The sequence below is a fragment of the Actinomadura sp. 3N508 genome, assembly GCF_044326375.1.
Taxonomy (GTDB): Bacteria; Actinomycetota; Actinomycetes; order Streptosporangiales; family Streptosporangiaceae; genus Spirillospora.
In genome coordinates this window covers 282,626-503,687 of record NZ_JBIRAX010000006.1, presented here as the reverse complement: position 1 = coordinate 503,687, position 221,062 = coordinate 282,626, and the positions used below count along the sequence as shown (strand labels likewise).

At 74.9% G+C, this 221,062-nt stretch carries 226 protein-coding genes, 2 tRNA genes and 2 riboswitches (2 of these 230 cut by a window edge); of the genes, 107 read left to right on the top strand and 121 right to left on the bottom strand.

Going from position 1 to position 221,062, the window contains the following annotated elements; translation table 11 throughout:
- Positions 1-47, top strand: partial view of an Lrp/AsnC family transcriptional regulator gene (locus ACH34S_RS24185; RefSeq protein ID WP_395955046.1) — the 3' portion only. Its footprint begins 394 nt before the window's first position; only the last 47 of its 441 coding nucleotides appear in the window; the start codon falls outside the window, past its left edge; its stop codon occupies positions 45-47.
- Between the two features lie 3 nt (positions 48-50).
- Here the strand turns inward: ACH34S_RS24185 and ACH34S_RS24180 are convergent, their stop codons facing one another.
- From ACH34S_RS24180 to ACH34S_RS24130, 11 genes are all read right to left on the bottom strand, one after another.
- The gene (locus tag ACH34S_RS24180) at positions 51-1,046 is read right to left on the bottom strand and encodes an N-acetylglucosamine kinase (RefSeq protein ID WP_395955091.1); all 996 of its coding nucleotides are present in this window, start codon (positions 1,044-1,046) and stop codon (positions 51-53) included.
- Positions 1,046-2,305, bottom strand: coding sequence for a 6-phospho-beta-glucosidase (locus tag ACH34S_RS24175; protein WP_395955045.1), 1,260 nt, complete (start codon positions 2,303-2,305; stop codon positions 1,046-1,048). Before ACH34S_RS24175 ends, ACH34S_RS24180 begins: the two co-directional genes overlap by 1 nt.
- Positions 2,302-3,132: a carbohydrate ABC transporter permease gene (locus ACH34S_RS24170; RefSeq protein ID WP_395955044.1), complete on the bottom strand. Its 831-nt coding sequence runs from the start codon at positions 3,130-3,132 to the stop codon at positions 2,302-2,304. Before ACH34S_RS24170 ends, ACH34S_RS24175 begins: the two co-directional genes overlap by 4 nt.
- Positions 3,133-3,205: 73 nt before the next feature.
- A complete protein-coding gene (locus ACH34S_RS24165; RefSeq protein ID WP_395955043.1) occupies positions 3,206-4,186 on the bottom strand; it encodes a carbohydrate ABC transporter permease in 981 nt (326 codons plus the stop codon).
- Positions 4,187-4,189: 3 nt separating this feature from the next.
- Positions 4,190-5,518 (bottom strand): ABC transporter substrate-binding protein, encoded by a 1,329-nt coding sequence (locus ACH34S_RS24160; RefSeq protein ID WP_395955042.1) that lies wholly within the window; start codon positions 5,516-5,518, stop codon positions 4,190-4,192.
- A 216-nt stretch (positions 5,519-5,734) separates the two neighbouring features.
- The gene (locus tag ACH34S_RS24155; protein ID WP_395955041.1) at positions 5,735-6,964 is read right to left on the bottom strand and encodes an ROK family protein; all 1,230 of its coding nucleotides are present in this window, start codon (positions 6,962-6,964) and stop codon (positions 5,735-5,737) included.
- A gap of 138 nt (positions 6,965-7,102) precedes the next feature.
- Positions 7,103-7,642 carry an FHA domain-containing protein gene (locus ACH34S_RS24150; protein ID WP_395955040.1) on the bottom strand — a complete coding sequence of 180 codons (540 nt, stop codon included), beginning with the start codon at positions 7,640-7,642 and terminating at the stop codon, positions 7,103-7,105.
- Between the two features lie 152 nt (positions 7,643-7,794).
- Positions 7,795-9,045 carry an acyl-CoA dehydrogenase family protein gene (locus tag ACH34S_RS24145; RefSeq protein WP_395955039.1) on the bottom strand — a complete coding sequence of 417 codons (1,251 nt, stop codon included), beginning with the start codon at positions 9,043-9,045 and terminating at the stop codon, positions 7,795-7,797.
- 66 nt (positions 9,046-9,111) lie between these two features.
- A complete protein-coding gene (locus tag ACH34S_RS24140) occupies positions 9,112-10,185 on the bottom strand; it encodes a DUF3616 domain-containing protein (RefSeq protein WP_395955038.1) in 1,074 nt (357 codons plus the stop codon).
- Between the two features lie 17 nt (positions 10,186-10,202).
- Positions 10,203-11,399, bottom strand: coding sequence for a cytochrome P450 (locus tag ACH34S_RS24135; RefSeq protein ID WP_395955037.1), 1,197 nt, complete (start codon positions 11,397-11,399; stop codon positions 10,203-10,205).
- Positions 11,400-11,476: 77 nt separating this feature from the next.
- Positions 11,477-12,868: a KamA family radical SAM protein gene (locus ACH34S_RS24130; RefSeq protein WP_395955036.1), complete on the bottom strand. Its 1,392-nt coding sequence runs from the start codon at positions 12,866-12,868 to the stop codon at positions 11,477-11,479.
- Positions 12,869-13,010: 142 nt separating this feature from the next.
- On the opposite strand from ACH34S_RS24130, the gene ACH34S_RS24125 reads away from it, so the two are divergent.
- Together ACH34S_RS24125 and ACH34S_RS24120 are read left to right on the top strand one after the other, a co-directional pair.
- Positions 13,011-14,066: an L-erythro-3,5-diaminohexanoate dehydrogenase gene (locus tag ACH34S_RS24125; protein ID WP_395955035.1), complete on the top strand. Its 1,056-nt coding sequence runs from the start codon at positions 13,011-13,013 to the stop codon at positions 14,064-14,066.
- Between the two features lie 51 nt (positions 14,067-14,117).
- Positions 14,118-15,449, top strand: a complete 1,332-nt coding sequence (locus ACH34S_RS24120; protein ID WP_395955034.1) for a DUF2252 domain-containing protein — start codon at positions 14,118-14,120, stop codon at positions 15,447-15,449.
- Between the two features lie 21 nt (positions 15,450-15,470).
- On the opposite strand, the gene ACH34S_RS24115 is transcribed toward ACH34S_RS24120, so the two are convergent.
- On the bottom strand, positions 15,471-17,120 hold the full coding sequence (locus ACH34S_RS24115) for a SpoIIE family protein phosphatase (protein ID WP_395955033.1): 1,650 nt from the start codon (positions 17,118-17,120) through the stop codon (positions 15,471-15,473).
- Positions 17,121-17,263: 143 nt separating this feature from the next.
- Here ACH34S_RS24115 and ACH34S_RS24110 point away from each other — a divergent pair, with 143 nt between their 5' ends.
- Positions 17,264-18,061 (top strand): SAM-dependent methyltransferase, encoded by a 798-nt coding sequence (locus tag ACH34S_RS24110; protein ID WP_395955032.1) that lies wholly within the window; start codon positions 17,264-17,266, stop codon positions 18,059-18,061.
- 61 nt (positions 18,062-18,122) lie between these two features.
- Here ACH34S_RS24110 and ACH34S_RS24105 read toward each other — a convergent pair whose 3' ends face one another.
- Both ACH34S_RS24105 and ACH34S_RS24100 read right to left on the bottom strand, forming a co-directional pair.
- Positions 18,123-18,707, bottom strand: coding sequence for a hypothetical protein (locus ACH34S_RS24105; RefSeq protein WP_395955031.1), 585 nt, complete (start codon positions 18,705-18,707; stop codon positions 18,123-18,125).
- The gene (locus ACH34S_RS24100; RefSeq protein WP_395955030.1) at positions 18,704-19,471 is read right to left on the bottom strand and encodes a hypothetical protein; all 768 of its coding nucleotides are present in this window, start codon (positions 19,469-19,471) and stop codon (positions 18,704-18,706) included. The genes ACH34S_RS24105 and ACH34S_RS24100 overlap by 4 nt, the downstream gene beginning before the upstream one ends.
- 277 nt (positions 19,472-19,748) lie before the next feature.
- Between ACH34S_RS24100 and ACH34S_RS24095 the strand changes: the two genes are divergently transcribed.
- The 6 genes from ACH34S_RS24095 to ACH34S_RS24070 all read left to right on the top strand — a co-directional run bounded on the left by ACH34S_RS24095 (position 19,749) and on the right by ACH34S_RS24070 (position 26,328).
- Positions 19,749-21,386 (top strand): lysine 5,6-aminomutase subunit alpha, encoded by a 1,638-nt coding sequence (locus tag ACH34S_RS24095; protein ID WP_395955029.1) that lies wholly within the window; start codon positions 19,749-19,751, stop codon positions 21,384-21,386.
- Positions 21,383-22,267 carry an OAM dimerization domain-containing protein gene (locus tag ACH34S_RS24090; protein WP_395955028.1) on the top strand — a complete coding sequence of 295 codons (885 nt, stop codon included), beginning with the start codon at positions 21,383-21,385 and terminating at the stop codon, positions 22,265-22,267. The genes ACH34S_RS24095 and ACH34S_RS24090 overlap by 4 nt, the downstream gene beginning before the upstream one ends.
- A complete protein-coding gene (locus ACH34S_RS24085; RefSeq protein WP_395955027.1) occupies positions 22,264-22,659 on the top strand; it encodes a hotdog fold domain-containing protein in 396 nt (131 codons plus the stop codon). Before ACH34S_RS24090 ends, ACH34S_RS24085 begins: the two co-directional genes overlap by 4 nt.
- Positions 22,660-23,266: 607 nt before the next feature.
- On the top strand, positions 23,267-24,940 hold the full coding sequence (lnt, locus tag ACH34S_RS24080; RefSeq protein ID WP_395955026.1) for an apolipoprotein N-acyltransferase: 1,674 nt from the start codon (positions 23,267-23,269) through the stop codon (positions 24,938-24,940).
- Between the two features lie 5 nt (positions 24,941-24,945).
- Complete coding sequence (locus tag ACH34S_RS24075; RefSeq protein WP_395955025.1) at positions 24,946-25,692, top strand: polyprenol monophosphomannose synthase; 747 nt, start codon at positions 24,946-24,948, stop codon at positions 25,690-25,692.
- Positions 25,693-25,794: 102 nt separating this feature from the next.
- Positions 25,795-26,328 (top strand): FxsA family protein, encoded by a 534-nt coding sequence (locus ACH34S_RS24070; RefSeq protein ID WP_395955024.1) that lies wholly within the window; start codon positions 25,795-25,797, stop codon positions 26,326-26,328.
- A 16-nt stretch (positions 26,329-26,344) separates the two neighbouring features.
- On the opposite strand, the gene ACH34S_RS24065 is transcribed toward ACH34S_RS24070, so the two are convergent.
- From ACH34S_RS24065 to ACH34S_RS24055, 3 genes are read right to left on the bottom strand one after another with little or no spacing between them, the layout of a single operon-like run.
- A complete protein-coding gene (locus ACH34S_RS24065; protein ID WP_395955023.1) occupies positions 26,345-27,196 on the bottom strand; it encodes an ABC transporter permease in 852 nt (283 codons plus the stop codon).
- Positions 27,193-28,650, bottom strand: coding sequence for a hypothetical protein (locus tag ACH34S_RS24060; protein WP_395955022.1), 1,458 nt, complete (start codon positions 28,648-28,650; stop codon positions 27,193-27,195). Before ACH34S_RS24060 ends, ACH34S_RS24065 begins: the two co-directional genes overlap by 4 nt.
- Positions 28,647-29,576, bottom strand: a complete 930-nt coding sequence (locus ACH34S_RS24055; RefSeq protein ID WP_395955020.1) for an ATP-binding cassette domain-containing protein — start codon at positions 29,574-29,576, stop codon at positions 28,647-28,649. The genes ACH34S_RS24060 and ACH34S_RS24055 overlap by 4 nt, the downstream gene beginning before the upstream one ends.
- Before the next feature lie 135 nt (positions 29,577-29,711).
- On the opposite strand from ACH34S_RS24055, the gene ACH34S_RS24050 reads away from it, so the two are divergent.
- The 3 genes from ACH34S_RS24050 to rox all read left to right on the top strand — a co-directional run bounded on the left by ACH34S_RS24050 (position 29,712) and on the right by rox (position 33,099).
- A complete protein-coding gene (locus tag ACH34S_RS24050; RefSeq protein WP_395955018.1) occupies positions 29,712-30,758 on the top strand; it encodes a sensor histidine kinase in 1,047 nt (348 codons plus the stop codon).
- On the top strand, positions 30,755-31,435 hold the full coding sequence (locus tag ACH34S_RS24045; protein ID WP_395955017.1) for a response regulator: 681 nt from the start codon (positions 30,755-30,757) through the stop codon (positions 31,433-31,435). The genes ACH34S_RS24050 and ACH34S_RS24045 overlap by 4 nt, the downstream gene beginning before the upstream one ends.
- 206 nt (positions 31,436-31,641) lie before the next feature.
- The gene (rox, locus tag ACH34S_RS24040) at positions 31,642-33,099 is read left to right on the top strand and encodes a rifampin monooxygenase (protein WP_395955016.1); all 1,458 of its coding nucleotides are present in this window, start codon (positions 31,642-31,644) and stop codon (positions 33,097-33,099) included.
- Between the two features lie 46 nt (positions 33,100-33,145).
- Here the strand turns inward: rox and ACH34S_RS24035 are convergent, their stop codons facing one another.
- The 3 genes from ACH34S_RS24035 to ACH34S_RS24025 form a co-directional block, all read right to left on the bottom strand.
- Entirely contained in the window at positions 33,146-33,490 is a 345-nt protein-coding gene (locus ACH34S_RS24035) for an RNA polymerase-binding protein RbpA (protein ID WP_024936496.1), read from the bottom strand.
- 175 nt (positions 33,491-33,665) lie between these two features.
- Positions 33,666-34,271 (bottom strand): ATP-dependent Clp protease proteolytic subunit, encoded by a 606-nt coding sequence (locus ACH34S_RS24030; protein WP_395955015.1) that lies wholly within the window; start codon positions 34,269-34,271, stop codon positions 33,666-33,668.
- Positions 34,268-34,861 carry a ClpP family protease gene (locus ACH34S_RS24025; RefSeq protein WP_395955090.1) on the bottom strand — a complete coding sequence of 198 codons (594 nt, stop codon included), beginning with the start codon at positions 34,859-34,861 and terminating at the stop codon, positions 34,268-34,270. Before ACH34S_RS24025 ends, ACH34S_RS24030 begins: the two co-directional genes overlap by 4 nt.
- 173 nt (positions 34,862-35,034) lie before the next feature.
- Here ACH34S_RS24025 and ACH34S_RS24020 point away from each other — a divergent pair, with 173 nt between their 5' ends.
- Positions 35,035-35,301, top strand: a complete 267-nt coding sequence (locus tag ACH34S_RS24020; protein WP_395955014.1) for a type II toxin-antitoxin system Phd/YefM family antitoxin — start codon at positions 35,035-35,037, stop codon at positions 35,299-35,301.
- Between the two features lie 46 nt (positions 35,302-35,347).
- Here the strand turns inward: ACH34S_RS24020 and ACH34S_RS24015 are convergent, their stop codons facing one another.
- Positions 35,348-36,151, bottom strand: a complete 804-nt coding sequence (locus tag ACH34S_RS24015) for a glycerophosphodiester phosphodiesterase (protein WP_395955013.1) — start codon at positions 36,149-36,151, stop codon at positions 35,348-35,350.
- A 117-nt stretch (positions 36,152-36,268) separates the two neighbouring features.
- Between ACH34S_RS24015 and ACH34S_RS24010 the strand changes: the two genes are divergently transcribed.
- Positions 36,269-36,490 (top strand): EF-hand domain-containing protein, encoded by a 222-nt coding sequence (locus ACH34S_RS24010; RefSeq protein WP_395955012.1) that lies wholly within the window; start codon positions 36,269-36,271, stop codon positions 36,488-36,490.
- Positions 36,491-36,498: 8 nt separating this feature from the next.
- Here the strand turns inward: ACH34S_RS24010 and ACH34S_RS24005 are convergent, their stop codons facing one another.
- The 6 genes from ACH34S_RS24005 to ACH34S_RS23980 all read right to left on the bottom strand — a co-directional run bounded on the left by ACH34S_RS24005 (position 36,499) and on the right by ACH34S_RS23980 (position 42,770).
- A complete protein-coding gene (locus ACH34S_RS24005) occupies positions 36,499-38,343 on the bottom strand; it encodes an MFS transporter (protein ID WP_395955010.1) in 1,845 nt (614 codons plus the stop codon).
- 143 nt (positions 38,344-38,486) lie between these two features.
- On the bottom strand, positions 38,487-39,050 hold the full coding sequence (locus tag ACH34S_RS24000; RefSeq protein WP_395955009.1) for a TrmH family RNA methyltransferase: 564 nt from the start codon (positions 39,048-39,050) through the stop codon (positions 38,487-38,489).
- Positions 39,047-39,688, bottom strand: a complete 642-nt coding sequence (locus ACH34S_RS23995) for a class I SAM-dependent methyltransferase (protein ID WP_395955007.1) — start codon at positions 39,686-39,688, stop codon at positions 39,047-39,049. Before ACH34S_RS23995 ends, ACH34S_RS24000 begins: the two co-directional genes overlap by 4 nt.
- A gap of 21 nt (positions 39,689-39,709) precedes the next feature.
- The gene (locus ACH34S_RS23990; protein WP_395955005.1) at positions 39,710-40,657 is read right to left on the bottom strand and encodes a VWA domain-containing protein; all 948 of its coding nucleotides are present in this window, start codon (positions 40,655-40,657) and stop codon (positions 39,710-39,712) included.
- Positions 40,654-41,757, bottom strand: coding sequence for a DUF58 domain-containing protein (locus tag ACH34S_RS23985; protein WP_395955004.1), 1,104 nt, complete (start codon positions 41,755-41,757; stop codon positions 40,654-40,656). The genes ACH34S_RS23990 and ACH34S_RS23985 overlap by 4 nt, the downstream gene beginning before the upstream one ends.
- Positions 41,754-42,770 carry an AAA family ATPase gene (locus ACH34S_RS23980; protein WP_395955003.1) on the bottom strand — a complete coding sequence of 339 codons (1,017 nt, stop codon included), beginning with the start codon at positions 42,768-42,770 and terminating at the stop codon, positions 41,754-41,756. Before ACH34S_RS23980 ends, ACH34S_RS23985 begins: the two co-directional genes overlap by 4 nt.
- Positions 42,771-43,596: 826 nt before the next feature.
- On the opposite strand from ACH34S_RS23980, the gene ACH34S_RS23975 reads away from it, so the two are divergent.
- The 3 genes from ACH34S_RS23975 to ACH34S_RS23965 all read left to right on the top strand — a co-directional run bounded on the left by ACH34S_RS23975 (position 43,597) and on the right by ACH34S_RS23965 (position 46,187).
- Entirely contained in the window at positions 43,597-43,743 is a 147-nt protein-coding gene (locus tag ACH34S_RS23975) for a hypothetical protein (RefSeq protein ID WP_395955002.1), read from the top strand.
- 91 nt (positions 43,744-43,834) lie between these two features.
- Positions 43,835-44,473: a LysE family translocator gene (locus ACH34S_RS23970; protein WP_395955001.1), complete on the top strand. Its 639-nt coding sequence runs from the start codon at positions 43,835-43,837 to the stop codon at positions 44,471-44,473.
- A gap of 67 nt (positions 44,474-44,540) precedes the next feature.
- Positions 44,541-46,187 carry a DUF885 domain-containing protein gene (locus tag ACH34S_RS23965; RefSeq protein ID WP_395955000.1) on the top strand — a complete coding sequence of 549 codons (1,647 nt, stop codon included), beginning with the start codon at positions 44,541-44,543 and terminating at the stop codon, positions 46,185-46,187.
- Between the two features lie 57 nt (positions 46,188-46,244).
- Here the strand turns inward: ACH34S_RS23965 and ACH34S_RS23960 are convergent, their stop codons facing one another.
- Positions 46,245-46,649, bottom strand: coding sequence for a hypothetical protein (locus ACH34S_RS23960; RefSeq protein WP_395954999.1), 405 nt, complete (start codon positions 46,647-46,649; stop codon positions 46,245-46,247).
- Between the two features lie 658 nt (positions 46,650-47,307).
- On the opposite strand from ACH34S_RS23960, the gene erm reads away from it, so the two are divergent.
- The gene (gene erm / locus ACH34S_RS23955) at positions 47,308-48,063 is read left to right on the top strand and encodes an ErmE/ErmH/ErmO/ErmR family 23S rRNA (adenine(2058)-N(6))-methyltransferase (protein ID WP_395955089.1); all 756 of its coding nucleotides are present in this window, start codon (positions 47,308-47,310) and stop codon (positions 48,061-48,063) included.
- Between the two features lie 55 nt (positions 48,064-48,118).
- Here erm and ACH34S_RS23950 read toward each other — a convergent pair whose 3' ends face one another.
- Positions 48,119-49,576, bottom strand: coding sequence for a benzaldehyde dehydrogenase (locus ACH34S_RS23950; RefSeq protein ID WP_395954998.1), 1,458 nt, complete (start codon positions 49,574-49,576; stop codon positions 48,119-48,121).
- Positions 49,577-49,975: 399 nt separating this feature from the next.
- On the opposite strand from ACH34S_RS23950, the gene ACH34S_RS23945 reads away from it, so the two are divergent.
- Both ACH34S_RS23945 and ACH34S_RS23940 read left to right on the top strand, forming a co-directional pair.
- Positions 49,976-50,048: transfer RNA gene (locus tag ACH34S_RS23945), tRNA-Asp, on the top strand.
- A 40-nt stretch (positions 50,049-50,088) separates the two neighbouring features.
- Positions 50,089-50,163: transfer RNA gene (locus ACH34S_RS23940), tRNA-Arg, on the top strand.
- A gap of 17 nt (positions 50,164-50,180) precedes the next feature.
- Here ACH34S_RS23940 and ACH34S_RS23935 read toward each other — a convergent pair.
- Positions 50,181-50,900, bottom strand: a complete 720-nt coding sequence (locus ACH34S_RS23935; protein WP_395954997.1) for a TetR/AcrR family transcriptional regulator — start codon at positions 50,898-50,900, stop codon at positions 50,181-50,183.
- A gap of 121 nt (positions 50,901-51,021) precedes the next feature.
- Here ACH34S_RS23935 and ACH34S_RS23930 point away from each other — a divergent pair, with 121 nt between their 5' ends.
- Both ACH34S_RS23930 and ACH34S_RS23925 read left to right on the top strand, forming a co-directional pair.
- Positions 51,022-52,017 (top strand): ATP-binding cassette domain-containing protein, encoded by a 996-nt coding sequence (locus tag ACH34S_RS23930; protein ID WP_395954996.1) that lies wholly within the window; start codon positions 51,022-51,024, stop codon positions 52,015-52,017.
- A complete protein-coding gene (locus tag ACH34S_RS23925; protein WP_395954995.1) occupies positions 52,014-52,868 on the top strand; it encodes an ABC transporter permease in 855 nt (284 codons plus the stop codon). The genes ACH34S_RS23930 and ACH34S_RS23925 overlap by 4 nt, the downstream gene beginning before the upstream one ends.
- Before the next feature lie 62 nt (positions 52,869-52,930).
- Here the strand turns inward: ACH34S_RS23925 and ACH34S_RS23920 are convergent, their stop codons facing one another.
- Together ACH34S_RS23920 and rsgA are read right to left on the bottom strand one after the other, a co-directional pair.
- Entirely contained in the window at positions 52,931-53,464 is a 534-nt protein-coding gene (locus ACH34S_RS23920) for a GNAT family N-acetyltransferase (RefSeq protein ID WP_395954994.1), read from the bottom strand.
- Positions 53,461-54,558 carry a ribosome small subunit-dependent GTPase A gene (gene rsgA / locus ACH34S_RS23915; RefSeq protein WP_395954993.1) on the bottom strand — a complete coding sequence of 366 codons (1,098 nt, stop codon included), beginning with the start codon at positions 54,556-54,558 and terminating at the stop codon, positions 53,461-53,463. The genes ACH34S_RS23920 and rsgA overlap by 4 nt, the downstream gene beginning before the upstream one ends.
- 287 nt (positions 54,559-54,845) lie before the next feature.
- Here rsgA and ACH34S_RS23910 point away from each other — a divergent pair, with 287 nt between their 5' ends.
- The 3 genes from ACH34S_RS23910 to ACH34S_RS23900 all read left to right on the top strand — a co-directional run bounded on the left by ACH34S_RS23910 (position 54,846) and on the right by ACH34S_RS23900 (position 56,987).
- Positions 54,846-56,102 carry a hypothetical protein gene (locus ACH34S_RS23910; protein WP_395954992.1) on the top strand — a complete coding sequence of 419 codons (1,257 nt, stop codon included), beginning with the start codon at positions 54,846-54,848 and terminating at the stop codon, positions 56,100-56,102.
- 101 nt (positions 56,103-56,203) lie between these two features.
- Complete coding sequence (locus ACH34S_RS23905; protein ID WP_395954991.1) at positions 56,204-56,503, top strand: 4a-hydroxytetrahydrobiopterin dehydratase; 300 nt, start codon at positions 56,204-56,206, stop codon at positions 56,501-56,503.
- A gap of 10 nt (positions 56,504-56,513) precedes the next feature.
- Positions 56,514-56,987 carry a TIGR00725 family protein gene (locus ACH34S_RS23900; RefSeq protein WP_395954990.1) on the top strand — a complete coding sequence of 158 codons (474 nt, stop codon included), beginning with the start codon at positions 56,514-56,516 and terminating at the stop codon, positions 56,985-56,987.
- Positions 56,988-57,021: 34 nt separating this feature from the next.
- Here ACH34S_RS23900 and ACH34S_RS23895 read toward each other — a convergent pair whose 3' ends face one another.
- The 4 genes from ACH34S_RS23895 to ACH34S_RS23880 all read right to left on the bottom strand — a co-directional run bounded on the left by ACH34S_RS23895 (position 57,022) and on the right by ACH34S_RS23880 (position 60,310).
- A complete protein-coding gene (locus ACH34S_RS23895) occupies positions 57,022-57,813 on the bottom strand; it encodes an SDR family NAD(P)-dependent oxidoreductase (protein WP_395954989.1) in 792 nt (263 codons plus the stop codon).
- Positions 57,814-57,842: 29 nt separating this feature from the next.
- Complete coding sequence (locus tag ACH34S_RS23890) at positions 57,843-58,667, bottom strand: hypothetical protein (RefSeq protein ID WP_395954988.1); 825 nt, start codon at positions 58,665-58,667, stop codon at positions 57,843-57,845.
- A gap of 96 nt (positions 58,668-58,763) precedes the next feature.
- Entirely contained in the window at positions 58,764-59,285 is a 522-nt protein-coding gene (locus ACH34S_RS23885; protein WP_395954987.1) for a pyridoxamine 5'-phosphate oxidase family protein, read from the bottom strand.
- A gap of 104 nt (positions 59,286-59,389) precedes the next feature.
- The gene (locus ACH34S_RS23880) at positions 59,390-60,310 is read right to left on the bottom strand and encodes a LysR family transcriptional regulator (protein WP_395954986.1); all 921 of its coding nucleotides are present in this window, start codon (positions 60,308-60,310) and stop codon (positions 59,390-59,392) included.
- 84 nt (positions 60,311-60,394) lie between these two features.
- Here ACH34S_RS23880 and ACH34S_RS23875 point away from each other — a divergent pair, with 84 nt between their 5' ends.
- The 9 genes from ACH34S_RS23875 to ACH34S_RS23835 all read left to right on the top strand — a co-directional run bounded on the left by ACH34S_RS23875 (position 60,395) and on the right by ACH34S_RS23835 (position 68,118).
- Positions 60,395-61,477, top strand: a complete 1,083-nt coding sequence (locus ACH34S_RS23875) for an aminotransferase class V-fold PLP-dependent enzyme (protein WP_395954985.1) — start codon at positions 60,395-60,397, stop codon at positions 61,475-61,477.
- 95 nt (positions 61,478-61,572) lie between these two features.
- Entirely contained in the window at positions 61,573-62,610 is a 1,038-nt protein-coding gene (locus ACH34S_RS23870; protein WP_395954984.1) for an NAD-dependent epimerase/dehydratase family protein, read from the top strand.
- Between the two features lie 37 nt (positions 62,611-62,647).
- Entirely contained in the window at positions 62,648-63,340 is a 693-nt protein-coding gene (locus tag ACH34S_RS23865; protein ID WP_395954983.1) for a glycosyltransferase family 2 protein, read from the top strand.
- The gene (locus ACH34S_RS23860) at positions 63,337-64,017 is read left to right on the top strand and encodes a TIGR04282 family arsenosugar biosynthesis glycosyltransferase (protein WP_395954982.1); all 681 of its coding nucleotides are present in this window, start codon (positions 63,337-63,339) and stop codon (positions 64,015-64,017) included. The genes ACH34S_RS23865 and ACH34S_RS23860 overlap by 4 nt, the downstream gene beginning before the upstream one ends.
- Entirely contained in the window at positions 64,014-64,637 is a 624-nt protein-coding gene (locus tag ACH34S_RS23855) for a class I SAM-dependent methyltransferase (protein ID WP_395954981.1), read from the top strand. Before ACH34S_RS23860 ends, ACH34S_RS23855 begins: the two co-directional genes overlap by 4 nt.
- Entirely contained in the window at positions 64,607-65,740 is a 1,134-nt protein-coding gene (locus ACH34S_RS23850) for a molybdopterin-dependent oxidoreductase (protein ID WP_395954980.1), read from the top strand. Before ACH34S_RS23855 ends, ACH34S_RS23850 begins: the two co-directional genes overlap by 31 nt.
- The gene (locus ACH34S_RS23845) at positions 65,737-66,156 is read left to right on the top strand and encodes a hypothetical protein (RefSeq protein ID WP_395954979.1); all 420 of its coding nucleotides are present in this window, start codon (positions 65,737-65,739) and stop codon (positions 66,154-66,156) included. The genes ACH34S_RS23850 and ACH34S_RS23845 overlap by 4 nt, the downstream gene beginning before the upstream one ends.
- A complete protein-coding gene (locus ACH34S_RS23840; RefSeq protein WP_395954978.1) occupies positions 66,153-67,526 on the top strand; it encodes a hypothetical protein in 1,374 nt (457 codons plus the stop codon). The genes ACH34S_RS23845 and ACH34S_RS23840 overlap by 4 nt, the downstream gene beginning before the upstream one ends.
- 133 nt (positions 67,527-67,659) lie before the next feature.
- Complete coding sequence (locus ACH34S_RS23835; RefSeq protein ID WP_395954976.1) at positions 67,660-68,118, top strand: DoxX family protein; 459 nt, start codon at positions 67,660-67,662, stop codon at positions 68,116-68,118.
- Positions 68,119-68,189: 71 nt separating this feature from the next.
- On the opposite strand, the gene ACH34S_RS23830 is transcribed toward ACH34S_RS23835, so the two are convergent.
- Both ACH34S_RS23830 and ACH34S_RS23825 read right to left on the bottom strand, forming a co-directional pair.
- Positions 68,190-69,158: an SgcJ/EcaC family oxidoreductase gene (locus ACH34S_RS23830; RefSeq protein ID WP_395954975.1), complete on the bottom strand. Its 969-nt coding sequence runs from the start codon at positions 69,156-69,158 to the stop codon at positions 68,190-68,192.
- 138 nt (positions 69,159-69,296) lie between these two features.
- Positions 69,297-70,295: a 3-oxoacyl-ACP synthase III family protein gene (locus ACH34S_RS23825; protein ID WP_395954974.1), complete on the bottom strand. Its 999-nt coding sequence runs from the start codon at positions 70,293-70,295 to the stop codon at positions 69,297-69,299.
- 301 nt (positions 70,296-70,596) lie between these two features.
- Between ACH34S_RS23825 and ACH34S_RS23820 the strand changes: the two genes are divergently transcribed.
- The 4 genes from ACH34S_RS23820 to ACH34S_RS23805 all read left to right on the top strand — a co-directional run bounded on the left by ACH34S_RS23820 (position 70,597) and on the right by ACH34S_RS23805 (position 75,322).
- Positions 70,597-71,655: an acyltransferase domain-containing protein gene (locus ACH34S_RS23820; protein WP_395954973.1), complete on the top strand. Its 1,059-nt coding sequence runs from the start codon at positions 70,597-70,599 to the stop codon at positions 71,653-71,655.
- An 80-nt stretch (positions 71,656-71,735) separates the two neighbouring features.
- Positions 71,736-73,508, top strand: coding sequence for a hypothetical protein (locus ACH34S_RS23815; RefSeq protein WP_395954972.1), 1,773 nt, complete (start codon positions 71,736-71,738; stop codon positions 73,506-73,508).
- Between the two features lie 248 nt (positions 73,509-73,756).
- On the top strand, positions 73,757-74,332 hold the full coding sequence (locus ACH34S_RS23810; RefSeq protein ID WP_395954971.1) for a TerD family protein: 576 nt from the start codon (positions 73,757-73,759) through the stop codon (positions 74,330-74,332).
- Positions 74,333-74,542: 210 nt separating this feature from the next.
- Entirely contained in the window at positions 74,543-75,322 is a 780-nt protein-coding gene (locus ACH34S_RS23805; protein ID WP_395954970.1) for an HAD-IIA family hydrolase, read from the top strand.
- 48 nt (positions 75,323-75,370) lie between these two features.
- On the opposite strand, the gene ACH34S_RS23800 is transcribed toward ACH34S_RS23805, so the two are convergent.
- Entirely contained in the window at positions 75,371-75,772 is a 402-nt protein-coding gene (locus ACH34S_RS23800; RefSeq protein ID WP_395954969.1) for an ester cyclase, read from the bottom strand.
- 93 nt (positions 75,773-75,865) lie between these two features.
- Here ACH34S_RS23800 and ACH34S_RS23795 point away from each other — a divergent pair, with 93 nt between their 5' ends.
- Both ACH34S_RS23795 and ACH34S_RS23790 read left to right on the top strand, forming a co-directional pair.
- Entirely contained in the window at positions 75,866-76,492 is a 627-nt protein-coding gene (locus ACH34S_RS23795; RefSeq protein WP_395954968.1) for an IMPACT family protein, read from the top strand.
- 43 nt (positions 76,493-76,535) lie between these two features.
- A complete protein-coding gene (locus ACH34S_RS23790; RefSeq protein ID WP_395954967.1) occupies positions 76,536-77,366 on the top strand; it encodes a TSUP family transporter in 831 nt (276 codons plus the stop codon).
- A 40-nt stretch (positions 77,367-77,406) separates the two neighbouring features.
- On the opposite strand, the gene ACH34S_RS23785 is transcribed toward ACH34S_RS23790, so the two are convergent.
- The 6 genes from ACH34S_RS23785 to ACH34S_RS23760 all read right to left on the bottom strand — a co-directional run bounded on the left by ACH34S_RS23785 (position 77,407) and on the right by ACH34S_RS23760 (position 82,456).
- On the bottom strand, positions 77,407-77,658 hold the full coding sequence (locus ACH34S_RS23785; RefSeq protein ID WP_395954966.1) for a hypothetical protein: 252 nt from the start codon (positions 77,656-77,658) through the stop codon (positions 77,407-77,409).
- Positions 77,659-77,697: 39 nt separating this feature from the next.
- On the bottom strand, positions 77,698-78,807 hold the full coding sequence (locus ACH34S_RS23780; RefSeq protein ID WP_395954965.1) for an NAD-dependent epimerase/dehydratase family protein: 1,110 nt from the start codon (positions 78,805-78,807) through the stop codon (positions 77,698-77,700).
- A gap of 94 nt (positions 78,808-78,901) precedes the next feature.
- Positions 78,902-79,684 (bottom strand): methylated-DNA--[protein]-cysteine S-methyltransferase, encoded by a 783-nt coding sequence (locus tag ACH34S_RS23775; protein ID WP_395954964.1) that lies wholly within the window; start codon positions 79,682-79,684, stop codon positions 78,902-78,904.
- Positions 79,681-80,355 carry an RNA polymerase sigma factor gene (locus ACH34S_RS23770; protein ID WP_395954963.1) on the bottom strand — a complete coding sequence of 225 codons (675 nt, stop codon included), beginning with the start codon at positions 80,353-80,355 and terminating at the stop codon, positions 79,681-79,683. Before ACH34S_RS23770 ends, ACH34S_RS23775 begins: the two co-directional genes overlap by 4 nt.
- Positions 80,356-80,411: 56 nt before the next feature.
- Entirely contained in the window at positions 80,412-81,077 is a 666-nt protein-coding gene (locus ACH34S_RS23765; RefSeq protein ID WP_395954962.1) for a response regulator, read from the bottom strand.
- A complete protein-coding gene (locus tag ACH34S_RS23760) occupies positions 81,074-82,456 on the bottom strand; it encodes a sensor histidine kinase (RefSeq protein WP_395954961.1) in 1,383 nt (460 codons plus the stop codon). Before ACH34S_RS23760 ends, ACH34S_RS23765 begins: the two co-directional genes overlap by 4 nt.
- Before the next feature lie 132 nt (positions 82,457-82,588).
- On the opposite strand from ACH34S_RS23760, the gene ACH34S_RS23755 reads away from it, so the two are divergent.
- Together ACH34S_RS23755 and ACH34S_RS23750 are read left to right on the top strand one after the other, a co-directional pair.
- Complete coding sequence (locus ACH34S_RS23755; protein ID WP_395954960.1) at positions 82,589-84,490, top strand: histidine kinase; 1,902 nt, start codon at positions 82,589-82,591, stop codon at positions 84,488-84,490.
- Entirely contained in the window at positions 84,487-85,155 is a 669-nt protein-coding gene (locus tag ACH34S_RS23750) for a response regulator (protein ID WP_395954959.1), read from the top strand. The genes ACH34S_RS23755 and ACH34S_RS23750 overlap by 4 nt, the downstream gene beginning before the upstream one ends.
- Positions 85,156-85,196: 41 nt before the next feature.
- Here the strand turns inward: ACH34S_RS23750 and ACH34S_RS23745 are convergent, their stop codons facing one another.
- Both ACH34S_RS23745 and ACH34S_RS23740 read right to left on the bottom strand, forming a co-directional pair.
- On the bottom strand, positions 85,197-85,979 hold the full coding sequence (locus tag ACH34S_RS23745) for a phosphatase PAP2 family protein (RefSeq protein ID WP_395954958.1): 783 nt from the start codon (positions 85,977-85,979) through the stop codon (positions 85,197-85,199).
- A gap of 121 nt (positions 85,980-86,100) precedes the next feature.
- The gene (locus tag ACH34S_RS23740; RefSeq protein WP_395954957.1) at positions 86,101-86,799 is read right to left on the bottom strand and encodes a DedA family protein; all 699 of its coding nucleotides are present in this window, start codon (positions 86,797-86,799) and stop codon (positions 86,101-86,103) included.
- A gap of 222 nt (positions 86,800-87,021) precedes the next feature.
- Here ACH34S_RS23740 and ACH34S_RS23735 point away from each other — a divergent pair, with 222 nt between their 5' ends.
- From ACH34S_RS23735 to ACH34S_RS23725, 3 genes are all read left to right on the top strand, one after another.
- The gene (locus ACH34S_RS23735) at positions 87,022-87,495 is read left to right on the top strand and encodes a DUF1707 domain-containing protein (protein ID WP_395954956.1); all 474 of its coding nucleotides are present in this window, start codon (positions 87,022-87,024) and stop codon (positions 87,493-87,495) included.
- A gap of 85 nt (positions 87,496-87,580) precedes the next feature.
- Positions 87,581-88,219, top strand: a complete 639-nt coding sequence (locus tag ACH34S_RS23730; protein ID WP_395954955.1) for an HAD family hydrolase — start codon at positions 87,581-87,583, stop codon at positions 88,217-88,219.
- Positions 88,220-88,357: 138 nt separating this feature from the next.
- Positions 88,358-89,116, top strand: a complete 759-nt coding sequence (locus ACH34S_RS23725) for a hypothetical protein (protein ID WP_395954954.1) — start codon at positions 88,358-88,360, stop codon at positions 89,114-89,116.
- A 34-nt stretch (positions 89,117-89,150) separates the two neighbouring features.
- Here the strand turns inward: ACH34S_RS23725 and ACH34S_RS23720 are convergent, their stop codons facing one another.
- Positions 89,151-90,281: a tyrosine-type recombinase/integrase gene (locus ACH34S_RS23720; RefSeq protein ID WP_395954953.1), complete on the bottom strand. Its 1,131-nt coding sequence runs from the start codon at positions 90,279-90,281 to the stop codon at positions 89,151-89,153.
- A gap of 124 nt (positions 90,282-90,405) precedes the next feature.
- Positions 90,406-90,738 carry a YnfA family protein gene (locus tag ACH34S_RS23715; RefSeq protein ID WP_395954952.1) on the bottom strand — a complete coding sequence of 111 codons (333 nt, stop codon included), beginning with the start codon at positions 90,736-90,738 and terminating at the stop codon, positions 90,406-90,408.
- Positions 90,739-90,923: 185 nt separating this feature from the next.
- Between ACH34S_RS23715 and ACH34S_RS23710 the strand changes: the two genes are divergently transcribed.
- The 10 genes from ACH34S_RS23710 (at position 90,924) to ACH34S_RS23665 (ending at position 102,153) form a co-directional block, all read left to right on the top strand.
- Positions 90,924-92,297, top strand: a complete 1,374-nt coding sequence (locus tag ACH34S_RS23710; protein ID WP_395954951.1) for a phosphatidylserine/phosphatidylglycerophosphate/cardiolipin synthase family protein — start codon at positions 90,924-90,926, stop codon at positions 92,295-92,297.
- A gap of 205 nt (positions 92,298-92,502) precedes the next feature.
- A complete protein-coding gene (locus ACH34S_RS23705; protein WP_395954950.1) occupies positions 92,503-93,006 on the top strand; it encodes a GNAT family N-acetyltransferase in 504 nt (167 codons plus the stop codon).
- A gap of 88 nt (positions 93,007-93,094) precedes the next feature.
- Complete coding sequence (locus tag ACH34S_RS23700) at positions 93,095-93,592, top strand: hypothetical protein (RefSeq protein ID WP_395954949.1); 498 nt, start codon at positions 93,095-93,097, stop codon at positions 93,590-93,592.
- Positions 93,593-93,652: 60 nt separating this feature from the next.
- Positions 93,653-94,240 carry a TIGR03086 family metal-binding protein gene (locus ACH34S_RS23695; RefSeq protein WP_395954948.1) on the top strand — a complete coding sequence of 196 codons (588 nt, stop codon included), beginning with the start codon at positions 93,653-93,655 and terminating at the stop codon, positions 94,238-94,240.
- Positions 94,241-94,398: 158 nt separating this feature from the next.
- The gene (locus tag ACH34S_RS23690) at positions 94,399-95,544 is read left to right on the top strand and encodes an MFS transporter (RefSeq protein WP_395955088.1); all 1,146 of its coding nucleotides are present in this window, start codon (positions 94,399-94,401) and stop codon (positions 95,542-95,544) included.
- Positions 95,545-95,552: 8 nt separating this feature from the next.
- A complete protein-coding gene (locus tag ACH34S_RS23685) occupies positions 95,553-96,917 on the top strand; it encodes a cytochrome ubiquinol oxidase subunit I (RefSeq protein ID WP_395954947.1) in 1,365 nt (454 codons plus the stop codon).
- Between the two features lie 56 nt (positions 96,918-96,973).
- The gene (locus ACH34S_RS23680) at positions 96,974-97,717 is read left to right on the top strand and encodes a cytochrome d ubiquinol oxidase subunit II (RefSeq protein ID WP_395954946.1); all 744 of its coding nucleotides are present in this window, start codon (positions 96,974-96,976) and stop codon (positions 97,715-97,717) included.
- 31 nt (positions 97,718-97,748) lie between these two features.
- Positions 97,749-99,365 carry a thiol reductant ABC exporter subunit CydD gene (cydD, locus tag ACH34S_RS23675; protein WP_395954945.1) on the top strand — a complete coding sequence of 539 codons (1,617 nt, stop codon included), beginning with the start codon at positions 97,749-97,751 and terminating at the stop codon, positions 99,363-99,365.
- On the top strand, positions 99,362-101,155 hold the full coding sequence (gene cydC / locus ACH34S_RS23670; RefSeq protein WP_395954944.1) for a thiol reductant ABC exporter subunit CydC: 1,794 nt from the start codon (positions 99,362-99,364) through the stop codon (positions 101,153-101,155). The genes cydD and cydC overlap by 4 nt, the downstream gene beginning before the upstream one ends.
- A gap of 101 nt (positions 101,156-101,256) precedes the next feature.
- Complete coding sequence (locus ACH34S_RS23665) at positions 101,257-102,153, top strand: class I SAM-dependent methyltransferase (RefSeq protein WP_395954943.1); 897 nt, start codon at positions 101,257-101,259, stop codon at positions 102,151-102,153.
- A gap of 14 nt (positions 102,154-102,167) precedes the next feature.
- On the opposite strand, the gene ACH34S_RS23660 is transcribed toward ACH34S_RS23665, so the two are convergent.
- From ACH34S_RS23660 to ACH34S_RS23620, 9 genes are all read right to left on the bottom strand, one after another.
- The gene (locus ACH34S_RS23660) at positions 102,168-102,593 is read right to left on the bottom strand and encodes a gas vesicle protein K (protein WP_395954942.1); all 426 of its coding nucleotides are present in this window, start codon (positions 102,591-102,593) and stop codon (positions 102,168-102,170) included.
- Positions 102,590-102,808, bottom strand: a complete 219-nt coding sequence (locus ACH34S_RS23655; RefSeq protein ID WP_395954940.1) for a gas vesicle protein — start codon at positions 102,806-102,808, stop codon at positions 102,590-102,592. The genes ACH34S_RS23660 and ACH34S_RS23655 overlap by 4 nt, the downstream gene beginning before the upstream one ends.
- Positions 102,805-103,662, bottom strand: coding sequence for a GvpL/GvpF family gas vesicle protein (locus ACH34S_RS23650; protein ID WP_395954939.1), 858 nt, complete (start codon positions 103,660-103,662; stop codon positions 102,805-102,807). Before ACH34S_RS23650 ends, ACH34S_RS23655 begins: the two co-directional genes overlap by 4 nt.
- Positions 103,659-104,000 (bottom strand): gas vesicle protein, encoded by a 342-nt coding sequence (locus ACH34S_RS23645; RefSeq protein WP_395955086.1) that lies wholly within the window; start codon positions 103,998-104,000, stop codon positions 103,659-103,661. Before ACH34S_RS23645 ends, ACH34S_RS23650 begins: the two co-directional genes overlap by 4 nt.
- A 52-nt stretch (positions 104,001-104,052) precedes the next feature.
- Positions 104,053-104,313, bottom strand: a complete 261-nt coding sequence (gene gvpO, locus ACH34S_RS23640; protein WP_395954938.1) for a gas vesicle protein GvpO — start codon at positions 104,311-104,313, stop codon at positions 104,053-104,055.
- A 16-nt stretch (positions 104,314-104,329) separates the two neighbouring features.
- On the bottom strand, positions 104,330-104,581 hold the full coding sequence (locus ACH34S_RS23635) for a gas vesicle protein GvpG (RefSeq protein ID WP_395954937.1): 252 nt from the start codon (positions 104,579-104,581) through the stop codon (positions 104,330-104,332).
- Between the two features lie 4 nt (positions 104,582-104,585).
- On the bottom strand, positions 104,586-105,359 hold the full coding sequence (locus ACH34S_RS23630; RefSeq protein ID WP_395954936.1) for a GvpL/GvpF family gas vesicle protein: 774 nt from the start codon (positions 105,357-105,359) through the stop codon (positions 104,586-104,588).
- Entirely contained in the window at positions 105,356-105,805 is a 450-nt protein-coding gene (gene gvpJ, locus ACH34S_RS23625) for a gas vesicle protein GvpJ (RefSeq protein WP_395954935.1), read from the bottom strand. Before gvpJ ends, ACH34S_RS23630 begins: the two co-directional genes overlap by 4 nt.
- Before the next feature lie 191 nt (positions 105,806-105,996).
- The gene (locus ACH34S_RS23620; protein ID WP_395954934.1) at positions 105,997-106,272 is read right to left on the bottom strand and encodes a hypothetical protein; all 276 of its coding nucleotides are present in this window, start codon (positions 106,270-106,272) and stop codon (positions 105,997-105,999) included.
- A gap of 115 nt (positions 106,273-106,387) precedes the next feature.
- On the opposite strand from ACH34S_RS23620, the gene ACH34S_RS23615 reads away from it, so the two are divergent.
- Genes ACH34S_RS23615 through ACH34S_RS23585 form a run of 7 tightly spaced genes read left to right on the top strand, consistent with a single transcriptional unit; the run spans position 106,388 to position 110,793 of the window.
- Positions 106,388-106,930 carry a hypothetical protein gene (locus tag ACH34S_RS23615; protein ID WP_395954933.1) on the top strand — a complete coding sequence of 181 codons (543 nt, stop codon included), beginning with the start codon at positions 106,388-106,390 and terminating at the stop codon, positions 106,928-106,930.
- Positions 106,927-107,193 carry a monovalent cation/H+ antiporter complex subunit F gene (locus ACH34S_RS23610; protein ID WP_395954932.1) on the top strand — a complete coding sequence of 89 codons (267 nt, stop codon included), beginning with the start codon at positions 106,927-106,929 and terminating at the stop codon, positions 107,191-107,193. Before ACH34S_RS23615 ends, ACH34S_RS23610 begins: the two co-directional genes overlap by 4 nt.
- A 13-nt stretch (positions 107,194-107,206) precedes the next feature.
- On the top strand, positions 107,207-107,533 hold the full coding sequence (locus ACH34S_RS23605; RefSeq protein ID WP_395954931.1) for a monovalent cation/H(+) antiporter subunit G: 327 nt from the start codon (positions 107,207-107,209) through the stop codon (positions 107,531-107,533).
- Positions 107,530-107,862 (top strand): hydrogenase subunit MbhD domain-containing protein, encoded by a 333-nt coding sequence (locus tag ACH34S_RS23600; RefSeq protein WP_395954930.1) that lies wholly within the window; start codon positions 107,530-107,532, stop codon positions 107,860-107,862. Before ACH34S_RS23605 ends, ACH34S_RS23600 begins: the two co-directional genes overlap by 4 nt.
- Complete coding sequence (locus tag ACH34S_RS23595) at positions 107,859-108,605, top strand: MnhB domain-containing protein (protein WP_395954929.1); 747 nt, start codon at positions 107,859-107,861, stop codon at positions 108,603-108,605. The genes ACH34S_RS23600 and ACH34S_RS23595 overlap by 4 nt, the downstream gene beginning before the upstream one ends.
- Positions 108,602-108,955 carry a sodium:proton antiporter gene (locus ACH34S_RS23590; protein ID WP_395954928.1) on the top strand — a complete coding sequence of 118 codons (354 nt, stop codon included), beginning with the start codon at positions 108,602-108,604 and terminating at the stop codon, positions 108,953-108,955. The genes ACH34S_RS23595 and ACH34S_RS23590 overlap by 4 nt, the downstream gene beginning before the upstream one ends.
- Entirely contained in the window at positions 108,952-110,793 is a 1,842-nt protein-coding gene (locus ACH34S_RS23585) for a complex I subunit 5 family protein (RefSeq protein WP_395954927.1), read from the top strand. Before ACH34S_RS23590 ends, ACH34S_RS23585 begins: the two co-directional genes overlap by 4 nt.
- An 18-nt stretch (positions 110,794-110,811) precedes the next feature.
- Here ACH34S_RS23585 and ACH34S_RS23580 read toward each other — a convergent pair whose 3' ends face one another.
- Complete coding sequence (locus tag ACH34S_RS23580) at positions 110,812-111,441, bottom strand: hemerythrin domain-containing protein (protein WP_395954926.1); 630 nt, start codon at positions 111,439-111,441, stop codon at positions 110,812-110,814.
- Positions 111,442-111,534: 93 nt separating this feature from the next.
- A complete protein-coding gene (locus tag ACH34S_RS23575) occupies positions 111,535-112,374 on the bottom strand; it encodes a TetR/AcrR family transcriptional regulator C-terminal domain-containing protein (RefSeq protein WP_395954925.1) in 840 nt (279 codons plus the stop codon).
- 84 nt (positions 112,375-112,458) lie between these two features.
- Here ACH34S_RS23575 and ACH34S_RS23570 point away from each other — a divergent pair, with 84 nt between their 5' ends.
- On the top strand, positions 112,459-114,756 hold the full coding sequence (locus ACH34S_RS23570; protein ID WP_395954924.1) for an ATP-binding cassette domain-containing protein: 2,298 nt from the start codon (positions 112,459-112,461) through the stop codon (positions 114,754-114,756).
- A 7-nt stretch (positions 114,757-114,763) separates the two neighbouring features.
- Here the strand turns inward: ACH34S_RS23570 and ACH34S_RS23565 are convergent, their stop codons facing one another.
- Both ACH34S_RS23565 and ACH34S_RS23560 read right to left on the bottom strand, forming a co-directional pair.
- Positions 114,764-115,282 carry a pyridoxamine 5'-phosphate oxidase family protein gene (locus tag ACH34S_RS23565; protein WP_395954923.1) on the bottom strand — a complete coding sequence of 173 codons (519 nt, stop codon included), beginning with the start codon at positions 115,280-115,282 and terminating at the stop codon, positions 114,764-114,766.
- Positions 115,283-115,363: 81 nt separating this feature from the next.
- The gene (locus tag ACH34S_RS23560; protein ID WP_395954922.1) at positions 115,364-115,792 is read right to left on the bottom strand and encodes a VOC family protein; all 429 of its coding nucleotides are present in this window, start codon (positions 115,790-115,792) and stop codon (positions 115,364-115,366) included.
- Between the two features lie 108 nt (positions 115,793-115,900).
- On the opposite strand from ACH34S_RS23560, the gene ACH34S_RS23555 reads away from it, so the two are divergent.
- Positions 115,901-116,881, top strand: coding sequence for a helix-turn-helix transcriptional regulator (locus ACH34S_RS23555; RefSeq protein WP_395954921.1), 981 nt, complete (start codon positions 115,901-115,903; stop codon positions 116,879-116,881).
- Between the two features lie 41 nt (positions 116,882-116,922).
- Here ACH34S_RS23555 and ACH34S_RS23550 read toward each other — a convergent pair whose 3' ends face one another.
- The 7 genes from ACH34S_RS23550 to ACH34S_RS23520 form a co-directional block, all read right to left on the bottom strand.
- A complete protein-coding gene (locus tag ACH34S_RS23550) occupies positions 116,923-117,423 on the bottom strand; it encodes a MarR family winged helix-turn-helix transcriptional regulator (protein ID WP_395954920.1) in 501 nt (166 codons plus the stop codon).
- 63 nt (positions 117,424-117,486) lie between these two features.
- Positions 117,487-118,182, bottom strand: coding sequence for a DNA alkylation repair protein (locus ACH34S_RS23545; RefSeq protein ID WP_395954919.1), 696 nt, complete (start codon positions 118,180-118,182; stop codon positions 117,487-117,489).
- 56 nt (positions 118,183-118,238) lie between these two features.
- Positions 118,239-119,384 carry an RNA polymerase sigma factor gene (locus ACH34S_RS23540; protein ID WP_395954918.1) on the bottom strand — a complete coding sequence of 382 codons (1,146 nt, stop codon included), beginning with the start codon at positions 119,382-119,384 and terminating at the stop codon, positions 118,239-118,241.
- Positions 119,381-119,791, bottom strand: a complete 411-nt coding sequence (locus ACH34S_RS23535; RefSeq protein WP_395955084.1) for a YciI family protein — start codon at positions 119,789-119,791, stop codon at positions 119,381-119,383. The genes ACH34S_RS23540 and ACH34S_RS23535 overlap by 4 nt, the downstream gene beginning before the upstream one ends.
- Positions 119,792-119,886: 95 nt before the next feature.
- Positions 119,887-120,387 (bottom strand): pyridoxamine 5'-phosphate oxidase family protein, encoded by a 501-nt coding sequence (locus tag ACH34S_RS23530; protein WP_395954917.1) that lies wholly within the window; start codon positions 120,385-120,387, stop codon positions 119,887-119,889.
- Positions 120,388-120,422: 35 nt separating this feature from the next.
- Entirely contained in the window at positions 120,423-120,863 is a 441-nt protein-coding gene (locus ACH34S_RS23525) for a VOC family protein (RefSeq protein WP_395954916.1), read from the bottom strand.
- Positions 120,864-120,995: 132 nt separating this feature from the next.
- Positions 120,996-122,117, bottom strand: a complete 1,122-nt coding sequence (locus ACH34S_RS23520; protein WP_395954915.1) for a hypothetical protein — start codon at positions 122,115-122,117, stop codon at positions 120,996-120,998.
- Positions 122,118-122,266: 149 nt separating this feature from the next.
- Here ACH34S_RS23520 and ACH34S_RS23515 point away from each other — a divergent pair, with 149 nt between their 5' ends.
- Entirely contained in the window at positions 122,267-123,466 is a 1,200-nt protein-coding gene (locus ACH34S_RS23515; RefSeq protein ID WP_395954914.1) for a tyrosine-type recombinase/integrase, read from the top strand.
- Positions 123,467-123,601: 135 nt separating this feature from the next.
- Here ACH34S_RS23515 and ACH34S_RS23510 read toward each other — a convergent pair whose 3' ends face one another.
- Positions 123,602-124,282, bottom strand: coding sequence for an SDR family NAD(P)-dependent oxidoreductase (locus ACH34S_RS23510; protein ID WP_395954913.1), 681 nt, complete (start codon positions 124,280-124,282; stop codon positions 123,602-123,604).
- A gap of 60 nt (positions 124,283-124,342) precedes the next feature.
- Positions 124,343-125,062 (bottom strand): DsbA family protein, encoded by a 720-nt coding sequence (locus tag ACH34S_RS23505; protein WP_395954912.1) that lies wholly within the window; start codon positions 125,060-125,062, stop codon positions 124,343-124,345.
- Positions 125,063-125,168: 106 nt separating this feature from the next.
- On the opposite strand from ACH34S_RS23505, the gene ACH34S_RS23500 reads away from it, so the two are divergent.
- Complete coding sequence (locus ACH34S_RS23500; RefSeq protein ID WP_395954911.1) at positions 125,169-125,588, top strand: winged helix-turn-helix transcriptional regulator; 420 nt, start codon at positions 125,169-125,171, stop codon at positions 125,586-125,588.
- A gap of 47 nt (positions 125,589-125,635) precedes the next feature.
- Here the strand turns inward: ACH34S_RS23500 and ACH34S_RS23495 are convergent, their stop codons facing one another.
- Entirely contained in the window at positions 125,636-126,583 is a 948-nt protein-coding gene (locus tag ACH34S_RS23495; protein ID WP_395954910.1) for an alpha/beta fold hydrolase, read from the bottom strand.
- A gap of 76 nt (positions 126,584-126,659) precedes the next feature.
- On the opposite strand from ACH34S_RS23495, the gene ACH34S_RS23490 reads away from it, so the two are divergent.
- Complete coding sequence (locus ACH34S_RS23490) at positions 126,660-127,514, top strand: helix-turn-helix domain-containing protein (RefSeq protein WP_395954909.1); 855 nt, start codon at positions 126,660-126,662, stop codon at positions 127,512-127,514.
- Between the two features lie 22 nt (positions 127,515-127,536).
- Here ACH34S_RS23490 and ACH34S_RS23485 read toward each other — a convergent pair whose 3' ends face one another.
- Complete coding sequence (locus ACH34S_RS23485; RefSeq protein ID WP_395954908.1) at positions 127,537-128,487, bottom strand: NAD(P)/FAD-dependent oxidoreductase; 951 nt, start codon at positions 128,485-128,487, stop codon at positions 127,537-127,539.
- A 349-nt stretch (positions 128,488-128,836) separates the two neighbouring features.
- Here ACH34S_RS23485 and ACH34S_RS23480 point away from each other — a divergent pair, with 349 nt between their 5' ends.
- The 12 genes from ACH34S_RS23480 (at position 128,837) to ACH34S_RS23425 (ending at position 139,005) form a co-directional block, all read left to right on the top strand.
- On the top strand, positions 128,837-129,385 hold the full coding sequence (locus ACH34S_RS23480) for a hypothetical protein (protein WP_395954907.1): 549 nt from the start codon (positions 128,837-128,839) through the stop codon (positions 129,383-129,385).
- An 87-nt stretch (positions 129,386-129,472) separates the two neighbouring features.
- Entirely contained in the window at positions 129,473-130,636 is a 1,164-nt protein-coding gene (locus ACH34S_RS23475; protein WP_395954906.1) for a sensor histidine kinase, read from the top strand.
- The gene (locus ACH34S_RS23470) at positions 130,624-131,286 is read left to right on the top strand and encodes a response regulator (protein ID WP_395954905.1); all 663 of its coding nucleotides are present in this window, start codon (positions 130,624-130,626) and stop codon (positions 131,284-131,286) included. Before ACH34S_RS23475 ends, ACH34S_RS23470 begins: the two co-directional genes overlap by 13 nt.
- Before the next feature lie 119 nt (positions 131,287-131,405).
- Positions 131,406-131,825: a YciI family protein gene (locus tag ACH34S_RS23465; RefSeq protein WP_395954904.1), complete on the top strand. Its 420-nt coding sequence runs from the start codon at positions 131,406-131,408 to the stop codon at positions 131,823-131,825.
- Positions 131,826-131,832: 7 nt separating this feature from the next.
- Positions 131,833-133,101, top strand: a complete 1,269-nt coding sequence (locus ACH34S_RS23460; RefSeq protein WP_395954903.1) for an RNA polymerase sigma factor — start codon at positions 131,833-131,835, stop codon at positions 133,099-133,101.
- Between the two features lie 74 nt (positions 133,102-133,175).
- On the top strand, positions 133,176-134,063 hold the full coding sequence (locus ACH34S_RS23455) for a virginiamycin B lyase (RefSeq protein ID WP_395954902.1): 888 nt from the start codon (positions 133,176-133,178) through the stop codon (positions 134,061-134,063).
- Between the two features lie 82 nt (positions 134,064-134,145).
- Positions 134,146-134,934, top strand: a complete 789-nt coding sequence (locus ACH34S_RS23450) for an RNA ligase family protein (protein ID WP_395954901.1) — start codon at positions 134,146-134,148, stop codon at positions 134,932-134,934.
- Positions 134,918-136,042 carry an AAA family ATPase gene (locus ACH34S_RS23445; protein WP_395954900.1) on the top strand — a complete coding sequence of 375 codons (1,125 nt, stop codon included), beginning with the start codon at positions 134,918-134,920 and terminating at the stop codon, positions 136,040-136,042. The genes ACH34S_RS23450 and ACH34S_RS23445 overlap by 17 nt, the downstream gene beginning before the upstream one ends.
- A 194-nt stretch (positions 136,043-136,236) precedes the next feature.
- Positions 136,237-136,743 carry a phage holin family protein gene (locus ACH34S_RS23440; RefSeq protein WP_395954899.1) on the top strand — a complete coding sequence of 169 codons (507 nt, stop codon included), beginning with the start codon at positions 136,237-136,239 and terminating at the stop codon, positions 136,741-136,743.
- Complete coding sequence (locus tag ACH34S_RS23435; protein WP_395954898.1) at positions 136,740-137,264, top strand: DUF3618 domain-containing protein; 525 nt, start codon at positions 136,740-136,742, stop codon at positions 137,262-137,264. The genes ACH34S_RS23440 and ACH34S_RS23435 overlap by 4 nt, the downstream gene beginning before the upstream one ends.
- Positions 137,265-137,280: 16 nt before the next feature.
- The gene (locus tag ACH34S_RS23430) at positions 137,281-138,429 is read left to right on the top strand and encodes a YihY/virulence factor BrkB family protein (RefSeq protein WP_395954897.1); all 1,149 of its coding nucleotides are present in this window, start codon (positions 137,281-137,283) and stop codon (positions 138,427-138,429) included.
- A gap of 9 nt (positions 138,430-138,438) precedes the next feature.
- A complete protein-coding gene (locus ACH34S_RS23425) occupies positions 138,439-139,005 on the top strand; it encodes a GNAT family N-acetyltransferase (RefSeq protein ID WP_395954896.1) in 567 nt (188 codons plus the stop codon).
- 22 nt (positions 139,006-139,027) lie between these two features.
- Here the strand turns inward: ACH34S_RS23425 and ACH34S_RS23420 are convergent, their stop codons facing one another.
- Positions 139,028-140,014 carry a helix-turn-helix transcriptional regulator gene (locus ACH34S_RS23420; protein ID WP_395954895.1) on the bottom strand — a complete coding sequence of 329 codons (987 nt, stop codon included), beginning with the start codon at positions 140,012-140,014 and terminating at the stop codon, positions 139,028-139,030.
- 80 nt (positions 140,015-140,094) lie between these two features.
- On the opposite strand from ACH34S_RS23420, the gene ACH34S_RS23415 reads away from it, so the two are divergent.
- Positions 140,095-140,844 (top strand): alpha/beta fold hydrolase, encoded by a 750-nt coding sequence (locus tag ACH34S_RS23415; RefSeq protein WP_395954894.1) that lies wholly within the window; start codon positions 140,095-140,097, stop codon positions 140,842-140,844.
- A gap of 130 nt (positions 140,845-140,974) precedes the next feature.
- Here the strand turns inward: ACH34S_RS23415 and ACH34S_RS23410 are convergent, their stop codons facing one another.
- Positions 140,975-142,819: a glycoside hydrolase family 3 protein gene (locus ACH34S_RS23410; protein ID WP_395954893.1), complete on the bottom strand. Its 1,845-nt coding sequence runs from the start codon at positions 142,817-142,819 to the stop codon at positions 140,975-140,977.
- 202 nt (positions 142,820-143,021) lie between these two features.
- Here ACH34S_RS23410 and ACH34S_RS23405 point away from each other — a divergent pair, with 202 nt between their 5' ends.
- Positions 143,022-144,551 carry a serine/threonine-protein kinase gene (locus ACH34S_RS23405; RefSeq protein ID WP_395954892.1) on the top strand — a complete coding sequence of 510 codons (1,530 nt, stop codon included), beginning with the start codon at positions 143,022-143,024 and terminating at the stop codon, positions 144,549-144,551.
- A 45-nt stretch (positions 144,552-144,596) separates the two neighbouring features.
- Positions 144,597-145,694, top strand: coding sequence for a serine/threonine-protein kinase (locus tag ACH34S_RS23400; RefSeq protein WP_395954891.1), 1,098 nt, complete (start codon positions 144,597-144,599; stop codon positions 145,692-145,694).
- A gap of 462 nt (positions 145,695-146,156) precedes the next feature.
- Here the strand turns inward: ACH34S_RS23400 and ACH34S_RS23395 are convergent, their stop codons facing one another.
- A complete protein-coding gene (locus ACH34S_RS23395; protein ID WP_395954890.1) occupies positions 146,157-146,768 on the bottom strand; it encodes a hypothetical protein in 612 nt (203 codons plus the stop codon).
- Between the two features lie 18 nt (positions 146,769-146,786).
- Positions 146,787-148,022, bottom strand: coding sequence for an AI-2E family transporter (locus tag ACH34S_RS23390; protein ID WP_395954889.1), 1,236 nt, complete (start codon positions 148,020-148,022; stop codon positions 146,787-146,789).
- 168 nt (positions 148,023-148,190) lie between these two features.
- Here ACH34S_RS23390 and ACH34S_RS23385 point away from each other — a divergent pair, with 168 nt between their 5' ends.
- Genes ACH34S_RS23385 through ACH34S_RS23375 form a run of 3 tightly spaced genes read left to right on the top strand, consistent with a single transcriptional unit; the run spans position 148,191 to position 149,639 of the window.
- A complete protein-coding gene (locus tag ACH34S_RS23385) occupies positions 148,191-148,538 on the top strand; it encodes an ArsR/SmtB family transcription factor (protein WP_395954888.1) in 348 nt (115 codons plus the stop codon).
- Positions 148,531-149,172, top strand: a complete 642-nt coding sequence (locus tag ACH34S_RS23380) for a TIGR03086 family metal-binding protein (RefSeq protein ID WP_395954887.1) — start codon at positions 148,531-148,533, stop codon at positions 149,170-149,172. The genes ACH34S_RS23385 and ACH34S_RS23380 overlap by 8 nt, the downstream gene beginning before the upstream one ends.
- Positions 149,169-149,639 carry an SRPBCC domain-containing protein gene (locus ACH34S_RS23375; protein WP_395955083.1) on the top strand — a complete coding sequence of 157 codons (471 nt, stop codon included), beginning with the start codon at positions 149,169-149,171 and terminating at the stop codon, positions 149,637-149,639. Before ACH34S_RS23380 ends, ACH34S_RS23375 begins: the two co-directional genes overlap by 4 nt.
- A 24-nt stretch (positions 149,640-149,663) precedes the next feature.
- Here the strand turns inward: ACH34S_RS23375 and ACH34S_RS23370 are convergent, their stop codons facing one another.
- The 7 genes from ACH34S_RS23370 to ACH34S_RS23340 form a co-directional block, all read right to left on the bottom strand.
- Positions 149,664-150,215, bottom strand: coding sequence for a YdeI family protein (locus ACH34S_RS23370; protein ID WP_395954886.1), 552 nt, complete (start codon positions 150,213-150,215; stop codon positions 149,664-149,666).
- Positions 150,216-150,261: 46 nt separating this feature from the next.
- Positions 150,262-151,155, bottom strand: a complete 894-nt coding sequence (locus ACH34S_RS23365; protein ID WP_395954885.1) for a sigma-70 family RNA polymerase sigma factor — start codon at positions 151,153-151,155, stop codon at positions 150,262-150,264.
- A 115-nt stretch (positions 151,156-151,270) separates the two neighbouring features.
- The gene (locus ACH34S_RS23360; protein ID WP_395954884.1) at positions 151,271-151,861 is read right to left on the bottom strand and encodes a TetR/AcrR family transcriptional regulator; all 591 of its coding nucleotides are present in this window, start codon (positions 151,859-151,861) and stop codon (positions 151,271-151,273) included.
- Positions 151,862-151,927: 66 nt separating this feature from the next.
- Entirely contained in the window at positions 151,928-152,737 is an 810-nt protein-coding gene (dapB, locus tag ACH34S_RS23355) for a 4-hydroxy-tetrahydrodipicolinate reductase (protein WP_395954883.1), read from the bottom strand.
- Between the two features lie 245 nt (positions 152,738-152,982).
- Positions 152,983-153,963, bottom strand: coding sequence for an ARPP-1 family domain-containing protein (locus ACH34S_RS23350; protein WP_395954882.1), 981 nt, complete (start codon positions 153,961-153,963; stop codon positions 152,983-152,985).
- Positions 153,964-154,046: 83 nt separating this feature from the next.
- Complete coding sequence (locus ACH34S_RS23345; RefSeq protein ID WP_395954881.1) at positions 154,047-155,420, bottom strand: hypothetical protein; 1,374 nt, start codon at positions 155,418-155,420, stop codon at positions 154,047-154,049.
- 55 nt (positions 155,421-155,475) lie between these two features.
- Positions 155,476-156,483, bottom strand: a complete 1,008-nt coding sequence (locus ACH34S_RS23340; RefSeq protein WP_395954880.1) for an EamA family transporter — start codon at positions 156,481-156,483, stop codon at positions 155,476-155,478.
- 232 nt (positions 156,484-156,715) lie between these two features.
- On the opposite strand from ACH34S_RS23340, the gene ACH34S_RS23335 reads away from it, so the two are divergent.
- Entirely contained in the window at positions 156,716-159,583 is a 2,868-nt protein-coding gene (locus tag ACH34S_RS23335; RefSeq protein ID WP_395954879.1) for a hypothetical protein, read from the top strand.
- 139 nt (positions 159,584-159,722) lie between these two features.
- The gene (locus ACH34S_RS23330) at positions 159,723-160,901 is read left to right on the top strand and encodes a helix-turn-helix transcriptional regulator (protein WP_395954878.1); all 1,179 of its coding nucleotides are present in this window, start codon (positions 159,723-159,725) and stop codon (positions 160,899-160,901) included.
- Between the two features lie 27 nt (positions 160,902-160,928).
- On the opposite strand, the gene ACH34S_RS23325 is transcribed toward ACH34S_RS23330, so the two are convergent.
- The 3 genes from ACH34S_RS23325 to ACH34S_RS23315 form a co-directional block, all read right to left on the bottom strand.
- Positions 160,929-161,600, bottom strand: a complete 672-nt coding sequence (locus ACH34S_RS23325) for an ATP-binding protein (RefSeq protein WP_395954877.1) — start codon at positions 161,598-161,600, stop codon at positions 160,929-160,931.
- Positions 161,601-162,053: 453 nt separating this feature from the next.
- Positions 162,054-162,251: a DUF3040 domain-containing protein gene (locus ACH34S_RS23320; protein ID WP_395954876.1), complete on the bottom strand. Its 198-nt coding sequence runs from the start codon at positions 162,249-162,251 to the stop codon at positions 162,054-162,056.
- 52 nt (positions 162,252-162,303) lie between these two features.
- On the bottom strand, positions 162,304-163,914 hold the full coding sequence (locus tag ACH34S_RS23315) for a family 10 glycosylhydrolase (RefSeq protein ID WP_395954875.1): 1,611 nt from the start codon (positions 163,912-163,914) through the stop codon (positions 162,304-162,306).
- Between the two features lie 165 nt (positions 163,915-164,079).
- On the opposite strand from ACH34S_RS23315, the gene ACH34S_RS23310 reads away from it, so the two are divergent.
- Positions 164,080-165,096: an Rv2578c family radical SAM protein gene (locus tag ACH34S_RS23310; RefSeq protein WP_395954874.1), complete on the top strand. Its 1,017-nt coding sequence runs from the start codon at positions 164,080-164,082 to the stop codon at positions 165,094-165,096.
- A gap of 52 nt (positions 165,097-165,148) precedes the next feature.
- Here the strand turns inward: ACH34S_RS23310 and ACH34S_RS23305 are convergent, their stop codons facing one another.
- Positions 165,149-165,955, bottom strand: coding sequence for an NAD(P)H-dependent oxidoreductase (locus ACH34S_RS23305; RefSeq protein ID WP_395954873.1), 807 nt, complete (start codon positions 165,953-165,955; stop codon positions 165,149-165,151).
- A 107-nt stretch (positions 165,956-166,062) separates the two neighbouring features.
- Between ACH34S_RS23305 and ACH34S_RS23300 the strand changes: the two genes are divergently transcribed.
- Entirely contained in the window at positions 166,063-167,028 is a 966-nt protein-coding gene (locus ACH34S_RS23300) for a GlxA family transcriptional regulator (RefSeq protein ID WP_395954872.1), read from the top strand.
- 41 nt (positions 167,029-167,069) lie between these two features.
- Here ACH34S_RS23300 and ACH34S_RS23295 read toward each other — a convergent pair whose 3' ends face one another.
- Both ACH34S_RS23295 and ACH34S_RS23290 read right to left on the bottom strand, forming a co-directional pair.
- The gene (locus ACH34S_RS23295) at positions 167,070-168,056 is read right to left on the bottom strand and encodes a S1C family serine protease (protein ID WP_395954871.1); all 987 of its coding nucleotides are present in this window, start codon (positions 168,054-168,056) and stop codon (positions 167,070-167,072) included.
- A 79-nt stretch (positions 168,057-168,135) separates the two neighbouring features.
- On the bottom strand, positions 168,136-168,672 hold the full coding sequence (locus tag ACH34S_RS23290; RefSeq protein ID WP_395954870.1) for a GNAT family N-acetyltransferase: 537 nt from the start codon (positions 168,670-168,672) through the stop codon (positions 168,136-168,138).
- Between the two features lie 92 nt (positions 168,673-168,764).
- Between ACH34S_RS23290 and ACH34S_RS23285 the strand changes: the two genes are divergently transcribed.
- The 3 genes from ACH34S_RS23285 (at position 168,765) to ACH34S_RS23275 (ending at position 171,638) form a co-directional block, all read left to right on the top strand.
- Positions 168,765-169,502, top strand: coding sequence for a spermidine synthase (locus ACH34S_RS23285; RefSeq protein ID WP_395954869.1), 738 nt, complete (start codon positions 168,765-168,767; stop codon positions 169,500-169,502).
- Positions 169,503-169,573: 71 nt separating this feature from the next.
- On the top strand, positions 169,574-170,197 hold the full coding sequence (locus ACH34S_RS23280; protein WP_395954868.1) for a biotin transporter BioY: 624 nt from the start codon (positions 169,574-169,576) through the stop codon (positions 170,195-170,197).
- A gap of 184 nt (positions 170,198-170,381) precedes the next feature.
- Entirely contained in the window at positions 170,382-171,638 is a 1,257-nt protein-coding gene (locus ACH34S_RS23275; RefSeq protein WP_395954867.1) for an isochorismate synthase MenF, read from the top strand.
- 12 nt (positions 171,639-171,650) lie between these two features.
- On the opposite strand, the gene ACH34S_RS23270 is transcribed toward ACH34S_RS23275, so the two are convergent.
- From ACH34S_RS23270 to ACH34S_RS23250, 5 genes are all read right to left on the bottom strand, one after another.
- On the bottom strand, positions 171,651-172,466 hold the full coding sequence (locus tag ACH34S_RS23270) for an Fpg/Nei family DNA glycosylase (protein WP_395954866.1): 816 nt from the start codon (positions 172,464-172,466) through the stop codon (positions 171,651-171,653).
- A 30-nt stretch (positions 172,467-172,496) separates the two neighbouring features.
- Positions 172,497-173,555: a fatty acid desaturase family protein gene (locus tag ACH34S_RS23265; RefSeq protein ID WP_395954865.1), complete on the bottom strand. Its 1,059-nt coding sequence runs from the start codon at positions 173,553-173,555 to the stop codon at positions 172,497-172,499.
- A 278-nt stretch (positions 173,556-173,833) separates the two neighbouring features.
- Entirely contained in the window at positions 173,834-175,501 is a 1,668-nt protein-coding gene (gene menD / locus ACH34S_RS23260) for a 2-succinyl-5-enolpyruvyl-6-hydroxy-3-cyclohexene-1-carboxylic-acid synthase (protein ID WP_395954864.1), read from the bottom strand.
- Positions 175,498-176,436 (bottom strand): o-succinylbenzoate synthase, encoded by a 939-nt coding sequence (locus ACH34S_RS23255; protein WP_395954863.1) that lies wholly within the window; start codon positions 176,434-176,436, stop codon positions 175,498-175,500. Before ACH34S_RS23255 ends, menD begins: the two co-directional genes overlap by 4 nt.
- An 86-nt stretch (positions 176,437-176,522) precedes the next feature.
- Entirely contained in the window at positions 176,523-177,422 is a 900-nt protein-coding gene (locus ACH34S_RS23250; protein ID WP_395954862.1) for a 1,4-dihydroxy-2-naphthoyl-CoA synthase, read from the bottom strand.
- A gap of 112 nt (positions 177,423-177,534) precedes the next feature.
- Between ACH34S_RS23250 and ACH34S_RS23245 the strand changes: the two genes are divergently transcribed.
- The 3 genes from ACH34S_RS23245 to ACH34S_RS23235 all read left to right on the top strand — a co-directional run bounded on the left by ACH34S_RS23245 (position 177,535) and on the right by ACH34S_RS23235 (position 181,432).
- On the top strand, positions 177,535-178,707 hold the full coding sequence (locus ACH34S_RS23245; RefSeq protein WP_395954861.1) for an AMP-binding protein: 1,173 nt from the start codon (positions 177,535-177,537) through the stop codon (positions 178,705-178,707).
- 72 nt (positions 178,708-178,779) lie between these two features.
- A complete protein-coding gene (locus ACH34S_RS23240; RefSeq protein ID WP_395954860.1) occupies positions 178,780-179,790 on the top strand; it encodes a cation diffusion facilitator family transporter in 1,011 nt (336 codons plus the stop codon).
- A 250-nt stretch (positions 179,791-180,040) separates the two neighbouring features.
- Complete coding sequence (locus ACH34S_RS23235; RefSeq protein ID WP_395954859.1) at positions 180,041-181,432, top strand: RNA polymerase sigma factor; 1,392 nt, start codon at positions 180,041-180,043, stop codon at positions 181,430-181,432.
- Positions 181,433-181,507: 75 nt separating this feature from the next.
- Here ACH34S_RS23235 and ACH34S_RS23230 read toward each other — a convergent pair whose 3' ends face one another.
- From ACH34S_RS23230 to ACH34S_RS23220, 3 genes are all read right to left on the bottom strand, one after another.
- Positions 181,508-182,719 (bottom strand): esterase-like activity of phytase family protein, encoded by a 1,212-nt coding sequence (locus tag ACH34S_RS23230; protein WP_395954858.1) that lies wholly within the window; start codon positions 182,717-182,719, stop codon positions 181,508-181,510.
- A gap of 92 nt (positions 182,720-182,811) precedes the next feature.
- Positions 182,812-183,708 (bottom strand): ABC transporter permease, encoded by an 897-nt coding sequence (locus ACH34S_RS23225; protein ID WP_395954857.1) that lies wholly within the window; start codon positions 183,706-183,708, stop codon positions 182,812-182,814.
- A gap of 2 nt (positions 183,709-183,710) precedes the next feature.
- Complete coding sequence (locus tag ACH34S_RS23220; RefSeq protein ID WP_395954856.1) at positions 183,711-184,694, bottom strand: ATP-binding cassette domain-containing protein; 984 nt, start codon at positions 184,692-184,694, stop codon at positions 183,711-183,713.
- 115 nt (positions 184,695-184,809) lie between these two features.
- Between ACH34S_RS23220 and ACH34S_RS23215 the strand changes: the two genes are divergently transcribed.
- Positions 184,810-185,346: a MarR family winged helix-turn-helix transcriptional regulator gene (locus ACH34S_RS23215; RefSeq protein ID WP_395954855.1), complete on the top strand. Its 537-nt coding sequence runs from the start codon at positions 184,810-184,812 to the stop codon at positions 185,344-185,346.
- On the opposite strand, the gene ACH34S_RS23210 is transcribed toward ACH34S_RS23215, so the two are convergent.
- Complete coding sequence (locus tag ACH34S_RS23210; RefSeq protein WP_395954854.1) at positions 185,321-186,202, bottom strand: uroporphyrinogen-III synthase; 882 nt, start codon at positions 186,200-186,202, stop codon at positions 185,321-185,323. The genes ACH34S_RS23215 and ACH34S_RS23210 overlap by 26 nt on opposite strands.
- Before the next feature lie 343 nt (positions 186,203-186,545).
- Between ACH34S_RS23210 and ACH34S_RS23205 the strand changes: the two genes are divergently transcribed.
- Positions 186,546-187,046 carry an NUDIX domain-containing protein gene (locus tag ACH34S_RS23205; RefSeq protein WP_395954852.1) on the top strand — a complete coding sequence of 167 codons (501 nt, stop codon included), beginning with the start codon at positions 186,546-186,548 and terminating at the stop codon, positions 187,044-187,046.
- Positions 187,047-187,090: 44 nt separating this feature from the next.
- Here the strand turns inward: ACH34S_RS23205 and ACH34S_RS23200 are convergent, their stop codons facing one another.
- The 3 genes from ACH34S_RS23200 to ACH34S_RS23190 all read right to left on the bottom strand — a co-directional run bounded on the left by ACH34S_RS23200 (position 187,091) and on the right by ACH34S_RS23190 (position 188,872).
- Positions 187,091-187,339 carry a hypothetical protein gene (locus ACH34S_RS23200; protein ID WP_395954851.1) on the bottom strand — a complete coding sequence of 83 codons (249 nt, stop codon included), beginning with the start codon at positions 187,337-187,339 and terminating at the stop codon, positions 187,091-187,093.
- Between the two features lie 201 nt (positions 187,340-187,540).
- Complete coding sequence (locus tag ACH34S_RS23195; protein WP_395954850.1) at positions 187,541-188,215, bottom strand: maleylpyruvate isomerase N-terminal domain-containing protein; 675 nt, start codon at positions 188,213-188,215, stop codon at positions 187,541-187,543.
- Positions 188,216-188,455: 240 nt separating this feature from the next.
- Positions 188,456-188,872 carry a plectin gene (locus ACH34S_RS23190; protein ID WP_395954849.1) on the bottom strand — a complete coding sequence of 139 codons (417 nt, stop codon included), beginning with the start codon at positions 188,870-188,872 and terminating at the stop codon, positions 188,456-188,458.
- Between the two features lie 117 nt (positions 188,873-188,989).
- On the opposite strand from ACH34S_RS23190, the gene ACH34S_RS23185 reads away from it, so the two are divergent.
- Positions 188,990-189,565, top strand: a complete 576-nt coding sequence (locus tag ACH34S_RS23185; RefSeq protein ID WP_395954848.1) for a TetR/AcrR family transcriptional regulator — start codon at positions 188,990-188,992, stop codon at positions 189,563-189,565.
- A 6-nt stretch (positions 189,566-189,571) separates the two neighbouring features.
- Here ACH34S_RS23185 and ACH34S_RS23180 read toward each other — a convergent pair whose 3' ends face one another.
- From ACH34S_RS23180 to ACH34S_RS23170, 3 genes are read right to left on the bottom strand one after another with little or no spacing between them, the layout of a single operon-like run.
- Positions 189,572-190,240, bottom strand: coding sequence for a lactate utilization protein C (locus tag ACH34S_RS23180; protein ID WP_395954847.1), 669 nt, complete (start codon positions 190,238-190,240; stop codon positions 189,572-189,574).
- Complete coding sequence (locus ACH34S_RS23175; protein ID WP_395955081.1) at positions 190,237-191,688, bottom strand: lactate utilization protein B; 1,452 nt, start codon at positions 191,686-191,688, stop codon at positions 190,237-190,239. The genes ACH34S_RS23180 and ACH34S_RS23175 overlap by 4 nt, the downstream gene beginning before the upstream one ends.
- 38 nt (positions 191,689-191,726) lie before the next feature.
- Entirely contained in the window at positions 191,727-192,455 is a 729-nt protein-coding gene (locus ACH34S_RS23170; RefSeq protein WP_395954846.1) for a (Fe-S)-binding protein, read from the bottom strand.
- A 276-nt stretch (positions 192,456-192,731) separates the two neighbouring features.
- Here ACH34S_RS23170 and ACH34S_RS23165 point away from each other — a divergent pair, with 276 nt between their 5' ends.
- A complete protein-coding gene (locus ACH34S_RS23165; RefSeq protein WP_117402622.1) occupies positions 192,732-192,935 on the top strand; it encodes a DUF5999 family protein in 204 nt (67 codons plus the stop codon).
- Between the two features lie 122 nt (positions 192,936-193,057).
- On the opposite strand, the gene ACH34S_RS23160 is transcribed toward ACH34S_RS23165, so the two are convergent.
- From ACH34S_RS23160 to gcvP, 3 genes are all read right to left on the bottom strand, one after another.
- A complete protein-coding gene (locus ACH34S_RS23160; RefSeq protein ID WP_395954845.1) occupies positions 193,058-193,732 on the bottom strand; it encodes an alpha/beta family hydrolase in 675 nt (224 codons plus the stop codon).
- Positions 193,733-193,785: 53 nt separating this feature from the next.
- On the bottom strand, positions 193,786-194,898 hold the full coding sequence (locus tag ACH34S_RS23155; RefSeq protein WP_395954844.1) for a tetratricopeptide repeat protein: 1,113 nt from the start codon (positions 194,896-194,898) through the stop codon (positions 193,786-193,788).
- A gap of 97 nt (positions 194,899-194,995) precedes the next feature.
- Complete coding sequence (gcvP, locus tag ACH34S_RS23150) at positions 194,996-197,875, bottom strand: aminomethyl-transferring glycine dehydrogenase (RefSeq protein ID WP_395954843.1); 2,880 nt, start codon at positions 197,873-197,875, stop codon at positions 194,996-194,998.
- Between the two features lie 172 nt (positions 197,876-198,047).
- Positions 198,048-198,142, bottom strand: a riboswitch (glycine riboswitch).
- A 316-nt stretch (positions 198,143-198,458) separates the two neighbouring features.
- On the opposite strand from gcvP, the gene ACH34S_RS23145 reads away from it, so the two are divergent.
- Positions 198,459-200,936, top strand: a complete 2,478-nt coding sequence (locus ACH34S_RS23145; RefSeq protein ID WP_395954842.1) for a YbhN family protein — start codon at positions 198,459-198,461, stop codon at positions 200,934-200,936.
- 16 nt (positions 200,937-200,952) lie between these two features.
- Here the strand turns inward: ACH34S_RS23145 and ACH34S_RS23140 are convergent, their stop codons facing one another.
- The 9 genes from ACH34S_RS23140 to ACH34S_RS23100 form a co-directional block, all read right to left on the bottom strand.
- Complete coding sequence (locus ACH34S_RS23140; RefSeq protein ID WP_395954841.1) at positions 200,953-201,555, bottom strand: MerR family transcriptional regulator; 603 nt, start codon at positions 201,553-201,555, stop codon at positions 200,953-200,955.
- A 468-nt stretch (positions 201,556-202,023) separates the two neighbouring features.
- Positions 202,024-202,494 (bottom strand): bifunctional nuclease family protein, encoded by a 471-nt coding sequence (locus ACH34S_RS23135; protein ID WP_067886188.1) that lies wholly within the window; start codon positions 202,492-202,494, stop codon positions 202,024-202,026.
- Between the two features lie 142 nt (positions 202,495-202,636).
- Positions 202,637-203,368 carry a MerR family transcriptional regulator gene (locus ACH34S_RS23130; RefSeq protein ID WP_395954840.1) on the bottom strand — a complete coding sequence of 244 codons (732 nt, stop codon included), beginning with the start codon at positions 203,366-203,368 and terminating at the stop codon, positions 202,637-202,639.
- Between the two features lie 37 nt (positions 203,369-203,405).
- On the bottom strand, positions 203,406-203,936 hold the full coding sequence (locus tag ACH34S_RS23125; RefSeq protein WP_132172513.1) for an FHA domain-containing protein: 531 nt from the start codon (positions 203,934-203,936) through the stop codon (positions 203,406-203,408).
- 307 nt (positions 203,937-204,243) lie between these two features.
- Positions 204,244-204,954, bottom strand: a complete 711-nt coding sequence (locus ACH34S_RS23120) for a DUF881 domain-containing protein (protein ID WP_395954839.1) — start codon at positions 204,952-204,954, stop codon at positions 204,244-204,246.
- Positions 204,951-205,283 carry a small basic family protein gene (locus tag ACH34S_RS23115; protein WP_132172509.1) on the bottom strand — a complete coding sequence of 111 codons (333 nt, stop codon included), beginning with the start codon at positions 205,281-205,283 and terminating at the stop codon, positions 204,951-204,953. The genes ACH34S_RS23120 and ACH34S_RS23115 overlap by 4 nt, the downstream gene beginning before the upstream one ends.
- Positions 205,284-205,329: 46 nt before the next feature.
- Complete coding sequence (locus ACH34S_RS23110; protein ID WP_395954838.1) at positions 205,330-206,208, bottom strand: DUF881 domain-containing protein; 879 nt, start codon at positions 206,206-206,208, stop codon at positions 205,330-205,332.
- A 7-nt stretch (positions 206,209-206,215) separates the two neighbouring features.
- On the bottom strand, positions 206,216-207,703 hold the full coding sequence (locus ACH34S_RS23105; RefSeq protein WP_395954837.1) for a sensor histidine kinase: 1,488 nt from the start codon (positions 207,701-207,703) through the stop codon (positions 206,216-206,218).
- Positions 207,703-208,395, bottom strand: a complete 693-nt coding sequence (locus ACH34S_RS23100) for a response regulator transcription factor (protein WP_395954836.1) — start codon at positions 208,393-208,395, stop codon at positions 207,703-207,705. Before ACH34S_RS23100 ends, ACH34S_RS23105 begins: the two co-directional genes overlap by 1 nt.
- A 155-nt stretch (positions 208,396-208,550) precedes the next feature.
- Between ACH34S_RS23100 and ACH34S_RS23095 the strand changes: the two genes are divergently transcribed.
- Positions 208,551-210,710: an MMPL family transporter gene (locus ACH34S_RS23095; protein WP_395954835.1), complete on the top strand. Its 2,160-nt coding sequence runs from the start codon at positions 208,551-208,553 to the stop codon at positions 210,708-210,710.
- Between the two features lie 41 nt (positions 210,711-210,751).
- On the opposite strand, the gene ACH34S_RS23090 is transcribed toward ACH34S_RS23095, so the two are convergent.
- On the bottom strand, positions 210,752-211,390 hold the full coding sequence (locus ACH34S_RS23090; RefSeq protein ID WP_395954834.1) for a LysE family translocator: 639 nt from the start codon (positions 211,388-211,390) through the stop codon (positions 210,752-210,754).
- 95 nt (positions 211,391-211,485) lie between these two features.
- Between ACH34S_RS23090 and ACH34S_RS23085 the strand changes: the two genes are divergently transcribed.
- A complete protein-coding gene (locus ACH34S_RS23085) occupies positions 211,486-212,820 on the top strand; it encodes a PLP-dependent aminotransferase family protein (protein WP_395954833.1) in 1,335 nt (444 codons plus the stop codon).
- Positions 212,821-212,875: 55 nt separating this feature from the next.
- Here the strand turns inward: ACH34S_RS23085 and ACH34S_RS23080 are convergent, their stop codons facing one another.
- Both ACH34S_RS23080 and ACH34S_RS23075 read right to left on the bottom strand, forming a co-directional pair.
- Complete coding sequence (locus tag ACH34S_RS23080; RefSeq protein ID WP_395954832.1) at positions 212,876-215,386, bottom strand: sugar phosphate nucleotidyltransferase; 2,511 nt, start codon at positions 215,384-215,386, stop codon at positions 212,876-212,878.
- Complete coding sequence (locus ACH34S_RS23075) at positions 215,383-215,988, bottom strand: CDP-alcohol phosphatidyltransferase family protein (protein ID WP_395954830.1); 606 nt, start codon at positions 215,986-215,988, stop codon at positions 215,383-215,385. Before ACH34S_RS23075 ends, ACH34S_RS23080 begins: the two co-directional genes overlap by 4 nt.
- A 171-nt stretch (positions 215,989-216,159) precedes the next feature.
- On the opposite strand from ACH34S_RS23075, the gene ACH34S_RS23070 reads away from it, so the two are divergent.
- The gene (locus ACH34S_RS23070; RefSeq protein ID WP_395954829.1) at positions 216,160-217,875 is read left to right on the top strand and encodes a serine/threonine-protein kinase; all 1,716 of its coding nucleotides are present in this window, start codon (positions 216,160-216,162) and stop codon (positions 217,873-217,875) included.
- Between the two features lie 10 nt (positions 217,876-217,885).
- Here the strand turns inward: ACH34S_RS23070 and ACH34S_RS23065 are convergent, their stop codons facing one another.
- On the bottom strand, positions 217,886-219,055 hold the full coding sequence (locus ACH34S_RS23065; RefSeq protein WP_395954828.1) for a sensor histidine kinase: 1,170 nt from the start codon (positions 219,053-219,055) through the stop codon (positions 217,886-217,888).
- An 89-nt stretch (positions 219,056-219,144) separates the two neighbouring features.
- On the opposite strand from ACH34S_RS23065, the gene ACH34S_RS23060 reads away from it, so the two are divergent.
- The 3 genes from ACH34S_RS23060 to thiC all read left to right on the top strand — a co-directional run.
- Positions 219,145-219,510: an Mth938-like domain-containing protein gene (locus ACH34S_RS23060; RefSeq protein ID WP_395954826.1), complete on the top strand. Its 366-nt coding sequence runs from the start codon at positions 219,145-219,147 to the stop codon at positions 219,508-219,510.
- A 65-nt stretch (positions 219,511-219,575) separates the two neighbouring features.
- Complete coding sequence (locus tag ACH34S_RS23055) at positions 219,576-220,661, top strand: hypothetical protein (RefSeq protein ID WP_395954825.1); 1,086 nt, start codon at positions 219,576-219,578, stop codon at positions 220,659-220,661.
- Between the two features lie 91 nt (positions 220,662-220,752).
- Positions 220,753-220,866, top strand: a riboswitch (TPP riboswitch).
- A protein-coding gene (gene thiC, locus ACH34S_RS23050; protein WP_395954824.1) for a phosphomethylpyrimidine synthase ThiC crosses the window boundary here: on the top strand, positions 220,862-221,062 show its 5' portion. Its footprint extends 1,530 nt past the window's final position; 201 of the gene's 1,731 nt are visible here — the first part of the coding sequence; the start codon lies at positions 220,862-220,864; its stop codon lies off the right edge, out of view. Its footprint overlaps the riboswitch before it by 5 nt.

The window sequence follows — 221,062 nt, the reverse complement described above, 5'->3', positions numbered from 1 at the left end:
CGGTCGTCCTCAGCACCCCCTGGGAGGCGCGCCGCCCCCCGCTGTGACGTTCAGCGCCGGCGGAAGGCGGCACGGAGCCTCTCGTGGGCGGCGGGCGGGGCGGTGACGTGGTCGAGGGCGAGCAGCGCGGCGCCGAGCAGCGGCGGGTCCTCGGGGACGAGCAGCCGCGCGTGCGGCGCGAGCTCGGCGTAGCGGGCGGCGACGGCGTCCATCAGCAGCGGGCGGCGCGCCGCGAGCACCCCGCCGCCGAGGACGACGTCGGCGGGCTCCGCCAGCAGATCGAGGCGGCGCAGCGCCACCGAGCCGAGCACCGCGACCTCGTCGGCGAGCCGCTCCACCACCTCCCGCGCCACCTCGTCGCCCGCCTCGGCGACGTCGAACAGGACGGGCGCGAGCGCGGTCAGGCGCCCCTCGTCGAACTCGCCGAGATGGATCCCGAGCCCGACGTCGATCGCCCGCCGGACACCGAAGTGCGCGGCGACGGCGCCGGTCAGCGCCGTGCGGGGGCCGCGGCCGTCCTCGCCGCGGATGCCGTGCCACAGCGCGGCGCGGCCGAGGGACCCGCCGCCGCCCCAGTCGCCGGTGTGGGGCCCGAGGGACGGGAACCGGGCGGTGCGGCCGTCGGGCCCGACGGCCGCGCAGTTGATGCCCGCGCCGCACACCACGGCGACGCCCCACCCGGCGGTGACGGCGCTGCGCAGCAGCGCGAACGTGTCGTTGCCGACCGCGACGCTCGCGGCGGCGCCGCGGCCGAGCAGCAGCTTCTCCAGCCGCTCCTCCTCGCCCGGCAGGTCCACGTTGGCCATGTAGGCGGCCAGGTGCGCGACCTCGCCGGGCAGCGCGCCCGCGCGGCGCAGCGCCGCGTCGATCACGGCCGACAGCGCGTCGAGCGCGGTGTCCAGGCCCTCGGCCTGCGGGCGGAACCCCTCGCCGCGGACGGTGGCGAGCAGCTCGCCGCCGTCCCCGACGACGGCCGCGTCGGTCTTGCTGTTGCCGCCGTCCACGGCGACCAGCACGCCCTCCGGCGTGTTCGCGGGAGCGGCCATCACGCGGCCCAGGGGAGGTGGTCGCGGTTGGCCGCCACCAGGTCGCGGGCGAGGCGGTCGGCGAGGTCGTGCTGCCCGATCAGCGGGTGCGCGAGCAGCGCCGCGGCGACGCGGTCGACGCCGCCGCGCAGCGCCGCCGCCAGCGCCAGCTCCTCGTAGGACGACACGTGCGCGATCAGCCCGGCGAACAGCGGCTCCACCGGCGGGACCGGCAGCGGCACCGCGCCCGACGCGGTGATCCGCGCCGGGACCTCCACGACCGCCTGGTCGTCCAGGAACGGCAGCGTCCCGTTGTTGCGGACGTTCACCACCTGCGCGTCGCCGCGTCCCGTGAGCAGCGACGCCGCGAGCTGCACGGCGGCCTCGGAGTAGAACGCGCCGCCGCGCTTTTCGAGCTGAGGGGGCTTGCTGTCCAGGACCGGGTCGGCGTACAGGTCGAGCAGGTCGCGCTCCAGCGCGGCGACCTGCTCGGCGCGCGTCGAGGTCGCGGCGCGCTGCTCCTCGACGACCCGGTCGTGCTCGTAGAAGTAGCGCAGGTAGTACGACGGGACGGCGCCGAGCCCGCGCAGGAACCCCGCGGGCAGCCCGGAGATCTCGGCGAGCGCGTCCGGATGCTCGTCGAGGAGGCGGGGGAGGACCTCCTGGCCGTCCAGCAGCACCGACCGGACCCAGGTGAGGTGGTTGAGCCCGGCGTGGCCGAGGCTCACCCGGTCCGGCGGCACGTCCAGCAGCTTCGCGGCGCGGCGCTGGAACCCGATCGCGACGTTGCACAGCCCGACCGTCCGGTGGCCCGCGTCCAGCAGCGCGCGGGTGACGATGCCGACCGGGTTGGTGAAGTCCACGATCCACGCGTTCGGGGCGAGCTCGGCGACGCGGGCCGCGACGTCCAGCACGACCGGGACGGTCCGCAGCGCCTTCGCGAGCCCGCCCGCGCCGGTCGTCTCCTGCCCGACGCAGCCGCAGCCGAGGGGGAGCGTCTCGTCCACGTGCCGGGCGGCCTGCCCGCCGACGCGCAGCTGCAGCAGCACGACCGTCGCGTCCGCGACCGCCTTGTCCAGATCGCCGGTGGTCGTCACCGTCGCGGGATGCCCGGCGCGGCGCAGCATCCGCGCGGCGACGCCGCCGACGAGATCGAGACGCTCGGCGTCCGGGTCCTGCAGCACCAGCTCCGACACCGGCAGCGCGGCGTGCGCCCGCGCGAGCCCGTCGACGAGTTCCGGGGTGTAGGTCGACCCACCCCCGATGACTGTCAGCTTCAACCCTTCACTCCCGTCAAGGTCACACCCTGGATGAACACGCGCTGGGCGAGGAAGAACACGATCAGCACCGGCAGGATCGTCAGCAGCGTCGCCGCCATCGTGAGGTTCCACTCGACCTCGTGCGCGGCGCGGAAGGTGGCGACGCCGATCGCGAGGGTCCAGTGGTCGGGGTCGGCGTAGACGAGCGGCCGGAAGTAGTCGTTCCAGCAGTAGAAGAACTGGAACAGCGCGACCGCCGCCAGCGCCGGCTTCGCCATCGGCAGGATCACCCGCACCATCGTGCGGAACTCCCCGCAGCCGTCGACGCGGGCGGCGTCGGCGTACTCGCGGGGGATCGTCACCAGGAACTGGCGCAGCAGGAAGATGGAGAACGCGTCCCCGAACAGCTGCGGGATGATCAGCGGCCACAGCGTGCCGGTCAGGTCGAGTCGGGCCCACACGATGTACAGCGGCACCATCGTGACCTGCGGCGGCAGCATCATCGCCGAGATCACCACGACCAGCGCGAGGTTGCGGCCGCGGAACCGGAACCGGGCCAGCGCGTACGCCACCGGGACGCTGGACACCAGCATGAACACCGTCGAAAGGCCCGCGTAGACGAGGCTGTTGATCGTCCACTGGACCATGTCGCCGCTGAACACCTCCACGAAGTTCCCGAACCGCCAATCGCGCGGCCACAGGTCGTCGCTGAGCGCCTGCCGGTCGCTCATCAGCGCGGTCAGCGTGATGAACGCCAGCGGCGCGAGGAACATCACGCCGATGGCGACGGCGGTGGCGTGCACCGCGACCCACATCAGCGCCCGCCTCGTCCTGCCTCCCGACCTCATGACGCCTTGCCTTTCTGGGTGGCGACCCCCAGACCCCCGAGCCGGAGGCCGGCTGATCCTCGCTTCGCTTCGGTCATCCGGCCTCCTCGCCCGCGAAGGCCTTGAACTGGCGGAGCAGGAAGAGGGTGAACACCATCGCCATCGCGAACATCACCAGCGCCAGGACGGAGGCGTAGCCCATGTTGAACTGCCGGAACCCCTGGTCATATAGCCACTGGGGGAAGGTGAGCGTGGAGTCACCCGGGTAGCCGGGCTGGTACTGGGTGCCGGGCAGGTCGGCCCGCCCCGACGCGACCTTCCCCGCCACCATCGCCTGCGTGAAGTACTGCAACGTCTCGATGACGCCGGTAACGGCGCAGAACGCCAGGACGGGCGACACGGTCGGCAGCGTGATGTGCCGGAACCGCGACCAGGCCCCGGCGCCGTCGATCGCGGCGGCCTCGTACAGCGACCGCGGCACGTTCAGCAGCGCCGCCAGCATGATGATCATGATGTCGCCGACGGCCCACAGGCCGAGGAGCGTCAGCCCCGGCTTGGCCCAGGCGGCCTCGTTGAAGAAGTCGGGCAGCGTGATCCCGAGCTTGTCGAGGATCGTCGGGAACGGGCCCGTGCCGGGGTTCATCAGGAACACGAACGCGACCGTCGCCGACACCGGCGGGATCAGGTACGGCAGGTAGAAGATGGAGCGCAGCACGCCCCCGCCCGCCTTGATCTTGGTGAGGAGCTGGGCGACGCCGAGGCCGAACAGCAGTCGTAGCGGGACGAGCACCGCCACCAGCCACAGCGTGTTCTTCATCGCCGTCCACGCCTGGCCGTCCTCGAACAGGTAGGTGTAGTTGTCCCAGCCGACGTACTCCAGCGTGAACAGGTTGTAGCGGGTGAAGGAGAAGTAGACGGTCGCGGCGAGCGGGTAGCCGAAGAACAGCACGATCCCGACCAGCCAGGGGGACAGGAACGCCAGGGTGCGGAGCCGCCGGCGGCGGCGCGACCGCGCCGCCGCCGTCCCGGTCCGCGCCCCGCCGGGGAAGGGCAGGCGCAGTGAACCGAGGGCCACAGGTCAGCCTCCGGCGAGTTTGAGCGCGTTGTCGACCTCGCCGTCGAGTTTGGTGAGCGCCGGGCCGAGGTCCCTGACCTTGCCGGTCTCCCACTCGTCCTGGACGAACTTCTGGAACCGCACGATGTAGTCGTTGCCGTTCGGCGTCGGCGGCGTGGTGCTGCTCGCCGGGTGCTTGAACACGTCCAGGAACGTCTTGAACTGCGGCGTCAGCTTCAGGTCGGGCGACGACAGCGCCGGGATCGTGGACGGCACGTTCCCGAGCCCGTTGGACAGCGTCACCAGCGCGGCGGTGTCGGTGGTGAGGTAGCGGACGAACTCCCAGCTCGCCTGCGCGTGCTTGGCGCCGCGCGGGATGCCGATGACGGTCCCGGCGATGAAGCCGCTGCCGTAGGTCGACACCTTGTCGTCGGCGACCGGGGAGGCCGCGGTGTCGTAGTTGAGCTTCGGCGCCTCCTTCTCGATGAACTTGGTGCGCCACTCACCGTCGATGGCCATCGCCACCTTCCCCTTCTGGAAGGGGTTGGCCGCCTCGAACTCCTGGCCCAGCGAGCGCAGGAACTTCTTGACGTTGTCGTAGCCGTACCAGTCGATGAGCTCCTTGTTCCACTTCAGGTACGCCTGGAAGGCCGGGTCCTTGGAGAAGTTGGCCTTGCCGTCGTCGGTCAGCCACTTCACCCCGAACGGCGGCGCCAGGTGCTGGACCTGGTGCTCGTAGTACTGCGCGGACGGCATGAACCCGGCGACCTTGATGGTGCCGTCCGGGTCGCGGACGGTGAGCTTCTTGGCCAGCGCGGTCAGCTCGCTCATCGTCTTGGGCGGCTGCTCGCCCTTCATCAGGTCCTTGTTGTAGTAGAGCCCGTAGGCGTCGGCCAGCAGCGGCATCGCGCAGCGCACGCCCTGGTACTCGGTGTACTTGCGGACCGCCGCCGGGAACATGTTCAGGTCGACCTTGGACTTGTCGATGTAGGGCTTGAGGTTCTGCCAGGCGCCGCTCTTGCACCACTGCCCGACGCTGTCGGTGGTGAACGACGACACCACGTCCGGCGGGTTCCCGCCGCGGATCGCGTTGGTGATGCGCTCGTCGGTGACGCCCGTGACGAGCTTGACGGTGATGTTCGGGTGCGCCTTGTTGAAGCCGGCGACGGCGTCCTGGAACGCCTTCACCTCGTGCTCTGCGCTCCAGCCGTGCCAGACCTCGATGGTCTGCTTCTCGTCGGACTTCGGGCCCTCGCCGGACCCGTCGCCGCCGGCGGTGCAGGCGGCGGTGGTGAGGCCGAGCGCCGCGGCGGCCAGGGCCGCGGCGACGCGGCGCGTGTTGGTGGTGGGCACTCCGGTTTCTCCTTCAGGGGTGGGACGGCCGTCCGCAGCCGTCCAGGTGCAGGGAGTGATGCCGGTCAGGGGGTGGGCTGGTGAACGCGGGGTTCGTGGGATCGCGGGACGCGGGTTCGCGGGGTTCGCGGGCAGGGGTCGGGAGTCGGCGGTCCGGGAGTCAGGAGGTCGGGGAGTCAGGGGTTCGGGAGTCAGAGGGGCAGGGGGAGTCGGGGGTCAGGGGAGGGGGACCGTGCTGGAGAAGACCTCGTCGCGTGTCTCCCGGAGTGCCTGCTGAAGCGCCCCGGCCAGGACCGGGTTGCCCTGGACGGTGCTGAGCCGCACCTTGGGCCGCGGGATCGTCAGGCTGTGCAGGTGCTGTTCGACGCGCGCGCGGAGCGGTTCCCCTCCGGCGCGCAGGACGTCGCCGGTGAGGACGACGAGGGCGGGGTCGACGATGGCCACGACGGTGGCCAGGGTGACGCCGAGCCGGCTCGCCAGCTCGGTGAGGGCCCGTTCGGCGCGGGCCCCCGCGTCGGAGGCGGTGCGCGTCCCGGCGGCCGCCGCGCACACGTCGTCGGCGACGCGGCCGAGCGCGGTGGCGGCGTCGCGGCCGCGGAACCCGTGCTCGCGCATCAGCTTCAGCACGGCCGCGCCGCCGGTCAGGCTGTGCACGCCGCCGGTGTGGGTGCGGCGCACGTCCCGCATCAGCGGCGCGCCGACCGCGGGCATGTAGCCGATCTCGCCGGCGCCGCCCGTCGCGCCGCGGTGCAGCGCCCCGTTCAGCACGACGGCCATGCCGACGCCGTCGGCGACCCACAGCAGCACGAAGTCTCCGGTCCCGGCGGCCTCGCCGTCCGCGCGCTCGGCGAGCGCGGCGAGGTTCACGTCGTTCTCGATCGCGATCCGCACGCCGAGCCCGTCGCTCAGCGTCGCGACCAGGTCCGGGATGTGCCAGCCGGGGATGTGGGAGGCGTACCCGAGCCGCCCGGTCGCCGGGTCCACGGCGCCCTGGATGCCGATGACGGCCAGGCCGAGGCCCGCGCGGGTCAGCCCCGCCGCGGCGGTGGCGCCGTCGAGCGCGGCGGCCATCCGGGCGACGACGTCCACGCCGGTGCGGTCGGGCGTCGGCAGCGTGTGCTCCCCGACGACCGTCCCGGCGAGATCGGCGACGCTGACCCGGATCCGCGCCGGGGTGACGTCGGCGCCCGCCACGTGCGCGGCGGACCCGTTGATCCGGTACAGCTCGGCGGTGCGGCCCGGCAGGCCCTCCCGGATCCCGTCCCGGACGACCAGCCCGGCCTCCTCCAGCCGCGCCAGCAGCTGCGAGGCGGTCGGTTTGGAGATGCCGGTGAGGTCGGAGATCTGCGGCCGGGTCAGCGGCCCCCGGTCCAGCAGCGCCTCCAGCGCCGCGCGGTCGTTGATCGCCCGCAGCAGGCTGGGCGTCCCGGGGACGGGCGTGGACACGGCGGCGCCTCCGCGTACGGGTCTCGTGACGGTTTCTCGCGTTAAGAAGGTTTCCTAACTTGGAGGAGAAAGTAAGGACTCTTAACGATCACGTCAAGACCTGGGCCGAACCCGGACTTTCGCGGCGCGGCAGGACGTTCAGGGCGCGGTGACGATGAAGCTGGAGTTGCCGAAGCCGACCTCGTCGCCGGGCCGCACGCGGGCCGGGCCGGTCAGCCGCCATCCGTTCACGCGGGTGCCGTTCATCGAGCCGAGATCGGAGATCATCCAGCCCTCGTCGGCGTGGTAGATCTCGGCGTGGAACCGCGAGACGGTCAGGTCGGTGAGGATGAACTGGCAGCCGGGCGCGCGGCCGACGACGATGCGCTTCAGATCGCTCGGCGGCAGCACGAACCGCGGCAGCCGCGGCGCCCGCCACGCCGCCTCGATCCGCGCGGTCACCTGCGACACCGAGGAGACGATGCCGGTCAGCCGGTTGAGGACGCGGTTGCCGGACGGCAGGTCGTGCACGATGTCGGCCAGCTCGGCCTGGCTGCGGGCCTGCAGCACCTGGTCGACGCGGCGCTCGAACGTCTCGTTCGACATCCGGCCCTCGGCCACGCGGTCACTGAGGACCCGCAGCACCCGGTCACGTTCCATGTCGGACGCTCTCACCGGGAATGAGGGCTGACCGTCCATAGCGTGAGTATCCAGTCCCCATCGTCGGCTGTCCAGAAACGGAGTTCGGGCGAGGACGGGGGACAGACCTTCGCCCGCCCTCCCCCATTTCGATGCCGCGAACGCCGCGGAAGTTCGCGGCGCGTCCACCGGTTCCGCCCGCGTCCCGGGGGTCAGCGTGACAGCAGGTCCCGGGCGATATGGGTGACCTGGATCTCGTCGGTTCCCGCGTAGATCTGGAACGATTTCGCGTCGCGGGCGAGCTGCTCGACGCGGTATTCGCTCATGTAGCCGTTGCCGCCGAACAGCTGCACGGCCTCCTGTGCCACCTCGCTCGCGGCCTGCGCCGAGTACAGCTTCATCGCCGACGCCTCGGCGAGGGTGGGGGCGCGTCCGGCGCGCTGCATCTCGATGTGCCGGAACACCAGGTTCTGCACGTTGAGCCGCGCGACCTCCATCTTGGCGAGCTTGAGCTGGATCAGCTGGAAATCGCCGATCCGCTGCCCCCACAGCTCGCGCGTCCTGGCGTACTCGACCGACAGTTTCAGGCATTCCTCGATGACGCCGAGCGCCATTGCGGCGACGCCCGCGCGCTCGGTCACGAAATTCTGCTTCGCCGACTCCTTCCCGCTGCCCTCACCGGCCGCGAGGAGCCGGTCGGCGCCCGCGCGGACGTCGTTGAGGAAGAGCTCGCCGGTGGGAGAGGAGTGCAGGCCCATCTTGCGCAGCGGCTTGCTCTGCTCCAGCCCCGGCATGCCCTTGTCCAGGACGAACGTCAGGATCTCGCGGTCACGGGCGTCCCCATCGGGCGTCGAGCGGAGCTCGTCGTTTGAATGGTGGTGGGTGGGGGCTGGAGGACGGTCGTCGAGTTTGGCGTAGAAGACGATGGTGTCGGCGTAGGGGCCGTTGGTGATGAAGGTCTTGCTGCCGTTGATGACGTACTCGTCGCCGACCTTCCTCGCGGTGGACTGCATGCCGCCGAAGGCGTCCGACCCGGAGTTCGGCTCGGTGATGGCCCACGCGCCGATCTTCTCCATCGTGAGCAGCGGCAGCGCCCAGCGCTCCTTCTGCTCCGGCGTCCCGCGCTTCATGATCGTCCCGGCGGCGAGGCCGAGCCCGACGCCCATCGCCGACACCAGCCCGGGCGCGACCCTGGACAGCTCGATCACCGGGATCATCGTCATCGCCGCGTTCCCGTCCCGCGCCCGATCGTCCCCCTCTGACCTCTCCTTGCCCTCCTTCCGGGAGTGGAAGGAGGAGCGGGCCAGCTCGTCCATGCCGAAGGTCTTGTAGAGGCCGCGGAGCAGGTCGTAGGGCGGCAGCTCGCCCGACTCCAGCGCGTCCAGGTTCGGCCGGACCTCGGCGTCGATCCAGCCGCGCACCGCGTCCCGGATCATCAGGTCTTCGTCGGACCACTCGATCATGCTCGCCTCGTCCCTCCGCTCCCGACGGTCACGGGGACCATCCTCTCAGACGGTGAAAGCGAGCGCTTACTCGGGGAGCGTGACGACGTCGGCGAGGACGCCGCCCTCCGCCGTGAGCCGCTCCGGCGACGGGCTGTCGTAGACGACCAGCACGCGCGTGCCGGGCCCCTCGTCCAGGACCGCGATGCCCTCGGCGTGGTCGTCGCCGTCGCCGTAGGGGATGTCGCCCACCACCTCCAGTTCGTCGGCGGTGACGACCTCGGCGGCGTCGGCCTTCACCGCGTTCCGCCACCGCACGACCTGGACGGGCCCGTCCAGGTCCATGCTGGGGCCGGTGAGGACGAGCAGGTCGTCGCCGTGCGGGCACAGGTCGCGGATGCCGAGGCCGCGCAGGTCGAGGAAGTGCGTCCGGTACAGCGCGCCGTCGCCGTCGAGGGGGAGCGCGCGCAGCCGCCGCGGGTCGCGCGGGTGGTCGCCGGGGCGGATCTCCACCAGCACCGCCCAGCCGCGCAGCACCGGCCCGCGGAACCCGATGTAGAGGCGGTCGCCGTGCGAGGCGACGCCCTCGATGTCGATGCCGTTGTCCTTGCTGGGGATGGACAGGAACGGCGCCAGGTGCGGGTCGTCGGCCAGCAGGTCGGTGAGGGAGTCCTTGTCCAGGCCGAGGACGGCGGCGGTGCGGTCGCCGTCCTCGCGGACGACGGAGGGCAGCCCGTCCTCATCCGTGACCAGGGGGAGCCGCACGAGGATGAAGCGGTTGTCCTCGCGGACGACGGTGGCCAGGCGCTTGCGCGACTTCGCGTCGCTCTGCCCCGCCTTGATCTTCTTGCGCTTGAGGCTGTGCGAGCCGACCGCCCACAGCCAGCCGTTGGCGCGGGCCAGGCCCTCGATGTCGGCCTCCTCGCCGGGGCCCGCCGGCAGCGGGACGAGATCGGCGAGCGCGACCGTGGCCTGCCCCTCGTAGGCGGTGACGCGCCCGTCCCCGTCGAGCGAGGCGGTGAGCCGCTCGATGGTGGCGGTCTCGTCGCCCGCCACCCAGAGGCAGCGGCCGTCCTGGCGGACGGCGGACAGGTTGGTGTGCGTCTCGGCCTCTCGGCTCTCCTGCGCGAAGCGCAGTTCGACACGGCGTTCCACGATCATTCCGGAATGTTCCCACATCAGGTGTCCCACTGGACGTCCAACCGGGGCGGCTTGCGGAAGACGAGGCCGTGCGGGCGGGCCGGGCGTGCCGGGTCGAGCCGCAGACCGGGCAGCCGGTCCAGGAGGGCGGTGAGCGCGGTACGGGCCTCCAGCCGGGCGAGGTGGGCGCCGAAGCAGAAGTGCGGGCCGTGCGCGAACGCCAGGTGCTCGGCGGCGTTGTGCCGCCGCACGTCGTAGCGGTCGGGGTCGCTGAACACGGCCGGGTCGCGGTTGGCGCCGGCGAGCGAGACGCGGACGAGGTCGCCCGCGCGGATCGGCGTCCCGCCGATCTCGGCGTCGCGGGTCGCGTACCGGTCGACGACGGACGCGGACGGCTCCAGCCGCAGCGACTCCTCGATCGCGGCGGGCAGCAGCTCCCGGTCGTCCAGGACGAGTTTCAGCTGGTCGGGATGCCCGAGCAGGTGCAGGGCGGCATTGACGATCATCCCCTCGGTCGTGTCGATGCCGCCGAACATCAGGATCGCGGCGTTCGCGACGACCTCCGCCGTCGTCAGCCCCGCCTCGTCGTGCGCGGCCTCGGCCAGCAGCGAACCGGGCCGCGACGCGCCGATCGCCTCCTCGACCGCCGCGGTGAGCAGCCGGTAGGCGTCCCCCGCCGCGGGCGCCGCCGCGCCGCCCGCCGTGATCGCCGAGACGGCCTCGACGAACGCGCCGTACCAGGACCGGACGGTCGCCGCGTCCACGCCCTCGAGCCCCAGGGCCTCGGCGACGACCGCGACGGCCAGCGGCCCGGCCAGCTCGCCGCGCAGCTCGGCGCGGCCCGCCGGGGCGAGCCCGCCGGCCAGCCGCGCGGTCTCGGCCTCGACGAACGCGGTGAACCGCTCGCGGGTCCGGGCGGGGCGGAACGGGCGGGCGAACGGGTCGCGGTGGCGGGTGTGGACGGGCCCGTCCAGCGACAGCATGCTCGGCCCGACGACCTGCGCGGTGGAGAAGCGCGGGTCGTCCACGGTGAACGCGGCGGCGTCGCGCATCACGCGCAGGGCCAGGTCGCGGGAGGTCACCAGCCAGCCGCCGAGCGCCGGCAGCCAGGAGACCGGCTCGCGCTCGCGCAGCCGCGCCAGGTGGGGGTGCGGGTCGTCCTCCAGATCGGCGGCCGTGATGGCCGCGCCGAGCGGGAACCGGCAGGTCAGGTCGGAGTCGGAGGAGGTCGTCACCCGTCCGAGCATAGGCGCCACCGTTCCTGATCTACAACGTAAAGGCGCCGGGCGGAAACGCTCCAGCCAGTCTCGGCTCAGGCGGCCTTCACCTGCCGCCGCCACCATTCGCGGCCGCGTTCCGGCAACGTGTAGATCGGGTCGTGGTACTCGTAGCGCCTGGTCAGCGCGTCCGGGTCGGACGCCTCCAGGCCGGTGCGGTAGTTCTTCGTCCAGTAGGAGATGCCGCGCTCGCGGTCGTAGTCGGCGAGCTGGTGCACCCAGCGCTTGCCCACGTAGGGGACGTCGCACACGATCCGCGGTGTGGCGAAGCCGGGCAGGTAGCCCATGATCGCGTGCTGCAGCTCCTGCGCCTCCCACACCGCGAGCCGCCAGTGCTCGCTGGCCGGGATCATGTCGCACATGTACAGGTAGTACGGCATGATCGCGGCCTCGTCGAGCAGCGCGAACGACAGGTCCAGCAGCGCGGCGGGGGAGTCGTTGACCCCGCGCAGCAGCACGCCCTGGTTGCGGACGTCGCGGATCCCGGTGTCGAGCATCGCGCGGGCGGCCTTCGCGACGAGCGGCGTCACCGACTGCGCGGCGTTGACGTGGGTGTGGATCGCGATCTGGACGCCGCGCTCGTGCGCCGTCGCGGCGAGGCGCTCCATGCCGGCGCGGACGTCGTCCTGCAGCCAGTGCTGCGGCAGGCCCATCAGCGCCTTGCTCGCCAGGCGGATGTCGCGGATGTTGTCGATCTCCAGCAGCGAGGCGACGAACGACTCCAGCCGCGGCCAGGGCATGTTCGCGACGTCGCCGCCGGAGACGACCACGTCGCGGACGCCGGGCGTGCGGCGCAGGTAGTCGAGCATGGCGCCGAGCCGGTCCGGCGGCTTGACGGTGAACTTGTGCTTGTCGACGTTCGGGGTGGAGTTGCCGACCAGGTCCATGCGGGTGCAGTGGCCGCAGTACTGCGGGCAGGTCGGCAGGATCTCGGCCAGGACCTTGGTGGGGTAGCGGTGCGTGAGGCCCTCGACCGCCCACATCTCGGCCTCGTGCAGCGAGTCGCGCGCGGCGAGCGGGTGGGAGGGCCAGTCGGTGCGCCGGTCGCTGAACACCGGCAGCATGTAGCGGCGCACGGGGTCGGCGTAGAAGGCGTCGGTGGACGAGGAGTCCATCGTGTTCAGCATCTGCGGGGGCAGCAGCATCGACATCGTCGCGCGCTCGGCGTGGTCGCGTTCCAGGTCGGCGTAGAACGGCTCGTCGAGCAGGTCGCCCATCACCTGGCGGAGCTGCCGGAGGTTCTTCACGCAGTGGGCGCGCTGCCACTGGGCCGATTCCCACTCCTCGCGCGTGACGTCGCGCCAGCCGGGAATCCGTTGCCAGTCGGGCTCCTCAAGGGGCCGCCGCCGGTACACGTAGGGCTGGCGTGCGGTCTCTTCGGACAGGACGGGACCGCCGCCCGCGTCCGGATGCAGGGCAGTGGTCATCGCCGACCGCCTCCTCGCCTCGCTTTGATCGCGTAAAACTCTTGTATAGCGCCGACGCTACGGGAAGAATTTCGATGAAACCAGTGATACTCGGTACATCTTACGTAACGCCATCGGATTCGACGGAGAGGCGGGGACGGCGATGAACGACGGCGGTCAGGGCAGGACGGGCTCGGCGGTGGGGCTGCACCGGGTGCTGGAGCCCCGCGGCGTGCTGCCGCAGGCCGCGCTGCGGCTGGACCCGGATCCCCGGATCGGCCCGGACGAGGTCCGCATCGCCGTCGAGCGCCTCAACCTCGACGCCGCGTCCTACCGGCAGCTGCGCACCGCGCACGACGGCGACCCGGACGCGATCCGCGCCGACGTGCTGCGGATCGTCGCCGAGCGCGGCAAGATGCACAACCCGGTGACCGGGTCGGGCGGCATGCTCGTCGGCGTCGTCGAGGAGGCCGGGCCGCAGTCGCCGCTCGGCCTCAAGCCCGGCGACCGCGTCGCGACGCTCGTCTCGCTCACCCTCACCCCGCTGGCCATCACCGACGGCCTGGCCCGCTGGGACGGGCGGACCGAGCAGGTGCCCGCCGAGGGCCACGCGATCCTGTTCGCCCGGTCGATCGCCGCGGTGCTGCCCGCCGACCTGCCGGTTCCGCTGGCGCTCGCCGTCATGGACGTGTGCGGCGCGCCCGCCCTCACCCGCCGCGTCGTCGGGTCCCGGGCGGGTTCGCCGTCGGTGGCGGTGCTCGGGGCGGCGGGCAAGAGCGGCTCCCTGTCGCTGGCCGCCGCGCGCCGCGCCGGCGCGTCCCGCCTGGTCGGGCTCGTGCCGACGGCCGAGGAGGAGGAGAGGCTGGTGGCGGCCGGCCTCGCCGACACGGTGGTGCGCGCCGACGCGCGCGATCCCGTCGCCGTCGCCGCCGCGATCGGGGAGCCCGTGGACGTCACGGTCGTCTGCGTGGACGTCCCCGGCTGCGAGCACGGCGCGATCCTGGCGACCGCGCCCGGCGGCACCGTCGTGTTCTTCTCGATGGCGACCTCGTTCCCCGCCGCCGCGCTCGGCGCCGAGGGCCTCGCCGCCGACGTGACGATGCTCATCGGGAACGGCTACGTCCCCGGGCACGCGGAGGCGGCGCTGGACCTGGTGCGCTCCGAACCCGCCGTCCGTGCGCTGTTCACCTCCCGGACCGGGGACGATTCGGCACAATGACCGGGAACGCCCCGGGTAGCGGCGGGGGATCCGAGCATTGAGGGAGACGGCATGGGGAGCATCACCGAGGAGCTGCGCGGGCGGGACCCGAAGGAGCGCCGGGCGCAGATCGTCGACGTCCTCGTCGACGCGTTCTCGGACCTGATGGAGCGCAGCCCCGCCGAGTTCCGCCGCCGCTTCCGCAAGATGGCCTCCGACCCGTTCGCGTTCTACCGGGGCAGCGCCTGCCTGTTCTACGCCGACATCGTCGGCGACGACGACCCGTGGGCCGACGAGCGCACCTCCCGCGTGTGGATCCAGGGCGACCTGCACGCGCAGAACTTCGGCACCTACATGGACGACGACGGCGTGTTCGTCTTCGACGTCAACGACTACGACGAGGCCTACGTCGGGCACTTCACCTGGGACGTCAAGCGGTTCGTGGCGAGCCTTGCGCTGCTGGCCTGGCAGAAGGCGATCTCCGACGACGACATCCGGCGGCTGATCGAGACCTACGTGCGCGCCTACGTCGACCAGGTCCGCCGGTTCGCCGCGCACGACGGCGACGAGCGGTTCGCGCTGACGCTCGACACCACCGACGGCTACATCCGGGACGTGCTGGTCGCCGCGATGGGCGGCACCCGCATCGGGCTGCTGGCCGGGATGACGGAGGTGTCGGGGGCCGACCGGCGGTTCCGGGACCGTCCGGGCGTGCGGCGGCTGGAGGCCGCCGAGCGCGCCGAGGTCGAGGCCGCCTACCAGGAGTACCTGACGACGATCCCGGCGGAGAAGCGGTTCGGGAGCCTGACCTACCAGGTCAAGGACATCGTCGGCGCATCCGGGTTCGGCATCGGCTCGGCGGGGCTGTCGGCGTACAACATCCTGGTGGAGGGGAACACGCAGGCGCTGGAGAACGACGTCGTCCTGTCGATGAAGCAGGGCAACGTCGCCGCCGCCAGCCGCGTCGTCGACGACCCGCGGATCCGCGAGTACTTCCGGCACCACGGGCACCGCACCGCGGTGTCGCGGCGGGCGCTGCAGGCCAACAGCGACCCGTGGCTCGGCCACACCAGCATCGGCGGCGTCGGGTACGTCGTGCAGGAGCTGTCCCCCTACGAGGAGGACCTGGACTGGGGCGGCCTCACCGAGCCGGAGGACATGCTGTCGGTCCTGGACGACCTGGGCCGCGCCACCGCCAAGGTGCACTGCGTGTCCGACACCGACTCCGACCACACCCTGGTCGACTTCCAGGTCGAGGACGCGATCGACGCGGTGATCGGCCCGGACGAGTCGGCGTTCGTCGCCGCGATGGTCGCGTTCGGGACGCAATACGCCGAGATCGTCCGCGACGACCACACCTATTTCGTGGACGCGTTCCGCAACCACGAGATCCCCGGCCTGTAGCCGGGGCCCGGCCCCGGCGGGTCAGGTGGGGCGGATGAGGAGGAGGGCGATGTCGTCGCGGTCCTGCTGGTCGGACAGCAGGGCCAGGACGCCGTCGGCGGTCTCCTCCGGCGTGCCCGCCCGGGACGCGGCCAGCGCGGACGCCAGCCGGGCGATGCCCTCGTCGACGTTGCGGCGGCGGCTCTCGACGAGGCCGTCGGTGTAGAGGGCGAGGGTGGCGCCCGCCGGGATCGTCTCGGTGACCTGCTCGTACTCGGGCGGATGCGCCGGGTCGGACACGCCGAGCGGCAGGCCGTGCGGGGCGGCGAACTGCCGCACCGTCCCGTCGGGGAGCGCCAGCAGCGGCGGCGGATGCCCCGCGCACGCCACCTCGCAGCGCCGGGTCGCCGGGTCGCAGACCAGGCACAGGCAGGTCGCGAACTGGGCGGCGTGCAGGTCCTGCGCGATGGCGTCCAGGCGCTCCAGCATCTCGGCGGGCCCGAACTCGCAGCTGGCCAGGGTGTGCGCGGCGACGCGGAGCTGCCCCATCGCGGCGGCGGCGGTGACGCCGTGGCCGACCGAGTCGCCGATCACGACGGCGATCCTGCCGCCGGGCAGCGGCACGACGTCGTACCAGTCGCCGCCGACGCCGCCGCGCGCCGGCAGGTAGCGGTGCGCGATCTCCAGGCCCGGCGGGGCGGTGATCGCGGCGGGGACCAGGCTCGAGGTCAGGACGGTGGCGGTGCGGTGCTCGTGCCGGTACCGGCACGCGTTGTCGATGCACGTCGCGGCGCGTGCGGCGAGCTCGGCGGCCAGCGCGGCGTCGGCGGCGGCGAACGGCGGCCGGCCGCGCTTGCGGCTGAACACCGCGAACCCGAGCGCCCTGCCCCGGGCCACGAGCGGCACCGCCAGCAGCGACACGTGGTCGAGGAGCCCCTCGACGAGGCGGCCGGTGCGGTGCGCGAGGGTCTTCTGGACGGTGTCGCCGCCGAACTCGACCATCCGCCCGGTGGCCAGGCACCGCGCGTACGGCGTGGCCGGCGGGTAGACGATCACCTCGTTGACGGGGAACTCGCGGGCCCAGCCGCGCGGGTCGTCCTCGGCGAACGCGACCGCCAGCCGCCGCACGACCACCGGGCGGGCCCCGTCCTCCCCGGTCCTTTCGCGGGTCGCCTCGGCGGCGGTGGGCCGGTCGTCGTCGGCGAGGAGCCGCTCCAGCACGTAGATGGCGCCCGCGTCGGCGAACCGCGGGACGGCGACCTCGACGATCTCCCGCGCGGTCGGGTGCAGCTCCAGCGTCGAGCCGATGCGGCGGCCCGCCTCGCTCAGCAGCTCCAGCCCGCCGGCCCACGGCGGCGACAGGGTCAGCGCGACGGCGGCGCCGCCGCCCGCGACGGTCATCGGCTCGCAGGCCACCGACAGGCCCGCACCCGTCCCCTCATCGCCCGGCAGCGGCAGGACGCCGCACCACGCGCGGCCCTCGGCGGCGCGTTCCAGCGCGGCCGTGAGCGCCCGGGCGCCGTCGGCGCCGCCGGGTAAGGCGGCGAGCAGGTCGGTGAGCGGCGCCCCGACGGCCTCGGCGGCGCCGCGGCCGAACAGGCGCGCGGCGCCCTCGCTCCATCCGGTGATCCGCCCGTCCGGGGTCAGCAGGACGGTCACCGGCGCCGCCTGCCACGGGGGTCTTTCCGACACGACCTTCACTGTTCCGTATGCCGGACGGTCCCGTATACCGGAGCCCGCCGATTTCGTAGATTATGTACATCACAGGCCGTCCAGGCGGAACAGTGTTACCCCGGCGTCCGGACGGCACCCTTCGGTCGGCAGGGAGACGATGTATGGGCACCGAGTGGATTCCCCCCGAGGTCGACAGCGGGCGGCCGAGCGTCGCGCGGGTCTACGACTACCTGCTCGGCGGTGACCACAACTTCGCCTCCGACCGCGACCTGGCCACCGGGCTGCTGCGGGTCGAGCCGCAGGCGCGGGAGCTCGCGCAGGCGAACCGGGCGTTCCTGCGGCGCGCGGTCCGCACGATCGCCGGGACGGGCGTCGACCAGTTCGTCGACATCGGGTCCGGCATCCCCACGCAGGGCAACGTGCACGAGATCGCGCGGAGCGTGAACCCGGACGCGCGGGTGGTGTACGTCGACAACGACGACGTCGCCGTCGCGCACAGCCGCACCATCCTGGCGGGCGACGAGCAGGCGGCGGTCCTGCACGCCGACATGCGCAGCCCGCAGGACATCCTCGCCGACCCGGCGCTGAAGGGCCTGCTCGACCTGTCCAGGCCGACCGCGTTCCTGCTCGTCGCGGCGCTGCACCTGGTCAAGCACGAGGAGGGCCCGGAGGAGATCGTCGGCGCGCTGCGGGAGGCGGCCGCACCCGGCAGCCACCTGGTGATCTCCCACCTCACCCATGAGACCGAGCCGGGGAAGACCGCGGCGATCGGCAAGCTCTACGACCGGGCGAGCTCCCCGGCCGTGTCCCGCTCGCACGCGGAGATCCTGCGGTTCTTCGACGGCTGGGACCTGCTGGACCCGGGCCTGGTGTACGTGCCGCTGTGGCGCCCGGGCGACGGCGAGGCCGTGAGCGACCCGGAGCGCTTCCTCGTCCTCGGCGGCGTCGGGCGCCGCTAGCGCGACGGCGGTCAGCGGGCGAAGGCTCGGCGGACGAGGGCAGGGGTCAGCGCGCGAAGGCTCAGCGGGCGAAGGCGATGGCCGCGCCAGCGCTGACCACGATCGCGATGACCGCCAGGACCAGCGCGGTGCCGAGCGGGTCGCGGCGCCGCGGCGCCGTCTGCTCCGCGCGCTGCGCCGGGGACGGGTCGGCCTCCTGCGGCGGTGACGGCTGCGGGCGCGGCCGGGGCGGCTGCGGAGGCACGAGCGGCGGCGCCGTCTCCGGCCCCGGCCGCGGCGTGCGCGGTTTCGGCGGCTTGGGCGGTTTCGGGGTCGTCGCGTCGGGCGGCGTCGGGTCGGGCGGCTTGGGCGGCGGCGCGGTCGGCGGGTGCGGCGGGATGGGCGGGACGGGCGGCATCGGCGGCATCGGGGGAGTCGGAGGCGTGGGCAGCGGCGGCGGCGTGCAGGTCGGCCAGTCGGAGGGACGCGGCCGAGGGGGCCGGCGGGGCAGGTCGATCTCCACGTTGACGCACAGGCTGACGCGCGGCTTCGGGATCGGGATCGGGGGCGGCTGGGCGGCGAGCGCGCAGGACGGGAAGCCGAGGGCGGCCGCGGCGGCGGCGGACAGGACCGGCAGGAGGAGGGAGCGGCGGCGGCGCATGGTCATCCGCCCTCCGCGATGCGCTGCAGGTCGTCGTGCAGGCTGGTGAACGCCTCCGGGCCGACGGCCAGGGCCCCGGTGAACACGTGCGAGATGTCGATGGTCAGGTACGTCCCGGCGGCCAGCAGCGAGGCCATCAGGCACAGCGGGACCAGCGTCATCCCGCGTGGCCGGGCGCCGGACAGGAACGGCAGCAGGGTGATGACGACGCCGGTCAGGACGGTGATGATGAGCAGCCCGGCGGGCGGCGAGTTCTGGGCGTCCATGGCGCGCTGGCGGCGGGCCGAGGAGATCTGGCCCAGCTGCTCCAGGACCAGGTTGCGGGCGTCCTTGAGCTCGTCGTCGTCGCCGGCCTTGACGGCGATGACGTCGCGGCGCAGGCGCTCCAGCTCCGTCCAGCCGCGGTGGCTCATGCGCCCGTGCCTCATCAGGCTCCATTCGGGGCCGCGGACGAGGTCGACGTAGTCGCGCAGGCCCTGCTGGACGTGCCGCGCGTCGTCCGCCTCCAGCCGCGACGCCGCCCAGTAGGCCTCGGCGATCGCCTGGCTCTCGGTGTAGGTGTTGGAGCGCGCGGCGTCCGCCGACGTCCACGGGACGACGACGGCGATCGCGAACGCGAGCAGGAACAGCGCGGACAGCATCGCGCCGGTGTGGGCGGTGGTGGGGCCGTCGGGGTCGGCGTCGTCGACGCCGCGGGTCCGCCGCACCAGCCGGCTCGCCGCGATCACCACGCCGATGGCGCAGGCCGCGGCCAGACAATAAACGATCATGGCTCTCCCGGGGGCCGGATCTGCCATTACCTGGGGTGATTGTAGATTTACGGACGGTCGCCACGCCCGGGATCCGGCGCGGACCTCACCCGGCGGTGAGATGACCGCCCGGCCAGGGAAGGTGGAGCTGTACGCCGGAGTGAGGCCGGGAAGTGCCGGTGGTGGTTCTTGTGAAATACGGTGTTCGTACCGGAAGATCTCTCGTAGAGATCTCCGATTGACGGATGATTGACGGAACGGGCCCGGCAGGGCGGGCCGTGCGAGGGGAGTCGGCGGCATGGACGTCAGCGGGGCGCCGCAGGGAAAGCTGGACCTCGACCCGGAAGTGGTGCGCACCGCCCGGCGGCTCGCCGCCCGCGCCGCCGCCCCGATCATCCGGATGGCACGTTCCCACACGACCGTCTCCGTCGAGCGGGCCCTGCTCCGCCTCGCCGGGCTCACCGGCGCCGACGACGAAGGGCGCCCCTGGGCCAACCACCTCGCCGACGCCGTCCGCGACCAGGTCGGCCTGGAGCACGGCGTGGCCCTCCCGGTGTGGGACGCGCTGCTGACCGGCCCGCACGGCTCCCTCGGCGACCTCGCCCAGGCCGCCGCCCGGGGCGGCGTGTCCTTCCGGCTGCCGGCGGGGACCGACGCCGGCCACGCCCGCAAGGCCGCCGCCGAGGCCGCCCGCGCCGGGATCGGCCGCATCGACCGCCGCCGCGCCGAACGCGACGCCCTGCTGCGCGAGCTGCCCACCCCCGACGCCGCCGACCCGCCGCGCCCGCTGGTGTACCTGATCGTCGCGACCGGCGACATCTACGAGGACATGCCGCAGGCGCAGGCCGCCGCGCGCGAGGGCGCCGACGTCGTCGCGGTGATCCGCTCCACCGGCCAGTCGCTGCTGGACTTCGTCCCCGAGGGCGCCACCCGCGAGGGCTACGCCGGGACCTACGCCACGCGGGAGAACTTCCGGCTGATGCGGTCCGCGCTGGACGAGGTGTCCCGCGAGCTCGGCCGGTACGTGCGGCTGACCAACTACGCCTCCGGGCTGTGCATGCCGGAGATCGCGACGCTCGCCGGGCTGGAGCGCCTGGACATGATGCTGAACGACTGCATGTACGGGATCATCTTCCGCGACATCAACCCCCGCCGGACGTTCATCGACCAGCGCTTCTCCCGCCAGATCCACGCCCGCGCCGGGATCGTCATCAACACCGGCGAGGACAACTACCTCACCACCGCCGACGCCGTCGACGCCGCGCACACCGTGATCGTCAGCCAGCTGCTCAACGAGCGGTTCGGGCACGAGGCGGGCCTGGCCGACGCGCAGCTCGGCCTCGGTCACGCCTTCGAGATCGACCCCGCGATCCCCGGGTCGTTCCGGCTGGAGCTGGCGCACGCGCAGCTCGTCCGGGAGCTGTTCCCCGGCGCGCCGCTGAAGTACATGCCGCCGACCAAGCACATGACCGGCAACATCTTCAACGGGTACCTGCTGGACGCGTTCTTCAACCTCGCCGGCGTGCTGACCGGGCAGTCGATCATCCTGATCGGGATGATGACCGAGGGCATCCACACCCCCTGGCTGTCGGATCGCGACCTGGCGCTGGAGAACGTCCGCTACGTCCGCGACGCCTGCGGGAGCCTCGCCGAGGACTTCGTGCCCCGCCCGGACGGCATGCTCGTCCAGCGCGCGAAACAGGTGCTGTCGGAGTCGGTCGACCTGCTCGGCCGCATCGCCGACGACGGGCTCCTGAACGCCATCGCCGAGGGCACCTTCGGCGTCACCCGCCGCCCGCCCGACGGCGGCAAGGGCCTGGACGGCGTCGTCCCCCGCGCCGACGGCTACGTCAACCCCGCGATCGAGATCCTCGACGCCGAGAACCCGGACGCCGCCTACACGGGCGGCGCGGCCGGTCAGGAGGTGCCCGCATGACGGTCGAAGGCCCCGGAACCGGAACCGGAACGCAGGCCCCGGTCGAGCCGGCCGACACCCGGCAGGTGATCCGCCCCTACGGCGACACCACCGGCGACGGCATGGTGCAGATGTCCTTCACCCTGCCCGTCCCCGCCGGGAAACGCGCCGACGCCGCCGCGCTGCAACTCGCCGCGAAGATGGGCCTGGACCCCGCCAGCGTCGTGCACGCCAAGCCGATGGGCCCCGACTTCACCTTCTTCATCGTGTACGGCAAGGTCGGGCACCTCATCGACTACGCCGCCATCCCCGTCCCGGCCGAGCGCGCCTACCCGCTGCTGACCGCCCAGGAGGTCAACCAGGCGATCCGGCGGGCGCTGAACCGGCCGCTGGTCGTCGTCGGCGCCTGCATCGGCACCGACGCGCACACCGTCGGCATCGACGCGATCCTGAACGTCAAGGGGTTCGCGGGCGAGAAGGGCCTGGAGTACTACCGGGAGATCCGGGTGGTGAACATGGGCGCGCAGGTGACCGTCGCGGAGCTGGTGGAGCGCGCCAAGGCCGAGGACGCCGACGCCGTCCTGGTCTCGCAGGTCGTCACCCAGCGCAACGCGCACCTGCACAACACCAAGCAGATGGCCGCCGCGTTCCACGCCGAGTACCCGACCGCCGTCGCCGCCGGGATCGGGCGGCCGCTCCTGGTCGTCGGCGGTCCCCGGTTCGACACCGTGAGCGAGGCCGACCTCGGCGTCGACCGGATCTTCGGCAAGGGCACCACGCCCGCCGAGGTCGCCAGCTACCTCGTCCACGCCCTGCTCCCCGCCGAGACCCTGCCGCACGCCGGCGACGACCACGATGACCACGATGACCACGACGACCACGAGGAGGACGAGGACCGGTGAGCGATCCGCGCGAGGGGACGTCCGTCACGCACCGCAGGTACATCCCCTACTCCCACGCCCACTACGCCGGCGACCTGGTCGACGGCGCCTACGTCCTCGGCCTGTTCGGGGACGCCGCGACGGAGCTGTGCATCCGCACCGACGGCGACGAGGGCCTGTTCGCCTCCTACTCCGACGTGCAGTTCCGCGCGCCCGTCCGGGCCGGGGACGTCCTGGAGACCACCGCCGTCCTCACCCGCGCCGGCACCCGCAGCCGCGTCATGGACTTCGAGGCCCGCGTGGTGTGCCGGGGGCGCCCCGACAAGGGCGAGTCCGCAGCCGAGGCGCTGCCCGAGCCGATCGTCGCGGTCACCGCCACCGGCACCGTCGTCGTGTCCGCACCCGGCGGCTGAGCGAGCATACGGATGTATACGGGTGCATACGGCGTGTCCGTCACGCTGCGCGGCCGCTCGCCCGGAGCGAAGATCGAAATTCGGTCCGGCCAATTCGCACAGCGTGACGATCATGGGGTTGAGCTGGGAAAACACTGAGTCGCCGCAGAACATGCGGCGGTTGACAAGGTGGCGGAAGCCGGTAGTTTTGCAGCAGTCCAGCACGGGACTCACCGATCGGCCGCCCGGGGCGCCGCCGGGCGCCGCGCACGACGGGACGGGGATCACGCGAGTGATCGACACGTACCCGCCCGAGCCAGCGCGGTGATCCGGGGGTCGTGCCCGGACGGAGCCGCCCGATCGCGCGGGGGGTTGGACCCGGGAAGGGCCCGGACATCCAGTAGAAAACGGAGCCTCGCTCTCACCGCCTGTGGGACGACTCCGGCCCGATGGATGTCGCGGGCCCTCTTCCGTGTCCAGGGGCCCCGCCGCCGTCGCTGCTCCGTGTCCGCGGGGCCACCCTCCGCATACGCTGCGGCTTCACGCGATCTTGCCCGCGGCCGTGTGGTCGCCGCGGCCGCCGGAGCCCGGTAGCGTTCCCACCAAGGACGAGGGAACGAGGTGGGACGTGGCCCAGGAGACCCTGCCGGAACGGTCGCCGGCCAAAGGCCCCGGCGCCGTATCCGGTGGCGAATCCGGCGGCACGGCACGGCAGCGGCGGCTGAGCGGCCTTCCCGCCCGGGTCCGCGCCGGCGGCCGCGCCGGATGGCCCCGCACCCTCCTGGCCGTCGCGTCCGGGCCGGTCATGTGGCTGGCGTTCCCGCCCTTCGACCTCACCCCCCTCGCGCCGGTCGGCGTGGCGCTGCTGACCCTCGCCCTGCGCGGCCAGGCGCCCCGCACCGGCGCCTGGCTCGGCTTCGTCGCCGGCGCCGCGTTCTTCCTGCCCGTCCTGGAGGGGATCTCCGCCATCGGCCCGGACGGGTGGATCGTGCTCAGCCTCGTCCAGGCCCTGTACTTCCTGCCGCTCGGCGCCGCGATCTCCCTGGCCGCCCGGCTGCGGGGCTGGCCCGTCTGGACCGCCGCGCTGTGGGTCGGCGAGGAGCTGGTACGCGGGCACGTCCCGTTCGGCGGGTTCCCGTGGGCGCGGCTCGCGTTCAGCCAGACCGCCACCCCCCTGACGCCCTACGCCTCCGTCGGCGGCGCGCCCCTGCTCACCTTCCTGACCGCGCTGATCGGCGGCCTGCTCGCCTACGCCGCCGTCGTCGCCCACCGCGCCCGCGACAAGCGGGAGGAGACCGCCGGGATGCGGCGGGCGCTGGCGCCCGCCGTGGCGGCGCTGGCGGTGGTCGCGGCGCTCGCCGGGGGCGGCGCGCTGATCCCCACCCCCACCTCCGGGCGGCCCGTCACCGTCGCCGTCGTCCAGGGCAACGTGCCGCGCCTCGGCCTGGACTACCTCGGCCAGCGCAAGGCCGTCCTGAACAACCACGTCCAGGCCACCCACGAGCTCGCCCGGCGGGTCCGCGCCGGCGAGGTCGCCCGGCCCGAGCTGGTCGTGTGGCCCGAGAACGCCAGCGACCTGGACCCCTACGCCGAACCCGAGGCCTACAGCGCCATCGACGGCGCGGTGAAGGCCGTCGGCGTCCCCGTCCTGGTCGGCGCGCTCACCGACAGCGCCGACGGCGAGAAGGTCGAGAACCGCGGCATCGTCTGGGACCCGCGGACCGGGCCCGGCGACTACTACGTCAAGCGGCACCCCGTCCCGTTCGGGGAGTACCTGCCCTTCCGCGACGTCCTCACCAAGCTGATCACGCGGTTCGAGCGCATCCCCCGCGACTTCGCCAAAGGCACCCGCTCCGGCGTCATGCAGCTGGGGCCCGTCACGGTCGGTGACGTGATCTGCTTCGAGGTCGCCTACGACAAGGAGGTCCGCGACGTCGCGCGCGGCGACCTGCTGGTCGTGCAGACCAACAACGCCACCTACGGCCGCACCAGCCTCCCGCCCCAGCAGATCGCGATGTCCCGGCTGCGCGCGGTCGAGCATGGCCGTACGATCTTGGTTGCCGCGACGAGCGGCATCAGCGCGATCGTCGCCCCGGACGGCCGGATGATCGACAAGTCCCGGGAGTTCGTCCCGGACCTGCAGGTCGCGACCGTCCAGGCGCGGACGTCGCGGACGCTCTCGGACCGGGTCGGCGCCGCACCCGAATGGGCGCTCGCGGCGCTCGGGCTCGGCGCCGCCTGCGCGGCGGCATGGGCGGCGCGGCGCGCACGGGCGGCGGACGGCACGAACGAGGGGAACTGACACCGATGGAGATCCCAGCCGGCCTCGGCAGGGTGCTCGTGATCATCCCGACCTACAACGAGCGGGACAACATCGAGCGCATCACCGGCCGGGTCCGCGAGGCCGTCCCGTCGGTGGACGTCCTGGTGGTCGACGACGCCAGCCCCGACGGCACCGGCGAGGCCGCCGACGCCCTGGCGGCCGCCGACGGGCAGATCAAGGTCCTGCACCGCGCCGGGAAGGACGGCCTCGGCCCCGCCTACATCGCCGGGTTCCGGTGGGCGGCCGAGCACGGCTACGACGTCATGGTCGAGATGGACGCCGACGGCTCCCACCAGCCCGAGGAACTGCCGCGGCTGCTCACCGCGCTGGAGGACGCCGACCTGGTCATCGGCGCCCGCTGGGTGCCCGGCGGCAAGGTCCGCAACTGGCCCAAGCGCCGCGAGGCGCTCTCGCGCGGCGCGAACACCTACGCGCGGGTCATGCTCGGTTTCCACCTGCACGACGCCACCGGCGGCTACCGCGCCTTCCGCGCCGCGACGCTCGACAAGATCGGCCTGGACGACGTCGATTCGCGCGGCTACTGCTTCCAGATCGACCTGGCGCTGCGGGCCGTCCGCAAGGGCCTGCGCGTCGTGGAGGTCCCGATCACGTTCGTGGAGCGCGTCCACGGCACCAGCAAGATGAGCCGCGACGTCATGGCCGAGGCGGCGCTGCGGATCACCCAGTGGGGCGTGTCCGACCGCACCCGCAAGCGCCGCCCGCCCCGCTGACCTTTGCCGGCCCCTCCGCCGCCCGCGCGCCGGGGAAACGTTCGGGGGTGTCGCGGCGTTGTACGGGGGAGAGGGATTTCCCCGCGACCCGAAGATGGAGCCATGCTGCCGCTGCTACTGGTCCTGGCGTTCCTGGTGATGCCCGTCCTGGAGATCTACGTGATCATCCAGGTGGGCGGGGTGATCGGCGCCTGGCCCACGGTCGGGCTGCTGGTCGCCGAGAGCCTGCTCGGCGGCTGGATCGTGCGCCGCGAGGGCCGCCGCGCCTGGCGGGCCCTGGAGGAGGCGCTGCGGCGCGGCGTCATGCCCGACCGGGAACTCGCCGACGCCGCGCTGGTCATGGCCGGGGGAGTGCTGCTGCTGACACCCGGGTTCGTCACCGACGTGTTCGGGTTCGCGTTCGTCCTGCCGTTCACCCGGCCGCTGGTGCGGCGCGTCCTGTCGCGGTACGCGTCGCGGCGGATGCGCGCCGCCGAAGACCGGGCGAGGGCCCGGGCGGCGTTCCCGCCCGGCTTCGCCGCCGGGTTCGACCCGTTCGGGGGGCGCGGGCCCGGCCCCGGCCGCGTCGAGACCCCGCCGGGACCGGTCGTCCGCGGCGAGGTCATCGACGAGGACGACCACCCGTCCCGCACCTGACGCGCCCGGCCGGGCGTCAGGCGTCGCGGGCGGTGAACAGGACCGCGCCGGCCAGCATCGCCGCCGCCGCGTACCCGGCCATCACGGCGAGGCCCGGCCACGGCCCGATCGGCAGGCGCTCCAGGCCCCGCGTCGCCTGGACGGCCAGCCCCGCCGGCATCGGCGCGTACTTCTCCAGCCGGTCCCGCCACGTCTCGTCGCCGACGAACCGGACCACGATCGGGACGATCCACAGCAGCGCCAGCACCGCCGTGATCGCCGTCGCCTGCTCCCGGACCGCCGTCCCCACCCCGAGCGCCAGCAGCGCCACCAGCACCAGGTACAGGACGGTCCCGAACGCGGCCCGCGCCGTGGCGCCGTCCAGCGGTGACAGCGGCGGGTACCCGTTCGCGGCGGTGAACCCGTTGCCGGCCAGCAGGCCCCGCCCGGCCGCCAGCGAGGCCAGCACCCCCGCCGTCCCGGCGGCGGCGACGGCGCCCGCGACCACGGCGGCCTTCGCGGCCAGCACCGTCCCGCGCCGCGGCACCGCCGCCAGCGTCGCGCCGATCGTCCCCGCCGCGTACTCGCTCCCGACCGCCAGGACCCCGAGGACGACCGCCGCGACCTGCCCCAGCTGGACGCCCGACAGCGCCAGCTTCGGCGTGTCCTCCCGGCAGCCGGCGGGGCTCGTGCAGTGCGAGGTGTCCACGGCCCCGGTCACCGCCGCGCCGACCGCGACGGTCAGCCCGGCCAGCGCCAGCAGCAGCCATCCGGTGGAGGGCACCGTCCGCAGCTTCGTCCACTCCGCCCGCACCGCGCGTGCCGCCTCGATCATGCGTCCTGCCCGCGGGGGGACGACCCCCAGCGCGCCCCGGTTCGCCACGCTCATGCGTCGCGCCTCCTGACCTGCCACACCGCGGCGGCCATCGCCGCCGCCGCGTACGCGCACAGCACCCCGAACCCGGCCCAGGGGCCGATCGCGCGGTCGAACCGCTCGACGGTCTGCTGGATCGCGAACCCGGCCGCCGGGGTGAGCCGCTCCAGCCACCGCGCCGCCGACAGCGGCAGCCCGGTCGCCACGATCTGCGGCAGCAGCAGGATCATCAGCACGATCGTGATCGCGGGCGCGCTGCGCCGCACGAGCACCGCGACGGCCAGCGCGAACACCGCGACGACGGCCAGCAGCGCCGCCGTGCCGAGCACCGCGCGCAGCACGGCGCCGTCCGAGAGCGGCGGCGGCGAGAGCCCGTTCGAGCGTTGCAGCGGCGCGGCCAGCAGCACCGCGCCGAACGCCGCGGCCAGCCCCGCCGCGAGCGAGGCCAGCCCGGCGACGACCGCCTTGGCGGCCAGTACCCGGCCGCGGCGCGGCGTCGCGGCGAACGTCGTCCGCAGCATCCCGTGCCGGTACTCGGAGGTGACGAACAGCACCGCGAGCGCGACGATCGCCGCCTGCCCGATCAGCACGCCGGTGAGGGTGGTCCGGGTGTCGTCGTCGGCGAACGCGTTCGGGCCGATGTCGCCCGAGCCGCTCAGCGTGAACGTCCCGCCGGAGTGGGTGCGGCCGTCGGTGCCGGGGTCGCGGGCGGGCCCGCCCGGCGCTCCGCGGTCCCGCCACTGCGCGCCCGGCGGCGCGGGCGACACCGACACGTGGTCGAATGTGGCGCGGGTGTCGCGCGGCTGCCCGTCGACGCTCTCCCCGCCGAACGCCCGCCGCACCTTGACCTCGTCGGGGACGGCGACGAACATCCCGGCCAGCGCGGACGGCGGCAGCCCGTCCAGCCGCACCGACCCGACGCGGTCCCAGCCGCGGCCGTCCGCCGACGCGTACCCGGTCACGGTCGTGCCCGCCCGGGTCAGCTTCAGCCAGCGCGGCGCCGTCGCTGTGCCGCCGCCCGCGCCGTCGCCCTTGTAGCCGGTCTGCAGCCGGACGCCGTGCCCCGGCGTCACCATCAGCGCCGCGTACGGGGTGGCGCGCTCCGCGTTCCCCCTGATCATGAGGCCGGCCTTCGCCCAGTCGTCGCCGCCCTGCTGGGCGGTGACGCGCGCGATGATCGACCCGTCCCCGGCGAGCGGCAGGTAGGTGTAGTGCCCGAGGTCGATGATCTGCCGCCGGGCGGGGTCGGCCGGCTCGCCGCCGCCCGCGCCGCTGGACTGGCTGCCCGTGGCCGTCAGCAGCGCCACCAGGACCGTCACCACGACCGCCGCGAGCAGGGTCAGCATCCAGCGCGGGACGGTCCGCAGTTTGATCCACTCGGCGATCAGCAGCCGCCCGAACCCGTCGCGCGCCTCCGCCTGGACGGTGCTGCGGTACGGCTCCGTGGTGGCGGGTCCGGTGGAGGTCATGAGGCCTCCCGCCCGGCCGCGGCCTGGAACTCCACCGCGTCCTTGGTCAGCTCCATGTACGCCTCCTCCAATGTCGCCCGGTGCTCGGCGATGCCGGTGAACGCCACTCCGGCCTCGGTGAGCAGCGCGATGATCCCCTTCGCGGGCAGGCCCGTGACGGTCACCGCGTCCCGCCCGGTCGCGGTGACGGTGGCGCCCGCGCGCGCGAGCACGGTCATCGCCTCCTGCCGCCGGTCGGTGCGCAGCTCGACCCGCCCGGCGGACGCGGCGTCCAGCAGGTCCTGGACGCCGGTGTCGGCGATCAGCCGGCCCCGGCCGATCACCACCAGATGGTCGGCGCCGCCTTCCAGCTCGCTCATCAGGTGGCTGGAGACCAGCACCGCCCGGCCCTCGGCGGCCAGCGACCGCAGCAGCCGCCGCATCCACGCGATGCCCTCGGGGTCCAGGCCGTTGATCGGCTCGTCGAACATCAGCGCGGGCGGGTCGCCGAGCAGCGCCGCCGCGATCCCGAGCCGCTGCCGCATGCCGAGCGAGAACCCGCCGGCGCGCCGCCGCGCCGCGCTTCCCAGCCCCGCCAGCTCGATCACCTCGTCCACCCGCCGGGCCGGTAGCCCGTTGGCGTGCGCGAGCCACCGCAGATGGTCGCGGGCCCGGCGCGCCGGGTGCACGGCGGAGGCGTCCAGCATCGTGCCGAGGCGGCACAGCGGCGTCCGCAGCGACCGGTAGGGCTTCCCGCCGATCAGCGCGGTGCCCGCGTCGGGCCGGTCCAGGCCCATGATCATCCGCATGGTGGTGGACTTGCCGGCGCCGTTGGGGCCGACGAACCCGGTGACCTGCCCGGGGGCGGCGGTGAACGACAGGTCGTCCACGGCGAGGGTCGGCCCGAACCGCTTGCGCAGGCCTCGCACTTCGATGGTTGCGTCCATGTTCCGGGAGGTTACGGACCCGCGCGGCGGCGTGGCGTCCCGCCGGGGAGCCGTTTCCGGCGGCGGGACGCGGGGGAGGCGCGTCCCTCTGGGGAGGGACGCCGCCGCGCCGCCGTCCACGCCACAATGGCCTGCGTGGGGCGCAGCGGCACGGGGCGGGGCGGCGGGCACGGGACGTGGTGGCCGGGCCTGTCACCTGCGCGCGTGTGGCCGGTCGCCGGGGGCCTGCTGGCGCTGGCGGGGACGGCCGAGGCGGTGCTGCGCACCGGCGGGCGGCCGGGGGCGCTGCTGCCGCTGGCCATCGTGGTGGACGTGTGCGCGACGCTCCCGCTCGTCCTGGCCCGCGACCGCGGCACCGCCGCCGCCGTCGCGATCACCGTCGCGGCGCCGGCCGCGTGCGTCCTGCACCGCGGGGCGGGGGTCGCGGCCCTCGTCGCGCTCGTGACGGTCTGGTCCGTGCTGATCCGCCGCCGGGTGCTGCGCCGCCGCGCCGACGCCGCCGCGCTGGACGCCTCCCGCCGCGCGTTCGAGTCCACGCTGCTGGAGCACACCGCGCGGGGCGAGCGCGCCCGCATCGCCCGCGAGCTGCACGACGTCGTCGCCCACCACATCTCGATGATCTCCGTCCAGGCCGAGACGGCGCGGCTGGCCGTGCCCGGCATGCCGGACGAGGGCGCCGCGCGGCTGCTGGCCATCGGCGACACCGCCCGGACCGCCCTCACCGAGATGCGGCGGCTGCTCGGCGTGCTGCGCGAGGACGCCGGCACCGAGCCCACCCGCCGCCCCCAGCCCGGCCTGCAGCAGCTCCTGGACCTGATCGACGAGACCCGCGCCGCCGGCGCCGCCGGCGTCCGGCTGATCGTCCGCGGCGGCGTCGCCGTCCTGGACCCGGGGGTGGAGCTGGCCGCCTACCGGATCGTCCAGGAGGCCCTCACCAACGCCCGCCGGCACGCGCCCGGCGCCGCCGTGGACGTGGACGTCGACTACGCGCCCGGGGTGCTGCGCGTCAGCGTCCGCGACAACGGCCCGGGACCGGCGGCGCGCGGCGCGGGCCCGGCGGGGCACGGCCTGCTCGGCATGCGCGAACGCGCCGCGGCCGTCGGCGGCGACCTGCGCACCGGCCCCGGCCCGGTCGGTGGGTTCCTGGTCGAGGCGACGCTGCCGACGGCGGTGCAAGCATGACGGTGCGCGTGGTCGTCGCCGACGATCAGGAGGTGGTCCGCGCCGGGTTCGGGGCGCTGCTCGGCACCCAGCCCGACCTGGCCGTCGTCGGCACCGCCGCCGACGGCGCCGCCGCGGTCCGCGCCTGCGCCGCGCACCGGCCCGACGTCGTGCTGATGGACGTGCGGATGCCCGTCATGGACGGCATCGAGGCCACCCGCCGCATCGCCGCCGCCCCGGACGCCCCGCGGATCCTGATGCTCACCACCTTCGACCTGGACGAGCACGTCTACGACGCGCTCGTCGCCGGGGCCAGCGGGTTCCTGCTCAAGGACGTCACCGCCGAGCGGCTGTTCGACGCCGTGCGGATCGTCGCGGCGGGGGAGGCGCTGCTCGCACCGGCCGTCACCCGCCGCCTGATCGGGGAGTTCGCCCGGCTCCGGCCGCGCCCGCCGGCACCTCCCGCCGGCGGCCCGGGCAGCGGCCTGGAGGTGCTGACGCCCCGCGAGACCGACGTGCTCCGCCTGGTCGCCGAGGGCCTCGCCAACGCCGAGATCGCGGCGCGGCTCGTGGTGGGGGAGGAGACGGTCAAGACCCACGTCAGCCGCATCCTGCGCAAGCTGGGGCTGCGCGACCGCGTCCAGGCCGTCGTGGCCGCCTACGAGAGCGGCCTCGTCCGCCCCCGATCGGGCCGCTGACCGCCCCGCCGGGAGCAGCGGAAAGGGTTGGACGGCCAATGCCGGGGCCGGTAGCCTGCGGTTCACCGTGACACCGCCCGAGGAGGTGAGACCCATGAACGCTGCATCGACGTGGGTGCTCCCCCTTCCCGTCACGGCCGGGCGATCGACTTAGGTGTCCGCCGGGAGCGCCGCACCACCAAGGCACTCCCGAAAGGCAGACACCAATGCACTCTCCGCATGCCCCCGGCGGGCGCGACACGTTCGACGTGATCATCGCCGGCTGCGGGCCGGCCGGCGCGACGCTGGCCGCCGAACTGCGCCTGCACGATGTGCGCGTCCTCGTCCTGGAAAAGGAGACCGAGCCCGCGTCGTTCGTCCGCATCGTCGGCCTGCACATCCGCAGCCTCGAACTGATGGCCATGCGCGGCCTGCTGGACCGCATCGCCGAACACGGAAGGCGCCGTCCGGCCGCCGGATTCTTCGCCGCCATCGCCAAACCCGCGCCCAGGAACCTGGACTCCGCGCACGCCTATCTGCTGGGCATCCCGCAGCCGGTCATCGTCGGCCTGCTCGAAGAGCACGCCGCCGGCCTGGGCGCGCAGATCCGCCACGGCCGCACGGTGACCGGTTTCGAGCAGGACGCCGGCGGCGTGACCGTCGACCTGGCCGGCGGCGAGCGGCTGCGCGCGCGCTACCTCGTCGGCTGTGACGGCGCCCGCAGCACGGTCCGCAAACTGCTCGGCGTCGGCTTCCCCGGCGAACCCTCGCGCACCGAGACGCTGATGGGCGAGATGGAAGTGGGCGCCCCACCGGAGGAGGTCGCCGCCAAGGTGGCCGAAATCAGCCAGACCCACAAGCGGTTCTGGCTCCGGCCCTTCGGCGCGGGGATCTACAGCGTGGTCGTCCCCGCCGCCGGAGTCGCCGGCCGCGCCGGACCGCCCACCCTCGAGGACTTCAAGCACCGGCTGCGCGCCATCGCCGGAACGGATTTCGGTGTTCACTCCCCGCGCTGGCTGTCGCGCTTCGGCGACGCCACCCGGCTCGCCGGACGCTACCGGGACGGGCGGGTGCTGCTGGCCGGCGACGCGGCGCACATCCACCCGCCCATCGGCGGCCAGGGCCTCAATCTGGGCGTCCAGGACGCGTTCAACCTCGGCTGGAAGCTGGCCGCCCAGATCCGCGGCTGGGCGCCGGACGCCCTCCTGGACACCTACCAGGCCGAACGCCGCCCGGTCGCCGCCGACGTCCTCGACAACACCCGCGCCCAGATGGAACTGCTGGCCCCCGAACCGGGCCCGCGGGCCGTGCGCAGGCTGCTCACCGAACTGATGGACTTCGAGGAGGTGAACCGCCATCTGATGGAGAAGATCACCGCGATCGGCGTCCGCTACGACCTGGGCGAGGGCCCCGACCTGCTCGGCCGCCGCCTGCGCGACGTCGACCTGGCACAGGGCCGCCTCTACGACCGGCTCCACCACGGCCGCGGCCTCGTACTGGACCGCACCGGACGCCTGACCCCGGGGGCCTGGTCCGACCGGGTCGACCACCTGGCCGACCCCGCCGCGGCGCTGGACGCCCCGTGCGTCCTGCTGCGCCCCGACGGACACGTCGCGTGGGCCGGCGACGATCAGCAGGACCTGGACGCCCACCTCACCCGCTGGTTCGGCGAGCCCGCCGCCTGACGTCGCCCGGACATGGGTCGGGCCCGTGCCGGTGATCGTCAGCCGCTCACGCGGACTTCCTGCGCCCGGCGCGCAGGATCTCCAGTCGCTCCGCCAGGACCTCCTCAAGATCTTCGAGCGTTCTGCGCTCCATGAGCATGTCCCAGTGCGTGCGCGGCGGCTTGCCTTTCTTCGCTTGCGGCAGTTCCCCGTCGACCCGCAGGGCCGTGGCGCCGCAGTTGCGGCATTCCCAGGTCATCGGCACCTCGGCCTCGGCGGCGAGCGTCACGGTGAACCGGTGGCCCTTCGTGCAGGTGTAGTCCACCTCTTGTCGAGGGGCCAGATCGGTGTTGCGATCGTTCTCGTAGCTCGTCGCTCCGAGTCGGGTGCCGCGAAGTGCGCGCTCGGCCATCGTCACGTGCCTCCCAGACGGCTTGCGGTCTTGCCCTGACCAACGCTGAATCCCACGACAAGATTCCCCGGGCCACGATGATCCAACCCTGCCGATTGCGTCCGCACCGGGCCGCGCCCCTGTGCCGGCCCTATGACGACCCTGCTCCGCCCCCTGTCAGGCCCCTGCGCGGGCTTCAGCGGCGCGACGTGAGGACCTCGTCGATCAGCCCGTAGTCCTTGGCCTCGGCGGCGGTGAAGTACCGCTCGCGGTCCAGGTCCCGGCGGACGGTCTCGGGGTCCCTCCCGGTCGCTTCCGCCAGGATCGCCTCGGTCTGCGCCCGCAGCCGCAGCACCTCCCGCGCCTGGATGTCCAGGTCGGTGGTGTGGCCGCGGGCGACCTCGATCGCCGGCTCGTGCAGCAGGATCCGCGCGCCGGTCAGCGCCGCCCGCCGGCCCGGCGACCCGGCCGCGAGCAGGACCGCCGCCGCCGACCCGGCCTGCCCGACGCACGTGGTCTCGATCGGCGGCCGGACGTGGCGCATCGTGTCGCAGATCGCCAGCATCGAGGTCAGCGACCCGCCCGGCGAGTTGATGTAGAGGGCGATGGGCCGGTCGGGGTCCATGCCCTCCAGCGCCAGCAGCTGCGCGGTGACGTCGTTGGCGCTGATGTCGTCGATCGGCGCGCCGAGGAACACGATCCGGTCCTCGAAGAGCTTGTTGTAGGGGTCGGTGTTCTTGCGCCCGTAGGTGGTCTGCTCCTCGAACTCGGGGACGAGGTAGCGCCGTTCCGCCCGTGTCATGTGCCCACCCGGTCGGTGCTGTCGATGACGTGGTCGACGAAACCGTAGTCGCGCGCCTGCTCGGCGGTGAACCACGCGTCGCGGTCGCCGTCGGCCTGGATCCGCTCCAGCGGCTGCCCGGTGTGGAACGCCGTCCGCTCCGCCAGGGTCCGCTTGAGGTACAGCGACTGCTCGGCCTGGATCTTGATGTCGGACGCGGTGCCGCCGATCCCGCCGTGCGGCTGGTGCATCATCACGCGCGCGTGCCGCAGCGCGTACCGCTTGCCCGGCGTCCCGGCGCACAGCAGCGTCTGTCCCATGGACGCGGCCATGCCCATCGCGACGGTGGATATGTCGTTCGGGACGAACTGCATCATGTCGTAGATCGCCATCCCGGCGTCGACGACCCCGCCGGGGGAGTTGATGTAGATCGTGATGTCGCGCCGCGCGTCCTGCGCCGCGAGGAGCAGCAGCTGCCCGTTGACGCGGTTGGCCAGCCCGTCGTCGATCTCGGTCCCGATGAACACGATCCGCTGCGCGAGCAGCCGCTCGAACAGCTGCGCGTCCGCCAGGATCGGCGCCTCGGCCACCTTGGCGTACGTCCTGCCCACGAACGTCTCCGCCCGCCGCTCCACGTCCCAGCGTCCCGGTTCCCCGTTCACGCGTCCTCCTCGAATCTGTACAGAACGTACGCTACGTACGTGTGAACGCTAGCTTGGACGGAACGAGGTGACCAGGGGTGAACGCGGCGTTTCGCTATACGATGAAAAACGTGGATGTTCCGGTGACCGAAGCACGTGCCGAGTTCGCGGACCTGGTGAACCGGGTCGCCTACACCGGCGAGCCCGTCAAGCTGACGCGGCGGGGACGGGTGATGGCCGCGCTGGTCTCCCCGGAAGATCTGGAGCTTCTGGAGATGATCAGGTCGCGGCGCCTCGACCTGACCCAGGCCGCGGCGCAGGCCGCGGCCCAGCCCGCCGACCGTTCACAGCCCCCGCCCTCACCGCTCCGCATCGCGGCCGAGCACCGTCCTCCCGGTTTCAGCCGCTGAGAATCGCCTCTCCCTCGGGAGGGGCACATGCGTTGCGATCTCGCCGTCAGGGGGTGGCGGGGCCGGGCCATTGGTCGCGGGCGGTCATGACGTCGCGGAGGGTGATGAGCTCGTCGGTCATGATGCCGTCGACGCCGAGGTCCAGGAGGCGTTCCATGGCGGCGCGGTCGTTGACCGTCCAGGCGTGGACCTGCAGGCCCAGCTCGTGGGCGCGGGCGATGAACGACTCGGTGACGAAGGGGAGCCGGCCCAGGCCGTAGGGGACCTGGGCGCAGGCCACGCCGGTGGCGGCCAGGCGGATGAGTTTGCCGGCCGGGCCGCCGTAGGACTTGGCGCGCAGCGCCATCACGCCGCGGGGGCCCAGCGCCGTGCAGACGTCGCGGTCGGTGAACAGGGGCAGCCGGGCGCGCATCTGCGCCAGCCGGCGGGTGGAGAAGGACGTGATGCACACCCGGTGCCAGGCGTTCGTGCGGTGCAGCGCCGCGGCGAGGGGGCCGATGACCGGGGCGTCCTTGAGGTCGATGTTGACGCGCGCGTCGGGGAACGAGCCGAGCAGCTCCTCCAGGCGGGGGATGGGCTCGGCGCCGCCGATGCGGGCCTTGGCGACCTCGGCGTAGGGGAGCCGGGCGATGGTGCCCTTGCGGTCGGTGACGCGGTCGAGGGTGCGGTCGTGGAAGGCGACGACGACGCCGTCGGCGGTGGCGTGCGCGTCGGTCTCCAGGTAGCGGTAGCCGAGGTCGACGGCGCGCTGGAAGGCGGCCATGGAGTTCTCCGGCCGTCCGCCGGCGCCGCCGCGGTGGGCGAAGGGGATCGGGCCGGGGTGGTCGAGGAACTCGTACGAGCGGCGCACCCGTCCGATTATGGCCGACCCGCCCGGCACCCTTGACCTTACTGCGTAAAGGCGCCGGGCGGGTCGCGGCCGATGCTACGGTCGGCGGCGGCAACCGATCACCGAGGGAGCAGGCCGATGGCGGACGTGAACGACTACCGGGCGACGTTCGAGCTCGTGGACGTCGACGGCGACGGGTACATCTCGACCGCCGAGCTGAAGAACCTCATGAGCAAGCTCGGGCAGGACATCACCGGCACGCGCGCGGTGGAGGTGGTCGTGGCCGCCGACGCCAACGGCGACGGCAAGATCTCGCTGGAGGAGTTCACGGCGCTGATGGAGCGCACCTCCGGCCTCTGACGGCGGGGTCAGGCCGCCGGGGAGCGGCGGACCTTGACGGTGCTGTCGGTGCGGTGCATGACGCGCCCGTCGGGGGCGGTCTGGACGCGGTCGTGCTCGGCGCTGTAGAGGACGTCCCACTCGCCGTCCGGGAGCCGCAGGGACGCCAGGACCTCGGCGGCGGTGGGCAGGTGCGCCTCGGGGAAGGCGTCTGGGTCCCACGGCGGGGGCCCGGAGTGGCCGACGATGAGCAGGGTGCCGCCGGGGGCGACGGCCGCGGCGGCGGCGCGCAGGACCGGCTCGCGCGGCAGGCCCTCGTCGGGGAAGTGCAGGAACGCGGCGGAGACCAGGTCGTAGGTGCCTTCGGGGAACGACACGCCCAGGTCGTGCTGCTGGAAGTCGATGCGGTCGGCGACGCCGGCGGTCTCGGCGTGGCGGGCGGCGCGTTCGAGGGCGATACCGGAGATGTCGGTGGCGGTGACGTGCCAGCCGCGCTGGGCGAGCCAGATCGCGTCGCCGCCCTCGCCGCAGCCGAGGTCCAGGGCGGTGCCGGGTTCCAGGTCGGAGGTCTCCTGCACGAGCATCTGGTTGGGGTCGCCGCTCCAGAGGTGGTCGTGCTCGGCGTAGCGGCTGTCCCAGTATTCCCGGCGGTCGGTGGTGTCGTCCATGCTCCGATGGTGGACCGGGGCGGGCTCGTCCTGCGAATCCTGTTGCGGTTTCGGCAAACACAGGAGCAGTGCCGGGGCGAGGGCGGCCGGGGCGGCGGCGAGGGCGTAGCAGAGCGGCAGGGGCAGCGCGTCCAGGAACACGCCGGTCGCGGCGGACCCGGCGGAGACGCCGAGGTTGACCGAGGTGCTGATCCACGCCACGGCGCGGGTGCGGGCGGCGGCCGGGGTGGCGGCGTCGGTGATCAGGAACGCGGTGGTGAAGGTGGGGCCGACGAACAGCCCGACGGTGAAGGCCGCCGCGGCCAGGACGGCGACGGAGGGGGCGAGCCCGGCCGCGGCGAGCAGGAGCCCGAGCGGGCAGAGCAGGGCGGCGAGGCGGCCGCGGCCCGGCTGTGACCTGCCGAGGGCGCCGTAGGCGAGGCCGCCGAGGGTGCTGCCGGCGGCGATCGCGGCCTCGACCCAGGCGACCGCCGCGGGCTGGTGGTGCCGTTCGGTGAAGGCGACGGCGAGGAGCCCGGTGGAGCCGAGCGCGAAGCCGGTGGCCGCGGCGGCGACGGCGGGAACGGGCGCGAAGGCGCGGACGCGGGGCCCGCGAGGGCGGCGTGCGGGCGGGTTCGGCGGCACGGCCGGGGAGGCGGCGACGCCGAGGACCCCCGCGGTGATCAGGGCGGCGCTGACGGCGATGCCGAGGGAGGGGGACGCGAGCGCGGCGAGCAGCCCGGCGAGGAGCGGGCCGGTGACGAAGACGAGTTCCTCGGAGACGGTGTCGAGGCTGTAGGCGCGGCGGATCAGCGCGGCGTCGGGCAGGATGCCGCGCCAGAGCGTCCGCATGACGACGCCGATCGGGGGCGCGCAGGCGCCGGCGGCGATGGACACGGCCGCCAGCAGCGGCAGGGGCGCGCCGGGGCGCCAGGTGAGGACGGCCAGGACGGTGAGCAGCGCGGCGTACGCGCCGGTCATCGGGGGCAGGACGCGGCGTGCGCCGTGCCGGTCGATGAGCGTGGCGCGCAGCGGTGACAGGGCGGCGCCGGTGAGCCCGTGCGCGGCCATCAGCGCGCCCGCGCGGGTGTAGGAGCCGGTGGAGGCGGTGAACGCCAGGGTCAGGGACAGGAAGACCGTCCCGTAGGAGAGGCGTCCGAGCAGGGCGAGGGTGAAGGTGCGCAGGGCGTGCGGGGCGCGCAGGACGGCGGCGTACGACGCGGTCACGGATGTGTTCCTCAGGAAGGCCCACGCGAGGGGCGGGTTACGGGGACGCCGATGCCGCCGGTGTTGTCTCGGCGGCGCGCGGCGGTCTACCCGTGGGTGAGGAACTGCACGGGGTCAGCGTAGCGCGGTGGAGTGGTCCGGGGTCAGGTGGTCCAGTCGCGGCGGCGGGCCTCGGCGAGGGCGATGGCGGTGGCGACGGCGACGTTGAGGGAGCCGACGCGTCCGAGCTGGGGGATGTAGGTCACGGCGTCGGCGGCGGCCAGGAGGGCGGGGGAGCAGCCGTGGTCCTCGCCGCCTACGGCGAGGCAGACGTCGCCGTCCAGGGGCGCCTCGTGCAGGGGGACGGCGTCGGTGGTGAGCTCGACGGCGACCAGGCGCAGGCCCTCCTTGCGGATGGCCGCGGCTGCCTCGGCGGGGGTGCCGGCGTGCTCCCAGGGGACGAGGCGGGCTGTGCCGAGGGCGGTCTTGTCGACGGCCTTGTGGGTGGGGGGTGTGGCGTTCCCGGCGAGCCAGAGGTGGTCGACGCCGAACACGGCGGCGCTGCGGATGATCGAGCCGATGTTGAACGGCTGGGTGACCGATTCGACGAGCAGGCCGAGGCGGGCGTCGGTGCGGCGGCGCCAGTCGCGGTTGAGGCGCTTGACGTCGGTGCCGCGCAGCTGCCTGCGTCCCTGGGCGGGGGTCTGGGGGCGGTCGGGGCCGCTCATCGGGTGTGGCCTTCCGTGCTGCCGGTTTCGGTGGTGGTCCGGGTGCGGGGTGCGACGCGCAGGACGCGGTAGGCGGAGCGGGAGGCGATCCGCTCGGTGGGGTGGCCCTGGGCGTCCAGCCACCGCTGCAGGGAGTCGGAGCCGAGGTGTTTCTGGACGACGAGGTGGGCGCGGCCGGTGGGGGTGAGGCGGGGGAGCCAGGTGAGGAGGAGGTCGTGCAGGGCGGCCTTGCCGATGCGGATCGGGGGGTTGGACCAGATCGCGGCGAAGCGGAGGCCGGGGTCGAGGTCGTCCGCCAAGATGAACCTTACATTGTCAAGGCCGGCGGTGTTGGCATTCCTCTCGGCGAGTTCCAAGGCTCGCCGGTTAACGTCCACGCCCCAAACTCTCGCCTGGGAGGAACGGGTCGCGAGGGTGAGGGCGATGGGGCCGTACCCGCAGCCGAGGTCGAGCAGGTCGCCGTCCTTCGGTGGTGGGGGGACGGTCTCCAGCAGCACGCGGGTGCCGGGGTCGACGCGGTCGGGGGAGAACACGCCGCTGTCGGTGTCCAGGCGCAGGTGCAGGTCGGGCAGGACGAGATCGACGGTGCGGCGGCGGCTCGCGGTGCCCGGCCGTTCGGCGAAGTAGTGTTCCCCCACGTCGGCGAACCGTATCAGCGGTCAGGGCAGGCGCGAGAACCAGGCGAGGGAGGCGCCGCCGGCGGCGAGCGCGAACAGCAGCGCGATGCCGGTGTAGCGGGCGGCGACGTCGCGGTGCTCGGTCCTGAAGCCGAGGCTGGTGCCGATGTTGGCGTAGACGTCGCGGAGCTCGCCGGAGTCTTCGGCCTCGTAGGCCTTGCCCTTGGTGCTGTCGGCCAGGGCGCGCAAAGTCTCCTTGTTGACCGAGACGCTGGTGGTCTCGCCCTCGATGTCGACGGTGCCGTAGGGGGTGCCGAAGGCGATGGTGGAGACGGGGACGTTCGCGGCGCGGCTGGCGTCGATGGCCTCCTGGACGGAGCGTCCGGTGGTGTTGTCCCCGTCGGACAGCAGGACGATGTGGGCGGGCGGCGGGTCCTGGCTGGCTTCGGCGTCGAAGGACCGGACGGCCTGGAGGCTGGTGAAGACGGCTTCGCCGATGGCGGTGCGCTTGGCCAGGACGAGCTGGTCGATGGAGGCGACGGCGGCGTCGCGGTCGGCGGTGGGGGCGGCGATGAGGTTGGCGTTGCCGGCGAAGGCGACGACGCCGACGTTGAAGCGCGGGGGGAGGTCGTCGATGAACTTCTTGGCGGCGGATTTGGCGGCGTCGAAGCGGCTGGGTGGGACGTCCCTGGCCATCATGGACAGGGAGACGTCGATGGCGACGAGGATGGTGGCGCGGTCGCGGGGGACCTTGACGGAGTCGGCGGGCCGGGCGAATCCGATCATCATGAGGGTGATCATGATGAGGAAGAGGGTGGCGGCGACGTGCCGGCGCCAGCCGGGGCGGCGGGGTGCGATCTGGGAGAGCAGGGCGAGGTTGGTGAAGCGGACGGCGTGCCGTCCGCGGCGCAGTTGCAGCAGGATGTAGACGGCGGCCAGGGCGGGCAGGACGCCGAGGAGCCAGAGGCGTTCGGGTGACAGGAAGGTCATGGGCGCGCTCCCGCGGTGGTGGCTTCCGGTCCGCCGGTCCCCGCCCGCCGCCGTCCGGCGGACGGGCTCCGCTCGGATCTGCCGGCGGCGCGGCGCTGGCGGAGGGCGAAGCGGGCGATGTCGGCGATCCAGTCGCGGTCGGTGCGCAGGACGAGGTGGTGGGCGCCGCTGCGGCGGAGGGCGGCGCGGGTGTGGTCGCGTTGCGCGGCGGCGGCCGCGGCGTAGCGTTCGCGGACGCGGCGGTTGAGGACGATCTCGTGGACGGTGCCGGTTTCGGGGTCGGTCATCTCGACGAGGCCGACGTCGGGGAGGTCGAGTTCGCGGGGGTCGATGATCTCGATGGCGAGGACCTGGTGGCGGGCGGTGAGGCGGCGGAGGGGGCGTTCCCAGTCGGGCCGTCCGTGGGGTGCGCCGTGTTCTGTGCCGTCTAGGAGGCCGTCGTGGGTGCCGTCGGGGGCGAGGAAGTCGGAGATGACGACGCGGAGGCCGCGGCGGGTCTGGCCGCGGTCGAGGGCGGTGATGGCGGCGGCGAGGTCGCGCTGGGGTGCGGTGCCGGCGCGTCCGGGGCTTGGGCCGGGGCTGGTGCGGGGGGCGCCGTCGTGGACGGATTGGGCGTCCAGGGCGGCTTGGAGGAGGGCGTAGAGGGCGGCTTTGCCGGTGCGGGCGGGCCAGCGGCGCATGCCGTCGGTGTGGAGGAGGTAGGCGCCGGCGCGGTCGCCGAGGCGGACGGTGAGGAAGCCGACGGCGGCGAGGGCGGCGACGGCGAGGTCGCGTTTGATCATGGTGGCGGTGCCGAAGTCCATGCTGGGGGTGAGGTCGAGGAGGGCCCAGCATTCGAGTTCGTGGTCGGCGATGAGGTCGCGGACGTGGGGGGTGGTGGTGCGGGCGGTGACGGCCCAGTCCATGTGGCGGACGTCGTCCTCGCCGGGCTGGTAGAGGCGGGCTTCGGCGAGTTCGGTGCCGGGGCCGGGGAGCAGGCCGAGGTGTTCGCCGTTGAGGAGGCCGTCGAGGCGGCGGGTGACCTGGAGTTCGAGGCGGCGCAGGGTGCGTTCGGGGGCGAGGTGGGCGAGTTTCCCGCTGCGCCTGCGGGGCGCGCTCATGCGGTGGTCACCGCGGCGGAGCCGTGGTTCCAGACGACGCGGGGCGGGGGGACGGCGGTGATGATCTGGTTGACGACGTCGGCGGCGTGGACGCCGTCGGCGAGGGCGTCGAAGGTGAGGACGAGGCGGTGGGCGATGACGTCGCGGGCGACGGCGCGGACGTCGTCGGGCAGGACGTAGTCGCGTCCGGAGACGAGGGCGAGGGCGCGGGCGGTGGCGGCGAGGCCGAGGGTGGCGCGGGGGCTGGCGCCGATGTCGATGACGCCGCGCAGGTCGGGGAGGCGGTACTGGTCGGGTTCGCGGGTGGCCATGACGAGCCGGACGATGTAGTCGGCGATGAGTTCGTGGACGGAGACCTCTTCGGCGGCGCGCTGGAGGCCGGCGAGGCGTCCGGTGTCGAGGATCTGGGCGGCTTCGGGTGGGTCGACGCTCATGCGCTGGAGGATCTGGAGTTCCTCGTGGGCGGCGGGGTGGTGGACGTCGATCTTCATGAGGAAGCGGTCGCGCTGGGCTTCGGGGAGGGGGTAGACGCCTTCGGATTCGATGGGGTTCTGGGTGGCGAGGACGATGAAGGGGGTGGGGAGGGGGTAGGTGTTGCCGCCGAGGGAGACCTGGCGTTCGGCCATGACCTCCAGGAGGGCGGACTGGACTTTGGCGGGGGCGCGGTTGATCTCGTCGGCGAGGACGAAGTTGACGAAGACGGGGCCGAGTTCGACGTCGAACTGTTCGGTGGAGGGGTGGTAGATGCGGGTGCCGACGATGTCGGAGGGGACGAGGTCGGGGGTGAACTGGAGGCGGGCGAAGGTGCCGCCGACGACGTGGGCGAGGGTGTCGACGGCGAGGGTCTTGGCGACGCCGGGGACGCCTTCGACGAGGCAGTGGCCGCGGGCGAGGAGCGCGACGATCATGCGTTCGACCATGTGCTCCTGGCCGACGATGACCTTTTTGACTTCGGCGAGCGTGGTCTGCAGGAGGGCCGCGGCCTCGTCGACGTCGGTGGCGGCGATGGTCATGTGGGATTGCCTCACTGTCCCTTGGGTGCCGGGCTGGGCGCGTTTCGACCCTACGCGATCGCTTGTACCCGTTCACGGGGGATACGTGCGTGGTGCGGGTGATCGGTTCGGGGGCGTGTCGTGGTGGTTGGTGGGTGTTCCTGGTGCGTGGGGCGGGGTTGGCGGTGGGTGTGGGCGGGGGTGCGGGGCGGTCGTGGAGCCGATCGTAGGGCGTGGTTGTTAGGGTTGCGGCCATGTCGAGGCCGTTGCCACCGGGTGATCCTGATCGGCTGGGTCCGTTCCGGTTGTCGGCGCGTTTGTCGGAGTCGGCCGCCGGGATCGTGTTCCTGGGGGTGGACGGTGCGGGGCGGCGCGCGAGTGTGGCGGTGCTGAACCGGGGTGCGGCGGAGGACGCGGCGGCGCGGGATCGGTTCCGTGCGGCGATCAACGCGGCGGTGCCGTCGCCGGGTCCGGGGCCGGGTTCGGGTGGTGGGGTGCCGGGGCCGGGTGATCCGGCGCCGGTGGTGGCGGCGCAGCCGGATGGGCCGGCGCCGTGGGTGGCGACGTCGTATGAGGCGGATCGTGCGGGTGCGGAGCGGTTTCTGGAGCCGGTGGTGTTCCAGGGGCCGGGGCGTGGGCGGTGGGGTGGGCGGCGGCGTGGGCCGCAGTTCCAGCCGTATTGGCTGGGGTCTGCGGAGCCGGCGTTGGAGCGTCCGGTGGCGCCGCCGGGGGCGGTGGGTCCGGGTCCGGTGGGGGATCGTGCGCCGCAGCGGAGTCTGGTGGGGACGTTGTTGACGCTGGCGGCGGGGTTGCTGCTGCTGGCGTTGCTGATGGGGGTGTTGTTCGCGTGTCAGCCGGAGGCGAAGGAGCCGCCGCCTCCGCCGCCGGAGCCGACGCCGTCGATTCCGACGCCGTCGCGTACGCCGACGTCGCCGTCTCCGGTTCCGACGCCGACGCCGTCGGGTCCGACCGGGACGCCGACGGATCCGGGTGACGGCCCGCCGTTGTGACCCGTCCCGCCGCTCGTATGGGGCGGGTGGTGGAAAGGGTTTGCGGTGGGGTGCGGGGGTGGTCAGCATGGGGGGATGCTGGAGAGTCTGATCGCTTTCGCGGGTGCGGCGGTGCTGATCGCGATGGCGCCGGGGCCGAGCACGGTCGTGATCATGCGGGAGTCGATGCGGTCGGGGCGGCGTGGCGGGCTGGCGGCGGTGCTGGGGAACGAGACGGGGGTGCTGGTGTGGGGTGTGGCGGCGGCGGTGGGGTTGTCGGCGTTGCTGGCGGCGTCGCGGCTGGCGTATGACGGGCTGCGGGTGGCGGGTGCGGTGGTGCTGGTGTGGTTCGGGGCGCGGGCGCTGTGGCAGGCCCGTCGGGGCGGCTCGGGTGGCTCGGTTGAGGTGGAGGCTGAGGGGGCGGGTGGCGGTTTTTCGTGGTCGCGGTGTTACCGGCTGGGCCTGGTGACCAATTTCGCCAATCCGAAAGCCGGGGTGTTCGCGGTTTCCTTTCTTCCGCAGTTCGTGCCGGAGGGGTCGCCGGTTCCGGTGGTGCTGGTGGGGTTCTCGGTGCTGTGGGCGCTGATCGATCTGGCCTGGTACGCGGTGGTGGTGTGGCTGGTGGGGGCGGCGCGGCGGGTGCTGGAGCGTCCGGTGGTGCGGCGGCGGCTGGATCAGGTGTCGGGGGTGGTGCTGGTGGGCCTGGGTGTGCGGCTGGCGGCCGAAACACGTTGATCGGCCCGCCGCTTTGGCACATTTTCATGATCGCGTCTAGGGGTGCGTTGGCCGTAGCCTGGGGCCCGTGACGGCACTGGATGACCTCGCAGACCGGTATGTGGACGAGTTCGCCTCGCTTGACCCGTGTCTTGCGGCCTTGATGGGGATCGCGGGGCAGGACGCGCGGCTGACCGATTACGGTCCGGATGCGGCGCAGGCGCGGGTGGATCTGGCGCGGCGGACGCTGGCGGAGCTGGCGCGGACTCCGGTGGAGGGTGACGCGGGGCGGATCGCGGCGGCGGTGTTGCGGGAGCGGCTCGAGGTCGAGGTGGCGTTGGACGAGGCGGGCGTCCTGGAGGGGGCGCTGGACACCATCGACGGGCCCGTGCAGCGGATCTTCCGGGCGGTGGAGCTGCTGGATCAGGGCGCGGCGACCGACTGGGACGCCGCGCACGACCGGTTGCGGGCGCTGCCGTCGGCGCTGGCGGGGTTGCGGGTGTCGCTGGAGCGGGCGTGTGCGCGGGGGCGGGTGGCGGCGCGGCGGCAGGTGGTGCGGAACGCGCGGGAGTGTTCGGACGTGCCGGTGTATCTGGCGGAGCTGGCGGCGCGGTACGGGGAGGGGCCGCTGCGGGCGGGGCTGGACGGGGCGGTGCGGGCTGCGTCGGCGGCGCTGGTGGAGTTCGCGGGGTTCCTGACCGGTGAGCTGGCGGTGCGGGCGCCGGAGCGGGACGCGCTGGGCGCGGACCGGTACCGGCTGGGGGTGCGGGACTTCCTGGGCACGGATCTGGATCTTGAGGAGACGTACGCGTGGGGCTGGGAGGAGCTGGCGCGGATCCAGGCGGAGATGGCGGAGGAGGCGGCGCGGATCCTGCCGGGTGAGCCGTTGCCGGCGGTGCTGGCTGCGCTGGACGCCGATCCGGCGCACCGGATCAAGGGTGCGGAGTCGTTCCGCAAGTGGATCCAGGAGCTGGCGGACCGGGCGATCGCGGATCTGGACGGGGTGCATTTCGACATTCCGGCGCCGCTGCGGACGATCGACTGCCGGATCCCGCCGGTGGAGTCGGGGATCTACTATCTGGCGCCGGCGGAGGATCTGTCGCGGCCGGGGACGGTGTGGTGGACGGTGGAGGACCCGTCCGGGGACATCGTGACGTGGACGGTCCCGTCGACGATGTTCCACGAGGGCGCGCCGGGGCACCATCTGCAGCTGGGCGTGACGACGCTGAACCCGGTGCTGAACCGGTTCCAGCGGGTGTCGAGCGAGCTGTTCCCGGGCCATTGCGAGGGGTGGGGCCTGTACGCGGAGCGGCTGATGGACGAGCTGGGGCATTACCGGGATCCGGCGCACCGGCTGGGGATGCTGGCGGGTGGTCAGCAGTTCCGTGCGGCGCGGGTGATCCTGGACATCGGGATGCATCTGGAGTTGAAGATCCCGGCGGGGACGGGGTTCCACGAGGGCGAGCGGTGGACGCCGGAGCTGGGGTTCGAGTTCCTGCGGGCGCACAAGGGCCCCGATCCCGATTCGGTGGTGGCGTTCGAGATCGACCGGTATCTGGGGCGTCCGGCGCAGGCGATCGCCTACAAGCTGGGGGAGAAGATCTGGCTGGAGGCGCGGGAGGCGGCGCGGCGGCGGGACGGTGCGGCGTTCGACCTGAAGGACTTCCACCGGCGGGCGCTGGATCTGGGCCCGATGGGCCTGGACCTGCTGCGCACCGAACTGGCCCGCCCCTGAGATTTCTGGCTCCCGCCGCGGGACCAGATAGGGGCTAGGCAGAGGCCAGGCAGAGGGTCAGACGGGTTCGGAGGGGCCGAGGTGGCTCCGCGCGGCGCGGGCTGCCTGCGCGGGTGTGGCGTCGACACCGCTCTCGCGGAGCCAGCGGCGCGCCTTGCGCCATTGCCGTTCGCTGGCCTGCTTCGGCGGGCCGGTCGTGTCGTCCTCCGCACCGTTGCTGGTGCCGTTGTGGGTGCCGTTGTGCGCGGCGGCCGGGGTTCCCGCGGGCGTGCCGGGCGGGGTGTCGGCGGTGGTGCTGGAGCTGCCGACGTGACCGGCGCGTTCGTCTCCGGGGTCGACGATCTGCTTCTCGTAGTGCGGTGGCCAGCGCAGCAGCATCCGGCGGCCGCAGGTGGGGCAGGCCCATTCCTCAAGCCCGGACTCGTCGATCCGGACCATCCGCATCTCGTGCGTCCCGTACACGATGTGGCCTCCTCGACCTCGGCGCGGGGGTTCCGGTTCCGGGGGGTTTGGTTGTGGGATTGTGATTGCCCACGCCAAGGGGGTTAAACGGGATGGCGAACGACCTTTAAGGTCCGGTCACGTCCCGGCCGGGAAAACCTTTTGGGGCGGGCCCGAACCCGGCGCTACGATGGCGCGCATGTCAGGTATGACGAAGAGCGCGGCCCGGGTGGTCGTCTCCGTGGCCGTGTACGTCCGGCTGCGTGAGCGTCGCCCCGCCCTGGACCGCGCGGCGCGCACCGGCGCCTGACCTTTCCCGCGGGCCCGCCGAGACGTCTCGGGCGCCCGCCGAGCGCCGTTGAGCCGGCGCTCCCCTGTGATCCGGCACGGCCTGTTCCCTGGCCTGATTCACGGTGTGTCTCTGCTTGCGGTGTCCAGGGCCTACGTGCGTCCGCCGACCATCTTCGGGCGGGCCCGCCGGGCACCGGTCACGCGCTGCGCGCTTTCCCCGGGGTGAGCCCGGGGCCGGGGCCTGTCCCGTCCGGCCCGCCGAGGCCGCAAGCCGAGGACACCCACCGTGACCCCAAGGCCCCGAAACACCCTGAACAGCCGGAACACTCGGAACGCTCAAGACACCGCCCGGACGGGGCGGGGCGCGCGCGGGAGGGCGCGCCGCGAGCTGTCACAGAACTTCATCGCCGACCCCGGCGTCATCGCCCGCTACGCCCGCGCCGTCGGGTCCGGGCCGGGTGGGCTGGTGGTGGAGGCCGGTGCGGGCGATGGCCGGGTCACCGTCGCGCTGGCCGCCCGCGCCCGCCGCGTCATCGCCTACGAGATCGACCCGGTGCTGGCGGGCCGGCTCGCCGAGCGCTGCGGTGACCTGCCGAACGTGCGCTGCGTGACCGGCGATTTCCTGGCCGCGCGGCCGCCGCGCGGGCCGTTCCACCTGGCCGGGAACATCCCGTACTCGGTGACGTCCCGGATCGTGGCGTGGGCGCTGGAGGCGCCCGGCCTGGCGTCGGCGACGCTGGTGACGCAGCTGGAGTACGCGCGCAAGCGCACCGGCGACTACGGGCGGTGGAGCCGGCTGACGGTGCGGACGTGGCCGGAGTTCTCCTGGCGGCTGGGCGCCCGCATCCCCCGGGACCGGTTCCGTCCCGTCCCGCGCGTGGACTCGGCGGTGCTGCGCCTGGACCGCCGCGCCCGGCCGCTGCTGCCGCCCGCGGCGATGGACGACTACGTCCGGTGCGTGGAGGTGGGGTTCGGCGGGGTGGGCGGCACCCTGCGCGCCTCGCTGCGCCGGGCGTATCCGGCGGCGCGGGTGGAGGCGGCGTTGCGTGCGGCGGGGGTGCCGCGCGAGGCCGTCGTCGCGTTCGTGCATCCCGACCGGTGGGTGGCGCTGGCGCGCGTCCTGCACGACCACGGCCCGCCCTGAGGCCGGCCGTCGCCGCGCCGCGCCCTGGGGTGGTCCGCCAGGGCGCGGGCGGCGGTCAGAACGGGTAGGTGGCGATCTGGTCGCGGACCGTGACCCACTGCGTCTCGGTGAACGCCTCGATGTTGGCGTCGGGCCCGCCGAACCGGGATCCGTTCCCCGAGGCCGCCAGGCCGCCGAACGGCACGACGGGCTCGTCGTTGACGGTCTGGTCGTTGATGTGGACCAGCCCGGTCGGGACCGCGTCGGCGATCCGCATCGCCTGACCCACGTCGCCGAGGATGCCCAGCGACAGCCCGTACTCGCTGGCCGCGGCGAGCGCGATCGCCTCCTCGGTGGTGGAGAACGGCACGACCGGCGCGACGGGCCCGAACACCTCCTGGGCGTAGGCGGGCATGTCGGGGGTGACCTCGGCCAGCACGGTCGGGCGGTAGAACAGGCCCTCGTAGGTGCCGCCGGCGGCGAGCCGGGCCCCGGCCGCGACGGTGCCGCGGACGAGTTCGTCGACGTGGGCGAGCTGCCCCTGGTCGATGATCGGGCCGAGCGCGACCTGCCCGGACGCGGGGTTCCCGACGGCGAGCTTGTCGGCCTTGTCGGCCAGCGCCGCGACGTACTCCTCGTGCAGGCTCTCGTGCACCAGGTGCCGCCCGGAGGTCATGCAGATCTGCCCCTGGTGCAGGAACGCGCCCCACGCGCCCGCCGACACCGCGTCGGTGACCTTCGCGCCGGGCAGGACGATCAGCGCGTTGTTCCCGCCGAGTTCCAGGTGGGCGCGCTTGAGGAGCCGCCCGCACACTTCGCCGATCTTGCGTCCGGCGGCGGTGGAGCCGGTGAAGGACACCACCCGTACCTCCGGCGCAGCCACGACCGCCTCACCGGGCTCGCGGCCGCCGGGCAGCAGGTGCAGCAGCCCTTCGGGCAGCCCTGCCTCCTGGAAGATCCGCGCAAGGACCACCCCGCCGCACACCGCGGTGCGCGGGTCCGGCTTGAGCAGCACGGCGTTGCCGAGGGCCAGCGCCGGCGCGACCGACCGCATCGACAGGATCACCGGGAAATTGAACGGCGCGATCACGCTGACCACACCGGCGGGCCGGCGCCGCGCCAGGCTCCACCGCGGCTGCGCCGACGGAAGCACCAGCCCCTGCGGATGGGACGCCAGCGCCGCGGACTCATAGCAAAGGCTCGCCGCGAAATGCGCCTCCAGCTCCGCCTTGGGCGGGATCGACCCGGACTCCCGGACGATCCACTCCTGGATCTCGGCGGCGTGGTCCTCGAACAACCGCCCGGCGCGGCGCAGCACCGCCGCGCGTTCCTCATAGGTCTGGGCGGCCCAGTCGCGCTGCGCGGAGGCGGCGGCCTCGGCGGCGCGCTGGACGTCCGCGGCGGACGCCTGCCCGAGGGTGCCGAGCGTCTCACCGGTCGCGGGCTCGGTGACGTCGTAGACGCCGCCGGCCGCGGCGGTCCAGCCGCCGTCGAAGATCTTCCCGGTCCAGACGCCGGGGTCGAGCAACGCCATCGCTCCTCCTCGCTTACGGGGTTGTGCGCGCGGACCCGCGCACGCACGCAGATCCCCGGATTCCACCCTCACCATGCGAGGGCCGCGCGGGAACTTTCCCGTTCCATTCAATGGAAACGGCCCCGGCGGGAAATTGCGTTGCGGACGGGCCCGCGGCCGGGGCACCCTGGAGATCACAGGGGGCGCCGGAACACCCGGCCCCCAGGTCAGGTCACGGGAGGGAGCGGGTCATGATGCGCCGACGGCGACCCCGCGACCGCGACCCGGCCCGCGCCGCCCGGCCCGCGGCCCCCTGACCGCCCGGCGCCTTCCCGCGCGGCGGCCGCCTGCGCGCCTGGTGACCGAGCGGCCCTTCCCATCTCCGGTTCCGTTGTCGCCGGTTCCGTTTTCGACGTTCACGACCTCGTAGCTCAGCGGTCAGAGCACCGGCCCGTCACGCCGGACGCCGTGGGTTCGAATCCCATCGGGGTCGCCGGCCCCGCCCCCGCTGTCACCCTGGGGGCGGGGTCCCTCTCCCCGTAGCTCAGCGGACAGAGCACCGGCCTCCGAAGCCGGGAGCGCAGGTTCGATCCCTGCCGGGGAGACCACCCCCGCCCCTCGGGGTTCAGGGGGGCGGGAGGACGGCGGCGATGCAGTCCAGGACGCGGTCCAGGCCGTAGCGGAACTGCTCGTCGGGGGTCATGTGCGGCAGCCGCGCGTCCACGACGATGCGCTCGAACATCGGGTACGCGCCGCTGCTGAGCAGTTCGCGGACGTAGGGGCCGCTCTGCGACATCCACCGCTCGGGCGTCATGCCGCTGCGCTCGCTCTCGCGCGCCCATTCGATCTCGCTGCGCACGACGCGTTCGACGTAGCCGCCGAGCATGTCCAGCAGGGTGAGCATCTGGTCGATGGGGACGCCGACGTCCAGGGCGCCGAACGCGAACTCCGTCAGCCGCAGCCGGTTCGGGCCCGGGACGGCGCGCGGGTGGTGCAGGCTCGCCAGCCACGGGTGCCGCTTCCACACCGCGCGGGTCCGCTCGGCGAACAGGGTCAGGTCGGCGCGCCAGTCGCCCGACGGGCGGGCGGGCATGTCCATCTCGGCCAGGACGTGGTCGGCCATCAGGTCGATGAGGTTGTCGCGGGAGGGGACGTAGCGGTACAGCGACATCGCGCCGGTGCCCAGGTCGGCGGCGATGCGGCGCATGGACGCGGCGTCCAGCCCGTCGGCGTCGGCGATCCGGATCGCCGCCTGGGTGATCTGCGCGCGGCTGTAGGCGGGGCGGGGCCCGCGCCCCTGCCGCTCGGGGACCGACCAGATGCTCACGAACTCGCCGTCCGACACCGGACCCCCTCCGCTTCCGCCTCGCCTTCCGAGCATCCTAGTTGCGTACGACGTACCCAGTTGTTTACCCTGACGTCCATCAGTTGCGTACATCGTACTCAGATAGTGCTGGAGGCCCCTTGTGACCGACGAACCGATCGTGGTCGCCGAGGCGCTGCGCAAGCGCTTCGGCGGCACCCGGGCCCTGGACGGCCTCGACCTCGCCGTCCCCGCCGGGACCGTCTGCGGCGTCCTCGGCCCCAACGGCGCGGGAAAGACCACCGCCGTGCGGATCCTGGCGACCCTCGCCGACGCCGACTCCGGCACCGCCCGCATCGCCGGGTACGACGTCGCCCGCCACCCCGACCGGGTGCGGGAGCGGATCGGGCTGGCCGGGCAGTACGCCGCCGTCGACGAGAAGCTCACCGGCCGCGGCAACCTGCGCATGTTCGGCCGCCTGTACCACCTCTCGCGCCGCGACGCGCGCCGCCGGGCGGACGAACTGCTGGCGCGGTTCGGGCTCGCCGAGGCCGCCGACCGGCAGGTCGCCGGCTACTCCGGCGGGATGCGCCGCCGCCTGGACCTGATCACCAGCCTGATCCTGCGGCCCCAGGTGCTGTTCCTGGACGAGCCCACCACCGGCCTGGACCCCCGCGGCCGCGGCGAGATCTGGGACGCCGTCCGCGAGCTCGCCGCCGACGGCACCACCGTCCTGCTCACCACCCAGTACCTGGAGGAGGCCGACCGGCTCGCCGACGACATCGCCGTCGTCGACCGCGGCCGCGTCATCGCCACCGGCACCCCCGACCGGCTGAAGGCGGCGATCGGGGACCGCCTCGACGTCGTCCTGTCCGATCCCGCCGAGGCCGGCGGCGCCGCCGCCGTCCTGCACCGCCTCACCGGCGCGCATCCCGCGCTGGACGCCGGGCACCTGTCGGTGCCGCTCGCCGCCGGGACCGTCCGGCTCGCCGACGTCGTCCGCGAACTGGACCGCGCCGGCGTCACCGTCGCCGACGTCGCGCTGCGCCGCCCCACCCTGGACGAGGTGTTCCTGCGCCTCACCGGCGGCCCCGCCCAGCCTGCGGAAAGCACCCAAGCCGCCGAAGCCGCCGGGCGGCGGAAGGAGGCGCTGCGATGACCGCCCTCAACGCGCCGGCCGCCCCGCCCGGGCCGGTGTCGCGCGCGGGACGCCTGTACTGGACGCTCACCGACGGCCTCACCCTCATCGGACGCGAGTTCGCGCGGCTGCGCCGCGAACCCGGCGAGCTCATCGGCGCGCTGATCTTCCCCGCGACGATGGTGGTGCTGTTCGGGTACGTGTTCGGCAGCGCCATCGCCGTGCCCGGCGGCGGGAACTACCGCGAGTACCTGATGCCGGGCCTGTTCGCGATGGTCACCTTCACCGCCACCATGGCCGTCACCCTGCGCGTGGCCACCGACGCCTCCCGCGGCGTCATGGACCGCTTCCGGTCCATGCCCGTCGCGCGCTCCGCCGTCCCGTTCGGGCAGACCGGCGCCGAGATCCTCAGCGGCATCCTCGGCATGGCGATCATGGCCGGCGCCGGGCTGCTGGTCGGGTGGCGCGCGCACGGCGGCGTGTGGCCCACCGTCGAGGCGTTCGGGCTGCTGGCGCTGATGCGGTACGCGCTGAGCTGGGCCGGGTGCTACCTGGGGCTGGTGGTGAAGAACGAGCAGACCGCCGACCAGCTGATCCCGCTGGTGTTCCCCGTGACGATGCTGTCCAACTCCTTCGTCCCCACCGGCGGGATGCCCACGGTGCTGCAGGTCATCGCCGACTGGAACCCCGTCAGCGCGCTCACCGCCGCCTGCCGCGACCTGTTCGGCAACCCCGGCGCGCCCGCGGCCGGGCCCGGCGCCGACCCGGCATGGCCGCTGGCGCATCCGGTCGCCGCGACGCTCGGCTGGTCGGTGCTGCTGGCGGTCTTCGTCCCGCTGTCGGTGCGGACCTACCAGCGCCGCGGCCGCTGACACCGCACCGAACCAGCAGAGGGCGGGGCCCGCGGGCCCCGCCCCCTGTTCTCACGCGCCGCTCACACGCCGAACGGGGCCGGGTAGGCGACCGTCCCGGACGGGACCGGGCCCGGGCCGTCCAGCACCAGCGCCATCAGCGCCTCGTCGGGCACCTCGAACGCCACGCCGACGCCCAGCGACGACGCCCGCGCGAACCCGAACCTCGGGTAGTACTCCGGATGCCCGAGCACCACCACCAGCCGCTCCCCGCGTCCCGCCGCCGCGCGCCCGGCCGCGGCCGCCAGCACGGCCCGCACGGCCGCGCCGCCCGCGCCGTGCCGCTGCCACTGCGGCAGGACCGCCACCGGCGCCAGCGCCAGCGCCCCCGACTCCTCGGCCGGGCCCGCGCCGACACGGCACCGCGTCGCCAGCGCGTACCCGGCGACGGCGCCGCCGGGGGCCTGGGCGACCATCGACAGCTCCGGCACCCACGCCGCGTCCTCGCGCAGCGCGTCCACCAGGTCCGCCTCGGCGGCCGTCGGGAACGCCGCCCGCACCACCGCGCGGACCGCGCCGCGGTCCCCGGGCCGTTCCCGCCTGGTCGTCCACCTCATCGGTCGCGCCCCCTGTCCCGGTACATCTGCCGTTGCGCCTTCTTGATGGTCTTCCACCGGTTGTCGCGCTCGGCGCGCAGCCGCGCGTCGCCGCGCGAGGCCGCCCACTCGTTCTCGCGCAGCAGCCTGCGGTAGCTGTCCAGGCGGCGCCCGGGCAGGGTGCCGTCCTCGATGGCGGCGAGGACGGCGCAGCCGGGCTCGGTGTCGTGCGCGCAGTCGGCGAACCGGCACCGGGCGGCGAGCTCCTCGACGTCGGCGAACGTGCGCTCCAGGCCCTCGGACGCCTCGAACAGCCCGACGCCGCGCAGGCCCGGCGTGTCGATCAGGACACCGCCGCCCGGCAGCGGCAGCAGCTCCCGCCGCACCGTGGTGTGGCGGCCCTTGCCGTCCTGCTCCCGGACCGCGCCGGTCGCCAGGACCTCCGCGCCGAGCAGCGCGTTCCCGAGCGTGGACTTGCCCGCGCCCGACGGCCCGAGCAGCACCACCGTCCCGGCCAGGACGGCGCGGACGGCCTCGACGCCCTCGCCGGTCGCGGCGCTGCACGACACCACGTCCACGCCGGGCGCGGCGGACGCCGCCTGCGCCTCGGCCCCGGCGGCGTCCGGCGACCGGTCGGACTTGGTGAGGACGACCACGGGCCGCGCGCCGCTCTCCCAGGCCAGCGCGAGCAGCCGCTCCACCCGGCCCAGCGCCAGCCGGGCGGCCAGCGACACCGCGATCGCGACGGTGTCGACGTTGGCGGCCAGCACCTGGCCGCGCGAGTCCCGCGCCGCCGACGACCGCACGATCGCGGTCCGGCGCGGCAGCAGCGCCGCCACCGCGGGCCGCCCGTCCGGGCCGTCCGGGCGCAGCGCCGCCCAGTCGCCCGTGCACGGCACCAGCGGCGGATCGTCAGGGAAGGCGGAGGCGGGGACGGGGCCGGCGGAGGCCCGCAGCGGGCCGGTCTCGGCGACCACGTCGCACAGGCCGCGGTCGACCGCGGCCACGCGCGCGGGGATCAGCCCCGCCGCGCGATGAGAGGTGAACTCGTTCTCCAGGGTCGTGTCCCAGCCGTAGGCGGCCAGCGGCGACGACCCCGCTGAAGGGGAAGACAATGTAAGGAACCTTCGCGTGAAGGGCCCCGGCACGGACGCGCCGCAACGAACGAGCGGTGCGGGAAGCGGTCAGCCGGCGGCCCGGGAAATGAGGACGGGCTGAATGCTGCGGGCAGCAGCCACCGCAACGACGGCCATACGTCCACACCTCCTCACGGGTCCGCGCCGACTCTACCGCCGCCCGCCGGACCCGTCCAACCCGATTTCCGTGACCGCCACCCGGAACCGGCGGAGCAGTTCGGAAGTTATGGTGATTTGTGGGGCGGATCGCGAGGAGGGGGCGTGGCGTGGACGACAACGACACCGTGGACCTTGGCAAGACCGCCCGCACAGAGCGGGAAGAAGACACAGAGCAGAAAAACACGGAGCAGGAAGACAGGGAGCGGAAGGACGGGGAGCGTCCCGGGACCGGGCTGGCCGAACGCGCCGGGCGCGCCGACCAGGCCGCCGCCGAACGCCTGGAGCGGATCTGGGACGGGCTGGCCCCCGCCGCCGCGTCCGCCGCGCGGATGGCCGTCACCGCCGGACAGCCCGTCACCGCGGCCGCCCGCGAGACCGCCGAGCTCGCCGCGACCCGCATCCTGGAGCAGCTGTCGGGCACGCCCGCGATGAAGGCCGTCGAGCAGGCCGCCCGCGACGCCGCCGTCCGGGCCGCGAGCGCCGCCGCCGAGCGGGCCGTCACCGAGGCCCGCAACGCGGCCGCGGCCAACCCCGCCACCGCCGGCGCGTTCGAGGCCGCCGCCACCGCCATGACCCTCGCCGAGCAGGCCGGGCGGCAGGCCGCCCGGCACCCGATGGCCGCCGCCGCGCGCCGGCTCGCCGCCGGGAGCCCGCTGGCCCGCGCCGCGACCGCCACCGCCCGCGACGTCGCCGGGCGCACCGTCACCGCGACCGTGTCCGCGCCCGTCGTGCAGGCCGCGACCCGCACCGTCGTGGACGCCGCCGTCGACACCGTCGCCGACGCCGCCGTGGACGCCGCGATGATCGCCGCGCGGGACGTCGTCGCCCGCGTCGTCCGCGAGACCGCCGAGCAGGCCGCCCGCGACCTGGCCGCCGGGCTCCGCGACCGCGCCCGCGAGACCGCCGCCCGCGCCGCCCGCGACACCGGCCTGGACCCCGCCGACCTCGCGCCCCTCACCGGCGCCGCCCGCGGCGCCGGGGACCTGCTCACCGCCGCCGCCGGCAGCGCGTTCGCCCGCACCGCCCGCGACCTGGCGCTGCGGGCCGCCGCCCGCGCCAGCGCCGCCGCGATCGAGGCCGTCCTGCGCGAGCTGATCCGCGACGCGCTCAAGCTCGCCCTGAAGGACACCCTGCGCGGCCTCATCATCGACGTCTCCCGCGACGTCGTCGTCGACGTCGCCAAGACCACCTGGACCACCGCCACCCGACCCGCCGCCACCGCGAAGGCCCCGGCCGCGGCCGTCGTGGTCGAGGCGACCGCCGAACCCGCCGGCGACGTGTGGGCCGAGGCCACCGCGGACGTCGCCGTGACGATCACCGCACAGGTCGTCGAGGAGAACCCGCCCCGCGACGACGCGCCCTGACCCGCGTCCCCCCGGGCGCCGCCCGGACACCGCCGTGATGTACTCGAAGGAGCCTCGAAAACCGAGGCCGCCCTCGCCGACGAGACACGGAGGGACACCCGATGGCCGACCTGCTCGACGACACCGCCGTCGCCGGCCGCCTGCGCGACCTGCCCGCCTGGACCCGCGACGGCGACGCCATCCGCCGCCAGGTGAAGGCGCCCTCGTTCCCGGCCGGGATCGACGTGGTCACCGACGTCGCCCGCGCCGCCGAGGACGCCGACCACCACCCCGACATCGACATCCGCTGGCGCACCCTGACCTTCACCCTCACCACCCACAGCGCCGGCGGCCTCACCGGCAAGGATTTCGACCTGGCCGCCGAGATCGACGCGATCGCCGCGCGGCACGGCGCCGGGTAGCGGGGCGGCCGTGCCGGTGCAGGTGGCGGTGTGCGGGCCGGGCGAGTGCACCGAACGCGAATGGGACCACGCCCACCAGACCGGACGGCTCCTGGCCGCCCGCGGCGCCGTGGTCGTCTGCGGCGGGCACGGCGGTGTCATGGCCGCCGCCGCGGCCGGTGCCCGCGCCGCCGGCGGGATCACCGTCGGGCTGCTGCCCGAGGCCGACCGCGCCGCCGCCGCGCCCGACCTGACCGTCGCGCTGCCCACCGGCCTCGGCCAGGCCCGCAACGCGCTCATCGTCAACGCCGCCGACGCCGTCATCCTCGTCGGCGGGTCCTGGGGGACCCTGTCGGAGCTGGCGCTGGCGATGCGGCGCGGCGGCGTCCCCGTCGTGCAGCTCGGCGGATGGCGGATCCACGACCAGGACGGGCACCCGCCCGGCGGGATCGTCCACGCCACCGGCCCCGAGGACGCGGTCCGCGCCACCGGCCTGTGGCCCTGACAGGCGCAGCCTCCCGGGTGGGGGAGCGGCGCTGCTAGTGGGCGGAGAAACCGCCGTCCACGAAGATCGACTGGCCGGTGACGTAGCCGGCCGACGCCGACGCCAGGAACACCGCCGCGCCCGCGAAGTCGCCCGGCAGGCCGTTGCGGCCCGTCATCGTCCGCGCGGCCAGCGCCTTCACCGCCGCCGGGTCCGACGACAGGCGCGCGTTCAGCGGCGTCATCACGAACCCCGGCACCAGCGTGTTCGCGGTCACGCCCCGGCCCGACCACGCCTCGGCCTGCGACCGGGCCAGCGCCACCAGGCCCGCCTTGGACACCCCGTAGGCGCCGCTGGTCACCGACGCCCGGAACGCCTGCTGCGAGGCGATGTGGATCAGCCGCCCGAACCCGCGGGCCGCCATGCCGGGCCCGAACCGCTGCCCGAGCAGGAACGGCGCGTCCAGGTTCACCGCCATCGTGGCGTCCCACACCTCCTCGCCGAGCTCGTCCATCGGCGGCCGCAGGTTGATCGCCGCCGCGTTCACCAGGATGTCCGGCTCGCCGAACGCCGCCACGGCGCCGTCCGCCGCCGCCGCGACACCCGCCCGCGACCCCAGGTCCGCGCTGACCGCCGCCGCGCGGCAGCCGTGCTCTTCCAGCTCCCCGACCGTCGCCGCCAGCTCCGCCTCCCGCCGCGCGACGACCACGACCGCCGCGCCCGCCCGCGCCAGCGCTCGCGCGATCGCCCGGCCGATGCCCGAGCTGCCGCCCGTCACCACCGCTACCCGGTCCTCCAGCGAGAACAGCTCCGACAGGTACGGGACGGGAGAAGGGCGACCGCTCATGATCGCCGAGTGTACGGGGGCGGGCCGGGTCACCTCTCGCCCGGATCTCCGGCCGGGCGGGAGGGGGCGGGACGCGCATCGGGCCCCCGGGCCGCGTCCGACTCGGGCGTCTCGGGTGCCGTGGGCGGGGCCTCGTGGGCGCCGGACGTCTTCCTGCGGCGGCGGGCCTCGCGCGCGGCCACGACCACCGCGATCATGATCGGTGCCCAGAACTTCGCGGTCGCCAGCAGCGCCGCCAGCCACGGCGGCGCCGACAGGTCCGGAAGATCGGGCAGATCCGGCCAGGGGACGTCGGGCCACGGGATCGACGGCCTGTCCACGTCCGGGAACGGCACGTCCAGGCCGGGCCGCGGGATCCACCTCAGCAGCATCCGCACCAGCACGCCCAGCCCCAGCAGCGGGAACACCACGCGCCCGGCCGCCGCGGCCACGTGCCGCGAGGCGTACAGGAACGGGTGCGCCCGGGCCAGCGCCTCCCGCCGCGCCGCGCGCGTCCCTTCGGCGGGCTCGAACGCGACCCTTTCCGGTTTCCCGTCCTTCCCGGTGCCGGTTCCCTTCTCCAGGCTGACGCGCCCGGGGGCGTCCCCGTCCGGTGCCCGGACCAGGTCGCAGCGGGCCGCCTGCCCGTCGGCCAGGCCGAGGACGTCGAACACGACCTCGACGCGCATGTCCCCGTGCGGCAGCGACGCCTTCAGCCAGTCGGTCGTGGCCTCCCCGGCGGGTGCACCGTCCACGAACAGGCGCACGACCCGGTTCCACCCCTGGCGCGCGGTCTCGGCCTCCAGCCGGTGGCCGTCATGGTCGAGCCTCCAGCGGCCGGCGGGCGCGCCGCCCGGCGAGATACCTGCGCTCATGCCGCCCAGTCTCCGCGCCGCCGGGCGCGCGGGAATCGCCCGAACGGCCACGCCCGGTAGACCAAAGTCGACAGATCATCGACCCCCGGCGGGGGCTCAGGCGAAGCGCCAGCGGGTCGCGCCGAACGGCTCGGTGATGCCGACCGCGACGACGGTGTGGAAGGTGAAGCGGTACACCTGCCACGGCGGCGGGCCCGCGCTCTGCGCGCTGAACGGCGCCGTCAGCGCGTCGCCGTCCACCTGCGCCGGCCAGCCGCCCTCCCGGTAGCCGGCGGCGATCGGCTCCAGCACCGCCGGGTCGGTGACGCGCCGCGCCTCGCCCTCCAGCACCACGTCGGCGACCGCCGTCCGGATCGAGAACGTGCACGCCGGGTTCGCCGCCAGGTCGCGGGACTTGCGGGTGCCGGGCCCGCTGGTGAAGTACAGGTCGCCCGCGTACCACTGCGCGCCGACGCCCGCCGCGTGCGGGCGGCCGTCGGGCCGGGCCGTGCCCAGGAACACCGGCGTCTCCATCTTCGGCAGCGCCGCGGTCAGCGCGTCGCGCACGGTGCCCCACGCCAGCTCCCCGCCGCCGTAGATGTCTAGATTGCGGGCCTCGATGGGTTCACGGTCGGTCATCGTCGTCCTCCTCCGGTCGTGCGCTGTGTCGCGCCTGTCACCCATGCAGACCGTGCGCGGCGGCCGAACTCATCGCCGCCGGCCGCCGAGACCCCTGCGCGGGATCAACGCCGCTGACCGGCGGGCGGCTCGGGGTAGGCGGCGGCGACGGCGGTGAGCTCGTCCAGGAACGCCGTGACGGCGGGCGGGCGCGGGCCGGCGGGGACCAGGGCGGTGATCAGGCGGCGGCCCGCGGCGGGCACGTCCGGCGCGGCGACGCCCGGCTCGGTGTGCAGGCCCAGCGCCAGCGCCGGGAGCGTGGTGACCGCCAGGCCGCGGGCGACCAGCCGCTGGATCGCGACGTGGTCCTCGGTGGTGTAGGCGATGTCGGGGACGAACCCCGCCCGCCCGCACGCCCACCGCAGATGGTCGCGGCACCGCGCGCACCCCGACGCCCACCTCTCGCCCGCCAGATCCTCCAGCCGCGGCCCGGCGGCCGCGGCGAGCGGGTGCGCGGCGGGGACGAGCAGCCGCAGCGGGTCCTCGCACAGCGCCACCTCCCGCAGCCGCGCGTCGGTGTCGGGCGGCAGGTAGGCGTAGCGGAACACGACCGCGACGTCGGTGTCGCCGCCGCGCAGCAGCGCCAGCGCCTGCGGCGGGTCGGCGTCCACCAGCGTGACCGACACGCCCGGCGCGCGGGCCCGCAGCCGCGCCAGCGCGTCGGGCAGCAGGCCCCCGGCGGCGGTCGGGAACGCCGCGACCCGCACCCGCCCCGCGCGGAGCCCGGCGATCGCGGCGATCCGCTCCTCGGCGTCGTCCATGCGCGCCAGGACGTCCTCGAGGTGCTCGACCAGGACCCGGCCCGCCTCGGTCAGCCGCACGCCGCGGCCGTGCCGCACCACCAGCGGCGTGCCGACCTCGGCCTCCAGCCGCGCGATGTGGTGCGACACCGCGGGCTGGGTGTAGGACAGGGACCGCGCGGCGGCGGTCATCGAGCCGAGCCGCGCCACCTCCCGCAGGATCCGGCCCCGGTGCAGGTCCAGCATCCCCGCAACATATCAACCACGCTTATGGGCGCCCAAGAGAACATTACTTTGTGCTATGGGCGGGTGGTGGCCGACGATCGGTGCATGAGCCTTTCCATCGCGGACGCGCGGCGCGAGTTCGGCGCCGCCGTCGCCTACCTGGACACCGCCACCTACGGGCTGCCGCCGCGCGCGGCGCACGAGGCGATGCTCGCCGCCGAGCGGGACCGCGCCGCCGGGCTGCTGCACGCCAGGGGGCTGGACGCGGCGGTGGCCCGGTCCCGGGAGGCGTTCGCGCGGCTGCTCGGCGTGCCCGCCGGGCGGGTCGCGTGCGGGCCGCAGGTGTCCTACTTCGTCGGGCTCGTCGCCGCGTCGCTGCCCGCGGGTGCGCGCGTGCTGGTCGCCGACGGGGACTTCACCTCGCTGCTGTGGCCGTTCGCCGCGCGAGACGGGCTGCGGGTGCGGTCGGTGCCGCTGGAGCGGATCGCCGAGGAGGTCCGGCCCGGCGACGACCTGGTCGCGGTGTCGGCGGTGCAGTCCGCCGACGGCCGCCTCGCCCCGATGCGGGACCTGATCGGCGCGGCCCGCGCGCACGGCGCCCGGATCCTGCTGGACGCCACCCAGGCCGCCGGGTGGCTGCCGCTGCCCGCGACCAGCGTCGACTGGCTGGTGTGCGGCGGCTACAAATGGCTCCTCGGGCCCCGCGGCACCTGCTTCCTCACCGGCACCGCCGAGGCGCTGGACGCGCTGCCCGCGATCGGCGCCGGCTGGTACGCCGGCGCCGACGTCTGGGACTCGGTGTACGGGCTGCCGGTGCGGCTCGCGGCCGATGCGCGGCGCCTGGACCTGTCCCCGGCGTGGCAGTGCTGGGCCGGGCACGCGCCCGCGCTGGAGCTCCTCGAACGCGTCGGCGTCCAGGCCATCCACGACCACGACGTGGCGCTGGCGCGGCGGTTCCGCGCCGCGCTCGGCCTGCCGCCCGCCGGACCGGGCGGCGAGTCGGCGATCGTCGCGGTCGACGTCCCCGACGGCGCCGCCGCCGCGCTCCGCGACGGCGGGGTGGTCGCCTCGGTGCGGGCGGGACGGCTGCGGTGCTCGTTCCACCTCACCACCACCGAGGCCGACGCCGACAAGGCCGCCGCGCTCCTCGCCCCGCTCCTGGACCGCCCCGCCCGCCTACGGCGCTGAAATCTGCGGCGAAGTTCTTACAAGGTTCGAACAAGGCGCCTTGACCGGCGCCGTCCGGCGCGTGACCGGGCGCGGCGCGTCCTAGGTTTCGTCGCATGAACGTACTGCTCACCGGGTCGGCCGGGTTCATCGGCTCGCACGTCGCCGACGCGCTGGCCGCCGCGGGCCACCGCGTCCGCGGCCTGGACCTGCGGCCCGACACGCTCGGCGGGCCGGGCCGTGGGCAGGCCGGGGACGTCCGCGACGCCGCCGCGGTCGCGGCGCGGCTGGAGGGCGTGGACGCCGTCTGCCACCAGGCCGCCAAGGTCGGGCTCGGCGTGGACGTCTCCGACCTGCCCGCCTACACCTCAGCGAACGTGCAGGGCACCGCGGTGCTGCTGGCGGAGATGGCCCGCGCGGGCGTGCGCGTGCTGGTGCTGGCGTCCTCGATGGTGGTGTACGGGGAGGGCGCCTACACCTGCCGCCGCGACGGGCCCGTCCGGCCCGCGCCCCGCCCGCAGGAGGCGCTGCGCGCGGGCCGGTTCGAGCCCGAATGCCCGGCCTGCGGGCTCGCGCTGGACCCCGGCACGGTCGGTGAGGACGCCGCGCCCGACCCGCGCAACGTCTACGCCGACACCAAGCTCGCGCAGGAGCACCTGGCCGCGTCGTGGGCGCGCGCGACCGGCGGGACCGTCGCGGCGCTGCGGTACCACAACGTGTACGGGCCGCGGATGCCGCGCGACACCCCGTATGCGGGCGTCGCGGCGATCTTCCGGTCGCGGCTGGAGGGCGGGCGGGCGCCGCTGGTGTTCGAGGACGGCGGGCAGCGCCGCGACTTCGTCCACGTCCGCGACGTCGCCCGCGCGAACGTCCTGGCGCTGGAGCACGCCGCCGCCGGCACCGGCCCGCAGCCCGGGCTGCGGGCCTACAACATCGCCAGCGGCACGCCGCGGACCGTCGGGGACATGGCCGCCGCGCTGTCGGCCGCGTTCGGCGGGCCCGCGCCGGAGGTCACCGGCGGTTACCGGCTCGGCGACGTCCGGCACATCGTCGCGTGCCCCGACCGGGCCCGCCGCGAGCTGGGCTTTTCCGCCGCGGTGCCGTTCGCCGACGGGATGGAAGAGTTCGCCCGGCGGCGCGTCACCAGTTCGTAAGGGTTCCCGGGCCGTCACCGAGAGTAGCGTCTGTGGTGTGATCGATGTGGTTCTCCCGTGCCTCGACGAGGCCGAGGCGCTGCCCTGGGTGCTGTCCCGGATGCCCGCCGGGTTCCGCCCGCTGGTGGTCGACAACGCCTCCACCGACGGCTCCGCGCGCGTCGCCGCCGACCACGGCGCGCGCGTCGTGCACGCGCCCGAGCGCGGCTTCGGCGCCGCCTGCCACCGGGGGCTGCTGGCCGCCCGCACCGACGTCGTCTGCGTGATGGACGCCGACGCGTCACTGGACCCGGCCGAGCTGCCGCGCCTGGCCGCAGCGCTCGACGCCCTCCACACCGCCGGCCCGCCCGGCCCGGGAGCGCAGGGCGTTCCGGGGCTGGTGCTGGGGCGGCGGCGGCCGTCGGGGCGGGGCGCGTGGCCGCCGCACGCGCGGCTCGGCAACGCCGTCCTGGCCCGGTCGCTGAACCGGCGCGCCGGGACCCGGCTGCACGACCTCGGGCCGATGCGCGCCGCCCGCCGCGACGCGCTCCTCGCGCTCGGGCTGACCGACCGCCGGTTCGGCTACCCCCTGGAGATGGTGCTGCGCGCCGCCCGCGCCGGCTGGCGGATCGGGGAGATCGACGTCGCCTACCGTCCCCGCACCGGCGCCTCGAAGGTCACCGGCACGCTCGGCGGGACGGTCCGCGCCGTCCGCGACATGCGCCGCGTCCTCTCGGAGGTCGCGCGATGAGCGGCCAGCACGCCGACCCGGACGCCGGCCCGGTCGCCGATCTGATCGTGATCGCCAAGGAGCCGGTGCCCGGGCGCGTCAAGACCCGCCTGACACCCGCCTACACCCCCGCCGAGGCCGCCGTGCTCGCCGAGGCCGCGCTGCGCGACACCCTCACCGCCGTCGCCGCCGCCCCGGCCGGGCGCCGCACCCTCGTCCTCGACGGGACGCCCGGGCCGTGGCTGCCCGCCGGGTTCACCGTCACCGCCCAGCGCGGCGGCGGCCTGGACGAGCGCCTGGCCGCCGCGTTCACCGACGCCTACCACGCCTACGACGGCCGGCCGCTGGTGCTGATCGGCATGGACACCCCGCAGGTCACCCCCGCGCTGCTCACCGCCGCCGGGCGGGCGCTGGCGCGGCACCAAGCGGTGTTCGGCCCCGCCGCCGACGGCGGGTTCTGGCTGCTCGGGCTGCGGCGCCCCGACCCGGCGCTGCTGCGCGGCGTGCCGATGTCGCGGCCCGGGACCGGCGCGGCGCAGCTGGCGCGGCTGCGCGCCGCCGGGCTGCGGATCGCGCACCTGCCCAGGCTCACCGACGTCGACACCCCCGCCGACGCCGCGGCCGTCGCCGCCGCCGCGCCCTCCGGCCGGTTCGCGGCGGCGGTGCGGGCACTCGGCGTCAGGACCGTCCCGGCATGATCGGCGAACTGTACGAGGACGCGCTGCGCGGCGGCGGGCCCGTGGAGATCGAGCACGCCGACGGGCGCCGCCGCCCGCTGCCCGTCCAGGACTGGCTCGCCGCCCGGCCCGGCGACGGCGGGCTGCTGGCCCGCTGCGCGGGCGCGACCCTGGACGTCGGGTCCGGGCCCGGCCGCCTCACCGCCGCGCTCGCCCGCCGCGGCGTCCCGGTGCTGGGCATCGACCTCGCGCCCGCCGCCGTCGCGCTGACCCGCCAGGCGGGCGCGCCGGCGCTGTGCCGGGACGTGTTCGGCCGCGTCCCCGGCACCGGATGCTGGCGCACCGTGCTGCTGGCCGACGGCAACATCGGCATCGGCGGCGACCCGGCCGCGCTGCTGCGCCGCGTCCTTTCGCTTCCGGCGCCCGGCGGGCGGGTCCTGGCCGAGGTCGACCCGCCCGGCGCCGCGTCCCGCGCCGAGCCGCTGCGGCTGCGGTCGGGCCGCGCGGTCGGCGAGTGGTTCGCGTGGGCGCACGTGTCCGCCGACGCCGCCGCCGCGCTCGCCGCGGCGTGCGGCGCGGCCGTCACCGAGACGTGGGAGGAGGCGGGCCGATGGTTCGTCGCGCTGTCCCCGCGGCGCTGACACGCCTGCCGGGGCGCTTCACCAGCCGGCTGCACGACGAGCGGGTCACGGCGTGGCTGGGCATGGCGCTGGGCGTCAGCGTCCTGTCGGCGTTCGCGACCGGGCTGATCTCCCACTTCATGCAGCACCCGCCCGGCTGGGCGCGGTGGCCCTCGCGGCCGGTGAACCTGTACCGGGTGACGCAGGGCGTCCACGTCATCGGCGGGCTGGCGACCGTGCCGCTGCTGCTGGCCAAGCTCTGGACCGTCTACCCGAGGCTGTGGCAGTGGCCGCCGGTCCGCTCCGCCGCGCACGGGCTGCGGCGGCTGCTGGTGTTCGTGCTGGTCGGCGGGGCGCTGTTCCAGTTCGTGACCGGGGTGCTGAACATCGGCTACTGGTATGCGTTCCCGTTCCTGTTCACCACCGCGCACTACTGGACCGCCTACATCGTCGCCGGGGCGCTGCTGATCCACGCCGCCGACGAATGGTCCAAGGTGCGGCGCACGGTGATGACCCGCCCGCAGGACGCCGTCGGGCGCCGCGCGTTCCTGCTCTCCGTCGCCGGCGCGAGCGGCGTGATCACCGCCGTCACGGTCGGGGAGGCGTTCGCGCCGCTGGCGCGGCTGGCGGTGCTGGCGCCGCGCCGCCCCGGGACCGGGTCGCAGGGCCTGCCGGTCAACAAGTCTGCGGCCGCCGCCGGGGTGAGCGCCGCCGCCCGCGACCCGCGATGGCGGCTGACGGTCACCGGCGCCGTCCGCCGCGACGTCGTCGTCTCCCTGGACGGCCTGCGCGCCCTTCCGCAGCACGCGGCGCGGCTGCCGATCGCGTGCGTGGAGGGGTGGAGCGCCGGCGCCGACTGGCGCGGCGTGCGGCTGCGGGACCTGCTCGCCCTGGCCGGCGCCGCCGGCACCGCGCGGGTGCGGGTGGAGTCGCTGCAGGCCTCCGGGCTCTACCGCACCTCCCTCCTCGACCCCGGGCACTGGCACGACCCGCTCACCCTCCTGGCCCTGGAGCTGAACGGCGAGCCGCTCGACCTCGACCACGGGCACCCGTGCCGCCTGATCGCGCCGAACCGGCCCGGGGTCCTGCAGACCAAATGGGTGCACCGGCTGGTGGTCCTGTGAGGATCGTCGCCTACGGGGCGGGGGCGGTGCTGATCGTGATCGGCGTGCGCGGCGTCGCCGTCCACCTCGCGCCCGCCGACCTGGCCGTGTGGGCGGGGTGGTTCGCGGGCGCGGCGGTCCTGCACGACGGGGTGCTGGTCCCGCTGGTGCTGGCGGCCGGGGCCGCGACGGGCCGGGTGCCCGCCGCCCACCGCCGGATCGTGCGGGCGGCGCTGATCGTCGCGGGCTGCGTGTGCGCGGTCGCGCTGCCGCTGGTCCTGGGGTACGGGCGCCGCGCGGACGAGCCGTCCCGGCTGCCGCTGCCCTACGGCCGCAACCTCGCGATCGTCCTGGCGGTGATCACCGTCGTGGCGGCGGTGGCCGTCGCGGCCCGCGCGCGCACCGCCCGCCGCGCGGGCCGGGAGGGGCGGTCGTGACCCTCACCGGCGCGCGCGAACACACCGGCGCGGCGGCGCGCGGGGACCGGCGGGACGCGCGGCGGGGGTGGTTCGCGGTCGCGGTGTGGGCGGCGGGCATCGCGGCGGCGTTCGCGGCCGGCTGGTACCTGCGCCGCGCCGGGCTCGCCACCGAGGACCCGCTGCCGCCGCTGCACGCCCGCGCCCGCGCCTGGCCGCCGACCTGGCGGCTGCTGCCGGCCGCCGCGGTCGCCGCCGCCGCGGTCGCGGCGCTGCCGATGCTGGCGGCGCGGCTGCCGTGGCGGGCGCTGCTCCCCGCCGCGTGGGCGTTCGCGGCGGCGTGGACGGTCACGCTCGCCGCCTCCGACGGCTGGGACGCCCTCACCCGCCCCCTCGACGCGCCCACCGAATACCCCGCCGGGCTGGCGCAGCTGCGGCCCGACCCCCTGACCTGGCTGGACACCTTCACCGAGCGGCTCGGCGGCTACACCACGCACGTGCGGGGGCATCCGCCGCTGCCGATGCTGGTGCTGTGGGCGCTGGAGGAGGCGGGCCTCGGCGGCACGGGCTGGGCGGCGGCGTTCATCGTCGCGGCGGGCACGTCCTCGGCCGCCGCGATCGCGGTGACCGTGCGGGGCGTGGCGGGGGAGCGGGCCGCGCGGGCGGCGGTGCCGTTCCTGGTCCTGGCGCCGCTCGCGCTGTGGATCGCGACCGCGATGGACGCGCTGTTCCTGGCCGTGGGCGCGTGGGGCACGGCGCTGCTTGCGATCGCCGCCCGCCGGACGGGGGCCGGGGGCGCGGTGGCGGTGGCGGGCGGGGTGCTGCTGGGCTGCCTGCCCTACCTGAGCTACGGGCTGCTGCCGCTGTTCGCGGTGCCGCTGGCGGTGGCGGCGCTGACCCGTCCGCGCGCGGTCATCGTGGCCGCGGTCGCGGCGGGGCTGGTGGTGGTCCCGGCGGTGTTCACGCTGCTGGGGTTCTGGTGGCCGGACGGTGTCCGCACCACCCTGGACACCTACCTGATCAGCCGCGGGTCCGCGCAGCGCTCCTACGCCTACTTCGCCGCCGCGAACCTGGCGGTGCTGGGGCTGCTGACCGGCCCGGCGGCCGCGCACGCGCTGCCGCGCGCGGCAGCGGCCCTGCGCCGCGCCGCCCGGGCGCGGGCCGCCGATCCGGCGGCCCGGGTCGCGGCGCTCGCGGGCGCGGCGCTGCTGGGCGTGCTCGCCCTGGACGCCTCCGGCGTCACCCGCGGCGAGGTCGAGCGGATCTGGGTGCCGTTCGCCGCCTGGCTCACCCTCGCCGCGGCGCTGCACCGGCCCCCGGCCCGGGCGTGGCTGGCGGCGCAGGCGGCGACGGCGCTGGCCGTCCAGGCGCTGGTCCTATCCCCCTGGTGACCGCCTCTGACCTGCACTGATACGAGCGGCGGAAAAATCTTGAAGAAAATCGGGGCGGGATGTCGATCCGGGGCCGGTCCGTGCGACGCGTCAGTGAAAGGCCGATGAGACACCGCACGGAAGGACCACCCCCATGACCGCCACCCACACCCTCACCCAGACCACCACCACCGCCGCCGCCGCCGCTGCGTCTGCCGGGGGACGTCCCGTCCTGCGCAAGGTGCTGTGGGCGCTGCAGATCCTCCTGGCGGCGTTCCTGTTCTTCGCCTCCGCGCTGCCCAAGTTCGCCGGGCAGGCCGACGCCGTGAAGACCTTCACCGAGATCGGCTGGGGACAGTGGCTGCGGTACGTGACCGGCGCCGTCGAGGCCGCCGGCGCGATCGGGCTGGTCGTGCCGCGGCTGGCCGGGCTCGCCGCCGCCGGGCTGATCGGGCTGATGGGCGGCGCCGTCCTCACCCAGCTGCTGGTGCTGGAGCCGGCGTGGGCGCTGCTGCCCGCCGCGTTCGCGGTGGTGTTCGCCGCCGTCGCGTGGGACCGGCGCGCCGAGTCCCGCGCGACGCTGCGGTCGCTGAGCCGCGTCCTTGGCCGCTGACCCCGCGCCACGCCACGGCAGAGGACCCCCGGGCCGTCGGGTCGGGGGTCCTCTGCCGTGGCGTGCCGTTCTCACGGAGCCGGTGGCGGGTCCTGCGGGATCAGGGCGCGCAGCTCGGCCGTCAGCGCCGCCGCCTCCTCCGGGCGGCCGTGGTAGGCGGCGGGCGTGCTCTGGAACAGCACGACGCGCCATTCGCCCATGAGCTGCGCCGCGGTGATGGTCTGCACGGCGTTGGCGCCGGGGTTGAGGTCGGAGGCGCCGGGCGGGACCATCCCGGCGACGGCGTGCAGCACCGCGGCGCCGGGGCCCACCAGCCGCACGTCGCGGACCGCGGCGACATAGCGGGCGGTGGAGTGGTGCGCGAAGACCTCCGCCATCCGCGCGGCGATCTCCGCGCGGCCGGTGTGCAGGCTGCCGTCGAACCCGATGCAGACGCCGTCCTCGCGGAACGGGGCGGCGAACGCGCCGCCGTCGCGGGCGTTCCAGCCCTCCAGGATCGCCCGGTACAGGCCGCGCACGGCCTCCAGCGCGCCGAGCCGGGCGGCGTAGCGGTCGTGGTGGACCTGCCAGCGCGCGGTCGTCCAGTTCGCCCAGTCGACGGCGGCGCCGTCCAGGGCCTCGTCGAGGTAGTCCAGGTGCACGTGCCAGCCCGCCATGGTCTGGACGAGGTACTCGCCCGGCAGCCGGACGTCGCTGGTGAACACCAGATGCGTGCCCTCCGGCGCGGGGGCCAGCTCCCAGCGCAGGACGCCGTGCAGGTCGGAGTCCAGCTCCAGCAGCCGCGGCGGGTCGAACGCGGTGACGGTGCCGCGCGCCACGGCCTGCTCGGCGGGGTCGGCGGCGTTGAGCCAGCGCAGCTCGAACTTCCCGCCGGCCGCGGGCTCCAGGTCGGCGTCGGCGAGCCACGCCGACAGCTCGGCGGGATCGGTCAGGGCCCGCCAGACCCGCTCGGGCGGGTGGCGCAGGCGGCGCTCGAACCGCAGCAGCGTGCGCCCGCCGCTGTGCGTGGCCGTGCCGTCGGGGGTGCCGTCGGTGGTCATGGGTCGCCTGCCCTTCCCGGTTCGCGCTCTCCGTTCACCGGCCGTGCGGGCGGGGGCGCGCCCGCACGGCTCACACCACGAACATAACTCCTTACGCATATAACTTGCAAGGCATGCTCGCAGCCGCGGGTCGGCGGGTCAGCGGGACGGTGGCGGCCAGGCGATGAGGGTGTGCCCCCAGGTGACGCCGGCGCCGAAACCGGCGAGCAGGACCAGGTCGCCGGCCGCGATCCGGCGGGTCCGGACGGCGCGGTGCAGGGCGTAGGGGAGGCTGGCGGCGCCGATGTTGCCGACGTCGTGCCCGGCGATCGCCAGCTGCGTCTCCTCCAGCCCGGCGGCGGGGGCCAGCGAGGCGACCAGCCGCGGGTTGGGCTGGTGCGGGACGACCAGCGCCAGGTCCGCGGGCTTGACCCCGGCGCCCTCGCATGCCTCGGCGACCAGCCGCGGGAAGATCTCGCCGATGAACTCGCGCACGGCCCGCGCGTCCATGCGGATGGTGTGCCCGAGCCCGGCGAGGGTGCCGGCGCCGGCGGGGGAGCGGCTGCCGCCCGCGGGGATGAGCACGTCGCCGGCGCGGGTGCCGTCCGACCCGAGCGTGACCGGGCCGAACCCGTAGGGGCCGGCGGCGGGCCCGATCACCGCGGCGGCGGCGCCGTCCCCGAACAGCGCGGCGGTCGCCCGGTCGCCGGGGTCGAGGAAGCGGGAGTACACCTCGACGCCGATCACCAGCGCGTACGGGGCGGGGCCGCGCTGGGCGGCGAGCCACCCGACGGCGGCCTGCAGCCCGTAGACGAACCCGGTGCAGGCGGCGGCGACGTCGAACGCGGCCGCGCGGGCGGCGCCCAGCAGCGCCTGCACGCGGCAGGCGGTGGAGGGGCCGAGCTCGTCGGGGGTGGAGGTGCCGAGCACGATCAGGCCGATGTCGGCGGCGGTCACGCCCGCCGCGCGCAGTGCCCGGTCGGCGGCGGCCGCGGCCAGGTCGGAGGCGGCCTGCGCGGGCGCGGCGACGTGCCGCTGCCGGATGCCGGTGCGCCGCTCGATCCAGGACGGGTCCAGGCCCAGCGCGCGCGACACCTCCTCGCTGGGCACCTTACGGTCGGGCAGATATGCCCCCGTGCCCCATATCGACCATCCCATTTTCCCATCGTCAGACGGTCCGAAATGGGTCCGGTAATGGTGCGGGTGCTGCTCGGCCCGGATCATCTCGCGCTCCCCTCGACCGGCGTCGCCGCCGGTGGTCGATGGTCGGCCCGGCCTGCCGGGCCGCCGATCCGGCCGCGCCGCCGCGGGCGCGTGACGTGCGCACACCACCGACGGTTGCCAGACCGATCCCACGAGTGAATAATCCCATTTCAGGGCCTGTGTTCCATACCTGCAAGCTATGCAGCCTTTATCCGAATAGAGACGAGAACCTTTCCTTCGAGGTAAGGAGACCCCGGTGTTCTCTGATCCCCATCCGGCCGAGGAACTCAAGCCCGACGACGCCTGCGCCTTCCTGTTCGCCGGAACCGGCTCGGCCGGGCCCCCCGACCTGCCCGCCCTCGCCCAGGCCGGGCACGGCACCGCGCGCGCCGTCGCCGACGTGCTCGACGCGGTCCAGGAGGGCCTGCCCCGCACCCGCTGGCCCTCGATGCGCGCCATCCTGCTCGACGACCCCGCCGGGTACCGGGCGGCGGCGCGCACGCCCGGCGTCGCGCAGCTGGCCGGCTACGCCGCCTCCGTCGCCGTCGACCGGGCGCTGCGCGCCCGCGGCGTCCAGCCCGCCTACGCGGTCGGGCAGAGCTTCGGGGAGATCGCCGCGCTGGTCGCCGCGGGCGCGTTCGCGATCGCCGACGGCGCCCGGATGGCCGTCAGCCTCGTCGGGGTGCTGGCGCGCCGCGGCCGCGGCGGCGGCATGGGGCTGCTGGAGACCGGCGAGGACGGCCCCGACGGCGCCCGCGCCGTCATCGGCGCCGCCGCCGAACCGCAGGTCGTGGTCGCGTCGGTGAACGCGCCGTCGGCGACGGTCATCGCCGGACCGGCCGCGCCCCTGGAGCGGGTCCTGGACGCGGCCCGCCGCCGGGGCGTGCGGGCCGTGCGGCTCGCCGTCCCCTACCTCTCGCACCATCCCGCCATGGCCGGCGCCGACGACGAGTGGTACGCGATGATCCGCCGCTACCCGCAGCGCAGGCTGGAGCTGCCGGTGCACTCCCCGGTGCGGGGACGCGCCTACCACGACGGCGACGACCTGCACCGCGCGCTGGCCGACTGCATCGTCAAGCCGGTGCGGCTGCCGGCGGCGCTGCGCGCCGTGCACGCCGCGGGCGCGAGCGTGTTCGCCGAGGCCGGCGCCGGGAACGCGCTGTGCCGGTGCGCGCGGCTGACCCTGCCCGGCGCGCGGACCCTGACCCCGCTGCGCGAGCGCCCCGACGACCGCCCGGACCGCGACCGCCCCGGCGGCGACGGCGGGTCCGGCGGCGGGCGCGGCGGCAAGGCCGACTCCTCCGCCCGCCCGTGACGGCCGGCCCGCCGGGCCCGTCCCCGCGAACGGCCCCTGCGAACACGCCCGTGAACGGCCCGAGGAAAGGATCTACCGCCGTGGAAACCTTCACCGCCGCCGTCCCCGACGAGGGCCTGCTCGGCTTCGTGCGCGGCCCGTCCCTGGACCCCAAGACCCGCACGCGGATCGCCGAGGCCGTCCCGGAGGAGTTCTTCACCTACCCCGGCGGGCTCACCGCCCGCGACCACCAGGCGCTCACCTACGACCGGCTGCGCCGCGCGGGCCTGGCCGCGCCGCCCGCGGCCGAGCTGCTGGCCGACCCGGCGGCGCTGTGCGCGCTGCTGGAACGTGCCGCGATCGCCGACCCGGCGCTGTTCCACGTGATGCTGCTGCACTACACCCTGGCGCTCGGCCCGATCCTGCGGTTCGGCGCCGCGCAGCTCACCGAGGACGCGGGCCCGGGGGAGCGGGGGGTGCGGGACGCGCACGACGCGCTCGCCTCGATGGACTCCTTCGGGACGCTGCTGATGACCGAGGTGGGCCGCAGCAACAGCCACCTGTCGCCCCGCACCATCGCCCGCCACGACCCCGCCTCGGGCGGGTTCGTGCTCAGCACCCCGGACGTGCGGGCCGCGAAATTCCCCACCAGCACCGCGCACCCGCACCTCCCCAAGACCGCCGCCGTCTACGCCACCCTCGTCCACGGCGGCGCCGAACGCGGCGTGTTCGTGTTCGCCGTGCCGCTGCGGGGACCCGGCGGCGAGGCCGCGCCGGGCGTGCGGGTCGTCGACGCGCCGGAGACGACCGGGCTGCAGGTCGACTACGCCGCCGTCCTCCTGGACGACCTGACCGTGCCCTACGGGGCGTGGCTGCGCGACGGCGCGTCCATCGCCGCCGACGGCACCTTCCACGACCCGGCCGGGTCGCCGGCGGCGCGGCTGACCCGCTCGATGGGCATCGCCCCCGCGGTGTGGCGGGCGGTGATCTCCGCGTCGGCGGCGATCACCCGCGCGTCGGCGGGCACGCTGCTGGCGCACTCGGCCGGCCGGACCACCCTCGGGCGGCTGGCGCCGCGCCGCCCGCTGACCGACTACCGCAACCAGCAGGAGGCGGTGCTCGGCGCGCTCGCCGCCGGGTACGCGCTCACCGCCGTCGCGCAGCACGTCAAGACCGCCCGCACCGCCGCCGACGCGCCCGGCGGCGGCACGGCCGGCGGGCCGCGGACGGCGTGGGCGCCGTGGTCGGCGGTCGACCGGGACCTGGCGCTGCTGAAGGCCGCCGCGACCGTCCAGGCGCAGGAGACGGTGTCGGCGTGCCGGGTGCACAGCGGCGCGCCCGGCTTCGCCGCCGTCGAGCGCCTCAACGCCTACCGGGGCCTGGCGCACGCCTACATGAACGCCGGCGGCGACAACGAGCTGATCCTCTACGACACCGCCCGCGCGATGGCCGACCTGGACCGCTACACCCCGCCCGACCCGGGCGCGGGCCCGCCCGACGGCGGCGACCTGCACTCCCCGGCCGTGTGGCTGTTCCTGGCCCGCGACGCCGAGCGGCGCATGCGCGACCGGCTCGCCGCCCGGGTCGCCTCCGCCACCGGCGGCGGCGCCGACCCGTTCACCGCGTGGAACGGCAACCTCGTCCTCGCGGCGCGGACCGCCGCCGCCTGCGCCGACCGGACCGTCCTGGAGATCCTCGCCGCCGCGGCCGGGTCGGGGCCGGGGGAGCTGGCGCCCGTGCTGGGCCTGCACGCCCTGAACCTGCTGGACCGCCGCGCCTGCGACGAGCTGGCCCCCCGCGCGGGCGCGCTGGCCGCCGCGTTCGAGCTGCCCGCCCCGCTCACCGCCCCGGCCGCGTTCCTCACCACCCCCTGACACCCCGCCGGCGCCCCACCCGTGCTCCGCCGGCGCCCGCCGATCGCTCTCCCGTCGCCCGCCCGGACGCCTACCGGACGGGCGACAGGCGGCCCCGGCCCCGCCGGCCGGGGAAGAAACCGCACGCCACGCCGTGAGTTTGCCAAGGAGGCGGGGGAACCCGCGCAAGGTGGCTACCGTTCTCGTTAGACAGACGAACACGCGCGGGTGACAACGGGCCCGCGCGGGCCGATACGGAGGTAGACACAGTGGGAGTCAGTCTGAGCAAGGGCGGCAACGTCTCGCTGACCAAGGAGGCTCCAGGACTGACCGCCGTCGTGGTCGGTCTGGGCTGGGATGTTCGGACCACGACCGGGACCGACTTCGACCTGGACGCCAGCGCTCTGGTGTGCTCGGCGGAGAGCAAGGTGCTGTCGGACCAGCACTTCGTGTTCTTCAACAACCTCAAGAGCCCCGACGGCTCGGTCGAGCACACCGGCGACAACCTCACCGGTGAGGGCGAGGGCGACGACGAGCAGATCAAGGTGAACCTGTCGACCGTCCCGGCCGACGTCGCCAAGATCGTCTTCCCGGTGTCGATCTACGACGCCGACGGCCGCCAGCAGAACTTCGGGCAGGTCCGCAACGCCTTCATCCGCGTGGTGAACCAGGCCGACAACGCCGAGATCGCGCGCTACGACCTGTCGGAGGACGCCTCGACCGAGACCGCGATGGTGTTCGGCGAGCTGTACCGCAGCGGCGCGGAGTGGAAGTTCCGCGCGGTCGGCCAGGGGTACGCCTCCGGCCTGTCGGGCATCGCGTCCGACTTCGGCGTCAACGTCTGAGCCCGCGCGGCGGACCGGCGGCGGCGCGGACGCCGGATCCGCCGGGACCGGCGACACAGCGCAGCGGGGCGTCCCGGGGCATGGTCCCCGGGACGCCCCGTTTCCGCGTCGCCCGCCGACCGCGCGGACGCCACCGGCCGCGCCCGGCGCGGCCGGGAGCGGGGGGGCGGGGCGGTCGGGACGAAGATCCCCGCCTGCGACAATGGGGGCATGAGCGAGCGCGGGCCCATCGACTACTGGCTGTCGGACATGGACGGCGTCCTGGTGCACGAGGGACGTCCCGTGCCCGGCGCCGAGGAGTTCATCCGGCGGCTGTCGGCGTCCGGCAAGCCGTTCCTGGTCCTGACCAACAACTCGATCTACACCCGCCGGGACCTGTCGGCGCGGCTCGCCGCGGCCGGGCTGCGCGTCCCGGCCGAGGCGATCTGGACCTCGGCGCTGGCGACCGCGAAGTTCCTCGCCGACCAGCGGCCCGAAGGCTCGGCCTACGTGATCGGGGAGGCGGGGCTGACGACGGCGCTGCACGAGTCGGACTTCGTGCTGACCGACATCGACCCCGACTACGTCGTGCTCGGCGAGACCCGCACCTACAGCTTCTCCCAGATCACCCGCGCGATCCGGCTGATCGAGGGCGGCGCGCGGTTCGTGGCGACCAACCCCGACCCGATCGGACCGTCCCCGGAGGGGTCGCTGCCCGCGTGCGGCGCGGTCGCCGCGATGATCACCCGCGCGACGAAGGTGGAGCCCTACTTCGTCGGCAAGCCCAACCCGCTGATGATGCGGACGGCGCTGAACGTGGTCGGCGGGCACAGCGAGCGGACCGCGATGGTCGGCGACCGGATGGACACCGACATCGTCGCCGGCGTCGAGGCGGGCCTGGAGACGATCCTGGTGCTGACCGGCGTGACCGGCAAGGACGAGATCGCCCGGTTCCCGTTCCGGCCGCACCGCGTCGTCCCGTCCATCGCCGACCTCATCGACCTGATCTGACCCGCCCCACCCGCCCGGCCCGGCCCGCGGCGGCCCGGCGGGGTGCGGTCAGCGGACGGCGCCGAGGGTGGCCATCAGGCCCAGCGCATCCGACACCACCCAGTACTCGGCGAACCGGCCCTCCTCCGCGCGGAAGATGTCCTGCCCGCGGAACGACACCGGGGTGCCCGGCGCGGCGGTGGCGCCGGGGATGCCGCCCAGGTACTCGCCGTGGAAGGTCCACCCGGCGGCGACCATCCCGTCGCCGACGACCGGCCCGGCGTCCAGGGAGGTGCGGACACCGCCGAAGGACGCGTGCGAGCGGCGGACCTGTTCGGCGGCCTCGGCCGGGCCGTGCACCTCCAGGTTCGGCCAGTGCCCGGTGAACCCCGGCGTGAGGATCTCCCCGGCGACGGCGTAGTCGCCGGTCCACACCTCGAACAGCCACCGCCGGTACAGCTCGTCCAGCATGCCCATCCCTGCGCGCTGCCCGCCGGCGCCCGCCGCAAACCCCGCCGCGGTGCGCCGCCGGCCGCGGGCGCACGCCGTAGACTCGGTGCGGCCATGCGCACGATCAGACAGGCGGGGTCCCGCGAGCTGGAGATCCGCCGCTCGCGGTTCGTCTGCACCCTCGCCCGCGCCGCCGGGCAGGACGAGGCGGCACGGTTCCTGGACGAGCACCGCCGCGCGCACCGCGACGCCACCCACAACTGCACCGCCTACGTGGTCGGCGAGCACGGCGAGTTCACCCGCAGCAGCGACGACGGCGAGCCCGCGGGCACCGCCGGGATCCCGATGCTGGAGGTGCTGGTGCGGCGCGGCCTGACCGGCACCGTCGCGGTCGTCACCCGCTACTTCGGCGGGGTGAGGCTCGGCGCGGGCGGCCTGGTCCGCGCCTACGGGCAGGCGGTCGCCGACACGATCGACGCGGTCGGGGTGGTGGAGCTGCGCCCGGTGGTGACGGTCACCGTCGCGGTGGAGCACGCGCTGGCGGGACGGTTCCTGGGCGACCTGCACGCCCGCGGCGTCCGCCCCGGCGACGTCCGCTACGGGCGGCGCGTCGAGGCCGACGTGCCGGTGCCCCTGACGGACCTGGACGACTTCGAGGCGTGGACGGCCCAGGCCACCGCCGGCCGCGCGGCACTGCGCCACGGCGCCGCCGGCTACGTCGAGGTCCCCGTCACCCCGTGAGCCGCCCGGGCCCCGCCGCCCCGCCGCGGGAGGGTGGTGTAGCGTGCGCGGCGATGACCAGGGGCTCGATGATCGCGGTGTTCGCGCCGGGCACGCCGGCGCGGTGATGGCGGGGCTGGATCCGCTCGCGGTCGTGGCGCTGGCGCTGGTGGGGCTGGTCGCCGGGGCCGGGATCGCCGCGGTCGGGCCGGGCGGGGTGCTGGCCACGGCGGGCCTGTTCGCCGTCACGGCCCTGTCGCCCGCGGAGGTCGCGGGAACGGCGCTGGCCACCAATGTCGCCACGGGAGCGCTCGGCGCCGCCGTCTACACCCGGTCGGGGGAGCTGCGCGAGCCGGGGACGCGGCGGGCGGCGGTGCTGCTGGCCGGCGGCGCGGTGGCGGGCACGCCGCTGGGGGTGCTGGTGAACGGCCTGGTGACGGGCCGGGTGTTCGGGATGCTGCTGGGGGCGCTGATCGCGCTGGTCGCGGTGCTGGTGCTGCGCCGCCCATCCGGTAGGGAGGCGGGTCCGGGGGAGGGCGGGCTGCGCGGGCGGACGGTGGTGGCGGCGGGCGCGGGCGTGGCGGCGGTGGGCGGCATGTTCGGCGTCGGCGGGCCGATGCTGTGCGTGCCGCTGCTGGTGGTGCTGGGCGTCCCGGTGCTGTCGGCGCTGGCGGCCGCGCAGGCGCAGTCGGTGGTGATCGCCGGGGTGGGAACGGCCGGGTACGCGGCGGCGGGCGCGGTCGACTGGCCGCTGGTCGCGGTGGTGGGCGTCCCGGAGCTGGCGGGGGTGCTGCTGGGGTGGGTGATCGCCCGCGCGGTCCCGGCGCGGGCGCTGACGGGCGCGCTGGTGGTGAGCCTGCTGACCCTGGCGCCTTACGTCGCCCTGCACGGCTGACCCGCGCCGCACGGCCCCGCCGTCCGCCGTGACCCGGCGGTCAGCCGCCGAGGCTGTCCAGGGCGACGTCCAGGCGCTGGGCGAGGCTTTCGATCTGCTCGTCGTTGGCGCCGGTGTCCAGTTCGGCGATCACCGCGTTGCGGGTGGTGATGACCAGGGCCTCTTCGGGCCCGTCGCTGCGGCCGGGGTCGGCGGGGACGACGGCGGCCTTCCCCGCCACGACGACGAGCGCGGCGTCGCGGTGGGCGGAGGCCAGCAGGGCGTGCAGATGCTCCGAGGTGATCGTCGGCATGAGGTGACCTCCAGATGCGGACGGCGGGCGGGTGGCGGGTCAGGGTTTGCGGCCGATGCCGGTGACGAACTCGCGGGCGCGTGCCGGGCCGCCGGTCCCGGGCGACAGCGGCGGGGTGCCGCGGCCTGCGCCGGTGCGCAGCCCGTCCAGGAACTCGGTGATGGCCTCGCGGGCGGTGTGGCGGGGCGTCCAGCCGAGCTCGTCGCGGGCCCGGGAGACGTCCATGAGCGGGATCTGCAGCGCCAGGTCCAGCAGGCCGGGGGAGGCGGGCACCAGATGCAGCCGCCACGCCGCCGCCAGCGCCGCCCGCACCCCGCGCGCCGGGACCCGGACGGTCCGGGCGCCGAGGATGCCGGCGAGCTCGGCCGCGTCCAGGACGGGCCCGGCGGCGATGTTGAACGCGCCGCGCGCGTCCCCGGAGACACCGCCGGTGACGGCGAGCCGGAACGCCTCGCCCGCGTCGGCGGAGTGCAGCGCCTGCAGCCGCAGGCCGGGCAGGTCCGGGACGGCGGGGATCAGGCCCGGGCGGGCGAGCCGGCCGGGCAGCAGCGGCCCGGCGAACAGCCGCCGCTGCTCGGCCGCGGACTGCCGCTCGAACACGAACCCCGGCCGGATCCGCACCACGCGCCGGCCGGGATGCGCGGCCTCGAAGGTGTCCAGGAGCCGCTCGGCGTAGGCCTTCTCGCGGCTGTAGGCGGCGCCGGGCCACCCGTGCGTGGGCCAGGACTCGTCGACCGGCCGGTCCTTGGGGCCGGGCGAGTACGCGCCGACCGAGGAGGAGTACACCAGCGCGGGCACCCCGGCGCGGGCGGCGGCGTCGAACACGCGGGCGGTGCCGACGGCGTTGGCGTCCCACGTCACCGCGGGGCGGTGGGTCGGCTGGAACAGCCACGCCAGGTGCACCACGGCGTCGGCGCCGCGCATCAGCGGGACAAGGTCGGTGTCGGTGACGTCGGCCTCGGCCCATTCGACCTTCCCGCCGCCCTCGTCGGGGACGGCGGCGCGGCCGGGATCGCGGCGCGCGAGACCGGTGACGGCGGTGATCGCCGGGTCCGCGGCCAGCGCCCGGACCGTGCTGGTTCCGATGTTGCCGGTGGCGCCGGTGACGACGACGCGCATGGCGGCCTCCCCCTCGTCGTGCCCCGTCATCGAGCCGCCCCGCGGGTCCCGTCCCCGCGGATGGACGGGACCCGGCCCATTCCCGCCTCCCGCCGATCTATGCCCCCCGGGCGGGGCGGACGGGTCAGGCGGGGTCGGGGCCGCCGGGGCGGCAGTGCCGGCACGGCCGGTACCCGGCGGCCTGCGCGGCGGCCAGGTCCCGGAACCCGCGCCGGTGCGCGGGCGTGATCCGCCGCGCGTCGCCGCAGGTGGGGTAGCACACGATGCCGGTGGTGTCGCTGCCGACCAGCCGCACGCCGCGGCGGGCCAGGTCGGCGGCCTCCCGCACGTCGACGTCCTCGGCGCGCAGCAGCCGCTCCTTGGCGTCCGCGCCGAACACGTAGTCGCCGAGCGTGCCGTCCGAGCGGGTGACGCGGTGGCAGGGGATCAGCAGCGGGACGGGGTTGCGGCCCAGCGCCGACCCGACCGCCCGGACCGCCTTGGGACGCCCCGCCGCCCGCGCCACCCACGCGTACGGGCGGGTCTGCCCGCGCGGGATCCGCGCGGCGGCGCGCAGCACGGCGGCCTCGAACTCCGACAGGCCGCGCAGGTCCAGCCGCAGCCCGCCGAGCGTGCCGGTGCGCAGCGCGGGCACGAGCCCGGCGGGTGGACGGTCGGCGGGCAGCAGCGGCCGCGCGAACCGGGCGCGGAACGCGGCGGTGAACTCCTCGTCGTCGAGCCCGGCGCGCAGGTAGGCGACGCCGTGGTCGGTGAAGGCGACCTGGAGGCCCTCCAGCGGCCCGGGGACGTGGACGCGGCGCGCGGCGACGCGGTCCAGCAGGGACGCGGGTGCGTCGGCGGCCAGCCCGGCCAGTTCCCCGGCCAGGCCGTGGGCGGGTGCGCCGTGGGCGGGATCGGTGCGGTTCATCGGGTACCCCCTCGCTGGTCGGGGTGCTGCGGATCGTGGCCTTCGCGCAGGCGGCGCAGCCGCGCCAGGCCGCGGGAGATGTGCGATTTGACGGTGCCCTCCGGGACGCCGAGCACGGCCGAGATCTCCGCGACGGGCAGGTCGGTGACGTGCCGGAGCACGACCGCGGCGCGCTGGGCGGGCGGGAGCTCGGCGAGCAGCCCGGCCAGCTCGCGGCCGGTCTCGTGGCGGGCGGCGGCGTCCTCCACGCCCTCGCCCGGGTCGGGCGGGTCGGGCGCGTCCTCGATCGGCGGTCCCGGCGGCGGGCGCCGCGCCGCGCTGCGCAGGCCGTTGCGCCACACGTTCGTCAGGATCGTCAGCAGCCACGCCCGGGGCCGCAGCGCCGCGATGCGGTCGGGGCCGTACCCGCACAGCGCCCGGTAGGCGCGCAGGAACGCCTCGGCGGACAGGTCCTCCGCCTCGGCCCACCGCCCGCACAGCCGCAGCGCGGTGGAGAACACCGCGCCCCGGTAGGCCTCGTAGAGGGCCTCGAACCCGGTGTCCAGGTCCCGCGCCAGCGCCGCGACGACCCGCGCGGCCGCCGCGTCGGCGTTCGCGCCGCCGTTCGCGCCGCCGGGACCGTCCGGGCCTGTTCCGGCGTGGTGGTGCAGGGCTTCGTCCGTAACCGTCACATCCGTTCAACACCGCCGTGACCGGCCCGGTTGCACCTCCACCCTTACGGGGCCGGTCAGCCGAGCCATCCGGGACGGATCATGCCCGTCTCGTAGGCCAGCACCACCAGCTGCGCCCGGTCCCGCGCGCCGAGCTTGGCCAGGATCCGGCTGACGTGGGTCTTGGCGGTGGCGGGGGACAGCACCAGCCGCCCGGCGATCTCCTCGTTCGACAGGCCCGCCGCGACCAGCTCCAGCACCTCCCGCTCCCGGTCGGTGAGGGAGTTCAGCTCGACGGCGGGCGGCGGCGCGTTGATCCGGGACGCGAACTCGGCGATCAGCCGCCGCGTCACCGTCGGCGCCAGCAGCGCGTCCCCGCGCGCCACCACCCGCACCCCGTGGATCAGCTCGGGCGGCTCGGTGTCCTTGACCAGGAACCCGCTGGCCCCGGCCTTGATCGCGCCGTAGACGTAGTCGTCCAGGTCGAACGTCGTCAAGATCACGACACGGACGGCCTCCAGCCGCGGGTCGGACATGATCCGGCGGGTGGCCTCCAGCCCGTCCAGCACGGGCATCCGGATGTCCATCAGCACCACGTCGGGCAGCAGCTCGCCCGCGCCGCGCACCGCCTGCTCCCCGTCCCCGGCCTCGGCGACGATCTCGATGTCGTCCTCGCCCTCCAGGATCGAGCGGAACCCCGCCCGCACCAGCGTCTGGTCATCGGCCAGCATCACCCGGATCACGCGATCCCCTCTCTGTGCTCCCGCTCCTCGCCGGGCACGCCCAGCGGCAGCCGCGCCCACACCCGGAACCCGCCCGCCGGGCCCGGTCCCGCCGTCATCTCCCCGCCGACGGACGCGGCCCGCTCACGCATGCCGCGCAGCCCGTTCCCGCCGGGTTCGGCGGGGCCGGCGGGTCCGGAGCCGTCGTCGTCGATCTGCACGATCACCGCGCCCGGGACGCGGCGCACCTCCACGGTCACCGTCGCGGCGCCCGCGTGCCGGACGGTGTTGGTCAGCGCCTCCTGCACGATCCGGTACCCGGCCAGCCCGACCGGCGCGGGCAGCTCAGCCAGCGCCGCCAGCGCCGCCACACTCCGGTCCGCCGCCGCGGGCTCGGCCGCGTCCCCGCCGGAGGCGTCAGCGGGGGCGGTGGCGGGGGCGAGGTCGCCGGCGCGGCGGACGGTCAACCCGGCCGCCGCGGTCTGCTCCAGCAGCTCCACCACCCGCGCCAGCGACGGCTGCGGCGCCACCGGCCCGCCCGCGCCCGGTTCGCCGTCGGTGTCGACCTGCCGCAGCACGCCCAGCACCCCGCGCAGCTCCCGCAACGTCTCCTTGCTCGCCGTCTTGATCGCCTCCAGCGCCGCATAGGCGCGGTCATGGTCGTCGCGGCGGTGCAGTGCCGCACCCGCCTGCACGTTGATCAGCGAGATCTGGTGTGCGAGGACGTCGTGCAGCTCCCGCGCGATCCGCAGCCGCTCGGCGATCGCGCGGCGCCGCGCCTCCTCCTCGCGGGTCCGCTCGGCCTCGATGGCGCGCCGCTCGGCGGCCTCGGCCCGGGCGTGGCGGCTGCGCACGTGCAGCCCGAGCCCCACCGCCAGCAGCAGCCCCAGCGACAGCGACGCCACGCCCCGCGCGTCCACGACCGCCTCCGGGTCCCCGCCGCCCCCGCCGCCGTCGCGCCCGCCGCGCGCCACCGCCACGACCAGGAACCCCGCGTTGACGACGATCACCGCGCCGAGCGCCACCGCCAGCCCGCACTCCACCGCCGCGGTGAACAGCGCCACCCACAGCACCAGCGCGATCGGCCCGTCCGGATAGCCCAGCGGGTAGTACAGCGGCGGCGCGATCGTCGCGACCACCAGCACCGCGACCGGGTACCGGCGCCGCACCGCCAGCGCCAGCGTCGCCACCACGATGATCGCGAACCCGCCGGGCCACAGCGCGCGGTCCTCGGGCTTCTCGGCCTGCACGCTCATCAGCAGCGTCGCGGCCATGGCCGCGACCGCGAACACCGCGTCGGCGACCTGCCCGCGCGGCCACCGCCCCCACCGCGGCGCCGCACGGGCGGCGCGCGCCGGGGGCGTGCGCTGGCGCTCGGGACGCGCCGGGGACTCGGTCACGCGCCAACCGTAGTTCAGCCGCGGCCCCACCCGCGCCCCCACCCGCGATCACGGCACGGCCGGGCGGGGCCGTCCGGTTTCCTTGACTTTCGTCAGTAACGGTGCAGATGACGGGCTTGTAGCGTGGAGCGCGTGAACGTCCCGGCGACCACCGTCCACGACCCCGCGCGCCCCGGCGCCCCCGCACCCGCCGGCACGACCGCCCGCGATGCGGACCGGAACGCGCCCGCGGCCCGCCGCGTCGCGGGCGGTGCCGCCCGCGCGGTGCGCTCCGCGCGCTCCGGCGACCTGCGGCGCGCCGTCCGCGGCGCGGTCCGGCGGCCGTCACGGTCCGCGCTGGTCAAGGACGTCGTCCTGTACGGGGTCCTGGCCTTCCCGGTCGCCACCGGCGGCATCACCCCGCCCGAGCCGCACCGGGCGACGTGGTGGCTGCAGATCGCGGGGCTCGGCGTCCTGGCCGCCGCGATCGCCGTGTGCCGCGCCTGGCCGACCGCCGCGCTGCTCACCGCGATCGCGCTGATCGCCCTGCACGGCAACTTCACCTTCGCGATGCCCGTGCTGGCCTACCTCACCGGCCTGCGCACCACCCGCGCGCAGCCGCTGCTGTGGGGGTTCACCGCCGTGTTCGTGTGCGGGTCGGCGCTGGCCATGATCCGCGGCATGGACGTCACCACCTGGTTCCCCTCCACCGTCTGGCTGGTCCTGCTCGGCGTCCTGCCCTGGCTCGTCGGCCGCTACTGGCGCCAGTACCAGGAACTCCTGCACGCCGGCTGGGAGCGCGCCGAACGCCTCGAGCACGAGCAGCGGATCATCGCCGAACGCGAACGGCTCCGCGAACGCGCCCGCATCGCCCAGGACATGCACGACTCCCTCGGCCACGAACTCGCCCTCATCGCCGTCCGCGCCGGAGCCCTGCAGGTCGACCCCGGCCTCGGCGACCGGCACCGCGCCGCCGCCGCGCAGCTGCGCACCGGCGCCGCCGAGGCGACCGAGCAGCTCCGGGAGATCATCGGCGTCCTGCGCGAGGAGACCGCCCCCGCCACCGCCGAACCCGCCGCGCTGGACGGGACGGGCGGTGCGGCGCCGGTCCGGCCAGCCGGGGAGAGCATCCCCGAACTCATCGCACGGGCCCGCGCCTCCGGCGTCCCCGTCCACCTCGCCGGCGGCTCCGGCCTGCCCGCCGATCTGCCGCCGATGGTCGCGCTCGCCGCCCACCGCGTCGTGCAGGAGGCCGTCACCAACGCCGCCAAGCACGCGCCCGGCGCCGCCGTGACCGTCCGCCTCACCCACCACGAACCTTCCGCCGACACCGGCGGCGGGGTGATCACGGTGACGGTCGCCAACGACCCGCCGCCCGGCGAACCGCCCCTGCTGCCCTCCGGCGGGCCCGCCGGTGCACCTTCGGGTGGGCATGGCCTGACCGGGCTCGCCGAACGCGCCCGCCTCCTCGGCGGAACCCTCCACGCCGCACCCACCCCCGAAGGCGGCTTCACCGTCACCGCCGACCTGCCCACCACGCCCCCCACCGGCCTTGCCGCCGCGCCGGCACCGGCGGGCGCGGCGCTGCGCGGCGCACTCGGACTCACCCGGACCGGCACGGGGGAGTGGTCCTCCGAATCGGCCCGCCACCTGGCCCGCGAACGCCGCCAGGTCCGCCGCGGCCTGATCACCGCTATCGCCGTCCCCGCCGCGCTCATGGCCGCCCTCGGCGCCGTCATGACCGGCTACTACATCTACGCCACCCTCAACTCCGTCCTCGCGCCCGCCGACTACGCCGCCCTGCGCCTCGGCGCCGCCCAGACCGACGTCCAGGACGCCCTGCCGCGCATGGAGGCGATGGGCTCGGGCGTCGTCAAGGCCACCGTCCCCGAACCCCCGCACGCCGACTGCCGCTACTACCGGCCCGACGCCAACCTCATCGGCGTCAACCGCTACTACCGGCTCTGCTTCACCGGCGGCCGGCTCACCGGCAAGGACTCCTACGACACCGGGCGCCTCAGCGCCCAGCAACAACAGCGGAAGGGCGCCGAGTGATCCGGGTACTGCTCGCCGACGACGAGGCCATGATCCGCGCGGGCGTCCGCGCGATCCTGACCGCCGACCCCGGCATCGACGTGGTCGCCGAGGCCGCCGACGGCCGCGAGGCCATCGACCTCACCCTCCGGCACCGCCCCGACGTCGCCCTCCTGGACATCCGCATGCCCCGCCTGGACGGCCTCGCCGCCGCCGCCGAACTGCGCCGCGCCGCCCCCGGCACCGCCCTCATCATGCTCACCACCTTCGGCGAGGACGAGTACATCGCCCGCGCCCTGTCCGGCGGCGCCGGCGGCTTCCTGCTCAAGTCCGGCGACCCCCTCGAGCTCATCGCCGGAGTCCGCGCCGTCGCCGGCGGCGCCGCCTACCTGTCCCCGAAGGTCGCCCACCGCGTCATCACCGAACTCGGCGGCGGCCGCCTGTCCGGCGGCGCCCGCGCCCGCCGCCGCACCGCCGGGCTCACCCCCCGCGAACGCGACGTCCTGGCGCTGCTGGGCGCGGGCCTGTCCAACGCCGAGATCGCCGCGCGGCTCCACGTCGTGGAGGGCACCGTCAAGGCCTACGTCAGCGCGATCCTCACCCGGCTGGACGTCCGCAACCGCGTCCAGGCCGCCGTCATCGCCTACGAGGCCGGCCTCGTCGAAGGCATCGACGAACGCACCTGACCCCCGGCGCCTCGCGCCCGCATCCCGGCCCGCGCCGCGGGCTAGGGGAGTGGGCCCTGCCCGCGGGTCAGGCCGCCCATCACATCCGGCATCGTCACATCCGCAGGCACCGGCACCGCCGCCTCGGGCCCGCCGCGCGCCCGCACCGCACCCGCACCCGCCTGCACCGGCACGCCCCGCGGGACGGCACCGGCGACCGGGCCGGGAACGCCCGGCGCCGCGGCCGGGCCCGCGCCCAGCAGCACCGCGCCCGCCGCCACACCGCGCAGCGCCTCCACCGGCCGCCGCGCCACCGCCACCAGCACCAGCGCCACCACCGGCGCCACCACGACCCCCACGAGGAACCCCGCGGCCACGTCATGCGGGTAGTGCACCCCCACGAACACCCGCGAGAACGCCATCAGCGCCGCCAGCGGCAGCACCAGCGGCGCCAGCGCACGCCACGCCACCACGATCGCCGCGGCCGACGCCGCCGCGATCGTCGAATGGTTGCTCGGGAACGACCAGTCACCCGGCGACGGGCACGCCGCGATGTGCACCGCCCCCGCCACCGCACGGCACGGACGCTCCTCCTCGATGAAGGTCTTGGACACCTCGCTCACCAGATACGCCGCCACCACCGCGAACGGCGCCGCCAGCGCCAGCCCCATCGACCGCGCGTCCCGGCCCCGGGCCCGCCACCAGCCCGCCACGAACAGCGCGGCGAACAGCAGCAGGCCCCCGTCGGTCCCCACCTCCGCCGCCGAATGCACCCACGACGGGGTCCCGCCGGCGAACTCGGTGATCTCGCGGTACAGATCGGCGCTGAATTCCGGCGCTCGCATGCTCTCCCTCACGCTCAAAAGCGGCCTGCCCGACACTGTTGAGACACTCCACAGACCGCTGAAGTTCACCCTAGAGTCACCTGCCGGCCACCTCACCACCAATGGCGAACCCGGCCGGCGATCACACTCCCGACATCGGACCCACCCGGCCGCCGGCCCCCGCCTCACACGGGTCCGCGTCGCATCCGCCGGCGGATCCGCCCGTCGCGGCCACCGCCGCCGCCGTGGCGCGGCGGCGGCGCAGGAACCGGACACCCTCCACCACCGCCGTCACCGACAGCGCCAGCCCGATCCCGACCGCCACGCCCTTCAGCGGCTGGTCCTCGAACGCGTGCCCGCCGACATACCCCAGCAACCCCCCGTACAGGCCCCACGACACCGCCGCGACCCCCGCGAACAGCGCGAACGACCGCGCCCTGAACCCCACCGCGCCCATCGTCAGCGTCACCGCCGTCCGCCCGCCCGGCACGTACCGCGCCACGACCAGGATCAGCCCGCCCCGCTCGGCCAGCGTCCGCCGCGCCCACCCGAACGCCGCGTGACGCCGCGACCCCGGCCGCATCGCCCGCAGCACCCGCCCCCGCGAACCCCGCCCGATCAGATACGACACATGATCACCGACGAACGCGCCCAACGCCGCCAGCACCACCACCAGCACCAGCTCCGGCTCCCCGGACGCCGCGTACACGCCCCCCGTGATCACCACGCTCTCGCTCGGCACCACCGGAAAGAACCCGTCCAGCACCGCCACGGCGAACAACGCCACGTAGAACCACGGCGACGTCACCGCCGTGTCCACCAGCCCCATCATCACGTCCATGAACCCGACGCTAAGAAACAACGAACCCTCCGCGAATCCGCCGAAAGACCGGCACCACCCCCGACTTTCGGCAGGGCCGCCCCTGCCTCCTGCGAACGATGTACACCCGGATCCTCACCCCGGACGAAGCGCCACCACCCCGCATCGGGCCACCCTGGAACCAAGACACCGCGCCACGACACCCACCGGCGCGCGCACCACGCCACCACCAGAGGGCACACCATGGACCACCAGCTCGAACACCCCACCAGCCACCAGCACGACCGGCCACCCAACCCCGGCCACGACCGGCTCCGTGCCGCCGACCACGACCGCGACGCCACCCTCCAGCGGCTCGGCGACGCCCTCGCCGAAGGCGCCCTCGACCCCGCCGAACACCACCGCCGCCTCGACCAGGCCCTCGCCGCCACCACCCACGGCGACCTGCACCGCCTCACCGCCGACCTGCCCCCCTCCCAGGCCGCCCGCGACCGCGCCGAAACCGCCCGCCGCACCGCCAAGGCCCACGCCGACAAACGCGCCTGGCACGACGAATGGGGCTACTGGACCGGCGGCGCCGCGATCATGACCGTCATCTGGGCCGTGTCCGCCCTCAGGGAAGGGGAGTGGACCTTCTACTGGCCCGCCGTACCCCTCGGCATCTGGGCCGCCGTCCTGCTCTCCTACGCACTCTGGCCCTCACACGACGACCACTGACGACCACCCCCGCCCCCACCCCGCCCCAGCACCCCCGAAAAACGGCTGGCGCCACGGGACGTCCGTCCACCACACTGCGGAAACCGTGGGACACCTGCACATCTTCGACATGGACGGCACCCTGCTGACCGGCACCACCGCCAACCTCGAAATCGCCCGCCACCTCGGCACCCTCACCGAACTCCACGACCTGGAGACCCGCTTCGCCACCGGCGACCTCGACACCCGCGCCTTCTCCACCGAGATCCACCGGCTCTGGCGCCACCTCACCCCCGCCGTCGTCGCCACCGCCTACACCGCCGCCACCTGGCTCACCGGCATCGCCGACGTCTGCGCCGACATCCGCGCCCGCGGCGAGCACTCCGCCGTCATCACCATGTCGCCCGACTTCTTCGCCCGCCACCTCCTCGACCTCGGCTTCGACGACGTCATCGCCTCCCGCTTCCCCCCGATGCCCTTCACCGGCACCCTCGACACCGCCGGCGTCCTCACCCCCGCCGACAAGGTCCGCATCGCCGAGGACCTGCGCGCCCGCCACGGACTCACCCCCGCCCAATGCACCGCCTACGGCGACTCCATGTCCGACGCGCCGCTGTTCCGCCACCTCACCAACACCGTCGCCGTCAACGCCGACCACCACCTCGCCGACATCGCCGCCCTCGACTACCGCGGCACCGACCTCACCGAGGCCTACACCCTCGCCCGCACCCTTCAACCCGCCTGACCCCACCCGAGCCGCCCCTCTCAGCGGCGCCCCCTGGCAGGCGCATCCCGGACCCGACCCGCCCGCCCGCGGCCCCTGCACGACAACCGCCCACAGGCCAGGCCAAGATGGACACTCGCCAAGACACGGGGAGCGCCCATGACGACCACACCGTCCACACCCCCGGACACACCCCCCGGCACACCCACGGCCACGCCCTTCACGGCCGCGCCCACGCCACCGGCGACGACCCCGCCCGCACACCCACCCCGCACCCGCGAGCGGCACCCGGCGCGCTGGCTCGCCGCCACCGCGATCCTCTACGGCCTCACCCACCACATCGGCTTCGGACTCGCCGGACTCGGCACCGTCGACCGCACCCGATGGGCCGACTGGATCGACATCCTCACCCCCTACGCCGTCCTGCTCACCGCCGCCGCCGCACTCCACACCGCACGCGCCGGACGCCGCACCTGGGCCCTCTACCTCATCGGCGCCATCACCTACGTCGAAGGCCACGGCATCCACCTCGCCGCCAACTCCGTCGGCAACGACGCCCCCGGCCACGTCGCCCACCTCTGGGACGAGGTCGTCGGCCACTACCTCTGGTACGCCGGAACCGCCCTCGTCGTCGCCGCCCTCACCGCCGCACTCGCGCACCGGCCCGCGCCGCCCACCCGCCTCGCGCTCCTCCCGGCCCTCGGCGTCGCGTTCACCTGGACCAGCAACTCACTCGAAGGCGGAACCGCCCTCATGGGACTCGCCGTCGCCGCCGCCTTCACCGCCTGGGGCCTGCACACCCGCGCCACCCTCGGCCGCGTCCTCATCCCCACGTTCGCGCCCGCCATCGTCATGCTCATCGGCTACGGCATCCTGCACCAGGGCTTCCCCCAGCCCTCCGACATCGGCTGGGTCTGACACCCCACCCCGCCTCCCACCCGCGCGGCGCCGCTCACCCGCCGCGACGACCCTCCAGCGGCCCCAGCAGCGGATGCACCCGCATCGCCGCCTCCAGCTCACCCGGAAGCTCATCCCGGTACTGGCCCAGCGTCGACAGATCCGCATGCCCCAGCACCCGCCGCACCGCGTCCATGTCCGTCGCCGCCGCCAGCAGATGCGTCGCCGTCGTATGCCGCAGCCCATGCGGCGTCACACTCCGCCGCCGACCCGGCTCCACCCGCGCCAGGACCCGGTCGATCACCCCCTGCACATCACCCCGCGCCAGCCGCCGCCCCCGCCACGACAGCAACAGCGCCTTCGGCTCCCGCCCCCGGTCAAGCAGCGCCCGCCCGTCCGCCAGATACGCATCCAGCACCTCCGCCACCGGACGCGGCAGCGGCACGTCCCGCGTCCGCCCGCCCTTGCCGAAGATCCGCCAGTACCGCGTCCCGCCGTTGACGAAGAAGTCCTCAACATTCGCCGCCGTCAGCTCCGACACCCGCGGCCCCACCGCCGCCAGCAGCAGCACGACGAGCCCGTCCCGCAACTCCGTCCGCTGGTCAGAACGCCGCCGCCCGCTTCCCGCCCCCGCCGCCGGGCTCGCCTCCGCCAGGCCCTGCGCCGCCCCCAGCAGCCCCTCCGCCTGCTCCGCCGTCAACGCCCGCCGCTCCGCCCGCAACCCGCCCCGCTGCACCGGACGCACCGTCACCGCCCGCATCGGATCCAGCTGCACCCACCCCACCACCGCCGCGTACTTGAAGAACGCCGACACCGACCGCCGGAACCGCGCCTGCGACGCCGCGCTCTGCGCAGGCCCCGCCTGCCCGGACCGCCCCGCCTGCACCCGCACACCCCCGGCCCCCACCACCTGGGCACCCGCCGCCTGGGCACCCGCCGCCCCCGCGCGCCGCCGCGCGTCCGGCTTGCGCGCGAACGCCAGCAGCACCGCGTCGACGTCCTGACCCGTCAGATCGTCCAGCACCCGCTCACCGCCCGCCAGATCCGCGAACGTCAGCACGTCCCGCACGTACACCTCGGCCGTCCGCGGCGTCAGCGCACCCGTCGAGGTCTTCGCACGCACCATCTCCGCGTAACGGTCGGCGGTCTCGGCAACGGTCAGGCGCTGAACAGCAGAGGGACGCACCCGCCGGACGCTACCCCCCACCACCGACAAAACAGCCGCCCCGCCCCAACCCGCAGAACCGGCCGCCCCGCAGGCATCACCCCGACCGGGGGAGCAGGGGATAGGGGAGCCCGGGGGAGCGGGCTCAGCCCCGCGGCGCATACATGATCACCGCGACGCCGGCCAGGCAGATCACCGCGCCCGCGACATCCCAGCGATCGGGACGGAAACCGTCCACCACCACACCCCACGCCAGCGACCCCGCCACGAACACCCCGCCATAGGCCGCCAGTATCCGCCCGAAATCAGGGGAGGGCTGGAACGTCGCCGCGAACCCGTAGGCACCCAGCGCCAGCACCCCCGCCGCGATCCACACCAGACCGCGCTCCTCACGCCACCCCTGCCACACCAGCCACGCCCCACCGATCTCGGCCAGCGCGGCCAGCACGAACAACCCCACCGACCGCAGCACGCTCATCCCGCCCACCCTACGAACCCGCCCGCCCCGGAACGCCCTCACCCCGCACGTCAACGCCGCTGTCCGGCTCCGGTCACAAAATGATCTTCACGCGGGAACGTCCTGGATACTCGTTCGCGATCATGAACGGCCACCGGGCACACGCCCCGCCCGCCAGGCCGCACCACCCCGCGAAAGGACACGAAATGTCCAGAAGACGCTTACGCATCGGTGCCGCGTGCGGCACTCTCCTGATCCCCGCGCTCCTCGGCCTCACCGCACCCGCGACCGCCGAATCCACACGGGCCCTCGCCGTCGAACCCGTCGCCCTCGCCAGGGTCGTGAACTACGTCGAGTTCGACGAGGGCAAGCACCAGAAGATCGCAGCCCACGCGGTCGCCCTCATCAACGCCGCCAACCCCGGCTCCACCGTCAGGATCACCCTCTACTACTTCGACCGCATGGAGGTCGCCAACGCGCTCATCGCCGCGGCGAAACGCGGCGTCAAGGTCCGCATCGTCATGGACGGCTGGAACCGGGACCGCGAGGAGTGGGCGGCCCTCGTCGCCGCCTCCAAGGCCCCCACCCCGGTGGGGGAGCGCGTCGCCCTCTCCACCTGCGGCACGAGATTGGTCGACTGGCAGGGCCGCGACGTGTCCGATCGCGGCTGCATCGCCAATCGCGAGATCGACAACCCCGACGAGTCCAGCAACGAGCCGTCCATCATGCACAACAAGTTCATGACGCTGTCGAGCGTGCAGACGACCTCCGGGCCGGTGAGCAACGTCGTCTACGTGTCCTCGGCCAACCTGGACTGGTGGAAGGGGCGGACCAACCCCGAACGGACGGCCTACGAGAACGTCGTGACCCTCGCGAGCGCCGAACTCCACAAGTTCTTCGGCACGCACTATTTCGAGGACCTGTTCAACGGCCCGAACACCATGGGGAACAACTCCTACGGCGATCCCGACCCCGACCCGGAGACCGACAACAACTTCCACAGCGCCAACCACGAGGTCTTCACCTCACCCAGGCAGGTCCACGACGGCGTCGGCGCCGCCATCGAGAGGGCGGCCAGGGGCTGTTCCACCACCAGGACCGACGACATCATCAAGGTCGCCAACTTCAGGATCTCCCGCAGCAACATCACCGGGATCCTCGCGCACGCCAAGCAGAAGGGGTGCACGGTCCAGGTGGTCACCGGCGACGTGGGCGACGACCCCAAGACGCCCGGCAACGACCACTGGCCGGCGCTCAGCCGGCTCCTCGCCGCGAACATCGACGTCAAGGTGTGCCACCCCCACATGGGGTCCTACTCCGAGATGCACGAGAAGACCCTGATGATCAACCACAGCCCCACCGCCGGGCTGTACATCGGCAGCGCCAACATGACCGACGGGGCCCTGAAGTACGCGGACGAGAGCGTCCTCCGGATCATGAAGACCTCGCCGATCTGGGCCAGGTTCGACGAGCACTTCGACGCCCTCCACGGTTACTGCCCCTCGTGGGACGGCACGCTGCCCGGCGGCGGGGGAGCGGCCGGGGCGGGGGCCCTCACGGGCACCGGCGACGCCGGCTGACCTGACATCGGCCTGACCTGACCAGGAGAAACGGGGACGATCGCGTGGTCCACCGCCGCCGATCCGCGGCGCCGGGCCACGCGATCACCGACCGCCTCAACTCCGTACACCATACAGAATTTGGCTTCTGTCCGGTTTCGATGACGGGCCGGGCGCGGCCCGTCCAGGCCGCCCAAGGGCGCGCGACCAGGGGATAATCGGCCAGGTGGACGATCTTCTCGGGGCTCCGCGGCTCGTGCGGCCGACGACGGCGGTGCGCGAGTCGTTCCTGGCCGGGGAGTGGTCGGACTGCCTGGCGAGCGGGACGCCGACGGACTGGCTCGACCCGGCCTACGCCGATTTCGGCGCGTTCGTCGCCGAGCGCCGCGGCGTGCAGATCCGCTGGGGCGTGCCGTGCAGCACGTTCTGGTACGTGTCGGGCGAGGATTATCTCGGCACGCTGATCGTCCGGCATCGGCTGACGGCCGAGCTGGCCGAGGTCGGCGGGCACATCGGCTACCACGTCGTCCCGGCGTGGCGGCGGCGCGGGCACGCCACGCGGATGCTCGCGGCGGGTCTGGCCGAATGCCGCCGGCTGGGCCTGGAGCGCGTGCTGCTGACGTGCGCCGCCGGCAACGAGCCGTCCCGCCGGGTGATCGTCGCCAACGGCGGCGTCCACGACGGCCGCGCCCGCGGCGAGGACCGTTACTGGATCACGCTCGACGCCTGAATTCGCCGGGTTCGGCCACTTCCGCCGCCCTCTCGATCGTTGGTCGATAATGTACATTATGTTAAGTCATGCTCTGGAGAGGGGTCCGGTGGCCGGTACCGCCCCCATGGGGCGCGCGGTGATCGCGGACGCGCACCTGTCCACGTGCACCCACGACGAGGACACGGACGAACTGCTGTTCGGCGCCGACTACGACGCGGCCGAGGCCTTCCATTCGCGCCTGTGGGAACCGGCGGGCTGGACCGGCGGGCTGGCCCGCCTTCACCATCCCGCTCGCGACGACGGGCATTTCATGGGCCCGGCGCTGTCCTGGCCGGAGCTGACCGCCGCGGACGGCTCGCTGCCCGGTGGCAGCACGTCCGATCCCGACGCGCGTCTGCTGCTGCTCCTCCCCTGCCTCGGTGACGAGGCCGTCGCCGCCGCCATTCTCGGCGGTTGCCAGGGCCAGTGCGGTCCGGTGGAATGGACGGCCGTCACTGAAGGTGTCCGCGTGAATACGGGTGGTTATTCGTTCAGGGATCCCGCGAACGGTTTCGCGTTGCCGCAGGCGTGGCTGGCCCGTGTGGCGGGCGCTCTCGGGACGTGAGGGCCGATCGTCGTTAGAGTGCGGGACGTTCGCAGTCGGCGACAATCCGAGCCGGGCGGTGTGGCGGTCGTGATTCCTGAGCGTTTCGTTCGTGCGTTGGACGGTTTCGAGGCGGTGCTGGTCGCGGTGCCGCCGGGCCGGTGGCTGTCGCCGTCGCCGTGCGAGGGCTGGTGCGCGGTCGATGTGGCGGGGCATGTGACGGCGGGGCTGCTGGTGGTGGAGTTGCGGGCGGCGGGGGCGCCGCTCCCCCAGGACGATCCAGACTGGCGGGAGGTGGCCGGTGCGGATCCGGTGGCGAGCTGGCGTGCGGTGCGTGCGCGGATGACGGCGGGTCTGGGTCCGGAGGCGCTGGCGCGGCGGATCACGCTGGGGTTCGGGGATGTGGTCACGCTGAGTGAGTGGCTGGAGGGTTCGCTGTCGGAGTTGCTCGTGCATACGTGGGATCTGGCGCAGGCGACCGGGCAGGAGGTCGTGTTCGACGCGGATCTGGTGGGGGCCGCGCTGGAGACGGCGAGGCGTCTGGCGCCGCGGGGGCGTGCGGCGGGGTTCGTGGGTCCGGAGGTGGCGCTTCCGGAGGGGGCGGGTGATCAGGAGCGGCTGCTGGCGTTGTTCGGCCGTACTCCCCTGGCCGGTCCGCCGCGCGGCTGATCCTCGCCGCTCCCCCGGGCGGTCGTCCGCGGCGCTGTTCCGGGGCCGCGCCGTTCTCCCCCGGGTTTCTCGGGTGCGAGCGGGCGGGTGGTGCGGTTAGGGTGCGTGGTATGACCTGGCGACATTGATCTTCACCTGAGGCGGGGCTCGCGCGGAGGCTGTACGCCTACGCGTTCCTCGAGGATTTCGTTCTTCTGTACCCGGTGTACGCGTTGCTGTTCGCGGAGACCGGGTTGTCTCCTGCTGCGATCTCGTCGCTGTTCGTGATCTGGTCGGTCACGACGTTCACGCTCGAGGTGCCGTCCGGTGTGTGGGCGGATGTGTTCTCGCGTCGGACGTTGCTGGTGATCGCTCCCCTGCTGGCGGGTACCGGTTTCGGTCTGTGGTCGCTGTTCCCGTCGTATCCGGTGTTCGCGCTGGGTTTCGTGCTGTGGGGTGTGGGGTCGGCGCTGCGTTCGGGGACGATGCAGGCGCTGGTGTACGAGGAGCTGGATCGGGTCGGCGCTACGGGGGCGTATGCGCGGCTGATGGGGCGGTCGGAGGCGGTGTCACTGCTGGCGGTGGTGGCCGCGTCGGCGGTGGCCGGTCCGGTGCTGGCGGCGGGCGGGTACCGGTTGCTGGGTGTGGCGAGCGTGCTGGCGTGTGTGGCGTGCGCGGCGGCGGGGTGGCTGCTGCCGGAGTCGCGGAGCGGCGGTGGAGCCGAGGACGGTGAGGACGAGCCGTCGCTGGGTTCGGTGGTGCGTGCCGGGTGGGCGCAGGTGCGCGGCGCGCCGGCGGTGCGGTGGGCGCTGCTGCTGATGGTGGTGGTGGAGGGGGTGACGTCGCTGGACGAGTACGTCCCGCTGCTGGCGCAGTCGACGGGTGTGGCGGCGGCGTCGGTGCCGTTGCTGGTGCTGGTGGTGACGTCGGGTGACGCGGTGGGCGGCTGGCTGGCGGGGCGTGGGGTGCGGTGGCTGGCGCCGCTGCTGGGTGCGGGTGCGGTGTTGCTGGCGGTGGGGGCGCTGAGCGGGAGTCCGGGTGGGATGGTGCTGGTGGGGGCGGCGTTCGGGGTGTTCCGGTGGGCGATCGCGGCGGCGGACGCGCGGTTGCAGGCGCGGATCGGTGATGGGGCGCGGGCGACGGTGACGTCGGTGGCGGGGTTCGGTTCGGAGGTGGTGGCGCTGCTGGTGTATGCGGGGTATGCGCTGGGGTCGCGGTGGGCGGGTGCGGGGGTGCTGGTGGCGGTGGCGGCGGTGCCGTATGTGGTGGTGTCGGTCGTACTGGGGTTGGCGGGCCGGCGTGGCCGCGTACATCGGGAGATGTAGGCGGCGGGGTGGGGCTGCGCGAAACGTGCAGGCGGGTTGAACGCTCGCGCCCGATTCGCCGGTGGGGTGTGGGGGCCGAGGATCGTGGGGTCGTTTCCGGATCGATTCTTGGGGTGTCGTTCATGGGTGGGGATCCGTTGATGCTGGCGCGGGTGCAGTTCGCGTTGACGGCCGGTACGCATTTCTTGTTCGTGGCGTTGACGTTGGGGCTGGCGACGCTGGTGGCGTTGACGCAGACGCGTGCGGTGGTGTCGGGCAGTGCGGTGCATGAGCGGATGGTGCGGTTCTGGGGGCAGTTGTATGTGGTGAATTATGCGGTGGGGATCGTGACGGGGCTGGTGATGGAGTTCCAGCTCGGGTTGAACTGGGCGGGGATGTCGCGGGTGACGGGGGGCGTGTTCGGGGCGCCGCTGGCGTTGGAGACGATCGTGGCGTTCTTCGTGGAGTCGACGTTTCTTGGGTTGTGGATTTTCGGGTGGGATCGGCTGAACCGGTGGGCGCATCTGGGGTTGATCTGGGTGGTGACGCTGACGGCGTATCTGTCGGCGTATTTCGTGCTGGTGGCGAATGGGTGGCTGCAGCGTCCGGTGGGGTTCGAGATGGTGGACGGGACGGCGCGGCTGACGGACGCGGGGGCGTTGCTGACGAATCCGGCGGCGGTGCTGGCGTTCGTGCATGTGCTGTTCGGGGGGTTGCTGACGGCGGGGTTCTTCATGGCGGGGGTGAGCGGTTATCACCTGCTGCGGCGGACGGCGGAGGTGGAGTTCTTCCGGCGGTCGATGCGGATCGGGTTGCTGACGGTGATGCTGTCGGTGATGCCGGTGGTGGTGTTCGGCGGGATGCAGTTCACCTACATCCAGCCGACGAAGGGCGGGGGTGATGACGCGGCGGCGCGGGTCGCGGCGTTCACGGCGCGGTTCGGGCCGGACGACTACATGCCGCCGGCGCTGGCGGGTGTGGGTGAGGCGCTGATGGTGACGATGTGGCTGCTGATGCTGATCGTCGCGGGGGTGGCGCTGGTGAAGTTCCCGTTCGGGCGGTGGCTGGTGCGGGGGCGGGTGTTCCACGTGCTGATGATCGTGGCGGTGCCGTTGCCGTATGTGGCGATGGTGTCGGGGTGGCTGTTTCGTGAGGTGGGGCGGCAGCCGTGGATGGTGTACGGGGTGTTGAAGACGCGGGACGCGGTGTCGCCGGGGGTGGGCGCGGGGACGATGACGGCGTCGTTCGTGGCGTTCACGTCGTTGTTCGCGGTTCTGTTCGTGGTGAACGCGTGGTTGCTGGTGCGGTTCGCGCGGCGGGGTCCGGAGGGGTCGGGGCTGGGGGCCTCTCCCCCGGTGGAGCCGGCGGCCCCGGTGATGTCTCCGACCTTCTGAGTCCCGGCGTCGAGATCTGACGTTCTGTACCCCGATTTTTCGATTGGAGTTTGGTGATGGATGCTCTCGCGGTGGTGTTGCTGGCGGTGTTCTCCGGCGGGTATCTGGTGCTGGCCGGTGCGGACATCGGGGTGGGGATGCTGTTGCCGTGGCTGGGTCGTGATCAGCGGGAGCGGCGGCTGGTGATCGCGTCGTTCGCGCCGTTCTTTCTGGGGAACGAGGTGTGGCTGGTGGCGGCGGCGGGGCTGGTCGCGGGGGCGTTCCCGGGGTTGGAGCACGAGCTGCTGGAGGAGCTGTATCCGGTGTTCGCGGTGCTGTTGTTCGCGTGGGTGGTGCGGGACATGGGGCTGTGGCTGCGGGGGCGGGTGGACGCGTCGGTGTGGCGGGGCGGGTGCGATGCGTTGATCGTGGCGGGGAGCTGGGGGCTGGCGCTGGCGTGGGGGTCGGTGCTGGGGTCGCTGCTGGCCGGTGGCGGGCTGGGTGTGGGGAGCGTGCTGGGGTTGCCGCTGGCGGTGCTGTTCGCGTGGCATGGGGCGGGGTTCGCGCGGTGGCGGCTGCCGGTGGATCTGGCGGCGCGGGCGGTGCGGGTGCCGTCGCGGTACGGGTTGTCGGCGCTGGTGATGGCGTCGGCGCCGGTGGTGGCGGGTGTGGAGGTGTCGTGGTCGGAGGTGGTCGCGGAGGGTGCGGGGTTGACGATGACGGCGGTGACGACGGTGGTGGTGCTGCCGTTGCTGCTGGGTGCGCAGGCGCTGGTGTGGTGGACGTTCCGTGGGCGGGTCGAGTCGCCCTCGTACCTGTAGGCCGGCGAAGGGTTGTGGTGAGGGGGTTGTGGTGAAGGGTGTCGAGCGGCGTCTGCTGCGGCGTCTGCCCCGGCGGGTGCCGGTGGTGCTGGGGGTTCTGGCGGCGGTGCAGGGTGTGCTGCTGGTCGTGCAGGCGGAGCTGCTGGTGCGGGCGGTCGCGGGGCTGGATTGGCGTCCGTTGCCGTGGCTGGCGGGGGCGGTGGCCGTGCGGGCGGTGGTGGCGTGGGTGGTGACGGCGGTGGCGGGCGGCGGGGCGGCGCGGGTGAAGCGGGGGCTGCGGGAGGCGCTGCTGGCGCGTCCGGCGGGTGATGCGGGGGCGCGGGTGACGCTGCTGACGCGGGGGCTGGACGCGGTGGATCCGTTCTTCACCGGGTATGTGCCGCAGCTGCTGGCGGCGTGCGTGGTGCCGGTGGTGGTGCTGGCGCGGCTGGTGTCGGTGGACTGGGCGTCGGCGGTGGTGGTGCTGGTGACGGTGCCGCTGGTTCCGGTGTTCGGGGCGTTGGTGGGGTTGCGGACGGCGGCGCTGACGGGCCGGCAGTGGGCGTTGCTGCACCGGCTGGGCGGGCATTTCCGGGACGTGCTGGCGGGCCTGTCGACGCTGCGGGCGTTCGGGCGGACCGAGCATCAGTCGGGTGTGGTGCGGGAGCTGGCGGACGGGCATCGGCGGGCGAGTGTGGGGGCGCTGCGGGTGGCGTTCCTGTCGTCGCTGGTGCTGGAGCTGGTGTGTGCGCTGTCGGTGGCGCTGGTGGCGGTTCCGGTGGGGTTGCGGCTGCTGGAGGGGCGGATGGCGTTGTCGGCGGGTCTGCTGGTGCTGGTGCTGACGCCGGAGGTGTATCTGCCGTTGCGGGCTTTGGGGCAGCGGTTCCATGCGAGTGCGGAGGGTGTGGCGGCGGCGGAGGCGGCGTTCGCGGCGCTGGAGGCCCCGGCGGCGCGGTGGGAGGGCGGTCGGGTGGTGCCGGGGCGGGGTGCGCCGGAGATCGTGCTGGAGGAGGTGACGGTGCGGTACCCGGGGGCGGAGGGGGCGGCGCTGGATGGGGTGTCGTTGCGGGTGGGGCCGGGTGAGCGGGTGGCGGTGGCGGGCCCGTCGGGGGCGGGCAAGTCGACGCTGCTGCTGGTGCTGGCCGGTCTGGTCGTCCCTTCTTCGGGGCGGGTGCTGGTCGATGGTGTGGATCTGGCGGAGCTGGACCCGGTGGCGTGGCGGGCGCGGCTGGGGTGGGTGCCGCAGCGTCCGCACCTGTTCGCGGCGTCGGTCGCCGACAACATCCGCCTCGGCGACCCGGACGCGTCCGAGGCGCGGGTGAGGGAGGCGGCGCGGGCGGCGGCCGCGGCGGGGTTCGTCGAGGATCTGCCGGAGGGGTACGCGACGGTGCTGGGTGAGGGCGGTGCGGGGTTGTCGGCGGGTCAGCGGCAGCGGCTGGCGGTGGCGCGGGCGTGGCTGTCGGGCGGTCCGGTGGTGCTGTGGGACGAGCCGACCGCGCGGCTGGACCTGCGCAGCGAGCGGATGCTGGTGGAGGCGGCGGTGCGGCTGCTGGAGGGGCGGACGGCGGTGCTGGTGGCGCATCGTCCGGCGCTGCTGGAGGTGGCGGACCGGGTGGTGCGCCTGGAGGGCGGCCGGGTCGCCGGCGCGGTGCACGAGGAGGCGGCATGACCGCGAGCGAGATGACCATGAGTGAGATGGCCGTGAGTGAGATGACCTCGATGGATGGGGGTCGTGGGCGGGCGCGGCCGGGCGGGGTGTGGGGTGCGGTGCGGCCGCATGCGGTGCGGCTGGTGGCCGCCGGGCTGGCGGGTGCGGCGGCGGAGCTGTGCGGGCTGGGGCTGATCGCGGCGGCGGCGTGGCTGATCGCGCGGGCGTCGCAGCAGCCGGAGCTGGCGGCGCTGTCGGTGGCGATCGCGGCGGTGCGGGGGTTCGCGCTGGCGAAGGGGTCGCTGCGGTATGTGGAGCGGCTGGCGGGGCATGACGCGGCGCTGCGGGCGCTGGCGGAGCTGCGGGGCCGGGTGTTCGACGCGCTGGCGGCGGCGCGGACCGGCGAGCGGCTGTCGGGGCGGCGCGGCGGGCGGGACGGTGATGCGCTGACGCGGATGGTGTCCGACGTCGACGCCGTCCAGGATCTGCTGCTGCGGTGCGTGCTGCCCGCGGTGGCGGCGGTGGCGTGCGGGGTCGCGGGCGTGGTGGTGTGCGGGGCGGTGTGGGCGCCCGCGGCGGTGGTGCTGGGCGCGGGCCTGCTGGTGGCGGGCGTGGTGGTCCCCGCGGGCGCGGCGGTGGCGGGGGGCCGGGCGGCGGCGCGGGTGGCGGCCGGGCGTGAGGCGCTGGCGGTGCGGTCGCTGGACGTCCTGGAGGGGGCGGCGGACCTGGCGGTGTTCGGCGCGTCCGGCCGGTTCACGGCGCGGGCCGCCGGCGCGGCGGGGCGGCTGGCGCGCGCGGAACGCTCGGGCGCGCGGGTCGGCGCGGCGGTGGCGGCGGCCGGTTTCGCCGTGCAGGGCGCGGCGGTCGCGGCGGTCCTGTGGACCGGGCTGGCCGCGGGGGTCGACGAGGTCGGTGCGGCGGTGCTGGCGTTGACGGCGCTGGTGGCGGTGGAGTCGGTGCTGCCGCTGGCGGGGGCCGCGCAGCGGCTGCGGGAGGTGCTGCCGTCGCTGCGGCGGGTCGGGGCGGTGCTGTCGGCTCCCCCGGCGCCGGTGCCGGCGCGTCCGGTGCGGGTGCCGCGCGGGCCGCTGGAGGTGGAGCTGCTGGGGGTCCGGGTGCGCTACGGGTCGTCGGTCGCGCTGGACGGGGTGGATCTGCGGGTCGAGCGGGGCCGCCGGGTCGCGGTGGTCGGCGCGTCCGGGGCGGGCAAGAGCACGCTGCTGGTGGCGGTGGCCGGGGAGGTCGCGGCCGGGTCGGGCGCGGTGACGGTCGGCGGGCACGAGGTGGGCCGCTACGCGCCCGCCGTGGTGCGGGCGGCGGTGCGGGGCCTGACGCAGGACGCGCACGTGTTCGCCGGGACGGTCCGCGCGAACCTGCTGCTGGCCCGTCCGGACGCCGGTGAGGAGCGGTTGCGGGCGGCGGCGGAGCGGGCCCGGTTCCTGGAGGTGGTGGAGGCGCTGCCGGACGGGTGGGACACGGTGGTCGGCGCGGGCGGGCGGGGCCTGTCGGGCGGGCAGCGGCAGCGGCTGCTGCTGGCGCGGGCGCTGCTGGCCGACCCGCCGGTGCTGGTGCTGGACGAGCCCGCCGAGGCGCTGGACCCGGCGATGGCGGACGCGGTCACCCGTGACCTGCTGTCGCGGCCAGGCGGCGGGACGCTGCTGCTGGTCACGCACCGGCTCGCGGCGCTGGAGGCGGCCGACGAGGTGATCGTCCTGGATCGGGGCCGGGTGGTGCAGCGCGGCCGGCACGCCGATCTGCTGGCGGCGCCGGGCGCGTACCGGGATCTGTGGGACGCCGAGACCCTCACCACCTGACTACCCGGCGATTGGACCTGTTGATCTCGCCGTGATTGGACCTGTTCATGGAGCCATTGCCGGGGGCAGCCTGGGCGTTCATGGAAACGGCGAGGGCTTCGATGACGACCCCCGGGCACGGCCCCGGGAACGACGCGGTGAACGGCAGCGCGAACGACGGCCCGGACGGCCGTCCGGACGGCCGTCCGGACGGTTACGTGCACGGCTATTCGGGGCGGGAGGCGCGGCGGCTCGGTGACCAGGCGGACGCGCTGGCCGATCTGCTGCACGAGGGCACGTCCTACCCGGCCGGGAGCCGGGTGCTGGAGGTCGGCTGCGGTGTCGGGGCGCAGACGGTGCATCTGCTGGCCCGCTCCCCCGGCGTGCGGCTGACCGCGGTGGAGCTGTCCCCCGCGTCGCTGGACCAGGCCCGCGCGCGGGTGGCGGCGGAGCGTCCGGGCGCGCGGGTGGAGTGGCGGTGCGGGGACCTGCACGACCTGCCGTTCCCCGACGACGCGTTCGATCACCTGTTCGTGTGCTTCGTGCTGGAGCACCTCCCCGACCCGCGGGCCGCGCTGGCGGCGCTGCGGCGGGTGCTGCGGCCCGGCGGGACCCTCACGGTGATCGAGGGCGATCACGGGTCGGCGTTCTTCCATCCCGACAGCGCGCCCGCCCGCGCCGCGATCGGGCACCTGGTCGCGCTGCAGGCGGCCGCGGGCGGGGACGCGCTGATCGGGCGGCGGGTGGCGCCGCTGCTGACGGCCGCCGGGTACGCGGAGGCCGAGGTGGGGCCGCGGACGGTGTACGCCGACGGGAGCCGCCCGGATCTGGCGCGGGCGTTCACCCTGGACACCTTCACCGCGATGGTCGAGGCGGTCCGGGGCGACGCCCTCGCCGCCGGGCTGGCCACGCCCGCCGGGTGGGACCGGGGCATCGAGGGCCTGCGCCGCGCCGCCGCTCCGGACGGCACGTTCCACTACACGTTCTTCAAGGGCACGGCGGTCAACCCGCCCACGTGAACGGCGGCCGGGGGTCAGTCGTCGGGGAGCAGGGGGCCGAGGGGGCCCAGGTCCAGGTTGAGGTCGTGGTCGTCCAGGCCGAAGTGGTCCTTGAGGCGGGTCATCGCCTCGTCGAGGCGCAGCAGCGCCAGCCCGAGCGCCTCGACCTGCTCGGCGGACAGGTCGCCGCCGTCGGCGCGGCGCAGCGCCTGCCGTTCCATCAGCTGCCGGATCAGCTCCACCAGGGTCAGTACCAGCTTCACCAGGTCCCGCTCCACCGTCTCGGGGTCGGAGCGCAGCCGCGCCATCGTCCGCGACGACCGTTCCCGCGGGCTCTCCCGTGGCTCCTCCTGCGGGGCGGGCGCGGTGGTGAAGGGGTAGGCGTCGGGGGCGTCGTGCACCTTCACCTCGCCGGTCACCGGCTCCCGGGCGGGGTGGCCGCGCGGGTCGGGGCGGGTCATGGGTGCTCCTCGCGTCCGGGGGCGTCGGGGAGCAGTTCGTCGCGGACGGTGGTGATCAGCGCCCGCAGCGACACCTGCACCAGGTCGATGCCCGAGATCGAGATCACCAGGTCCCCGGTGATGACGACGCCGCCGGCCAGCAGCCGGTCCAGCAGGTCGACCAGCGCGACGCGCTCCATCGGGACGTCGCGGCCCTGGTCCAGGACGGCGCTCATCCGCTCTCCGGGATGAACGAGTACGGCGGCCACGGGCCGGTGACCTCCACCTCGACGCCCGGCAGCCGGTCCGCGGCGGCCGCGGCCTCGGCGCGGAAGGCCTCGACCTTCTCCTCCTCCAGCAGGTAGGCGGCGTTGAGGAGCTGCGTGCCGGGCCGTCCCGACAGGCGCGGGTCCTGCGGCGGGTGGTGCCGGGACGCGACGGCGTGGCCGGCGAGCGCCGCGTGGATCTCGCGGGCGTGGCCGGCGGAGCGGCGGGCGGCGTCCTCGCGGCGGCGGCGCTCGCGCTGCCGGGCCTGCAGGTAAGCCGTCCCCGCGCCGGGGCCCGGCTCGGCGGCGGGGGTGGGGCCGGTGAGGGGCTCGGCGCTCGGCGCGAGCCCCCCACCGGGTTCTGGGACGTGCGTTGCCGGCTCTTCCGGCGCGGCGGGGCCCGGTGCGGGGGCGGCGTAGGCTTTCACGCCCCATTCCGAGCGGCCCGCGACGCCGTCGAGCACGTCGCGGAACCGGGCGCTCTGCGCCGCGAGCACTTCGGCGACGCGCGCGTCGTCGCGGTAGATCGTCGCGATCGCGACCGGCGCGGTCGGTGCGACGTGCGCGGCGCGGTCCACCACCGCGTGGTGGGCGCGGGCGGTGGCCTCCAGCCACGCCAGGTCCTCCAGGTTGGCGCGCAGCGCCGTCTCCCCGTACTCCTCCAGCCGGACGGTGCTGACCAGCGCGGTCAGGGGGCCTTCGACGACGCCGCGGACGGGTGCGCCCGCGACCCCGGCGGCGCCGCGCAGCGCGGCCGGGTCCAGTCCGCGCGCCACCCCGTACAGGTAGACGGCGGTGCCGCCGGCGGCGGGTGCGGTCGTCATGCTCTCGGCTCCTTCCGGTCGGCGGTGTCGGCGGCGGCCTCCAGGGCGGCGAGGCGGTCGCGGAGCCGCCGGTTCTCCTCCGCCAGTTCCCGGTCGCGGGCGGTGCCGCCGGCCTCCGCGGCGGGGCGGGCCTTGGACGACAGCGACGGGTCGTGCTCCCACCAGTCGATGCCCATCTCCTTCGCGCGGTCCACCGACGCCACCAGCAGCCGCAGCTTGATCGTCAGCAGTTCGATGTCCAGCAGGTTCACCCGGACGTCCCCGACGATCACGATGCCCTTGTCGAGGATGCGCTCCAGCAGGTCGGCCAGGCTCGCCGACTGCCGCTCGCCCGGCATCGACCGTGCCGGGGACCGGGATCCGGTCCAGGAGATCTCACTCAACGCTCGTTCAGCCCCTCTCCACCCGGCCGCGGGGGTAGCGGCGGGCGCGGTGGTAGGCGACCAGTTCCCCGTCCGCGTCGACCTCGGTGTCGTAGACCGCGAGGATGTCGGCGGAGTCGGGGATGCGGCGGGTCTCCACGACCTCCACCGTGACGCGCCAGCCGTCCTCGCCGGCGCGCTCCATCCCCACCACGCACTCGGCGCAGCGGCCGGTCATCGCGGTGACGTGCTCGACCGCCCGTTTGGCGGCCTCGGACGCGGACAACATCTCCGGGCCTCCCTGGCTACCCGCCCGCCCGCTCGCGGCGGGCGCGGCCCTCGTTGAGCCGGCGGATCAGGTCCTCCTCGCGGGCCGCGGCCTCCTCCTGGGTGATCTGCCCGGCCGCGGCGGCGTCGGCGACCTCCTCCATCTCCGCGGCGATCCGCGCCGGGTCGTACAGCCGCGCCTCGGCCTGCTCGGTGAGGACCTCCGCCAGCTTCGTCACGCCGCGCACGGGCGCCAGCGGCAGGGTCAGCAGGCCGGTGAACAGTCCCATCGGCTCAGACCTCCGGGACGAAGTCGTAGGGCGGGAGCGGCCCGATCAGCCGGACCCGGACCCGTTCGGCGCCGGCCCGGGCCAGGTCGTCGACCGTCTGCTCGAACTCGGCGCGGCGGTCGGCGCCGACCAGGAACGAGGCGTCCAGGACGTCCTCCTCCCGGACGGGCGGCTTGCTGGTGAAGGCCTCGGCGGCGGGCGCGGCGGCCTCCAGCAGCGCCTGCCCGTCGCGGTCGCGGAGCCGCTGCATGGCCTGCGCGATCAGCTCGCCGAGCCGGACACGGTCGTAGTAGACGGCGTCGGCGATGTCGGGCGGCACCTCCCGCAGCCGCCGTGACAGCTCGGCGATCTCCGGCTCGGCCGTCATGATCTCGCGGAGCACCGTGTCCTGGACGTAGGTGGCCTTCACCCGCAGCTCGACCTTGCCGTCGAGCTCGTCGAGGACCTGCCCGAGCCGTTCGGCGTTGGCGGCCAGCAGTTCCTTCTGCACGGCGGCGCGGTCGGCCATCGCCGCCCCGAACCGGAACGGCACCACCACGGTCCCGGCCTCGACCAGCGCGGTCAGCACCCGCTGGTGCGCGACCAGGTCGGCGCGCTCGCCGAGCGCCCGCCCGCCGGGCAGCGCGCTGACGACCGCGGCGCACGCGCCGCCGTCCTCCACCAGCGACACCGGCCGCTCGTCCAGGCCGGTCACCTCGGGCGGCAGGACCGCGCCGGAGCGGGTCACCCCGTACACGTACTGCGGATCCCCGGCGGCCGGGGATTGCGGGGTGCTCATTCCTCGTCCTCCTTCTTGCGGGACGAGCGGCGCCGCGCGGGCTGCCTCTCCTCGTCGGAGTCTCCGGATTCGCCGGAGTCACCGCCGCCGAAGGTCTCCTTCAGCCGCTCCTGTGCCCCTTCCAGCGCGCCTCGCGTCTTCTTCTTCGCGCCCGACTCCTGCAGCCCCTCCAGGAGCTGCGGCAGGCCCTGCGAGGTTCCGTTGTTGGTCAGGTCGAGCCGGTTGCAGGCCTCGGCGAACCTCAGATAGGTGTCGACGCTGGCGACCACGATCCGCACGTCCACGGTGAGGAGTTCGATCCCCACCAGCGAGACCCGCGCGAACACGTCGATCACCAGTCCCTTCTCCAGGATCAGGTCGACGACGTCGGCCAGGCTGCTGCTGCCCGACCCGCCGCGCTGGACGTAGCCGGTGCCCGAGGTCTGCTGGGCGATCGGCCCAGTCATGGCATCCGCTCCCTCGATCGGGGGTGTTGTCTGGCATGGCGGGTGGTACCCGCACTGATCCGCCTAAACAGGACCCCCGGTTTCGGTCATCGGCCGGTCAAGGCTGCAGGTGGGCGCCCCGCCGCAGGTCGGGCGGGGTACGGCGGGCGGTACGGCGGGGCGCGGCCGGGGGCGCGGCAGGGGCGCGGGGGTCAGCGTTTCCGGGCGGTGAGGCGCCCGACGAGGACGCCCGCGGCGGCGGCCGCCGCGATCGGCGCGGCCCGCAGGAGCCGGGCGAGCGTGACCAGCCGCGCCAGCCCGGCGACCCGCCCCGGCAGCGCCGCGACCCGTCCACCGGCCTGGTCCGCGCCCTTGCGGACGCCGCTCCGGACGCCGCGCGCCGCGTCCTCGGTCGCGGTGGCGGTGGCGCCGGCGGAGTCGTTGATCCGTCCGGACTTGGCGCGGGAGACGTGGGGGGTGTTCATCATGCGTCCCTTCCATCGGGGGTTGCCGGAGTGTCGCGCCTACCCGGCCCCGTCACCGCAAACATGCGGCCGGGCGCCGGGCACGGTTGGAACCGTCCCGCCGGGTATGCCGGAGGCCATGCCCGACGACCCCATGCCCGACAACCCCGCACCAGCGGCCGCGCGCCCCGGGCCCGCGCGGCGCGCCGCCGAGCCCCTGGCCTGGTGGACGGTGCTGCTGGCCGGGTACCTCGCGCTCGCGGCCGGCATCACCGTCACCGAGATCACCGTCGGGGCTCTCACGGCCGCCGCCTGCGCCGCCGCCGCGGTCGCCGGGCACCGCGCCCTGCTGTCCCCGGGCCGCGCCCGGCGGGCCGTCCCGCCCGCGCGGGTCCTGCCGGCGCTGGCGCCGCTGCCCGCCCAGATCACCGCCGACACCGCCCGCGTCCTGGTGCGCGGCCCCACCGGCGGGCGGTGGACGGACCTGGGGGTCGCGCCCGGACCCGCCGGCCGCGCGGCCGCGACGCTGCTGCTGTCGTCCTCCCCCGGCACCTACGTCGGCGCCGTCGACCCCGACCGGGGGCTGCTGCGCGTGCACCGCCTCGCCCGCGGCCCGTCCCCGCTCGAGCGGCGCCTGCGCGCCGCCGGGCTGGTCACCGGCCCCGCCGGGGAGGCGCCGTGAAGAGCGACGTGCTGAACACCGCGGTGCCCGCCCTGGCCGTCATGGCCGGGGCGCTGTTCCCGGTGCTGCTGGCCACCCTCCACGGCCGCCCCGCCGCACGCCTCGCCGGGCTGATCGTCACCGGGCCGCTGGTCACGCTGGTCACGATCCTGCTCGCCGCCGCCTACGGCCGTCCCGCCTACCTCGACGTCGCGCTGGTGCTGGCGCTGCTGTCGTTCGCCGGGTCGCTGGTGTTCGCGCGGTTCCTCGCCCGGACGCTGTGAGCCGGGAGACGCGATGACCCTCGACCTGCTAGCCGACGTCCTGACCTGGGCCGGAGCCGCCGTCGCCGTGGCCGCCGGGCTGCGGCTGGCCGCCGCCCGGGGCGCCGCCGCCCGCCTGCACGCCGCCGCGCCCGTCACCGCGGCGGCCGCGCCGCTGCTCATCGCCGGGACGGCGCTGCGGCCCTGGTCGTCGTGGCACGACGTCGCCAAGCTCGCCGTCATCGCCGTGCTGCTCACCGCGACCGGGCCCGCCACCGTCGTCACCGCCGCGCAGGCCGCCGAACGCGCCACCGCCGACCCGGGAGGACGCCAGAAGGGGACGGAGGCGAACCCGCCGTGACCACCGCCGAGCCGCTGGATGCCCTGTCGGGGCCGCTCGCCGACGCGCTCATCTGCCTCGCGCTCGCCCTGGCCGCGCTCATGGCGACCGCGGTCGTGCTGACCCGCCGCACCGTCCGGCAGGCGATCGTGCTGTCGGGCTACGGGCTGGTCCTCGGGCTGCTGTTCCTGATCCTGCAGGCACCCGACGTCGCCATGTCCCAGATCGGGGTCGGGACGGTCCTGCTGCCGCTCATCGTCGTCCTGGCGCTGCACGCCACCCGCCGCCACCGCGACACCACCGGCCGCGAGGACGCGAACCGGGAGGACGGGAAGGAGGCGCGGCGGTGAACGCCCGCGCCCGCCTCGCGCTGTTCGGCTCCGGCGCCGCCGGCACCGCCGCGCTCTTCACCGCCGGGGCGCTCGGCCTGCCCGGCTTCGGCGGCGCCGTCCACCCCTACGCCGACCGCGCCGTCGGGCAGGCCCTCGCGCACGGCACCCCCAACGCCGTCGCGTCGGTCACCTTCGACCAGCGCGCCCTCGACACCGTCGGCGAGGAGCTCATCCTGCTGTCGGCCGCGGTCGCCGCCGTGGTGCTGCTGCGCGCCGTGCGCCGCGAGGAGGAGGACGCCGGCGGCGCGCACCGGCACGGGCCCGCCGAGGTGCCCGACGCGCTGCGCCTCATCGGGTACCTGCTGCTGCCGGTCACCCTCGCCGCCGGGGTGTACGTCGTCGCGCACGGGCACCAGTCCCCCGGCGGCGGGTTCCAGGGCGGTGTCGTCCTCGGCACCGCCATCCACCTGCTGTACCTGGCGGGCGACTACCCGGCGCTGCAGCGGCTGCGGCCCATCCCGCTGTTCGAGACCGCCGAGGCCGTCGCCGCCGCCGTGTTCGTCGTGCTGGCGCTGGCCGCCACCGGGTGGGCCGCCACCGGGCGGGTGCCCGCGCTCAACGGCGCCGTCGGCGCCGAGGTCGGCTGCGCGCTGGTCCTGCTGCTCGGCAAGTTCTTCGAGCAGGCCCTCCTCGTCCGCGACACCGGCCCCGCCGCCCGGCCCGCCGCCCGCCGTGCCCGCCACCCCGGGGAGCCGCCGTGAGCGTCCTGCCCTACCTGACCGCCGGCTGGATCATGCTCGCCGGCGTCTACGGGATCGTCACCAGCCGCGACCTGATCCACGCCGTGGTGTGCCTGTCGGTCACCCAGTCCGGCACCTACGTGCTGCTGCTGGCCATCGGATACCGCTCCGGCGCCACCGCGCCGGTGTTCTCCGACCGGCCGGCGCCGCCCGCGGGCGGGCCCGTCACCGACCCCGTCGTGCAGGCCATGGCGCTCACCGACATCGTCGTCGGCGCCACCGTCACCGCGCTGCTGCTCGCCCTGGGCGTCCAGGTCGCCCGGCGGCGCGGCACCCTGGACCCCGGCGCGCTGCGCTCGCTCGAACCGTGATCCTGCAGCTCACCGTCGCGGTGCCCGTCCTGGCCGCCGCGCTGCTGGCCGCGACCGGGCGGTGGCTGCCGCGGCTGGCCGTCGACGTCACCGCGCTCGCCTGCGCCGCCGCGGTCACCGGCCTCACCGCGCTCACCCTCGCCCGCTGCGGCCACGACCCGCAGGTCGTGTGGCTCGGCGGGTGGGGGCCCGGCACCGGCGTCGGGATCCCCCTGGCCGCCGACCCGCTCGCCGCCGCGCTCGCCTGCGTCGCCGCCGCGCTGACCCTGGCCGCGCTGGCGTTCTCCTGGCGGTACTTCACCGAGATCCAGGCGACCTTCCACGCGCTGGTCCTGCTGTTCCTGGCCTCGATGTGCGCGTTCACCTACACCGGCGACCTGTTCGACGCGTTCGTGTTCTTCGAGCTGATGAGCGTGGTCGCGTTCGCGCTGACCGGATACCGGTCCGAGGAGCCCGCCACCGTCCACGGCGCGCTGAACTTCGGGATCGTGCAGTCGATCGGCGCCTACCTCACCCTCGCCGGGATCGCCCTGGTCTACGGCCGCACCGGGGAACTGGGCCTGGCCACCGCCGGAGGCCGCCTCACCGGCACCCGGCAGGGCGACGCGCTGGTCACCGCCGCGTTCGTGCTGATCTGCACCGGCTACCTGGTCAAGGCCGCCGCCGTCCCGTTCCACTTCTGGCTCGCCGACGCCCACGCCGTCGCGCCCACCCCCGTCTGCGTGCTGTTCTCCGGCGTCATGGTCGAACTCGGCGTGTACGGGGTCGCGCGGACGTACTGGGCGGTGTTCCCCGGGCTGGTCCCGCTGCGCGCCATCGCCGTCCTCGGCGCCGCCGCCGCGCTGCTGGGCGCGGTGATGTGCGTCCTGCAGCATCACGTGAAACGGCTGCTGGCCTATTCGACCATCAGCCACGCCGGGCTGCTGCTGGTCGGTGTCGCCGCCGCGACCCCGGGCGCGCTCGCCGGCGCCGCCTACTCCCTGGCCGGGCACGCCGGGGTGAAGGGCGCGCTGTTCCTGGCCGCGGGGGCGCTGCTCAACCGGCACGAGAGCGTCGACGCCCGGGAGCTGCGCGGACGCGGCCGCGGTATGCCCGTCTCCGGTGTCACGTTCCTGGTGGGCGGGCTGTGCCTGGCCGGGCTGCCGCCGTCCGGGCTGTTCGCGGGGCATTCGGTCACCGAGCACGCCGCGCTCGAGGCCGGATGGTGGTGGTACACGCCGCTGTCGGTCGCGGTGTCCGCGCTCACCGCCGCCGCCGTCCTGCGCGTGTGGCTCGTGGTGTGGCGCGCCGCCCCCACCGGCCGCGACCCGGGCGGTGCCGAGCCGGAGGGCGGGCACGAGGACCCCGAGACGCCGGTGACGCTTCGCTCCATCCCGTGGACGATGCTCGCCCCCGGCATCGTCCTGCTCGGCGCCGGGCTGGCGGCCGGGCTGATCCCCGGCGGGCCCGTCGCCGCCGCGGCCGAGGCGTTCGCGAGCCGGGACGCCTACGCCGCGCTCGTCCTGGACGGCCACCTCCCGCCCGCCCCGCAGGCCCCGCCCGCCGACCCGTGGACCCTGGCCGGGCTCGCCGGCGCCGCCGTCACGCTGCTGCTCGCCGCGGCCATCGCCGCCACCTCCGCCCACCGCTCCGCCCACCGCTCCCGCGAACGCTCCACCGGGCGCTCCACCGGGCACGGCCGTCCCGCGGCCGGGCACCCGGCCCGCCGGTTCCCCGGGCGCGCCGCCGCCGGGGCCGCCGCGCGCCTGCACGCCCTGCATTCGGGGCACATCGGCGACTACGCCGCCTGGCTCACCGCGGGCGTCGCCGTCCTGGCCCTGCTCACCGCCCGCTTCTGACCCCGCGACGGTTCCGGGTCACACGCTCCAGAGGCGGCGCTTGCGGTAGTGCGGCTCCCACGTCACTCGGTTCAGGTCGCGCAGCGGCGCCGGCAGCGCGGTCAGGAACCGGCTCCGCCGGATCGGCGCGATGCCGTCGACCACCCACGGCACGAACGTCGGCGTCCTGGCCTCCCAGCGCCGCTCGGCCTCCTCGGCCAGCGCCCGCCACTCCTCGGCCGCCAGCGCCGACTCCGCCAGCGGCAGCACCCCCGACTCCTCGTGCCGCAGGTGCACCTCCAGCGCGGCGCGCAGCTCGGCCACCGCCGGGCGCAGGTCACCGCCGTCCTCCAGCGCCGCGTCGATCCGGCCGATCAGCGGCTCGAGCCGGGCGTGCTCGGCGCGGACCTCGGCCAGCACCGCCAGCTCCGCCCGGCGGCCCGCCACCGCCCGCTCCACCCGCGGCCACAGCGCACGGTCTTCCAGGTCGTGATGCGCGCGGAACAGCTCCTTGAAGTTCTCCCACCCCGCGCGGACGTGCGAGGCCCGGCCCTTGCCCGCCGCCACCGCCGCCGCGAACCGGTCCATGTCCCGCAGGAACGCCTCGTGCGCGGCGCGCAGGATGGTGTGGCAGGTCATCTCGCGCGGCTGAATCGCGATTGCTTCCATACCTTTAAGAGCCCCGGACGGCCCCCTGATGTGACGCGTCCGCGCGGCAAGAGACCCAACTCACACCCCCACGGCGGGTGCGGGCGGCAGGGGTCAGGCGCGGGCGGCGATAGCGGTCTCGATGCCGTCCAGGACCAGGGCCAGCCCGCCCTCGAACGCGTCCCGCGCCGCCCGCTCCAGGAACGGCACCTCCTGCGCCGCACCCTCCCCATCGGTGATGCCGCTGGAGGTGTCCTCGGCGTGCAGCCGGGCCACCAGCGGGAACCGCTCACCGAAACGCGGCGCCAGCTCCCGCAGGACGCCCGCGCGGCCCGTCCACCACTCCTCCTCCGACAGGCCCGTCGCCCGCACCGCCTGCCGCGACTCGGCCAGCGTCAGCGCCGCGCCCCGCACCACGCTCGACAGCGCCGCCACCGCCCGCCGCACCCGCGGCGCCGGAAGGCCCGTCCCGGCCAGCACGCCCAGCAGCGCCTCCAGCGCCCGGTACTCCCCCGGCCCCAGCACCGGGCGCGCCTGCGACACCTGCAGCATCCACGGATGCCGCAGGTAGAACGCCCAGGAGTCCTCCGCCCACGCCGTCAGCGCCGCCCGCCAGCCCGCCGAGAGGTCATAGCCGCCCGGCAGCTCCCCCAGCGCCCGGTCGTACATCAGGTCCACCAGCTCGGCCTTGCCCGGCACGTAGGTGTACAGGGCCATCGCGGTGCGGCCGAGCCGCTCACCGACCGCGCGCATCGACAGCGCCGCCATCCCCTCGGCGTCGGCGACGGCGATCGCGGCGTCCACGATCACCGGCACGCTCAACCCCGGCCGCGGCCCCGGACGTGACCCGGGCCGTGACCCGGGACGCGCGCCCGCCGGCTCCCCGCCGGGGTCGGTGCGCCACAGCAGGTCCATGGAGCGGCGGGCGTCGCCCTGACCGGCGAAGACGACCACCTTGCATCTCCTTATGCCATAAACTAACGTGTCCGATCTGATCTCTTTACAGCCTAATCTATCGTGAGAGTCGAGGAAGCCCGCATGTCCCTGCCCCCCGCCGAGTGCACGGCGGCCGACGCGCACGACGTCATCGAGGTCCGCGGCGCGCGGGCCAACAACCTCGCCGACATCAGCGTCGACGTCCCCAAGCGCCGCCTGACCGTCTTCACCGGGGTGTCGGGGTCGGGCAAGTCCTCGCTGGTGTTCGGCACGATCGCGGCCGAGTCGCGGCGGCTGATCAACGAGACCTACACCGCGTTCGTGCAGGGCTTCATGCCGAGCGTCGGCCGTCCCGACGTCGACGCGCTGCGCAACCTCAGCGCCGCGATCGTCGTCGACCAGGAGCCGATGGGCGCCAACTCCCGCTCCACCGTCGGCACCGCCACCGACGCGCACGCCATGCTGCGGATCATCTTCAGCCGGCTCGGCGAGCCGCACGCGGGCACCTCCACCGCGTTCAGCTTCAACAGCGCCGAGGGCATGTGCCCCGAGTGCGAGGGCCTCGGCCGCGCCTCCCGCATCGACATCGACCAGCTCCTGGACCGCGACCTGTCGCTCGACGACGGCGCGATCACCGTCCCGAACTTCGGGACCGGCACCTGGTACTGGAAGGTCATCGCCCACTCCGGCCTGTTCGACCCCGGCACCCCGCTCCGCGACTACACCCCGGCCCAGTGGGACGACCTGCTCCACAAACCCGCCACCAAGATCAAGACCGGTGGCGGGACGATCAGCTACGAGGGACTGCTGGTCAAGGTCAAGCGCCTCTACCTCGACCGCGACACCGAGACGCTCCAGCCCCACATCCGCGCGTTCGTCGAGCGCGCCGTCACCTTCACCGCCTGCCCCGCCTGCGCCGGGACCCGCCTCAACCCCGCCGCGCTGGCCAGCCGCATCGGCGGCCTCAACATCGCCGACTGCGCCGCCCTGCAGATCAGCGACCTCGCCGGGTTCGTGCGCGGGATCGGCGACCCGTCCGTCGCGCCGCTGCTGCACACCCTCCAGGACACCCTGGACTCCATGGTCGAGATCGGCCTGGGCTACCTGAGCCTGGACCGCGAGTCCACCAGCCTGTCGGGCGGCGAGGCGCAGCGCGTCAAGATGGTCCGCCACCTGGGCTCCCCCCTCACCGACGTCACCTACGTCTTCGACGAGCCCACCATCGGCCTGCACCCCCACGACATCGCCCGCATGAACGGCCTGCTGCTGCGGCTGCGCGACAAGGGCAACACCGTCCTGGTCGTCGAGCACAAGCCCGAGACGATCGCGATCGCCGACCACGTCGTCGACCTCGGCCCCGGCGCCGGCTCGGCCGGCGGGCGCGTCTGCTACACCGGCGACGTCGCCGGGCTCCGCGCCTCCGGCACCCTCACCGGGCGGCACCTCGACCACCGCGCCCGGCTGCGCGAGAAGGTCCGCGAGCCGTCGGGGCACCTGGCCGTCAAGGGCGCCAGCCTGCACAACCTCAAAGGCGTCGACGTCGAGTTCCCCCTGGGCGTCCTCACCGTCGTCACCGGCGTCGCCGGGTCCGGCAAGAGCTCGCTGGTGCACGGGTCGCTGCCCGGCCGCGAGGGCGTCGTGGTGGTCGACCAGTCCGCGATCCGCGGGTCCCGCCGCTCCAACCCCGCCACCTACACCGGGCTGCTGGACGCGATCCGCGCCGCGTTCGCCAAGGCCAACGGCGTCCGCGCCGCGCTGTTCTCCGCCAACTCCGAAGGCGCCTGCCCGGCCTGCAAGGGCATCGGGCTGGTCTACACCGACCTGGCCATGATGGCCGGCGTCGCGACCGTCTGCGAGAAGTGCCGGGGCCGCCGCTACACCGACGAGGTCCTCGCCCACACCCTGCGCGGCAAGGACATCAGCCAGGTCCTGGCCATGCACGTCGAGGAGGCCCGCGAGTTCTTCACCACCGGGCAGGCCCGCGCCGTCCTGGACCGCCTCGCCGCCGTCGGCCTCGGCTACCTCGGCCTCGGGCAGCCGCTCACCACCCTGTCCGGCGGCGAGCGGCAGCGCCTCAAACTCGCCGTCCACATGGCCGGGAAGGCCGCCGTCTACGTCCTGGACGAGCCCACCACCGGGCTGCACCTGGCCGACGTCGACCAGCTGCTGGCGCTGCTGGACCGGCTCGTCGACGGCGGCGCCACCGTCATCGTCATCGAGCACCACCAGGCCGTCATGGCCCACGCCGACTGGATCATCGACCTGGGTCCCGGCGCCGGAGCCGACGGCGGCGAGATCGTCTTCACCGGCACGCCCGCCGACCTCGTCGCCCGCGGCGACACCCTCACCGCCCGGCACCTGCGCGACTACACCGGCCACACCGGCCGCGCCGGCGCTTGACCGGGGCTCAGCCGGGCACGAGCCAGTCGCCGTCGCGCATGACATCGCGCCCGCGCAGCTCGTTGACCTCGCGCCACGCCTGGATCCGCGACGGCCGCACCCGGAAGTACAGGTAGTGCTCGGCCTGCGACCGCGGATCGAAGCCGGCCTTGGCGGCGAACGCCTCCGCCGTGCCGCCGGGCAGCTCCGCGGCCTCCAGCGCCTCCACCAAGCCGTCGATCATGATGACGTCGCGGGTGTCCCCCACCCCGACGCGCACGACCCCCGACGCGCGCAGGTTCCGTCCCGTGACGCTCGCCGACGGTGTCGCGACCAGCAGCGAGGGCCCGCCCAGCGGAGCTCGTCCTTCGGACGGCGGTGGGTGGGCGCCGGAGGAGGAGGTCGCTTCCCACAGGAACGACAGCGGCACCATGTAGGGGGCGCCGGTCGACGGGTCGGCGGTGGCCACCCACGCGTCCACGTCGCGCCCGAGCCGGTCCAGGACGTCGCGTTTGCGCTGCTCGGGCGTGCGGGCGGGCGGGGGCATCGCGGGCTCCTCCTGATCGGCGAAGCCCAACGGTAGCCCCCGCCCGCCGCCCGGACGCGGCCGGCCGGGGGTCGGCCGGGGTCAGCCGCGCCCGGTCTTGGCCAGCGTCTCCACGTAGTGCGGGTTGGACATCACGCCCAGGATGTTGCCGAACGGGTCGAGGACCGACGCGGTGATGAACCCGCGCCCCTCACCCCGCTCGGTGATCTTCTCGTGCTCGGTGGCGCCGAGCGCCAGCAGCCGCGCCACCGTCGCCTCCAGGTCGTCGACGTGCCAGTACATGATCGCGCCGCCCGGGCCCGCCGCGTCCGCGCCGCCGGGACGGAACCGCGCGTCGATCAGGCCCAGCTCGTGCTCGTAGTCCCCGACCCGGAACTCGTAGTAGGCGACGCTCCCGCCCGGCCCCGGAACGCTGAAGTACGGCTGCACGCCCAGGAACTCGGCGTACCAGTCCTTGGCGGCCTCCATGTCGTCGGCCCAGAAGTTGATGGTGGCGAATCCTCGCAGCATGCCGTGTCTCCTTCACCGGGGCCGGGATCGGCTTCCCTGCCCGACGTCTACGACGCTATCCCGCCAATAGGTCATTGAAAGTCCTATTAGGACGGCAGGATGGAAAACATGCGCGATCCGTCCGGACGGCTGCTGCGGCTGCTGTCCCTCCTGCAGACCCCCCGCGAATGGTCGGGCACCGAACTCGGCGAACGGCTCGGCGTCACCCCCCGCACCATCCGCCGCGACGTCGACCGGCTCCGCGAGCTCGGCTACCCCGTCCACGCCACGCACGGCAACACCGGCGGCTACCGGCTCACCGCCGGCGCCGCGATGCCCCCGCTCGTGCTCGACGACGACGAGGCGATCGCCATCGCGATCGGGCTGCGCACCGCCGCCGCCAGCGCCCTCACCGGCATCGAGGACACCTCGCTGCGCGCCCTGGCCAAGCTGGAACAGGTCCTCCCGCACCGGCTGCGGAGCCGCGTCGCCGCCCTGTCGGAGGCCGCGGTGTCCCTGCCGCCGCAGGACGCCGCGCCGCCCGCCGCCGACCCCGCCGTCCTGGCCCAGCTCGCCGCCGCCTGCGTCACCCGCGAGAAGGTCCGCTTCGCCTACACCGCCGCCGGCGGCCGCCAGACGCGCCGCCACGCGCAGCCGCACCGGCTCGTCGCCGCGGGCCGCCGCTGGTACCTGGTCGCCTGGGACGAGGACCGCGCCGCCTGGCGCACCTTCCGCGCCGACCGCATCACCGAGCCGCACCGCACCGGCGTCCGCGGCCCTCAGCGCGAGCTGCCCGGCGGCGCCGACGCCGTCACCTGGGCCATGGACGCCCTCGCCGGCGGCTCCGGGACGATCCGCGCCCGGCTGCGGCTGCACCTGCCCGCCGAGGAGGCCGCCCAGCACGTCACCGCGTGGCAGGGCGTCCTGGAACCGGTCGACGACCGCTCCTGCCTCCTGCACACCCAGTCGGACTCGATGCGGTTCCTCGCCTACCGCATCACCCTGCTGACCGTCGACTACACCCTGCTCGACCCGCCCGAGCTCGCCGGGCACCTGGCCGCCATCGCCGGCCGCGCCACCCGCGCCATCCGCCCCTTCACCGAGCCGTGACCCCCCGGGCGGGCGCGGGGGCGACGGCGATGGGCGGCGGGTCAGGAGAGGGAGGTGTCGCCCAGCGACTCCAGCAGCGTGCGCAGCGACCCCGCCAGCCGCTCCCGCCCGGCCGCGTCCAGCCCCGCCAGCAGCCGCTCCTCGTTGGCCACGTGCAGGGCGACCAGCTCGTCCACGACCTCCAGGCCCCGCGCCGTCAGCCGGATCCGCACCGACCGCCGGTCACCGGCGTCCCGGACCCGCTCCACCAGGCCCTTGGCCTCCATCCGGTCGATCCGGTTGGTGATCGCCCCCGAGGTGACCATCGCCGCCCGCAGCAGCCCGCCCGCCGTCAGCTCGTAGGGGGCGCCGTGGCGGCGGAGCGTGGCCAGCACGTCGAACTCCCAGGGCTCCAGGCCGTGCGCGGCGAAGAACTCCTTCAGCTCCTTGCCGAGCAGCTGCTGCGCCCGGGAGATCCGCCCGATGACGCCCATCGGCGAGGGGTCCAGGTCGGGCCGCTCGCGCTCCCACTGCGCCACGATCGCGTCCACCGCGTCGGCCATGGGTCCTCCTCGATCCACAATCTCAACGTTGAGATTATCGCGGCGGGGCTGCCGCGGGGCGTCCTACGCCTCGCGGCGCCGGACCATCTCGGCGATCCACACCGGCGCGAACGGGGACGTGCAGCCCGGCGAGGTCGGATACTCCTTGAGCACCTCCAGGCGCTCGCCGATCCCGATAGCGCGGGCACGGTGCCCCGCGTGCTCGATCCCGATGGTGCTCAGGCACTCGTTCATCGCCCACTGCAGCCGCTCCGGGGCGTCCCTCATCTCCGCCTCGATGACGTCCAGCAGCCCGGCCAGGTCCAGGCCCTCGGGGCGCTTCACCACCCGCGCGGTGGTCAGCGCCCACCCGGCGCTCGCGACCACCGGGTCGGGGTCGGCGAACCACCCCACGCGCAGCTCCTCGGCGTGCGGGCTCTTCTTCACCACGTAGTTCACGAGCCACTCGTGCACCTTCGGGGTCCGCGCCTCGCGGAGCATGCCGTCCAGTTCCGCGCGGCCGAACGCCTTCGGGCGGCAGATCAGCAGCGCCAGCAGCCGCGCCGCGCCGTCACCGGTCTCCCACAGCCGGCACGCGAGGTCCTGCCGCGTCTTCAGCCGCTTGGCGATCGCCCGCAGCTTCCCGAGGTTCACGCCGTGATCGTCGCCGTGCCTCTCGTTCACCTCGCGGACCCTCGGGTCCTCCAGCGCGGCCAGCTCCGCCAGCACCCCTGCCAGCACCTCGTTCGCCGTCGTCTCGGCCGGCGTCGTCTCGGCCATCCCAGCCTCCTGTGCCCGTCGGACGCGGGCCTGAGAGCATATCCCCGGGCCGCCGCTCAGGCGCGCCGCCGGGCGTTGAGGCGGGCGGCCTGGCGCGTGAGGTGGTCGCGTTCCGGGACGTTGAGCGCCGACCGGGCCGCCTCGGCGTACAGCCGCGCCGCGGTCGCCGCGTCGCCGTCCCGCTCGTGCAGGTAGGCCGCGGCGGCGGTGTATCGGGGCAGGGACGGGTCGAGCTCGGCCAGGGCGGCCAGCCCGGCGCGCGGGCCGTCGGCCTCGCCGACCGCGACCGCGCGGTTGAGGCGTGCGACCGGGTTGCCGGTGAACCGCAGCAGCTCGTCGTACCACTCGACGATCTGCACCCAGTCGGTCTCCTCCACCGCCTGGGCGTCGGCGTGCAGCGCGGCGATGGCGGCCTGGGCCTGGAACTCGCCCGGCCGGTCGCGGGCGAGGGCCGCCTGGAGGATGGCGACGCCCTCGGCGATCAGGCGGGTGTCCCACCGGTCGCGGTCCTGCTCGGCGAGCGGCACGAGCCGGCCGCCGGGGCCGGTGCGGGCCGCGCGCCGGGCGTGGTGCAGCAGCATGAGCGCGAGCAGCCCCGCGACCTCCTCGTCGTCGATCATGGCCGCCAGCTGGCGGGTCAGCCGGATCGCCTCGGCGGCCAGGTCGACGTCGCCGGAGTAGCCCTCGTTGAACACCAGGTACAGCACGCGCAGCACCGTGGCGACGTCCCCCGGCTCGCGGAACCGGACGCCCGACACGGTCCGCTTGGCGCGGCTGATCCGCTGGGCCATGGTCGCCTCCGGCACCAGGTAGGCCTGCGCGATCTGCCGCGTGGTCAGGCCGCCGACCGCGCGCAGCGTCAGCGCGACGGCCGAGGCCGGGGACAGGGACGGGTGCGCGCACAGGAAGTACAGGTGGAGCGTGTCGTCCACCGCCTCGCCGGGGCCGGGCGCGGGTTCGGCCTCGAGGCGTTCCTCGCGGCCGCGGCGGGCGGTGTCGGCGCGGGAGGCGTCGAGGAACTTGCGCCACGCGACCGTGACCAGCCAGCCCTTGGGGTCCTGCGGCTGCTCGCCCGGCCATGCGCGGACGGCCTCGACCAGGGCGTCCTGCACGGCGTCCTCGGCCGCCGCGAAGCCGGCCCCGCGACGGACCAGGACGCCGATCACCGCGGGCACCAGGTCCCGCAGCAGCCTCTCGTTCATTCCGCGGCCGCGGCCGAGCCGTCCAGGAACGGCCGGACCTCCAGCCACTCGCAGACCGGCTCCCCGCCCGGCCCGGGCGCCGCCGACAGCTCCGCCGCCACCTGCACCGCGCGGTCCCACGACTCCACGTCGATGATGTACCACCCGGCGATCAGGTCCTTGGTCTCGGCGAACGGCCCGTCGGTCACCGGCGGCCGGCCCTCGCCGCCGTGCCGCACGAACGCGCCGCCGGGCGCCAGCGCCTGGGTGTCGACGAACTCGCCGCGCTCCTGCAGCCGGTCCGCGAAGTCGCGCATGAACCGCACGTGCGCGTCGACCTCCTCGGGCGTCCACTGGTCCATCGACCCGTAGTCGACGGCGGGCTCCGGCCCGCCCCGGTAGTGCTTGAGCAGCAGGTACTTGGCCATCGTGTTCTCCTCACGTGTCCGGGCCATCGTGGCCGTGGTCGGTTGTGGCCGTGTCGGTTGTGGCCGTGTTCGGGTTGCGGGCGCCCGTGCCCGCCTCAGGCGCCGCCGCGCTCCTCGCGCCGCCGGATCAGCTCCTCCACCGGGCTCGGCAGGGTCGTCTCGAAGTCGATCAGCTTCGCCCAGGTCGGGGTCACCACGATCCGGACCATGCCGTCCCGGTAGAGCGAGCGCACCTCCTTCTCCCACTCCACGCGCTGCTCGGGCGTCATCTCGTAGGTGCTGGTCTGCTGGAGGTACTCGGCCGGGATGCCGTCGACGTGGTCCAGGTCGGCCCGCCCGCGGATCAGCAGGATCTTGGGCGGGTGCACCTCGGTGTCGATCGTCAGGGCGACCATCGGGTTGGCGCGCAGCGCCCGCAGCTTCGGGGCGTTCGGCGGCGTGCACACGACGATCTCCGACCCGTTCCAGGAGAAGATGATCGGGATGTTGCGGGGGGTGCCGTCCTTGGCGACGTAGGCCAGGCGGGTCATGTCGCGGGCCAGCAGTTCCTGGCTGAGGGGCCGGTTCAGGACCTCGGTGATCTCGTCCGGTTCCATGGTCGTTCCTTTCGTCGTCGCGTTCGGGGGGTCCGTCAGCCGATCCGCTCGGCCAGGGCGAGGATGATGCCCGCGGGGCCGCGCAGGTAGCACAGCCGGTAGCTGTCCTCGTACCGCGCCACCTCGCCGAGGAGTTCGGCGCCGTGGCCGCGCAGGCGGGCGAGGGTGCCGTCGATGTCGTCGACGGTGAACATGACACGGTGCAGGCCCACGGTGTTGGGCGCCGGGCCGGGCCCTGCGGCATCGGCCGACGCGGGCGCGTGGTACCGCATCAGCTCCAGCCGGACGTGGCCGTCCGGGGTCCGCATCATCGCGATCTCGCTGCGGACGCCGTCGAGCCCGACGGCGCGGTCCGCCCACACGCCCTCGATCTGCGCCCGGACCTCCGGCTCCATGCCGAGCTCGGCGAAGAAGGCGATGGCGGCGTCCAGGTCGTCGACCACGATGCCGACGTTGTCCATCCGCTGAAGCGTCATGGCGGTTCTCCCGCTTCGTCACGCGGCCTCCGTCGCGGCCGCTGGTGCCCCTGGGACGGAGCCCGCGCACCGTTCTCGACATCCCGAGCGCACCAATTTTTTCCGGACGAGACCCGCACGCGCCCACCATGATCATTCTTGGCGGGGGTGTCCGTCCACCGGTTCCTCAACCCGGGACTGGTCGCGCCGGTCATCACCGGAGTGCCGCGCGGCCGCCGCGGCGGCTGCGGCTGCCTCGGCGCGGGCGGCGCGTTCGCGTTGCTCGGCGGCCTCCGCGCGGGCGGCGGCGAGCGCGGTGTCGAGCCGGGCGGACACGGCCTCGCAGGTCGCCAGGGCGGCCCGCGCGTCGGCGGCGTCGGCGGCCGCCCGGTCGGCGGCGGACCGCAGGTCCCGCGCCCGGTCTTCGAGGGCGTCGGCGCGGGCTTCGGCGGACCGCAGGTCGCGCAGCGCGGCGTCGCGGGCGTGCTCGGCGGCCTCCGCGCGGGCCTGCTGGGCGCGGGCCTCGCCGCCGGCGGTGGCCAGCGCCTCCCGCGCGGCGGCCAGGGCATCGCCCGTCCGGGCGAGCTCGGACCGGGCGGCCTCCAGCCGGTCGGCCTGGGCGCGGGCGGCCGCCTCGCGGCGGGCCAGGTCCTGCTCGTGGGCCTGGCGGGCCTCGCGCAGCGCGGCGGTCCCGGCGTCCCGCGCGGCCTCCGCGACGGCCTGCGCCGCACGCGCGGCGTCACGGAGCTGGACGTGCGCGGCGATCGTCTCGGCGGTGTCGGCGCGGACCTGCTCCAGCGCCGCGCGATCACGCTCGGCCTCCTGCTGCGCGGCCCGCCGCGCCCGGACGGCTTCGGCCGCGTCCGCCTCCGCGCGGGCACGGGCACGGTCGGCCTCCGCCGCGCGGGCCTCGGCGTCGGCCTCCGCCTGGCGGGCGGCGACGGCCTCGGCCTCGGCCCGCCGCACCCGGGCCAGGGCGCCGTTCTGCGCCTGGGCGAGCGCCTCGGTCAGCGCGGCGAGCTGCTCCTGCAGCCCGCCGATGACCTCTGGAAGCGGTCCGGCCAGGGCTTCGGCGCGGCGGAGGGGTTCCTCCAGCGCGTCGGCGTCGGCGGCGCGACGGTCCCGGCTGGCCTGGTCGGCGTGGGCCTTCCCGCAGTACTTGGCCGGACGCCCCCGCCCCGGCGGCGGCAACGGCCGCGTGCACCCCGCCAGCGCGCACTCCCCATCCGGAGAGGAGAGCACGTCCTCGGCAGTCGCTGTGTCGTCGCTGTTCACCCGCAGAACCCTACTCTCACCCGCCCGGCCAATCGCGCACCTGCACGCGAAATTATTAACACGACACGCGAAAAGCGTTAGGACATCGAGCGTGATGCTCCGGGATAATGGCGGTTATCCTGGTGTACCTCTCGACAGGAGGACGGCGCATGAGCACACCGCAGGAGCCGCCGCCGGAAGTGATGGCCGGGGAGGTGATGCCCGCCGCCTTCGTCCCGTCCCGCGTCCCGGCGTCACATCCCGTCCCCGCGCAGGGATCGGGCCTCGATCCGGTCGCCGGGTCCGTGGCGCTGCTGCCCGCCCTGCCCGCCGACGAGCCCGGCGACCGCTACGGCACCCGGTCGCTGACCGCGGCGTGGCTGCGCGGCCAGCGCAGCGACGCCACCCGCCGCGCCTACTACCGCGACCTGGCGTCCTGGCTGGACTACTGCGCCCGCACCGGGCTGGACCCGCGGGCGGCCCGCCGCGCGGACGTGGACGACTGGTCGGCGTCGATGACCGTCACCGCCGGCGGCGCGGCCCGCCCGCCCGGCGCCGCCACCCGCGCGCGGCGGCTGGCGGCGGTGTCGTCGTGGTACACCTACCTGCTGTCCAACGACGCCGCCGACCGCAACCCGGTCCTGCTGGTCCGGCGGCCCTCCAGCGCGGAGATCGCGGCGTCCGCGCGCAAGGCGCCCACGCTCAGCGTCCCCGAGACCGCCCGCCTCCTCGACACCGCCGAGGCCCGCGCCGCCGGCCTCGGGACCGAGACCGCCTGGCGCGACGCGGCCGTCATCGGGCTGCTGTTCTACACCGCGCTCCGCGTGTCCGCCTTCACCCAGGCCGACCTGTCCGACCTGGACACCGAGGCCGGCTACCGGGTGCTGTGGCACCGCGCCAAGGGCAAGGGTCCCGAAGGCCGCGACCTGGTCCGCCTGGACGGCGAACTGTGCCGCGTGCTGGACGCCTACCTCGCCGTCCGCGCCCGCCGCCACCCAGGCGGTGCCTGCCCGCCCGGCCCGCTGCTGGTCACCGCCCCGCACCCCCACGACCCCGCCAAGCCCGGCGGCAAACGCCTCACCCAGCGCGACGTGACCAACATCCTGCGGCGGCAGGCCGAACGGGCCGGGCTGCCCGCGGCGCACCGGCTGACCCCGCACAGCGGGCGCCGCACCGTCATCACCACCCTGCTCGGCAACGACGTCCCGCTCGCCAAGGTCCAGGACCTGGCCGGGCACGCCGACCCCCGCACCACCCGCGGCTACGACGACACCAACCACAAGCTGGCGGCCTCCCCGGTGACCGACCTGACCCGCATCCTCGCCGGTCACCGCGCCGCCCCACCGTCCCCGGGCACCAAGCCGGAATGACGCGCGGCGGGCCCTGCTCGTCCGGCGCAGGGGGCGTCAGGGAGTCGAGCAGATACGGCCCCGGACGCCGCGGTCGGCGAGCCCGACGAGATGGTGCGCGCGGCGCTGTCCCCGGTGGTGGGGTGAGCCGGCCGGTCAGGCGTTGAAGACGGCCTCGGAGCGGTCGCGGTTTTCGTGCAGGTCCCAGTACGGGGGGGCGATCTGCTCGGGTGTGGCCGCCGGGCCGCCTTCCGGGCCGTCTCCGCCGATCCAGACGTTGATCACGACGTGGGCGGCGTGCACGCCGGTGCCGGCCAGTTCCTTGTTCAGGTTGATCACCCAGTTGCGCAGTGCCGCCTGGGCCGCGTTGGCGTTGCCGAACATCGGCACCGGGTCCACCGAGCCGCCGCCGGTGGTGTACAGCAGGGTCCCGGCGTCCGCCTCGCGCATCGCGGGCAGGACGGTCTGGGCCGCCGTGACGGCGCCGTAGAAGCCGTACTCGATCATCGGTTGCAGATTGTCCGCCGTGACCTGCGAGGGAGGGGTCAGGGTGAGGCCGGGCACCGGGGAGTGCGGGGCCGGTGAGTACTCCAGTACGTCGATGCCTCCGAAGCGGGTCCTGGCCGCGTCCAGGGCATCGGTCAGTGAGGCGCGGTCGAGGACGTCGGCGGGGAACGCGGCGGCCGTGACGCCTTCCCGGTCGAGCTGGGCGACCAGCGTTTCCAGCTTCTCCTTGGTGCGGGCGATCAGGGCGACGTCGAAGCCGCGGCCGCCGAAGGTGCGGGCGATGGCCAGGCCCATGCCGGGGCCGGCGCCGACGATGGCGAGAGTGGGCACAATGAGATCTCTTCCGTGTCGTCACCGCCGGGACATGCGGCTGCCCGGCCGGCGGGTGGATCAGGCGTGTGCGGTGTGGTCGGCGGGAACCGCGCAGCCGTCCGGGCCGCAGATCGCCGCGTCGCTGCCGGCAACGGGAACGGCCGGGTGGGTCTCGTCCCAGGCCTGGCGCAGGATGCCGAGCAGAGTGCCGGTGTCCTGCGCGCCTGCGAGGGCGTAGCGGCCGTCGATGACGGTGAAGGGGGCACCGGTCGCGCCGAGCCGCTGCGCCTGGTGCGCGTCCTGCTGGACCTGGCGGCGGTAGCGCCGGTCGGCGAGCACCTGGCGGGTCCGTTCGCGGTCCAGGCCGATCTCGCCGGCCAGGCCGAGCAGGTCGTCGAGCGTGAAGATCGGCTCGGCGTTGCCGAAGTAGGCGCGGAAGAGCAAGTTCCAGGCTTCGCCGTTCTTGCCTTCGGCGGAGGCGTGCGCCAGGAACTCGTGGGCCAGGTCGGTGTTCCCGACCCGGTTGTCCAGGACCCTGTAGGGGGTCAGGCCCTCGGCGGCGGCCATGGCTTCGATATCCGGTACGCCGGCCTGCCCGGGGAGGACGCCGTACTTGGCCAGCAGGAACTCGCGGACGCTGAGCGTGCGGTCCTCGGGGAGGCCGCTGCCCAGAGGGAACGAGCGGTGGATCACCTCTACGTGGCCGCCGTGCTCGAATCGCTCCAAGGCACGGCCCAGCCGATGGCCGCCCAGACCGCACCAGGGGCAGGTGATCTCGGACCAGATCTCTACCTTCATGCCCTGACCTCCAATTCCTACTTTTTGTTCGTAGCGCCATTATGAGCCAGTATGGGAGGCGGTACAAAAGGCACACCGGTGTGCGCGACGGAGAGGAACGGGCGCCATGCAGGACAGCGCGGGTATCGGGATGGCGGCTTCGGCCGGGCCGTGCGCGAGCATCCCCGCCGAGCACATGGACTTCATCCGCCAGGTGCTCGACCGGGTGGGCGACAAGTGGAGCATGCTGATCATCGCCGTCCTGGAGGGCGGCCCGATGCGCTACACCGACCTGCAGCGCCAGATCCCCGGCATCTCCCAGCGCATGCTGACCCACACCCTCCGCCAGCTCACCCAGGACGGGTTGATCAGCCGTACCGCCTACGCCGAGGTGCCGCCGCGCGTCGAGTACACGCTCGCCCCGCTCGGCGGCGGCCTGATCGACATCGTCAAGCAGCTGATCGGCTGGGCGGCCGACCACCACGACGAGATCCGCGCCAACCGTTCCCGCGCCGGAACCACCGCCTCCTCCGCGTCCCGGTCCTGAACTGCCAGGGGCCGGTGCCGTCAGGTGGACTGGCCATGCCCCCCGGGTCAGGTCGCCGGTGGGGTGTGGGTCGCGATGAAGGGCAGCAGGTGCGCGGCGGTCTTCGGCGGGTCTTCGAGCATGGGCGAGTGGCCGAGGCCGGGCAGCAGCTCGACCTTCGCGCCCGGGACGGTGCGGTAGCCGGCGGCGGCGGACGAGCGCCATCGCCGGTCGTCCGCGCCGAAGATCACCAGCAGCGGTTTGCCGAGGGCCGCCAGCCGGGCGGGCAGCGGGCGCCGCTTCAGGTAGTCGTCGGCCGCGCGCGATGTCGCGGTCAGGGCGTGGTAGGTGACGCCGCGCACGTCGTCGACGAGATCCTGCGGGATCTCATAGCCCGGGCGGCTGACCGCGGTGTCCAGGCCCCGGCGGATGATCCCGTCGGTCCGCGCCCGCCACAGCAGCTGCCCCACCGCGGGGACGAACAGCAGGCGGCCGACGAACCCGTCGGAGATGAAGGCGTCCAGGCGGGGCCCGGAATCGATGAGCGCCAGCGCGGTCACCAGGTCGCCGCGCTGCTCGGCCAGGGCGGTGGCGACCGACCCGCCGGTGGAATGGCCGGCCACGACGGCGTGCCGCACGCCGAGCCGGTCCAGCGCCTCCCCGACCCGGCGGCCCTGCTCGGGGATCGTGTAGCCGCCGCCGGACGGCTTGGCCGACCGGCCGTGCCCGAGCAGGTCGATCCGGATCACGCGGGAGGAACGCGCCAGCAGTGGGACCAGCGGATCCCACCAGCGGGTCGACCCGGCGAGCCCGTGGATCAGCACCAGCGGCGGGGCGTCGCCGGGGCCGTCCTGCCGGACGTGGATGCGCCCGCCGTCCAGCGCAAGGGACGGGTCCCCGGTGGCCTCGGCCTCCTGGCGTGAGACCGCCACCGCGTTGGCCAGGAGCAGCGCGGCGAGCGTGAGGGGGACGGCCGAGGCGATGACGCGGCGGCGTTTCGCGTGATGCGTGGTCATGGGGCCACTGTCGCCGCCCGGGCGGCGCGGTGGCTTGAACGAATGTTCCCGCCCGGGGGCTGCGTACCATGTGGCCATGGAGGGTGCTGACGCGGCCGTGTGGGACGTTACGCGCCCGCGGCGGCCCGGCCGGACGGCCGGTGTCGCCATGGCCGGGTTCCGCGACCGTGGCCGCGCCCCCGCCGGGCACCGGGCCGTCCCGCACCCGGCCGTGTCGCTGGCCCTGGAGCTCGGTGCGGGCCCGCTCATCGTGGACGACGCCGCCGGGAGCGGGCGGCGCGGCAGCGTCGCCGCCGGGCTCGGGTTCGGATCCGGCGGGATGCGGGTGCGCGGCGAGGACTTCGAGGCCGTGCAGGTGCGGCTGTCGCCGCTGGTCGCGCACGCGATCCTGGGCGTCTCCCCCGCCGAGCTGGACGGCGGCGTGATCGCCCTGGACGACCTGTGGGGCCGGGAGGCGTCCCGGATCGCCGAGCGGATGGCCGCCTCCCCCTCGTGGGAGGAGCGCTTCGCGCTGATGGGCGCCTTCCTCGCCCGGCGGCGTGACACCGGGTCCCCGGTGGCGCCGGAAGTGGCCTGGGCCTGGAAACGGATCGTCGGCGGACGCGGCCTGGTCCGGGTCGGTGAGCTGGCGGCCGAGGTCGGCTGGAGCCGCAAGCGCCTGTGGTCCCGGTTCCACGCGCAGATCGGGCTGCCGCCCAAGCGCGCCGCGCGGCTCGTCCGCTTCGACCACGCCGCCCACCGCCTGGCCGCGGGCCAGGACCCCGCCCGGGTCGCGGCCGAGACCGGCTACGCCGACCAGCCCCACCTGCACCGCGAGGTCGTCGCGTTCACCGGGGTCACCCCGGGGACCGTGGCGGGCGAGCCGTGGCTGGCGGTCGACGACGTCGCCTGGCCCGGCCGCACGGCCCGCGCACCGGCCCCCGGGACGTGACCGCGTAACCCGGATCCGCCCGTCACGCCGCGGGCTCGGCGGCCGCGCGGGTCTCCTCGGCGATCAGGTCGGCGTTGATCTGGGCGGCCGCGGCGGCGCCCGCCGCCGCCGAGGCACCGACCTGGGCCATCGGGTCGGTGACGTTGCCCGCGGCCCACACCCCCGGCACGCTGGTACGGCCGGCCGCGTCGGCCGGGATGTGCTCGCCGACCCCGGCGGGATGCTCGGCCGGTCGCAGCCCGAGCCCGTCGAGGAACGCGGCGCGCGCGGTCATCCGCGACGCGACCGCCATGGCCTGGCGGGCGATGGTCGTCCCGTCGGCCAGCCGCACTCCCGCGATGCGGTCCTCGGTGATGACCAGGGACGCCACCTCACCGTCGATCACCCGGACGCCGCGGGCGGCGAGCCCCGCGGCGTCCTCGCCGGACGGCGGCGGCATGGTGTGGGAGAACAGGACGACGTCGTCGCTCAGCTGCCGGAACAGCAGCGCCTGGTGCACCGCCATCGGCCCGGTGGCGAGCACGCCGATGGCCTGGTCGCGGACCTCCCAGCCGTGGCAGTACGGGCAGTGCACCACGTCGCGTCCCCACCGCTCCCGCAGGCCGGGCACGTCCGGCAGCTCGTCCACCACCCCGGTCGTCACCAGCAGCCGCCGTGCCCGGACGGTCGCGCCGCCGGCCAGCGTCACGGTGAACCCGCCGGAGTCGCCGGCCGCGGCCGTGATCTCTCCCTGCACCACCTGACCGCCGTATCGGCGGACCTCGGCCCGGCCCCGCTCCAGCAGCTCCGCCGGGCTGATCCCGTCCCGGGCCAGCAGCCCGTGCACCCCCTCGGCGGGGGCGTTGCGCGGCGCGCCCGCGTCGATCACCACGACGCTGCGCCGGACGCGGGCCAGCATCAGCGCCCCGTTCAGCCCCGCGGCGCCGCCACCGGCCACCACCACGTCGTACTCGTCCCTCAGCAGATCGCTCATTATGACCACCTCCACGCTCACCATGCGCTCCCCCGTCCGGAAACGCAAAGTTCTTTGCTGAAACGGCAACGACGGTTCGGAGGGACGCGTCACAGGAAGTGGCCGCTGGCCAGGTAGGGGGCGGGCGGGGCCATGCTGCGCACCGCCAGGAAGCCCTCGTGGTCCGCACGGAGTGCATGCGCCGCATGATGGCGAGCGTCCCGGATTCACCGTACGCGAATTTCAGCCGGCCGCCGGCGGGCCGGGTGTATCTGGTCATGTGCGGGACCGGTCCCGTGGCCGGCGCCTATCGTCGGGTCCTCCGGGCCGCACGGATCGGACGTGCGCGCAGATCGAAGGAGTCCCCCTCATGGCCGGTCCACGCGCTCGCCATCGTCGTCGCGCGGCCGCCGGGCTGGTGGCGGTCACCGCCGCCGCGGGCCTGGCCGGCTGCGGGAACAGCGGGGGCGACGGGGGCGGCGCCGCGCCCGCGCGCGGATCGTCCGCCCCGGCGACACCGGCCGCCTCGCCCGCCTCGCCCGCGTCGACGCCGCCGCCGCGGGCCGCGGACGGGACGAACGTGCGCGCCTGCAAGGACGGGACCTGCGAGGTGAAGGTGACGCGGCGGGTCACCATCCCGCTGGACGAGGACCGGCTCGAGATCGGCGCGATCAAGGTGACCTCGCTCCGGGGCGAGGAGATCTCCCTCGACGTCGTGCTCCCCTCCTCGGGCGCGTTCGACGTCAACTGCGAGGGCGACCCCCGCTGCCAGACCATGGTCGTCGGGCCCGCGTACGGGTCGCCCGGCAGCGCGAAGATCACCGCGCATCCCGGCGCGCGGCTCAAGGCCAACGGGGTCGTCGTGACCGTCGTCGCGGCGTCGCAGGGGACGGCCGTCCTGCGCATGAGCCCCCGGTAGCCGGGCCGGCGGTTCCGCCCGCGGGCGGGGCGGGCTCCGACTTTGGTCGGTGCCGGTGCCCTGACCTGCGAGGCTAGCCTTCACCCCGTGAACGAGAAGACCTCCAGGGCAGACGTCCCGCGCGACTGGTGCCGGCTGAAGCCGGCCGCGGTCGTGCTCACCGTCATGGGCGTGCTGGTCGCGGCGACGATCATCGGCCGGTACAGCGCGGACGGGCCGGACGGGCGGCTCGCGCTGGACATCGCGGTCGGGGCCGCGGCGTGGCTGCTGTCCCCGGCGCTGCTGTGGCGTCCGGTCGCGGTGGCGGTGGCGCTGACCGCGCTAGCGGCGGTGTCGCCGGCCGCGACGCCGCCGGCGACGATGGCGGTGCTGCGGCTCGCGCACCACCGCGCGTTCCCGGTCCCCGCCGCGATCGCCGCGGCGGGCGTCGGCGCGCACGCCGTGCAGGGGCTGTGGCGGCCGGCCGCCGGGATCTCGTTCGGGTGGTGGCTGCTGCTGATCGCGCTCGGGTACGGCGCGCTGATCGGCTGGGGCGCCCTGGCGCGGGCGCGGCGGGCGCTGCTGGAGTCGCTGCGCGAGCGCGCCCGCCGCGCGGAGGCCGAGCAGGGCCGCCGGGTCGCCGAGGCGCGGATGGCCGAGCGCGCCCGGATCGCGCGGGAGATGCACGACGTGCTCGCCCACCGGCTGTCGCTGCTGGCCACCTACGCGGGCGCGCTGGAGTACCGGCCGGACGCGCCGCCGGAGAAGCTCGCGCACGCCGCCGGGGTGGTCCGCGCCGGGGTGCACCAGGCGCTCGACGAGCTCCGCGACGTGATCGTCCTGCTCCGCGAGGACGAGGCGGAGGAGGGCCGCCCGCAGCCGGTGCTGGGCGACGTGCCGCGGCTGGTGGAGGAGTCGCGCGACGCGGGCGGGACGGTGGAGCTGCGCGATGAGGTCGTCGATCCCGGTGCGCTGCCCGCCGCGTCGGGGCGGACGGCGTACCGGGTCGTGCAGGAGGCGCTGACCAACGCGCGCAAGCACGCGGCGGGCCGTCCCGTCCGCGTCGAGCTGCGGGGGCGGCCGGGCGCGCGGCTGGTCATCGACGTCCGCAACCCGCTCGCCGAGGACCCGGGCGCGCCGCCCGCCGCGCCCGGCAGCGGGACGGGGCTGGTGGGGCTGACCGAGCGGGTGCGGCTCGCCGGCGGGCGCCTGGACCACCAGGCCACCGCGGGCGAGTTCCGGCTGCACGCCTGGCTACCATGGCCGGCGTGACCCGGCCCCTGCGCGTCCTGATCGTCGACGACGACGCGCTCGTCCGCGCGGGGCTGTCGATGATGCTGGACGGCATCGCCGGGATCGCCGTGGCGGGCGAGGCCTCCGACGGCGACCAGGTGCCCGCGGCGGCCGACGCGCACGCGCCCGATGTCGTGCTGATGGATCTGCGGATGCCGCGGGTGGACGGCATCACCGCCACCCGCAGGCTCCGCGCCCGGCCGAACCCGCCCGAGGTCGTGGTGCTGACGACGTTCGACTCCGACGAGAACATCCTGCGGGCGCTGCGCGCCGGGGCCAGCGGGTTCCTGCTGAAGGACACCCCGCCGGAGGAGATCGTCCGCGCGGTGCGGCGGGTCGCGGCCGGGGACCCGATCCTGTCGCCGCGGATCACCCGGCGGCTCATGGACCGCGCGGCCGTCGAGGCCGGCGCGCACCAGCGGGCCCGCGCGGCGCTGGACCGGCTCACCCCCCGGGAGAACGACGTCGTGCTGGCCATCGCGCGGGGACGCTCCAACGCCGAGATCGCCGCCGAGCTGTTCATGGGCGTCGCGACGGTCAAGGCGCACGTCTCCAGCGTCCTGACCAAGCTCGGCCTGGACAACCGCACCCAGATCGCCCTGCTGGCCCACGACGCCGGCCTCGCCTGACCACGATGCACCCTGGAAGGGTGCCGTCAGGTGCCGACAGGTGTCGAAAGGGGCGCGGCGGCTTCGACGTCTCCGGTGAGAGGCGCCGCACGGGGCGCCGGGACGAGAGGGAAACGGCCATGAAGTACATGATCATGCTGTACGCGTCGCAGCGGGACTACGACGAGATGGCGGGCAAGGTCCCCGCGGGCGAGGCGGTCTGGACGGCCGAGGACCTGGCCGCGATGGGCGCGTTCATGGAGAAGTTCAACCAGGATCTGGTGGACTCGGGCGAGTTCGTGGACGCCCAGGGCCTGGCCGCGCCCGTCCACACCCGCAGGTTCCACACCAGGGACGGCGTGCCCGTCGTCACCGACGGGCCGTTCGCCGAGACCACCGAGGTCCTCGCCGGGTACACGATCATCGAGTGCGACAGCTTCGACCGGGCCTCGGAGATCACCGCGCGGCTGGGCGAGTGCCCGGCGCCCGCGGGCGCGCGGGCCGGCGCCTACGCCGACCTGCGGCCGATCGTCGACGGCCGCGCCGACCTGGAGGGATGACCGCGCCGTGACCGCCCGCCGCCCCGGAGCCGGGGCCGGGGCCGGGTTCGGGGACCTGCTGCGCCCGCTGGCGCCGCAGGTCCTCGGGGCGCTGGTGCGCCGGTACGGGCATTTCGACACCGCGGAGGACGCCGTGCAGGAGGCGCTGATCGCCGCGGCGGCGCAGTGGCCCGAGCGCGGCGTGCCCGACGATCCGCGCGCCTGGCTGATCACCGTCGCGTCGCGGCGGCTGACCGATCTGCTGCGGGCCGAGCAGGCGCGCCGCCGCCGCGAGGACGCCGTCGCGGCGTTCCGGCTGCCGGAGGAGTGGCTGTCGCCCGCCGCCGACGGCCCGCCGCGCGACGCCGACGACACGCTGATCCTGCTGTTCATGTGCTGCCATCCGGTGCTGGCGCCGGACCTGCAGATCGCGCTGACGCTCCGGTCGGTCGGCGGTTTGAGCACCGGGGAGATCGCCCGGGCGTTCTTCGTCCCGGAGCCGACGATGGGCCAGCGGATCAGCCGCGCCAAGCGGCGCATCCGCGACAGCCGCGTCCCGTTCCGGCCGCCCGCCCCGGCCGAGCGGGCGGAGCGGGTCGCGGCCGTCCTGCACGTCCTGTACCTGATCTTCACCGAGGGGTATGCGAGCACGGCGGGCCCGGGCCTGTACCGGCCGGACCTGTCGGCGGAGGCGATCCGGCTCGCGCGGATGGCGCACCGGCTGCTGCCCGGCGACGGCGAGGCGGCCGGGCTGCTGGCGCTGATGCTGCTCACCGACGCGCGCCGTCCCGCGCGGATGTCTCCGGACGGCTCCCTGGTCCCGCTCGCCGAGCAGGACCGGACCCTGTGGCGGGCCGGCGACATCGCCGAGGGCCTTGAGCTGGTCGCCGCGACGCTGCCGCACGGCCCGGCGGGTCCCTACCAGGTGCAGGCGGCGATCGCGGCGCTGCACGACGAGGCCGCCTCGGCCGCCGAGACGGACTGGCCGCAGATCGCCGCGCTGTACGAGGTGCTGCTGGGCATCTCCGGCAACCCGATGGCGGCGCTGAACCACGCGGTCGCGGTGGCGATGGCGCGCGGCCCCGCCGCCGGGCTCGCGCTGCTGGAGGCGCTGGATACGGACCGGCGGATCGCGGGGCACCACCGCCTGCACGCGGTCCGCGCGCACCTGCTGGAGATGTCGGGCGACACGGCGGCCGCGCGCGAGTCCTATCTGGCGGCGGCGGAACGCACGCACAGCGTCCCCGAGCAGCGCTACCTCAACGCGCGGGCGGCGCGCCTGTCCCCGCCGCCATGAGCGTGACGCACCGCCGGGGCGTTAACCTCGCCGCGGGGCGGAAAAAGCAGATGAGGGACGAGGGGGGACGATCCATGCCGCAGGGTTCACACGCCACGATCAGGGAGTTCACGGTCTCCGGCCCGGACGAGGGCCCCTACGGGGTCGCCGCCGGGCCGGACGGCGCGGTGTGGTTCACGCTCGTCCACGCGGGCCGGGTGGGGCGGCTCACACCGGAGGGCGACCTGACCGTCCACGGGCCGGTCCCCGCCGGGCCGACGTCGATCACGGCGGGCCCGGACGGGGCGCTGTGGTTCACCGCGTTCGGCGGCGGCGCGATCGGCCGGATCACCCCGGGCGGCGAGATCGCCGCGTTCGCGGTGCCCGGCGGCGGCCCGTGCGGGATCGCGGCCGGGCCAGACGGGGCGCTGTGGTTCACCCGGATGCAGGGCGGCGCCATCGGCCGGATCACCGTCGAGGGGCAGGTCACCGACCATCCGCTGCCCGTCCGGGACGCGCTGCCGTCGATGATCGCGCAGGGCCCGGACGAGGCGATGTGGTTCACCCTCAACCGGGGCAACGCCGTCGGGAGGATCGGCATGGACGGGGAGGTGACCGTGCATCCGCTGCCCACCGAGGGGTCGGCGCCGGTCGGGATCGCGGCCGGGCCGGACGGCGCGGTGTGGTTCACCGAGATCGGCACCGGGCACATCGGGCGGATCACCACCGACGGGAAGGTGACCGAGTTCCCGCTGCCCGACCCCGCGGCCCGCCCGGACGCGATCGCCGCCGGGCCCGGCGGGGACCTGTGGTTCACCGAGTGGGGCACCGCGCACGTCGCGCGCATCACCCCCGAGGGCCGGATGGACGAGCATCCGCTGCCGGCGCCCGGCTGCGAGCCGCACGGCATCGCGCTCGGCCCCGACGGCGCGCTGTGGGCGGCGCTGGAGACCGGCGCGCTCGCCCGCATCACCGTCAGCTGACCCGGCGCCGCACCATCGGGCGACTCTCGGGGCGGGCGAAAACCGGTTGGCATGGCCGGTGGCGTTCGTTAGAACGGTCGGCATGCTTCGCAAGTACCCCCGGACCCGGCACATCGAGGGGTCCCGGCTGCAGCCGGGCGACCACGACCTCGCCTCGGTGCCGTTCGCGGCGATCGCCGGGCGGTACCTGGTGGTGGAGGAGAAGCTCGACGGCGCCAACGCCGGCATCAGCTTCACCCCCGGCGGTGAGCTGCGGCTGCAGAGCCGCGGCCACTACCTGACCGGCGGGCCCCGCGAGCGGCAGTTCGGGCCGTTCAAGGCGTGGGCGGCGTCGGTCCAGCACGTCCTGCGCGAGCGGCTGCGCGACCGGTACGTCCTGTACGGCGAGTGGCTGTACGCCAAGCACACCGTCTTCTACGACGCGCTCCCCCACTATTTCTGTGAGTTCGACGTCCTGGACCAGTCCGACGGGACGTTCCTGTCCACGGCGGCGCGCCGGGAGCTGCTGGCCGGGACGCCGGTGGTGTCGGTGCCGGTGCTGCACGAGGGGCCGCTGCCGGACGTGGCGGCGCTGACCGCGCTGGCGGGGCCGTCCACCTGCCGCACGCCGGGATGGCGGGACGCGCTGCGCGCGGCGGCCGTGGCGGGCGGCGCCGACCCGGCCCGCGTCGCCGCCGAGAGCGACTCCGCCGAGGAGATGGAGGGCCTCTACATCAAGGTCGAGGAGGGCGGGCGGACCGTCGACCGCTACAAGTGGGTCCGGGCGAGTTTCCTGACCGCGATCCTGGACTCGGGGACCCACTGGCAGGAGCGTCCCCTGGTCGCCAACGGCCTCGCCGACCCGGAGGTGCTGTATGCGGGTGTTCGCTGAGCTGTGCCCCGCCCCGCCGCGCTGGGACCTGGACTGGCCGCGGATCCGGGACGCCTTCGGCTGGGTCCGCGACATGGCCGGCGTCCCGCAGGACGCGGTGTTCCACGGCGAGGGCGACGTGGAGACCCACACGCGGATGGCGTGCGAGGCGATGGCGGCGCTGCCGGGGTGGCGGGCGCGTCCGGAGGCCGAGCGGGTGCGGCTGTTCGCGACCGTGCTGATGCACGACATCGCCAAGCCGCACTGCACCGCCATCGACGGCGACGGCCGGATCACCGCGCGCGGCCATTCGCGGCGCGGTGACCTGATGGTGCGGCGGATCCTGTGGGAGCTGGACGCGCCCGTGGAGTGGCGCGAGCACGTCGCCGCGCTGATCCGCCACCATCAGGTGCCGTTCTGGGCGCTGGAGCGGCCCGACCTGCAGCAGATCGCCTTCCGCGTCAGCCTCCTGGCCCGTAACGACGACCTGGTGCTGCTGGCCTCGGCCGACATCCTCGGCCGCATCTGCCCCGACACCGCCGAGCTGCTGGAGAACGTCGGGCTGTACGGGGAGTACTGCGCCGAGCAGGAGTGCCTGGACGGGCCGCGGGCGTTCCCGTCCGATCACGCCCGGTTCTGGTACTTCCGCAAGCCGGGCCGCGACCCCGGCTACGCCGCCTACGACGACACGCGCCTGACCGCGACCGTCCTGTCGGGGCTGCCGGGTGTCGGGAAGGACCACTGGATCGCCGCGAACCGCCCGGACGTGCCGGTCGTGAGCCTGGACCGGCTCCGCGCGGAGATGGGCGTGCCGCCGTCCGGTGACCAGCGCCAGGTGGCGGCGGCCGCGCACGAGCTGGCCCGCGAGCACCTGCGCGCCGGGCGGTCGTTCGTGTGGAACGCCACCAACGTGTCCCGGACGCAGCGCGAGGTGTGCACCGGGCTCATCGCCCGATACCGGGGACGGGTGGAGGTCGTCGCGCTGGAGGCGCCGCCGGACGTGGTCCGCGACCGCAACCGGGGACGGTCCGCGCCGGTGCCCGACGCGGTCATCGAGCGGCTCGTGCGCCGCTGGGAGACCCCCGACCCGACCGAGGCGCACCGCGTGCACTGGCTCACCACCGCCTGACACCCTCCCCGCCCGGCCTCGCCCGGTCTCGAAACCCGCAGGTGACCGGCGGTTCCGCCATGCCGCCGGGCCCGGGACGGTCACCCGCGGTCCGGGCGCGGCCACGTTTAGGCGGCCAGCAGGGGGAACGGCTTACCGCAGGCTTCTCAAACGACAGGCTTCTAGACGAGGACACGCGGAGGGGGCCGGAGGTCATGAGCATCGTGCGGCAGGCACAGGACGGCGAAACCGGGACCGTCCCCGAGAACGGGCCCGTCACCGCGGGCGCCCACCGGCACGACTACGGGCACGCCCCGGAGTTCGACGGCCGGCGCCGCGAACCCGGAACCGGCGAACTGGTCAAGCAGGCCGCGCAGCAGGTGTCGGACCTGATGCGCGCCGAGCTGCGGCTGGCGGTGGCGGAGCTGAAGGACAAGGGCCGCCACGCCGGGACCGGCGCCGGGATGTTCGGCGGTGCCGCGCTGGTCGCGCTGTACGGGGTGGCGGTGCTGCTCGCGGCGGTGGTCGCCGCGATCGCGGTGGCGCTGCCGGTGTGGGCGGCGGCGCTCATCGTCGGCGGGTTCCTCATGCTCGTCGCGGGCGTCCTGGCGATGCTGGGCCGCTCGCAGACCAGGAAGGCCACACCGCCCAAGCCGGAGCAGGCCATGGACGGCGCCCGGCAGACCGTGGCCGAGCTGAAGGAGAGGGCGACGCACCGATGACGACGCAGGACAAGCACACCGCCCACGACGAGCCCGCGGCGCGGGGCAAGCACCCGGCGCAGGGCAAGCACGGCGCCGACGCCGGGACCGCGGAGCTGCGCCAGGAGGTCGACCGGGCGCGCCACGACCTCGGCGAGACGGTGGAGCAGCTGGCGGCCAAGGCCGATGTGAAGGCCATGGCCAGGGACAAGGTCGAGCAGGCGAAGGTGCGGTGGCGCGAGAGCGCCGGGCGGGCCCGCGACGCGGGCGCCGCCGGGCAGGCCAAGCGCGGCGGGATCGTGGCCGCCTCGGCCGGTGCCGTCGCGGTCGCGGTGGTGCTGGTGCGGCGGCGCCGCTCGTCGAAGACGCGGTGGCCCTCCTCCATGGGACGCCACGCCATGGGACGGCAGGGCAAGGGACGGTTCGGCAAGGGACGGTTCGGCGGGTCACGGCGCGGCGGCCGCATGCCGGTCAAGGTCCGGTTGCGGTCCGGGCAGCGTCCCGCGGTCCGGATGCGGCGACGCAGCCGATCGGTCTTCTGAGCGGAGGGAGCCCCCCATGAGCGCACCCAGCGCACCCGGCGCACCCACCGAACTGCCCGCCACCTCCTGGGGGCAGGCCCTGAAACGCACCGCCGGCGAATACCGCAAGGACAACCTGTCGGACTGGGCCGCCGCGCTCACCTACTACTCCGTCCTGTCGATCTTCCCGGCGATGCTGGTGGTGGTGTCGCTGGTGGGACTGGCCGGGACGTCGGTGACGCAGGACCTGATCTCCAGCGTCGGTGACATGGCGCCGGGGTCGGTGAAGCAGCTGCTGATCAGCTCCATCACCCAGCTGCAGGGCAACCGCGCCGGCGCCGGGATCGTCGCGCTGGTGAGCCTGGCGGCGGCGATCTGGTCGGCGTCGGGATACGTGGGGGCGTTCATGCGCGCCTCCAACGTCGTCTACGACATCCCGGAGGGGCGGCCGTTCTGGAAGACCGTCCCGCTCCGCGTGATGGTGACGCTGGTGACGCTCGTGCTGCTGTCGGCGTCGGTGATCGCGGTGGTGGTGTCGGGGCCGCTGGCCCGCGAGGCCGGGGACCTGCTCGGGCTCGGGTCGCAGGCGGTCACCGTCTGGAACATCGCCAAGTGGCCGGTGCTGCTGGTGGTGATCGCGTTGCTGTTCTCGCTGCTGTACTGGGCGGCGCCCAACGCCAAGCGACGGTTCCGGTGGGTGACGCCGGGCGGTGTCCTGGCGATCGTGCTGTGGCTGGTGGCGTCGGGCCTGTTCGCGCTGTACGTGTCGGGGTTCTCCTCCTACAACAAGACCTACGGCAGCCTCGCGGGGATCATCGTGTTCCTGGTGTGGCTGTGGATCACGAACCTGGCGATCCTGCTGGGCGCGGAGCTGAACGCGGAGCTGGAGCGCGGCCGCGCGATCGAGGGCGGGGCCCGTCCGGGCGAGGAGCCCTACGTGGAGTTCCGCGACACCCGCGGGTTCGACGACGACGAGCGCCGCGAGGCGGGCCTCGCCGAGCGGCCCGCCGGCGACGGCGGCCCGCGCGCGGAAGGCGACGGAGGGGCGCGGCGCGCCGAGCTCGACCCCGGGCAGGGTCCCGGCATGGGCGCCGCCGGGCCGGGCGGCACTGAACCCCGGCGGCGCGCGAACCCGGGCCGGCGCTGCGGGGATCACGGGTCGCACAAGTCCGGACACGGTGCATAGGATCAGCGCATGCTTCGTCCGGCTTACCCGATCGAGACCGAGAGGCTGACCCTGCGGCCGTTCCGCGAGGGCGACCTCGATGGCCTGTACGCCTACCAGTCGCTGCCCGAGGTGGCGCGGTTCCTGTACTGGGAGCCGCGGGACCGGGAGGAGTCGCGGGAGTTCCTGAAGCAGAAGATGAGCGCGTCCACCGTGGAGAAGGAGGGCGACTGGCTCGTCCTGGCGGTGGTGCGGCGCGAGACCGGCGACCTGATCGGCGAGGTCAACCTGCAGTGGCGCAGCAGGGAGCACCGGCAGGGCGAGATCGGCTACATCTTCAACCCGGCCTTCCACGGGCAGGGGTTCGCGACCGAGGCGGCGGAGGTCGTGCTGCGGCTCGGGTTCGAGGGCCTTGACCTGCACCGCGTGTGCGGGCGGCTCGACGGCCGCAACGCCGCGTCCGCGCGGGTGCTGGAGCGGCTGGGGATGCGCCGCGAGGCGCACCTGGTGCAGAACGAGATCGTCAAGGGCGAGTGGAGCGACGAGGTCGTGTACGCGATGCTGCGGCACGAGTGGGACGCCCGCACCGCGACCTGACACCGGGTCACCGTTCACCGGGTCACCGTTCACCAGGTCGTCGTCCGGCCTGCTCCTCCAGGGTGCGGGCGAGGTCGCGGACGTGGCCGCGCAGCTCGGCGGGGCGGCGGACGACGAACGGGAACCCGAGCCCGGCGAGCATCCGCGCCATCCCGTCCAGCCGCTCGGCTCGCGCGACCATCACCACTCCCCCGTCCTGCTCGGTGAGCGCGGCGGTGGTGGCGGGGATGCGGCGCCGCGCCTCGGCGAGGGTGGTCTCCAGCAGCACCTCGACCTCGTGCGCGTAGGGGACGCGCGCCAGCGACCGGACGACGTGCTCGACGGGGTCGACGCCGCCGGGCGTCTCGAAGCGCGCGGTGCCCGGCTCGGCGGCGACGACGCGGTCGACGCGGAAGGTGCGGATCTCGCCGCTGCGGTGGTCGTGGCCGGTGACGTACCAGCGGCCGGAGTGGAACACCAGCCCGTAGGGGTCCAGGTCACGCTCGGTCTCGGCGTCGCGCCAGGACCGGTACCGCAGCCGGACGCGGCGCCGCTCCCGCGCCGCGGCGGCGAGGGTGAGCACGGCGCCGGTGTCGGGCGCGGCGGCGTCCCGTGCGGCGAGGGTGAAGTCGAGGGTGTCGCGCAGCGCCTGGACGCGGCCGGCCAGCGCGGCGGGCAGTACTCGCTGCACCTTGGCCAGGGCGCTCTCGGTGGCCTGGCCGGGCAGCCCGATCCGCCGCCCGGCCAGCAGCCCGAGGACGACGGCGGTGGCCTCGTCGTCGGTGAGCATGAGCGGCGGGAGCTTGTAGCCGGGCATGAGGCGGTAGCCGCCGTGGCGGCCGCGTTCGGCGACGACGGGGACGCCGAGGTCCTCCAGCCGCGCGGCGTAGCGGCGGACGGTGCGCTCGTCCACGCCGAGCCGCGCGGCGAGGTCCGCGCCGCGCATGCGGTGGTTGGCCTGCAGCAGTTCGAGCATGGCCAGGACGCGGGTCGTCGGGTGCGACGACCCGGACGGCGAAGGATGTGACACGGATCGCTCACCTAATCCGGGCGGTTTCTGTCCGGTATTCACCGTAGCGTGGGGAGCATCGTCGAGAAAGGACGGCAGAGATGGCGACGTTCGTATTGGTTCCGGGGTACTGGCTGGGCGGCTGGGCGTGGGAGGAGGTGGCCGGGCCGCTGCGCGCGGCGGGTCACGACGTCCACGCGGTGACCCTGGCCGGGATGGCGGAGCGGGCGGGTGAGGCGGCGCCGGGCGTGGACGTCGACGCCCACGCCGCCGACATCGCCGAGGTCATCGAGCGCGGCGGCCTGAGCGGGGTGGTGCTGGTGGCGCACAGCGGCGCGAACATGGCCGCGACGGCCGTGGCCGACCGGATGCCCGAGCGGATCGCGCGGGTCGTCTACGTCGACACCGGGCCGATGCCGGCGGGCCTGGCCGGGATCGACTTCCACGACCCGCAGGCGCGCGCGGAGCTGGAGAAGCAGGTCGCGGACGAGGGCGAGGGGTGGCTGATCCCGGTGCCGGCGTTCGACCCGGCCGCCGATCCGGTCAACCTCGCCGGCCTGACCGGGGAGCACCTGGCGGCGATGCGCGAGCGCGGGACGCCGCAGCCGTTCGGGACGGCGACGCAGCCGGCCGCGCGTCCCGACCCGCTGCCGGACACGCCCCGCACGCTGGTCGCGTGCACGATCCCGCTGGCGGCGGTGCGGCGGCTGGGCGCGGAGGGCAACCCGGTCTTCGCCGGGATGACCGGCCCGTCGTGGACCTACCGGGAGCTGCCCACCGGCCACTGGCCGATGTTCTCCGCGCCGCGCGAGCTGGCCGCGCTGCTGGACGAGCTCGCCACGCTCGGCTAGCCCCCGGTGGCGGGCGCCGGGGGTGGGCGCCGGGGGTGGGCGCCGGGGGTGGGCGCCGGGGGTGGGCGCGGAGCGCCGCTGACCGTCGCGGGGGCCCGGTCAGCGGCGCCCGGCCGTGCCCGGCCGCGGGTCAGCGGCCGTAGCCGAGCCCGTGGCCGAACGGGTACAGGGCGGTGCCGGGGGCGTCGCGGACGGGGATCGTGACGGGCAGCCGGCCCCGCGGGTCCAGCTCGCCGAACAGCACCTTGCCGACCGAGCGCAGCGCCTCGGCGGTGTAGGAGTAGGTGGCCAGGTAGGTGCCGGCCTCGGGGAACCAGGCGATGTCGTAGGGGTCACGGACGGCGACGACGATGACGGGTTTGCCCGTCGCGAGCAGGGCCTTGACGAGGTCGGCCTGGCCGGGGCCGTTGTGGCCGGGCTCCGCCTTGACGTCCCACGCGCGGTTGGTGACCGCGACGACGAGGTCCTGGCCCTGCGCGGCGGCGACGGCCTGGTCGATCTGGGCCTGCCCGGGGCTGAGGCCGGTCTGCCGGACGGTGGCGGTGGCGCCGCGCCGGGCGAGCTCGGTGCCGAGCGTCGCGGTGGTGGCCACGCCCCATCCGGTGACGAGCACGTCGCGCGGGCCGGCCCGCAGCGGCAGCACGCCGGCGCCGTTCTTGATCAGGGTGGTGGTGCGGTCGGTGGCGCGCTGCGCGGCGGCCAGGTGCTCCGGGGTCCCGACGACGTCGCCGATCCTGGACTCGTCGGCGAACGGGTCGCGGAACAGGCCGCGCTTGTGCTTCAGCTCCAGGATCCGGTACACCGACTCGTCGATGCGCCGCTCGGTCAGCTCGCCGGATCTCACGGCGGCGACGACGGCGGCGAGCTGGCGGGGGAACACGCCGGTGCCGCCGGCGTCGGCGGGCGGTTTGAGCAGGACGTCCGCGCCGGCCTTGACCGCCAGCACGGGGACGCGCTCGTCGCCGTACTTGGCGCGGACACCGTCCATGTCCAGGGCGTCGGTGACGACGACGCCGCGGTAGCGCAGCCGCTCGCGCAGGATGCCGGTGAGGATCGGCCGCGACAGGGTGGCGGGGTCGCCGGAGGCGTCCAGCGACTTCACCACGATGTGCGCCGTCATGATCGAGTCGGCGCCGCGGGCGATCGCGGCGCGGAACGGCGGCAGGTCGAGCCGCTCCCACTCCGCGCGCGTGTGGCCGATCTCCGGGACGCCGGTGTGGCTGTCGGTGGTGGTGTCGCCGTGCCCGGGGAAGTGCTTGACGGTCGGGGTGACGCCGCCCGACCGGTACCCGCCGATCTGCGCGGTGACCATGGACGACACCAGCCCCGGGTCGGACCCGAAGGACCGGACGCCGATGACGGGGTTGGCGGGGTTGACGTTGACGTCGGCGTCGGGCGCGTAGTCCTGGTTGACGCCGATGGCGCGCAGTTCCCGGCCGGTGATGCGGGCCAGGGCGCGGGCGTCGCCGGTGCTGCGCCCGGCGGCCAGCGCCATCGCGCCGGGCGACTGGGTGGCGGGCGGCTGGACGCGGGCGACGATGCCGCCCTCCTGGTCGATGGCGATCGTCGCGGGGATCCTGTGGCGCTGCGCGAGCGCGGCGCGCTGGATGCCGTTGGAGAAGGCGGCGAGCTGGCGCGGGTCGGTGACGTTCTCGCCGTAGTAGATGAACCCGCCGGGGTTGTAGCGGGCCATGACCTGCGCGGCGTTGTCGACCCCGTACAGCTTGCGGTTGGCGGCGACGGCGGCCGGGTCGGCGGTGTCGGCGCTCTTGCCGTAAATCTGCAGGACGAACAGCTGCGCGGCCTTCCCCTCCAGCGTCATCGCCCGCAGGATCCGCATCAGGTGCGGTTCGCGGCCGTGCCCGCCGCGGGCCTGCGCGGCGGGGGTGTCCAGGGCGGCGAGGCCGGTGACGGCGAGCGTCCCGGCGGTGACCCCGGCGAGCCAGCGGCGCCCGAGTGCGCGTCGACGGTCCATGTCGGCTCCCTCCGCCCCCCGGGCAGCCTCGACGATCAAGGTTCCTGCCGGCACGGTAACCCCGTGCCGCGCGCCCGTCCACAACGCGGGGCCCGCCGGAACCGGCCGCGTGGCCGATACAGGGCAGATGATCACGATGGCCGGCTCCGGGCGGTTAGCCTGTTCGACGATCATTCGGTCTGCCCCGCCGGAGCGTGCTCGCGTGGACCCCTCCGATGGCACCCGCCCGCCCGATGACACCTGTTCGCCCGATGGCGCCGTGGTGATCGGTGGCCGGTACCGGCTGGTGCGCGAGCTCGGACGCGGCGGCATGGGCCGGGTGTGGGAGGCGGTCGACGGGGTGCTGCGGCGCCCGGTCGCGGTGAAGGAGGTGCTGCCGCCCGAGGGCCTGGACCCGGCGGAGCGGCGGCGGCTGATGGCGCGGGCGGTGCGGGAGGCGCGCGCGGCGGCGCTGCTGGAGCACGAGTCGATCGTCGTGGTACACGACGTGCTCGTCGAGGGCGACCGGCCGTGGATCGTGATGGAGCTGGTGGAGGGCGTGACGCTGCGGGAGGCGGCGCCGCTGCCGCCGGCGGAGGCGGCGCGGGTGGGCGTGGCGGTGCTGGGCGCGCTGCGCGCCGCGCACGCCGCCGGGGTGCTGCACCGGGACGTGACGCCGGGCAACATCATGCTCGCCTCCGGGCCCGGTCCGGCGGGCCGGGGCGGGCGGGTGGTGCTGACCGATTTCGGGATCGCCGTGATGGCCGGGGACACGGCGCTGACCCGGACCGGGACGGTGATCGGCAGCCCCGGCTACATCGCGCCCGAGCGGCTGGACGGCGGCACGGTCGACGGCCGCAGCGACCTGTTCTCGCTCGGCGCGGCCCTGTACGCGGCGGTGGAGGGGCGCGGCCCGTTCGCGCGGTCGTCGGACGCGGCGGCGCTGGCGGCGACGCTGACCGAGGCGCCGCCGCGTCCCCGGAGTGCGGGTCCGCTGCGGCCGGTGCTGGCGGCGCTGCTGCGCAAGGACCCGGCCGCCCGCCCGGATCCGGCCGAGGTGCTGCGGGCGCTGCGGCGCGTGGCGGGCGGCCGGGCACGCACCGGCCTTTCGGCGGCGCGGCTGCGGGGGCGGCTGCTGCCGGAGCTGGCGTGGCTGACGGCGATGGCGGTGGCCGCCGCGCTGTTCCTGCTGCCGGACGCGGTCACCGGGCCGCGCGGCGCGGGCGCCTACCGCGCGGGTCTCGCGCTGTGCCCGCTGGAGGCCGGGCCGCATGTGTTCGACGCCGTGGAGGCGGACGCCTCCGGTGTCCGCGTGTGCAGGGCCCTGACCGGTGTGTACAGCCTGCGCTGGTTCCAGGGGTACCGGCGTGAGCACGGCAGCCCGGCGGCGCTGCGGTTCTCCTCGGCCGGTGCCGCGCACCGCTGGCTGCGGTTCCTGAGCGGCTTCGACCTGGACGGCGAGCGCCCCTACCCCTACACCTACCGGGTGTTCACCAGGTCGCTGCCGCCCGGGATCGAGCTGCGGGCGCGCCGGCCCCGCCCGCTGGACGGCATCGCCGACGAGGCGTTCATCCGCGAGGTCCGCACGGGCACGGGCGGCTCGGTCGACCTGATGGAGGTCACCTTCCGCGACTCCAACGTGGTGCTGAGCGTGCGGGCCCAGCCGTACGGCGATCCGGCCGCGACCGTCCGCGCGGCGCTGATCGTCGTCGCCGAGCTGGTGGTCGCGCACCTGCGCGGCCGGGCGCGGTGAGGGGGCACGGTGAGGGGAACGGTGGCGGGTGGAGAGGGAGGCGGGGTGACCGTGCTGGAGGGCCGCTACCGGCTGGAGGTGCTCCTGGGCCGGGGCGGGATGGGCGCGGTGTGGCGCGCGGCCGACACCGTCCTGGACCGGGAGGTGGCGGTCAAGGAGCTGCTGCTGCCCGATGGGGCCCCGCCCGAGCGGCGCGCGGTGATGGTCGAGCGGGCGCTGCGGGAGGCGCGCGCCGCCGCCCGGGTCCGGCACCCGAACGCGATCCGGGTGCACGATGTGTTCGCCTCCGGCGGGCGGCCGTGGATCGTGATGGAGCTGCTGTCGGGGCACGGCCTCGACGTGGAGATCGCCGAGCGGGGGCGGCTGGCGCCCGAGCGGGTCGCCGAGATCGGCCGCGGGCTGCTGGCGGCGCTGCGCGCGGCGCACGAGAAGGGCGTGGTGCACCGCGACGTCAAGCCGGGCAACGTGTTCTGCCGCGACGACGGGCGGGTGGTGCTCACCGACTTCGGCATCGCCGCGATGGACGACGAGGAGCGCATCACCCGGACCGGGCTGCCGATCGGGACACCCGGCTACATCGCGCCCGAGCGGCTGCGCGGCGCGCCCGCCGGGCCGCCGTCGGACCTGTTCGCGCTCGGTGTGCTGCTGTACGCGGCGCTGACCGGGACGGCGCCGTTCGCCCGCGAGGAGCCGCTCGCGGCGCTGGGCGCCGTCCTCACCTGCGCTCCGCCGCCGCCGGACGGCCCGCCGCGGCTCGCGGCCCTGGTGATGGGGCTGCTGGCACCGGATCCGGCGCGCCGCATCACCGCCGAGCGGGCGGGTGAGGTGCTCGCCGACCCCGCCCTGACCGACCCGCCCGCCGGCCCGTCCGCCGGCGCGGGGGCGGGGGCGCGGTGGTGGCTGCCGGCCCGGGTCGCGCTGGCGGCGGTGGGCGTGCTGGCGGTGGCGTCGATGCCGCTGCGCGGCTGCGGTGCGCCGCCGGCGGAGGTGGAGGTGGTCCCGACGGTGGCGCCGCGCGCCGGGACGCCGACGCCCGCGCCGGCGCCGGCGTTCCCGGGGCTGTCGCCGCCGGCCCCGTCGTGGCCGCTGTCGCCGCGGTACACGCCGTCGATCCCGCCGTGCCTGCTGCGGGGTGACTGTTGATCCCGGGGCTGCGGGATCTGCCCGCCGGCCCGTTCCCGCCGTGGGCGCCGGGGCGGGTGAGCGGCGACCGCGCGCTGCTGCGGCTGGCGGTCGTGCTGGCGGTGGCGGCGGGGATCGCGGCGCTGGCGTCCAGGGGCGGTGACCCGGCCCTGTACTGGCCGCGGCTGGCGTGGACGCTGGGGCTGGCGGCGGTGTCGGTGCTCGCGCTGGTCCGCCCGGCGCGCCGCGACCGGCGCGGCTGGTGGGCCGTGGTGCTCACCGCGCTGGGCGTGATCGCGGCGGTGCTGGTGAAGGTCGCGCTGACCGGCGCGGTGATGGCGTGGGCGGCGGCGGCCGCGGCGGTGTGGACGGCGGTGACGCTGGCGCCGCTCGCGGCCCGCGCGCCGCGCCGCCCCGCGACCTGGACGGCACCGCTCCGCGGCGCGATCGGCGGCGCGATCCGGAGTGCGACGCGGGGCTCGTTCAGGGTGCGGGGCCTTCGACGTAGGGCGCCAGCGCCGCCCGGTACTGCGACGGCAGAATCCCCGACCGATACAGGATCGCCTGTTCCTGGGCGTAGAGGGGGCAGACCTCGTCGGCGCCGGTGATCTCGAACCGGCGGACCTCCCGCCCGGTGCGGGCCTCCAGCAGCCGGACCAGGTACCGGGACCGGTGGAGGGTGATCGTGCCGATCTGGCTGCGTTCGAAGACGCTGAGGCGGGAGTAGCGGGGGCACCGCGCCACCTCCTCGCCGAGCCCGGTGCCGTCGAGGGGTTCGGCGCAGGAGACCAGCTGGACCCGTCCGGGCGCGGTGGGACGCCAGGCGGCGGGGGGCTTGCCGGGGTCGGCGGAGGCGCCGTCGCCGGGCCCTCCCCCGCCGTAGATGACGATCGGGTGCGGCCCGTCGCCGCGGTAGGGCGCGGCGCGGGTGAAGGCGGTTCCTTCGCAGACCGGGTACCAGTCCTGGCCGATGGTGCGCAAGGGGAGCCAGTCGACGCGGTCGGGCCCGGCGGTGGCGTGCCAGGCCGCCGCCACGGTGAGCGCGGCGGTGACGGCCAGCAGCAGCCACCGGTTGCGCCGTGCGAACTCCGCCACGCCCCCGACGGTAGGGGATCATTTGCGGCGGAACCATCGCCAGATCGCGCCGGCGGGCGCGTCCGGCACGGTGAGCGGGTGCTCCTCGATGTCGTAGCGCCGCACGTACGCGCCGGCGAAGGCCTGCACGCTCGCGCCGATGGGCAGGGCCAGCAGCACCCCGATGGGGCCCATGACGGCCGCGCCGGCCAGGATCAGCCCGAACGCGACGGCGGGGTGCATGTCCAGGGTGCGGGCGGTGATGCGGGGCTGGAGCAGGTAGTTCTCCAGCTGCTGGTAGCCGATGACGAACAGCAGCATCCACAGCGCGGTCGACGGCGCGACGGTCAGCGCGATCAGCACCGGCACCGCGCCGGCCAGGTAGGTCCCGACGGCGGGGATGAACTGCGACACCACGCCCACCCACAGCGCGAGCGTGGCGGCGTAGGGGACGCCGAGCCCGATCATGGCGATGAAGTGCGCGATGCCCGACAGCAGCGCCGTCAGCGCCCGCGAGTAGATGTAGCCGCCGGTCTTCTCCACGGCGATCTCCCACGCCCACAGCACCTGCCGCTGGCGCCTGGGCGGGAGCAGGGAGCACACCGTCCGGCGGAACTGGGGGCCCTCGGCCGACAGGTAGAAGGTGAACAGCAGGACCCCCAGGGCTTTGAAGATGACGCCGAACGCGGTGGCGCCGATCCCCCAGACGTTCTCGGCCAGGGACGACAGGTGCCGGGTGAGGGTGTCGGTGACGGTCGGCAGCCGCTCGAAGAGGGTGTCCTGCGACAGGTTCGTCCCGAAGGTGGAGTTGATCCAGCCGATGAGGTGCCGGACGTAGCCGGGGAACCCCTCGATGAGGGTCATCGCCTGGCCGGCCAGCAGCGACCCGATGCCGCCGAGGAACCCGCCGGCGAGCACGCCGACGGCCAGGAACATCACGGCGGTGGCGGGGCCGCGGCGCCAGCCGCGGCGGGCCAGCCGGTTGACGCCCGGTTCGATCGCGAACGCCAGGAACAGCGAGGTCAGCAGGAGCAGCAGCAGTTCGCGCAGCCGTTCCAGCAGCCACAGCCCGGCCAGGAACGCCAGCACGATCGCGCCGGCGAGCAGGAACGCCTTGGGCAGCCACGGCGGCATCCGCGCGGGCGGCCCGGTGCCGCCGCGCCCGTCGCCGCCGGGTCCGGCGGCGGAGGGTCCTGTCGCGGGCGGCCCGCCGGGGGCGTCGGGAGGGACGTCGGCGGGCGCGTAGGCGGCGCTGTCGCCCGGCGTCTGCGGCATGCCCGCACGGTAACCGCGCTGTGGGGGACCTCCGGCGGGCGTGCCCTCCCGCAGACGCGATCTTTGCCGAGATTTCAGCCGCCGCTGCCCCGCCCCTCGCGCCCCCTTCTTGACCGGCCGGTTATAGAACCAGTAGGTTAAAGAACCTGGTCATGGAAGCAGGTGGTCATGAGTGATGTCGCCACGGCCGGGCTCGACGCGACCTTCGCGGCCCTGGCCGATCCGACCCGCCGCGCGATCCTGGCGCGGCTGCGCGGCGGCGAGGCGTCGGTGTCGGAGCTGGCCGCGCCGTTCGCGATGAGCCAGCCCGCGGTGTCCAAGCACCTGAAGGTGCTGGAGCGGGCGGGGCTGATCACGCGGGGCCGCGACGCGCAGCGCCGGCCGTGCCGGCTGCGTCCCGGCCCGCTGGCGGAGGCGGCGGACTGGCTGGAGACCTATCGCGCGTTCTGGGAGGACCGCTTCCAGAACCTGGACGTCCTGCTCGGCGAGCTGAAGAGGGAGAGCGGCGATGAGTGAGTTCGAGGAGCTGTACCGGGAGCACGCGGACGCCGCGGGCGACGCGGAGATCGCCGGGCGGTACCGGCGCCGCGCCGACGCGTTCGGCGCCAAGGTCGCCGCCGTCGGCGAGGACCAGTGGGACAACCCGTCGCCGTGCGAGAAGTGGACGGCCAGGGACGTCGTGCAGCACATCGTCGACATGCACGAGGTGATGCTGAGGCCGCTGGGCCGCGCGCCCTCGCCCGCGCCGGGCGTGGCCGAGGACCCGGTGGCGGCGTTCCGCGCCGCGCGCGCCGACGTCGAGGCCGTCCTGGCCGATCCGGTGCTGTCGGCGCGCGAGTGCGACACGCCGTCGGGGCGGCTGACCGCGCTGCAGCACATCGACCAGGTCGTCTCCCAGGACCTGCCGCTGCACGGCTGGGATCTGGCCAAGGCCACCGGGCAGGACGACACGATCGACCCGGCCGACGTCGAGGCGGCCCTGGCGGGCGTGGGCGCCATCCCGGAGGAGACGATGCGGATGCTGCGGACGCCGGGCGCGTTCGGGCCGGGCGTGGAGGTGTTCGGCCCGGAGGTGCGGGTCGGCGCGGACGCGTCCGCGCAGGACCGCCTGCTGGGCTTCATCGGCAGGGATCCGCGTTGGCGCCCGTGACGGTCGCCACCCCCTCCGACCGGGCGATCGTCATGACGCGGGACTTCGCCGCGCCCCGCGCGCTGGTGTTCGCGGCCTGGACCGAACCCGATCTGGTCATGCGCTGGTACGGCGCGCACGGCTGGCAGGTGGTGACGGCGGAGATCGACCTGCGGGTCGGCGGGGCGTGGCGGTTCGTCTGGGAGGGCCCGGACGGGGCGGGCATGGCCGCCGGGGGCCGCTACCGGGAGATCGACGCGCCGTCCCGCCTGGTCTACACCGAGTCGTTCGACGAGCACTGGTATCCCGGGCAGGCGCTGGTGACCCACGACCTGGCCGCGCGGGACGGGACGACGACGCTCACCACGACGTTCCTGTTCGAGTCCAGGCGGGTCCGTGACCTGGTCATCGCGTCGCCGATGGACCGCGGCGTCGCCGAGGGCTACGACCGTCTCGACGCCGTCCTGGACGAGCTGAACCGGCCCTGAGGCCCTCCCCCGGCGGCGGGCGGCTCAGCCGGGTGGGGGCTGGAGGAGTTCGGTGATCGCCTTGTCGAGGCGGGCGCGGCGCCCGGCCTCGGTGCGGGCCTTGAGCAGCGGCAGGATGATCTGGTAGCGGCGGGTCTTGTCGAGGGCGTCGAAGCGGGCGGCGGCCTCGGGGTGCGCGGCGAGCGCCTCGGCGAGGTCGTCGGGGACGGTGACGCCCCGCTGGGCGGCGTAGGCGGCGTCCCAGCGCCCGTCGGCGCGGGCGGCCTCGACCTCGGCCAGGCCGGGCGGGCGCATCCGTCCTTGGGCGGTGAGTTCCTCGACGCGTTCGACGTTCACCCGCGACCAGGGGCTGCCCTTGCGGCGGCGGGAGTAGCGCTGCAGGTAGCTGTGCTCGTCGTGGGACTTGCGCTGGCTGTCGATCCAGCCGTAGCACAGCGCGACGTCGAGGGCCTCCCTGATCGTGATGGAGGTGACCGGGGCGCCCTTCTTGGCGATCTTCAGCCAGACGCCGCCTTCGGTCTCGTGGTTGTCGGCCAGCCACGCCTCCCATTGGGCGGCGTCCGCGAAGTGCATCATCGCCCCAGCATCACCTACCGTGCCCGCCCGGCGGAAGCCGCCCCGGTCACGGCGGGCCGAGGACGGGCGGGTCGAGGACGGCCAGGTCGAGGTGGCGCAGCCGGCCGGGGTCGGCGATGAGGTCGTATTCGGCGACGCGGCCGTCGCGGACGGTGATCGCGATGGCGAGCTGGAGGCGGCCGTGCGGGGCGACGACGGCGCCGGCGCGCCCGTCGACGAGGGCCGGTGCGGCGTGCCGGGCGCGGCGGCCGAACAGCCGTGTCTCGCGGGCGACGGCGCCGGCGCCGCGGGTGACGGGCTCGCGGCCGGGCGGCAGGACGGCGGTGTCGGCGCGGCGGACGACGTCGGGTGCGAGGACGGCCAGCAGCGCGTCGAGGTCGCCGTCGCGGGCGGCGGCGAGGAACGCCTCGACGACGCGGCGCTGGCGGGCGAGTTCGGCGGGCGGCACGGCGGGGGTGCCGCGCACGCGCTGCCGGGCGCGGCTGGCGAGCTTCTTGGCGGCGGAGGTGCTGCGGCCGACGATGGCGCCGATCTCCTCGAACGGCACGGCGAACACGTCGTGCAGGACGAACGCGACGCGCTCGGCGGGCCCGAGGGTGTCCAGCACGACGAGCATGGCGCGGCCGACCTGGTCGATCAGCTCGGCCTCGCGTTCGGGGTCGCCGCCGGCGGCCTCGGTCGCGGGCGCGTGCCAGGCGTAGGGTTCCTCGCGGCGGGACGCGCGGGCGCGCAGCATGTCCAGGCACAGCCGGGACACGACGGTCCGCAGCCACGCCTCCAGGTTGGCGATGGTGGCGGGGTCGGTGCGCGCCAGCCGCAGCCACGCCTCCTGGACGGCGTCGTCGGCCTCCGCGGCCGTGCCCAGCATCCGGTAGGCGGCCGCGCACAGCCGCCCGCGGTGCGCCTCGAACTCCTCGGCCAGCGCGCCGTGCTCGTCCATCGGTCACCTTTCCTCGTCGCCGCGCGTCTGCAGGGTGGACATCCGCTGGACGGCGCGACAGGAGACGGCCCGATGATCCAGTACGAGCAGGGTATCGGCGGCCGGCCCGGCCGGGCTAGGCCACCAGGGCCGCGGCGAGCACGGAGGTCACCGTCCTGCGGACGGCCTCGGTGTCGGGCGGGGCGGCCTGCCGGTCGGCGAACAGCATGTGCCCGGCGCCGATCAGCGTGAACGCGAGCGTGTCGACGTCGGCGGCGGCGTCCAGGCGCCCCAGTTCCCGTTCCCGGCGGAGGTAGGCGGCGATCATCTCGGCGGCCTCGGTGAGGACGGGGACGCCGGCGGGCCAGGTGCGGCGCAGCCGGGCGCGCAGCTCGTCGCGGAAGGTGACGAGCGCGACGATCGCGACGGCGACCGATCCGAACAGTGCGGTCAGCGCGCCGGTGAGGTTGCCGGTGACGGTGCCGGTCCCGGCGGCGCGGCGCAGCTCGGCGGCCTGGGCGTCCATGCGGTGGACGCGGTCGAGCACGAGCTCGGCGAGGAAGTCGTCGAAGTCGGTGAAGTGCCGGTGCAGGACGCCCTTGGCGCAGCCGGCCTCGGTGGTGACGGCGCGGCTGGTGAGCGCGCTCGGCCCGGCGCGGAGCAGGACGCGCTCGGCGGCGCCGAACAGCTGCTCGCGCACGTCGCGGATGTGCACCCCGGTCGGCACGTGGCGTCCTCCCCGGTCCCCCGGTCGCGGATGGGCGGCTGCCCACTGTACTGCGGCCGGTGCCGGTCACCCGGGGGCGGCGGGGAACAGCAGGGTGTCCAGGCCGCGGCGGACGCCGGGGGTCTCGGCGGCGCGGCGGATCGCCAGGAGGGTCCCGGCGGCGTAGGGGTCGGGGGTGAGGCCGGGGTCGTGGCGCATGAGGAGCCGTTCGCCGGCGCCGCCGAAGACGACCTCGGTGGCGACGACGAAGCCGGGCAGCCGGAGCGAGTGGACGCGGGTTCCGGCGACGTCGGCGCCGCGCGCCCCGGGCGGGCCGTGCAGCCGCTCCGGCGCGACGGCCGGGGCGGGCGGGTGCTCGCGGCCGAGGGCTTCGGCGAGCTCGCGGGCGGTGCCGCTGGGGACGTCGGGTTTGGCGGCGTCGGCGTAGTCGATGATCTCCCAGTGGTCCAGCTGCCGGGCGGCGATGGTCGCGGCGCGCAGCAGGATCGCGGCCATGACCGAGAAGTTGCCCGCGGCGATCACCCCGGCGCCGGTGCCGCGGGCGAGGCGGTCCAGTTCGTCGTAGTCGGCGCTGGTGAGGCCGCTGGAGCCGATGACGGTGTGGACTCCGGCCCCGACGGCGGTCCACACGTTCGCGCGGACGGCCTCGGCGCTGGTGTAGTCGACCAGGACGTCCACGGGGGCGTCGTCGAGCGCTTCGGCGACGGTGGCGTAGACGCGTCCGGGGCCCTTCGCGGCGGTGGCGTCCGCGAGGCCGCGGCCGGCGGCCGAGCGGGACACTCCGGCGGTCAGGGCCAGGTCGGCGGCGGCGTCGATCCCGGCGATGATCGGCGGCGCGGTCCAGCCGGTGACGCCGGCGAAGCAGACGTTGATCACATCTGGAGTGTAGGCGCGCGGCCGCGGGCCAGGGGCGGGACGGGTGGCCGGCGCGGCGTCGGGCTCCGTGATCGCCATAACGATGTCTCGAGCATCGCGCGTTTCCTGATGCGGAATCAGGGGTCTGCCCGGCGTGCCCGGCTCAGTTCCCGCGGACCCGATTCAACCGGCCGCCGCTCCCCCGGGGCAACCCTTTATCTCCGGGGCCGCCCCCGGGGCGTACCGGGGGGCCGGGCGGCCGGGGGTCAGCGGGTGAACAGGGAGGCGTAGACGGTGCGGCCGCCGTCGGTGACGATCTGCCCGGCCAGGTGCGGGGCGGTGACCGTCGAGAGCCGCAGGTCCCGCCCGCCGGCCGGGTAGCGGTCCTCCTCGTGCAGGTCGGCGGGCCCGGCGGGAGCCTCGGCGAGCCAGCGGCCGATCTCGGCGAGGCGACCGGCGCGGTCGCGTTCCAGCGCGCCGCGCAGCGCGGCCACCCCGGCCAGGCCGTCGGTGTCGAACGGTTCGGGCTCGCCGGGCGGGGCGGGTTCGGCGCGGTGGGCGGCGACGCCGTAGGCGAAGCACCCCAGCGCGGGCCACATCTCGGCGAAGTAGGCGGGGTCGGGTGCGATCTCCAGGCCGGCGAACCGGCCGGCGAGGAAGAACAGCGCGCCGACCTGGCCGGGCAGGGGCTCCAGCCGGGACTGGAACCGGGTCAGGACCGGCCGCTCGCGGGAGAGGATCTGCTCCAGGTGGCCGCGCCGCGTGCGCCCGTGCCGGGCGTTGAGCGCGGCGATGTCGTCCCACAGCTTGCCGTGGCCGGGCACGCCGCGCAGTTCCAGGGCGCGGGCGCGCAGCTCCAGCGGCAGGACGAAGAACCACTGGTCGCGTCCGGCGAGGTAGCCGCCCTGGCTCTGCTGGACGCAGCAGGCGTCCTCGAACAGCAGCCGCTGCCCGGGCGCCAGGAACGCCGACCGGCACAGGGCGTGGTTCTGCGCGCGGTCCTGGATGTAGCCGATGTGCAGCGGGACGATCGCGACACCGGACCCGGCGTTGGCGAGTTCGACGCGCCCGTAGCCGGGGACGCGGGACAGCTTGAGGCCGGTGCGGGGCGGCGCGAAGCCGGGGTGGGCGGGCCCGGAGACGGGCACCATGGTGAGCGCGCCGGCCTGCTGCGGGGTGCCGAGGCGGTGCCCGGCCAGGCTGAGCGGGCCGGGCAGGAGGGTGTCGAGCGCCGTCGCCGGTGTCATGCGGTGCTCCTTCTCGGTTCAAGCGGGACCCGTCCATCCGGGAGCACGCGGCCGCCGCGCGGCCGGGGTGAGCTGATGGGCGGTCAGGCGGCGAGGTGGGTGGTCAGGCCGTCGGCCTGCCGGTCCAGGGCGTCCAGGCGGGCGCGCAGGGCGGTGCGCAGCCACGGCGCGCCGGCCGGGCAGTGCCCGAGCATCCAGGGCAGCAGCCCGGCGAAGTCGTCCTGGTGCCAGAACCCGCGCTGCGGCAGGGCCGGGGCGGGGCGCCGCAGCCGCAGGTCGTCGCCGGCGGTGAACAGGGCGTGGCAGAACACCACGGGGGTGGTGACCCCGGCGCGGGGCAGGCTCGCCGCGACGCGGGCCAGGTCGCCGGGGAAGACGTTCTCGTAGCCGTCGGAGACGACGGCGACCAGGTCGGGGTCGGCGCCGAGGGCGTCCAGCACGCCGGTGGCCAGGTCGGTCGCGCCGCGCGGGGCGCGCTCGTCGCCGCCGGCCTCGATGACCTCCAGCCGCGCGCAGACCTGCGACAGCACCATCCGCAGCGCGGCGGCCTGCGACATCAGGGCCCATTCGCGGTCGCCGTGGCCGCGCATGGACGCCGAGGCGTCGATGACGAGCGCGACCGTCCCCTCGAAGCGGGGGAAGGGGGCCGCGGCGGCGGCGACGTGGCGGCCGAGCGCGGCGTAGAGCTCTTCGGCGGGCCCGCCCCGGTACAGGTGGACGAGGGTGGCGGCGATGTCGCCGCGGTTGGCCGGGGTGATCGTCGCGGGGTGCTCGCGCGGCGCGTCCAGGGGCAGGATGGGTTCGTGCGGCATTCCCGCGGCCGGCTCGGCGGGGTGCTCGGCGGCGTGGGGGCCCGCGGCGGGTGGGGCGGTGTAGAGGGCGCGGACGCGGGCCGCGGTCGCCGCGGACCCGGCGGCGCGCGGTGACAGGAACCGCAGCAGGCGGCGCCGCAGGTGGTCGGAGGCGGTGTCGCCGGCGGCGATGCGGCGGGCGACACCGCGGGCGGTGGCGGTGCCGAGGGCGTGCTCGAAGCAGTCGAGCAGGGCGGGGCGGCGCGCGGCGATGAGCGCGTCGGCGTCGGGGTGCTCCAGCACGAACCGCAGCACGGCGCGGGTGGTGTGCTTGTGGTTGGCGCGCAGCCGCCGCAGCGCGAGCAGGACGGTGATGACGTGCGCGGGCGGCAGCCCGAGGGTCAGGACGCGGGCGGCGCGGGCGGCGGTGTCGCGGGCCGGCGCGGGAAGGTCGGCCTGGGAGGCGGCGAGGGTCTGCAGCAGCACGCGGGCGCGCTGCCAGGGCCGCGCGCCGGGCGCCAGGCCGAGCAGCGCGTACCCTTCGGCGTCGTGGGCGTGGGCGGCGCGGTGCAGGTCGGCGTCGTCCCAGCGCAGGGGGCCTCCCCTGGGCAGGGTGAGGGCGGTGTCGTGGGTCTCCAGGTGGGCGAGGAGCGTGGGGGTGTCCATGATTGTTCGCCTCCGCAATCATGGAGTGTAGGAATCCGCGCCGCGGGCCCGACACTCATTTTCCGGCGGGCGCGGCCATCCCGGTCCCGGCCGTCCCGCCCTCGACGGGCACGGCGAGGCCGGCGGCGGTGAGGTCGGGGCGGGGGACGGCGGCGCGCTGGGCGATGTAGGCGCCGGTCAGCACGATCACGCCGCCGAGCATCTGCGCGGGGGTGAGGCGCTCGCCGAGGACGGCCCAGGCGATGAGCGCGGCGGCGACCGCCTCGGTGTAGCAGATCGCGCCGCCGACCTGGGCGGACAGGCGCTGCAGCCCGGCGACGCCGGTGAGGTAGGCCAGCACGGTGCTGACGATCCCGATCCAGAGGACCAGGCTCCAGCCGGGGGCGGTGTGCCCGGCGACGGGGACCTGCGCGGGCAGCACGTCCCAGGGCAGCGACCAGGGGGTGGCGAGCGCGGTGAGCAGCGCGGCGGCGACGACGCTGCCGGAGGCGGTGATGACCAGCGGGTCGACGTGTCCGGTGAGGCGGTCGACGATGAGGAAGTAGCTGGCCTGGCAGGCGGCGGCGCCGATCCCGGCGGCCAGCCCGAGCGGGTCCAGGGTGAGGCCGGACCAGATCTGGACGACGAGCGTCAGCCCGGTCATGGCGACCGCGACGCCGGCGATGGCGGTGCGGTGCACGGGGGCGCGGCGGACCAGGCCCAGCCACGCCAGCACCATGACCGGGCCGCTGAACTCCAGCAGGATCGCCACCCCGACCGGCAGCCGGGACGCGGCGACGAAGTACAGGGCCTGGCATCCGGCGACGCCGGTCACCCCGTACAGGACGACGGGCCCCAGGTGGGGGCGCAGCGCGCGGGCGGCGGTGCGGCCGCGCAGCAGCAGCGCGAGCGGCACCAGGACCAGCGCGGCGGTCGCGATCCGCAGCCACACCGCCTGCAGCGGGCCGAGGCCGGCCTCGATGAGCGCCTTGCCGAACGGCCCGGACGCGCCGAAGCACACCGAGGAGAACACCGCCAGGCCCACGCCCCAGGCGCGGGTGCGCGCCGCACCGTCCACCGCCACCCCCACCGATCCGCCGCCCGGGCCGTGTGAACCGTGCCAGCCGTGCCAAGCCGGGCACGTCGTTCAGGCCGTTCGCGCCGCCCGGCACCCGCACGGGCTAATGAGCATCATGACATAACGCTCCTTACACGTCGACGGGTGGGACACCGGCCCGCGGCGGGCGGGTGACGGGTCGGCGGCGATTGGTTCGTGCGGTGCCGGGCGGTTCGCCGGGGGCCACTACTATCGCCGGATGAGCTGGCAGGCGGCCGGGGCGGGGCCCGGCGGAACCGGAGGAACCGGCGGCGGCCCGAGCGGGGACCTGTTCGCCTCCGTCGAGGGCAACGTCCGCGAGCTGGTCGCCTCCCCCTGGTGGCAGACCGCCCAGCCCGCCGACCGCGCCGGCCAGATCGCCGCGCGGATGCTGTGGGGCGCCGGGGAGTGGTGGCTGTACGGGGCGTGGGGCCGCTGGTACCGGTGCGGCCTGGACGGCACCTGGCATCCCTGCCCGCCGCCCGCCGCGTTCGAGGACCGCCGCGTCGCCGTGCCCGCCCCGGCGGGCGCCGGGACGCCTCCCGTCCCGCCGCAGCTGTTCCCCACCGGCCCGGACCTCGCGGCCGGGCGGGTCGCGCCGCTGGGGTTCCTCGGGCCCGTGCCCGACACCGCGGTCGTCGCGCGGATCTCCCAGGCGCTCACCACCGCCCTGGCGGTCAACCCGCAGCAGTTCGTGCAGCGCGACCCGATGTTCCAGCCGGGGACGCCGTCCACGGTCGCGGCGGCGTGGGGCGCGCTGCTGTGGTGCGCGGGGTCGCCGGTGGCGCTGACCGAGCATCCGCTGATCGAGTCGTTCATCCCGTTCCTGACCACCTCGGCCGAGCAGCTGCACTGGATGATGCCGCCCGACCTCGGCACCCTGGCCGGCTACTACGTGCACCGCCTCGGCGCCGGCGACGGCGGCGGCGCCGCGCACATCGCCCGCGTGATGTACGAGGTCGCGGCCGGGCTGCAGGCCGACCCGCGGTTCCGGCCGGGCGCGGACGCGCTCGCGGCGATCACGGCGGCGTCGCTGCGGCTGGTGAACCAGGACCTGGCGACCGTGCGGTACGGGCCGGACGCGATCGTGCAGGAGTGGCGGCGCCGCTGCCCGGCGGAGTTCGCCACGCCGATGGTCCGCGACACCGCGCCCGGCGAGTACCTGCGGCTGGCGCTGTACGACCTGCAGGAGATCGTCGCCGCGCTGACCGGGCCGCGCCCGTCGGCGCCGGGCCGCGGGCACGACGAGGTCCGCCGCGCGGGCGTCGCGGTGCTGGCCGCCGACCTGCAGGCCGCGCCGGGCGCGCTCCCGGCGCTGCAGCGGTGGCTGGACACCGACAGCGCCCGGACGGTGCAGGCGGTGCTGGGCGACCCGGCGAACCCGCTGCGGTCGCTGTGGCCGCGCGACGGGCGGCTCCCCGACGCGCTGCGCAGCGACGACCCCGACGCGCTCGCCGCGCTGCTGGCCACCACCTACACCCTCGGGCTGACGTGGTGCCGGCTGGCGCAGGTCCCGCCGCCGTCGACGGGGTTCGCGGTGCCGCAGGCGGTGGCGGCGGAGCTGATGTCCCCGGCGATGCACACCCCGCCCTCCACCGACGAGCTGTCGGCGTGGGACATCATCAAGGCCGCGCGGGAGCATCTGGCCGCCGAGCGCGGCGCCGACCAGCCGGTGGCGCCGGTGCCCGACCCGGCGGGCCCTCCGCCGGGTCCGCCGCCCGCGGCCGCGCCCGCTCCGCCCCCGGCCGCCGCGCCGATGCCGCCGCCGTCCGCGCCGGAGCCGCCGCCCGTCCAGCCGCCGGTGCGGCCCGTGCCGCCGCCTGCGCCGCCGACCGCCGTGGCGCCCGAGCCGCCGGACCCGTTCGGCATGGAGGCCCCGCCCACCCGCGCCACACCACCGCCTGCGCCGCCTCCTCCGCCTTCTCCTCCGGCGGGGGTGCCCGAGCCGTCGCGCCCGGTGGAGGAGCCGCCGGCGTGGCCGCACGGGCCGGACGCGACGACCGCCGACGCCGCTCCCCCGCCCCGCCCGGCCCAGGCGGCGCCGGAGCCGGTGTGGCCGGCCGAGCCGCAGACGCAGCTGGACACCGACGCGTTCAAGACCCAGCTCGACCCGGGCCCGGCGTGGCCGGGCGCGGAGGCCGCCCCGCCGCCGTCGCCGGCGGCCGCGCTGCCTCCCGAGCCGCCGCCCGCCGTGCCGGAGCGGGAGGCGGCCCCGCACGCGGATCTGCCTCCGCCGCCGGCGCCGGTCCCCGAGCCGCCGCCCCCGGTGCCGCCCGCGCCGCCGCGCGAGCGCAGCCCGCAGGTCGCCGAGGCCTACGGGATCCGGTTCCTGTGCGGCGCCGACGACATCGAACGTGTGGTGACGGAGGTGCGGCGGCGCGGGAAGTGGGCGCGGCGGCTGCGCGGGCAGGAGGTGTCGAGCGCGTCGGCGCCGGCGCTGCTGCTGATCGGGTCGCCTTCCAGCGGGCAGCGGCGGCTGGCGCGGATGGTCGCGGCGGCGCTGGCGGAGGTGGAGGCCTCCAGCGGCCAGGTCCACAGCGCCCACGCCGAGGACCTGCGCGAGCACGGCCCTGACGGGCTCCGCGCCGCGCTGGAGGAGCACGCGGGGCACGTCCTGCTGCTGGACGGCCTGGACGGGCTGATCCTGGACGAGGCGCAGGGCCCGGCGTACGCGTCGGTGCTGTACCGGGCGCGGCTGGAGGGCGTCAACGACACCGCGCTGCTGGGCACGTGCGAGCCGGACCGGGTGGGTGAGCTGTCGGCGGCGTCGCCGGAGCTGGTGACCGACCTGCGGGCGGTGCGGCTGCCGGATCTGGCCGACGCCGCGGCGAGGTCGGCGCTGGTGGGCCTGCTGGCCGAGGAGCGGCGGCTGCGGCTCGGGTCGGACGCGTGGACGGTGGTGAACCGCGACGTCGGGACGCTGCGCCCGCGCGGGCGGCTGACCGGTGCCCGCCTGGTGGAGGCGTATCTGGACCGGGCGGCGACGCGGCATCTGGGCAGCGCGGAGGCGGCGCAGGCGATCGGCAGTGCCCTGTCGCTGACGGCTGCCGACTTCGAGGGCCTGGCGGCGGAGCTCTCCGGCCGCTGAGCCTCGCACCGCCGACCGCCGACCGCCGACCGCCGGCGGGTGGCGGGGTGGTCGCGTGGAAGGCCGATTCGCCTTGCCCGTAGGGGATTTGGGCCCCTGCGGGCGGTGAAATGTCGGTGGGCGCGGTCACGATGGTGGTGTGGATCGCGTTGATCGGCTGCTGGCGCTCGTCGCCGAGCTCCGTGCGGCCTCGCCCGCGCCGCTGGACCCGGCCGGGCTGGCCGCGCGGTTACGGGTCAGCGAGCGGACCGTCCGCCGCGACCTGGAGCTGCTGACGCACGGCGGGCTGCCGGTGCGGACGGAGAAGGGCCGCGGGCACGCGCTGCCCGCCGCCGCGGCCCCGGCGCCGCTGACCGAGGCGGAGTCGCTGGTGGGCCCGGTGCGCGACACGCTCGCCGAGGCGGTCCGGACGCGCCGGATCGTCCGGCTCGCCTACACCGACCGGTCGGGGGCGCGCAGTTTCCGGGACGTGGAGGCGCACGGCCTGGTCATCGCCCCGTACGCGGAGTATCTGGTGGGGTGGTGCCGGATGCGCGACGGGCCCCGCATGTTCCGGCTCGACCGGATCGGCGCGGCGTTCCTGTCGGGCCGGGGCGGCGAGGTCCGCGATCTGGACGCGCTGCTGGCGGCGCTGCGGGTGCCGATGCAGCGTCCCGCGGACCTGGCGGCCAACCCGGCGGGGCCGCGTGGCCCGGCGGGTGCGGCGCGGGCGCGCGCGTGGACGCTGGACCGGCTGGAGTTCGTCCGGTCCCGGCTGCGGGACGCGGCCGCGGAGGTCCTGCCCACCGGCGCGGGCCCCGGCTCCTCGCGCGGCTCCTCGCGGGGCGCGGGACGGGGGTCGGGGGCGGCGGCGCTGCGGGGCGTGCTGGGGCATCTGGCGGAGTGGACGCGGTGGCAGGCGGCGGCGATCCGGTCCGCGGCGACGGGCGAGGAGCCGGTGCTGGCGGGGCGCCGCCCGCGGTTCCCGGAGGGGTTCGACCGGGAGCTGCCCTTCGACGCGCGCGAGCGGATGATCCAGGACGCGATGGCGCTGCGGTCGCTGGGCGATGTGGCCCGTGACCTGGAGGAGGTGCTGGAGTCGGTGGCGCACTGGGCGGCGGGCTGCGACGACGCGCTGTGGGAGGGGGAGCTGCCCGACCCGCGGCCCTACGGCCCGCCGGGTCCGCCGCGTCCGCTGGCGGACCTGCTGGCGGGCTGGCGGGGGCCGCTGGCGCACATCGAGTGGCATCTGGACCGGCTGACCGACGTGCCGCCGCCGGCGCCGTCCGGTGACGACGAGGAGGCCTGGGTCGTGGACCGCTGCCCCCTGCAGGCCTGACCCCCGGGGGGCTTGTTCGGGTGCGGGTCAGGTGGTGGGGCGGCGGCCGGGGGCTGCGGTTTCGGTGAGGTGGCGGGTGAACCAGACGGTCTTGCCGGGCGGTTCGGGCCGGGTCCCGTAGCGGGTGGCGAGGGCGGCGACGAGCAGGAGCCCGCGTCCGGCCTCGGCCCAGTCCAGGACGCGCGGCGCGGCGGGCGCGGCGCCCGTCAGCGGCCCGGTCCCGGCGGTGCGGCCGGTGGGGGCGGCGTCGCGGACCTCGCCGTCGAGGCGGTCGCCGCGCAGGTGCAGGGCGAGGCGGACGGGCCCGGCGCCGTGCAGGACGGCGTTGGTGACGAGCTCGTCGACGATGAGGACGACGTCGTTCACGTCGCCGGGGTCGGTGACGTGCCATTCCCGCAGGGCGCGGCGGGTGAGGCCGCGTGCGCGGGACGCGGCGGCCGGTTCGGCGGCCAGGTCCCACGCCGCGAACGCGGCGGCGTCTTCGCCGGCGGCACGGCGCGCCCGGCCGCCCGCGCTGCGGGACCCCTCGCCCGCGCTGTCGCCCGCCGTGGTGTCTTCGGCGTTCATGGGTGCGGTTTCGTGGTCGGGGCGGGCGGCGCCGCCGGTGCGGTGCGGCGCGCCGTTGCTCGCGGCGGCGGCTTCGTCGCGGTCGGCGGCCGCGGTGGCGGGTCGCCTGGTTCCGGTCCCCGTGGTGGTCACTGTCGCTTCTCCCCTCCGTGCCGGCGCGGCCGGTCCCCTGGCCGCCGTTTCCGGCGCTGTGAGCGTGCGGTCATAGTCGGGGACGCCTCCGCCGGGGGCGGGGTGCACGGGCGCAGGCAAGCCTCACCCGGGGGTGAGGTGATCGGGACATCGGGGACGCGGTGGAGGAGCACCCGCGGGAAGCCGTTACAGTGGACGGGTCGGTGTGGCATGTGTCCCCCGGGCTCTACCTGACGCCTTCGGGGAATACCGCCGGTCCCATGCGGTCCGGGCTGGAGCTTCGTTGTGCCTTACGCCGTGAGGCGACCACCACACCGGCTTGAACGCCGATGCCCCGGCGAGGAGGTCCTCGCCGGGGCATCGGCGTTCGCGCGTCCGCGGATGGATGCGGCGCCGCACGGCGGGCGCGGCCGGGCGCCCGCCCGCGTCGGGGCGGGCCGTGTCAGGGTGGTGTTACGCGAAGGCCGCGGCGATCGCGGCGCCGATCGCGGCGAGGACGATGATGACGGCGGCCGCGGCGGCGATGACGGTGCGGGCGCGGCGGCGGGGCTCGCCGAGCCGGGCGAGTCGATGGGCCAGCCGTGGTTCGTCCTCGCTCAGGCGGACCTCGATCTGCATGAGGATCCGCTGCTCCTCCATCGACAGCGCCATGCTCTTACCTCCGGGGGTCAGGTGTCTGATTCCTCCCCCCGGAGCATGATCATTATCCCTGGGGCGGGGAGACCGTTGCGCCGCGTCCGGGGGCGCTCTGGTGGTGGAGGCGGTCCAGGGCGGTGACGTAGTAGGTGTAGGTGCGGCCGGGCTTGGCGGCGGGGTCGATGATGCCGCCGCCGCGGACGTTGGCGATGAGGGGCTGGGGGTCGACGGGCGCGCAGCCGGGGCGTGCGCCGTCCACCCGGTAGACGGCGTAGGAGGTGGCGCCCTCCGAGGCCCGCCAGGTGACCTTCACGCCCTTCTCGCCCTTCCCGGCCGCGGGGGCGGCGGCGGTGTCCTGGACGGGCGGCGGCGCCTTGCCGCCGCGCCCGGCGGGGATCGGCGGGATCGCGGGGCGGGCGTAGTGGTCGGCGCGCAGCCGGGCGGCGAACCCGCGGCGGTTGGAGACGATGTCGGAGGCGCTGAAGTACACGTCGCCGCGGATCTGCGGGTACTTGGCGTTGAGGGTGAGGTGCCGGGACAGCTCGGCGGGGTTCTTCCAGGCGGCGTCCTTGCCGACGCGGTAGGCGCCCTGCCCGATGGTGAGGTGCACGCCGGTGCCCTTGACCTGGGCGGCCCACCAGCCGGCGAGCTCGGCGTAGTCGGCGCGGGGGTCGCCGATCGGCCAGTACAGCTGCGGGGTGATGTAGTCGACCCAGCCCTTCTTGATCCAGGTGCGGGTGTCGGCGTAGATGTCGTCGTAGCTCTGCAGCGCGCGGGTGTCCGATCCGCGGGGGTCGGTGTTCTTGTTGCGCCACACGCCGAACGGGCTGATCCCGAACCGCACCCACGGCTTGGCGTCGTGGATCTTGCCGGACAGGTCCCGGACGAGGGTGTCGACGTTGCGGCGGCGCCAGTCGCCCCTGTCCATGCCGCCGCCGTGGGCCTTGTAGGTGGCTTGGTCGGGGAACTCGCGGCCGCCCTCGGGGTAGGGGTAGAAGTAGTCGTCGAAGTGGACGGCGTCGATGTCGTACTTGCCGACGACGTCCATGACGGCGCGGGTGGCCAGGTCGCGGACCTGCGGGAGGCCCGGGTCGTACCACAGGCCGGTGCCGTACTTGCGGACCCAGTCGGGGTGCTGCCGGGCGGGGCTCTTGGGCGAGAGCTTGTTCAGGTCGTCCTGGCGGGAGACGCGGTAGGGGTTGAACCAGGCGTGGAACTCCAGGTTCCGCGCGTGCGCCTCCTTGATCATGAAGGCGAGGACGTCGTAGCCGGGGTCCTTGCCCTGCGTGCCGGTGATCCACTGCGACCACGGCTCGTAGGGGGAGTCGTAGAAGGCGTCGGAGTTGGGGCGGATCTGCACGAACACCGCGTTCATGTTCATCGCGGTCGCGGTGTCGAGGAGCCGGGTGAACTGCCCGCGCTGCTCGGCGGCGGGGTCGGTGGTGTCCTTGGGCCAGTCGATGCCGGCGACGGTGGCGATCCACATGGCGCGCAGCTGCCGTGACCGGCCGCCGTCGCCGGGCGCGGCGACGGCGCCGCATTCGGCCTTGGCCCCGGCGGTGACGGGGGCCTTCTCGCTCTCCCCGCCGAGCGCGGGGATGCCGCAGCCGGCCAGCGCGGCGGCCGCCGTTCCCGCCGCGAGGGCGGCCGTGATCCGGATCCTCAGTCGCGATGCCATAGCGGCCCATTGTCACTCACCCGCCGCGATGCTGCGTACGGAACGCGCATGTCCGTGTGATGCCTGCCCGTCCCGTTTCGCCCTGCCTTCACCTTGCGATCTTCGAACACACGTTCCATACTGGCCGGACGGTTGATCGCTCAGACGTTCGAAAGGGGGGTGGGCGTGCGCTGGGATCATCTCCGGCTGGACGGCGGCGACGCGGGCCCGGAACCGCCGCTGATCGAGCGGGGGGCGGTGGCGCGCACCTTCGACACCCCCGGGTTCCGCGGCATGACCTTCTACGAGGTCCGCGCCAGGACGGTCGTCAACAAGGTCCCCGAGGCGTCCCGGATGCCGTTCCGCTGGACGATCAACCCCTATCGAGGCTGCTCCCATGCGTGTGTTTACTGCTTTGCCCGTAAAACGCATGAATACCTGGACATGGACGCGGGCGCGGACTTCGACTCGCGGATCGTGGTGAAGGTGAACGCGGCCGAGCGGGTCCGGGCGGAGCTGGCGTCGCCGCGATGGCGGGGCGAGCACATCGCGCTGGGCGCCAACGTCGACTGCTACCAGCGCGCCGAGGGCCGCTACCGGCTGATGCCGGGCATCCTGGCGGCGCTGCGCGACGCGGCCAACCCGTTCTCCGTCCTGACCAAGGGCACGCTGATCCTGCGCGACCTGCCGATCCTGCGCGAGGCGGCCCGGCGCACCGCGGTGAGCGCGGCGGTCTCGGTCGGGTCGGTCGACCCGCAGCTGTGGCGCTCGGCCGAGCCGGGCACCCCGCCGCCGCGCCGGCGGCTGGCGGTGTGCCGGACGCTGAACGAGGCGGGCATCGGCTGTGGCGTCCTGATGGGCCCGGTCATCCCCTACCTGTCGGACTCCCCCGCCCAGCTCGACGCGGCCGTCCGGCAGATCGCCGAGGCGGGCGCGACCTGGGTGTCGGCGATCACGCTGCACCTGCGTCCCGGCGCCCGCGAATGGTTCATGGCCTGGCTGCGCGCGCACCACCCCGAGCTGATCGTCCCCTACGCGCGCCTGTACGGGGCGGGCGCCTACGCCCCGCGCGAGTACCAGGACGCCATCGCCCGCCAGGTCCGCGACCTGGCCGCCCGCTACGGCATCGGTGACCGCGCCGCACACCGCCCCCCTCCCCCTCCACCACGGCCCGACCCGCCACGGCAGCTGTCCCTCCTGTGAACCGCCGCCCGCGTGGCGTGCCACCCGAACCTGGGTCGCGGCGCCGGGCGGGTCAGGCGGCGTCCGTCCGGTCGGCGGCGGCTGGGGCGGGGGTGGTGGTGCGGTGGACGGTGAGGCCGGTGCCCGCGGGGGCCAGCGCGGGGCGCAGGACGAGGTCGGCGTCGTAGTCGCCGCCTGATTCGGGGCGGTACGGGATGGGAGCGGCGGCCGGCAGGGTGCGCAGCCGCTCGTCGAGCGCCGCGCCGGCGGCCTCGGTGTCGGCGGGCCCGGCGCGGTCGGCGCCGGCGACGACCAGCGGCGGCAGGACGTCCATCCCCGTGTAGAACAGGGTGCCGTGCAGCAGGGGGAACAGCACGTCCTCGGCGTCACCGTGCACGCCACGGGGGCCGAGACCGGTGGGGCGCGCCCCGGCCGTGGTGACGACCAGGGCGCGCCGCCCGGCCAGGCCGCCCGCGCCGTAGCGCAGGGTCCGGCCCTGATCGTCGGTGACGCCGAACGCGAACCCCTGGACGAAGACGCGGTCGAACCAGCCCTTGAGGATCGCGGGCATCCCGAACCACCACAGCGGGAACTGCACGACCAGCGCGTCCGCCCAATCGATCTTGTCCTGTTCGGCGCGGATGTCGGGGGCCAGCGCGCCGGCCGCGTGGGCGCGCTCGGACGCGGCGCCGACCACGAGCCGCTCGCGCGGGTCGTGACCGAAGTCGGCGGGCCCGACGACCGGGTTCCAGCCCATCGCGTACAGGTCGGAATGGCGGACGCGGTGGCCCAGCCGCGCCAGGGTCGCGGCGCCGCGGTCGCGCAGGGCGCCGTTGAGGGAGCGGCCCTCCGGATGCGCGAAGACCCACAGGACGTTCACGACGGTTCCCCTTCCCGGGTGCGGTTCCTGGTGACGTGTCCGATGCTGCCGGGGCGGGCGAGGCGCCCACGAGTGGCCCGCAGGCCGATATGTGCAAGAATCGGGCCATGATCGTGGAACGGCACCGGGTGGCGGTGCTGGTGCGCGACGGCGTCCTGCCGCTGGAGCTCGGCCTGGTCCACCAGCTGTTCGGGCAGGCACGCTCCCCCGCCGGCGCGCCCCTGTACGAGGTCGTGTCGTGCGCGGTGCGACCGGGCCAGGTCGACACCGACGCGGACTTCGCGGTCACCGTCGCCCATGGGCTCGACGCGCTCGCCACCGCCGGCACCGTGATCGTGCCCGCCTCCCACACCCTCGACGAGACCCGCCCCGGCGACGGCCCCGTCCCGGCCGCACTGGCGGAGGCGGCACGGCGCGGCGCGCGGATCGCCTCGATCTGCACGGGCGCGTTCGTCCTGGCCGCCGCCGGCCTCCTGGACGGGCGCCGCGCCACCACCCACTGGCTGTCATGCGACCGGCTCGCCGCGATGTTCCCCGCCGTGCGGGTCGACGCCGCCGTCCTGTACGCCGACGAGGGCGACGTGCTGACCTCCGCCGGCGAGGCGGCGGGCATCGACCTGTGCCTGCACCTGATCCGCCGCGACCACGGCGCCGCCGTCGCCGGCGACCTCGCCCGCCGCACCGTGGTGCCCCCGCACCGCGACGGCGGCCAGGCCCAGTACATCGCCCGCCCCGTGCCCGAGACGCGCACCGCGTCGACCGGCCCGGCGCGGGCATGGGCGCTGCAGCACCTCGACCGGCCCCTCACGCTGGCGGAGCTGGCGGCGCGGGCGTCGATGAGCGTGCGGACCTTCACCCGCCGGTTCCGGCAGGAGACCGGTGTGTCACCGCAGGCGTGGCTGACCGCGCAACGGGTGGAGCGGGCACGGCGCCTGCTGGAGGAGACCGACCTGCCGGTCGACCGGATCGCCGGCCGCGCCGGGTTCGGGACGGCGGCGTCGCTGCGGCAGCACCTGCAGGAGGCGGCCGGCGTCTCGCCCACCGCCTACCGCGCCACCTTCCGCGGCCGCTGACCCCGCCCCCGCCCCCGCGGCCGGGGCGTGGCGCGGACGGGTCAGGCGTGCTCGGCGTCGAGCTCGACAGGGGCGGCGATCACATCGACCATCGCGCCGTTGCGCAGCACCGTGATCGACAGCGGCCGCCCGATCGCCTCGGCGAACATCAGCCGCTGCAGCGACTGCGCCGTCGACACCGCCCGCCCGCCGGCGGTCAGGACCAGATCACCGCGGCGCAGCCCGGCCCGGTCGGCGGGACTGCCCGCCACGACCTCCACCACGCGCAGCGCCTCGTCCTGCCCGATCCGCGGCCGCAGCACCGCCGGGACCGGCACGGGCGCCGCCACCAGCCCCAGGAACGCGCGGCGGACCCGCCCGTCGCGGATCAGCGCGCCGATGATCCGGCGCGTGGTCGCGTTGATCGGCACCGCCAGCCCGAGCCCGAACCCCGCGACGGCCGTGTTGACCCCCACGACCCGGCCCCGGCTGTCGGCCAGCGCACCACCGGAATTGCCCGGGTTCAGCGCGGCGTCGGTCTGGATGACGTCCTCGATGACCCGGACCACCGTGCCGGTACGGGACGGCTGCGACGTCGGCAGCGACCGGCCCAGCGCCGACACCACCCCCGCGGTCACCGACCCCGACAGGCCGAGCGGGTTCCCGACCGCGACGACGAGCTGCCCGACGACCAGCCCGTCGCTGTCACCGAGCGTGACCGGATCGGGGACGGGCCCGTCCGCGCGGACGACGGCCAGATCCGACAGCGGATCGGTGCCGACGACGGTGAACGGCGCCGTCGCGCCGTCGGCGAACGCGACCTGACCGCCGGTCGCGGCGCCGACGACATGGGCGTTGGTGAGCAGGAACCCGTCGCCGGTGAACGCGACCGCCGAGCCCGCGCCCTCACCGCGCCGGTGCCGCACGCGCAGCGCCGCGACGCGCGGGGTCAGCTCGCGGGCGACGGCGGACACGACACTGGAGTAGGCGTCCAGCGGCGCGCCATCGTGGGCGCCGCCGCGCGTGCCGTCGGGGGAGTCGGGGACCATCGCACCTCCCGGATGATTACATCGTTACACGGTAACGCCGCCCGGGGAAGAGGTGTTCCCGCACAAGCCCGCCCACCCGCTACGACGCGCCGGGCGACGCCTCCTCCCGCAGGATGCTGTACAGGACCTCGTCGCGGTAGCGGCCACCGAGGAACCCATAGCCGCGGATCACGCCCTCACGGGTGAAACCCGCCTTCTCCAGCGAACGCTGCTCCGCGAGATTGTCGACATCGGTCTCGGCCTGGATCCGGTGCGCGAGGGTGTAGCCGAACAGGTAGTCCACCAGGAGCCGCTGCGCACGAGTGCCCACACCACGGCCCCGCGCCTCCGGCATCAGCATGATCCCGATGCTCCAGCACCACACCGGACCCGCGGTCCGCACCTTCCGGTACGACACCAGCCCGATCGGCCCGCCCCCGCCCGGCGCACCGTCCACGATGAGGTTCCCGGTGTCCTCGCCGAGATAGCCGTCCTGCTCCCAGCGGCGCCGGAACCGCCGCGGGTCGCTCCACCCGTCCCACAGGAACGGCCCGCACAGCTCCGGGTCGGTCCGCAGCCGCTCGACGAACGGCAGGTCCTCCTCGGCCACCGGCCGCAACCGCACATGATCGTCCACAGGCTCACGGTAAAGCCGCCACGGCCCGCGCCACCACCCGATTCCACCGGCCCCCGGCCCGCCGCGCGGCGCGACGCCATAGGGTGCGGGGCATGGACGCCGCTCCGGGGACGGCCGCCGAACCGGTCGTGATCGAACGCGCCGACGGCGCCGGCGGCGAGCTGGTACTGCGCCGCGCCGGCACCGACTACGAGATCATCAGCAACGGCGTGTTCCTCATGGACACCCGCAACGGCGAATCCGAACGGCTCCTCGTCCGCGCCGCCCTCGACCGGCCCGCCACCGACCGGCCCGCGCGGCCCGCGCGGGTGCTGATCGGCGGGCTCGGCGTCGGGTTCTCCCTCGCCGAGGCCCTCACCCTGCCCGGCGTCGCGCACGTCACCGTCGTCGAACGCGAACCCGCCGTGATCGCCTGGCACCGCACCGCCCTGCGGCCCTGGTCGCGCGGCGCGCTGGAGGACCCCCGCGTCACCGTCCAGAACGCCGACCTCCTCGACGTCCTCACCACCCCGCCGCCGCCCGGCCCGAATGGGCGGTACGACGCCCTCTGCCTCGACATCGACAACGGCCCCGACTGGACCGTCACCCCCGGCAACGCCCGCCTCTACGCCCCCACCGGACTGGACCTGCTCACCGCGCACCTCACCCCGCGCGGCACCCTCGCGGTGTGGAGCGCCAACGCCGCACCCGCCTTCGAGACCCTCCTGCGCAACCGGTTCGCCGACGTGCGAGCACGCACCGTCCCCGTCCCCCGCGGCGAACCCGACGTCATCTACCTCGCCCGCCACCCCCGCGGACAGGCGTCAGGCACCCGACCGGCCACCATCTGAGACCCGGCTGATCCACCCCGGACGACCCGTTCGCTAGGTTTCGACCTGACACCACACGTTTGGGAGGATCCGTGGCCACTGCCCACACAGCCCGGCGGCGCCCCGCCGTCCTGGGCGACCTGCTGCCCGGCGCCCTCGCCCGCGACGCCGCGCTCGTCGCCGGCGCCGCCGCCTTCACCGGCCTCGCCGCACAGATCGCGATCCCGCTGCCCGGCACCCCCGTGCCGGTCACCGGGCAGACCTTCGCCGTGCTGCTCGCCGCCGCCGCGCTCGGCCCCGTCCGCGCCGCCCTCGCCATGCTCCTCTACCTCGCCGCCGGCCTCGCCGGCATGCCCTGGTTCACCGAAGGCGGCTCCGGAACCGGCGTGCCCACCCTCGGCTACGTCCTCGGCTTCGTGGCCGCCGCGGCCGTCGTCGGACGGCTCGCCCAGCACGGCGGCGACCGCACCCCGCTGCGGACCGCCGCGACCATGCTCGCCGGAACCACGATCATGTACGCGGCCGGCGTCCCCTACCTGATGGCGGCCCTGGACGTGGACCTCGGCCGCGCGCTCGACCTCGGCATGACACCGTTCCTCGCCGGCGACGCGCTGAAGGTGCTGCTCGCCGCCGCGCTGCTCCCGGCCGCATGGAAGCTCACCGGCGCCGGCCGCGACCGCAACGGCGACCACGGCGACCACGGCCACCGCGGCTGACGGCCCGTCCGACGCGTACCCGTCCGTCCGGTTCGCCGACGCTGCCCGCATAGGGCCCGGACGGACGGGCATCGTCCCCACACCGGCACACCGCCGCCCCAGGCGCGGAATGTGGCGCACACCTCACCACCCACCACGCCCCCGCCCGTTTGAACAGGTTCAAATCTGTCGTACAGTGGGTCGCGTGAAGCTCGCCGTGACCGCACCGGACCGGCTGTCCGTCCGCACCGTCCCGGTCCCCGACCCGGGCGACCTCATCGCACGGCTCCCCCACCCCACCGCACTCGCCTGGATCCGCCACGGCGACGGCATCGTCGGCTGGGGCGAGGCCGCCCGCCTCCCCCTCCCCGGCGGCCCCGACCGCTTCACCACCGCCGCCCAACTCCTGCGCGACCTGTTCGGCACCGCCGCCGTCGACGACCCCGTCACCGCCCCCGGCACCGGACCCGTCGCCTTCGGCTCCTTCGGCTTCGACCCCAAATCCCCCGACTCGGTCCTCATCGTCCCCCGCCGCATCCTCGGCCGCCGCGACGGCACCGCATGGCTCACCACCATCGGCGACGACACCGACCCCCTCACCCTCACCACCCCGCCCCACACCCCCACCGGCCTCCGATGGTCCCCAGGCGCCCTCCCCGAACACGCCTGGAAGGACGCCGTCGCCACCGCCGTCGACCGCATCAAACACGGCCACCTCGGCAAGGTCGTCCTCGCCCGCGACCTCACCGCCCACGCCGACACCCCCATCGACGCCCGCGTCCTCCTCCACCGCCTCGCCCGCCGCTACCCCGGCTGCTACACCTTCTCCTGCGCCGGCATGGTCGGCGCCACCCCCGAACTCCTCATCCGCCGCACCGGCGACCACATCGAATCCCTCGTCCTCGCCGGCACCACCGCCCGCGGCACCGGCCCCGCCGACGACCACGACCGCGCCGCCCGCCTCTTCACCTCCGCCAAAGACCGCGAAGAACACCGCTACGCCGCCGACATGGTCCGCGACGCCCTCACCCCCCTCTGCGCCGAACTCACCGTCCCCGACCAGCCCGAACTCCTCACCCTCCCCAACCTCACCCACCTCGCCTCACCCGTCCGCGGCCGCCTGGCCGCCGACCGCTCCGTCCTCGACGTCCTCGCCGCCCTGCACCCCACCCCCGCCGTCTGCGGCACCCCCACCGACACCGCCCTCGACCTCATCCGCGAACTCGAGGGCATGGACCGCGGCCGCTACGCCGGCCCCGTCGGCTGGGTCGACGCCCGCGGCGACGGCGAATGGGGCATCGCCCTGCGCTGCGCCGAACTCGACGGCACCCGCGCCCGCCTCTTCGCCGGCTGCGGCATCGTCGCCGACTCCGACCCCGACGCCGAACTCGCCGAAGCGCGCACCAAATTCCGCGTCATGCGCGACGCCCTCCAAGGCCAGGACGCCACCGAACCCGCCTGAACCGCCCTCCCGCTATCCGGCGGGCGGCTGGCAGCCCGGGCACCAGAACAGGTTCCGCCCCGCCAGCTCCCCCGCCGCCACCGCCGTCCCGCACACCAGGCACGGCTGCCCCGCACGCCGGTACACGTACACCTCACCGCCATGCCCGTCCACCCGCGGCGGCCGCCCCATCGCCTCCGGCGTGTGCTCCGGACGCACCGTGTCGATCCGCCCCGCACGCACCCCATCAGCCATCAACACCACCAGATCAGCCCAGATCCCCACCCACTGCTCCCGCGCCAGCCGCCGCCCCGGCAACCGCGGATCCACCCCCTGCCGGAACAGCACCTCCGCCCGGTAGATGTTCCCCGGCCCCGCCACCACCGACTGATCCATCAGCAGCACCCCGACCGGCGTCCGCGACCGCCCGATCCGCCGCCACGCCACCTCCGGATCCGCGTCCGCCCGCAACGGATCAGGCCCCAGCCGGTCACGCAGCAGCTTCACCTCACCCGGCTCCAGCACCTCACACGTGTTCGGCCCGCGCAGATCCGCGTACCCGCCCGCACCCTCCAGCCGCAACCGCACCACACCCACCGGCACCGGAGCGGGCCCCGTCCCGAACATGTACTTGCCGTAAATCCCCAGGTGGACGTGCAACACCCGGTCATCACCAAACCCCAGCAGCAGATGCTTGCCATGCGCGTCCGCGTCCGCCAGCACCCGGCCGTCCAGAACCGCCGCACCACCGGCGAAACGCCCCTGCGGGCTCGACGCCGACACGGGACGGCCGCCGAACATCAGCTGATGTTCGGCGGCCAGACGATGAATCGTGTGACCCTCGGGCATGCTCCCGGAGCATAGCCCCGCCACCCCGCCCTACCGCAGCGGCTCCGCCACCTCACGCATGTGCCGCAGCGCCAGCCGGTACGACCCCACCATCCCAGTCTCCGCGTACGAAACGCCCACCTCCGCGCAGTGCGCGCGCACCAGCGGCCGGACCCGCCGCAGATTGCACCGCGGAACGCTCGGGAACAGATGGTGCTCGATCTGGTAGTTCAGCCCGCCGAACGCCCAGTCCGTCACCGGACCGCCCCGCACGTTCCGGGACGTCAGCACCTGCCGTCGCAGATGATCCCACCGCTCCCCCGGCTCCGGCATCGCCATGCCCTTGTGGTTCGGCGCGAACACCGCCCCCAGATGCACACCGAACACCGCATGCTGCACCGCGATCAGCGCCAGCGCCTGACCCACCGGCAGCAGCGCGAACGCCAGCGACAGATACCCCACCGCATGGGTCAGCAGCAGCCCGCCCTCCACCAGCTTGTCGCGCCGCGACTTGCCGCGCAGGAACATCAGGCTCCCGACCTTCAAGTTCACCCCTTCCAGCGTCAGCAGCGGGAAAAAGAGCCACGCCTGGTGCCGCGCCACCCACCGCAGCACACCACGCTGCCGGCCGGCCTGCTCCTCCGTCCACGCCAGGACCCCCTCGCCCACGTCCGGGTCCTTCCCGACGTGGTTCGGGTTGGCGTGATGCCGGTTGTGCTTGTCGCTCCACCAGCCGTGGCCCATGCCCAGCAGCAGGTTGCCGAGCAGCAGCCCCAGCAGCCGGTTCCCCCGCGCCGTCCGGGCGATCTGCCGGTGCCCCGCGTCGTGCCCCAGGAACGCCGTCCGGACCGCGATCACCGCGAGCGGGACGCCGAGCAGGACCGTCCACCAGCTGTCCCCCGCCCACGCGACCGCCGCCCACACCGCGGCCGTCGCGGCCAGGTTCAGCCCGATGACCCTCGCGTAGTAGCCGGGACGGCGCTCCAGCAGCCCGCTGGCGCGCACGCGCCGTGCCAGCGGCGTGAAGTCGCTCCCGCCCCGGGCGGGCTCCTCCGCCCGGGGAACGGCCGGGCTGGACGGAACGGGCGGAGCGGGCAAGGTCACGGCCATGAAGCCTCCATCGGATGGAAGGGAGAATCGGACAACTCCCCCGAGAGGCTACGGAGCGTGATACCAGGGCAGTAACCCGCTACGGAGCCATCCCCGATCTGGCTCCCAGGTCCCGGTCACCGCATCACCCACCCGCTCCCCAGGACCACCACCGCGTGTCTTGCTGCTAGCTAGCTGTGACTTTTGGTGTTGTGGATGGAGGTATACGTCACGCCCACTGCCTTTACATTGTAAGTTGAAGGGTGAAACATCGCCCGGGGCAGGGGCGGCGCCGGAGGTCAGGTCAGGGTGGTGCGGACGGCGGCGTGGGCGGCCTTGCGCATCTCCGCGTGCAGCACCGCGTTGGCGTTGCGGTCGGTGCGGGCCTCCACGATCCGCAGCCCCTCCCCCGCCATCGCCTTCGGCAGGTCGCCCGGCGTGTCCAGCACCCGGTGCGGGACGCCGTGCGCCGCCGCGACCGCCTCCAGGTCGACCTGGTGCGGGGTGCCGAAGACCCGCTCGAACGGGCCCGGCAGCGCCGCCTGCGGCAGCAGCGAGAAGATCCCGCCGCCCCGGTTGTTCACCACCACGATCGTCAGGTCGGGGCGCCGGTCCCGCGGCCCGATGATCAGGCCGTTCTGGTCGTGCAGGAACGCCAGGTCGCCGAGCAGCGCGAACGAGCGGCCGCTGTGCGCCAGCGCCGCGCCGATCGCCGTCGAGACCAGGCCGTCGATCCCGCTCGCGCCCCGGTTCGCCATGATCCGGATACCGCGGCGCGGGCGCATCACCTGGTCCAGGTCCCGGATCGGCATGCTCGCGGCCGTGAACAGCAGCGACCCGCCCGGCAGCCCCGCGACCAGGTCACGGGCCAGCCGCGGCTCGCTCACCTCCGGCATCGCGTCCAGGACCTCGTCGACGGCCGCCGCGGCGGCCAGGTCGGCGGTCCGCCACGACTTCAGCCACGCGTCGTCGCCCGACACCACCGGGATCTCCACCTCCGGCGCGACCTGCGTCGCCGACCGGACCGGGTCGGGCCAGTGCGCCAGGTCCGGCGCCAGCACGATGTGCTCCTCCGCGCGGCGCAGCAGCGACAGCAGCGGCCGCGACAGCCCCGGCTTGCCCAGCGTCACCACCACCTCCGGGCGGTGCCGCTCCACGAACTCCGGCACGCCCAGCAGGAAATGATGCGACGACAGCGCATGGTCGCCGTAGCGGCCGTTGCCGTTCGGCTCGGCCAGCACGGGCCAGCCGGCCATCGACGCCGCCGCCACGTACCGCTTGACGTTGACCGCGCCGTCCCCCACCACCAGCACGCCCCGGCGGGTCGGCGGGACGTGCAGCACCGACCCCGGCGTCGCCGCCCGCACCTTCGTCCACGCGCCGGTGACGTCACCGTCCAGCGGCTCGCACCACGACTCGTCGCCGTCGGGGATCAGCGGCTCCCGGAACGCCGCGTTCAGGTGCACCGGGCCCGGGACCGGCGCCTGCGCCAGGCCCCACGCGCGGCTCACCAGCGACCGCCAGTACGCCACCATCCCCGGACGGTTCTCCGGCACGCCGATCTCGGCGCTCCACCGCGCCGCCGTCCCGTACAGCTTCACCTGGTCGATCGTCTGGTTCGCGCCGGTGTCGCGCAGCTCCGGCGGACGGTCCGCGGTGAGCACGATCAGCGGCACCCCCGACTCGTGCGCCTCGATCACCGCCGGATGGAAGTTCGCCGCCGCCGTCCCCGACGTGCACACCAGCGCCACCGGGCGCCCCGACCGCTTCGCCAGCCCGAGCCCGAGGAACGACGCCGACCGCTCGTCGATCCGCACGTGCAACCGGATCCGCGCCGCGTCCTCGGCGGCCTGCAGCGCCAGCGCCAGCGGCGCCGACCGCGACCCCGGCGCCAGCACCGCGTCGGTCATCCCGCACCGCAGCAGCTCGTCCACCAGGACCGTCGCCAGCGCGGTCGCCGGGTTCACGGCGCCGCCTCGATCACCTCGGGCCCGCCCAGATGGGCCTGCGCGCCCGCGGCCCGCTCGCGCCACCCGTCCATCTCACCCGGCGGCGCCTCCCAGCGGGCCAGCGCCGCCTCGTCCACCACCGGCCGCCGGACCGGGATCTCCCCCTCCACCGGCCACAGCGGGTCCTCGACGACATCGCCCTCCAGCAGCGACAGCGTCCCCAGCCCGCACGCGAACGGCAGCTCAGGCAGCGCCGCCGCCAGCGCCACCCCCGCCGCCAGCCCCACCGACGTCTCCACCGCGCTGGACACCACCACCGGCAGCCCGCACGCCTCCGCGACCCGCAGCGCCGCCGCCACACCGCCCAGCGGCTGCACCTTCAGCACCGCGATGTCCGCCGCCTCCACCGCCCGGACCTTCAGCGGATCGTCGGCGCGGCGGATCGACTCGTCCGCCGCGATCGGCACGTCCACCCGCCGCCGTACCAGCGCCAGCTCCTCCAGGGTCGCGCACGGCTGCTCGGCGTACTCCAGCTCCCACCGGTCCAGCGACCGGATCATCCGGACGGCGTGGTCGACGTCCCACGCCCCGTTCACATCGATGCGGACCCGGCCGTCCGGGCCGAGCGCCGCGCGGACGGCCTCCACCCGCGCCAGATCGTCGCGATCGGTCTGGCCGCGCTCGGCAACCTTCACCTTCGCGGTGCGGCAGCCGGAGTCCTTCGTCATGTCGAACGCCCGCCGCGGCCCGACCGCCGGGATCGTCACGTTCACCGGCACCCGGTCGCGGACCGGCGCCGGCCAGCCCTCGAACGCGGCCTCCCGCGCCGCCGCCAGCCACCGCGCGCACTCGGCGGGACCGTACTCGGCGAACGGCGAGAACTCCCCCCACCCGGCGGGCCCCCGCACCAGGACGCCCTCCCGGCGCGTCACACCGCGGAACCGCGTCCGCATCGGGATGGAGTACACCCGCACCCGACGAACCCCCTGACTGCCCGCCCAATCACCGTATTCCTGACCACACCGTGCGCGTTCGACCATTAGTAGTACCACGGGAAACGCGACCAATCCGGGTCGCGCTTCTCCAGGAACGAGTCCCGCCCCTCGGCGGCCTCGTCGGTGCCGTAGGCCAGCCGCGTCGCCTCGCCCGCGAACACCTGCTGCCCGACGAGCCCGTCGTCAACCAGGTTGAACGCGTACTTCAGCATCCGCTGCGCCGTCGGGCTCTTCCCGTTGACCTTCCGCGCCCACTCCAGCGCCGTCGCCTCAAGCTCCGCGTGCGGGACGACCGCGTTCACCATCCCCATCCGGTGCGCCGCCTCCGCGTCGTAGGTGTCGCCCAGGAAGAAGATCTCGCGCGCGAACTTCTGCCCGACCTGCCGCGCCAGATACGCCGACCCGAACCCGCCGTCGAAGCTCGCCACGTCCGCGTCGGTCTGCTTGAACCGCGCGTGCTCCCGGCTCGCCAGGGTGAGATCGCACACCACGTGCAGGCTGTGCCCGCCACCCGCCGCCCAGCCCGGCACCACGCAGATCACGACCTTGCCCATGAACCGGATCAGCCGCTGCACCTCCAGGATGTGCAGCCGCCCCGCCCGCGCCGGGTCGATCGTGTCGGAGGTCTCACCCTCGGCGTACCTGTAGCCGTCCCTCCCCCGGATCCGCTGGTCGCCGCCGGAGCAGAACGCCCACCCGCCATCGCGCGGGGACGGGCCGTTGCCCGTCAGCAGCACGCACCCGATGTCGCTGGACATCCGCGCGTGGTCCAGCGCCCGGTACAGCTCGTCGACCGTGTGCGGGCGGAACGCGTTGCGCACCTCGGGCCTGTCGAACGCCACCCGGACCGTCCCGTGGTCCACCGCACGGTGGTAGGTGATGTCGGTGAAGCCGAACCCCTCGACCTCTTTCCACGCGTCCGCGTCGAACAGCTCCGAGACCATGTCTTCCTCTCCGTCGGGGGACCGCGCGCGGGGGGACGCGCCGCTTCCGGTCCCCATTCAACCGCCCCCGGGTTTGAACGCGTTCAGCGGGGTCGTCTACCCTGATCAGATCATGGATCGCCCGCTGCACGCCGCTGTTCTCCCGCCCGGCCCGGCCCTGTTCCGGGCCCTGGCCGACGCGCTCGACGGCGGCCCCGCGATCTGCCCCCTCTCCCCCGCCCTGCCCGAGCCCGCGCTCCGCGACCTCCTCGACGCCCTCGCCCCGGACGCGATCCGCACCCCCGCCGGCCTCGCCCCCTACCGCCCCCACGGCGGACACGCCCCCGTCGAGGCCGGCACCGCCGTGCTGATCGCCACGTCCGGCTCCACCGGAACGCCCAAGTTCGTCGAGCTGTCCGCCGCCGCGCTGCGCCACTCCGCCGCCGGCACCCTCGCCCGCATCGGCGCCGCGCCCGGCGACCGGTGGCTGTGCTGCCTGCCCACCAGCCACATCTCCGGCGTCCAGGTCCTCGTCCGCGCCCTCGTCGCCGGCACCGACCCGATCATCCTCCCGCGGTTCGGCACCGCGGCCGTCACCGCCGCCGCCGCGGAACGTCCGCACGTCTCGCTCGTCCCGACGCAGCTGCGCCGCCTCCTGGACGCCGGAGCCGACCTGTCCCGGCTCGGCGCGATCGTCCTCGGCGGCGCGGCCGCCTCGCCCGGCCTGCTCGACGAGGCCCGCGCCTGCGGCGCCCGCGTGTTCACCACCTACGGCATGAGCGAGACGTCCGGCGGCTGCGTCTACGACGGGACGCCGCTGCCCGGCATGCGCGTCGCGCTCGGCGACGGCGGCCGGATCCGCCTCGCCGGGCCGTCCCTGTTCACCGGCTACCGGCTGCGGCCCGAGCAGACCGCCGAGGTCAGGGACGGCGACTGGTTCGTCACCCAGGACCTCGGCGCCATGGCCGGCGGCCGGCTCCGCGTCCGCGGCCGGCTCGACGACGTGATCAACACCGGCGGGGAGAAGGTCGTCGCGGGCGAGGTCGCCGCCGCGCTGGCCCGCCACCCGAAGATCCGCGACGTGGTCGTGGTCGGCCGCCCCGACCCCGAATGGGGCGAGCGCGTCACCGCCGTCGTGGTGCCCGGCCCGTCCGGCGGGCCCGGGCTGCGGGAGCTGCGCGCCTTCGTCCGCGAGACGATGCCCGCCTACGCGGCGCCGCACGAGCTGGAGCTCGTGGACGCCATCCCGCTGCTGGCGTCCGGCAAGCCCGACCGCGCCCGCCTGCGCACCCCCGCCGCCTCCTGAGCGCGGCCCGCCTCCTGAGCGCGGGCCGCCGCCCCGCCGCATGACCGGTGATCAGCCGGGGACAGGACGGCCATGGGGGCTCAGCGGAACGGGACGGGCGACGAGAGCGTGCTCACCGTCGCGCTCGCGTTCGCCGCCAACCTCGGCATCGCCGTCGCCAAGATCGTCGCGGCGCTGCTCACCGGGTCGGCGTCGATGGCCGCCGAGGCCGCGCACTCGGTCGCCGACACCTTCAACGAGGTGCTGCTGATGGTCGGGCTGCGCCGCAGCGGCCGGCCCGCCGACCGCCGCCACCCCCTCGGCTACGGCAAGGAGCGCTACATCTGGACGCTGCTCGTCGCCGTCGCGATCTTCGGGATGGGCGCGCTGTTCGCCTTCTACCAGGGCATCCAGACGCTCGCCGGGCACCGCGAGGACGCCGAGGCGGGCACGCTGGTCGGCTACGCCGTGCTCGCGGTCGCGTTCGTCCTGGAGGCGATCTCGTGGCAGCAGGCCGTCCGGCAGGTCCGCGCCGCCGCCCGCGCCGCCGACCTCCCGCTGCGCGCCTACATCCGCCGGACCGACGAGCCCACCTCGATCAGCGTCCTGCTGGAGGATTCCGCGGCCCTCATCGGCCTGATCATCGCGTTCGGCGGCCTCGGGCTGCACCATCTGACCGGCTCCGCGGCCTGGGACGGCGCCGGCTCCCTCCTCATCGGCGTGCTGCTCACCGCCGTCGCGCTCGTCCTCGGCCGGATCAACCTCAACCTGCTGACCGGCACGCAGGCCGACCCGCGGATCGTCGCCGACGTCCACGCCCGCCTCGGCGCCGCACCCGAGATCGACTGGCTCGTCGACATCGTCACCGTCACCTTCGGCACCGACCGCGTCCTGGTCTGCGCCCGGCTGGACTTCCGCGACGCCCTCACCGCCGGCGACGTCGAACGCGCCTGCGTCCGCATGGCGCGCGACCTGCGCGAGGCGCACGAGGAGATCGACGAGGTCTTCCTCGAACCGGTCCCCCGCGACGATCCGGAGCTGCGCGACCGCGTCATCGCGCGGTACGGCCGGACGCTGCGGCCCAGACGCCCGGAACCCGAATGATCTACTGTGAATTGTCACCGCCCCCGCCCTTTACGCAGTAAGGTAAGGGGTGTTCGGGAGGTGCCGTGTGAAACGGCCTGCTCCGGGCACCACGACCATCTGGATCGCTCCTCCACGGTCCGCCGCGGACCGCCGATCCCGGAGCGTCGGGAACAAGAACCCCGCCGTGCGACGTTCCGTTAAGTGCGTGCGCCACCAGCGAACACAATCCGCGCCGCGCCCACACCACCGAAGGGAGGGGGGTGTCCCCATGCCGCGAAGCGCCGTAGAGACCCCGCTCACGGAGTCGCCGAGCCCCGCGCTCGACGACCTCCTGAAGCGTGGCCGCGCCCAAGGGCGCCTCTCGCTCGACGAAGTCAGGGGAGCCTTCGAGGCGGCGGGCATCAGCCCGGCCCAGGGCCGCTCCATCCTGCGCGAGCTGTCCGAGTCCGGCATCAGCCTGGCCGGCGAGTCCGACACGGTCCGCAAGATGGCCGCGGCGGCCGACCACGACGGCGGCGACACCGCCCAGGCGACCCCCGGCACGGCCACCGGCCCCGCCCCCGCAAAGCGCGCCTCCCGCAAGACCGCCGCCAAGCCCGCCCGCACGGCGGCGAAGAACGGCACCGGGAACACGGCCAAGGACGCCGCGAAGGGTCCCGCCGCCGGGGACGCCCCCGACGAGGAGGGCTTCGAGGTCACCGAGGTCGAGGCCGCCGACGCCGACAGCGCCGCCGACCTGGACGACCAGACCACCGCGATGGGCGACTCCGTCCACACCTACCTCAAGGCCATCGGGCGCCGCCAGCTGCTCACCGCCGAGCAGGAGGTCGACCTCGCCAAGCGCATCGAGGCCGGCCTGTACGCCGAGCACAAGCTGGAGAGCGACGACCTCTCCCCCGCCCTGCGCGCCGACCTGGAATGGGTCGCCGCCGACGGCCGCCGCGCCAAGGCCCACATGCTGGAGGCCAACCTGCGGCTGGTGGTGTCGGTCGCCAAGAAGTACTCCGACCGCGGCCTGTCGCTGCTGGACGTCGTCCAGGAGGGCAACCTCGGCCTGATCCGCGCCGTGGAGAAGTTCGACTACTCCAAGGGCTACAAGTTCTCCACCTACGCGATGTGGTGGATCCGGCAGGCGATCCAGCGCGGCTTCGCCGACTCGGCCCGCACCATCCGGCTGCCCGTGCACGTCCTGGAGCTGCTGAGCAAGCTCAGCCGCATCGAGCGGGACATGCACCAGCGGCTCGGCCGCGAGCCCACCCCGGAGGAGCTGGCCGTCGAGCTCGACAAGAGCCCCGAGCAGGTCCGCGAGCTGCTGCGCACCAGCCGGCAGCCGATCAGCCTCGACTCCACCATCGGCGAGGACGGCGAGACCCGCATCGGCGACCTCATCGAGGACACCGACAGCCCCGAGGCCTCCGAGCTCGTCGACCGGCAGCTCATGGCCGACCAGCTGCGCCGCACGCTGGACATCCTGTCCCCGCGCGAGGCGAAGATCATGGCGATGCGGTTCGGGCTGTACGACGGGACGCCCCGCACCCTCGACGAGATCGGCAAGGCGCTCGGGCTGACCCGCGAGCGGATCCGGCAGCTGGAGAAGGAGTCGCTGTCGAAGCTGCGGCACCCCAGCAACGCGCGCCCGCTGCTCGACTTCGCCGTCTGACACGCGCGTCCCGCGCACGTCGAAGGGCCCGCCCGACCGGCCGTGACCGGTCAGGCGGGCCCTTTCGCGCGTGGCCTACCGCAGTTCCCGCGGGCAGCCGCTGACGGTGAACGCCAGGAACTGGGTGACCTCCTCCTCGCTGAAGTTGTCGTCGGAGCCCACCACCAGCGTGCACTCCCCCGACCTCAGCCGCGGCCCCCAGCCCATCGCCTCCAGGTTCTGGACGGGCGCGGCGTAGCGGCCGAGATCGGCGACGAGCCGCTTGGTGACCGTCCGGTACGGCCCGCCCGTGGCGAGGCCGTCGCGGTCGAGCACGTCGGTCGCGCCGCGGGTGTCGAACTCGTAGAGCCGGACCTTGTACCCGACGCCCTGGAGCCAGGACCGCTCCAGCGCCAGGAACCGGTGGCCGTCGAGCGCGAGGATCTCCGAGACGCCGCTGTCGGTCGCGCCGTCCGGCGGCACCGGCCTCGCCGGGAGCCTGTCGATGGGGTAGGCGTACTGGGCGCGGACCCGCCCGGCACGGCTCCACAGGGTGAGCCTGGCGGGGGCGCCGCGCTCGACGGTCGGCGGTTCCCCGTCCTCGTAGCGCGGGCCCTCGACCATCGCGGCGATCCCGCGCGGCGTGAAGGTCAGGGCCTCGATCCCGAAGTTGCGGCGCGGCCCGCTGTGCGTGTCGGTCTGCTTCAGGTTCGCCGGAAGGGGCACGTCGCCCTCGTGGCGGCCGTTCCGCCCCGCCCACCGGACGGACAGGTCCGACACCGGAATGCCCTCGTGCGTCTCGTCCGGGCGGTCGCCCTCGTTGCCCCACAGCACCTGGCGGCGGGCCGGGTCGTAGCGGATCGCCTCCGGGTCCGCGGACTCCGGCTTGCCGAAGCCCGGGTAGGGGCTGCCGTCCCGCCGCGTGAGGGTGGTGACGCCGGTGATCTCCGCGCCGGTGAACGCGCCGGTGGACGGGTCGATGTCCAGGCGGCCGGTGTAGAAGCGGGCCGGGTCGTAGCGCCACCGGTCGTCGGAGATCAGGTACCAGGTGCCGGTGCGGGGATCGCGGTCGATGCCCGACACGCCCCCGAATGTGGTGCCCTCGACCGTCATCTTGTGCGGGAGGCGCCGCTCGCCCAGGAACCGCGTGATCCGCAGCCCGGCCCGCGCGTCCGCCTGCTCTGCGCTCGCCCGCCCGGCACTCGCCGCGTCCGCCGCACCGCGCACGGGGGCCGCCATGCCCGCCGTCACCGCGAGGACCGCCGCGCCTGCCGCGATCCCGCGCCACATCTTCCGCTGCCCGTTCACCTGGCTACCATCACCCTTCGGATACGAGTCATTTCCGTGCGTAACGCACTCGTATTCAATATCACGTTGGGTGATGAAATGGCAGCGATCCGTCAGTCGGCGTGGCGGAATTCCAGGATCGCCACGCCCATCAGCGCGAAGCCCATGGCGGCCACGAGCACGATCTCCAGCCACACCGGGACGGCCCAGCCGTTCCACGTCACGCCGGGGTTGAACGTCCGCTGCAGCGCGGGCGACAGGTCGAGCCGGGAGAAGACCGCCTGGCGCAGCGGGTCGACGGCGTAGGTGAGCGGGTTGAAGCGGGTGAGGACGGTCAGCCACGTGGGCAGCCCGTTCAGCGGGTACAGCGCGCCCGACAGGAAGATCATCGGCATGACGGCCATCTGCATGAGCCCGAAGAACGACTGCATCTGCTTGATCCGCGCGGCCATCACGACACCGAAGGCCGTGAGCGTGAACGCGCACAGGAACAGCAGGCCCAGCAGCTCGGCCAGCAGCGCCGGGTCGTAGGGGACGCCGGCCAGGCCCGCGAGCGACACCATCACCGCGCCCTGCAAGGTCGCCACGACCGCACCGCCGACGCACTTGCCGATGACGATGGCGCTGCGGCTGACCGGGGCGACGAGCATCTCGCGCAGGAACCCGAACTCGCGGTCCCACACGATCGACCCGGCGGAGAACATCGCGGTGAACACCACCGACATCGCGCACACGCCCGGGAAGACGAACGTCTTCAGGTCGACGTCGCCGCGCGGCCCGCCGCCCGCGACCATCAGGTTCGACAGGCCGGTGCCCATGACCAGCAGCCACAGCACCGGCTGGGCGAGGCTGGACAGTATCCGCGGCTTGTCGCGCCAGAACCGGATCAGCTCCCGGTGCAGGACGATCTTCACGGCGCGCGCGTCCTGCCGCAGGCCCGGCTCCGGCACCCGGACGCGCACGACGTCGGCGACCGGACGGCCCGTCCCGCCGGCGGTGGGGGTCGCCATCGTCATCTCCTCATCGCGCGCATGGTCATCCGCAGGCGGTCGCTCGCCCCGGCCTCGGCGTCGCGGATCGTCGAGCCGGTGAACGACATGAACACATCGTCCAGCGACGGCCGCGACACGCTCACCGACCGGATCGGGACGCCGAGCTCCGCGAACAGCCGCGGCACGAACGCCTCGCCGGACGCGACCGGGAACGCGACCGCGCCCTCCGACACGACCGCGTCCAGGCCGAACCGCTCCTTGAGCGCGGCGATCGCGGCCTCGTCGTCGGCGGTCTGGATGCGGACCCGGTCCTTGCCGACGCCCGCCTTCAGCGCCTCGGGGGTGTCCAGCGCCACGATCCGCCCCGAGTCCATGATCGCGATGCGGTCGCAGAACTCGGCCTCGTCCATGTAGTGGGTGGTCATGAAGATGGTGATCTCTTCGGCGTCCTTGAGCCGGCGGATGTAGTCCCAGATGGACGCGCGGGTCTGCGGGTCGAGGCCGACGGTCGGCTCGTCCAGGAACAGCACCCGCGGCGAGTGCAGCAGGCCGCGCGCGATCTCCAGGCGGCGCTTCATCCCGCCGGAGTAGGTCTGCACCAGGTCGCGGCGCCGCTCCCACAGCCCGACCATCTCCAGCACCTGCCGCATGCGCTCGCCCGCGACCGACCGCGGCACCCCGTACAGCTCGGCGTGGAAGCGCAGGTTCTGCTCGCCGGACAGGTAGCCGTCGAGCGTCGGGTCCTGGAAGACGAGGCCGATGTTGCGGCGGACGCCGTCGCGCTCGGACACCACGTCGTGCCCGGCGACGCGGGCCCGCCCGCCGCTGGGTTTCAGCAGCGTGCACAGCATGTTGATCGTGGTGGACTTGCCGGCGCCGTTCGGGCCGAGGAACCCGAAGATCTCCCCCGCGCGGACGGTGAAGGCGATCTCCCGCACGGCCTCCACGTCGCCGAACCGCTTGACCAGTCCGTCGACCTCGACCGCGGGTCCCACGTCGGGCATCGGGCCTCCTCCGCTCCGGCGCGGCCATGTTGTGGACCGTCCAACGGTAGGAATACCCTATCTCTCACGTCAAGAGAGATTTGGTACGCGCTCAGCGAACCCTGGGGAGGGGGACGTGGAGGACCCGCCCGGCCCGCTGCACGAGTCGCCCGGCTACCTGACGTTCGAGCTGATACGGCTCGCGCGGCGCACCTCCGCGCGCGTGTGCCCCGGCCAGCTGCGGCTGGCGCACCTGCTGGTGCTGGACTGCGTGGCGCGCCTCGGGCCGCTGTCGCAGCGCGAGGTCGCCGCGCACGTCCGGATGGACCCCGGCGACCTGGTCGGCGTCGTGGACGCGCTGGAGGAGGCCGGCAGCGTCCGGCGCCGCCGCGACCCCGGCGACCGCCGCCGGTACGCGCTGGAGGCCACCGAGGACGGCCGGCTCGCCCTCGGCGCGGGCCTGGCCGACCGCGCCCGCCTCGACGAGACGCTGTTCGAGCCGCTGTCCCCCGACGAGCTCCGCCTGCTCAAGGACCTGATGCTGCGCGTCCTCGCCCACCACGACCACCGGTTCGCCCGCCCCTCGTCCCGCCCGCCGGATCAGGACGCTACGGCGGCAGCGGCGCCGGAACCGGCGCCGAAGCCCGTCATCCGGTCGAGGGACCAGCGGTGAGCCGCGGGTCGCACGCGAGCCGGTAGCCGCGCTTGACGACCGTCTCGACGATCCCGGGACGGCCGAGGCCGCGCCGCAGCCGCGCCACCGCCATCTCCACCGCGTGCTCGTCGGCCCGCGGCCGCGCCTCCCCCGCGGCGGCGAACCGGCTCGGCAGGACGCCGCACAGCTCCGCCCGCGACACCACGTGCCCCGGCCGCCGCGCGAGCGCCTGGAGGACCGCCATCGGCGCGGGCGCGATCGGCCGGAGCAGTCCGTCCAGGACGACGGCGTGCCCGCGCAGCTCCAGCGCGCACCCGCGCACCGACAGCCACCGCGACCGCCGCGCCGGCAGGCCCGTGACCAGCGCCCGCACCAGCGCCCCGAGCCGCGCCCGCTCCGGCTGGACGGTCGGGACGCCCCGGGCCGTGAGCACCCGCGCGGTGACGGGCCCGACGCACGCCGCCACCACCCGGTCGCGCAGGGCGTCCAGGAGCGGCTCGTCCAGCCCGTCCGCGGCGGCGACGGCGAGCGTCTCGGCGACCGCGGGCGCGCTGGTGAACGTGATCGCGTCCACCGTGCCCGCGACGGCCTGCCCGACGAGCCGGCGCAGCGGCGTCGGATCCGCGGCCCGCGAACCGGCGGCGAACGCGCGGGTGGCCGCCAGGAGCCCCGCGTCGCCGGCGAGCGGCGCGAGACGGACCGCGGGCGCGAGCACGACCCGGGCCCCGCGCCGCTCCAGCAGCGCCGCGAGCTCCTCGTGGCGGCGGGCCGCGGTCACCCCGACGGCGAAGCCGGCCAGCGGCTCGGCCACCGGCCCCTCCCCCGGCGCCGCGTTCCGGTCACTGACGGTGTGCCTGTCACTGGCGGTGCTCATCGGGCGGCAACCTCCCTGGCGGGTACGGGTCGATGCTCCGATCCTTCGCCGGGGGCGTTTCGCGGGCGGGTCCCGCCTGTCACCGCCGTGTTAAAAGCCGCTCACGTTCGGGTGCCTTCCAGGTCGCGCGTTCGCCGAGGTCAGCCGTACCGCGCCGGTGCCTGGGGCCGGTGACCTTGACATTCGCGGGTCAAGCGTTGTCGGCCCCCATCATGGCCCTTTCGTCGCCTTTTACCCGATCTCCGAACGGATTCGCGGCTCCCCGGCGATCTTCCGGACGGATGCGGCCCCGGCCGCCCGGGGCCCCGGATCACACGGCGATGATCGCGCCTAACCTCGGTACATGCCCGACCTTGCTTACTACGCCTCACTGCCGCGCTCCCGCGGCGCCGCGGCGGCCCTGCTCCTGGACGACCTCGGGCGGGTCCTGCTGGTCAAGCCCACCTACAGCGAGGGCTGGTACCTGCCCGGCGGGGTCATCGAGGCCGACGAGTCCCCCCTGGCGGCATGCGTGCGCGAATGCTCGGAGGAGCTCGGCCTCGTCCCCCGCCTGAACGGCCTCGCCTGCGTCGACTGGGGCTCCCCGCGCGCCGACGGCGTCGACGCCGTCAACGTGTTCGTGTTCGGCGGCACCATCACCGGCGAGGAGATCGCCGCGATCCGGCTGCCGCCGGACGAGCTGTCCGACCACATCCTCGTCGCCCCGGAGAAGATCCCCGAGCTGGCGCCGCCGCACGTGTCGCGCAGGATGGACCCCAGCCTGCGCGCCATGGCCGAGGGCCGCGCCGTCTACCTGGAGGACGGCCAGGTGCAGCCGTTCGGCCCCGGCCTGACCACGGGCTAGGCGGGCCCCGCGTTGAGCAGGCCCTGCGACTAGGGCCCCTGCGGCTAGGCCGGCACGGCGTCCCTGACCTGCCGTCCCCGTTCCGGGTCGACCGCGCGGGCGCAGTGCGCGCAGCAGTACCAGTGCCCGTCAACGTCCACGCCGTGGCCCATGATGCGGCACTGGCAGTGCTCGCAGACCGGCGCCATCTTGCTGATCGCGCACTCGAACGAGTCGAACGTGTGCACCTCGCCCTGCGCGTGGACCTCGAACGTCATGTCGTAGTCGTTGCCGCAGACCTCGCAGGTCGCCATCGGTCCTGTCTCCGTTCCCCCGCCGCGCCGCAGATCACTGCCTACCCGGACGGTCCCGGGTCTACCCCGCGCCGCACAGCCGGCGGGCGCGCTGAACGGCGGAGCCTCCGTGCCGTATGACCGCTCACGCAGCCGCGAAACGCGCCGCCCCACCGTCCCGGCCGCCCCGGACGGCTCCAGCGAGCGTCGCGTGCTCCGCGTTCATCGCCTCTTGCGCCTTCTGCGCGCGTCGGGCGCCCGCCCCGGCCCCTCATCGGGGTCCGGCCAGTTCGGCGAGCGGCCCGAGGAGCGCAGCACCGACTCCCACGCGTCCCCCGACGACAGCGGAAGGTGCGGCACGCCCCAGTGCCACGCGGACACCAGCAGATCCGGGTCGCGCGGACGGTAGCCCGTCCCCACCGCGCGGGCCATGTCCCAGGCGTGCAGATGCCACTCCACACAGGCCGCGCCCGCGTGGTCACCGACCGTGTACTTGGTGCCCTTGTAGATCAGATGCGTCCGGTCCCACATGTCGGGCATCAGGTCGGCGTACGCGCCCGCCGACACCCCGAACGCCATGATCCGCTCCGGCCCCGGCTCGGGCGGCAGCACCGCCAGCTCCGCCGCGTTCTGCCGCGCCTGCTGCCTGATCAGCACCGCGGACGCCGCGTCCTGCGCGAACAGCGTCGCCAGGCGGCTGTCGGGCGCGTCCTGGAGGTACTCCAGGAAGTTCTCCGCGACGCACCGCAGATGGCCAGCGAGATCGATCAGCCGCCAGTCCGCGCAGGGCGTCGGGACGTCCCAGTCGCCGGCCGTCTCCGCCAGCTCCCGGATCGCCGTCACCCCGTCCTGGTAGGACTCCAGTACGCGACCCCGGTCCGGCGGCGTGCGCTCCACGTGACTTCCCCCCGCGTCCAGGGCACGGTGCCTGCGCAGCGTGCCCTCTCCGCCGCGGCGCCGCCGCGCGCCCGCCGCGGCCTGCGGCGTCCGGCGCGGGCGCCCCCCGGCGTTCCCCCGAGAGGGCAGACTCTCAAAGTTCGGTGGCCGGTGCCACCCGGCGGCGCTGTGTCGTCACACGTCGGCCCCACATGCCGCGCCCTGCCCGGATGCGCCCCGGACGTGTCCCGGGCGTCCCGCTCAGACGGCCAGGGTCGGGTGCGTCCGGAAGCTGAGCCGGTGCGCCTCCCGGGCGGTGCGGAGCCGGTCGACCTCGTCGGTCCACGGGCGCACGTCCGCGCGCGCCTTGGCCTTGCGGTAGGCGATCTCCGCGGCCCGGCGGGTCTTCGCGTCCTGGGTCTCCACCGAGTACACCTGCGGGCCCATCGCGACCCGCTCGGACGCCTCGGCGGCGGCGAGCACGTCCGTCATCGCCCGGTCGAACGCGACCGTCAGCGCGCGCAGCTCCGCCCCGGGCGTGTCCGCGCCCTGCGCGTCCCGCAGCGCCCGCTCCGCCTCGCCGGCCGCCGCGAGCCGGTCCTCGTACTCGGCGGCGAGCCGCTGGTCGGCCTCGTACGGCTCAGCGACGTCCTTGCTCACCCGGCGGCCCAGCGGCATGGTGGTCACTCCTATCGGCGGTTCTGGGTGGTCCGGTCGAGGAAAGCGTACGCGGGCCCCCGGCGTGTCGTGACGGCGGACACCCCGCTCCCGCCCTTTACGTAGTAAGGTCGAGGCATGGTTCGCCAACCGAGCATCAACGCCCAGCACCGCGCGCCGCTGTCCACCGAGCGGATCATCGAGTCGGCCCTGCGGATCGTCGACGGGCAGGGCCTCGCCCGGCTCACCATGCGCCGCCTCGGCGACGCGCTGGAGGTCGAGGCGATGGCGATCTACCACCACCTCCCCCGCGGCAAGGAGCAGCTGCTGGACGGCCTCGTCACGCACGTCGCGTCCGCGCCCGCCGACACCGAGTCCGCCGCCTCGCACGGGGACTGGCGCGGCGCCCTGCGCGCCTGGGCCGCCGGCTACCGGGCGCGGCTGCTGACGCACGCGGGCGTCCTCCCCCTCGTCGTCACCCGCCGCAACCCGGCCGCGCTCACCACCACGGTCGCGTCGCTGCGGGAGGTGCTCCGGCGCGGCGGCGTCGCCGAGGACGTGGCCGCGGTCGCCGCGCACACCCTGCTCGGCTACGTCATCGGCCACGCCTCGCTGGAGGTCCGCGGCACGAACGAGGACGGCGCCGACCGCGCGGTCGACTGGGACGCGCGCTTCACCGCCGGGCTCGACCTGATCATCAGCGGCGTGCGCTGACCGGCCTCAGTCCTCGACGACGAGGACCTCCAGGTGGAGCGGGCCGTGCACGCCCTCCACGCGGACCATCTCGATGCCGTGGGTGGCGGACGGCCCGCTGATCCACATCAGCGGGCGCGCCGGATCGAGCCGCTCCACCGCCTCGGGGACCGTCCCGACGATCTGGTCGGCGTGCACCACGCACAGGTGGTAGCCGGGGACGGCGGTGAGCGCCCGCCGGCCCTGCGCGCGGCCCCCGTCCAGCACGACGGTGCCGGTCTGCGCGATCGCCGCCGCGCAGCCGGTGACGACGCCGTCGGCGGCGGCGAGGGTGTCGACGTCGACGGCCGGGGTGTCGGCCAGCGCCCGGACGCCGTCCAGCTCCGCGAGCCAGCCGAACGGCAGGTCGGCGGGGACGACGATCTGCTTGACCTCCCGCCCCCACAGCGCCGCCGCGACGGCGGTGCCCAGCTCGTCGGCGCTGACGTGCCGCACCGACGCCCGGTTGTCGGCGACCCGCTCGGTGAACAGCGCCAGCACGTCGGCCCTGTTCCGGGCCTCGTCGTCGGTCAGGCGGCGCGCGTAGCGGCGCGGGACCGGCGGGCGCGTGCCGCGGGCCCCGCCGAGCGCCTCCCGCACCCGCCGCAGCACCTCCGCCCGCGAACCTCCGCCCGGAACCTCGCCGGACGCCGTCATGGCCGCCTCCGCGTCCACCAGGCGCGGAAGCTCTCCGCCGGGGGCGCGGGCAGGTCGCGGGCCTCGGTCCACTTGCCGAGCAGGCCGGGCAGGCGGCGGATCCGGCCGCCGCGCGACAGCAGCCGCGCCCAGCGGGTGCCGCGCCGCAGCGCGGTCTCGTAGCGGCGCGGGTCGCCCATCGTCCACGCCAGGCCGCGCATCAGCATCAGCTCCGGCGGCGGGACGGGCCGCCGCCGCCGCGACTCCACCACCGCGCCGCGCAGGTGCACCAGCACCTCCGGGATGTCGATCTTCACGGGGCAGACGTCGGCGCACGCGCCGCAGAGCGTCGAGGCGTACGGCAGCGACGCGTCGGCGGCGCTGTCGACGCCCCGCAGCTGCGGCGTCAGGATCGCGCCGATCGGCCCCGGATAGACCGGCCCGTAGGCCCGGCCGCCGGCGCGCTCGTAGACGGGGCACACGTTCATGCAGGCCGAGCAGCGGATGCAGCGCAGCGCGGTGCGCCCGACCTCGTCGGCGAGGGCACGGGTGCGGCCGTTGTCGAGCAGGACGAGATGGAACGCGCGCGGCCCGTCGCCCGCCGTCACGCCCGTCGACGTCGCGACATACGGGGTCATCCGGTCACCGGACGACGAACGCGGCAGGAGCTGGAGGAACACCTCCATGTCCGCCCAGGTCGGGACGACCTTGTCGATGCCCGCGACGCTGATCAGCGTGTCGGGGAGGGTGAGGCACATCCGCGCGTTGCCCTCCGACTCCAGCACCACGAGCGTCCCGGTCTCGGCGACCAGGAAGTTCGCGCCGGTCACGGCGACGCGGGCGCCCAGGAACCGCTCACGGAGATGCGTGCGGACGGCGGCGGCGAGCTCTGCGGGGTCGTCGGTCAGGTCGGGCCCGGCGGACGGCATCGTCCGCCGGAACAGCTCCCTGATCTCTGCACGGTCGCGGTGCAGCGCGGGCGACAGCAGGTGGGACGGCTCGTCGTCGCCGAGCTGGACGGCCAGGTCGGCGAGGGCGGTCTCGCGGGCGGTGATCCCGGCGCGGGCCAGCGCGCCGGTCAGGCCGATCTCCCGGGTCGTCGCCGACGACGCCTTGACGACCTCGTCCGCGCCGGCCTCCCGCACCAGCGCGGTGACGATCTCGCACGCCTCGGCGCCGTCCGCCGCCCAGTGCACGGTGCCGCCCGCCTCGGTGACGGCCCGCTCCAGCTCCTCCAGGTGGGTGTCGAGGTTGAGGAGGGTGGCGTCCCTGATCGCGCGCCCCGCCTCGCGCAGGTCGTCCCAGCCGGGCAGCTCGGCGGCCGCGGCGGCCTCCCGCTCCCTGGCCGCCGCGATCCCGCCGCGGAGGTTACGGCGCAGGCCGGTATCGGCCAGCGCGGACCGCGCGGCGGCGGCGAACTTCGGCATCGGCAGCGGGACGGGCCCGTTCGTGCCGGGCGGCGGCCTCATCCCCGCGGAGGACGGCGTCGTCTCCTGGGAGGAGCCCGTCATGCCGGTCCCGTCTCGGCGAGGATCTCGGCCAGGTGCATGGTCCGGACGCCGCCGCGCAGCCGCGACAGCGCGCCGCCGATGTGCGCCAGGCAGGAGTTGTCGACCGCGCAGACCACGTCGGCGCCGGTGCCGCGGATGTGGCGCACCTTGTCGGCGACCATCGCGACCGACACGTCGGCGTTCTTCATCGCGAACGCGCCGCCGAACCCGCAGCACTCCCCCGCCGCGGGCAGTTCGACCAGGTCGATGCCCTTGACGGCGCGCAGCAGCCGGAGCGGCCGGTCGGCGACGCCGAGCGTCCGCGCGGACTGGCAGGACGGGTGGTAGGTGACCCGGTGCGGGAAATAGGCGCCGACGTCGGTGACGCCCAGGACGTCCACCAGGAACTCCGTCAACTCGTAGACGGCGAGGCCCTCGGCGGCGCGGGCGAGGCCGGGGTCGCGGGCCGTGCGCGCGATCCGCGGGTAGCCGTCGCGGACGGTCGCCGCGCACGACGCCGACGGCGCGATCACGATCTCGCAGCCCTCGAACGCCGCGGTGTAGGCGCGGGCCAGGTCGGCGGCCTCGCGGTGGTAGCCGGTCGTCCAGTGGATCTGGCCGCAGCACGTCTGCCCGGCCGGGTAGGAGACCTCGTGCCCGAGCCGTTCCAGCAGGACGGTCACGGCCCTCCCGGTGCCCGGGAACAGCGCGTCGTCGAAGCAGGCCACGGACAGGGCGACCCGCACCGGCCTCACTCCCCCCACGCCTCGCAAAGCCCGTTCCCGCCGAACATCGTAGGGGTTTCACGCGCTGACGGCGTGTCGTTCGCCGTCCGTTCGCGCGCGGAAGGAACGCTGGAACCGGCACCTCCGGGTGAGACGGGTCACATCCGCCGGTACTCGGGTACCAACGGACAACCGCCCCAACGGACTATGGCCGGTTCGGGCGAACCGTTCCACACTGAGAGGCGTCATTAAAGGAAAGCTCCACAACCGACCCGTAGTTGAGACCGGAGGCACGACATGTGCCCGCACCAGCCGCCCTGTCCCTCGCACGACGCACCCGACCGCGACGCCGCCCGTACGCTGGCCTCACACCCCGAGCAGGGGTGGAGCCTGCTGTGCAACGGTGTCGTGCTGTTCGAGGACACCGGTGAGCTGCTGCCCGACGGGGGAATCATCGCACCGCACCGGCCGACGGATCCGCTGGCTCCGTCCGCCGCCTGAACGACGTCCACGGGGGACTAGTTCAAACGGGTGATCATCCTCGGGGGCACGGCCACCTGCCCGCTCCGTCCGGGCCCGTACCGGGCCCGGAACATTCACCGCCCGGACCGCCACCGGAACCGTCACGGGCCGCCCGTCCGCACCGCGCGGGCCGCCCGACCCCGCACCCCCACCCCGCCGCGCGGTTTCGCTCCGCCCTGCAATCCCGCCCATCTCCGTAGCCACGGCTCCGCCGCCCTCCCGACCGCGGCGGGATCCCGGTTGAGATCGTGGCGCTCCCCCGCCAGCACCGTCACCTTCGCCGCGTCCGCCTTCTCCGGCACGCCGAACGGGTCACGGTCGCCGTTGACGACGAGAACCTCCACGCCCGCGGAACGCAGCTCGTCCACCCGCGTCTTCTCCGGCTTCCCGGGCGGGTGAAGCGGGAACGCCAGCGCGAGGACGCCCACCGCCCCCGCGGCCGTCGCCGTCCGGCACGCCACCCTGGCGCCGTTGCTCCGGCCGCCCTGCACGAGCGGGACACCGGTCCCGGCCTTGTCCCGCAGCAGGCCGACGATCTCCAGCCACGCCTCGTCCTGCTTCGCCATCGGGCCGGGTGCGCGGCGGCCCGCGAGCCGGAACGGCTGCGTCACCCGCGCCACCGCGCCGCCGAGCCCGAGCGCGGTCTCCCGGACGGCCAGCAGGTCGGGCGCGTCGACGCTCCCGTTCGAGCCGTGCGTCAGAACCAGCAGGAACGCCGGGTCGCCGACCTCGTCCAGCGCCACCCGGGCCGGTCCGTGCGCCGTCACGACCTCCATCCGCCCACCGTAGCCCGCCGCCGAAACGATCATCGCGGCGGGGACGCCGCCGGCTAGCGGTCGGGCCGGTCGGAGGGGCCGAGGGCGAGGCGGAGCCGCTCGGCGAAGCTCTCCTGCAGCAGCGGGCCCCACGGGTAGTCGCCGGGCACCTGCACCGCCTTGCCCAGCGCCTCGCGGGCGTCTCCGGCCCGACCGTCCTCCGGCGTGTCGCCGTGCCGGACGGCCAGCAGCGCGTACATGTGGTCGAGGGCGCCGAACGCCTCTCCAGCGAGGGCGGGGAGCGTCCCGTCCGACACGGCCTGCTCGACGACCGGCTCCCACCACAGGTCGGCGGGGTCGGCGTCGTCCTCGTCGCCGCCGAAGTCGCGGCGGAGCCGCGCCCGGACCTGGCCCGCGTTCGCCGGGTCCGACAGTCCGCGCCGCCACACCTCCGCCGCCTCGCCGGCCCGCCCGCGCAGCGGCAGCGTCCGCGCCAGCAGCTCGGTGGCGAGCGGCCCGACCTCCGGGTCGGACGGCTCCTCCCCCAGCGCCGCGCCGAACGACCCGATCGCCTGGTCGAGGTAGGCGATGCCGAGCGCGACGGCGAGCCGCGCGTACGCGTACGGGGCCGTGCCGCGGTCGATCAGCTTGAGCCCGGCGGCCAGGACCCGCTGCGCCCGCACGGGCTCGCCGCGCTCCAGATGCCGCTGCGCGAGGTCGTGCGCGGCGGGCGGCCCGTACTCGGCGTCGCCCGTCGCGAGCACCGCCTCCCAGTGGCCGCGCGCCTCGTCGAACTCGCCGGCGTCGTCGGCGATGCGGGCGAGCGCGAGATGGGCGGGCGGCAGGTAGGCCGGGTTGCCGAAGTCGACCACCGTCCGCCACGCGGGCGCCGCGTCGGCGTACTCGCCGGCCCGCTCGTGCGTGAGCGCCAGATGGTAGGCGGCGCGCGGACCGTACTCGGGGTCGCCGGTGGCGATCGCCGCCCGGTCGGCGTCCCGCGCCCGCTCGACCTCCCCGGCGTCGTCGAGGACGACCGCCAGCCCGAGCGCGGCCTGCGCCCGGCAGGCCGTCTCGCCGAGCTCCAGCACCTTCTCGAACAGCAGCGCCGCGCGCCCGGCCTCACCGTTCTCCGCGAGACTCCGCGCCTGCTCGCACATCTGGACCGGGTCGTCGGTCACGGGACTCATCAGTCTCTGCCCTCTGGGTCGGGGGTCCGCAGAGAGCCTAGCGAGCCGCCGGGCCCGCGTCTCGCGACGCCGCCGTTCGATCGATCCCGAAGGCCGGTCAGTCCTCGAAGGCCTCCGGGGGCGGGCAGGAGCACAGGAGGTTGCGGTCGCCGTAGGCCTGGTCGATGCGGCGGACGGGCGGCCAGTACTTGTCCTCGCGGAGGGCCGGGACGGGGTAGGCGGCCTCGTCGCGGGTGTAGGCGTGCTTCCAGTCGTCGGAGATCAGGCACGCGGCGGTGTGCGGGGCGTGCTTGAGCGGGTTGTCCTCGCGGTCGTAGCCGCCGTCGGCGACCCGCTGGATCTCCCGGCGGATCTCGATCATGGCGTCGCAGAAGCGGTCGAGCTCGGCGAGGTCCTCGGACTCGGTCGGCTCGATCATCAGGGTCCCGGCGACGGGGAAGGACAGCGTCGGGGCGTGGAAGCCGTAGTCGATGAGGCGCTTGGCGACGTCCTCGGCGGTGATCCCGGTCTCCTTGGTGATCTTGCGGAGGTCGGCGATGCACTCGTGCGCGACGAGGCCGTTGCGGCCGGTGTAGAGGATCGGGTAGTGCGGGGCGAGGCGGGTCGCGAGGTAGTTCGCGGCGACGATCGCGCCCTCGGTGGCGGCGGTCAGGCCGTCCGGGCCCATCATCGCGATGTAGGCCCACGAGATCGGCAGGATGCCCGCCGAGCCCCACGGGGCGGCGGAGATCGGCCCTACGCCGCTCTCCGGGCCGGCCTCGGCGCGCAGCGGGTGGTTCGGCAGGAACGGGGCGAGGTGCTCGCGGACGCCGATCGGGCCGACGCCGGGCCCGCCGCCGCCGTGCGGGATGCAGAACGTCTTGTGCAGGTTGAGGTGCGAGACGTCCGAGCCGAACTCGCCGGGACGGGCCAGGCCGACGAGGGCGTTGAGGTTGGCGCCGTCGACGTAGACCTGCCCGCCCGCGTCGTGCACGGCCGCGCACACGTCGGTGATCGTCTCCTCGAAGACGCCGTGCGTGGACGGGTACGTCACCATGATCGCGGCGAGCCGCGCACCGTGCTTGCCGATCTTGGCGTGCAGGTCGTCGAGGTCGACGTTGCCGCCGTCGTCGCACTTCACCACGACGACGCGCATCCCGGCCATGACGGCGCTGGCGGCGTTGGTGCCGTGCGCCGACGAGGGGATCAGGCACACGTCCCGGTGCTCCTCCCCGCGGGAGGCGTGGTAGCCGCGGATCGCGAGCAGCCCGGCCAGCTCGCCCTGCGAGCCCGCGTTCGGCTGGACCGACACCTTCGCGTACCCGGTGATCTCGGCGAGCGCGCTCTCCAGCTCGCCGATCAGCTCGACGTACCCGGCGGCCTGGTCGACCGGCGCGAACGGGTGGATGTTCGCGAACTCCGGCCAGGTGATCGGCTCCATCTCGGCGGTCGCGTTCAGCTTCATCGTGCAGGAACCGAGCGGGATCATCGAGCGGTCCAGCGCGACGTCCTTGTCCTGGAGCCTGCGCAGGTAGCGCAGCATCGCGGTCTCGGAGCGGTGCGCCTGGAAGACGGGGTGGGTCAGGTAGGGGCTCTCGCGGCGCAGCGTCTCCGGGATCGCCTCGGTCACCTCGGCGGGCTCGGCGGGCGAGGCGGCGCCGAACGCCTCCAGGACGGCGGTGACGTGCGCGGGAAGGGTCGTCTCGTCGCAGGCGATGCCGACGTGGTCGGCGTCGACGGGACGCAGGTTGATGCCGCGTTCCAGGGCCGCGTCCACCACCTGGGCGGCGCGTCCGGGCACCCGGGCCAGGACGGTGTCGAAGAACGCGCCGTGCACGACCTCCACGCCGCTCGCGCGCAGCCCGGCGGCGATCTCGGCGGCGCGGCGGTGCGCCCGCTGCGCGATCGCGGCGAGCCCCTCGGGCCCGTGGTAGACCGCGTACATGCTCGCCATGACGGCGAGGAGCACCTGCGCGGTGCAGATGTTGCTGGTGGCCTTCTCGCGCCGGATGTGCTGCTCGCGGGTCTGCAGCGCCAGCCGGTGCGCGGGGGCGCCGTCGGCGTCGACGGAGACGCCGACGAGGCGTCCGGGAAGCTGCCGCTGGATGCCCTCGCGGACCGCCATGTAGCCGGCGTGCGGGCCGCCGAACCCGAACGGGACGCCGAACCGCTGCGCGGAGCCCACGGCGATGTCGGCGCCGGACTCGGCGGGCGGGCGCAGCAGCGTCAGCGCGAGCAGGTCGGCGGCGACGACCGCCTGCGCGCCCCGCTCGTGCGCCTGCGCGATGACGGGCTCCAGGTCGCGGACGGCGCCCGACGCGCCCGGGTACTGCAGCAGGACGCCGAAGACGTCGCCCTCGGGCAGCCCGCCGGACAGGTCTGCGACGACGACGTCGATGCCGAGCGGGACGGCCCGCGTCCGGACGACCTCGATCGTCTGCGGCAGGACGTCCGCGTCGACAAGGAACGTGCCAGGTTCCTTCCGCTTGCTGACGCGGTGCGCGAGGGCCATGGCCTCGGCGGCGGCGGTCGCCTCGTCCAGCATGGACGCGTTCGCGACCGCCAGCCCGGTGAGGTCGCTGACGGCCGTCTGGAAGTTCAGCAGCGCCTCGAGGCGCCCCTGGGAGATCTCCGGCTGGTAGGGGGTGTAGGCGGTGTACCAGCCGGGGTTCTCCAGGACGTTCCGCATGATCACGCCCGGGGTGATCGTGCCGTGGTAGCCGAGGCCGATCATGGAGGTGCGGACGGTGTTGCGGGCGGCGAGCTCGCGGAGCCGGTCCAGCGCGGCGGACTCGCTCAGCGCGGGCGGCAGGTCCAGCGGGCGGGACGTGCGGATCGCGGCGGGGACGGCGTCGTCGATCAGCGCCTCGACGCCCGCGTAGCCGATGGCGGCGAGCATCCGCGCCTGGTCGTCGGGCGACGGGCCGATGTGCCGGTCGGCGAACGCGGCCCGCGGGTGCTGCGGCGCGGCCACGGGGGCGAAGAACTGGGCGGTCATGGAGAGCCTCCTGGCTGCTGCGGTCGCTCAGGTGCACCGCCCGGCGCGCGGGCCGGGCGGCGTCTCCCCCTCTGTCATGGGCACCTGAGAGCTTCACCCGCGCCGCGGGGTTTCCCCTTCGGTGAGCCGCCTTCCCGCACAGCGGGAAACGACGCCTGCTTTCCAGAGGTGCCTCGCCCGAGCGGTCCTTTTGCCTGAGAGGTTCCGGGGAGGTTGCCCCTTCGGCGCCCCACGCTGGCGGCGTGGGATCTCTCCCGCACAGGGTCGACGGCATGTCCTGGACAAACCCTACCCAAAGATCGGTTGCCGCGATCGCCTCGGGTCCCGCCGGGCCCCTCCGCCCGGGGCGGTGGCCGTACCTGCCAGTACGATGTGCAGTCCCACCTGGGACGGAACGGACCTCAGGCGACGCGGACGGGCGGGAGTGTCGAGCGGAGATCGTCCGTTGGATGGCGGTGGGCGGGGGTTGGAGGACGGTGGCTGCGGGGTGAACAAGGGACGCCCCGGAGGGCGCAGGTCGACGGCGCGCCGCCGGTTCTGGGACGCTGATCGCGATGGTGGACGGTCAGGGTGGCGGAACGGCGTGACGCCGACCCACGACGAGACGGTGCCCGCGCGGCAGGGCACGGGAGCCGGTGTGCCCGTCGACGAGCCCGCCCAGCCCGACCGGATCCGCCGCCCGGCCGACGCGATCCGGTTCGCGGCGTCGGTCGCCGGGCTCGCGGCGGTGATGCTGCTGGTCTCGATCGCCCAGGAGACCACGCACGGCCTGCACACCGACATCGCCGAGGGCGCCGCGCACGCGCCGCGGCTGCTGCTGTCGCTGGCGACGCTGGTGTCCAGCTTCGGCGTGCTGGCCGTCCCGATCGCGTTCGGGATCGAGCGGCTGTTCCACAAGGACGGGATGCGCGTCGCGATCGCGCTGCTCGCCGCCATGATCACCTTCGGGCTCACGGTCGGGCTGGACGACCTGGTGGTGCGGGGCGCGCCCGGCGGCGTCCTGGACTCGCTGATCTGGGGCGGCACGGAGACCGCGCCGGTGCACACCGACATCGCGCCGGTGATCGCGTTCGTCAGCGCGGTCGGGATGGCGGGCCGCGCCCGCTGGCAGGCCGCGACCTGGACGATGATCGGGCTGGCGGCGCTGACCGGCCTCACCGCGTCCTACGCCTCCGTCGCCGCGCTCGCCGCCACCTACCTCCTCGGACGCGCCATCGGCCACGGCACCCTCTACGTCGTCGGCACCCCGAACCCGCGCCCGCCGGGCCGGGCGGTGGTGGCGGCGCTCGAACGGCTCGGCCTGCGCCCGGAGCGCGCCGCGCGGCTGGACGACCCCGCCGGCGGCGCCGAGGAGACCCGCCGGTACGGCGTCGTCCTCGCGCCCCGTCCCAGGGAGGCGCGCGGCGCGCGGCTCCCGGTGGGACGCGGCGCGCACGGCGACTGGGACCTTGAGCTGCACGTCCTCGACCGCGACCAGCAGACGGCGGGCCTGCTGTACCGGGTGTGGCGGCTGCTGCGGCTGCGCGCCACGACGACCGGGCGGGCGCTGCGGTCGCTGCGCCGGTCGCTGGAGCAGGAGTCGCTGATGGCGTACGCGGTGGACGCGGCGGGCGTCCGGACCCCGCGCCTCATCGGGACGTCGGAGGTCGGCACCGAGGCCGCCCTGCTCGCCTACGAGCACGTGCCGGGCCGGCGGCTCGCCGACCTCGACGACGACGAGATCACCGACGAGCTCCTCACGGACGTGTGGCGGCAGTTCCGCGCCCTCCAGGAGGGGCGGCTGGCGCACCGGAGGCTGCTGGACGGCGCGGTCCTGGTCGGGGAGGACGGCAGCGCCTACATCACCGACCTGCGGGCCGGGGAGATCGCGGCGGGCGACCTGGCGCTGCGGCTCGACCTGGCGCAGGCCCTCACGACGCTGGCGCTGCGGACGGGCCCCGAACGCGCCGTCCGGACCGCGGCGGCCGTGCTCGGCGAGGAGGCCCTCGCCGCCGCCGTGCCGCTGCTGCAGCGGGTGGCGCTGTCCCGGACGACCCGGACGGCGCTGCGGCACGACCGGGACCTGCTGACCCGCATCCGGGAGCAGATCGTCCGGCTGAAGCCCGAGACGGAGGTCGCGCCCGCCAGGCTCGAACGCTTCCGGCCCCGGACGATCTTCAGCATCGTGGCGCTGTCGATCGCCGCGTACATCGTCATCCCGCAGGTCGCGAGCCTCGACATCGGGACGATGACGGCCACCGCGAGCTGGGAGTGGGTCCTGGTCGCGCTCGGCGCCGCGGCGCTCAGCTACGTCGCTGCGGCGCTGATGCTGATGGGATTCGTCCCGGAGCGGCTGCCGCTGGGGCGCACGGTCCTGGCGCAGCTGGCCGCGTCGTTCGTGAAGCTGGTCGCGCCGGCGGCCGTCGGCGGCGTCGCCGTGAACACCCGTTACCTGCAGCGCTCCGGGGTGCGGCCGGGCCCGGCGGTCGCGAGCGTCGGCGCGTCGCAGCTGGTGGGGCTGGTCACGCACATCCTGCTGCTGATCCTCTTCGGGTTCCTCACCGGGTCGACGTCGAAGGCGACGCAGGACCTGGCGCCGTCCCGGGCGGTCGTGATCGCGGTGCTGTCGCTGGGGCTGCTCGCGGGCCTCGCGCTGACCGTGCCGCGCGTGCGGCGGGAGGTCACGACCCGGCTGAAGAGCATGTTCTCCGGCGTGGTGCCCCGCCTGGTGGACGTCCTGCAGTCCCCGAAGAAGCTGTCCACGGGGATGGGCGGCACCCTGCTGCTGACGGTGGCGTTCGTGCTGTGCCTGGACGCCTCGATCCGCGCGTTCGGCGGGTCGCTGCCGCTGACGTCGGTCGTCGTGGTCTTCCTCACCGCCAACGCGCTCGGATCGGCCGCGCCGACACCCGGCGGGCTCGGCGCCGTCGAAGGCGCCCTCACGCTCGCGTTGACGATCTCCGGGCTCACCGCGGAGACGGCGACGTCCGCGGTCCTGCTCTACCGGCTGCTCACCCTCTGGCTGCCCGTCCTGCCCGGCTGGGGAGCGTTCACCTACCTGCAGCGCAAGGAAGCGCTGTAGCAGGCCGCTGCGCCGGTCAGCCGGTGCGGCGCGCGCGGCGCCGGTTGGCCAGCTCGTCGTGCGGATGCTCGGAGGGGTCGTCGTCGGACGCGGCGCGCTCACCGGGAAGCTCCGCGAGACTGCCCTCGACCTCCTGCCACACCCGTCCGAGCGCGATGCCGAACACACCCTGCCCGCCCTGCAGAAGATCGACGACCTCGTCCGCCGAGGTGCACTCGTACACGCTGACCCCGTCGCTCATCAGCGTGATCTGCGCCAGATCCTGGACGCCGCGATCCCGTAGATGGGTGACGGCCGTGCGGATCTGCTGCAGCGACACCCCGGTGTCGAGCAGCCGCTTCACGACCTTCAGCACGAGGATGTCGCGGAAGCTGTACAGCCGCTGGCTTCCCGATCCGTGGGCCGACCGGACGCTCGGCTCCACCAGCTTCGTCCGGGCCCAGTAGTCGAGCTGCCGGTAGGTGATCCCCGCCGCGGCGCAGGCCGTCGGGCCGCGGTATCCGACATCCTCCGGTGGCGCCGACACCCGCGTGTCGAAGAGCAGACCCTGCTCCCCGGCGCGCTGGGACGCCATATGCCTCTCGGGGGTCGCCTTGCCCTCGCCGCTGCTCACCGCCACGCGGACCTCCGGCTCCAAATCATCCCGTGGCGCTTCGTCAAGGGGGTTTGACGAATTACACCACGGGTGTTCCACCAGCACGGTAGGTGCCGGTCAGGGTGGGGTCAACGTTCATCGTCGGCGCGTCGCATGCCCGGATGAAGCCCTTTTACCTGCATTTCTCTCCTCCTTCGGCCCTGGCGGGCCTCCATCGTCGAGAAACGCGCGCGATCGCTGCATCGCTCCGTCTCGCCGGGCGGCTCGCTGCGCGATCAGGTTTCTCGCAAGCTCGAAACCTGCCTTCGGACGCGATCGCAACGCCCCAGGTCGTCGCGGGTTTGCGGTGGTGGCTGAGGTTGTTGCGCATGACCCTCCGGCAGGCGATCAAGCACATCTTCATGAATCCCCAGGAACCGGGGCAACAAACCCACTGCTCGCGCGTTATCCCAGGCTAACCCGCTGGGGAGCCCGTTCCCGGCAGGCTCGCCGTCAACCTGCGCGGCCGAAGTCTTCCGGGGAGATGGTGTCCAGGAACTCCCGGAACTTCTCTACTTCGTCTTCTTGCTCGTCGGGGATGGCTACGCCGGCCTCTTCCAGGACGTCCTCGCTGGCGAAGATCGTGGCGCCGGTGCGGAGGGCCAGGGCGATGGAGTCCGACGGGCGGGCGCTGACCTCCACGCCGTTGGAGAAGACGAGGTCGGCGAAGAAGATGCCTTCGCGGAGCGCGGTGATGTTGACGGTGCGGAGCTGGACGCTGAGGGCGTCCAGGACGTCGCGGAACAGGTCGTGGGTGAGGGGGCGGGCGGGCAGGACCCCCTGCTGGGCGAAGGCGATCGCGGTCGCTTCGACCGCCCCGATCCAGATGGGCAGGTAGCGGTCGCCCTCCGTCTCCTTCAACAGGACGATGGGCTGATTGGAGGGCATCTCGACCCGGACGCCGACGACCTCCATCTGCTTCACTGCGGCTCCCTGCTGGTTCTCGCTATCTCGATCACCACGTGCAGCGGATCGATTCGTGACCGAACCCTGTAGCCAACGTACACCCCGCCCCGGACAGCTCGTGATGCCGCGCGTTCGGCAAAATCCTCCGCGAGGCGCATGATCAGCGGTCGAGGCTTTCGTTCAGGCCGGCGGCGACCAGCGCGGTGTGCAGCTTGACCGACAGGGCCGCGATCTCCCTGGCGGTTTCGGCCGCCTGCTCGTGGGCGCCGGTGCTGCGGCGGCGCAGCTGCGGGGCGACCATCTGCTCGATCAGGCCGACCTGGCGGTCGGCGGCGGCCTTGACGGCGCGCAGGTGCCGGACCTCGAAGCCGAACTCGCCGAGCGCGGCCGCGACGCGCGCGATGTTGAGCGCGTCGCCCTCGTAGTGGGTGCCGGCGCGGCGGACGAGGCCGTACTCCTCCAGGCGGGCGAGGAGGGCCTCGTCGATCCCGGCGCCGTCGAGGAGCTGGCGGCGGGTGAGGCGGACGGCGGGGTCTTCGGCGGTGGTGTCGGCGGCGACGAGCGTGCGGGGGCGGCGCGGCTCGGGGGCGGCCGCCGGTCCCGCGGCGGGGTCGAGGGGCGGGACGTTCTCGCCGCGGTCGCGGGCCTGGAGGTGCTGCCTGATGACGCGCAGCGGCAGATAGTGATCGCGCTGCGCGGTGAGGACGAAGCGGAGCCGCTCCACGTCGGCGTCGCCGAACTTGCGGTAGCCGGACGGGCTGCGCTCCGGTTCGACCAGGCCCTCGGACTCCAGGAACCTGATCTTGGAGATGGTGATGTCGGGGAACTCGGGCCTGAGCAGTCCGAGGACGTCCCCGATCGTCATCAGGGACCGGGCTGGCTGCGCGTTCATGGCCCCTCCATCGTCGCCGCGGCCTCCTGCTCCCCGGTCAGCCGTGCGCCGGGTTGATCAGGAACACCAGCCGGAACTTGCCGATCTGGACCTCGTCGCCGCCCGACAGGCCGGCCTGGTCGATCCGCTGCCGGTTGACGTAGGTGCCGTTGAGGCTGCCGACGTCGCGGACGGAGAACGCGGTGCCCTGGCGGGCGAACTCGGCGTGCCGGCGGGACACGGTGACATCGTCGAGGAAGATGTCGCTCGAGGGGTGCCGGCCCGCGGAGGTGCGGTCCTTGTCGAGCAGGAAGCGGCTGCCGGCGTTCGGACCCCGCTTGACGACGAGGAGAGCGGTGCCCGGGGGCAGCGCCTCCATGGCCATCTGGTCGGGTCCGAGCGAGGGCTCCTCGGCGCCCGCGTCGGTGTCCAGCGCCTCGAAACCGCCGATGGAGATCGTCGAGGTGGACTCGCCGGGCGATTCCCGGGGAGGCAGCGGGCTCCGGGTCAGCGGAGTTCCGCAGTTCGAGCAGAAGCGGGCATCATCCGGGTTGGCGTGACCGCACTGCGTGCAGTAGACGCTCGGCATCGATCGGCTCGGCCTCCTACCATCGGCGTGCCGCCCGCGCGCGTCCCGCCGGAACGGGAGCCGCCTGCGCCACGCGCATCCTTCAACCAACCCACGCCGGGGACCCGCCCCGACCACGGTCCAACCCACCGGCCGCTTACGGGACGGTCGCCGCAACTTACGCGGGTATTACCCGAGGGGTCAACTGGAACGGTGAGCCGGCTGGTCCAAACTACATTCGCCATGATCGCAGGTCTACGCCGCCGCGCGGACGTCCCCGATCGCGACGCCCGAGCCCGGCGTCCGGTTTACCGCTTCCCCGATTCCCCTAGGGAGACCGTATCGCGTCGACGGTGATTTTCGCGCGTGGGGTGATCGAGACCTCGGCGCCCGCTCCCTGGAGCGTTTTGACCACCCCACCAGGGATGTTCAGCGCGGTCGTCATGGTGTGGGGGTCGCCGATGGCGAGGAACCGGTACGGCGGGGCGAGGGGCCGCCCGTCGGCCCGGACGCCGTCGCGGTCGTCGAGAAAGTAGGTGTCGACCCCGGCGCGCACGTCGTTGACCTGCACGACTTCGGCGCCGGCGTCGCGGAGCTCCTGCAGCGCGTCCAGGAGGTTGATCGCCCGGACGCCGCGGCGCGGATCGGTGATCAGCAGTTCGATGCCGGGGCCCTCGGCCGGGACGGTGCCCGCCAGGAGGCCATAGGTGGTCGCCCGCTTGCGCGCTTCCTCGAGTGCGGTTCCTCCCTCGGCGTCCCGTTCCAGCTGTGCCTTGGTGTCCTCCAGGTCGCGCAGGTCGCCGCGCAGGCGCGCGGATCGCTGGCCCAGATCGGACAGGACCCCGACGAGCTCGTCCTGACGGGCGGTGGCGAAGGTGGTGTCGCGCTCGTTCGATTGGATCTGCGCGACGACCGCGAATCCGAGGACCAGGCAGAGGAGCCCGCCGATCAGCTGGCCCATGCTGACTCGCGGTCTCAACAAGTCGAGGAGGCCGCGCAGGCCCGCGGGCTGCTCGCTCTCGCGCTCGTCGCCGCTCATGCGCCGAACAGCTTCCGCCGGATGCCCGCCGCGTTGGAGAAGATCCGGATGCCGAGGACGACCACGACGCCGGTCGACAGCTGCGAGCCGACGCCGAGCTTGTCACCGAGGAAGACGATCAGCGCGGCGATGACGGTGTTGCTGACGAACGAGACCACGAACACCTTCTCGTCGAAGATGCCCTCCAGCCGGGCCCTGATCCCGCCGAACATGGCGTCGAGCGCGGCGACGATCGCGATCGGCAGGTACGGCTCCAGCCAGAGCGGGACGTCCGGCTGGAGCAGCAGGCCCAGCGCCACGCCGATCACCAGCCCGATCAGCGCGATCAACGTCGGGTCTCCTGTTCCCCGCCCACCGGTCCGCCCTCTCCCCCGCTCACCGGCCCGCCTCGCGGGCGTAGCGCAGCCGGACGGCGCCCGCAGCGGGCAGGCGCACGCCGGATGCGCGGCGCGTGTCGTATCTGATCTTGAAGCGTTCGGTCAGGGCCCGCAGCCGCCGGTCGGCGGCGGAGCCGGAGAACGCGTCCCGGAGGCGGCCGGGGTCGCCGAGCGCCGTCACCTCGTAGGGGCGGCCGAGCGGCCGGTAGTCGACCAGGATCGCCTCGCCGGCGGCGCGGATCGCCGTCGCCGGGGTGAGCCGCTGCCCGTTGACGCCGATGGCCGCGGCGCCCGCCGCCCAGAGCCCGTTCACCAGGACCTGGAGGTCCTGATCATAGACCCGGCCGCCGGCGTCGGCCGGTTGCCCTTCCGGGCCCTCGCCGGGCGCGTCGTCCAGGGTGACGACCAGCGCCTCGCCCGTGGCGGGCTCCGCCGCGGCGGCCGCGGCGGCGATGGCGAGGTCCCTCCGGGCGCGGCGGCCGTCCTCGCTGCGGGCGAGCGCGGCGGCGCGGCGGCGTTCGGTCTCGTCCCGGAGCCGGTCGAGGCGGCGCTGGAGGCCGTCGGTCTCGGCGGTGCGGGCGTTGATCTCGTGCACGAGCCGGGAGCGTTCCTCGGCGGCCACCGGCCGGCCGCGCCGGACCTCCGCCCCGGCGACGGCGATCAGCGTCCCGGCGAGGACGAGGACGAGCAGGACGCCGCCGCCGCGCAGCCGCCCCCGCGGCGGGCCCGGCTCGCCGGCCGCGGCGCGCCGGGCCGCGGCCTCGGCGTAGCCGTGATCGAGGAGTTTGCCGCTGAACAGGTCGGCGAGGAGCGACATGGACGCGTCGGGGCGCCGCCCGCCGGGCGGGTCGTCGCCGTCCTCTCGTGGAGCGATCACCGGCCCATCATGGCAAGGACGCGGAGTTTCGGCTCGGTAGCGCGACGGTGAACGCCGCGCCACCGCCCGGGGCGTCGGCGACGGAGGCGCGGCCGCCGTGGGCCTCGGCGACGGCCGTGACGATCGACAGGCCGAGGCCGGAGCCGCCGCGGTCGCGGGATCTGGACTGGTCGGCCCGGAAGAAGCGCTCGAACACGCGGGCGCGGTCCCCCGCCGGGATCCCCGGGCCTTCGTCGGCGACCTCCAGGACCGCCTCCCCGCCGCGTTCGGCCACGCGGACGGTCGCGGCCGTCCCGGCGGGCGTGTGGCGCCGGACGTTCGCCAGCAGGTTGTCCAGGACCTGGCGGAGCCGCCCGGCGTCGCCGGTGACGACGACCGGGCCGTCCGCCTCCAGGGTGAGGGGGCGGTCCGGCTCGACGACGACGGCGTCGGCGACCGCGTCGGCGGCGAGGGCGGCCAGGTCGACCGGCTCGCGCTCCAGCGGGCGGCCCTGGTCGAGCCGGGCGAGCAGCAGCATCTCGTCGACGAGGCGGCCCATCCGCTCGGCCTCCGACTCGATGCGGCGCATCGCCTTGGCGAGGTCCTCGGGCCGGTCGGCGGCGCCGCGGCGGAACAGCTCGGCGTAGCCGCGGACGGTCGCGACCGGGGTGCGCAGCTCGTGGGAGGCGTCGGCGACGAAGCGGCGCAAACGGTCCCGGGACGCCTCCCGTTCCCTGAAGGACGCCTCGATCTGCGCGAGCATGCCGTTCAGCGCCTCGGCGAGCCGTCCCACCTCGGTCTTCGGGCCGTGCACGGCGAGCCGGCGGCCGAGGTCGCCGTCGCCGATCCGGGCGGCGGTCGCGGCGATCTCCTCCAGCGGGCGGGTCGCGCGGCGGACGGCCCGCCACACCAGCAGCCCGACGCCGACGAGCACCACGAGCGTGACGCTGATCTGGGTGCCGAGGGTGCGGCCGAAGAACTCGTCCTGCTCGGTGGTGCGCATGGCCGTGACGAGGTAGTGCCGCCCGCCGGGGACCCAGGCGGTGCGGACCAGCCAGTCGGGCCCCTCGCGCCCGAACAGGCCGTCGTCCTCGCCCTTGCCCGGGCGGGGGGCGGCCTCCGTGCGGACGTAGCGCTCCCCGTCGGGGTTGTCGCCGGTCGCCTTGCCGGGGCGCAGATCGTCCGGGAGGGGCGGCTCGCCGACGAACGAGACGGTCTCGGCCACGGTGCCGTCGGCGCGGCGGACCTGGAGGAACAGCGGCAGCCCGCCGCCGTCGCCCGCCGCGCGCCACAGCCGGTCCAGGTCGGAGGTCGCCGCCGAGAGCCGCGACCACGAGCCGCCGGCGCCGCTCTCGGCGAACAGCGCGGCGGCCTCGCGCCCGACGGCGCTCATCCGCTTGTGCTCGCTGTTGTTCTTCCAGTCGTTCAGCGCGGCGAAGCTCGACGCGCCGGCGATCAGCAGGCCGAGCGCCAGCAACGCGAGCTGGGTCAGCACGATGCGCCTGCGCAGCGACATCAGCCCTCCCGGGGCATGCGGAGGATGTACCCGACGCGCGGGACGGTGTGGATCAGGCGCGGGTCGCGGTCGTCGAGCTTGCGGCGCAGGTAGCTGACGTAGGTCTGGACGACGCCGTCGCCGCCGCCGAAGTCGTACTGCCAGACGTGGTCGAGGATCTGCCGCTTGGTCAGCACCCGCCCGGAGTTGAGGAGCAGGTAGCGCAGCAGCTTGAACTCGGTGGGGGTGAGGTCGATCAGGACGCCGCCGCGCCGCACCTCGTAGGTGTCCTCGTCGAGTTCCAGGTCGGCGAACGACAGCCGGGCCCGGTCGCGCCCGGCGGGCCGGGTGCGGCGCAGCACGGCGCGGATCCGGGCGATCAGCTCCTCCAGGCTGAACGGCTTGGTGACGTAGTCGTCGCCGCCGACCGTCAGGCCCTTGATCTTGTCCTCGGTGGCGTCGCGGGCGGTGAGGAACACCACGGGGGCCTGGCAGCCGTCGCGGCGGAGCCGGGCGCAGGCGTCCAGGCCCGAGCCGTCCGGGAGCATCACGTCCAGGACGATCAGGTCGGGGCCGAAGCGCGGGATGCTCGCCAGCGCCTCCGCGCCCGAACCGGCCACGGCCGTCTCGAAGCCCTCGTAGCGCAGCGCGGTCGCGACGAGGTCGGCGAGGTAGGCCTCGTCGTCCACGACGAGGATCTTGGTGGGCGTCACGGGGCCAGTCTCGCGGGTGGCCGCGGCCGGGCGCACTGCGGGCGCTCTGTGGGAGGTCTTGGAGATCGCTGTGAGACCGGTTCGGGGCCGCTTTCACAGGGATCCCCAAGGGCGTTCACACGGCGCCGGAAGAGCGGGCCGCTGCAGTTGTGCGCATGGACAGATTCTCCGATTTCGTGCTCCGGCACCGGCTGCTGGTCGGCCTGGTGTGGCTGGCCGCCGCGTGCGCCGGCGCCTTCGCCGTCATGCAGGTGCCCGACCGGCTCACCGAGGACTTCGCGCCGCCCGGCTCGGCGGCGCGGGACGCCAACGCGGCGATCCTCCGCGCTTACGGGACGGGCGGTGAAGAGAAGCCCGAGGTCCCGGTCGTCACGCTGCCCGCCGGGACGACCGCGGACTCGCCCGGCGTCCGCGACCGGCTGACGAAGGCGTTCGCGGCGGGCGGTGAGCGGCTCGGCGCCCGCGTCGTGTCGTACGGGACCACCGGCGACGTCCGCTTCACCGCCGACGGCGGCCGGGTCGTCTACGGGCTCGTCTACCCGCACGTCGAGCCCGGGGCGAGTGAGATCGACGACGGGCCCGAACCGGCCGGGCCGCTCGCGGAGGCGATGCGGCCGCACCTGCCCGCGGGGGCGGAGGTGCGCGTGACGAGCATGGACGGGCTGGCGGACGAGGCGGGCAACGAGGGGCCGAGCGTCCTCACCGAGACGCTCATCGGCGGGCTCGGGGCGCTGGTCGTGCTCGCGTTCGTGTTCGGGTCGGTGCTGGCGGTCGTGCCGCTGGTGATCGCGACCGTGTCGATCCTCACCTCGTTCCTGCTCGTGTACGGGATCACGGGCGTCACCGACGTGAACTTCATGGTGCAGTTCGTCGTGGCGCTGATCGGGCTCGGTGTCGCCGTCGACTACTCGCTGCTGCTGGTGACCCGGTGGCGGGAGGAGCGGGCGCGCGGCCTGTCGGCGGACGAGGCGACCCGGCGCGCGATGGCCACGGCCGGGCACGCGGTGGTGTTCAGCGCCGCCGCCGTCGCGATCGGGCTCATCGCCATGCTGGTGATGCCGGTCGAGTTCCTGCGCAGCGTCGCCTACGGCGGGGTGATCATCCCGGGGGTGAGCGCGCTGGCGACGCTGACGCTGCTGCCGGTCGTCCTCGTCACGATCGGGCCGGCGCTCGACCGGATCGCGCCGCCGGGGCGCGGCGACGGGTCGCGCGCGGGACGGGCGTGGACGGCGTGGGCGCGGCGGATCGTCCGGTTCCGGATCCCGGCGGCGCTGGCGGCGCTGGCCATCCTCGGCGGGCTCGCGTTCGCCGCGCTGGGGATGAACCTCGGCGAGCCGCACAGTGGCGCCTTGGCCAAGTCGGGCGCGGCCTATGAGGGCTTGGCAGAGTTGCGTGGGGCCGGGGTGCCGACCGGTGTGCTCACGCCGGTGGACGTGCTGCTGCCGCCGGGCGCGGATCCCGCGGCGGCCGCGTCCGAGCTCCGGGGGCTGCGGGGCGTGCACACGGTCGCGGCGCCGGACGGCGGCATGTGGCGGCGGGACGGGTCCGCGCTGATCACCGTCGTGCCCGTCGAGGAGGGCGGGACGGACGCGGGCAAGGACGTCGTCAAGGCCGTCCGGGAGGCGGTGCCGCCGGGCGCGCAGGTCGGCGGCGAGACCGCGAACGACATCGACTTCGCGAACAAGGTCTACGGGACGTTCCCGTACATGCTGGGGCTCATCTGCCTGCTGACGTTCGTCCTGCTGGCCCGCGCGTTCCGGTCGCTGCTGCTGGCGCTGAAGGCGGTGCTGCTGAACCTGCTGTCGCTGGCCGCCGTCCTCGGCGCGATCGTGCTGGTGTGGCAGCAGGGCCACGGCAGCGACCTGTTCTGGGGCATCTCCGCGACCGGCTCGATCGCCGCGTTCGTCCCGGCGATGGTGTTCGCGTTCCTGTACGGGCTGTCGATGGACTACGAGGTGTTCATCCTGGCCCGGCTCAGGGAGGAGTACGACCGGACCGGCTCCACCGAGACCGCCGTCGTCGAGGGCCTCGGCCGGACGGGACGGCTGGTGACCAGCGCGGCGCTGATCCTGTTCCTGGCGTTCGCCTCGCTCGCCGCCGCGCCGATCGTCGAGGTGAAGATCTTCGCGACCGGGCTCGGGCTCGGCATCCTGCTGGACGCGACCGTGGTGCGGGCGCTGCTCGTCCCCGCCGCGGTGTCGCTGTTCGGGCGGTGGAACTGGTGGCTGCCGGTGTGGGCGGCCCGGGTGCTGCGCGTCCGGCCCTCGCCGCTTCCGGAGCGCAAGGCCGAGGAGCGCGTCCCGATCCCCGTCTGACCTCCCCGGTGCCGCCCACTGGCCGCCCCCGGGGGCGGCGGTCAGTGGGCGGCGGTGCGGGTGAGCCCGAGCTGGACGGCGATCCCGCCGAGCGCCGTGCCCATCAGGTAGCGCTGGGCCCGCTGCCAGCCGGGCCGCCGGGCCAGGAACACCGCGATGCCGCCGGCGCCGAGCACGATGAGGGCGTTGACGGTGAGCGCGATGGTGATCTGGGTGAGGCTGAGGAGCATGATCTGGACGCCGACGTTCCCGCGCTCCGGATCGGCGAACTGCGGCAGCAGCGACACGTACAGGATCGCGATCTTCGGGTTGAGCAGGTTGGTGACCAGGCCCATGGCGAACAGGCGGCGCGGCGGGTCGGCGGGCAGGTCCTTCACGGCGAACGGCGTGGTGCCGCCCGGCCGCACCGCCTGCCACGCGAGCCACAGCAGGTACGCCGCGCCCGCGACCTTGATCGCGGTGTAGATCTCCGGGACGAGCGCGAACACGGTGGCGATGCCCGCGGTCACGGCGGTGACGTAGACGAGGAACCCGGCGGCGACCCCGGCGAGCGAGATCATCCCGGCGCGGCGGCCCTGCGTCACCGACCGCGACACCAGGTAGATCATGTTGGGGCCGGGGGTGAGCACGAGCCCGAGCGCGAAGATCGCGATGGCCGCCATGGCGCTGGACGAGATCATTGCACTCCTGACATCTCGATGTGCTCCGATGCTAGATGCCCGAGTAATCTCAGTGCAATAATGTAATTGATCTCGGTGCAATAGAAGGCGGTGCGATGGAGGACTACCGGCGGGTCGCGGACGAGGTGGCCGCCGATATCGCGGCCGGGCGGCTCCGTCCCGGCGACCGGCTGCCGCCGCAGCGGGCCTTCGCGCGCGAGCGCGGCATCGCCGCCTCGACGGCGAGCCGCGTGTACCGGGAGCTGGGGCGGCGCGGCCTGGTGGTCGGCGAGGTGGGCCGCGGGACGTTCGTCCGGGCGGCGGAGCGCCCGTCCGTCCCGGCGCTGGCCGAGCCCACCGGCGCGCGCGTCGACCTGGAGCTCTCCTATCCCGTGGTGCCCGAGCAGTCTCCGCTGCTCGCGGCCGGGATGGAGCGGCTGCTGCGCCCCGACGTCCTCGGGGCGGCGCTCGGGCCGGCCGGCGTCGCGGGGACGGCCGCGGCCCGCGAGGCGGCGGCGGAGCTGCTCGCCGCGCCCGGGTGGCGGCCCGAGCCGTCCGGCGTCCTGTTCGCGGGGAACGGGCGGCAGGCGATCGCGGGCGCCGTGGCCGCGCTCGTGCCGCCGGGCGGGCGGCTCGCGGTCGAGGCGCTGACCTATCCGGTGATCAAGGGCATCGCGGCGCGGCTCGGCGTGACGCTCGTCCCGGTCGCCTCCGACGAGCACGGGCTGAGCCCGGAGGCTCTGGCCGAAGCCCACCGCGCCGCCCCGCTCGGCGCCGTGTACCTCCAGCCCACGCTGCACAACCCGTACGGGACGACGATGCCGGAGGGGCGCCGCGCCGAGCTGGCCGAGACCCTGGAACGGCTCGGCCTCTACGCCATCGAGGACCGCGTGTGGGCGTTCCTCTGCGAGGACGGTCCCGCGCCGCTGGCGTCCTACGCCGCGCGCCGGACGATCGTCGTCGACAGCCTCTCCAAGCGCCTCGCGCCGGGCCTGAGCGTCGGGTTCGCCGTCCCGCCGCCCGCGCCGGCCGGGCGGGTCGCCGCCGCCCTGCGCTCGGGCGCGTGGGCGCCGGCCGGGTTCGCGCTCGCGGCGGCGTCCGGCTGGATCGCCGACGGCACCGTCGCGGCGGTGACCCGCGCCAAGCGCGCGGACGCCACGTCCCGCAGCCGCATCGCCGCCGACCGCCTGCCCGGTGCCGGCAAGGGCCCGGCCGCCTATTTCCGCTGGTGGGAGCTGCCTTCCCCGTGGCGCGCCGACACGTTCGTGGCCGCGGCGGCGCGGCACGGGATCGCCGTCACGCCCGCCGCCGCCTTCGCCGCCGGAACGGCCGCCGCGCCCCGCGCCGTCCGCGTCGGCCTCGCGTCGCCGCCGCTGGAGACGCTCGCGCGGGCCCTCGACGTCCTCGCCGGGATCGCGGCCGGATCGCCCGAGGACACCCCGGTCGAGTAACCGTCCTCCAGCCCCCACCCACCACCAATCAACGGACGAGCTCCGCTCGACGCTCTCAGGTGCCCGCGCGTTCGACTACGACGGCCCATTCCTCCAGGAGGGCTTGGGCGGCGTCGGTGTCGGGGCCTTCGGCCCACAGGTGGGTGACGGCCTCCGCCGGGTCGGGCAGGACGAGGACCCAGCGGCCGTCGTCCTCGACCACGCGGACCCCGTCGGTGGTGTCGACCGTGCGGTCCCCGGCGGCCTCCACGACGTGCCGCATCACGCTGCCCTTCGCGGCCCACGGCGTCGGGACGGAGCGGCGCAGCAGGTGCGCGTCCGGGATGCGGTGGTCGATCTGCGACAGCGTCAGGCGCGTCCTGGCGACCAGGCCGACGAGGCGGACGAACGCCGCGATCCCGTCCACGGTGCCGCTGAACTCCGGCATCAGGAACCCGCCGCGGCCGTCCCCGGCGAAGAACACGCCGCGCTGCGCGGCGGCCTTGGTCAGCACGTCCTGGGACGTGGACGTCCACTCGACCTCGACGCCGTGGAACCGGCACACCTGCTCGGCGACCCGCGTCGTCGTCACCGGCAGCGCGACCCGGCCCTGCTCCTCGCGCGCGCCCCGCTCGGCCGCGACCAGATCCAGCATGACCAGCAGCGCCCGGTCGTCGCCGACCAGCTCGCCGTTCTCGTCCACCAGGGAGATCCGCTCCCCGACCGGGTCGAAGCGGACGCCGAACGCGGCCCGCGATGAGGAGACCAGATCGCCGAGCCGCTCCAGGTCGCGCATCCGCTCGGCGAGCGTCTCGGTCGGGTTGGCCTCGTCCAGCCCGGCGTTGCGGGTGAGGACCTCCACGCCGACCTTGCCGAGCAGGCTCGGCAGGACGAGCGAGGCGACACCCCCCGCGCAGTCCAGGACGATCTTCAGCCCGGCCTCCGGCACCCCGCGGATGTCGACGCGGCGCAGCAGGTCGCGGGTGTAGGTCTCCACGACGCGCGGCGGGTAGGTCAGCTCGGCGATCTCGCCGGGGAACGCGCGCCGGTACTCCTGCCGCCCGAACACGCGCTCCAGCTTGCGCTGCGCGTTCTGCGACAGGTCGCCGCCGCCCGGGTCGAGGAAGAGGATGTCGACGCCCTGCGGGTCGCCGAGCGTGGTGCGGAGGTAGATGCCGCCGACGGCGTCCGTGCGGCCGGTCTCGAACCGGGCGACGGTCAGCGGCGTCGCCTCCAGGTCGTTGACGTTGATGGCGCTCGCGGTCAGGGCGCTGTTCACGGCGCGTTTGAGGGTGCGGGCGGCGCGGGAGACGTCCCGTCCGGTGACGACGGTGGTGCCCTTCTTCAGCGTCGTCGCGTAGGCGCTGGCGAGCCGGACCGCCAGCTCGGGCGTGATCTCGACGTTGACCAGCCCGGACACGCCGCGCGGCCCGAACAGGTTGCGCTGCCCCCGCGACTCCCAGATCACGCTGGTGTTGACGACCGCGCCCGCCTCGATCGTCTTGAACGGGTACACCTTCACGCCGGAGGAGACGTACGCCTCCGCCTCGATCACGCACTCGTCGCCGATGACCGCGCCCTCCTCGACGCGGGCGCCCGCCATGATGTCGGTGTTCTTGCCGACCACGCAGCCGCGCAGGTTCGTGGCCGGGGCGACGAACACGTTGTCGTGGACGATCGCGCGATGCAGGAACGCGCCCTCCTTCACGACCACGTTGCTGCCGAGGACGGTGTACTCCCGCAGCTCGACGCCCGCCTCGACCTTGGCGTAGTCGCCGATGTAGAGCGGGCCCTTCAGCACGGCCTCGGCGTCGACCTCCGCGCCCTCGGCGACCCACACGCCGGGCGACACCTCGAACCCGTCCAGATCGATGCCGACCTGGCCGGAGAGCATGTCGGCCTGCGCCTTGAGGTAGCTCTCGTGGGTGCCGACGTCCTCCCAGTAGCAGTCGGCGACGTACCCGAACAGCGGGGCGCCCGCGGCGAGCAGCGCGGGGAACACGTCCCCGGACCAGTCGACCGGCTCCCCCGCCGCGACGTGCTCCAGGACCTCCGGCTCCATCACGTAGATGCCGGTGTTGACGGTGTCGGAGAACACCTGGCCCCACGTCGGCTTCTCCAGGAACCGCTGCACGCGGCCCTCGTCGTCGACGATGATGATCCCGAATTCGAGCGGGTTCGGGACGCGCTTCAGGCCGATCGTGACGAGCGCGCCGTTGCGCTCGTGGAACCGCACCATGTCGGTCAGGTCGATGTCGGTGAGCGCGTCCCCGGAGATCACCAGGAAGCGGTCGTCGCGGAGCGCCTCCTCGGCGTTCTTGACGCTGCCGGCGGTGCCGAGCGGGATCTCCTCCGTCGCGTAGCTCAGCGACATGCCGAGCTCCTCGCCGTCGCCGAAGTAGTTGCGGATCAGCGCGGCCAGGAACTGGACGGTGACGACGGTCTCGCTGAACCCGTGCCGCTTCAGCAGCCGCAGCACATGCTCCATGATCGGGCGGTTGACCAGCGGGAGCAGCGGCTTCGGCTGGTTGGCGGTCATCGGGCGCAGCCGCGTGCCCTCGCCGCCCGCCATCACGACCGCCTTCACCGGGCGGCCTCCCGGCCGGTCCCCCGCCCCGCCACCATGAGCTGACGCGTCTGCTCCCAGTACAGGACGGCCGCCCACCAGTACAGGCCCGCGCCCCAGATGGCGAACGACCAGCCGACGACCTTCGCCGCCGTCGCCGCCGCGCCGTCGTGGTCGCCGAGCAGCAGCAGCGGGAACGCGTACAGCAGGCACATCGTGCCCGCCTTGCCGATGAAGTGGACGGGCAGCGTCCCGCTGTAGCCGAGCCGCCGGACGATCGGCGCGATCGGCACGATCGCCAGCTCGCGGGCGACGAGCAGCACCACCAGCCACAGCGGGATGATGTCGCGGATCGTCAGCCCGACGAGCGTCGCGAGGATGTAGAGCCGGTCGGCGGCCGGGTCGAGCACCGTGCCGAGCTTGCTGGTCTGGTTCAGGATCCGCGCGAGCTTGCCGTCCAGCCAGTCCGACAGCCCCGCGAACACCAGCAGGCCGAGCGCCCACCAGTCCGCCTCGATCAGCACGAGCCACAGGAACAGCGGGACGCCGACCAGCCGGGCCAGGCTGAGGCTGTTGGGAACTGTGAAGATCCGGTCCTGTGCGGCCTCTTGCTGTGTGCTCACCGAAGCGTTCGCCTCCCTGGTCCCTTGATCCTGACCCTACCGGTAAGGATTTTGAAAGCCCTTCATGGCAGAACCGCCGCAAACAAAGGGCGTCCCGGACGCGTCTTCCTTACGGGAACGATCTCCGGACGCCCCCGCTCTCGGCCGGGGCCACCCAGAAAGGGTGTCGTGTTGGGTCCCCTACAGGCTGACGATCCGCGCGCCGTCGGCGGGTACACGCTGTCGGCGCGGCTGGGCGGCGGCGGCATGGGCCAGGTGTACCTCGGCCGCTCCCCCGGCGGGCGGCCGGTGGCGGTGAAGCTCGTGCGCCCCGAGTACGGCGACGACCCGCAGTTCCGGCGCCGGTTCGCGGCCGAGGTGGAGGCGGCCCGCCGGGTCGGCGGGTTCTTCACCGCGCAGGTCGTCGACGCCGACCCGGACGCGGACCGGCCGTGGCTCGTCACCGCCTACGTGCCGGGCCCTTCGCTGCAGGCGGCCGTGGACGAGCAGGGGCCGCTGCCCGTCCGCGCGGTGCGCGTCCTCGGCGCGGGGCTCGCGGAGGGGCTGACCGCCGTCCACTCCTGCGGGCTGGTGCACCGCGACCTCAAGCCCGGCAACGTGATCCTCGCCCCGGACGGGCCGCGGGTGATCGACTTCGGGATCGTGCGGGCGCTGGAGGGCGCGTCCGGCACCGCCACCGGCACGATCACCGGGACGGTGGCGTACATGGCGCCCGAGCAGGCCCGCGGGGACCGGGACATCGGGCCCGCCGCGGACGTGTTCGCGCTCGGCTCGGTGCTGGTGTTCGCCTCCACCGGCGCCTGCCCGTTCGGCCAGGGCCAGGCGCAGGCGGTGCTGTACCGGATCGTCCGGGAGGACCCCTACCTCGACGAGGTCCCCGCCGAGCTGCGCGACCTGGTCGCGGCGTGCCTGGCCAAGGACCCCGCGGGCCGCCCCGCCCTGGCGGAGGTGCTGGAGCGCTGCGCGGGCGCGGCGGGCGACGGGTGGCTGCCGCCGTCCGTCCTGGCCATGGCCACCGCGATGGCCCCGGCCGCGACCGCCGCCGGGCGGGACCCGCGGACGACCGATGTCGACGCCGCCCCGCCGCCGGAGAACCCGCCGCCGCCCGCCGCCCTGCCGCCCGCGGGTCCACCGCCCGCTGCCCCAGGGCAGTACCCCGCCGTGACCGCTGCCGCGCCGCGCCGGTCCGGGGCACGGACCAGGTGGGTTCTCGGCGGTGTCGCGTTCTTCGCCGGGTTGGCGCTGCTCGTGACCGCGGTCGTCCTCGTGCTGCTCCGGACCGGAGACGACGGGAAGGGCCGGGCCACCGCGTCACCGTCCGCGAACCGGCCCGGGCAGCCGGCATCGGCGGTCGTGGGGCGCATCCAGGACGCGCAGGCCGGGTTCTCCTATGCCCGCCTCGGCACGCCGTGGGTGACGCCAGGAGGTGCCTGGACGCGACCGGGATGGTTCACCAGCGGGCAGATCTCTCCGCTGCGGCAGCGCAACGGCGACTCCACCTTCAACGCGACGTCCCTGGCCGGGCTGCCCAGGGCCGACGAGAGCCGCGGCTACACCGGCCCCGGCGACCTGGAGACCGTCGCGGCGCGCGTGAAGACCCGCGTCGTCCGCGAGCTGTTCACCGTCCAGCACACCGAGACCGAGCTCGCGTCCAAGCAGGTCGAGCTGAGCGGCGGTGGCACGGGCTGGCTGGAGAAGGCCCGGTTCGACTTCCCGCAGGCGCGGGCCCAGGGCTGGCCGGTCACCGGGGACACGATGGCGCTCCTGATCATCGACCAGGACGGCGCGCCCGGCGGCACGCCGGGCGTTCTCCTGGTGTCCGCCCCGAGCGCCTTCGCCAACCAGGGGGACATCGACCAGATCCTCGGATCCGTCCGCACCCCCTGAGCGGCGGGCGTTACTGCGGGGAGACGACGTCCGCGACAGGGATGACGGCGGTGACGACGAACCCGCCGCCGTCGCCGGGGCCCGCGTCCAGCGTCCCGCCGACGCTGCGCGCCCGCTCGATCATGCCGAGGATCCCGAAGCCGCCCGGCGTCCCGCCCGACGGCCCCGCCCCGTTATCCGCGACCCGCACCACGAGCCCGCCGTCGCCGTCGCGGGTCAGGGTGACCGTGACGCGCTCGGCCGCAGCGTGCTTGACGACGTTGGTCAGCGCCTCCTGGACGATCCGGTACGCCGCGACGCCCACCTCCGGCGGCAGGGGCCCCACGCCCGCGTCGTCGAGGTCGACCTCGATCCCGGCGGCGCGCGCGGCCTGCGCGAGGTCAGCGATCCCGTCCGGGCCCGGCAGCGGCCCGGACGCCCCGGACGGCTCGACGTCCGTCCCGCGCAGGACCTGCAGGGTGCCGCGCAGCTCCGTGCGGGCGTCCCGGCACGTGTCGGCGATCGCCGTGAGCGCCTCCGCCAGCTCCGCCCGGTCGACCGGCCGGTCCCCGCGGACGAGATGCGCCGCCGCCCCCGCCTGGACGCCGATGACCGTGATGCTGTGCGCGAGAAGGTCGTGCAGGTCGCGGGCGATCCGCAGCCGCTCCTCGGCGACGCGCCGCCGCGCCTCCTCCTCGCGCGTCCGCTCCGCCCGCTCGGCCCGCTCGGTGATCGTCGCGAGCCGCGCCCGGTGCACCCGCCACACCTGGATCGCGATCACGATCGAGACCACGGCCTCGATGACCGCGATCTGCTCCAGGAGGGACTTGCCGCCCGCCTGCATCCTCATCGCGCTCACGCTTAGGAACAGCACCAGGCCCGCGATGGTGAGCATGCCCCGGGCCCGCCGCCCCAGCACCGCGTACGCGAACAGCGCGACCACCTCGGCGGGGACCAGCGCGTGATGCTGGTACTGCGCCAGGTGGTACGGGAGCACCAGCGTCAGCAGTGCCACCAGCCCCGGCGTCGGCCACCGCCTGATCACCGCGAGCGGCGCGTGCGCGGCGACGAGCAGGAGCGTCCCGGCCGCGTCCAGGTCCCGGACGCCGGGCCACATCACCGCGACCACGACGGCGACGCACGCCAGCAGGGCCGCGAACAGGGCGTCGCTCGCCGCCACGCCGGCCCTGGGCACCGTCACCACGCGTCCATCTTCCCGGACCCCTCCGGCCTCCGCACATCGCCCCCGCACCGCCGGTGGACGACGGCGGTTTTCAGTACCCTCCGCGCATGGAGAGATCACCTCGGATCACGCATATCGCCTGGGGTCGCATGGAGGTCGAAGGGCTTGAGGCCGGCAAAGACTTCAAGCTGTATCCGGGCGGGGGCCGCGCGTGGGACTGGTCCGAGCACGGCACACGCCACGACCCGGGGATCCAGCCGGGCGAGGTGCGGGAGCTACTGGATCACGGCTGCACGGTCGTCGTCCTCAGCAGGGGCATGGAGCTGCGCCTGAAGACGATGCCCGCGACGCTGGAGGCGCTGCGGGACGCCGGCGTCGAGGTGCACGTGGCGGAGACGACCGAGGCGGTCGCGCTCTACAACCGGCTGGCCGAGACCGAGCGCGTGGGCGGGCTCTTCCATTCGACCTGCTGATAGGCCGGGATGAATGCGGTCGTCCCGGCCTATAGTTCTGCAAACTCCATCATGAAGGGCTGACCGTGTCCGTCGCTCCCCCGTCCCGCTCCCAGCCGGAGGTCCGGGTCACGCTCGGCCGCGGCGCCTACCGCTGGCCGTTCCGCGTGTTCCTGGCCGCGCTGACGGCCGGCCTTCTCGTCGCGCTGTCCACGCGCACCGGCGGCGCCGCGTGGGCGCCCGGGGAGGCGCGGCGGGTCGTCACCATCTACGGCGGAGGCGGCGCGCTCATCGCGCTGGCCGCCGCCGGCTGGGCCTTCGTGATCTTCCGTAGCCGCCTGGTCGTGACCATCGGGGAGAAGGGCCTCGTCCTGCGGCGCGCCAAGAACCAGGTGGTCGTCCCGGCGGACGCCGTGCACGCGGTCGGCATCGTGTGGCCCGTCGCCGACCCCGTCTGGACGGTCTGGATCGACACCGAGGCGGCCCCGGACGCCGGCGCCGTCGCGAAGGTGGACGGCGACGCGATCACGCTGCACCGCGACCGGTCGCTCCCGTCCGGCTGGCTCGCGTCCGTGCGCACCGCGGCCACGGAGACCCTCGGTGCCGCCTGGCGCGTCCTCGACGACACGGGCGAAGAGGTCGAGGAGCCGCGGCCGGACGCGCTGCCCAAGACCGACCGCCTCGTGGTGGACGGCGCGGGCCGCTACCGCGACCAGGGCGGCGGCGCCGTCGTCGCCGTCGCCTGCGGGCGGCTCGCCACGCGCGGTCCCGGCCCGGCCCGCTTCCGCCGCACCCCCGACCGGGGCCGCCGGACGATCGTGCTCCGCGACCCGCACGCGGGCCGGCTGCTCGCCTTCAAGAAGTCGTCCCGGCTGGCGGGCGGCGGCCGCATGCGGGTGTTCGACGCGGACGGGCGGCACATCGGCACGATCAGCCGGCTGCGCGAGCCAGCCTTCCACGCGGCCGGCGGGACGCTCCTCGGCACCACCCGGCGGCACGGCGACCGCCATGTCGTCACCGGCGTCGACGGCCGCGAGTCCGCGTCGCTGCGGACCAAGGGCGGCGACGACGGGCGCATGTGGCTGGAGCGCTCGCGGTCCGCGCCGGACCTGCTGCGCACCCTCACGCTGGCGCTGCCGATGGTGGTGCGGCTCGCCCGCCGGTCCTCCTGACGCGGCCGGGGCGGCCGGCCCTCCGCAGATCAGGGCCTTATCCCATGGGCCCCGGTTGCGGCAACGGGGGTGCGCCGGGTTAGCGTCGAGCACGACAGATCGCGGGGGTCCGGCGAACCGGGCTGAGATAGCGGCTGAGACGGCCGCTGACCGCATGAACCTGACCGGGTAATGCCGGCGTAGGGAGAGATCGAGTCGTCATGACCGAACCTTTGGTTGCAGCCGCCCGCAAGACCTACCTTCGGGGCTCGCGTCCCGACATCCGGGTCCCGATGCGGGAGGTGCCGCTGACCAGCGGCGACACCGTCGTCCTGTACGACACGTCCGGGCCGTACACCGATCCGTCGCAGGAGACCGACGTCCGGCGGGGGCTGCCCGCGCTGCGGGCGCCGTGGATCGAG

Bases quoted from the DNA above. Each gene is read 5' to 3' on its own strand.
- ACH34S_RS23660 (WP_395954942.1), bottom strand. From the start codon at position 102,593: ATGACCCGCCCCGACCCGCGCGGCCACCCCGCCCGGGAGCCGGTGACC.
- ACH34S_RS23160 (WP_395954845.1), bottom strand. From the start codon at position 193,732: ATGGAGGTCGTGACGGCGCACGGACCGGCCCGGGTGGCGCTGGACGAG.
- ACH34S_RS23480 (WP_395954907.1), top strand. From the start codon at position 128,837: ATGGCCGGTCCACGCGCTCGCCATCGTCGTCGCGCGGCCGCCGGGCTG.
- ACH34S_RS23780 (WP_395954965.1), bottom strand. From the start codon at position 78,807: ATGACGGGGCACGACGAGGGGGAGGCCGCCATGCGCGTCGTCGTCACC.
- ACH34S_RS23970 (WP_395955001.1), top strand. From the start codon at position 43,835: ATGCTGGAGAGTCTGATCGCTTTCGCGGGTGCGGCGGTGCTGATCGCG.
- ACH34S_RS23390 (WP_395954889.1), bottom strand. From the start codon at position 148,022: ATGCCGCAGACGCCGGGCGACAGCGCCGCCTACGCGCCCGCCGACGTC.
- ACH34S_RS23535 (WP_395955084.1), bottom strand. From the start codon at position 119,791: ATGGCCAAGTACCTGCTGCTCAAGCACTACCGGGGCGGGCCGGAGCCC.
- ACH34S_RS23925 (WP_395954995.1), top strand. From the start codon at position 52,014: ATGACCGCCCTCAACGCGCCGGCCGCCCCGCCCGGGCCGGTGTCGCGC.
- ACH34S_RS23085 (WP_395954833.1), top strand. From the start codon at position 211,486: ATGGAGGACTACCGGCGGGTCGCGGACGAGGTGGCCGCCGATATCGCG.
- ACH34S_RS23240 (WP_395954860.1), top strand. From the start codon at position 178,780: ATGGGGGCTCAGCGGAACGGGACGGGCGACGAGAGCGTGCTCACCGTC.
- ACH34S_RS24170 (WP_395955044.1), bottom strand. From the start codon at position 3,132: ATGAGGTCGGGAGGCAGGACGAGGCGGGCGCTGATGTGGGTCGCGGTG.
- ACH34S_RS23830 (WP_395954975.1), bottom strand. From the start codon at position 69,158: ATGACCACCGACGGCACCCCCGACGGCACGGCCACGCACAGCGGCGGG.
- ACH34S_RS23505 (WP_395954912.1), bottom strand. From the start codon at position 125,062: ATGAAGGTAGAGATCTGGTCCGAGATCACCTGCCCCTGGTGCGGTCTG.
- ACH34S_RS24030 (WP_395955015.1), bottom strand. From the start codon at position 34,271: ATGACACGGGCGGAACGGCGCTACCTCGTCCCCGAGTTCGAGGAGCAG.
- ACH34S_RS23250 (WP_395954862.1), bottom strand. From the start codon at position 177,422: ATGGTCTCGGAGCTGTTCGACGCGGACGCGTGGAAAGAGGTCGAGGGG.
- ACH34S_RS23990 (WP_395955005.1), bottom strand. From the start codon at position 40,657: ATGACCTTCCTGTCACCCGAACGCCTCTGGCTCCTCGGCGTCCTGCCC.
- ACH34S_RS23875 (WP_395954985.1), top strand. From the start codon at position 60,395: ATGAGCCTTTCCATCGCGGACGCGCGGCGCGAGTTCGGCGCCGCCGTC.
- ACH34S_RS23495 (WP_395954910.1), bottom strand. From the start codon at position 126,583: ATGACCACGCATCACGCGAAACGCCGCCGCGTCATCGCCTCGGCCGTC.
- ACH34S_RS23710 (WP_395954951.1), top strand. From the start codon at position 90,924: ATGTCCAGAAGACGCTTACGCATCGGTGCCGCGTGCGGCACTCTCCTG.
- ACH34S_RS23615 (WP_395954933.1), top strand. From the start codon at position 106,388: ATGCCCGACGACCCCATGCCCGACAACCCCGCACCAGCGGCCGCGCGC.
- ACH34S_RS23335 (WP_395954879.1), top strand. From the start codon at position 156,716: ATGAGCTGGCAGGCGGCCGGGGCGGGGCCCGGCGGAACCGGAGGAACC.
- ACH34S_RS23905 (WP_395954991.1), top strand. From the start codon at position 56,204: ATGGCCGACCTGCTCGACGACACCGCCGTCGCCGGCCGCCTGCGCGAC.
- gcvP (WP_395954843.1), bottom strand. From the start codon at position 197,875: ATGACCGCCCAGTTCTTCGCCCCCGTGGCCGCGCCGCAGCACCCGCGG.
- ACH34S_RS23550 (WP_395954920.1), bottom strand. From the start codon at position 117,423: ATGGCCGACGCGGTGGACGCGATCGTGGCGCAGTGGGAGCGCGAGCGG.
- ACH34S_RS23450 (WP_395954901.1), top strand. From the start codon at position 134,146: ATGCTTCGCAAGTACCCCCGGACCCGGCACATCGAGGGGTCCCGGCTG.
- ACH34S_RS23090 (WP_395954834.1), bottom strand. From the start codon at position 211,390: ATGATCTCGTCCAGCGCCATGGCGGCCATCGCGATCTTCGCGCTCGGG.
- ACH34S_RS23095 (WP_395954835.1), top strand. From the start codon at position 208,551: ATGGACAGATTCTCCGATTTCGTGCTCCGGCACCGGCTGCTGGTCGGC.
- ACH34S_RS23490 (WP_395954909.1), top strand. From the start codon at position 126,660: ATGGAGGGTGCTGACGCGGCCGTGTGGGACGTTACGCGCCCGCGGCGG.
- ACH34S_RS23870 (WP_395954984.1), top strand. From the start codon at position 61,573: ATGAACGTACTGCTCACCGGGTCGGCCGGGTTCATCGGCTCGCACGTC.
- ACH34S_RS23515 (WP_395954914.1), top strand. From the start codon at position 122,267: ATGAGCACACCGCAGGAGCCGCCGCCGGAAGTGATGGCCGGGGAGGTG.
- ACH34S_RS23255 (WP_395954863.1), bottom strand. From the start codon at position 176,436: ATGCGGACGCGGTTCCGCGGTGTGACGCGCCGGGAGGGCGTCCTGGTG.
- ACH34S_RS23320 (WP_395954876.1), bottom strand. From the start codon at position 162,251: ATGGCGCTGTCGATGGAGGAGCAGCGGATCCTCATGCAGATCGAGGTC.
- ACH34S_RS23130 (WP_395954840.1), bottom strand. From the start codon at position 203,368: ATGAACGCGCAGCCAGCCCGGTCCCTGATGACGATCGGGGACGTCCTC.
- ACH34S_RS24105 (WP_395955031.1), bottom strand. From the start codon at position 18,707: ATGACCATGCGCCGCCGCCGCTCCCTCCTCCTGCCGGTCCTGTCCGCC.
- ACH34S_RS23165 (WP_117402622.1), top strand. From the start codon at position 192,732: ATGTGCCCGCACCAGCCGCCCTGTCCCTCGCACGACGCACCCGACCGC.
- ACH34S_RS23245 (WP_395954861.1), top strand. From the start codon at position 177,535: ATGGATCGCCCGCTGCACGCCGCTGTTCTCCCGCCCGGCCCGGCCCTG.
- ACH34S_RS23885 (WP_395954987.1), bottom strand. From the start codon at position 59,285: ATGACCGACCGTGAACCCATCGAGGCCCGCAATCTAGACATCTACGGC.
- ACH34S_RS23440 (WP_395954899.1), top strand. From the start codon at position 136,237: ATGAGCATCGTGCGGCAGGCACAGGACGGCGAAACCGGGACCGTCCCC.
- ACH34S_RS23985 (WP_395955004.1), bottom strand. From the start codon at position 41,757: ATGAGCGCGCCCCGCAGGCGCAGCGGGAAACTCGCCCACCTCGCCCCC.
- ACH34S_RS23225 (WP_395954857.1), bottom strand. From the start codon at position 183,708: ATGGCGACCCCCACCGCCGGCGGGACGGGCCGTCCGGTCGCCGACGTC.
- ACH34S_RS23200 (WP_395954851.1), bottom strand. From the start codon at position 187,339: ATGGCGACCTGCGAGGTCTGCGGCAACGACTACGACATGACGTTCGAG.
- ACH34S_RS23410 (WP_395954893.1), bottom strand. From the start codon at position 142,819: ATGGACCGTCGACGCGCACTCGGGCGCCGCTGGCTCGCCGGGGTCACC.
- ACH34S_RS24145 (WP_395955039.1), bottom strand. From the start codon at position 9,045: ATGATCGAGTGGTCCGACGAAGACCTGATGATCCGGGACGCGGTGCGC.
- ACH34S_RS23350 (WP_395954882.1), bottom strand. From the start codon at position 153,963: ATGACACCGGCGACGGCGCTCGACACCCTCCTGCCCGGCCCGCTCAGC.
- ACH34S_RS23580 (WP_395954926.1), bottom strand. From the start codon at position 111,441: ATGGAAGCAATCGCGATTCAGCCGCGCGAGATGACCTGCCACACCATC.
- ACH34S_RS24120 (WP_395955034.1), top strand. From the start codon at position 14,118: ATGGGGAGCATCACCGAGGAGCTGCGCGGGCGGGACCCGAAGGAGCGC.
- ACH34S_RS24180 (WP_395955091.1), bottom strand. From the start codon at position 1,046: ATGGCCGCTCCCGCGAACACGCCGGAGGGCGTGCTGGTCGCCGTGGAC.
- ACH34S_RS23715 (WP_395954952.1), bottom strand. From the start codon at position 90,738: ATGAGCGTGCTGCGGTCGGTGGGGTTGTTCGTGCTGGCCGCGCTGGCC.
- ACH34S_RS24150 (WP_395955040.1), bottom strand. From the start codon at position 7,642: ATGGACGGTCAGCCCTCATTCCCGGTGAGAGCGTCCGACATGGAACGT.
- ACH34S_RS24060 (WP_395955022.1), bottom strand. From the start codon at position 28,650: ATGACCTCCACCGGACCCGCCACCACGGAGCCGTACCGCAGCACCGTC.
- ACH34S_RS23060 (WP_395954826.1), top strand. From the start codon at position 219,145: ATGGAGAGATCACCTCGGATCACGCATATCGCCTGGGGTCGCATGGAG.
- ACH34S_RS23300 (WP_395954872.1), top strand. From the start codon at position 166,063: ATGATCGTGGAACGGCACCGGGTGGCGGTGCTGGTGCGCGACGGCGTC.
- ACH34S_RS24110 (WP_395955032.1), top strand. From the start codon at position 17,264: ATGGGCACCGAGTGGATTCCCCCCGAGGTCGACAGCGGGCGGCCGAGC.
- ACH34S_RS23120 (WP_395954839.1), bottom strand. From the start codon at position 204,954: ATGAGCGGCGACGAGCGCGAGAGCGAGCAGCCCGCGGGCCTGCGCGGC.
- gvpO (WP_395954938.1), bottom strand. From the start codon at position 104,313: ATGTTGTCCGCGTCCGAGGCCGCCAAACGGGCGGTCGAGCACGTCACC.
- ACH34S_RS23385 (WP_395954888.1), top strand. From the start codon at position 148,191: ATGAGTGATGTCGCCACGGCCGGGCTCGACGCGACCTTCGCGGCCCTG.
- ACH34S_RS23125 (WP_132172513.1), bottom strand. From the start codon at position 203,936: ATGCCGAGCGTCTACTGCACGCAGTGCGGTCACGCCAACCCGGATGAT.
- ACH34S_RS24065 (WP_395955023.1), bottom strand. From the start codon at position 27,196: ATGAGCGTGGCGAACCGGGGCGCGCTGGGGGTCGTCCCCCCGCGGGCA.
- ACH34S_RS23680 (WP_395954946.1), top strand. From the start codon at position 96,974: ATGGATGCTCTCGCGGTGGTGTTGCTGGCGGTGTTCTCCGGCGGGTAT.
- ACH34S_RS23635 (WP_395954937.1), bottom strand. From the start codon at position 104,581: ATGGGACTGTTCACCGGCCTGCTGACCCTGCCGCTGGCGCCCGTGCGC.
- ACH34S_RS23525 (WP_395954916.1), bottom strand. From the start codon at position 120,863: ATGACGCTTCAGCGGATGGACAACGTCGGCATCGTGGTCGACGACCTG.
- ACH34S_RS24090 (WP_395955028.1), top strand. From the start codon at position 21,383: ATGACGGTCGAAGGCCCCGGAACCGGAACCGGAACGCAGGCCCCGGTC.
- ACH34S_RS23795 (WP_395954968.1), top strand. From the start codon at position 75,866: ATGCGCACGATCAGACAGGCGGGGTCCCGCGAGCTGGAGATCCGCCGC.
- ACH34S_RS23725 (WP_395954954.1), top strand. From the start codon at position 88,358: ATGACGACCACACCGTCCACACCCCCGGACACACCCCCCGGCACACCC.
- rox (WP_395955016.1), top strand. From the start codon at position 31,642: ATGCACTCTCCGCATGCCCCCGGCGGGCGCGACACGTTCGACGTGATC.
- ACH34S_RS23555 (WP_395954921.1), top strand. From the start codon at position 115,901: ATGCGCGATCCGTCCGGACGGCTGCTGCGGCTGCTGTCCCTCCTGCAG.
- ACH34S_RS23220 (WP_395954856.1), bottom strand. From the start codon at position 184,694: ATGCCCGACGTGGGACCCGCGGTCGAGGTCGACGGACTGGTCAAGCGG.
- ACH34S_RS23530 (WP_395954917.1), bottom strand. From the start codon at position 120,387: ATGGAACCGGACGAGATCACCGAGGTCCTGAACCGGCCCCTCAGCCAG.
- ACH34S_RS24070 (WP_395955024.1), top strand. From the start codon at position 25,795: ATGCTGCCGCTGCTACTGGTCCTGGCGTTCCTGGTGATGCCCGTCCTG.
- ACH34S_RS23315 (WP_395954875.1), bottom strand. From the start codon at position 163,914: ATGGCATCGCGACTGAGGATCCGGATCACGGCCGCCCTCGCGGCGGGA.
- ACH34S_RS23485 (WP_395954908.1), bottom strand. From the start codon at position 128,487: ATGAGCGATCTGCTGAGGGACGAGTACGACGTGGTGGTGGCCGGTGGC.
- ACH34S_RS23860 (WP_395954982.1), top strand. From the start codon at position 63,337: ATGAGCGGCCAGCACGCCGACCCGGACGCCGGCCCGGTCGCCGATCTG.
- ACH34S_RS23265 (WP_395954865.1), bottom strand. From the start codon at position 173,555: ATGGCCGTGACCTTGCCCGCTCCGCCCGTTCCGTCCAGCCCGGCCGTT.
- ACH34S_RS23850 (WP_395954980.1), top strand. From the start codon at position 64,607: ATGGTTCGTCGCGCTGTCCCCGCGGCGCTGACACGCCTGCCGGGGCGC.
- ACH34S_RS24035 (WP_024936496.1), bottom strand. From the start codon at position 33,490: ATGGCCGAGCGCGCACTTCGCGGCACCCGACTCGGAGCGACGAGCTAC.
- ACH34S_RS24140 (WP_395955038.1), bottom strand. From the start codon at position 10,185: ATGATCGTGGAACGCCGTGTCGAACTGCGCTTCGCGCAGGAGAGCCGA.
- ACH34S_RS23185 (WP_395954848.1), top strand. From the start codon at position 188,990: ATGGTTCGCCAACCGAGCATCAACGCCCAGCACCGCGCGCCGCTGTCC.
- ACH34S_RS23895 (WP_395954989.1), bottom strand. From the start codon at position 57,813: ATGAGCGGTCGCCCTTCTCCCGTCCCGTACCTGTCGGAGCTGTTCTCG.
- ACH34S_RS24000 (WP_395955009.1), bottom strand. From the start codon at position 39,050: ATGAGCGGCCCCGACCGCCCCCAGACCCCCGCCCAGGGACGCAGGCAG.
- ACH34S_RS23805 (WP_395954970.1), top strand. From the start codon at position 74,543: ATGAGCGAGCGCGGGCCCATCGACTACTGGCTGTCGGACATGGACGGC.
- ACH34S_RS23210 (WP_395954854.1), bottom strand. From the start codon at position 186,202: ATGAGCACCGCCAGTGACAGGCACACCGTCAGTGACCGGAACGCGGCG.
- gvpJ (WP_395954935.1), bottom strand. From the start codon at position 105,805: ATGACTGGGCCGATCGCCCAGCAGACCTCGGGCACCGGCTACGTCCAG.
- ACH34S_RS24095 (WP_395955029.1), top strand. From the start codon at position 19,749: ATGGACGTCAGCGGGGCGCCGCAGGGAAAGCTGGACCTCGACCCGGAA.
- ACH34S_RS23500 (WP_395954911.1), top strand. From the start codon at position 125,169: ATGCAGGACAGCGCGGGTATCGGGATGGCGGCTTCGGCCGGGCCGTGC.
- ACH34S_RS24125 (WP_395955035.1), top strand. From the start codon at position 13,011: ATGAACGACGGCGGTCAGGGCAGGACGGGCTCGGCGGTGGGGCTGCAC.
- ACH34S_RS23880 (WP_395954986.1), bottom strand. From the start codon at position 60,310: ATGCTGGACCTGCACCGGGGCCGGATCCTGCGGGAGGTGGCGCGGCTC.
- ACH34S_RS23345 (WP_395954881.1), bottom strand. From the start codon at position 155,420: ATGGACACCCCCACGCTCCTCGCCCACCTGGAGACCCACGACACCGCC.
- ACH34S_RS23735 (WP_395954956.1), top strand. From the start codon at position 87,022: ATGGACCACCAGCTCGAACACCCCACCAGCCACCAGCACGACCGGCCA.
- ACH34S_RS23430 (WP_395954897.1), top strand. From the start codon at position 137,281: ATGAGCGCACCCAGCGCACCCGGCGCACCCACCGAACTGCCCGCCACC.
- ACH34S_RS23545 (WP_395954919.1), bottom strand. From the start codon at position 118,182: ATGGCCGAGACGACGCCGGCCGAGACGACGGCGAACGAGGTGCTGGCA.
- ACH34S_RS23645 (WP_395955086.1), bottom strand. From the start codon at position 104,000: ATGCCGGGCGAGCGGCAGTCGGCGAGCCTGGCCGACCTGCTGGAGCGC.
- ACH34S_RS24130 (WP_395955036.1), bottom strand. From the start codon at position 12,868: ATGACCACTGCCCTGCATCCGGACGCGGGCGGCGGTCCCGTCCTGTCC.
- ACH34S_RS23540 (WP_395954918.1), bottom strand. From the start codon at position 119,384: ATGAACGAGAGGCTGCTGCGGGACCTGGTGCCCGCGGTGATCGGCGTC.
- ACH34S_RS24100 (WP_395955030.1), bottom strand. From the start codon at position 19,471: ATGATCGTTTATTGTCTGGCCGCGGCCTGCGCCATCGGCGTGGTGATC.
- ACH34S_RS23155 (WP_395954844.1), bottom strand. From the start codon at position 194,898: ATGAGTCCCGTGACCGACGACCCGGTCCAGATGTGCGAGCAGGCGCGG.
- ACH34S_RS23565 (WP_395954923.1), bottom strand. From the start codon at position 115,282: ATGCCCCCGCCCGCCCGCACGCCCGAGCAGCGCAAACGCGACGTCCTG.
- ACH34S_RS24010 (WP_395955012.1), top strand. From the start codon at position 36,269: ATGGCGGACGTGAACGACTACCGGGCGACGTTCGAGCTCGTGGACGTC.
- ACH34S_RS23175 (WP_395955081.1), bottom strand. From the start codon at position 191,688: ATGAGGCCGCCGCCCGGCACGAACGGGCCCGTCCCGCTGCCGATGCCG.
- ACH34S_RS23920 (WP_395954994.1), bottom strand. From the start codon at position 53,464: ATGAGGTGGACGACCAGGCGGGAACGGCCCGGGGACCGCGGCGCGGTC.
- ACH34S_RS23295 (WP_395954871.1), bottom strand. From the start codon at position 168,056: ATGGTCCCCGACTCCCCCGACGGCACGCGCGGCGGCGCCCACGATGGC.
- ACH34S_RS24055 (WP_395955020.1), bottom strand. From the start codon at position 29,576: ATGGACGCAACCATCGAAGTGCGAGGCCTGCGCAAGCGGTTCGGGCCG.
- ACH34S_RS23775 (WP_395954964.1), bottom strand. From the start codon at position 79,684: ATGAACCGCACCGATCCCGCCCACGGCGCACCCGCCCACGGCCTGGCC.
- ACH34S_RS23435 (WP_395954898.1), top strand. From the start codon at position 136,740: ATGACGACGCAGGACAAGCACACCGCCCACGACGAGCCCGCGGCGCGG.
- ACH34S_RS23745 (WP_395954958.1), bottom strand. From the start codon at position 85,979: ATGCGAGCGCCGGAATTCAGCGCCGATCTGTACCGCGAGATCACCGAG.
- ACH34S_RS24075 (WP_395955025.1), top strand. From the start codon at position 24,946: ATGGAGATCCCAGCCGGCCTCGGCAGGGTGCTCGTGATCATCCCGACC.
- ACH34S_RS23445 (WP_395954900.1), top strand. From the start codon at position 134,918: ATGCGGGTGTTCGCTGAGCTGTGCCCCGCCCCGCCGCGCTGGGACCTG.
- ACH34S_RS23835 (WP_395954976.1), top strand. From the start codon at position 67,660: ATGACCGCCACCCACACCCTCACCCAGACCACCACCACCGCCGCCGCC.
- ACH34S_RS24045 (WP_395955017.1), top strand. From the start codon at position 30,755: ATGACGGTGCGCGTGGTCGTCGCCGACGATCAGGAGGTGGTCCGCGCC.
- ACH34S_RS23825 (WP_395954974.1), bottom strand. From the start codon at position 70,295: ATGGGATGGTCGATATGGGGCACGGGGGCATATCTGCCCGACCGTAAG.
- ACH34S_RS23980 (WP_395955003.1), bottom strand. From the start codon at position 42,770: ATGACCATCGCCGCCACCGACGTCGACGAGGCCGCGGCCCTCCTGCAG.
- ACH34S_RS23105 (WP_395954837.1), bottom strand. From the start codon at position 207,703: ATGTCGCTGCGCAGGCGCATCGTGCTGACCCAGCTCGCGTTGCTGGCG.
- ACH34S_RS23570 (WP_395954924.1), top strand. From the start codon at position 112,459: ATGTCCCTGCCCCCCGCCGAGTGCACGGCGGCCGACGCGCACGACGTC.
- ACH34S_RS23190 (WP_395954849.1), bottom strand. From the start codon at position 188,872: ATGCCGCTGGGCCGCCGGGTGAGCAAGGACGTCGCTGAGCCGTACGAG.
- ACH34S_RS23665 (WP_395954943.1), top strand. From the start codon at position 101,257: ATGACGACCCCCGGGCACGGCCCCGGGAACGACGCGGTGAACGGCAGC.
- ACH34S_RS23365 (WP_395954885.1), bottom strand. From the start codon at position 151,155: ATGGACGAGCACGGCGCGCTGGCCGAGGAGTTCGAGGCGCACCGCGGG.
- ACH34S_RS23630 (WP_395954936.1), bottom strand. From the start codon at position 105,359: ATGAGCACCCCGCAATCCCCGGCCGCCGGGGATCCGCAGTACGTGTAC.
- ACH34S_RS23785 (WP_395954966.1), bottom strand. From the start codon at position 77,658: ATGCCGACGATCACCTCGGAGCATCTGCACGCCCTGCTGGCCTCCGCC.
- ACH34S_RS23205 (WP_395954852.1), top strand. From the start codon at position 186,546: ATGCCCGACCTTGCTTACTACGCCTCACTGCCGCGCTCCCGCGGCGCC.
- ACH34S_RS23455 (WP_395954902.1), top strand. From the start codon at position 133,176: ATGCCGCAGGGTTCACACGCCACGATCAGGGAGTTCACGGTCTCCGGC.
- ACH34S_RS23800 (WP_395954969.1), bottom strand. From the start codon at position 75,772: ATGCTGGACGAGCTGTACCGGCGGTGGCTGTTCGAGGTGTGGACCGGC.
- ACH34S_RS23285 (WP_395954869.1), top strand. From the start codon at position 168,765: ATGGACGCCGCTCCGGGGACGGCCGCCGAACCGGTCGTGATCGAACGC.
- ACH34S_RS23740 (WP_395954957.1), bottom strand. From the start codon at position 86,799: ATGGACGTGATGATGGGGCTGGTGGACACGGCGGTGACGTCGCCGTGG.
- ACH34S_RS23425 (WP_395954896.1), top strand. From the start codon at position 138,439: ATGCTTCGTCCGGCTTACCCGATCGAGACCGAGAGGCTGACCCTGCGG.
- ACH34S_RS23560 (WP_395954922.1), bottom strand. From the start codon at position 115,792: ATGCTGCGAGGATTCGCCACCATCAACTTCTGGGCCGACGACATGGAG.
- ACH34S_RS23470 (WP_395954905.1), top strand. From the start codon at position 130,624: ATGGCCGGCGTGACCCGGCCCCTGCGCGTCCTGATCGTCGACGACGAC.
- ACH34S_RS23465 (WP_395954904.1), top strand. From the start codon at position 131,406: ATGAAGTACATGATCATGCTGTACGCGTCGCAGCGGGACTACGACGAG.
- ACH34S_RS23650 (WP_395954939.1), bottom strand. From the start codon at position 103,662: ATGACGACCGCACCCGCCGCCGGCGGCACCGCCGTCTACCTGTACGGG.
- ACH34S_RS23855 (WP_395954981.1), top strand. From the start codon at position 64,014: ATGATCGGCGAACTGTACGAGGACGCGCTGCGCGGCGGCGGGCCCGTG.
- ACH34S_RS23655 (WP_395954940.1), bottom strand. From the start codon at position 102,808: ATGAGCGCCGTCCTGGACCAGGGCCGCGACGTCCCGATGGAGCGCGTC.
- ACH34S_RS23950 (WP_395954998.1), bottom strand. From the start codon at position 49,576: ATGGCGTTGCTCGACCCCGGCGTCTGGACCGGGAAGATCTTCGACGGC.
- cydC (WP_395954944.1), top strand. From the start codon at position 99,362: ATGACCGCGAGCGAGATGACCATGAGTGAGATGGCCGTGAGTGAGATG.
- ACH34S_RS23370 (WP_395954886.1), bottom strand. From the start codon at position 150,215: ATGATGCACTTCGCGGACGCCGCCCAATGGGAGGCGTGGCTGGCCGAC.
- ACH34S_RS23270 (WP_395954866.1), bottom strand. From the start codon at position 172,466: ATGCCCGAGGGTCACACGATTCATCGTCTGGCCGCCGAACATCAGCTG.
- ACH34S_RS23380 (WP_395954887.1), top strand. From the start codon at position 148,531: ATGAGTGAGTTCGAGGAGCTGTACCGGGAGCACGCGGACGCCGCGGGC.
- ACH34S_RS23620 (WP_395954934.1), bottom strand. From the start codon at position 106,272: ATGATGAACACCCCCCACGTCTCCCGCGCCAAGTCCGGACGGATCAAC.
- ACH34S_RS23605 (WP_395954931.1), top strand. From the start codon at position 107,207: ATGACCCTCGACCTGCTAGCCGACGTCCTGACCTGGGCCGGAGCCGCC.
- ACH34S_RS23415 (WP_395954894.1), top strand. From the start codon at position 140,095: ATGGCGACGTTCGTATTGGTTCCGGGGTACTGGCTGGGCGGCTGGGCG.
- ACH34S_RS23180 (WP_395954847.1), bottom strand. From the start codon at position 190,240: ATGACGGCGTCCGGCGAGGTTCCGGGCGGAGGTTCGCGGGCGGAGGTG.
- ACH34S_RS23235 (WP_395954859.1), top strand. From the start codon at position 180,041: ATGCCGCGAAGCGCCGTAGAGACCCCGCTCACGGAGTCGCCGAGCCCC.
- ACH34S_RS23890 (WP_395954988.1), bottom strand. From the start codon at position 58,667: ATGAGCGCAGGTATCTCGCCGGGCGGCGCGCCCGCCGGCCGCTGGAGG.